A 230686-nucleotide genomic window follows, 5' to 3' on the forward strand; every position below is an offset into this window, starting at 1 on the left:
CACTCGGAACAGTTTGAGTCCACCGACGATCTGATGGTCGGGATTCAGCTCACACACTCCGGACGATACGCCCGCCCCAACGAAAAAAAGACGCCCGAGCCCCGAGTCCCCCAACGCAATCGGGTACTCGATCGCCGCGTCGGTGTGACAGACGACTCCGCGATCCTGTCCGACGATGAGCTCAGCAGCTTGATCGACGATTTCATCGTCGCTGCGGTGGCTGCCGAGCGGGCGGGGTTTACTTTTGTTGATATCAAACACTGCCACGGCTACCTCGGCCATGAATTGCTCGCCGCCGTCGATCGACCAGGCCGGTACGGCGGCAGCTTTGAGAATCGCACGCGGTTCCTACGCGACATCGTCTCCGGCATTCGAGGCGCGACCCAACAGATGCACGTGGGGGTGCGGCTGAGCGTTTTCGATTTTGTGCCGTACTGCCCGGGCGACGACAACATCGGCATCCCAGAACCGGACAGCGAGACAAAGAAGATCTTTGGGGCGACATCCGACGGCGCGGGGATCGACCTGACGGAACCGTCTCGCCTGATTGAACTGATGCACGAGATCGGCATCCGCATGGTGTGCACGACCGCCGGCAGCCCCTACTACAATCCGCACATCCAACGCCCCGCTTTCTTTCCACCGAGCGATGGGTATCAGCCGCCCGAAGATCCACTTGCGGGCGTTGCCCGGCAGATCGCAGCGGTGGCGGAACTGAAACAACAGCATCCCGAAATGATCTTCATTGGATCTGGGTACACGTATTTGCAAGACTACCTGCCGCAAGTCGGCCAAGCGGTGGTCGAGCAAAACAAGGCGGATTCGATTGGGCTCGGGCGCATGGTGCTCTCGTACCCCGAATTACCCGCCGACGTGATTGCTGGCCGCGATTGGCAGCGAAAGAAAGTCTGCCGCACATTCAGCGACTGCACCACAGCGCCCCGCGAAGGAATCGTCAGCGGCTGCTATCCGCTCGACCCGTTCTACAAAAAACGCCCTGAGCGAGAACTGCTCAAAGCGGCTAAGGCGAAGCTGAAGTCGTAGGCACAATCCAAACGCCCAACGACTCCTTTAACAAGCGATCGCGGTGCATCCAGGATCGATCGCGGCCAAAGCTCAAATCGATTACGGACAATTTGCCGGCTTACGCAATAAAACCGGGCCATCCAACGGAAGCGTGCGCCGGAGGTCCTGGAGGCATGCCTCAAGCATCCAATGATTTCTTTGTGGGATTGGATTTCAGCGACAGACGGGGGCTACCGGGAAAAACGGAGCGAAGCTCTGCAGAGGTGCGGGCTTGGCCAGGAATATCCCGGTCGATGGTACGCCAATGGTGTTGCCAGTCCCTACCGAACATTCGTTCGACAGGGACGCTTCTTTGAAAACATATTGGAAACTGGAGCTAAGCAGATGCGCCTAAGTTCAGGGACAGAATCTCGAGATTAGCCCTAAAACCTCCGTCTCGTCGGCGCACACGTCTCTTCATCCCTGAAAGTAGGCGTCGCTCCGCTGCACACGAGCGGTATCACCACAAACAAGACCGTGATCTTTTCGAGATGGCGGCAATCCAATCACCTGCCCGGCATTGAGTCGAGTTAGCGACCTCAATTTCGCCGCTGCATGACCACACCATCAAGCCCAGCCGCGGACACTCAATCCCCCGCGAACCTGGACATGGAACATGCCTCAGGGCACCTGACCTCAGGAAGCCTGACTTAGGAAACCTTGGCCTTGGTGCGGGCTTCCCGCAGGCCACGACTGAGGATATCACGCAGCATTGGCGAGTAATCCTCGTACTTGTTCTGATCCGGCGCACCATTGCTGAACTGATAGATCGCATCACGAGGCTTGACGCCCAGGGCGATCAACGTGCTGCATACGGTAGCGTAGTCACCATTGCGAACGATCATGCTCGGACGGCCTGGGCCGACCGGTGCGCGAGCGAACACCTTGCTGGCCACGGCCAAAAACTTGACGGGCGAATCGAGGGTTTGCAGTGTCAGCAGACGACGAGCAAGCTGCACCCGCGGATCTTCGGGGTCGTTGAGATTGCGGGCGCCGATGATATTCAGCCCTTCCTGCAACTCCACGACTTCCTGTCGCTCGTCAGCATGGATCGCATACCCCGCTTTCGCATCGGCGATGATGATATTGCAACCTTCATAGCGATTTTTCGCAAACTCGGCATGGGCCTTTTCAAGCGCCTTGCGAGACGAGGTACAGCGCAATAGGTCCATCGCGAGCTGGCCTCGCGATCGCTGACCAAACAAGGGGGTCGCAGTAGCACGGTTAGTCAATCCGACGAACAGGCCGTTTTGATTGACACCCAACCAAGTACCGCCGCCTTTTTGATCGATTCCACAGAGCACACGAGGTTTACCCGACTGAATCGACGGAGTTTGACTCGGTCGATCGACATACTCCTCGCGATTGGCCGCGACGAGGATAGGACTTTCGGGGACCAAACGGTACTGAACAGCTAGTAAGCACATCAGGGAGACATCCAACTTTCAAAGATCAGTGATTTCCAGTCTCACGCACGCAATCGCCCTCGCTCGAGAGATCATTCTCCCTTGAAGGAGAGCCTGGTGTGATTCACGTGGGTCACAATGTAACTACGCACCATTCGCCGACACACCACCCTAACGGGTGGTTTGCATGTGTTTTATTCTGAGAAATGGCAGAGTTTGTCGATTAACAGCCGGTGGGGGGGGTAAATCTCGTCCATTTCACGCTGCCGGCGGGGCCATGATTGCCTTGACGCTCCCATGGCGAGGTTTCTATACTCTCGCCCGCAGCGCAGCGATGGCGTATGTTTCAACGGAATTTTCTCTAACGGCTTGGACCGACCCCCCTATGAATAGCGAGCGACGCCATGAACTTCAGGAGAACGAACTAGCCTCGGTCCTCGACCGCATCAATGCGAAGATCGAGCCGTACTCCAAACCGATCGCCGCGGCCGTTGCCGTTGCCTTCATCGGACTGCTGGGCTGGGGGTTTTACTCGAGTCTGCAAGCCGAGCACCGCAGCGATGCGACCTATCAGTTGATCGAGGGATCGGTTCGAGGTGACAGCGAGACGCTGGCCACCGTCGCGGCCACGTATCCCGAGACGCCGATGGCGGCATGGGCCCGCCTGTATCAGGGCAGCCAAAAGATGGGAGCCGGTATCAACGCTCTGTTTACCAGTCGCGATGAAGCGGAAGAACTACTCAATGAAGCCAGTTCGGCATATGAAGAGGCGCTGTCGCTCAGCACGGACACATTAATTCAGTCCCGCGCCAACTACGGTCTAGCGAGGATCGCTGAATCGCTCGGCGAGACCGACAAAGCCATCACGCACTACGAAGCGACAATGGACGCGGGTGAGTCCGTGGAGATGATGACTGAAGCGCAGCAGCGAATCAAACTGCTCTCAAAGCCTGCCGCCAAGTCGTTCATGACTTGGTTTGACAAACAGGACTTCACGCCTGCGGATCCGAGCTTGCCACCCGCATTGCCTTCGGACCAAATGCTGCCGGACCTGCCGAACCTGGACTTCCCCGATCTCGAAATCCCCGGCCCGCCAGCGTCCGAGTCCGCTGCAGAAGAAGCCATGGACGAGGCCGCCGCTGTGCAAACCGAAAGCGAAGAGACAGCCGCCCCGGCACCCGCCAGTGAGGAGGGCTCGAGTGCAACCAGCGATGAGGCCGCCGATCCAAAGGCCGCTAGCGAACCGTCCGCTGAAGAAATGCCCGCTGAAGAAAAACCCGCTGAGGAAAAACCAGCAGGCGACGAAGCACCCAGCGACGAAGCGAGCGACGCACCTGCCGCGAGCGAGCCGATGGAAGCAGAAGCCAGTCAACCCGCCGAGGGTGAGCCAGCCGCAGACAAACCTGCTGCAGACGAACCGGTTGCAGACAAGCCTGCCGAGGGCGAGCCAGCTGCAGACAAACCCGCTGCGGACGAACCCGCTGCCGAGAAGCCAGCCGATCCCGCGACAGAGCCAGCTAAGCCCGCTGCCGATGAATCCGAATCAGCCGGTGGCGAAACGGACGAGGCGGTCGACCTGGTGGCACCGTCAAACTCTTGAGCAACTCCTCCGGTCCTGAGCCGGCATCCTCCGGCGACGACCACACGGCGCCGCACGGTCGGATGCCCGATCAGCCTTTGGCCGCAGACAGCCACGTCGTGCGTGAATTTGTCGTCCCTGACTCTGCCGATGGGACTCGCATTGACCTTTTCCTGACCCAGGTTTGCGACGGATTCAGCCGCTCGCAGATCCGGCTGGCGGTGCAAAACGACGGTAGCGAGATCGATGGGCGCGTGGTGCGTCCGAGCTTCAAGGTACGTAGCGGCCAACGCGTCCGATTCCGGTTGCCTGAGCCCGCCTGTGACGACACGGTCCCCGAGAATATCCCGCTGGACATTCTCTACGAAGACGACGGACTGGTCGTCATCAACAAGCCAGCCGGAATGGTCGTGCATCCCGCCCGTGGCAACTGGACCGGTACGCTGACCAGCGCCTTGGCGTTTCGTTTTCAATCACTCTCGGATGTCGGCGGGCCGACCCGACCCGGCATCGTGCATCGGCTCGACCGCGACACCAGCGGCGTGATCGCCGTGGCGAAAAACAATGCCGTGCACCTACATCTGGCAGCCCAGTGGCACGACCGCAAGGTCAAGAAAACCTACTTCGCGATCACAGCTGGCCGGCTCGATCGGGATCGCGATTGGGTCCATGCTCCGATCGGTCGACACCCCTACCAACGCGACAAACAGGCCATTCGAGAAAATCATGAGTCCAGCAAGCCGGCGTCCACGTTCTATGAAGTGATGACCCGCCATGGGCGAGTCACGCAGGTCAAGGTGTCGCCCCGAACGGGCCGAACCCACCAGATTCGCGTTCACTTGGCTCATATCGGCTGTCCGATCCTCTGCGATCGGCTCTATGCGGGGCACGCGACGCTGACGCGAGATGCCTTGGCACGTGCGGCCGGCCAGCCACTGGCATCCATTCCGCCGCAAAACGCTGGTGACGGACCAACGACCGCCGATCCGAACGAGATCATCTTGGATCGCCAAGCACTGCACGCTCACAAGCTAACATTTCTGAATCCACAAACGCAGACTGAGATGACCTTCACAGCCCCCCTACCAGCCGACTTGCAGCGAGTAATCGCGTTACTCGGCTGAACTTCGGTTCGTGCTAGCGGACGAGTTGGGCTATACTTCATTGCAAAATGGAAAGACGTTGGCGGATTGCGAACCCTTCCTACGCATTTGCATCTGTACTCTTTCTCAGGAAAAGCGAATCAAGGTGACAAGGAAGCCGCCACAATCGGCCTATAGCCATGCCAGCGACCACCCGTTTCGAACCCACGCCCACGATCACTTATCTCGGCGCTCAATCTCAAACGAGCGATCCGAAACTCGTTAATCGGTATGACGAACTCACCCGCGACCGCAAGGTTTCGTGGACGGGCCATTATCGCCTGCTGCGGATGCTTGGCCGTGGCGGGCAGGGGGAAGTCTACCTGACGGAGTATCGCGGCACGGATGGATTCACCGTCCCCGTGGCGATGAAAATATTTTCGCCCGAACGCTTCAAAGACGCCCGCGCATACGATGAAGCCATGCAGCGGGTCGCTTCGATCGCCGCCCGCGTGGCGATGATCCAGCACGACAATCTGCTCGACGTGCAGAACTTTTTCGAGCGCGACCGCATTCGCGTCATGCTCATGGAATGGATTGACGGCTATGACTTGCGGCAGCTGGTGATGCCCCCCTGTCTTGAGCTACTGCGTGACTACGTTCACCCCAAACGCTGGCGGTACATCAATGATGTGATCATGACCGAGGGCGTTGAGCAGTCGCGATTCAAAGCGGGCGTGGCAGTGGCGATTGTCCGCGAATGCCTCGCGGCGCTGGCGGCACTGCACCGGGAAGGCATCGTTCACGGCGACGTCAAACCTGCCAACATCATGCTAAAGCGAAGCGGGCACGCGAAGTTGATCGACATGGGGTCTTCGATCGACTACCGCAACCCGCCAAACGATCGGGAATGCACGCCGATCTACGCCGCACCGGAAGTGCTTGAAAACCGGCCCGCGACGCCCCGCAGTGACTTGGCGAGCCTCGGCTACGTCCTGATCGAACTGCTCGCCGGGGTCAATCCCTGTTCGGGAATGACCAGCTTGGCCGAATTCCTGAAAGCAAAATGGGAGCTGCCCAAGAACCTCGATCGCATCCTGCCCGAAGAGGTGCTCCGCAATCAGTTGCTGATGAATTTCCTGCGTGGTCTGATCGCGCCCGACCCGAGCCTGAGATTCCTCAGTGCTGAGGTGGCTGAGCATGTTGAGCAGGGTGGTGCCGCGGCGTTTCATCGCCAGTTGATCCTCAGTAACATGTCGACCGAGTACGACAACGACATCCGTCTTTGGCTCGAAGAACTACGGCATCTCGAAAACGACTGATTTCATGGATAACGATCATCTGCACGTCGCCCTCACCGCTGCACGTGCCGCCGCAGAGGAGCTGATGGCGAGATACAAAAATCGCGTGGTGAGTGAGAAGGGTCCCAAGGATCTCGTCACCGATGCCGATCTGGCCGCACAGAATGCGATTCGCGAGATCCTCGAAAGCTCCTACCCGAGCTATGCATTTGTGGGCGAAGAGGAAGGCGAAAACGAGCCGCCCGCTGACGTCCGGGCCGGCGAACTCGATGCAGCGCCTTGCTGGGTCGTCGACCCACTCGACGGCACTGTCAATTATGTCCACGGCTTGCAGGGATTCGCGGTCTCAATCGGACTCTACGCCCGGGGCAAGATGCGGCTCGGTGTGATTCTCGATCCGATCAGCCAGGATTGCTTCACTGCAATCGAAGGCCAGGGTGCTCGCTGCAACGATCGATTGATGAAAACCAGCGACACCACAGCGCTCGACCAAAGTCTGGTGGCGTGCAGTTTTCGCGCGGGCGTGACACGCGATTCACCGGAGATCGGCCGGTTCCTCCGCGTGGTCGAGCGATGCCAGTCGCTGCGCCGGTTAGGTTCGTGCGCGCTGAACATGTGCTATGTCGCCGACGGCAGACTCGACGCGTACTGGGCGACCAACGTGGCCGCTTGGGACTCCGCCGCCGGGATCGTGATCGCACGCGAGGCCGGTGCGGTACTCACCGGGCACGATGGCGGTGCATTCGATGACTGGGCACCGAAATTCGCGGTCACCGCCACTCCGGAACTCCACACCGCTCTTACTGAACAACTCCGCTAAGAGCCACTCTTCACTGCGCGGCCGCTCACCGTGTTGCAGTTCACCGTGTTGCAGTTCACCGTGCCGCGGTGGCCAGAAACTGTCCAGGCACGGCCCCTGAACAGCCGAGTTTCCGGAAACTCCTTGCAGGTAGGTCTGCAAGTATCTTCATAGGCGCGCGCCGGATCGGGATCCCGATTCAATTCTTGAGAAGATCCTCTGCTTTCTGCCACATCTCCCCAGTGGCATCACCGCATCCTGTAAACGCCACCAGCGGATCACGTACGCCCTTAAAGACACCCTAAGCGGACAGTCACGCCAACGCCCGACGCCCATCTACTGGCGTTTACGCTCGATATGGCACCGTAATCGCTTCCGTCTGGTGCTGACACAGAATGTGTCGACGTTGTGTCTTGGTCTCCCGAGCAGACCGCGACAATGCAACCGGATATCTGCATGGTAGCGGTTCGTCAACGCCGACTGACAATTCCCCCCTGCAATGGACTAAGCGACCGCATGAGTTCACCGACAACAGCCCGAACGCTCTCCGCGGCACCGGCGGAAGCACTGTTGAAGGATGTGACGGCATCCACCCTTTCAACCCGCCATCCGTCATGGCTCAGTTGTCATGAGCTTGCCCGCCCGCTTGCCGATATCCAAGGCCGACTGCAGAAGATGGAAGCTCTCGATTTCAAGCAGGTACGCTCACTGACCAAACGGCGTCTGCGACATGAAATCGACTTCATGGGCAACGAAAGGTTCAGTTCGATCCGCGAAGGGAAACGAATTTTTTCGACACCACTGGGGTTGGCCGATCGCCAGTCGGCACCTGGGGTTGCTGCGGGCCGCCGGAGCGACGTGAACTTACCGATCCATCTCGGACGCCTCTGCGAAGCCGCTTTGCTGACATCGGAGCAAGAAGAACGGCTTTTTGAGCGGATGAACTATCTACGTCAGCAAGCAGCGATTCACCGCAGTGTCCTCAACCCTGATCACCCCTCTCGATCGCGACTCGAGTTGATCGATCTGTACTTGGCATTGGCCGACTGGCACCGCGACCGGATCCTCGAGGCCAACCTGCGTTTGGTGTTCTCCATCGTCAAGAAACTTGTCAATCCAAACAATCCCTTTGACGAGCTACTGAGCGATGGAATCGTCGCATTGCTGCGTGGCGTTGAAAAATTCGATTTTGAACGTGGCTTCCGGTTCAGCACCTACGCGACTCAAGTTGTGCGTCGAAACGCGTACCGAACGGTTGTGCTGCGACAACAAGAACGCCAGCGAGTCACCGGTGGTTTGCAAGACCTCGATATCGACATCAGCGAAGACGACCGCAGCTCAGCGATCAGCGAAAAGCGTTGGCATGAACTGCGCAGCCGACTCGGAGCGATGCTGGGAGATCTCGATCGCCGAGAGAAACTCATCATTCGTTCACGTTTCTCGCTGGGTTCTCACCGCCGCGTCCGTACGCTGCAATCCCTCGCCGATCGGTTGGGCGTGTCGAAGGAGCGTGTCCGACAGCTCGAACGCCGGGCGATGGACAAATTGAGGGCGATGGCTGCGACCAGCGATCTGGCCGAATTGGAATGCGAGCAGTGCTCCTGAACGAAAACGCCCGTCGCGGGCAAGCGGCCCGGCGGCTCAGCGGCTCAGCGGCTCAGCGGCTCAGCGGCTCAGCGGGCTCAGCGGGCTCAGCGAAATCGGGATGGTTTTGTCGGCGATTGGTGTATAACTATGGGAGTTCCGCCGACGGCCCCATTCTCCCGCATCCCACGATCCATTCCGCATGTCTGCGAAACTGCCTAAAAAAGCAATCTGCAAGTGGGACCGAGACACGCTCGAGAACGTTCTCCCACTGCTCGCCGAGCAGATCGCCTGCGCCACGCTGATTTGCCGAAAGTGTGGTCGTGCCGCTCATGAAAAGCGTTTGCTGTGCAAGCCGGTGAAGCTGGAATCATTGCGAACGGGAAAGGACGCCAAGGACTCATGACGTTGTCGTTTCTCAGCACTCGACGACGGGTCGTGACGCTGTTCGTCCTCACGCTATTTGTGGCCGCCGGTTGCCGACCGGCGACGACTCCCCCACGACCAGCCACCGCCGTTGCGCCGCCCAATGTTGATGCAGAAACCCGGTTAAAGGATGTTTTTCGCCGCTACCAGGTCACGTCGTATTACGATGACCGCGGCAAAGTCATCCTGCAGGCCCCCGGGGCGAACAATTTCAATTCCAGCGAAATCGAGACCGCTCCGTTGAGCGTCCATTTCGACCCGCATGAACTCACCGTTGAAGCATACACAGCGAGGATTCATGTGTCGGTCGATACCGACACGTCGAATCCTGATGTCGATCAGATCGAAATGACGGCTTGGTTCGATGAGCCGCAGAGTTCTCACTTCGACGCGCAGGTCCTCAGGAATGAGTGGCGATCGCCGGTGACCGATCGCTTGCCGCTCCCGCGGGTTTTGAACGATGAGGTGCTCCGCGCACGCCTCTCAGCGGGACTCGCGGGACCTCCACCACAACTGGAGTGGCTGCTCGCCGACCATCCCATGCAAAAACTCTTCGAGCCCCAAACGCAGTTTGAGTGGCTCCGCCCCGCGTCGATTGACAATGTTGAGCTGCAGCGCATTGCGGTCACGTCCAAGTCCGAGCGATTTGTATTTTGGATTGATGCCAATACCAGTTTGATTCGCCGCGTCGAGTTACCGCTACCTGATCTCGGGGCGAGTGGAGCGGGAATCGACCGCAGCGGTTGGTCGCTCCGCCTCGAACTGCAGTCGGCAACGTTCCAGCCGCCATCGTCGGGCCGCATCTCAGCGTTCGCGACTCCGCCGCGCCAGCCGAAACGGGTTCGTGCGTTCGTGCCACTGCCACCACCGCCGCCTTCGGAACTGATCGGCCGCAGGGTTTCGCTGCGGCCCCTCACACAGGCCGTTTCAGAACGACAGGGGATCCGCTGGACAGGGAATGAGTATCTGCTCATCGCCGTTCCGCCTGCCGATCCGTCTGACCGGTCGGCGTGGCTGCAAACCTGGATACAGGCGTTACCCGCCTTGGCATCACCGCAATTCCAGCACACCCGCGTGTTTCTCGTCTCATCGAATTCCGAGATTCAGAGCGTCCTGCGTGGGCTGCCAACGTCGGCAATCGGGATCGTGGCCCCCAACCGCATCGATAAACTGACTCGGCAACTACGTCTCGACGCGGGCGCAATGACGCTGTTGCAAACGGAGGCGGGTAGCGATGACGTCGGGCGAGTCTTGCTGAGCGAAACGACCACGAATCCCAACACCTTGTCCAAAGCGTTTGCAGTCATTCGCGACGCGCAGGCGGGGATCAACGTTGCCGAACGGATCCAGCGAGATTACGACGCGATCATTCGCGACTACGACGGGCAGCTTCGCAAACAAAGGCTGGATTGAATCACCGGCGTGGAGAGTGCGCCGGGCACCACCCCTGGCGTCTGTTCTAAGTCTGCCCACAAGCTAAACTATTCGGTTCCAAACAATCCCCTTCTTTCACCCGCATCGCATCATGGCCACTTATCTTGTTACCGGCTGCGCAGGATTCATTGCTAACGAAGTCGCCGTCCAGCTCATGGACGCGGGGCACAAGGTCGTTGGCATCGACAATATCAATGACTACTACGACGTGCGGCTGAAGCAGCATCGGCTGGAACGGTTGCAAGCTCGTGGTCCCGAACAATTCGAATTTGTCCGGGGAGACATCGAAGACATCGCGACGCTGCAAAATCTCTTTGAACGACATCGGTTCGATGGCGTGTTGAATCTCGCGGCCCGGGCGGGCGTGCGGTACAGCATGGAGAACCCGCATGTGTACATGACCACCAATGCCATGGGCAGTTTGAACCTGCTCGAGCAGATGCAGCAGCACGGCGTGAAGAAATACGTCCTCGCTTCGACCTCGTCACTGTACGCGGGCCAACCGATGCCGTTCGTCGAGACCCTGCCCGTCAATACGCCCATCTCTCCCTACGCAGCAAGCAAGAAGGCTGCCGAGGCGATGGCATATGCCTATCACCATCTCTACGACATCGATGTATCGGTCTGTCGCTATTTCACCGTGTACGGGCCGGCTGGCCGACCCGACATGTGCATCTTCCGGTTCATCAAGTGGATCGATGAAGGCACGCCCATCGAATTGTTCGGTGATGGTGAGCAGTCGCGTGACTTCACCTACGTCTCGGACATCGCCTCGGGTACCATCGCCGCCCTCAAACCCGTCGGCTACGAAGTCATCAATCTTGGCGGCGGAGGAACGCCTGTTTCCCTCAACACCGTCATCGGGATGCTCGAAGAGCGACTGGGCAAGAAGGCCAAGATTGAATACAAGACGTTCCACAAAGCTGACATCAAAATCACTTCGGCCGACATCACCAAAGCCCGTGATCTGCTCGGCTGGACCCCCTGTGTCGAACTCGATCAGGGTATCGATGCGTCCGTGGATTGGTACCGCGAGCACCAACCGTGGTCGAGCGAACTGCTGCTGCCGTGATGAGCCGCGGGAATCCCCCTGAGCTCCGACGAACTGATTCAGATGCGTGCCTTGGAGAGCCCCCTACTCGCCAAAGAGCATCAGCAGCACGACGCCGACTAAGATCCCGAGCACGCACACGATTTTGCGCCGCAGGTTCAGTTCGCCACTCATCCGACTGCCTGCAATCAAGGCGATGATTACGCTGCCACGCCGTAGCGGTGAGACCACCGCGAGCAGTGCACTGGGGTCGGACAGGGCCGTGAAGTACGCCAAGTCGGCGGCGAGCAATAACGGGCTGATCAATAGAATCGAGGGCCGAAACTCAAACTTCGCTTTGGGTCTCGCACCACCGGTGTCTTGCTCGCGATACCAGCGCACCGCCAGCGGCAGCATCACGGGCACGAGATAGAGGGTGAACCACGCCTGCACGGTTGCCGGGCTGTAACCGAACCCCTGCAGCAGAATCTTGTCATACACCGAACTGATCGCACCGAGCATCGTGGCCGCGATCATCCACCACACAGCGCGATCGCTGCGAAAGCGAATCCCCTCCTGCGCCCCCACGATGGACAGGGCCCAGAACGCCCCCAGCACAATCGCGATGCCCAGCCACTGCATCGGCGCCGGTCGTTCACCGAGAAACGCAATGGCGATGCACAGGGTCCACAGCGGACTGGTCGATCGAATCGGCGCCGCAATCGACAGCGGGAGCTCTTTGAGCGCGTGAAACGCGAGCGTCCACGATGCCCCGACTAAAACCGATTTCGCCGCCAAGGCTAAGTGGCCCCACCGGTCGATCCGATCCACACGCAACCAGCTCGGCCAGCCCGCGCCCGGCATCACCGATTGCAGCATCAACACGACCGACCAAATCACGGCGCCGACGCTCACACTCAGCAGCAGCACGACCGGCACAGCATTGCCACGGACCGCAACCTTTTTGGCCACATCGTACAGCCCCAGCAGCGACGCCGAGATCAGCGTCAGTACCATCCATGTCATGGCTGCGGATTATCCAATTTTGACAACGCTCGGCTGGGTTGCATAGCTCGGGACGATTGTCCCGAGCGAGCACGCGGATCCAGGACGGGACAAGGGCCATCCTACGACACTGCCGCTAAACCGCAATCACTCCGAATCTTGCAATTGCGAGATCGAGGCCAAATCTTCCAGCGTGGACGTATCACCGACCAATTCGCGGCCAGCAGCGACATCTCGCAGCAGTCGCCGCATGATCTTGCCACTGCGTGTTTTTGGCAGCGCCGAGGTGATGCGAATGTCATCAGGCTGGGCTAACGCACCGATCTGCTTGCGCACGTGCATCTTGAGTTCTTTCAAGAACCCCTCGTCCGCCTCACGACCCGTCGTCGTGACGAAGGCGGCGATGGCCTGGCCTTTAAGATCATCGGGACGCCCCACCACTGCGGCCTCGCACACGTCGGGATGCGACACCAGCGCGCTCTCGACTTCGATAGTGCTCAGACGGTGGCCCGAAACATTGATCACATCATCGATCCGGCCCATGATCCAATAGTACCCGTGACTGTCGCAACGCGCGTTGTCGCCCGTCAGATATTGGCCAGGGACGTCGCTGAAGTATTGCTCGACGAATCGCTCGGGGTCGCCCCAGATGCCACGCAACATACCCGGCCACGGCTTCGAAATGCACAGTTTGCCACCATGTTCGCTGTCCACTTCACGACCGAGTTCGTCGACAATGGCCGGAATCACACCGGGCAGCGGCTTCGTACACGAACCGGGCTTGGTCGGTGTGATGCCTGGCAGCGGGCTCATCATGATGCCGCCTGTTTCGGTCTGCCACCAGGTATCCACGATCGGGCAGCGACCGCCGCCGATTTTTTCGTGGTACCACATCCAGGCTTCGGGATTGATGCCCTCGCCGACGCTGCCGAGCAGACGCAGACTCGACAAGTCGTGCTTGTCGACATGCTCATCCCCCCATTTGATGAAGGCGCGAACGGCGGTCGGAGCGGTGTACAGCACCGTGACTTTGTGCCGTTCGACGATATCCCAAAAGCGATCTTCGGCCGGATGGTTCGGGGCGCCCTCATACATCATGCATGTCGCCCCCGCCGTCATGGGGCCGTACACGATGTAGGAGTGACCGGTGATCCAGCCACAATCGGCCGTGCACCAGAAGATATCGTCGTCGCGATAGTCAAATACCCACTCGAACGTTCGCCGCGCCCACAGGTTGTACCCCGCCGTGGTGTGCAGAATCCCCTTGGGTTTGCCAGTGCTGCCGGATGTGTACAGGATGAACAGCGGCGTTTCGCTATCGAGCGGTACGGCGGGCAACTCGCCCGGCTGGGTGTCGACCACGTCGTGCCACCAAACATCGCGTCCCTCGGTCATCGGGATCTCGGTGCCGGTACGGCGGAGCACCAAGCACTTCTGCACGCTCGTTGACTTGGCGAGCGCTTCGTCGACCGTCGCTTTCAACGGCAAGACCTTGCCGCGGCGGTACAGACCATCGGAAGTGATCATCAGTTTCGCTGACGCATCATTGTTGCGATCGGCGATCGATTCGGCACTGAATCCAGCGAAAACAACTGAGTGAATCGCGCCGATTCGTGCACAGGCCAGCATCGCGATGGCGAGCTCGGGGGTCATCGGCATGTAGATGCTGACGACGTCACCCTTCCCAACTCCGAGTTGCTGGTACGCCTCGGCGCATTTGGCCACTTCCGTCTGCAATTCGCGGTAGGTCAATGTGCGACCATCGCCAGGCTCACCCTCCCAAATGATCGCGATTTTGTCACCGCGGCCAGCCTCGACGTGAGCATCGACACAATTGTAACACGCGTTGGTTTTGCCACCGACAAACCATTTCGCATTGGGTGCTTCCCACTGACACACGTCACCGAACGGCTCGAACCAATGCAGGTGCTCGAGTGCCTCTTTTCGCCAAAACTCATCAGGCGTATCACGGGCAGCAGCGACCAGGTCTTCGTACTGCTGCTCGCTCGATATCATGGCGTTTTTCGTGAACTCCGCGGGCGGCGGGAAGACTCGGTCCTCATTCAAAACGTGATCGATCGAGCCACTCTGAGATGCATCGGCAGGCTGGGAAGTCATCGGCAGGCAGGTAGGTTGTAAGAGGAATTTGTGAATGGGCCGACTAGCTTAACATCTCGAGCCCATAGCATGCGAGAGCAGCGCGATTTACGCCCCTAGGATCCGTCGCTAAGCGACGGCGGCAGATAGCCGGGGGGCGTCAGCAACACAGCAGGTACCAATGCTGTCGCCCCTCCGGGCCACGGCCGTGAGGCATTTTTGAACGCAGGATGAGACCCTTGCCTCCCGTGGGAGGGGTCTTTTCGGCGAACCGCCGCCGGAGTTCGCGCGCTGGACAATGGCCCCCAGCTACTTCACCTGCACGCCTTCAATGCGGAAGACCGCGAAATGGCTGGCTCCGCTCGGGCCGACTCCAGGCGGGTACTGGTACTTTTTCGGATCAAAGACAAATTTGCCTTTCACGGTGACCGGGCGGGTGACAAAGTCGGTGGTCTGTCCTGGAACCATTTCGATCATCACGCAATCGAACAGCGCCGCACCAGGACCAAAGCAACACTCTTGATTGTCGCGAACGAGCACGAACTCGCTGATGTCGGTTTCCTTGAACAGTGTGCTGGGCAGGATGTAACCGCTCAGTTTCACCGTCCGGCCGTTGAGGAACCGCAGCGTGTCGGTCATTTTTTTCGCATCGAAGGCTTCATCTTTCTCGATATCGAACTTGAGGTCATCGAAGGAGATGTCCCCCTTCTCCAGGTCGGCCTGGCTGCTTTTGCGCTCCTCGACCTTGGTGCGCCCCGCCGCGTCGCCACGCATGATCGCACGTCGCTGCTCGATGATCGACAGCGGTTTGGCGGCGGGCTCGTCGGCGAACCCCGGCGATGAAAGACTCGCGCCGAACGCAACGGCCATGAGCGTGAGCGGCACAAAGAGGGCGGATGAAGCGGCGTGGAACGATCTGGGCATCATGCAATCCATATGGGCGGGTGGGCTTTTCTGAACAGGGTAGCATTCCCCCGCTCAGGCCGCGGGATCATTTAAACTCGTCGACCTGCATTTTATAAAAGAGGGCTTGATCGAAATCAGCCTTCTTCTGGGCAACACGATTGACATGGAACTGCCCAGCTAACTTTCGTTTGAGCAAGTTCGCACGCACGGTCTGACCGGGTGGCAGCTTGACTTCGATCATGTCACTGCTGCGGGGTTGGCCCCCGAAACAACACGTGCCTAAGTCAGGCACCAAGATGAACTGACGCAGCATCCCGCTCCCGCTACTGGGGTGGATATAGCCCTTTAGAAAGACCGGTTTGCCGTCAATCGCGATGGCTGTCTCGGTCGGCTGATCCTGGCCTTTGGTATCGGCTTGCAACTGATAGAACTGCACCCGCTCGTAGCCTTCGGGAACTTCCGTCAGAAAGGTGTAGATGTTCTGGCCGACACCGCCGACGAACAGTAGCGAGCAAGCCAGGAGTCCGAACATCGCCAGTCCGTGACCGCTGTACTCGTCGGGGTACCGGGAGATCGACCGCAGCCCAAAGGCGGCAAAGACGATCCCTGGAACCGCCAAAATCAGCAGTGGAGCGAACGTCGGCACCAACCCCACTAGGGCGAGTACGAAAAACGCGATCGACCAGATCGCTCCGCGACTGATGGCCCGATACGGAAAATCGACGGTTTCCGGAGTGGAAAACGGTTGAACTTCAGTAGACATTGGCTGCAAAGAGTGGAAAAAGGTGAAAGGGGAATCCGTGTATTGCCTACGCGGGCAGCGGGGTGGCGGTTCGCCGGATGCGTTTAAGCCGTTACGCAGGCTCGCATTCACTTCGCCGCGCTACGCAGGTTTCGTGCATGCGAGCGGCGGCGGCCTCGATGCTGTGATTTTGTGACAATCGATTCTGGGCAACGGCTTGAAATCCCGCCAACCGCTCGGCGCTGCGGCTGAGGGCGACAATTCGCTCGGCCAGCTCACCGACGTCATGTGGTTGAAAGCACTCGCCGCCGCCGGTCGCCTCGATCAGCTCGACAAACGCCCCGTGAGCGGGCTGCAAAACCGGCACCCCTGCCGCCAGGGCCTCGAGCACAAACAACCCTTTGGGGTCTTCGTAGGGGGCGGGAACACTCAACAAATCAAAGCTTCGCATCAGCGACACTTTTTCGTCCAGCGATGGGCTGCCGTGGTAGAGAAAACGCTCCGCTAAGTTCGCCGCTTTCATCTTGCCATGAAGATCATCGAGGTACGGGCGGTGGTGATCGCCCAGCCAACCAGCGGCGTGCAGCGTGATGTGAGCGTTATCCGGGTCGCCAGCGAGTCGCTCGAAAGCCTCGACGAGTACATGCAAACCTTTCTCGGGTGCGATTCGGGCGAAGTAACCGACCCGGAATTCGCCGCCGGCTTTCGCGTATGCCGTGGGCATTTCGCCCGCATTGCCCGATTCGTCGCGACTCCCCGATTCGTCACGGCTCCCCGATTCGTCGCGTGTGCTAAAGGGCTTCAGATCGATCGATAGAGGATGGATCTCGAACTTCGACGCCGGGATATTCAGCAGCTCGCACATTTTGTCGCGGTAGAAGCGGCTATACGTGACGAACGTATCGACACTCTTCGCCAATTCCTGGCACAACGCGATCGCTTCGCGACGGACATCTCCGGGGAGTTGGTCCAGAAAGATATCGTCGCCCTGCAACACCACGATGATTTTGGTGTCGGGCAGCCGCTCGGTGATCGAGGGAATGACGCCACCAATCAACAGATTGCTGAGGATGATCGCGTCGGGGCGGTTCTCTGTTTCGAGCCAGTGGACCAGCCGTTCGACCTCGCTGGCTTGGCGTCCGTGCTCGCCCCGCAGCATCGACAGCGTCAAACCGCCGAGCTTGGCCGGATCCGTCCCGACGGCGTTGCGGGTCGCCGCCCGAATGATCCCGGGGCGATCGAGCCACGAGCGCAGCCCGCGAGGGATCCAACGCAGCATCGGAAGCTGCTGCAGCAGATAGACCTGAATACCGCCGAGGAAGACTTGGTCGGACGCAATGCCGGGCTCGTCGGTGCGAATGGGCGTATAGACCGGCTGCAGCAGCACGTCATCGCCGATCGCCCGCATCGCTTTGGCGAGCGAGTTGTCGTGCATGCAACTGCCGCAGTACATGCCTGCGGCTCCGGCGGTGAGAAATACGATTTTCAAATCAGATCTTTTCAAATCAGATCACTGTACAAAGATGTGTCGGCGTCGATACTAGTATGGCGTTTCCGCCCAAATCCCCGCACTTTCACCCCATCGCCATCATGCACCCTTGGATCGCCGACCGCACGAAAACGTTCGACAGCAGCGGGATTCGCCGCGTGTTTGATCTCGCCGCGAAACTCAAGGACCCGATCAACCTATCGATCGGCCAGCCCGACTTTGACGTGCCCGACGACATCAAGGAAGCGGCGATCGACGCGATCCGCAACGGGCGCAACGCCTACTCGCCGACCCAGGGCATCGCGCCGCTGCGGGAAGCCATTCTAGCAGAAGTTCGCGACAAATATCCCGGCCAAGACCGCGACGTGTTTATCAGCAGCGGCACCAGCGGCGGACTGGTTCTATCGATGCTCTCGATGGTCAATCCGGGCGACGAAGTGATCTTCCTGGATCCCTATTTTGTCATGTACCCCGCCCTCGTCCGACTGGCCGGCGGCGTGCCCGTGATGGTGGATTCGTATCCCGATTTCCGGCTGGATCCAGACAAAATCGCAGCCGCGATCACCCCCAAGACCAAAATGATTCTGGTCAACAGCCCCGCCAATCCCACCGGGGTAACGGCCAGCGAAGCGGACCTGCGGGCCGTTGCCGAACTGGCCGCCGAGCACAACATCGCGCTGCTCTCGGATGAGATCTACAGTCGGTTCTTTTACGACGGCGAGTTCTATTCGCCCGCATCCGACAACCCTGACACGATCGTGATCGACGGGTTCAGCAAATCGCACGCGATGACCGGATGGCGTGTGGGCTACGTTCACGGGCCGCCCGAAGTGATTGCGACGATGCTCAAAATCCAGCAGTTCTCGTTCGTTTGCGCCCCCCAACCGGCTCAATGGGGAGCACTTCGGGCGACCGAGGTGTCGATGCAGGCCAACGTGGACGACTACCGCCGCAAACGTGATTTTCTCGTCGGCGAACTGGCCCCGTACTACGAATTGACCTCTCCCGGGGGCGCGTTCTACTTGTTCCCCAAAGCACCGGGCACGGCAGGCGGGGCGGCATTTGTCGAGCACGCGATTTCCCAGGGGCTGCTGATCATCCCCGGAAATATCTTCAGCCTGCGTGACAGCCACTTCCGCATCAGCTTCGCCGCCAGCGACGAGACACTCCGCCGCGGCGCGGAAATGCTGATCAAACTGGCCCAGCGGGGAACATAGAGTCCTGCCGGCCAAGTCCCCCCGTTCGCCGATTGGGTCCGGTGACCTGAGTCGCCACCGCGACGGCAGGCAGTCACCCCAGGCACACGTCCAGGGTAGCTGGCCGCCCGCACCCGGATCGGTTTGCGGAACCTGTCACGCTGCGCGGGGTTGCAATGCTCAACCGGCTACCGGTCTAGGTGGACGAGACCCATCACGTTTTCAATTTTGGAGCACGAGTTCTTGCGACACCTCATTCTGACGATCCTGTTCGGATTGGTACTCGGTACGTTCACTCGCTCGGCCGTCGGTGCCGAGACCTCAACCACCCCCATGACCGACGGCTGGCCTCAGTGGCGTGGCCCGGGAGCATCCGGCACCGCCGCAGGCGCCCATCCGCCGACGACGTGGAGCGAAACTAAAAACATTCGCTGGAAGATCGATGTACCGGGCGTCGGCAGCAGCACGCCCATTATTTGGGGCGACCGGGTCTACGTCAGCTCGGCGGTCAAGACCGAGCGAGTCGCCGACCCAGCAGCAGCCGTCGAGGAACGGCCTGCTGAAAACGAACCCGCCGCCGAGCAAACTGCCCAGCGGGGTGGTCGCCGCGGGCCAGGCGGTGGGGCGGGAGGCCGCGGTGGACCGGGAGGCCGCGGTGGGGCGGGAGGTCGCGGGCGTGGCGGCTCGGGCGGCGGTGCCGCACTGACGAACTACTACGACTTCATGGTGATTGCCTATGATCGAGCCACCGGCAAGGAAATTTGGCGAACCGTTCTGGCACAGGAGGTGCCGCACGAAGCCGGTCACTCGACCAATACGTTTGCCTCCGCGTCCCCAATGACCGATGGCGAGCGGCTGTACATGTCCTTTGGTTCTCGCGGCGTATTCTGTCTCGATTTCGATGGCAATCAACTCTGGAAGGTTGACCTCGGCCAGATGCAGACCCGTGCGCAATTCGGCGAAGGCAGCTCACCGGCCGTCTATGAAGGGACCCTGGTTGTGCCATGGGATCACGAAGGCGAATCGTTCCTCGTCGCCCTCGACGCCCAAACAGGAACCGAGAAATGGCGGGCCGATCGCGATGAGCCGACCACCTGGGCAACCCCGCTGATCACGCCCTATGACGGTGGAGCACAAGTCATCACGAACGGTTCCAACCGGGTTCGCAGTTACGACCTGGCCACCGGCGAACTGATTTGGCAATGCGGTGGGCAAGCCAGCAATCCGATTCCATCGCCGGTCCGCTTTGAAAACAACGTGATTGTGATGACCGGATTCCGTGGCTACGCAATCTATTCGATTCCACTGAGTTCCACCGGCGACATCACCGACTCCGACGCCGTCACGTGGTACGAAGAAGACGCTGCGCCCTATGTCCCCTCGCCGCTGCTCTATCAAGGCCAACTTTACTTCGTCAAAGCCAATAATGGAGTGCTCGTCTCCCGCGACGCCCAAACGGGAACGATGGTCATCGCCCCCACTCGTTTGCCCGGCATCTCGTCGGTCTACGCATCGCCCGTCGCCGCTGCCAATCATATCTATCTGACCGGTCGCGACGGCACCACGGTCGTGCTGGAACACGGGAGCTCATTCAAGGTCATCGCGGAGAACCAGCTCGACGATGAGATCGACGCGTCGGCGGCGATCTCGGGCAACGAAATCTATCTTCGCGGTAAAACCCATCTGTACTGCATCGCGGAATAACTCGTTAAAAACAGTCCGCCCCGGGCTCATGCCACCTGCCCTTTGCCCCCAGTTTGATCAACTTGCATCGACGGCGGCCAATCCGAGCCCCGTCCGATCTGGTACAACGGAGCGACCATGACTGCAACCACTGCCCACTCGGACGACGACAACACTCCCGCCCCTACGGAACGGTTTGTGGCGAGCGTTGATTTGCCGGTCTCCATGGAAGAGGCGTTTGCCTATCACGATCGGCCGGGATGTCTGAATCGCTTGATCCCGCCCTGGGAGGCGGTGAACGTCGAGCATTCCGACGGCAGTCTCGCGGTGGGCAGCCGCGTGGTGGTGAAGATGAGTGTGGCAGGGATACCGCTGCGCTGGCACGCGCGACACACGCAGTACCACCCCCCCGACCTGTTCGCCGACGAGCAGGAGTCGGGACCTTTCGCCTCGTGGCGGCATCGACATCGCTTCGCCGCGACCGGGCCAAACTCGTCGCGAATGACCGACGAGATCGATTACCAACTGCCGCTTGGAAAACTAGGCCGCCTGTTCGGTGGATCGCGCGTGCGAGAGAAACTCGAGGCGATGTTTGCATATCGGCACCGGGTAACCCGAGACGATTTGAAACTAGTCTCGCGCTGCCGTGGCGTCCCGCTGACGATTGCCGTTTCGGGGGCCACCGGCTTGGTCGGCGCTTCGCTCTGCAATCTATTGGGGCTGCTCGGACACCGGGTATGGAAGATCACGCGCGACGAGCGGACGAGCGAGGACGAAATCGCGGGCTGGTCGAGTGACGAAGAGTTCGAACGCTTTCAAGACGTCGACGTGGTGGTGCATTTGGCTGGCAAGCCGATCGCGGGACCGCGTTGGACCGACGAGATCAAGCAGCAGATTCGCGATAGTCGGGTCGCGAAGACCCGCAGCCTGTGCGAGCGACTGGCGAAATTGTCGCGCCCACCGAAAACGTTCATCTGTGCATCGGCCACTGGGTTTTATGGTGATCGGGGTGATGAAATGCTGAACGAATCCTCCGCACCGGGCGACGATTTCCTGGCGGATGTCTGCCAAGAGTGGGAAGCCGCATGCCAACCCGCTGCGGAGGCCGGCATCCGAGTGGTCAATGCACGCCTCGGCGTGGTGATTTCGCCGCGTGGCGGGGCACTGCAAAAAATGCTCACCCCCGCGAAGATGTGCGGCGGGGCGCTGGGGAACGGACGGCAGTACTGGAGCTGGATCGCGTTGGATGATGTGCTCGGCGGGATCGTCCATGCGATCGCGACACCGCAACTGGCCGGCCCCGTCAATTTCGTCTCCCCCTCGCCGCTGACCAACCGTGAATTCGCCAAAACACTCGGCCAGGTCCTCGGCCGGCCGGCGTTGTTCCCCGCCCCGGCGGCCGCATTGCGGTTGGCGATCGGCGAAATGGCCGATGCACTATTACTAGCCAGCAGCCGCGTGATTCCCGACAAACTAGCCGCCAGCGGCTATGAATTCCGATTGACATCGCTGCAGGATGCCCTGCGTTACTCGCTCGGAGCCGCCGGTCAGCCATCGTAGCCAGACGGCTCCGCCCGTCTGAACTGAGACGCGCCCCGTCCTCGCGATCGGCCGAGCCGCCGGTCGACAAGGCAGCGGATAGCCACCGCAGCACGAATTCATTAGGATTTGGGGGCCGAAACCACTGCCTCGATCGCGCTCATTCCTCCCGCTCCCCAACGTATGAAACTTATCCGGAACTTTTGCATTATTGCCCACATCGACCACGGCAAATCGACGCTGGCCGATCGGTTGATTCAGGCTTGCGGCGGCATCGCGCAGCGTGAGTTCCACGACCAGATGCTTGATTCGATGGACATCGAACGTGAACGGGGAATCACGATCAAGAGCAACACGGTCACGCTTAGTTACACGGCGAAAGACGGCCAGACGTACCAACTCAACCTGATCGACACCCCCGGTCACGTCGACTTTTCACACGAGGTCCGCCGCTCATTGATGGCCGCCGAAGGCGCCTTGATGGTCGTCGACGCGTCTCAGGGCGTCGAGGCACAAACGGTCGCCAATCTTTATCTCGCGTTGGAATACGACCTCGCGTTGCTGCCGGTGATCAACAAAATCGACTTGCCCGCCGCTGATGTCGAGCGGGTGCGCGAAGAAATCGATGCTGACCTGGGGCTGGACCCGTTCATTGCGATCCCGGTCTCGGCCAAGACCGGTCAGGGCATTGAGGACGTGCTCGAAGGCATCGTCGCCCATTTGCCGCCTCCCGAAGGCGATCCCGACGCACCCTTGAAGGCATTGATTTTCGACGCGTTTTTCGACAAGTATCGAGGCGTGATTTTGCAGTGCCGCGTAATCGATGGGACGCTCAAACCCAAAGACACGATCCACTTCATGCACGCCGATCGTGATTTCGGCGTCGATGAACTCGGTTATAACCAGTTCAAATTGGTGCCCAAGAAACAACTCATTGCCGGAGAGGTTGGCTACATCGTCGCTGGCGTCAAGAGCGTCCAGGACATCGAAATTGGTGACACGATCACCCTCGCCGATCGCCCCACCGCCACGCCCATCCCGGGATACCAACCCGCTCGGCAGGTGGTGTTCTCATCGGTCTATCCGATGAGCACCGACGAGTACCAAGACTTGACCAAGGCGCTCGAAAAACTCGCGATCAATGACGCCGCCCTGACGTACGAAAAGGACAGTTCAGCGGCACTCGGATTCGGCTTCCGCTGCGGCTTCCTCGGGCTGCTGCACCTGGACGTGATCCAGGAGCGTTTGCAGCGGGAGTTTGACATCGGGCTGGTAATCTCCGCCCCGTCGGTCAAATACAAACTGCAGCTCAAAAACGGCACGACCCTCGACATTGACAACCCCAGCAATTGGCCTGATCCCTCGACGATCGACTCGGCCAGCGAGCCGTACATCCGGGCGCAGATCCTGACGCCTGAGGAATACGTCGGTCCCGTGATGGAGCTGTGCCGTGATCATCGCAGCGAAAGCCAAACGATGAACTACCTGTCGGCGGGCCGGGTCGAAGTCGTCAGTGAGATGCCGCTCGGCGAAGTGCTCTTTGATTTCTACGGAAAACTCAAAATGATCACCCGCGGTTATGGATCGTTCGACTACGTACCTATCGAATACCGCAAAACAGACATCGTCAAAGTGGACATCCTCGTCAACAGAGAACCCGTCGATGCACTGGCGTATCTCGTGCATCGCGAGAAGTCACGGGCGCGGGCAATGCACTACTGCGAACAACTCGCTGAAGAAATCCCGCGTCATCAATTCAAGATTCCGATCCAAGGCGCGATCGGTGGCACCGTGATCGCCCGTTCGACCATCCAAGCGGTCCGCAAGGACGTGACCGCCAAGTGCTACGGCGGCGACATCTCCCGCAAAAAGAAACTGCTGGATAAACAGAAGAAGGGCAAAGCCAAGATGAAGCAGTTCGGCAGCGTCACCATCCCGCAGAAAGCGTTTATCTCGGTGCTGCGGGCAGAGAAGAAATAAGTCGCTGCCCCGCTGCCATCACCCGACCCGCGCCGCAGTGGCATGGGTCGTTGCGAAAACAGACGCCCCCACGCGGAAACGTTTTCGTTGAACCGCGTGGGCATCGCCCCACGACATCAGAGCGCCGCGTTGCGGCCGTCTGGCTTCTCGGCACGCTTGGCATGCTCTGACGAGCGACGGCCGAGGTTGCCATAGCGGTGATAGTCGTGGCTGATCGATTGCTCATTGAGATACCGCAGCGATTCGATGCGTGCATCATGCAGTACCGGTTCGTCGACGATCGTCACGAAACGTTCCGCACAGACCTTGCGAACCGAACCGACCGATAGCGGGCACACGCACCGCAGGCGGCTGACGAGGCCATGGTTGATGCGGCTGACGAGCTGTTCGTCGTTTTCTTCGAGCGGTGAAATCAACCCGGGCAGCCAATCCGCCAACGACTCAAACAGCTCTCGTTCCGCCGCCGGACGATCGGGATCGATCGACAGTGTGAACTGGGTCGAGACAGCCGTCGCGGCCGTTACGGCGATCAACGCATCCTCAAAAATCGGAAGATCCGATGCAGGATCGCTTCGGCCCACTCGGATGGTCAACTCCGGTGCCGGGCGATAGCGGCGCAGGTTGTCTTGGCCGACGAGATGGAACGTGTCGTGCTCCTTGCCAAAGTCGCTCTCCATCGCTCGACGACCTCCGGCGGCGGTAGCACGGATTTGAGCCTTCTGCGTCTCGCTGAGCTTTTTCGCGTGCGGGCTGTTGCCGAGCCAATCCAGCAACTGATCCAAGTGCGGATGGTCTTCGGCGGGAGTGTCCTGAGAACCGGAATCCTCGGGTGCGTCGAGTGGTTGCCCATTACTGATCCGGGACAGAGCCAGCACATAGTGCGGCCCGCCGGCTTTGAGCCCTGGCCCATAGGCACTCAGCCCCACGCCACCGAATGGTTGCCGGAGCACGATGGCACCCGTGGTCGGGCGATTAATATAAAGATTGCCGGCTGGGATCGATTCACGCCACATCTCGACTTCACGATCATCGAGCGATTCCAAACCGCTGGTCAATCCGTAGCCCGTCGATCGCACGATTTCAATCGCCTCTTCAAGTCTGCCGAACCGCATCACGCTGAGCACGGGGCCGAATAGCTCGGTGGTGTGCGAGAAACTGCCTGGCTTGACGTTCCATTTTACGCCCGGCCGGTACAGCGTCGGGTTGCCGTCGACGTGCTCGGGCATGACGAGCCAGAATTCATCGTCGTCCACCTCGCGCATGCCACGCGTCAATTCGTCATTGGGCGGAGAAACCAGCGGTGTGACGGCGGTATGGAGATCCCACGCCGAACCGGCATGCAGGCTGCGGACGGCGTCGGCAAGAATCTTCTGAAAGGTCACGTCGTCGAATAGTTCGTTTTCCAACAACAATAGAGAGGTGGCACTGCATTTTTGGCCACTGTGTCCGAACGCGGACTGCAGCGCGTGCTTGATCGCGAGGTCACGGTCCGCCAACGCTGTCACGATCGTGGCGTTCTTGCCACCCGTTTCAGCCAACAGGTGTAGGTCGGGCCGGACCGTGAGCATGCGTTTGGCCGTTGCGGTGCCGCCGGTGAGGATCACGGTATCGATATCCGGATTGATCACCAGGGCTTGCTCAGCCACTTCGTCGGCACAGGGGGCAAACTGCAACGCTTCCACAGGCACGCCCGCGTCCCAGAAGGCTTGGCAGACCAGCCAAGCGGGCAGCATGGTTTCGTTACAGGGTTTGAGCACGACGCAGTTGCCGGCGGCCAATGCCGCAGCGACGCCGCCGCATGCGATCGCCATCGGAAAATTCCACGGGGTGATCACGGCCACGACACCGCGTTCCTGCAGCTGAATTTCAGGACGATTGGCCCAATCACGCATCGTGAGCGGATAGAATTCGCAGAAATCAATCGCTTCGCTCACCTCCGGATCGGCTTGGGCGACCGTTTTACCAGCGTCGGCGACCATCGAGCCGATCAGATCGCCGCGCCGCTCGCGCAGCTTTTGAGCGACACCGCGAAGGATCTCGTGCCGATTTTCTAAGGGCGTGTCCGCCCAACCACGCCAATCGGCGACGTGCTTGACCGACTTCATGAGCGGTTCGAGAGCGGTCGGCTGGATTCGGCAGACGACTTTCTCGGGCCGAGAAACATCATAGGACTTAATGATCGGCAGCGTTTCGTCGCTCTCCGGTGTGGAGTCGCCCGCGAGCACCGGGTGAATGTTGACGGCTCGTTTATTGCACTGTTTCTTCCAATCTTTGAGCAGAGCGGCGATCCACTGTGAATTGACCGGACTGGACCAATCGGTGTCGGGTTCGTTAACGAACTGCGTCCAATGCGCCGCGGCGGGAGGTTGCACCGGAGATTGACTGCGATCCTGTGGATTGCGTGGCTCTGTCGAGACGCTGTCCATGATCTCCAGCGACTTGGTGAATCCAGCGGCGAGCCGATCAAAGGTTTCCGAACCGGGCTGCAACGCGTAGGAGTGCCGGAGGAAGTTCTCAGGCCCCGTGTTCTCGTCGAGCCGGCGGATCAAGTAGCAGATGGCATTGAGGAACTCGGTTCGCCGGCAAGCGGGCGCGTAGAGCAACATCGGTACGTCGCGGGCTGTGATGGCGCGGCGCTGATGGTTGGCCATGCCTTCGAGCATCTCGAACTGCACATGCGATCCACAACCGGCGGCGTTGGTCCAGTTCATCGCCAAGGCGACATCGAATAGGTTATGAGATGCCACCCCCACTCGCACATGCCCGGCGGCGGCCGCATCAATGAGCGATCGGAGCATCTTTTTGAAGTTGGCGTCCGTGTCAACTTTCGTTTCGTAGGGTGCCATCGGCCACCCCGATGTGCTCGCGTGGACGCGTTCCATTTCCCAGTTCGCCCCTTTGACGAGCCGGATCGTCAAAGCGCTGCCACCATTCTCGACGCGTTGCTTCGACCAGGCAATCAAATCCTGCATCACGGCAAACGAGTCGGGGATGTAAGCCTGCAGAGCAATACCCGCTGCCGTTTTCTCGAGACCGCGGCGATCAAGCGTCCGCTTGAGAACATCCGCCGTCAAATACAGGTCTTTGTACTCTTCCATGTCCAAGTAAACGAACTTGGGCGGCGTATGATGATTCGCATTGCGATAGAGCGAATCGAGCCGATCGGCGACAACATCGATCGTGTGCTCGTAGGCGAGAGCCGAGACCTGACTCGAGAGCGTTGTTAGCTTGACGCTCAGGCAGTGCACGTCCGGCAATCGCAGTAACTGAACATAGTTCTGCAGTCGTGCGCGGGCGTCGTCCTCACCCAACAACGCTTCACCCAACAGATTGACGTTCATCGAGACGCCGGTCTGCTGGCGCCTTTGGAGGTGTTTGACCAGTAGTTCAGGCTCGGCGGGCAGGATCACATTGGCGGTTTCCTGCCGCATCTTTTCCTTTACCAACGGCACCGCGACCCCCGGTAGGTATTCGCCGAAGGACTGGAACCCGCGCAACATCGCCTGCTCCACGGGATTAAAAAATCGCGGGATGCCCTGGATGTCGAGCAGAAAGGTGAGCTGATCGGCGACCCGCGCCGGCGCGTTGGTCCGGAATGCTTGATCGGTCATCTCGACCAACGTCGCCTTATCGGCATCGTGACCGATCATGCGAGTCAACTCGGCCTGCTGGCGGCGTTCCTGGGGTGTTTGCAACCCCTGTGCATCAGTGATTAATTGTTCAGCAAGCTTGATTGCGGCATCAGCGTCACCATTGAGCTGGGATTCTTTAGGAGCGATGTTGTCACCGTAGGGCGAGAGTAGTGGTGGTTGGGTGAACGTGTCGGTTATTGCTTCTTCTGCGGTACAAACTTTGCTACAATTACTGTGCCAACTGAGTGGGGTGGGACACCCATCCCCATTTTTATCCTCGCAGGAGTTTGGAAGATGAGTATACCGGTTATCGCCGCATCGGATTCAGGATCACTGTTGGGGTCATTGGCAGCATCGGACGCTGGTAAAGCCATTGACGACGCGATTAACAGAGCATCCGCCCTCGTAAAGTCTGCAAACGGCGTGATGTCAGCGACTTTGGAAGAGGAAACCGCTCATATGCGACGACGACTCTTTCGCACCCTCGATCACCCCGAACGCCGTATCATTGCCATCGACTGTGGGTCGGTCGATGTTGATCAGATTCATGAGACCAGCGACCTTTTTTTGAATGATCCCGCTGTTCGTGAAGATCACAACCTGGTTCTCGCGGTCCCCGAGGAGCGGTCATTCGCAGATTCGCAATCATTTGACTGTGTCCAAGCGATCAAAGCGCGAGCATTTGAGAATGACCTCAATGGCAAAATCAGTTGGCTGCTGATCCAGCAACGTGACCCGGAATTGACCGCGCTGAGAAACCTGGTCGATCAACAAGGTGGCAAGTGGTACGCTAGCTAGCGCCCCCATTTGCTAGGGGGCCGATTGTTTTCGCCGTGACCTCCGTGCACCCCATCGACGCGTGAAAGAACAAACCATCCCCCTCAGAGTTCGATACGACGAGTGCGATCCCGGTGGATTTGTTCACCACTCGAATTACCTGACCTACTTTGAGATCGGCCGTACCGAGTTTTTCCGCTCCTCGGGCGGCCGATATCGCGATATCGAAGCGGCGGGGTGGTTCGTCGTCGTGGTACGCGTTGACTGCCGATACAAGATGCCGGCGCGTTACGATGACGAGATTCATCTAACCACGCGGATCGTGCAGGTGACCGCCGCCAAGATCGTCCACGAATACGAAATCCGTCGTGACGGCACGCTGCTCGTCGAAGCCACCGTGACACTCGCGGTGATCGATCGCGAAGGTCGATTACAACGTGTTCCTGAAGTGTTGATTATATAAGAATCGTGCCGACGAGGCGGGGGGGGCATGGGACACGGGGGCAGCGGGGCGGAGGGAACAATGGTTCCATCCTACGGTGGGTGCATGTTGGGAACGCGTTGCTACAATGGGCCACTCTGGATCGCGATTCATATTCACACCTAGGTTTTAATGATGCATGCTCCTTTTGATTTCACGAATTCCCGCCGCCAATTTCTAGCGGGCGCCTCGGTGATGGCAGGTGCTTGCCTGACAGGTACCCGCGGTATTGCCGAGGACACCGCCGAGTCAGACGAAGCGGGGCCGTGGCTGCAAAAGACGCTCAAGGCGGGGATGATCGGCATCAAGGGATCCTGGGAGGAAAAGTTCCAAGCGGCCCTGGACGCTGGGTTCGCAGGCGTCGAACCGAACACGGGCGATTTGAATGTGGCCGAACTTCGCGCTGCGGCAGAGAAAACCGGCTTGATCATCGATGGCACGGTGGCCGGGTATCACTGGTCAGTCACTCACACCAATCCCGATCCCCAAACACGTGCCAAAGCCCAGGATTTGCTGCATCAATCTTTAGAGCAAACCGCTGCACTGGGGGCAAAAACGATGCTTCTGGTTCCCGGCCATGGCAAGGATGGAACGCCCGAGGAAGTTCGCTCGCGGGCGTTTGAGGCGATCTCGAAGGCCATTCCATTGGCGGACAAACTCGGCGTCCATATCGTGGTTGAGAACGTCTGGAATCATTTCCTGTACGACCATGGTGGCGACGAAAACCAATCCGCGCAGCCGCTCGCCGACTTCATCGCGTCGTTTGGAACCGACACCATCGGCGTCCAGTTCGACCTGGGTAACCACTGGAAGTACGGAGATGTTGCGGAGTGGGTGGAGACGCTCGGCAGCCACATTCAAAAACTCGACATCAAGGGCTTCTCACGCGCATCGGGTGGCTTCACCAACATCACCGAAGGGGACATCGACTGGGGTTCGGTCCGCAAAGCACTCGTTAAGATTAATTTCCAAGGCTGGCTCGCCGCTGAAGTCGGTGGCGGGAACGAGCAAAAGCTCGCCAAGATTGCTGGCCAGATGGAGACGGCGCTGCACTGCAGCAAGACGTTTGCTGAAGTCTCCGCCGAGACAAAGCAACCTGCGTGAGCGACCCTACCGAACACGTCTCTGTCATGCCGGACGAAATCGTGCAGTGGATCGGTGAGATCCATCCACGAACGATTGTCGACGGCACCTACGGTGGCGGTGGACACACTCGATTACTACTCGACGTGCTACCGACCGCGAATGACCCGCTCCCCGGGACGGATGACGGCCGCCCTGCGCCCATCGTTGCGCCCCTGATCATCGGCATGGATCGAGACCCAGCGGTCATTGAGCGAGATGATACGCCCAGTGGTCCTGGCAGCGATCCGCGGATCGAACTGTTCCTGGGCAGCTACGAAAAATCGCCCGCGGCACTGGCGCATTGCGAGCGTTCACACGCCGATGCGTTCGTGCTCGATCTCGGTCTGTCGAGTGACCAGCTCGCCGACCGCGAGCGAGGGTTCAGCTTCACGCTCGAAGAAGCGGAACTCGACCTGCGGTTCGATCCCGAATCCGACATCCCTGCCTATGAGTGGCTGGCCTACCATAGCGAGCGACAAATCGCTGACGCGATCTATCAGTTTGGCGAAGAGCGATACAGTCGCCGGATCGCGAGAGTGATTTGCCTGCGGGCCAAAGATCGATTACCCGTTCGCACGGTCGGTGATCTCGTCGAGATCTGCCGGCGGTGCGTGCCCCGCGGCAAAAATCACGACATCCATCCCGCGACGCGTACGTTCCAGGCATTGCGAATCGCGGTCAATGATGAGCTGGGCATCCTGCAGCGGACGCTCGCGTCGGCTGCGGACTGGATCGCTCCGGGTGGCCGCGTTGCCGCGATCAGCTTTCACTCACTCGAAGATCGCATCGTCAAAAACGCGTTCCGCGATGACGAGCGGTGGACCATACTGACCAAAAAACCGCTGCGGCCGACGGAGCAAGAGATACGAGAGAACCCCCGCAGCCGCAGCGCCAAACTACGCGTCGCTGAACGAAAACCTGATTAATTGACGACGGTTTCCCTGTGGGGCTATGCGGCGCCCGCGAACGAAGAGAAATTCATGATCACCCATTTTGCCTCGCGGCTGAGAACATCGACCGCCGCGTGCTCGATATTGCTGTTCGCGGCCCTAGCCGCTGCCGAAACGGGAAATCCCCAGCGGCTGGATCCTGTCGAGCAAGAAATCCAAGGCTGGACAGTACACGTGGACCCAGCATTGATCGACGATGCCGATGGTGAGCGTGCACTCGCGATGCTGAAGAATCATTTGCAGCGGATCGAGATACTCGTGGCGCCGGGGCCACTCGCAAAACTCAAGACCATCGAGATTTGGATCCAAGAGGAGCACCCCACGCTCCATTCGATGCAATATCACCCCAGCCGGGGATGGCTGATCGCCCATGGTCACGATGCCCGATTGACCCGCAAGGTCCACATTCCAAACGCCTCTGAGCTGTTATCCAAAGACCAGATGCTGAAGCATCCCGCGGTCGTCCTGCATGAGCTGGCACATGGATACCACGATCAATTCCTCAACTTTGACAACCCTGAGGTCATCGCCGTTTTTGAACAGGCTCAACAATCAGAACGCTATACGCGAGTCCTCGACCACGCGGGTCGCCAGGTGCGTCACTACGGCTTGAACAACTGCAAAGAGTATTTTGCAGAAGGCACCGAAGCGTTTTTCTATCGGAACGATTTCTATCCCTTTGTCCGTGCCGAATTACAGGAATACGATCCCGATTTATTCGAGCTGCTAATGCGTGTCTGGGACGAACCGCGCTGACGCCTCGTCGCTTGCGTGCGTTACTCGCCAGCCCCCGGGTGGATCGGGCAGGTCGAATGATTTCACGTAGTCACGCTGTTGAAGCTCCAGCCACACGAGCGTTTCCTCGGCCAGGTTGCGATGGACCGGCAAGATGATCGAGAGCTGGATCGCGCGAGTGATCCGCTGCTTGGCTTGCTCAAAATCCTGGCGGGCCGCGGCGGCGATCGATGCGTTAATCCAGGCCGCCGTTTGGAATGGGTATCGTTCGAAGGTCTGTTTCCAGATTCGTTCGGCGGCGGGCCAGTTTCCGAGTCTCGCCATCTCATTTCCACGGCGTACGGCGGCACTGCCTAGGGACGCGTGGGGATGGGCAAGTTCCACGTTTTGCCGAACGACCGATTCATGGACCAAACCAAGGGTCTGGCGCGCCATCGCCTGGTGAAGCCGTGCGGTGGGGTCGGCAACGGCCATCAGATCCGGATATCGTTGCTTGATAATCGACTGGTTGATGGCGATGGGCATGCCCTGCGTGCTCGCGTCCGCATCGAGGCCCACCAACCGCCACACAACCGTTAGATGCTCGTCCGAATGTGACCTGCCGGTGGCGTGCATGATTTCGCCGCGGAGTAGATACCGCACGCCCGCTCGCCGGGCAGCCGCCGCGACCCACAAGTCGCTCGGTGCGTTATCAATATTGGAAACGAGCGCAATGTCAGAGGAGGGCCCCAATTGATCAGGCAGCAGCAGCGTGATCGGAGCGGCCGCCGGACGCGCGTGACCGCCACCCACTCCGCTCGCTTGAGCCACGAGTGCGTCGCGAATCCCCTCAGCGGTATCGAAAGGACCTGCAATCTCCATCAGAACGAGCTTCTCGCCGTCGACCGGTCTGAGCTGGGCCGGCTGCCAGAGATGGATGGGGGCTACGGTACGGCACCCCAACAGGTGGCCCACGACAACCAATAGAATCACCGCAGCAGGCAATTTAGCAACCATCTCGCCCCGCTTTTCTCGACCGCCACGTCGGATTGGAGTGGGAGAGAACATAGCGGCAATACACAAAAACGCTGGCGAGAGCTCAAATGGGGCAAATCTGGAAAAGTCCGACGGTAGTCAAACATTGGGCTTGCTGACAAGCTATCTTGTGTGCCTATCCGAAAAGAGACCACCACTTTTTTCGGCGGTGAATCATGCTAGCGATCCGATGCCCGAGGCGTCCGAGCACGATGCACCGCGTCGACACTACCCAAATTCGCCCAACTCCACAGGAAGCACCCCGCCATGGCCTCGTTGTTCGTCATTCGAGGGCGCGACCAGGGTAAGCACTTCCCGCTCTCAGCGCCGGTCCAGCGATTGGGCCGCGACTCGACCAACGACATTCAACTGCTCGACAATGAGGCATCCCGCGGCCACGCGGAAGTCCGCTGTGATTTCGCCACCGGGCGATACGAACTGATCGATCTGGGCAGCAGCAACGGTACTCATGTCAACGGTGACCGGATCGCGCGGCAGGAGCTCGTCAGCGGCGACCGAATCGAAATTGGTGGCACGCTGCTGATCTTCACAGGTGCCGGCAACGCTGCGGCCATGGGCGCCGCCCACGGCGTGGACATTGTCCGGCAAGTGCAAGGCGGCGACGCCAGCCGGATTGTGTCCTCTTTCTCCCGAGACCGCTTTTCCCGCAGCCCGGAAGTTCCCGGATCGGCTTCCAGCGAATTCGCTCACTCACAATCCCCTCGCCAAGAGGCACCGGAAAAGCAAGCGTCGGCGTCGCCGGGTCACTTTCTCGACACCGACCAATCTCTCGAAGTGATGTACCTGACGGCCTTGGCGGTCGGTCGCACCGATGACCTCAACGAAGTCCTCGATCGCGTCTTGAAGCTGATCTTTGATTGGGTCGAAGCCGATCGTGGCTGCGTGATGCTACGCGACCCTGAAAGCAAACGCATGACTCCCGCCGCCCGTTGCGATCGAGATCAAGCCGGGGCCTTACCGACCAATCTACAAACACGCCCCAAGCCCCCGGGTCGCATCACGATCAGCCACACCATTCTTGATTATGTCATGCAGCACAAAGAAGGTGTGCGGACCAGCGACGCGGTCGACGACGAACGCTTCGAAAGCGCCGCCTCAATTGTGCAGGGCGGCGTTCGCGAGGCGCTGTGCGTGCCGCTGCAGGGACGCTACGACGTGGTCGGCGCGTTGTATGTCGATACCTACACACCGCCGGGCGAATGGATCGAAAAGAAAGGGGCGACTCGATTTCATGACGAGCACCTCAAGCTGATCACAGCGATTGGCCATCAAGCCGCTCTGGCGATCGAGGATACGTTCTACTACTCGGCCCTGCTGCAGGGCGAACGTCTCGCGGCCATGGGGCAAACCATCGCCACGCTCTCCCATCACATCAAGAATATTCTGCAAGGTGTGCGGGGTGGCAGCTATCTGATCGAGTCTGGATTGGCCAAGAACGAGACTGAAACGATTCGTCGTGGGTGGGCGATTGTCGATCGCAATCAAGAACGGATCAGCAACCTCGTGCTCGACATGCTCACGTTCTCCAAAGAGCGTGAACCCCAGCGCGTCGAAGCCGATCTGAACGACACGATTCGAGACGTGCTCGATTTGATGCAGGGCCGCGCTAGCGATGCGGCAACCGAACTGCGATTTCAGCTGGACGAACACCTGCCGATGGCGAGCTTCGATCCTGACGCCATTCACCGGGCGCTGCTGAACTTGATCACGAATGCCATCGATGCTGCCGCGTCGCAGGTCCGAGTGAGCAGCCGATTCGATGCGGCGATCGGCTGGATCGTCGACGTCGAAGATGATGGCGAAGGCGTGCCCGAAGACGAGCGTGAGCAAATTTTTTCGCTCTTTGAATCCAAGAAGGGTGCTCGCGGCACCGGACTCGGACTGCCCGTTACTGCTAAAATCATGCAGGAGCACGGTGGCAGCGTGGAGGTTTCAAACACCGCACAAGGCGGCGCGAGATTCCGCATGATCCTGCCCACCATCGCCACCGACATCAACGATCTGAGCATCGGCGACACACAAATTTAGGACGGGATCACTGTCTCGTCCAAGAGGTGTGAATGCAAAATCCCCTGCGGCCAGGAGCCCTTTTGCATTTTCAAATCCCCAACCTCTCACGTGCCCAAACTCCGGCTCCCGCCTGCATCACAGCCGCAGACGGCCCAGCCTCCCAGCCTCCCAGCCTCCCACCTCCCACCGACCCTATGCCCACCCCATCTCAGCGTCTGTTTTTGCAACTCCGCAACGCCGTGATCGCGATGCTGTTCTCAGCGACGGCAGCCCAGGCTCAGAGCAGCGTACCACCGGCCCTGTTCGGCAACGATGCGCTGGGGCGGCCGATGCCGAGCCCCGCCGAAGTTCGGCCGTTTCAAAACGATAAATACGTTGGCATTTTCTACTTCGCGTGGCTGCAAAATATCGCGGCCTACGACAACTCATTGATCCTCAAGAACAACCCGGACGCACTGACGACCAATGCGTCACCGCCGTGGGGCAAGAAAAATGCGTTCCACTTCTGGGGCGAACCACTGTTTGGCTACTACCGCAGCGATGATCCGTGGATCCTTCGCCGGCATGCCGACCTCCTCGCCGATGCCGGTGTCGACTTCGTGGTACTCGATGCGACCAATGGATTGATTTACGAGAACGTTGTCACCGAGATGCTCAAAGTGTTTGGGCAGAAACATGCTGCCGGTGAAGACGTTCCGCGAATCACTTTCATGGTCAATTCCCAGGCTGGGCGGACGGCCCAGCGAATCTACGAAACGTTCTACAAATCGGGCGAGTCGTCTGAGCTTTTCTTCACCTGGAAAGGCAAACCTCTACTGATCTGCGATCCCGCCCAAGCCTCGCCGGAGGTGGCCGAGTTCTTCACGTTGCGCGCCGCTCATTGGCCGTTCGAATTGGTCAACACGCACAACGCATGGCATTGGGAGTCGACGTATCCACAGGTTTACTCCTACGACCAGGACGTCGCTCGTCCCGAGCAGGTCAATGTATCCGTGGGCCAGAATCTCGATCAAAAGACCGGGCGAGTCGAAATGATGAGTACGGGCCGGGCGCGGGGGCGAAGCTTCCATGAAGGCGCCGTTGACCAACGTCCCGATGCGTTTCGGTACGGGCTGAATTTTCAAGAGCAGTGGCAGGGTGCCCTCGAGCTCGATCCAGAGGTCACGTTTGTGACAGGCTGGAACGAGTGGATCGCGATGCAGCTCAATACCGGCGAGTCCGGAGCGCCTGTATTCTGCGACCAGTTCGACGTCGAAGCCAGCCGAGATGTGGAGATGATGAAGGACGGCTATGGCGACAACTACTACATGCAGCTCGCCGCGAATATCCGCCGCTTCAAGGGCATGGCACCGGAAACCACCGGCACGCAGAGCAAAACCATCGACATCGACGGACCGATGAGCCAGTGGAACGGCGTCGAATCAAGCTATCGTGATCATCTCGGTGATACGCTGCCGCGTGATTTCCCAGGCTGCGGCGAACACCACTATCGAGTGAACTCCGGCCGCAACGATTTCCACATCGCCAAGGTCAGCGAGGATGCGGACAATCTCTATTTCCACATGCAAACTCGTGACCCAATCACCGATTCCACCGATCCCAATTGGATGTGGCTGCTGCTCGACGTGAACGACTCGTCCGCTGACGCGGGAGCCGCGCAGGCGGCCTGGGAAGGGTTCGAATTACGGGTTCGCGGGAGCACCATCGAATCATCGACCGGCGGCTGGAACTGGGAACCCATCGGCGACACCCGCGCTCGCGTCGAGGGCAACCAAATGCACGTCGCGATCCCCAAGAGCATACTGAAACCCTATCGAGACCACGCCGGTTCCGGCGCATCGATTGGTTTCAAATGGATCGACAACTCACAATCACCCGGTGACATCATCGACACGTACACCAATGGCGACGCCGCCCCCGGCGGCCGATTCCAGTATCGATATCGGCTGCGGTAGCTTGGGACCCTTGTCCCGAGCTCGCCAAGCGGTGCCGTTTGGGACCAATGACCCTAAGCGACGCCCCTCTCGCAGACTGTTGATTTAGCCGAACTTCCACCGGCGATGGGGAGCCGAATGCCGTAAGGCATCGGGTGACAGGCGACCGCTCACACGACCCGGCTCAAGAAATCAACACGCCTCTCTAGGCCTTCGCTTTTTTCTTTGGCTTGTAGATTTCGGTTGCGGTGCCGAAATACACCTCGCCCGCGTTCATCAGTGTTTCGCTGAGCGTGGGGTGCGGGTGAACCGACTCGGCGATATCAGCGACTTCACAACCCATCTCAATCGCCAACACGGCTTCGGCGATCAACTCGCCCGCACCGCTACCGACGATACCGCAGCCGAGGACACGATTGGTTTTGGGATCGATCAACCACTTCGTCAAGCCATCGGTGATATTGAGAGCTTGGGCGCGTCCGCTGGCGACCCAGGGATAAACCGCCACGCTGACTTCGCGACCGTCCCGCTTGGCTTCTTCTTCGGTCAGACCGGCCCAGGCGATTTCCGGATCGGTGAAGACCACCGCGGGGATCGCTCGCTTGTCAAACTCAACCGCTTTGCCCGCGATCACTTCGGCAGCGATACGGCCTTCGTGGGTGGCCTTATGGGCGAGCATCGGATCGCCAGCGACGTCACCGATCGCAAAGATCTTGGGATCGGCGGTGCGCTGCTGTGAATCACAGACCACGAAACCGCGTTCGTTGACGACGACCTGTGTGTTTTCCAAACCGAGACCACGGGTGACCGGACGACGTCCAACGCTCACGAGCACGCGATCAAAACGCTCGTGACCGAACTTGCTCGGCCCCTCAAAAGTGACTTCGATCTTATCATCGACTTCGGTGATCGAGCCGACTTTCGTGTTCAGAAAAACGCGGCCTTCGCACATCGCGTCGATGCGTTTGGCGAGCGGTTTGACGAGATCGCGATCCGCACCCGGCAGCAACCCTTCAGCCAACTCGACAACCGTCACCTTGGAACCGAGGTGAGCATAGACGGTGCCCATCTCCAGCCCGATGTAACCGCCACCGATCACGAGCAGTGATTCGGGAATATCCTTCAGGGCGAGTGCCCCGGTACTGTCCATGACCCGGTCGCTGCCAATGTTGAAACTTGGCGGCATGGCGGGCACGCTGCCGGTCGCCAGGATGCAGTGATCAAACGTAATCGTGCCGCCTTCGGGGATCGATTCGTGGTCGCCCTCGAGCTTGAGTTCGCCTGAACTCACGAACGAACCTCGCGCCTGGATCACGGTCACGCCCCGGCGTTTCGCGATTTGAGCCAAACCACCGGTGAGGTTCGAGATCACTTTTTCCTTGCGTCCCCGCACGGTGTCGACGTTGATCTTCGGTTCGCCCGGATACTCAACGCCCCAATCCGCCTTCAACTCTTCGACTTCGTTGATCACCTTGGCAACGTGCAACAGCGCCTTGCTGGGGATACAACCACGCAGCAGACAGGTGCCACCCAAGCGAGACTCGGCTTCGACAATGGTAACATCGAGGCCTTCATCGGCTGCGAGAAAAGCGGCCGCATAACCACCAGGGCCACCACCGAGAACAACAACGGGACTGTGCATGATGTGGAAACAGGTTGCGTGAAGGAGAAATTTGAGAAGCGATTTGTAGCCTGAAACTGCTGTCGGCTTCTTAGCTCGGAGGGCGGCACATTGAACCCAATGCGAATGTGTCGCCCTCCGGGCTGGCCGTCTTGTAGCCCGGTCCCGGTGACTGACGCGAACGGCAGTTCTTATTTCGCCCCCTGGGGAGAGAAGACCGGAACAAGAACTGCGTCAAGCGTTCGCCACGCTCTGGCGAGCGTGGCGACTGCGTAGCTGAGCGTCGTCGCTTTAGCGTGACAAGAATTCGACGACGCTGTTAGCATCGACGGGCAGGCTGATGTCGACCGGGCTGGGCAAGCTCAGGACGGTCGCACGCAAACCTTCGCTGTCGAACGAAACCCAATCCAACCCGTCTGGCGGCGAGTTGGCGATGACGCCGCGATACAGGTTTTTGAGGTTTTCACGACCGCGGACTTCGATGATGTCATTGGATCGCAGCAGGTAGCCAGGCTTGGTGACCTTGATGCCGTTGACGCAAAAGTGACCGTGAACGATGCCCTGACGAGCTTGCGGACGGGTCTTGGTGAAGCCGACGCGGCGGACGACGTTGTCCAAGCGGCTTTCGCACATCAGCAACAACAACTCACCGGTATTTCCGGATTTACGGCCGACGTTATCAAAGTAACGGCGTAGTTGACGTTCGCCCAACCCGTAATAGTGCTTGATCTTTTGCTTTTCCATCAAGGCCAAGCCGTAGACGCTTGGTCGGCGGCCTCGAACGTGCATCCCCGGAGGCGTGTTACGCCGATCGAGGGCGCGGGTGGCGCCCGCTGTTTCGTAGAGCATTGTGCCCAAACGACGGTTAATGCGGGCTTTTGGACCTGTGTAATGACCCATCTATTTCGTTCTCGATTCGGGAGTGGGACGGCGGGATCGGCGTAATGGGGATCGACAATCGACCCCAGACGGTCTCGCCTGAATTCAGGAAAAACGAACTTTTGTGAAAATTCGAGAGGGGATTGTGAATGGGCGGCGCAGAAATTTCAAGGGGAATGGATTGACTTTAAACCTTTCGCCCCTGTGGATAGCTGCCCAGCACGGCGAGATGTTGAGTCTTCTGCTGCAGCGTTGCGATCACGCCCGCCACAGCCGGCTCGGCTTGGTGGCCGGGAAACTCGACAATGAAAAAATACTCATTCGGTCGACCAGGCTGCGGAAATGACTCAATCCATGTCAGATTCAAGCCATGATCGCGAACGATGCCCATCACATCGGCCAGCGCCCCAGGCCGGTGCTGAACCTTGAATAACAGCGTCGTCTTGTCGTCCCCGGTCGGCTCGGGCAGGCCCGCCCCCAGCACGGCGAAGCGGGTGACATTGTGCCGATTATCCTCGATCGAGGCTTGCACGACACCGAGACCGTAGCGCGTTGCCGCCGGCAGACTCGCCACCGCCGCGATCCCCGGCGTGGCCGCCGCCGCCTCCGCCGCCGCTGCCGTTGACGCGGTTTCGACCAGTTCAACACCTGGTAGATGATCCGCCAGCCAACCTCGACACTGAGACAATGCTTGCGGCTTACTGTGTACCTGCGTGATCTCCTCACGCGGGCTGAGCGATAATAAATTGTGGTGGATCGCGAGCAGCAACTCACCGGTGATGTTCACGTTTCCGTGTGCTAAGCGGCCGAGCGTGTCGACGATGCGGCCATCGGTGCTGTTTTCGATGGGCACGATTCCATGGGCACAATCGCCGCGGCTGACCGCGTCGAACACGGCGCCGATGGAAGAAACGGGCGACAAGGCGGTGCCGGAGCCGAAATATTCCAGGGCCGCCAAGTGGCTGTAGCTGTCGATGGGCCCCAGAAAAGCGACCAATTCCGGCTGGGACGCTTGGTAACATGCCGACACGATGTGCCGCAAAATGGACCGTCTCGCGGCCGCTGAAATACCCGCGTCTGCCTGCGTCCTGAGCTGCTCGACCACCTTTTCTGCGGCAGCGAGCGCCGCGGACAGGCCCACCGCCCTCTCGCTCTCACTCAGTTGTGCTGCTACCCAACGTTGACGGCGATCGACCAATGCGAGGATTTCTTGGTCGAGCTGATCGAGCTGATCGAGCTGATCGAGGGAAGTGGGGTCAGGCATGGCAAATACGACGGCAAGATGGGCTGGAATGGCGAGCGATAGGCCTCGCTTTTTGCCATATGGGAACGCGTTAAGCGTTTGGATTCAACTCCAGGGACTACGAAACTTCAACCCATGCTTCTTTTCTATCGTGAGATTTTCCGATCTCGAAATCTTTCGTCCGAACCGGCGACTGATAGACTGGGGCCGATTGTGAATGATTCGAGACGTGGGCGGAGTCTCCTGTTCACTCCCCCCCCAGTGTGGCTGTCCAGGAAGGAAGCTGGCCAATGACTCGACTGTTTTTAGGAATCTGCATTTACTTGCTCGCTGGGGCGCCTGCCGCTCCTGCGCAATCGCCCCAGGGCGATGCCCGCAAACTGGTCATTGGCACTCACCATGTCCCACCGTTTGCGATGAAGTTGCCAGACGGGTCCTGGGACGGGATCAGCGTGGAGTTGTGGCGTGAAATTGCCGGCGACAACCAATGGGATTTTGAGTTCCGTGAAATGGAACCTCAGGATCTACTCCCAGCGACGCAGGCCGGGGACGTTGACGCCGCGGTCGCGGCCGTCACTGTGACGTCAGGTCGCGAGCGGACACTCGATTTTTCGCACCCCTTTTACTCGTCCGGGCTCGGTGTCGCAGTCCGCAAAGCATATCGCCGCGATTGGGGAGCGGGCCTGCTGCATTTACTCGCCAGGCAGTTCCTTTCACTGCTTGGGTTCCTCGCCGCTGTAACGCTCTGCATTGGCTGCTTCATGTGGCTGGCTGAACGGCGACACAATCCGGATCACTTCGGCGGTGTGCTCGACGGATTGGGCCACGGTATCTGGTGGGCAGTGGTGACGATGACAACAGTAGGCTACGGAGACAAAACGCCGCGCACCCTCGCCGGCCGGGCATTGGCCGTGCTTTGGATGCTGGTCGGCGTGGTCAGTTTGACGATTGTCACCGGTTCGATTGCCGCCCAGATGACCGTGATGCAACTGGATTCGCCTATCCACTCGCCCGCAGATCTTGCCAGCGTCCGGACCGGTACGGTGCTAGACTCCACCGGCGAAACCTATCTGCAAGAGTCTGGATATGGGTTCCAAGTCTATCCGGACGAAAATGCGGCCCTAACAGCCCTCGTCGACGATCAAATCGATGCGGTGGTCTACGACTACCCCTCCTTGCGATACGAAATCCACGACAAGTTCTCGGGTCTCGCCGAAGTCTTGCCCGTGCGTTTCCAACACGAGTCGCACGCGATTGCCTTGCCGACCCGAAGCGAACTGCGCGAGCCCATCAATGTTTCCCTGCTGCGGATCATTTCGGCCCCTCAGTGGGAGGCGACCGAACACCGTCACATGGGCCGTTGAGTGATTTCCCACCGTCTGGCGACGGCAGCTATGCGGCCCGCCGGATCTCAACCTGTGGTTCGGGATGGGTCTCCGCCGCGATCATCGGCAGGGTACTCGGTCGCTCCGTCGCGACCCGCTCGACTGACCCCGTTTTCTCGACTCTCTCGATTCTTGCGGCCATTTCAGCGGCGTTCCAGCTGGCCACACAGACCCCAGCGGACGAATGAATCTTGACCTCATCCTCCTCGGCAAACCAGACCGCCGAGAACTGGTCACAGCGGAATCGTCGCCCGCGGTAGAATTCTTCGCTAATAAAAACGGAGTCGCGAAGTTCGATCGTCTCGTCAGGAAATTGCTCCTGGCAGTAGGCATGGACACAGTTGCGGGCGCGGGCGAGCTTTTGCGACGGAGTCATGCGGCTGGTCGACCTTGATAAAATGCGGCAAAATGCAGTCGCCGATCAGTACCGGCTCACCGGTTGTATCGGCTGGCCTGCCCCCCACGGATCGGTCAGACCGTTTCTCTCGGCAATCTCACCTCAAATCATCTAGAGCGCGTATTTTGTTCTGCTTAGGTTTTGCCCCGTGCGTACGTTGATCACCGAAACGCAGCTGTCCGCGGGCGTCGCCCAGCTCGCTCACGAAATCGACGCACATTACCAAGGGCGTCCGATCACGGTGGTCGCCGTGCTGACCGGTTCCGTGGTGCTATTTGCCGACCTGATCCGGCGGCTCGCCATGCCGCAGCGGGTCGGCGTGATCCAAGCGTCGAGTTATCGCGGCGGCACTCAAGCCGGGGAGCTGATCATTGACGCGAAAATGTTGATCGACGTCAAAAGCCGCGACGTGCTCTTGGTGGACGATATCTTTGACACGGGGGCGACGATCACGAAATTACGCGAAGAGCTACTCGCGATGGGGGCCGCCAGTGTGGCCACGGCCGTGCTGCTGCGGAAATCTCGCGAAGGCCAACACAGCCGACGACCGGATTTCGTCGCCTTTGAGATCCCGGACGAGTTTGTCGTCGGCTATGGGTTGGATTACCTCGATATGTATCGCAATCTGCCTTACATCGCTGTCCTGGAGCCCGACGAGATTGCGGCAACGGCGGCCGAGTTCGGATGAATTCCCCGCTCCTGCACCCCCAACGGCAACTCTCGACGGCCGAGCAAATTCGTGTGCTGTGGGTCACCCGGCGGTACTGGCCCCACGCTGCCGGTCAATACCCGCAGGCTGCGACGGCAACCGCTTTGACCCAAGCCTTGGCTGGCATGAATATGCATGTCGAAGTGGTGACACCGCGGTACGGCACACATTGGTCGCACGAGTTTTTGTATGGCCGCATCCGTGTGCATCGCATTCTCGCCGCTCCCAAAGGGGATTGGTCCACCCAACGTTACGTGCGTTATCTGGGAAACTGGCTAGCCGAACAGACGTCTCGCTTTGACTGGATCGTATGCGATGGGATCGACGACGACGTGCGCAGTGTGGCCGCGGCGATCGAACACTCACGCAACGATCCGACCCGCGGCACCCGCCCGGCAACCCGCGGAGTTGCCCTATGCGATGGCTGGGGCGGCGACGGTGACGATGTGACGTGCCGGCAATCACGCGGTGGCAAACGTTGTCTGCAAGCGATCGCAGACCTGGATCAAGTCATCACGCGGCACCCGACACTGGATCGGTTCCTAGTCTCCGGCGGGATCGCACCGGGACGGATTCGCCGGGTGACACCTGGATTCGCGAGGCCAACGCGAGTTTCTCTCGAAGAAAGGCTGGCCTCACGTCAATCACTCGCGGGCATCAACCGCGATTTAGTGACCGGTAAAGACGATCAAGTATTGCTGTGGTGCGGACGAATGGCTGGACGCTCCGACGACCGCGGTGGCGTGGGGTCCGTCGTCGGCAGTGCGAGATTGCTGTGCGCGCGGTATCCCAATTTAAAAATCTGGATGCTCGGCGATGGTCCGCTCCATGACTGGGTACACGCCGAACTCAAAGCGGAAGGCGTGCGGGACGTCGTCGCGATCCCAGGCACCTTTACCGACATGACCGACATTTGGACTGCGGCCGAAGGTGTCGTCGTGACCGACGAGGATCAACTCCGTTACACTCTGCCGACCGCCATTGCCCGCGCCCTGCCGACCGTGGTCGCCGACCACGCCCCGATCCGAGCTTGGATGAAAGACAAATTCGCCTCCGATATTGTCGATTCCATCACCTGGTACGATGCCAATAAACCGGGATCGTTTCGCAAGTCCTTTCGTAGCGTCTGGGATAACCTGCCCGCGGCGAATGATCTCGCTTGGGAAATCGCGATGGATGCGGCCCGCCGCTTCAGCGCCGGCGAAGAACTCAATCAGTGGGCATCGATTCTGTCGTCCACCGGGACGATCTCGCCGACTTAATTAGGTTTGCATGGATTGCCTCGTGTCACCGCATCCCCGGGGGCGGATTGCCGCTCACAACTCAGAGCGATCCCCACGCGGTTTCATTAAGCAACTCAACCAGACCGGCTTCGCAACACAACCTCGGAACATAGTTTTGTCACTCGCCGACACATCAGAAGCTGCCGCACATCCGCTGAAGATCGCGTTGGTCATCCCGACGATGGACCGGGGTGGGGCGGAGAAACAAGTCGTACTGCTCGCATTGGGATTGGCTCGGGCAGGACATGACGTCCGGGTTGCGCTACTGACCCGCGACGGTCCTCGCAGCGAATCGCTTCGCCAGGCGGGTATCGAAGTCATGTTGATTGGCAAGAAATTCAAAGTCGATCCCACGGCACTCGTGCGGCTAACGAAGTGGTTCGGCACGTGGCAGCCCGACGTGGTTCATACGTGGTTGTTCGCCGCGAATAGTTTCGGCCGCGTCGCCGCCCGGTGCGCCGGCGTGCCGGTCATTATCGCGAGCGAACGCTGTGTCGATCCCTGGAAGCATGGCTGGCACTTTCTCATCGACCGCGGGCTGCAAAGATGGACTGACGCCATCACGACCAACAGCGAGGGCGTGCGTGACTTTTACGTCGCTCACGGCATTTCGCCTAAACAATTTGCGATCATTCCCAACGGTATCGAACCCGTTGCGGCGACCGATCCATCAACACCGATCGATCGCCGCATGGCGCTGCAGCGATTGGAGGTAGACGAGGATCGCAAACTCATTCTCGCAGTCGGTCGACTGTGGCCGCAGAAGCGAATCCGCGATCTGATTTGGGCCGCCGAACTGCTGGGCACGCTCCGCGGCGACACCACACTGGTCATCATTGGTGACGGTCCCCAACGCGATGAGATGCTACGGCATCGCGATGCGGTTTCACGCGTGGAGTATGTCCGCTTTGCGGGCAATCGAGACGACGTTCTCCAGCTACTGCCACACGCCGACGCGTTCTGGATCGCGAGCGAGTACGAGGGGCAAAGCAACGCGGTCATTGAAGCGATGCAGGCGGGCGTGCCTGTGGTCGCCTCGGACATCGCCGGCAACAACGACCTGGTGATCGACGGCGAAACAGGTTGCCTGTTTGAACTCGGCGAGACCGGCCAACTCGCCGAAAAAACACACGGGTTATTATCCGACCGGGAACTGGCCGCGCAGCTCACCGCTGCCGCCCGCACCCGCATCGAAACTGAATTCACGGTCGATGCGATGATCCATGCACACGTCGCTCTCTACCGCAGGCTGCTTGCTGAAGGAATGTGACCTCAGCGTCCAGCCTGGATTGAAAAACCATTCCCCGTGGAACGGTAATGAGAAGTCTAAGGAACGAGCAGAAAACAACTGTCTGATATTGTGGCCGAACGCTCCGCGGTCGACCATTCCGACCGTGGAGCGTTCGGCCACTTATTTTCCGCTCGTTCCCTAGAAACCGGCGGCTTCCTACCTTGTCATCCCAGCCGGGACAGTCGTGCTGGGGTGTTGGGCTGTTTTCGCTGTGTCGGCGGCCTCAACGAGTTCTCGGCCGCGACGGGCGACCGTCACGATCGTGTCCGCGAACGCCTTGCGAACGGGCGGCTCGACTTGCGGTAGTCGGTTGGCGACATCGAGCATCGCGGCCGGATTCCGACTGCTCGCTTGACTGACCTGCGAAATGAATCGTGCCGTTTGGACGAAGTTACTGTCGGCCGAGCGGCCGATGATGGGACTGAATGTTCGGGCGATCAGATCCAAGCCGAGGCTCTCGAGCTGCACAAAGCAATCGAGCGTCCCCGAAATGGTGGTGTTGCCGTCCGCGTTCTGGGCATATGCCGATCTCAATACGAACACACCTTTTCCGCGAATCGGTGTGGGCACCATCTTGCCATCATACGAACCTTCGACCACGAAGATGTGCTGTTCGGTGTCGCCATAGACCAAATCGACCTTGCACAACGTACCCGCCTGATCGCTGGCTTCGATCTGGTAGGGACCGAGCCTTTGACACTGCACCTTGGTGATGTCCATCAGGTCCCACAGACCGACCAACACGTCCGGGTTACGTGTCAGGAACAAAAACATGTCCTGATCGCACTGCACCGCCTGGCTGGGTAATTGCCGAAACAGCGTCGGATTCTCGGCGATTTCCAAAATTTGGGTGCGTGCCCCAGGTGTCAGCCGATCCAGGGGCAAGGCGTTCAAGATCGCTTCACGGTGCTCCGGCGAACCGACTTTCGGCGCCGCATTGGAGTCTTGTCCCCAACCGAACACCGAAGGAAATCGGCGTGTGGTGCTGGGCAACGACGCCGCCTGAGATTGCGCCGCTTGAGATTGCGCCGCGTAGGATTGTGCCCCTTGGGATTGCACCCCCTGGAACCGCAAGGTCTGAGCCTGCGGCGACTGAGCCTGTGCCGAGGGAGCATATTGCAGCCCCGTCACAAGGATCGCCAGCAAGCATCCGGCAACCGGCCGGACAGACCGGATGGTCAAATGCGCGCATATTTCGTCTATCGTGGTTCTGGAGATCACCAGCACCGCCCCCAATATTGCGTTGTAATCGTTCGTAGTTGACGAACGTCGTCGCGACTCGTTCCACCAAGGTCACGACAGACCGGCTCCGGCTCCGGCTCAGAAAACTGAGTCGCAGTCGTGCCTACTCTGGTTTCGGTTATGCCGGTGGTAAGACGTGAGGAAACCAGGATAGGAGTGCGGAAAAACCGTCGGCCCCTTCGCGGCTGCGGGATTCTGGCCGATACTGGTTAGCCCACAGAAACAAACCTCAATGCAAATTCAAACTTTGCAGCTTTTTTCGATAACCGGAGCAGATTCTCGATGGCCAAAAAGACGATCGATCAGACCGAAGTCCAAGGCAAAACCGTCCTCATGCGGGTTGATTTCAACGTCCCCCTGAACGAACAAAACGAAATCACGGACGACCGCCGCATTCGGATGGCGCTACCGAGCATCAAGAGCGTGATCGATCGGAAGGGCGCCGTGATCCTGATGAGCCACCTGGGACGGCCCACCGGCGGTGCTGGCGACGAGAAGTTCTCACTAGCTCCCACCGCGACCCGATTGGGCGAACTGCTCGGCAGCCCCGTGCATTTCGCCAGCGACACGGTCGGCGAAGACGCCCAAGCCAAAGCTGCTGGCCTGAAACCGGGCGAAGTGCTCGTCCTAGAGAACCTGCGATTCAACCCCGGCGAGAAAAAGGGCGATGCCGAGTTCGCAGGCAAGCTCGCCGCGATGGCGGACGTGTACTGCAACGACGCCTTCGGCACCTGCCACCGAGAAGATGCCTCGATGGTCGCCGTCCCCACAGCAATGGCGGGCAAACCTCGCGTCGTCGGCCACCTCGTCGCCAAGGAGATCCAATATCTCTCCGACGCGATCAGCACCCCGGCTCGCCCTTTCGTCGCCATCCTCGGTGGTGCCAAGGTCAGCGACAAAATCAATGTGATCAACAATCTGCTAGGCATCTGCGACTCCATTCTGATCGGTGGAGCGATGGCCTACACCTTCTCACTCGCCCAGGGCGGTCAGGTCGGCGATAGCTTGGTCGAAAAGGACAAAGTCGAGTTGGCCAAGGAACTGCTGGCCAAGAGCAATGGCAAACTGCACCTGCCCGTCGACACGCACTGTGGCGACGACTTCGGTAACATCGCAGGCTGTAACAAGAAAATCGTGCCCGCCGGTCAAATCCCTGACGGCATGGAAGGCTTGGACATCGGCCCCGAAACGGCCAAGAACTACGCCGAGATCATCAAGGGCGCCAAGACCGTGGTCTGGAACGGACCGATGGGCGTGTTCGAAAAGCCACCCATGGACGCTGGCACCCGTGCCGTTGCCGAGGCTGTCGCCGACAGTGACGCGATCAGCATCATCGGTGGTGGCGACAGTGCCGCAGCCGTCGACCAACTCGGCTTCGCCGACCGTGTCAGCCACGTCAGTACCGGCGGCGGCGCCTCGCTCGCGATGCTCGAAGGCAAAGCGTTTGCCGCAGTCGATTTGCTCGACGAAGCATAGTAAGCAGGGTATGATGGGATGAGGTGAGGGCAAATTTGTGTCCTCGGCCTCAATCCCACCGATCGACGCCCCCCCTGCCCACACGAGTCGATGTTGCTCCTCGCATTCCGATATTTGCTGCTCGCTGCTGCCCTCACCCATCTGATTGTGCCGAGCGAGATTGCCTACGCGGACGATACCGTTGATTTCAACCGGGACATTCGTCCGCTGCTGTCGGGGAACTGCCTTGTCTGCCATGGTCCCGACGAGGACAGTCGAGCGGCGGATCTACGATTGGATACCGAGGCGGGGTCACAGGACGATCTGGGGGGTTATGCCGCGATCGTTCCCGGCGATGCTGACGCGAGCGAAATCATCGCGAGGCTAACGACCGAGGATGCCGACATGCGGATGCCGCCCGACGGCAAGGGCCGCGTTTTCACACCCGCCGACGTCGAGTTGATTCGTCGCTGGATCGATCAAGGTGCTCACTATGCGCGTCATTGGTCCTATGTCAAACCCGAGCGACCGCCGCTGCCCGCCGTGGCGGACAAGGCCTGGCCGATCAATCCAATCGACAACTTCGTTCTCGCCAAACTCGAAGCGGAGGGTTTGGCTCCTTCACCCGCAACGGATCGTTTGACACTCGCTCGCCGGGTGGCTTTGGACCTGACCGGATTACCACCGACTTGGCAGGAGGCATCGGACTTCGCCGACGATCCCCGTAGCGATGCCTACGAGATCTATGTCGATCAAATGCTTGCCAAGCCCGCCTTCGGCGAACGTTGGGCAAGTGTGTGGTTAGACCTCGCCCGCTACGCGGACTCGGCCGGCTATGCCGACGATCCGATGCGTACAATTTGGGCGTATCGCGATTACGTGATCCGCTCGCTCAATGAGAACAAGCCCTTCGATGAATTTACCATTGAACAGATCGCCGGCGACTTGATGGACGACCCGAGCGAGTCCCAACTGATCGCGACGGCGTTTCATCGCAACACGATGACCAATAACGAAGGCGGCACGAACGATGAAGAGTTCCGAAACGTGGCGGTCGTCGACCGAGTGAACACAACCATGGCGGTGTGGATGGGAACGACGATGTCGTGTGCCCAGTGCCACACGCACAAGTACGACCCCATCACCCAAACCGAATACTTTCAGTTCTTTGATTTCTTCAATCAGAGTGAAGACGCCGACCAACGCGACGAGCGACCGCGACTGTCGATTTGGTCCGATCAACAACGCCAGCGACAACACGAGTTGCAAACCAACATCGCCGGCTTAAAAAAATCGCTCCATCTCGCGACCCCCGAGATTGAATCGGCACGCCACGAGTGGCTGACTCAACTGACCACGCCCGCGACATGGCAGACGCTGCACCCAACGCTGGTAACGCTGGACGGTACCGAGCTTGAAATCGATAACCAGGGTTGGGTCACGGTCGCGTCGAATGCGACCGGCCCCGGCGAGATCGTCATCACCTGCGTAACGGACGCATCCCTGGCGGGATTGAGATTGGACGCCCCAGCGGGCGACGAGCAGGCGTTGGAGTTAAACGAGGTGCAGGCCACCTGGAAGCCGACGCAGGCAACCACGGTCGATGCTCGCTATGTCCGCATCGATCTGCCCGGCGACAAAAAAATGATCCATGTCGCCGAACTGCAAGCTTTCGCAGATGGCGTCAATGTCGCCGCCGCCGCAACGGCCACACAGAGCTCGACCGGATTTGGTGGTGAGGTTCAGTATGCGATCGATGGCAATACCGATGGTGAATTCGCCTCCGGTTCAGTCACGCACACCGCGATCGAGAAAGATCCTTGGCTGGAGCTGGACCTTGGTTCGACGCAGCCGATCGAGTCGCTGGCGATTTGGAATCGGACCGACGGAGGCGAATCCCTCCAGCAGCGACTCGCCGGATTCAAGCTTTCTCTGCTCGATGAAAAACATGAAGTCGTGTGGCAGCAAAGTCCGTCGGAGGTCCCCTCGCCACATCGCCGGTACCTTACCAGCGGCGAAGTTCCGGTGAAACTCACTGCCGTCGAAGACCATGGCCGATCGTACGCCCTCGACGATGCCAAAGAGCTTGCGGGCGGTACGCTCACCATCCGGCTTCAAGCTTCGCCCGCAGACCAAAGACGATTTCGATTGTCGATGACGTCGGATGCTCAGCTGATCGAGTGGGCCAACACCCCTGCCGAAATTCAGCACGCGATCCAGAAACCAGCGAGCGACTGGACCAACAGCGAGCGAGAATCGATCGCCGACTACTACCGCGGGATCTCCCCTCTGCTCGCCGACCTTCGATCGCAGTTAGAAACGCGGCAAACAGAGTTGGCGAACCTTGCGCCCGACACGAGCGTGCCGGTGATGCGAGATCTGCCGGAAGCGAAGCGCCGTGTGACCAAGATTCAGCGACGTGGTAGCTACCTCAGTACCGGCGACGAAGTCAGCGCGGGGGTACCGGCGGCGTTTCATGATTTGCAAGTCGCAAGGGGAGCACGTCCCGACCGGATGGCGCTCGCCCAGTGGCTCATCGACGAGGACAACCCGCTCACCGCACGGGTGATCGCCAATCGGCATTGGGAGCAGATCTTCGGAATTGGATTGGTGGACACGAGCGAGGATTTTGGCTCGCAAGGTGAAATGCCCTCGCATCCCAAACTGCTCGATTACTTAGCCGTGGAACTACGTGAGGGCGGCTGGGATTTAAAGTCGCTGTTGCGGTCGCTGGTCACGTCGGCAACCTATCGCCAGAGCTCGCGGGCCACACCCGAATTACTGCAACTCGACCCCGACAATCGGTTGCTCGCCCGCGGACCGCGGTTCCGGGCGACTGCTGAAGTGGTGCGAGACCAAGCTTTGTTTGTCAGCGGTTTGCTCAGCGACACCATGTTCGGCACTCCGGTGCAGCCCATGCAACCTGACTTAGGGCTGCGAGCAGCCTTCGGTTCGGAAACGGATTGGAAGACGAGCAGTGGCGAGGATCGCTACCGCCGAGGGCTGTATACGTTATGGCGTCGGTCGAGTCCGTATCCATCGATGGCTCAGTTCGACTCGCCCAATCGAGAGGTCTGTACAGTGCGTCGCATACGCACCAACACGCCGCTACAGGCCCTCGTGACGCTCAATGACCCGGTCTATATCGAAGCGGCGCAAGCATTGGCCCGCCGCGCCGTCCAAGCCGAGAGCGATCCGAAAGAGCGAGTCACCTTCCTCTTCGAGCAAGTCTTGCTGCGAGATCCGAGTGCAGCCGAAAGACAGCGACTCATGGAGTTCGCCGACGAATTGACCGGCCACTACCGTGAGCACTCCGCGGACGCCAATGCGATGGCGACCGAACCCCTCGGGCCACTGCCCAGCGACCTCGGGCCACTGCCCGGCGATGGGTCGTCTCAGTCCACGACGGCTGAACTGGCGGCCTGGACGGTGGTCTGTAATGTGATCTTGAATCTCGATGAAACCTTGATGAAACGTTAAAAGCAATCCGACCGATTGCCGCCTTTCGCGCCGCGAGAGTTGCGAGGGACATTGCTTTCGCGGAGCGAAAAACGACACGAACCCACCTCTTTTAGGGAAGCGAACATGGACCCTCGACTCGAACAACTTCACCTACGCACCCGCCGCCATTTCCTGCAGCAATCCACCGCGGGCTTGGGCGGGATCGCGTTATCGAGCTTGCTCGCTGGCGAGACCGCTGCGGCCCGCGCCGGTGACGATCCGCTCGCCGTGCAGCCCACGCATTTCCCCGCAAAGGCGAAACGGGTGATCTATCTGCATATGACTGGATCACCTCCCAACCTGGACATGTTCGATCACAAACCGGAGTTACTTGCCCGCGATGGCCAAGACGTGCCCGACGCGTTCCTCGCGGGACGCGAATTTGCGTTTACCTCCGGTGTGCCGAAACTGATGGGGTCGCCGCGGACATGGTCGCAAGTCGGCGAGGCCGGCATGTGGATGTCTGATGCGATTCCGCACTTTCACGACGTAGCCGATGAGATGTGCGTCGTCCATTCGATGTACACCGACCAGTTCAATCACGCTCCCGCAGAGCTGTTTTTGCTGACGGGGTCACCACGCTCAGGACGCCCGTCGATGGGATCGTGGGTGACGTATGGGCTGGGTAGCGAAAACGAGAATCTACCGGGGTTCGTCGCGTTGATCTCCAGCGGTGTGCAGCCCAATGGCGGCAGCAATTCCTTCGGCAGCGGATTCCTGCCATCGGTGTACCAGGGCGTGCAATGCCGATCCAAAGGCGATCCAGTGCTCTACTCGTCCGACCCTCCCGGCATCCATCGCGACCTGCGGCGTAAGAGCCTCGATGCATTGCGGGATCTCAACCAAATGCAAGCCGCGGAGATGGGGCATCCGGAAACCCTGACTCGCATCGCGCAATATGAACTGGCCTTTCGCATGCAGGCGGCCGTGCCCGAGGTGATGGACATCTCGCAGGAGTCCCAACAGACGCTCGACGACTACGGAGCGACCCCCGGCGGATCGAGCCTCGCCAATAATTGTTTGCTGGCCCGGCGATTGGTGGAATCGGGCGTCCGGTTCGTGCAGCTATTCGATTGGGGCTGGGACTTTCACGGCACCAATCCAAACGAAGGCATCACCGATGGCCTGACGCGCAAGTGCGCGACGATGGACAAGCCCATCGCTGCCTTGATTCGTGATTTGAAACAGCGCGGCCTGCTCGACGACACCCTGATCGTGTGGGCGGGCGAGTTTGGTAGAACCCCGTTTCGCGAAGGCCGCACCGCGGGGAGCAACGTGCTCGGCCGCGACCACTATCCCGACGCGTTCACGATCTGGATGGCCGGCGGCGGCGTGAAGGCAGGCTATGAGTACGGTGCATCGGACGAACTAGGCTTCTCGGTAGCGGAAAAGCCAATGCATGTCCATGATTTACAGGCAACGATTTTGCACCAACTCGGGCTCAATCACGAACGTTTAACCTATCGCTTCCAAGGCCGCGACTATCGGTTGACCGATGTTCACGGCGAGGTCGTGAAAGACTTACTGAGCTAGGAAGCGATTTCCTCTCGCAGCATCGGCACCCGAGAGATCTCAAGCGTCCAAAATTCGCCGCGGGTTTGTTACCGTCAAACGGGTAACCTCGTCATCAGCCATGTTGAGATGGCGTTTCAAATTGGCGGCTACCTGAGGCATGGTGCCTGAGGACCCGACCAGGTGCGAGCGGTCGGCTGCCCATGTGGCGCCGTCACTGTCCACGATCACTTCACGCTGGCCCAAGTGGTATCGGCCCGGGCCCAATCCCGCCGCACTGATTGCATCGGTCACGATGAAACAGCGGTCGCCACCAGCGCTGCGAAGGTAGTTGCCAAGGGCAGGCCAGGGGACGTGCACACCGTCGGCGATCAGTCCGATCCACAGGCTGCTCGATCGGCTGAGGACGCGTTGGATAATGTTGTCGTGGCGGTGCATTAACAGGGGACAGCCGTTGCCCAAGTGCGTGAACATGGAGAGCCCCGCATCGATCGCGGCGTCGAGTTGATCGAGGGATGGGTCACAGTGACCGCCCGAAACACAGATGCCTTGCCCAGCGAGCATGCGTGTGACCTGGAACCCAGGGTCGCGTTCGGGGGCCAGGGTGACGATCCGAGTCAGTCCCTCGGCGGCGTCCAAAAGTCGCTGCATCGATTCGACATCGGCGGGCCGCACCGCATCACGGGGATGAGCCCCCACGTAGCCGGCCTGTTCATTGATGAAGGGCCCCTCAATGTGAACACCTGCAATCATTCGTGCCACCAATGCATCTTGACTTCTCAGCGTGGCAATCTCGCTCAGCCGTCGCGACATCGCGTCGAGGTCCGCAGTGATGACCGTGGCGAGAATACTCGCCACACCATCGGCGGCCAACCGCTCACAAACCGCATGCAGCGATTCGGCAGACAAATCATCGCCGTTGAAGTCAACGCCGCCGTAGCCATTGACTTGCAAGTCGACGTAACCCACCGCTGTTGCGTTGTCCTCAACTGCCACACTCATGACAGCCCTTTCACATCGGTTTGAGCAAACTCATTCGGATCGATCAAACTCGCTGCGGGTGGATCGAGGTAGAGCGTCGCCGAACCGTGTGTCTGCAGAATCGAAGCCGGTATTGTGGGCGTGACGGGACCGGTCAACGTATCCCGGACCGCAGCCGCTTTGCGGGCATCGGGAACGCTACACACAATGTGCTTCGACTTCATGATTTGGGAAACCGACATGCTGATGGCTTGGCGCGGCACATCGGACAGTTCATCAAACCACCCCTCACCGTGCTGTTGGCGACGGCAGGCTTCGTCGAGATCAACGATCAGATAGGACTGTTTGATTTCAAAATCTGCCGGGGGATCGTTGAATGCGAGGTGGGCGTTTTCGCCGATCCCGATGAAGGCCACATCAACCTGGCGATCACCGATCAGCGCACCGAGTCGTTCACACTCGGTCGCCGCATCGTTGTCACCGTTGACGTAATGAAACTCACCGATGGGGACCAAATCAACGAACCGCTCCTTTAAATATTTGCGGAATGACGCTCCATGCGAACTGGGTAAGCCGAGATATTCGTCGAGGTGAAACCCCGTCACGCGTGACCAATCGATATCCGGTGCTTGCACCAATGCGGCGAGCGTTTCGAACTGAGAGGCTCCCGTGGCGACCAGAATGGTGGCTTCCCCTCGATTACGTATGGCCTCTCGGATCTTGGCGGCCCCTTCGGCGGCGGCATCTTGGCCGAGGATGACTGGATTAGGACTGACGTTCACTCGCATTCGTGTTCTCGCTTTTGCATAGCATCGGTTGGTTTTGCTACAGTTCTAGTCGACTCCCGCCACGAAAACGACCGGTCCACCGAGAAGGATGACAGATGACGCTAATTGACTACGCCGTTTTGGCGATTTATTTCGCGACGATGATCGCGATTGGGATCTGGGCGATGCGACGTGTTCATAACCAAGAAGACTACTTCATGGGGGGGCGTGGGTTCGGGAAACTGTTGCAGACCTTTGCGGCCTTTGGTGCTGGGACGGGTGCCCACGAACCGGTTACGGTCGGCCGGACGACTTGGACGAGCGGGCTCAGTGGCGTGTGGTCGGCCATGATGTGGTTGTTTGTGACACCCGTATACTGGATCACGGCGGTTTGGTACCGACGCATGCGTCACCTGACGCTCGGCGATTGGTTTGTCGAAAGGTACCAGTCGCGTGCACTCGGTGCGGCCTACACGGCATTCGCCATCGCGTTCTACATGTTCTATCTGTCCACGATGTTGTCAGCGATTGCGAAGTTCGCGGTACCGTTAATCGGTGTGGACGTTGGCCTGTTTGGTTTCGAGCTGAAGTACACGTTAATCCCAGCGATCGCGATTATCGTGATTTTGTATGGCGTCCTGGGAGGTTTGACAGCGGCGTACTGGACTGATTTGATCCAGGGCTTGTTCATTATTTTGCTGTCCATTTTGTTGATCCCCAATGGCCTATGGGCGATTGCGGCGAAGTACGGTGGCGCCGGTGAAGATAGTTTGATGGACGGTTTTCGGATCATGCACGAACGCGTGTCCGCCGATTATTTCCAGCTGTTCTCGGGACCGAGCAGTGGCGAGTTTCCAGTTCACTATATTATCTCGCTCTCTGTTCTCGCGCTGATCGGCATCGTGGTCCAGCCACACTTCATTGCCACCGGCGGTGGGTCGGCGAAGACGGAGGACGAGGCTCGGATCGGGTTGGTGGTCGGCAATTTCTTAAAACGACTGTGTACGATCGGTTGGGCGTTGACTGCGTTGATCGCGCTCGCCCTGCTGGCCGGTAACCCCGAAATCGCTGCCGACCCCGACCGCGTCTGGGGTGTCGCGGCGAGAGAAATTTTGGGCCCGCTAAACATGGGGCTGGTGGGATTGATGCTGGCGTGTTTGCTCGCGGCGATGATGAGTTCCGCAGACACCTACATGATTGTGACGTCGGCGTTGGTGGTCCGAAACGTGTACGCGCCGTACATCAATCCCAATGCCGATGAGCGGAAGTATGTGCTCGTCGGGCGTCTGACCGGGTTGGTGATCATCGTAGGCGCGTCCACCGTCGCACTGCTCATTTCGGATGTCTTCACTCAGTTCAAGATGGCGATGGAGTTACCGATCCTGTTTGCGGCACCGTTCTGGATCGGGATGTATTGGCGGCGTTCCAATCGCGTCGCGGCATGGGGTACGATCGCATTCTCGCTCGTCTTCTTTTTCGTGTTGCCACAGGCCCTGCCACGATTAGTCCCCTCCTTGTACGAATCCCCTGGTCTGGCAGCGACCACTCAAGTCGTCACGACGACGCTCCGCCGCGAGGCGACGGAATCGGATGTCGCCAAACGCCAGGCGTGGATGGCGATTCAAGACAGCGAAACGGGGTCGAAACCAGACTCGCTCGGACCACCGCCTCCCAACGCAAAAGTGGGCGAGCCGATTACGATCGTCCACACATCCGGCGGCGCTCCGATCTTTTGGAACGGCCCGATGACGGCCGCCGAAACGGTGCAGCTCGAAACGGTTTCAGACTCCACCCGTGGCGACATTCACCGACTCGTCCAGCAGCAGGTTGGCAAGCAAACCGGCAGCGGCTCGCTCAACATCGACTTTGTCTTGTACTCGGGACTCGGGTTCGACCTCAGTGGCGTGTCCGCGGCAACCCTGGAAACGCTGCGACTGCCCGCCCGGGTGCTGCTGCCGTTCTTAGTGCTTGTCGGACTGAGCCTACTGACGCGTCGAGATGAGCAGCGGCAGCTCGATCGGTATTTTGCCAAGATGAACACGCCCGTGCTGGCCGATCCCGCTGCCGACCATGCGCGACTGGAACTGGCGTACGAAACCCCCACCTCACCACGTAAAATCTTTCCGACGAGTGACTGGGAGTTCACCTGGCCCACCCGCCGGGACCTCATCGGATTCCTGCTCGCCTGCGCCGCGTGCGGTGCCATCATCGGCCTGCTCAGCTGGGTGGCGGGACTTGGGGGAACATAAGCACCTGTCCAGAAGTTTTCGTATGGAATTAGCCGTTTGGGCGCTAGCCTGGACCGCTAATCTCGACCGCTAATCTCGACCGCTAATCTCGGGGTTCTATCCCAGAGCTGATGCGCATGCGTTTAGGTTCGCGGGCGTCTCGCTGGCGGGCTGGAAGGGGTCCGGGCGTCTCGCCCGCGAACCACTACAGCGCAGCAACGTATGCTAAGGAACGAGCGGCAAATGACTGTCTGAAATGGTGGCCGAACGCTCCGCGGTCGACCATTCCGACCGCGGAGCGTTCGGCCACTTATTTTCCGCTCGTTCCTAAGAGACCTCGTTTGTCGGATTACGTCATTGGCATTCGCTGTCCCGGTGTGCATAATACAGTGGTCTTGATTCCCTCCTCCCATCCCTCCGCCTATCCCACCGCCCTCTCTTCCGGAGATCCTCTATCATGAATCGTCTTACCCGACGCGAATTTTCCTCATCCGCGGCCGCCGCCGGCGTTACCGCTGGGTTGGTCGCTGGCGTTCACACCAGTTCCCGTGCCACCGCGGCTGATACCAAAGCCGAACAGCTTGGCGTCGCGGTATGCGGTGTGAATAGTCGTGGGATGGCGCACGTGGCTGGTTTTCATAACGACCCGCGCACGATCATTCGCGTGCTCGTCGACGTCGACTCGAAAGTCGGTGAACAACGCGCCGACCAAGTCGAAAAAAAGCAGGGTGTACGCCCCCGCGTTGTCCTCGACGTGCGTGAGGTCCTGGACGACGACGACGTCCAAATCGTCACCGCAGCGACGCCCAATCACTGGCACGCGATGATCGGTGTGTGGGCCATGCAGGCCGGCAAAGATGTCTACATTGAAAAACCCGTCAGCCACAACATCGACGAAGGCCGCGCACTCGTTGCCGCAGCCAAGAAGTACGAGCGGATGTTCCAAACCGGCAGCCAGTGCCGCAGCAGCAAGGCGTGCATCGATGGGGTCAAATTCATGGCCGACGGCGGCATTGGAGACGTCAATCTGGCACGGGGACTCTGCTACAAGCGACGCAAATCGATCGGTGAGCTGGGCGATTATCCGGTCCCCCCCACAGTGGACTACAGTCTGTGGAGCGGTCCGGCTGAGTACACCACGCCCAAAGTCACACGGCCCCGATTCCACTACGACTGGCACTGGCAACGACAATACGGCAACGGCGACTCGGGCAACCAAGGCCCGCACCAAACCGACATTTCTCGTTGGGGGCTGGGCCTGGATCGTCACCCCAATGCCATCCTCAGCTATGGCGGACGCCTCGGATATCAAGCCGAACGCAAAAACCCGGACTACGTCGATGCGGGAGACACCGCCAACACCCAGGTCGCAATTTACGATTACGGTGATAAAACGATCGTCTTTGAAACTCGCGGCCTGAGCGTCGATGACTCGGCCGATCAAGAACTCAACGCTTTGTTCCAGTCTAAGAAAGGCAACAAAATTGGCGTGGTCTTCTACGGCAGCGATGGTTACGTCGTGCAATCGAGCTATGACTTGTGCCGTATCTATGACCGCGACATGAAGCAAATTCGTGAATTCAAACACGACCCTCGCGCCGAGGGCGATTTGGTCGATGTGCATGTGAGCAACTTCATTGATGCGGTCGTCTCTCGGGACGCATCGACGTTGAATGCCGACGCACGCGTCGGGCACCTGTCTGCCGCGATGGCACACCACGGTAACATTTCCTACTACCTGGGCGAGGCAAACAAATCCACTCCGGAGGAACTCACCGCCGCAGTGGAAGAATTCAAATCTCGCGATGACGACAAGGCGACACTCGAACGAACGCTGCAGCATGTTCGGGACAACGGAGTCGACGTCGCGGTTGACAAACTGTCACTCGGCCCCGTATTGAAATTCGACCCGGAAACCGAACGGTACATCGATAACGATGCCGCCAATGCGATGCTGACTCGCGATTACCGCGACGACTTCGCCGTGCCGGCACCCGCGGACGTCTGATGCCGGACACCGAAACGATCCGTTACCGCGGCGTCCAAGTCGACACACCCGCCGCGGTCGATTTGCTCGACCAAACTCGCTTACCCGGCGAGGTTGGTCGGTTGGTGTGCACGGACCTGACCGAACTGCACGATGCGATCGTGCGGCTGGTTGTTCGTGGTGCCCCGGCGATTGGCATTGCGGCAGCCTACGGCGTGACGCTGGCACGGATCGATTCGTCGTCAACGGCCGATGAGGTGCGGCAAACCTATCGCAGTGCGATCGACTATCTCGCCACGAGCCGTCCCACGGCCGTGAATTTGTTCTGGGCACTCGACCGGATGCGAGGCATCGTCGATTCATCCGACGATGGATCGATCTCCGAACTGCCACAGCGATTGGCGGCCGAGGCGATTCAAATTCATCAAGAGGATCGGGCGATGTGCCGCGAGATGGGGCGGCACGGTGCCGGTTTACTCCGCGATTGCCAAACCGTTTTGACGCACTGCAACGCTGGGTCACTGGCCACGTCGGCGTACGGCACAGCCCTGGCACCGATTTACTACTTGCACGAGCAAGGTCACTCGCTCGATGTTTTTGCCGACGAGACCCGACCGCTGCTGCAAGGAGCACGTTTGACGGCGTGGGAGCTGTCACAGGCGGGCGTGAACGTCACAGTGTGTACCGACTCCATGGCGGGCAGTTTGATGCGTCGCGGCATGATCGATGCCGTGATCGTGGGCGCTGATCGGATCGCGGCCTGTGGCGACGTTGCCAATAAAATCGGCACCTATCCTCTGGCAGTGCTCGCGCGATACCACGCCCTCCCGTTCTATGTGGTCGCGCCAACAAACACATTCGATCTCGAGCTTGCGTCGGGTGACCTGATTCCCATTGAACAGCGGGGCGAAGACGAAGTGCGTCACTTCAGCGGTGCGATGACCGTGCCGCGGGAAGCCAACGTGATCAATCCCGCTTTCGATGTCACACCCGCCGAATTAATCTCTGCAATCATCACCGAGCGAGGAGTGATCGAGAAACCGAATACTGCGACGATCCAGGCACATTTTTCAGCCTTGGGCTGACCATGTGCCCAGCCAACCCGGTTCTGGCCGCGAGGCGACGTCGCTGCGAAGCGATGGGGATCGATTGGAAAGCGGCGAGCGCATCGTTTCAGGCAGCGATATCGCTTGAACGACCTCTCGTGGCGATCGTGTGCAGCCGGGTGGGTCATGACCCCCATCGCCATCGCAGTTTGTCGCAGCAGATTGCCGCGTCGCTCCAACAGGCGCGCCGCGACGAGGCCACGCTACTGATTGCCGAGGGGAGCGCGATCGATCCGTGGGTGACCCACGCGGCGGCCGTGTTTCAGATTCCCACGGTTCGGTTGGAAACGACCGAACAGCGGGATCGAGACGTGATTGCGATTGCTGATCGTGTGGATGCTGCCTATGTCCGTAGTGGAGGGAAAGTCACAGCACTCCTGCGGAGGCGGGCGGGCCTACAGTCCGGGATCGTGCGGGTGGCAATTGCTCCGCCGGTGCCCGACCCCACGCGGAAAGATCGCCAAGCGGTGTGGGAACTACTCGACGCGGGCGCGGTCGGACGGTACCTGCCCCCCGACGAGATCACGCAGCCCTGGGATGGGCGTCCCACCCATGCTCTCGTCGATCACCGTCGGGATGCGGATGTCGCGATTGATTGGTCGAACTATTTCGTTCACTGCACGCGAGCGGCAGCCGGCCCCTGGCCGGGACAAACCTGGGCGCAGTACCGCGACGATTTGTTACTGGCTGATCCTGCCGCAGCAGCCCGCGATGCGATCGACGCACTGTGCCGGATTGCGCGTTGCCAGCGTTTGATTGCGGGGGCGGTGACGTCCGATCAATCGGCGTCGGTGGTGTGTTTCTCGGCGGTCGAGCTGCCGAAACTGCTTGCCGCTCGCACCTATCGCAGCCATCTTCATCGCTGGGATTATGAACCGTTTGGGATCGCGATCCAACGCCGTGCGGCGGTGCGGATTGGGATGCGGGCGGTGGTCTATGGCGATCGTGAGCTACGCAAGGCGTTGCCTGCTGATCAACGCTTTCGGTTCCAGTCCGCTGGCTCAACCTACGATTGGACGAACGAACAGGAGTGGAGAAGCGGGTCCGATATTGATTTGAGCCGGCTCGGCACGGGCGAAGTCCTCATCTTTGTTCCCGATGAAAACTCCGCTCGCCGAGTCGGCTCATGCAATCAAGCGACGTGGCCGATCATTCGGCTCGATCAGTTGCCAGCGGCGGAGAAGCCGGTTTGAGCGACTTCTTCCTCCTCCTGGATGATGATCCGCGGCGTAACCATTAGCATCAAGCTCGCCGATGTCCGACCGACCCCAGTATTCCGGAACAGCCGGCTGACGTAGGGGATCTTGCTCAGGAACGGGATGCCCTGTTCGTTGCGACCTTCGCTCTGACGTTTGATCCCGCCAAGCAGAATCGTTCCGCCATCAGGCACGCTAACGGTCGTGCTAACGGACGTCTGTGCGAATGTCGGTTGCTGCACCGTGGTGCCTTGAGTCACCGTATCTTCGGTCTCTTCGTCTTTGGCATCGATCACGCCGTCACCATTGGTATCGACATTCTTAGAGCTTGACGATTTGGACGAGCGACTGCCTTCATAGGTGAACGTGTTGACATCGCCAATTTGGCTGAATGTGGGCACAAGCGTCAGGCGAACGAACCGTTTGTCTTCGCTCACAACGCCCTGGACATTCAACCGGGTGCCTTCGTCGAGGACGACGATGACGGGCTGTTGGGCGACGGCAAAGTCACCGACGACTGGAATGATACTGGTCACGAACGGTCTGGACACGGTGTCATTGATCGTCGCGAACTGTCCATCGAACAAGGTCACCTTAGGTGCCTGCATGATATTACTTCGGTTGTCACCCTGCGCGGCCTGCAGGAAGAAGTAGGCCTCGATGTCGCTCAGGATGGCAAAACCGATCGACGACACAGCACTGGGTGCATTGAACGGCGGGACCGAACCCGAGAAGGTTTCTTGGTTGAGAGTAATGTCCAGGTCGGACGTCGGCGTGTTACCCGCACCGATACCGATCGTGACTGCGGGACCGGAGTCGTCGGCCGGAATGGATTGTGCGTTGTCATCAAACTGCACGTCGAAATCGATTCCGATTTGCTCATAGAAATTATCCGAGAGCGTGATGAACCGGACCTCGATCGTGATTTGCAGGTTCTGCAGTCGACGCAGCGATTCGAGCAAGTCAACGATTTGGTCGTGCACATCGCTGGTCGTGCTGATGACGAGCGAAAGGTTTTGTGGATAGGGAGCCATCGTACCGACCCCTCCCAAGGCTTCCCAGGAGTCCGGCTCGATCGTCGTTTGGATCAAGCTCATCAGCTGGGAAAAGTTGGCGATTGATCCACCACCTCGACCCGTCGGCATCGAACCGGCCGCACCGAGGCCACCGGCGAAGGCGGCGTTGCCTCCCATGGGGCTGTACTGGCCGAGCATGTTCGTGCCAAATTCACCGCCCGTACTGTTTGTGAGGCCACCGCCGAGGTTGGCCATTGAGACGGGAACGACTTGAACGTCAGTGGTAGGTCGGGTCATTTGATAGGCCGACTTCAGAGCTCCGGCCAAGCCATCCTCATACCCCGAGATGAAGTTCGGGATCGGCGTCACCAAGTCGGCAACCCGATAGGTGCGTGGAGAAGTCATGGTGCGTCGTGCTTCGCGGCTGGTCACGTTGAGCACATCATTCTTGAGCACATAGGTCAGATCCAGATCTTCCAGCAGAATGTTCAGGGCACTCTTGAGTGGCAGACGACTGTTGACCGACTTGGAAACCGGCGTATCTCGAGTGATACGGATCGCGGCCAAGGCACGTTGATCAATCACGATCGGAACACCAGTCACAGCAGACAATTCGTCGAGAACTTCGCCAAGCGGACTGTTGCGATACTTCATCTCCACGCTGGTTTCCAGCTTGCGTTTGATCTCCTGTTCACGTGGGCTCAGTTGCGTCTGTTGGTCACGGGACGCCAAGCGACGGCGTGACAGAGCAGCCCAATCCTGCGGATCCTGGAAAGAGAACGGGCGATCGGGGTCAGGTGCAATCATTGCTCGATCGAGGGCGAGCATATTGCTATTGAATCCCTCTTCGTTCTCAGCCCGGATGTCGTTGCTCATCTGCAGCCGAACCTGTTGCCGGCTGTTGTGGAACATCGTCATTGCAATCGTCGAATCCGGCTTCAGTTCGCCGACCTGTTTGGCGATCACCAAGGCTTCGTCGTAGCGTTTTTGATCCATCAGATCGTTGAAACTATCGACGAGCAGCGAGATCTCTTGGTCAACACGTGCTTCACGAACGTCTTCGGTCGCCATCTCAGTGCGAATCCGCTCGTTGGTAAGATCGAGATCGATCTTGGCGCGGTTCGCTTCGACGTAGGAATTTTGCTCGCTGACGGCGCGTCCGACCATCGCGGTGAGCGAGGCCTTGGAGGCTTCATCAATGTTCGCACCATCAACTTTGCGGGCGAGACGCTCGAGATCATCGATGGCTTCGAGCGGTGTGGTTTCTCGTTTTTCGTTTGCCTTGGCGAGTTCAGTGGTGACTTCGCGGTACAGCCTTCTGACCTGCTGAGCAGCTTCCAGATCCGCTTGTTGGATCGGCGTCAGCGGCTCGGTGGGTTTCCCTGTCGCGGGCATCCGAGAAGGTTGCAGCAGCGTCAGCTTGTCCTGCAGGGCACGACGCGTTTCGGTCGGCAGCTCGGCTTCGTATTCCCACGCTTTGACAAACTGGGCACGGGCTTCGCTTTGCTTTCCGGCGGAGAGCAACTGCATGCCGGCGGTATATAAAGTTTCGCCCTCCGAGGGACTTGCATTCTCCGGCGCGATGGCTTGTACCTGCTGCACGCCCGAAGGACTACCGGGCGTGAATGCACCCCCGGCCTGTGCAACCATGGAATTCGGCGTCTGCTGGCCGGCTTGACCAATCGGCATCACACCGCTGGCGGGCAAGACAGTGTTTGTGGACACCTGTGCGAGGTCGATGCCTTGGCGACGAGCAGCGGACTGGACGTCGAGTAACAACTGCCACGGGCGGGCATCACCGGATTTGAATTCGCTCTGGGCGACACCGAGCTTCTGTGCCGCCGATGCGTATTGATAGGCTTGGCGGATGTCGCCACGATCCAATGCCGTCCGGCCCATTGCGGTCCAGCGGCGGGTTTCCTGTTGACGACGTTCGAGCGTCCACGTGGCAGGGTTGTCAGTCAATGCCGTGGCATTGAGTGATTGGGCCGCGGTGTCCGCGTCGATTGCCTGCAATGAAGAGGGCGATTGAGCCACTGGTGCGATGTTCAGCAGCTTCGCGTCGATGCCGCGTGCGACCAAGCGGTCGTATCGCTGACGCAGTTCGGCGTTGTCCGGGGCCGCTTGGTGAGCGGCTCGGTAAGCTTGCACGGCGCCGGTGTAGTCCTTAGCCGCCAGCGAAGCGTCGATCTTTTGCAGATACGAGCCGATGTCGGCACCTGATTTCGCGGCAGACGCAGCGACCGAATCGGGCAACGTGAACTCGGCGTTCGACGGGGAGGCATGCAGGAGCAAGCAACCGAGCAGACATCCGGGCAGCAACGCTCGCCGCGCCACGAGTTTCCGCGATGTGGCGGTAACGCGTTGCACAACGACCTCACTAGTATCGCCGAGGCGATCCACGTTGGATGGGTCGAGAACCGATCGCGCCAAGTTAGCGACAATGCGCTTCGTGACTTGGGGGGCGGCGATACGGGGGGAACTCTTCTGCCTGGATGGCTGATGTGAGCGGATCAACGCGACACTCCTTCTTCGCGTGAGGCATGGACATAATTCGGAAAGCTCTCGAATCGCCTCAAAATCATTTCGAGTCGATACGGAAACCTTCCGAGTGACTTGGCTGTACGATTTCGTGGGGGCTGACGTCAAGTCGGCTTTGGCCGTTTTTTGTACAGCGAACGCAGCGTTTCGGGCCGGCGACCGGTTGTTATCCTGATCAGAGCGGCCAATTTCGCGTAGAATGAATGCCCCACGAAACTTCTGGGAGCTACCGCGGTACATCGATGCAATTGATAACACGTGATGAATGACTGGAAAACACAATCTTGGTTTGGCCGCGACGTCGCGGCGGGTACCTATCAAAATACAGAGCTGGAGATCACCGAGAGCTATAGCGGGCGAAACATCACGATCCCCATTCGCGTACTCCGTGGCGCCGATCCTGGGCCGACCCTGATGGTTACCGGTGCCTTACACGGCGACGAACTCAACGGTACGGGTGCCATTCGATCGTTGATCAGTGACCCAGACTGGGGGCCAGCACGTGGCAATGTGATCATGATCCCGGTCCTGAACGTGCTTGGATTCGAGCGGCACTCTCGTTACCTACCGGACCGCCGGGACCTGAATCGGTGCTTCCCCGGCAATGCCGCCGGCAGCATGGCGAACCGCATGGCCCGTGTGATTTTTGACGCGGTTGTGTCCCGCTGCGATTACGGCGTCGACCTGCACACCGCTGCGGTGCGGCGTACGAATTACCCCAACGCTCGTGCTGACTTCAGTAACCTCCAGTGCCTGCGATTGGCCACCGCCTTCGGGGCGGGCGTGATTCTGGACAATCGCGGTCCCAAAGGATCATTTCGCCGGGAAGCCACGTCCGCTGGCTGCCCCACGATCGTCGTCGAAGGCGGTGAGGTTTGGAAAGTCGAACCCTCCGTGCTCGAATGCATGGCCCGCGGCATTGTCAATGTCCTCAAAGAGCTTGATATGCTCGATGGCGAACCGGAGGTGCCGGACAACCAAGTCAAACTGAAGACGACGAAATGGGTCCGCGCCGAACGCGGCGGATTCATGGACATGCACGTCTCCCCAGGCACAACCGTGGTGACGGACCAGCCCCTGGCGACCAACAGTAGCCTACTGCAGGAAGACCAAAACCGTTTGATCGCCCCCTTCGATGGCATCGTGATCGGCATGACCACGCTCCCTGCCGTACAACCGGGCGAACCCGTGATCCATCTCGGTCGGCTCGCCAGCCCCAAGACCGCACGGCGGGTGAGGCGACAATCCCAAGCCGATGAGAATCAACGCATCACCCAACAACACCTGTCCACCAATATCCAAGTGACAGCACCGGGATAGCCAACGAGGGTGTCGCCGCGAGTGTGCTCGGCGGACGATCATCATCCCAAACGCCAGAACCACGCTCTGGCGAACATGGCTACGTGACCATTAGAAAAAGCGGATACTGCCGGGGTAATCCCATGGCTCGCCATCGTTCGCTTTGATGCCACCAATGATCGGATAGATCAGCGACAACGCGCCGAGCACAACGAATCCGAGAATGCCGATCATGACAATCAAGAGAATCGCACTGATCACACTGTAAATCAGCGACGAAAGCAACCAATTCGCGACGATCCGGCCGTGCACATCCAGTTCGGGGATCTCATCTTTCTTCAGTTGCCATAACAAAATCGGGGCCGCGAACCCGAGCAATGGGATGATGAACCCAAGGTACTGAGAGAAGTGCAGAAACATCGCCATCTGATTCGCCGATGCACTCGGCATCGGAAATTGCCCCAGGGGCATCGCTGGCCTGGACGACGGTCCCTCAATCACCTTCGCCTTGGCGGCTTGAAATTCCTCTTCCGTCAACGCACCTTGCTCACGAAGCTGGCTCAAACGTGAGATTTCTTCGGCAACGGACATGAGTTCTCTTAAATGGTTCGGCGGATGCTTTCTGAAAAATTGTATCACATTTTGTGATTGAGCCCCTTCTCGGGCGATTCGGCGGTCACCAGAATATCACACCATTGACGCTGCATTGCGTCTCCCGCGTTCTCATTGATGAGTGCACCCCAACATGCGGCCAGTTCGTAACGTTCTGAGTTTAGTTTGTTTGATCTCTTGGGCGAGTCTGACCGCCCACCCCATCGCTGCCGAGTCGTTTGACCCGCTCGACTGGCCCGCCTGGAATGGCCCCCAGCAGAATCGCATTTCGCTCGAAACGGGCTTGGTCGATCGCTTTGATCCCAAGGGTGGCGAGGGCAGCAACGTGATCTTCAAGAGCGAACGGGCTGCGGGAATCTCGACACCGATCGTGATGCACGGCCGTTTGTTCACCATCGTGCGAGACCAACCCGGCACGCCGCGCGACGCCGAAAAAGTGATTTGCTTGGATGCCGACACAGGCGAACTGTTATGGGAGAATGTTTATAACGTTTTCCTATCCGATTTGCCCGCCGAACGCGTTGGCTGGTCCAATGTCTGCGGCGATCCAGAGACGGACCGGATATATGCTCTCGGTGCGTGCTGCCTGCTTCAGTGCATCGATGCGAAGACGGGCAAGACACTGTGGTCCCGATCACTCAGCGAAGAATTTGGCATGCTGAGCACGTACGGCGGCCGCACCAACACCCCCGTGGTGTTTGAAAATCTTGTCATCATCAGTGGCGTGACGACAGGTTGGGACGAGTCCGCCAAACCCGCCCATCGCTTTCTCGCCTTCGACAAATTGGATGGCCGCCTGGTTTGGATCACCAGCACGCGACCGCTGCCCGAAGACACCACCTACAGCACACCCGTTATCCGCGAAATCGCGGGCCAAAGCGTGATGGTGGCCGGTGCGGGCGATGGAAATATTTATGGGATGCAGCCCCGCACCGGCAAAATCCTGTGGAAGGAAACCATCTCCCGACGCGGCATCAATACCACCGTCGCCGTGGGTGACCAGGGCAACGTTTATGCCGCCCATGGCGAGGAGAACCCGACCGGCACCGCGATGGGCGCGATCGTGTGTATCGATTCACCCTACGCCGCGCTCGATTCAGCATCGGCAGAAAAGTGGCGCACCGAGGAACTCACCGTCGGTAAGAGCTCGCCCTTGCTGGTGGGCAACCGCTTGTATGTCGTCGAAGACTCCTCGCGAATGCACGTGCTCGATACCGACACGGGCGAAGCCATTGGCAAACCTCTGAAACTCGGCACAGCGATGCGTGGCAGCCTGTTGTCTGCCGATGGAAAGATCTACGCCGCCACATCGACGGGGATCATTCATGTCTTGCGGCCCACCGAAAACGGCGTCGAGACCATCTTTAAAACCCGCTTGCCCAAGGGACACGATGTCGGGGGCTCGCCCATCGTTTCCCATGGCCGGATTTACCTGCCGACAACCGGCGGACTGTACTGTATCGGTGACTCCTCGGTGACAGCGGAAGCGAACCCCGCCGCTGCCCCCAAGACGCAGTCAACGTCAACAGAACCCTACGGCGACGATCCAATTGCTGAACTGCAATTGATCCCGGCGGAAGCCATCGTGGCTCCCGGCAGCGAACTGCCGATGGAAGTAGCGAGCTTCACCACGGGCGGGCGAAGCATCGACCCTCCCGCCATGGATCAAATTCAATTTGACGTCGCCGGTGACGCCAGTGTCGACAAAAACGGAGTGCTGCACGTCGCTGCGAAGGCGGCTCCGCATAGCAAGATCACCGTCACGGCGAGTTTCGAGGATGCCAGCGTGGTCTCGCAACTCCGCGTCATTCCGGCATTGCCGTGGACATTCGATTTCAGCTCCGGCGAAGTGCCGGTCACGTGGATCGGTGCCCGGTATCGTCACGAAGCCCGCGTGGTCGACGGGAATCCCGCCATCGTCAAAATCTCGACGATCCCCAAAGGCACGCGAAGTCAAACTTGGTTTGGCCCCACCGATCTACACGACTACACCATCACCGCAGACGTCAAAGCGCAGGACGGCGAAGCGAAACTGCCCGATATCGGCTTGATCGCCCAGCGTTACACACTCGACCTGATGGGCGAGTCACAACAATTGCAAATCCGCACCTGGGCCGCCCAACTCCGCATGGCCAAGAGTGTGCCGGTCCAGTGGAAAGCGGGTCAGTGGTACACGCTGAAGTTCCAAGCCGCCGTCGAAAACGGCGTCGCGGTGCTCCGTGGCAAGGTCTGGGAGCGGGAACAGCCTGAACCCGATGACTGGAATATCACCGCCACCGACGAGGCCGCCAATCTCGAGGGCAGCCCCGGCATGTATGGCAATTCGACCAATGCCGAGATCTCGATTGACAACGTGAGTGTGAAATCCAATCCATGAACTCACCAACTCAAACGAATTACCAACCACCCACCGCTGGGGTAAAGTGGACCGTATGCGTCATTGCCGCTATCGGGTTCGCGTTTGACATCTACGAGTTGTTGATGCTTCCGCTGATACTCCGCCCGGCACTGTCCGAACTGGTCGGCGCGGTTCCTGGCACACCCGAGTTCGAGTATTGGCGTGGCATTTTATTCTTCGTGCCCGCGATGGTCGGAGGCGTCTTCGGCTTACTGGGCGGCTATCTCACGGATTTGTGGGGCCGTCGCCGCGTGCTCGTCTTCAGCATCCTCTTGTATGCATTCTCGGCGATGGCGAGCGGTTTTGTCACCTCGGTCGAGTGGTTGCTGTTTTTTCGCTGCACCACGTTCATTGGCGTGTGCGTGGAATTCGTCGCCGCCGTGGCGTGGTTGGCCGAACTGTTTCCCGATGCGAAACAGCGTGACGCGGTACTGGGCTACACGCAGGCCTTTTCATCGATCGGGGGCTTGCTGGTCACCGGCGCCAATTACCTGGCGCTGCAATATGCGTCGAGTTTCCCGGAAATTGCCGGCGGTCATGAGGCCTGGCGGTACACGGTCATCTCGGGCGTGATTCCCGCAATCCCATTGATCCTGATTCGCCCCTTCTTACCCGAGTCGCCGCTGTGGGCTCACAAAAAGGCCCAGGGGACGCTGCAGCGACCGAGTATCGCAGAGCTATTTGCTCCCAAGCTCCGCCGCACGACCATCATCACAACGTTGATGTTCGCGTGCAGTTATGGGGCGGCATTCGGAGCGTTGCAGCAGATGCCGTCGATCGTGCCGAATTTGCCCGAGGTGAAAGCGGCCACGTCAGACATGCCCGTCCCGCAGCGTAAGCAAACCGAACAGAAGATCGCTGCGACGGTCAATGGATACCAAGAAATGGGCGGCTTGGTCGGACGCTTTTTGCTGGCGTCGCTCGCGCTCGTGATCGTCAGCCGAAGGGGCTTGCTCCGCATCTTCCAGTGGCCCGGCCTATTCGTCGTGCCGCTCGTGTTTTTCTATCCGGCACGCGACAACCTCGAGCTGCTCAAGTGGGGCATTTTCTTGGCTGGGTTATTCACGGTGGCACAGTTCAGTTTTTGGGGCAACTACCTGCCACGAGTCTTTCCACTGCACCTACGCGGCACCGGCGAGAGTTTTGCCGCCAACATTGGCGGGCGGATGGTGGGGACCTCATTCGCGGCAGTGACAGCCTATTTGACGACGCTGTTGCCCTCCGGCAGCACCGCGGTGGCCGCCGCCATCGTGGCACTGTTCGTCTACGCCGTCGGCAGTGTGCTGTCGTTTTGGTTACCCGAACCGCCCGAGGAGGGCGACCTCGACGAAGGATAACGCGACATCGCAGCATTCCCCGGCCCCGTTGGGCTGGCTAGTCAAATCGATGGGCCTGTGGCCCGGAAAACCTTGCGCAGCGGGAAAGCACAGCGTTTGGAGAAGGTGAAATCATGCTGAACCGCACTGCAGAATGGATTTAAAAGCTGCGATGTATTTTAGCTGCGACCGATCGATTCTTCAAAACGTTCGATTGAAACCGCCAGTCCGTCCTCATTGGATTCCACGATTGCGCCACAGAGCCGCACGTCACGGGTGGCGACGTGGAAATGACAGGGTTCGAACGTCGTCGTGGTTTTCGTGACGCGTCCCACGTCGCGACCGATGATACTGTCGTAGGGACCGCACATGCCCACGTCGCACTGCATCGCCGTACCGCTGGCCATCACGTGAGCGTCGGCGGTGGGTACGTGGGTATGGGTTCCCAGTACGGCGGTGACCCGGCCGTCGAGGTAGCGAGCGATGGTTTGTTTATCAGCGGTGGCCTCGGCATGGACATCGACGAGAATCGCGTCGGTTTGCCCGGCCATATCTTCCAACGCCCGATCGACGGCGGTAAAGGGGCAATCCACCGGCCGCATGAACACGCGACCGAGGATGGAGATCACACCTAAGCGACCGTGTGGCGTGGGCACAATCACCCAGGTACGGCCCGCCGCATCGGCGGGATAGTTCGCCGGCTTCACAATCCGCTGGCTCTCCTGCAGCACCGGAATGATCTCGGCGCGGCGATAGAGATGATCGCCCATTGTGATCGCGTCAACGCCCGATTCGATCAGGCGTCGATACTGGCGCGGCATCAATCCCGCGCCATCTGCTGCGTTCTCGGCATTGACGACGACCGCGTCGAGCTGGTGCTGCTCCTTGAGCGCGACGGCGCGATCGAGCACCGCCGAGTATCCCGGTTTACCGACGATGTCGCCTAGAAACAAAAATCTCACCGGTGCTCAACACCTACCAACGCAGTCCGAAACGTTCGCCACCGGTGTCGCGATTGTTGCCGCCCTTGAGCGGGCCGCTGTGTTGCGGACCAATGGCGACGTCACGTGGCGGCTCGTCAACTTCCTCTTCCGCATTCGTCACGACAGGCTCATTGGCCGCCAGGGCGGCTTTGATCGACAGCCCAATCTTCTGTGCATCGCGATCGAAACTCAGGATTTTGACTTCGACCGTGTCACCGGCGTTCACCACACTGCTGACCTTGGACACTCGGTGATTGGCGAGTTCACTGATGTGGACAAGCCCTTCGACGCCCGCAGCCAAACGGACGAAGCAACCGAAATCGGCAGTCTTCGTCACGATGCCTGAATGCAACGCACCGACAGAGAATTCGCTCTCGGCGGTATCCCAAGGATTTTCGAGGAGGTCGCGGTAGGACAAACCAATCTTGCCGGTTTGCTTGTCGACCTTGTCGACCTTGACCTTCACTTTCTGGCCTTCCTTGATCACGTCACTCGGATGCTTGACGCGGTCCCAGCTCAATTTGCTGACGTGAATCAAACCGTCGAGTCCACCGAGATCGACGAACGCACCGAAATCGCGAACACTTCGCACGATCCCCTCGAGGATGTCGCCCGCCTCGATCTTTTCGAGCTGTTCTTCCCGTTTGGCTTCACGTTCCCGTTCGAGGATTGCGCGCCGGCTGATGACGAGATTGCCGCGTCGTGCATTGGCTTCATTGACCAAGCACACCATTTTTTGATCCACGAATTCCGACAGGTCTTCGACCCGGTACTCGGTGACTTGGCTGATCGGCATGAATGCCCGGATCGAGCCAACCTGGCACTCCAGACCACCGGTATTGTGGCCCGTCACGAGTGCTTCGACGATGGAACCCTCGTCAATATCGTCCCAGTCACTGACTTCGATTGCCGATCCCGGCAGCGTGCAGGAATACAGCCCATCTTCGCGGCTGAATCCACGGACGAGCACCTCGACGGTGCTGCCCAACGCCGGTTCAGCCTCGGTGAACTGTTCGAACGGGACGGTCCCCTCGTCGGGGCCACCCAAGGACACGAACACGGTGTCCTCTTTAATCTTCAGGATGGTTGCCTGAACGCGTGCGCCTTCCTCGAGCGATCCGCGGCGATCCGGCAGGCCGGCGGTGCCTCCGTAGAACGACTCCAGATCGGAGTCGGCCAACGATGCGTCAAGTTCCGCTTGCAAATCGTCCGACAAGTCGTGTCGGATATTGGGAACGCTGACCTTACCGGGCTTGGGTGCCTCGACCTTCCGGACGTTGGTCACATCCTCGTCCGATTCGCCAACCAAGCGAGGTCGGGGAGCTTTTTTCTTATTTCCGTCGCCTGACTTCGGTTTGGCTTTCTCGAGATCTTCGGTCGAGACGGCTGCCGGCGATTGTGGTTTGGCAACGCCCAGCCCCCGCGCAGCAAGCGGACCGCTGCCGATTCGAGGCAACGGCGTTTTGGATTTCCGGGGCGCCGCAGGAGCCTCCGGAGGTTTCGCAGGAGCCTCCGGGGGTATGGCGGAATTTTCAGCAGCTTCGCTCGGCGGCACCGTGTTGGGCGGAGAAGTTTCCACAGGTGCCTCGGCAGCGTTTGCGGATGGGTCGGGGGAAGCGGAAGGCGGATTGGAGTCCGGATTCTCGGTCACTGACATGATTCGGCGTCGGCAAGCAGGAGCGGGGGTATGAAAACAAGGGGTCCTTGAGTCTGCAGTCTAGCAATCCAAACGCTCAACCGGTAGCCTTCGGTGAATCGAGGTAAATTATCCACCAGGATCGTGGGACGGGGCCATTGTCCCGTCCAGCCCCCGGCTCGGTCCGGTTCGGGCCCGACTCGCTCGATCGAGTCAATGGTCCCAAGCGACTCACCCTTTCCCCCCCTTCTTCTCATGCCCAGCATCGACGCGTTCTTCGCTCCGACCTTCGATCGACTGCCCACCGAACTTCGCGACGCGATCACAGAGGCTCCGATGCCGGGCCTCGCGGCCGGTCCGCGGGCGTCTGAATTGGCAACCCTGCTCGAACGAGCCACGGCACTGCGGGTATCGACGGGCGATGGCGGCGACGCACCGCTCCCCTCGCTGACGCTGTCTGGGTTGTGGCTGCTCGCTGGCGATTTGGACCGCAGTCACACGATCAGCCAAGACGACTCCTCGGCGGCGGGCAGTTTCTGGCACGGGATCATGCACCGTCGTGAGGGCGACTACTCGAATGCAGCGTACTGGTTTCGCCGCGTCGGGACGCATCCCGTCCTGAACGACCTGGCAGGAAAATACGCCGATGCGTACCGCGACCCGTATCAATTCATCGACGCCGTCGCGGCGGCCTGCCAAGCACAGGACACCAAGCAAGTGGCCTCTCTGCAGCAGATTCAGTGGACCGAGTGGCAACTTCTGTTGCAGGACAGCATGCTGGCATGACGCTGCTAAACGGTATGACATCGGGGCCAGACTGCGTATTGGCCGTAGCCGATATCGCTCATGCACCGTTTTGGATGCAGTTCACACAGATCGTCGGCAGCGTGCTGGGGGTGTTCCTGATCATTGGCATCGGCGCGTTCTGCCGATCGCAGAAGTGGCTGTCTCGCGAAGCCGACTTTTCGCTGGCCAAGATCACAGCGAATGTTCTGATGCCGGCGCTTTTTCTCGACCGCATTCTCAATGACAAAACCCTCGATGCCTTGTCGACGGCTTGGGTGCCGCCACTCTTTGGCTTCGGTTTAACCACCGGCGGATTGCTACTGGCCTGGTCGATCGCCCGGGCCGCCGGGCCGTGGGTTGGACTGAAAACCGATGCGCAGCAGCGTGCCTTTGCGATTTGTGCAGGCATTGCCAACTACGGCTACATCCCGCTGCCGCTGTCGCAGATTTTCTATCCGAGTGCCGAGGTCGAACTGATTTTGCACAACGTGGGCGTCGACCTCGCCCTATGGAGCGTGGGCATTGCGATCATCTCGGGAGGCAGCCGGCCGACCTCGGATGCTGCGGCTGACGAACAAAAGGCTCCGCTGCGAAGCAGCTTCCCGCGGCTGGGCTTGATCGGCAAAATCCTACCCGCACTCACCAGCGCCCCTCTGATTGCCGTCGCCATCGCATTGTCGGTCCGCTCGCTCCACTGGGATACGATGATTCCGCCCGCCCTGATGAAATCAATTCATCTACTGGCCGGTGCGTCGATCCCGATGGGACTGCTGCTCAGCGGCGCGATCATCATCGACTTCCTGCGCGCCGCGCAGTGGACCGGGGCGACGCCCGTGATCCTGCTGTCGATTGGCTTTCGTCAACTTTTAATGCCGGTCATCATGCTCGGCGTGGCCAGCCTCTGGGCAACCCAAACCGACATGAAGCATGTCTTAATACTGCAAGCGGCGATGTCGTCCGCTGTCTTTCCGATCGTCCTGACGAGACTCTATCACGGCGACACGGCGACGGCCCTGCGAGTCGTGCTATCGACGTCGCTGGCCGGTCTGGTGCTGATACCAATCTGGATCTCGCTAGGCGCGTGGTGGCTGGGCGTGTGAACGGAGAGGCGTCAGCTGCTCCGCTAGTCCATTCGCACGCCGACACTCAACAACAGGTTCGCGTAGCGTTGCTGATCGCCGGTCTGAATCGTTAGCACATGGTCGGCCGTGATGACGTGATCGTAGAAGGCCCACTTTTCGAGTGGCTGGAGCTGGACGGTCGATCCCGCAGCGGCGAACGACGCGCGATAGTCATCCCACACCGGAGGATCCCCATCGAGCGCGTAGGGCCCCTCCGTTTCCGTCTCCATCGTCATTGCCGCTTCAATCGGGATCGCTGTCAGCAATGCTCTCAAAGCTTGGTCGCACGTGATCAGCCCCGGCATTAAATTCATGCTAACGAGCTGGGCGTGGGGCCCGCGTTTGTTCAGGGCAGGATAATTGCCGTCGGCAATCAGAATCGTGCTGTGATGGCCGGAGGCCGCCAAAACAGCGGAAATTTCTGGGTGAATGAGTTGATTCAATAACATCGATGAGGTTCCAACCTACGGGTTTTCGGTGGCCGGCGCGGCCGGGTCTTGCTGAGGGGGCACCACCTTGGCGCCCTTCCTGGGTTTCTTTCGCTCGTTGCGTTTCACCGGACTGGGCGTCTCGCCGATCACTCGATCGGTGGTGATGGTGATTCGCTTCGCCTTCACTTTGGTTTCGTCGGGCGGATTGTAGAACCCCTCCACTTCGATTTCATCCCCGGCTTGCGCCAGCGAAAGATTGTTCACATGAACTTCAATCTCAGCATCTTGGGCAACCATTGTGTTGACCGGAGTCACACCGGCCTGAACAGAGATGGCTCCCTGCGGGCTGAGCATCATGAGTGTGCCAACCACATCGACCCTGCCACCCATCGGCGCGCCCGCTTGACGGGATGGGCGGCCGGCTTGATGAACGCCCGGAGTGAACCGCGAGGCTTGGCTGCGCGGGACCATGCCAGGCCCGAGCGGGGCAAAAATCTCGAGTTTCTCAACCGGGCTGATCGCGGCCCCATTGGGACCAATCGCCATGGCGAAGCGAACCGGTGTGCCGCGCTGAAGTGCCCCGGGGACTGCCTTGGCGGTGAAACTCAGCGACGTGATGTCGTCAGGGAACTGCACTAAGCATTCCGTCCCATCCTCCCGCGTCACGACGATCACATTCCCGCGAGCATCCTTGAGCGTCCCACGGAACTTCGTCACCTCGTTTGCCGGTGCTCCGGCTCCATAGCCACCCGCAGTACCGCTCGGTGGCGTGTTCTGACACTGGGCCCATGAGCAGAGCACGAATGGACTCGCCATTGCCACCGCCCATCCAACTTTGAACGATAGTGAGATACGAGGGCGGCGATGCAAGTATCGATTTCGCATGGGGAATTCCCGAGTAGAGTTAAAGGTGAGCCGCCCGATCATAACTGATCCAAAATCCATTTGTTGGCGGAAGCCAGCGTCTCGCCGCTCAGATGGGCCGGGGAGTCGCGTCACCACCAGCCTCGACGCTCGATAAAGTGCCGACGTGAAAGAAACAGGAAGTCTGGTGAGTACATCGCCCCCCGGACACCGTTCAGTACTGCGGAAGGGGGAAATATCCCTCATACCACCGAAAAACCATTGCCCCCTCTACAGGACAGGGCCGTTGACTTCCCGTCACAACGAGGTATACATTTCGTCCATGCGTCTGTTCCTGATCCTAGCTGTGTTCGCGATGATCGCCGTTGGCCGCTGCGCCGACGCGGGAATCATTGTCGGCGTTCCAGCGGTGCAGGAGCATGTGACCGATGATATGGAAACGTTGATGCTGGCCATGAGTCCGGCGGAGGAACCAGCCTCGGCGCCGGTCGAGGTTGAGCAGGGCGTCTCAGACCTCCCTGAAGGCCTGGCTGGTACCACGAACTCTTCGGTCGCCCCCGCGGCGGCTGTCCTGCAGGGCATCACACTCCGAACCGACGCCCAATGGCAGTGGTGCGTGGAGTCGGCCAACTCCATTCTGCCGCCGTCACCAGATTGCGACGGCCTCCTAAAGCCTGCGTAGGGCTGAATCGACACATCGATTCAGTTTATTGGGATGGTTTCCGTGATCGGAAACCAAGAGTCATCCCACCCCTACTTTGACGACTTTCAGGAAGGCGTTTGATATGAAGACAATTTTTAATTTGAACCGTGCTGCGGTTCTGTTGGCTGGTTTGTGCGTTGCAATGTCCGCTGGTGTGGGTAACGCGGGCGTCATCAATCCCGCGTTCGACACGTTTGGCTCTTTACCTGCAGCCACCTTTGGTGGCAGTGGTATCCCAAACAACGCGGTCGCAATTAGAACGATCACGGACGGTAGCACCACGATTACGCTCGGCTTGACCGCAACTTCGCGCTACGACGCAACGACCGTCACCAATGATGGCAATGGAACCTTCAGCGTGGATTCTGGCAGTTTTGTATCGCCAACCAACGCGAGCCCCGCGAATCCTAATTTGGCTCGCTGGAACTTCAATTACTTCGTCAATGTGACGAATGGAAATCTAGGTGACTATGACTTCAAGTTGCTTTACGATTTCGATTCCGCGACAGATACCGACGATTCGAATCTCGGACAAGCTAACCTCCGCACTAGCTTCTTTGGTTTCCCGTATTCCGCACCTCTCCAGGACTCGGTGAATCTCGGTTTTGGAGACCTGACAGGCAGTCTCAATCTCGGTTACACCGCAACGCCACCGGCTGGTTTCTCGTTCGACCCCACCCCGAACGGCGAGTACACATTTGCTTTGATTGCGTCGAAAGCTGGAGGCGAACTTGGCAGCACGTCGATCGTCGTCAACGCAGTTCCCGAGCCCGCCACTCTGGCAATGTTTGCGATGCTGACCGTCGGTGCCGCGGGTGCTTATCGTCGCCGCAAGAACCGGGTGGCCGCTGCTTGCTAAGCACTGATCGCCAGCTCTACTGAGATCCACTTTCACCTCATCGGTGCTCGCAAATGGCGGCACAGATGAGGTGTTTTCGCTGACGGAGCGATTCTGCTCGGGCCTTCTCGAAATATCGATCTGGCAGGAAAAACCGGCTCAAATTCGACATATCTCTCCACTTCGCAGTAGATTTTGTCTATAATGAGGGGCACCCCTCCTGCGGGCCTTTTGCCGTCCGCAACCACTCCTGCCTTATTCCACGTGTCAAAGCTTCGGCCTTTTCGCGTGCCCCACCCCAGATCGGCGTTTCACGCCTTCATTCACGACGAATGATGAGCACCGCCGTCGCAGAACTTGATTGAATCCCATGATCACACTCCAAACTGCCAATATGGTTGTGTCCTGTCGTGGCTATTTTGGTCGCGTTGCCGCTATGTTTTTCCCGCTGTGCGGCATGACCGCTCTGATGCTGGCGGCAGTGCCCGCGGCGGCTCAAACACCTGCTGCCGAGACGGCGGAGGCTCCTGCACCTGCGGTCGCGGCCCCGGCAGCCACCGACGAGATCCCTGCACCTGCGGTCGAGGCCAGTATTCAGAGCGTGGCCTCACCGGCGGCACCGGCAGTCGTCCCCAACAGTGAACAGCCTGCCCTGGAACCCACAACCTCGGTCCGACCCCCAGCCTCGGAACTGCGGTTTTCCTTCAATGCGGCGCCTTGGCGGGACGTGATCGAGTGGGTCGCTGAGGAGGCGGGACTGGCGCTGCAGTTCGGTGAATTGCCCCCGGGGAGCTTCACGTACAACGATCAGGGATCCTTCAGCCCGGAAGAGGCGCTCAATCGCATCAACCTGTTTCTGATTCCCGAAGGTTTCGCGCTCGTCCGATCGGGCAATCTACTGTCGGTGGTCAACCTAAACGACCCACGAAGTTTGGCCCAGCTCGACGCCATTGCCGAAATGGTCACGCCCGACCAGCTTGCCTCGCTGCGTGATCAAGACGTGGTCAAGTGTCTGTTTCGCTTAGGAAAATTCGACGCTGAGGAAGCGGTCGAGGAGCTATCGTCGATCCAGCTGATGACGACTCCTTCGGTGCTTGCCAAAACAAATCAACTATGGATCACTGACACGGCGGCCAAGCTGCGGAGTGTGCAGCGGATCTTGGAATCGTTCGAGCCCGCTGCGATGAGCAATGGGACAGTCGTCAAGAGTTTTCAACTCGAACATGTCAGCGCCGAGGACGTCTTGGAAGTCGCCCGCCCGCACCTGGGACTGGCCACCGGCGAAATGATCGGCATCGATGTGAGCTTGTCGTCCGACGTGCTTGGTAAAAACCTGTTCGTCACGGGCGTCGAAGACAAAGTCAAGGTGATCGAAGGACTGGTCGAGGCGATCGATCATCCCGATCCAGAAGCGGAAAGGATGCAGGCGGACTCGATACTAAAGTCCTACTTGGTCGAGGGTGGCAATGTCGAAATGGTGCATGACGTGTTGCAAACCCTGCTGTCGGGGCGTCCTGTGCGTTTGTCGATTGACGAGAAGGCCGGCAGCATAGTGGCCCTCGCGGATGCGAAAACCCAGCATGAAATCGAGATGACGGTCGAGCAACTGCAAGCCTCCGATGCGGCCTTTGAGGTGATTCCGCTGAAGAATATCGACGCCTACTACGCGATCAATCTGCTCGAACAGATGCTTGATCTGCCTCCTGCTGGCACGAACGATAAGTCCGCTGAAGACCGGCCCAAGATCGATGCTGACGCTGGCAACCACCGTTTGTTCGTTCGCGCCAAGCGGCCTCAAATTGAACAGATTAAAAAGATCATCGCGGATTTAGAGGCGTCCGAGTCCGCTCATTTAGGTAGCAATACTCGGTTGTTGCCAATTGGGACCGACCAAGCCGATCACGTCCTGCAGGCGGCGGTTCGGCTGTGGCAGGGTGAGAACCCGATTTCGCAAATCCCTGCCGATCCAAGCGAAGTCGTGCCCACCGAGCGGATACCGGCACAATCCAAACCCAGTCCCCCCTCGGCCCCGATCATCTCGCCCAACACGGATGACTCGCCGTTTGATTTGCGACCATCGACATCTCACCAACACACGCAATCGTTCACCAAATTGGAACGATCATCGCTGAACGCAGACGAGGTCGACTATGCGGTCTCCGCTGACAGGGCTCCGATCCAATACCAAGTCACGCCGAGAGGTTTGCTGCTGCACTCAAGCGACCCCGCTGCCCTGGATCGTTTCGAGGAATTGGTCCGCGTCATCTCGGGTCCGGATGACGTCGTGACGACGAAGCCGATTCTGTTTTACTTGCAATACATGAAAGCCGATGACGCCTTGCGAATGTTGACCAAGCTAATCGACGGCGGCGAATCAGCCCGGGAATCGGACTCTGACACATTGGTCAACGGCTACCTCTCGGCCCAGTCTTCGTTCTTGGCGGGCAGTTACCTATCGACTTCCGAGGGCACACTGACGCTGACCAGTGGAGCGATGACGGTCGTCGCCGACACGCGTCTGAATCGCTTGATCGCTCAAGGCCCGGCCGCCGACATTGAGATGGTGGAGAACTATCTGCGGATCATTGATAAAGAGGATGGGATCGCCGATGTGCTGACTCATGGCCACTCCCGAGTCATCGAACTGGTGAACATCAGGGCCAGCGAAGCGGCCGATGTGATCCGGCAATCCTTCGGCAGCCGTGTGGCCTCGAACGAGAAGGATTCGGGTAACGGCAGCGGCCCGCCCAAAGCTCGTTCCGCCAGCGATTCTCGGTCTTCCAAAGAAGACGCTCAGGCACAGAAACTGGCGGCGATGGCGAAGGCTTCTGAGCCCAAAGACCTCGCACCCACGATGACCGTGGCGGTTCACGAAGCGAGCAATTCATTGGTCGTGACTGCACCCGAACGCCTTTTGGAAGAAGTCCAATCGCTCATCAGCTTGATTGACTCACGCGGCGAGCAGGCCATCGAGGTCATCGTGCCCACTAACGTTCTGGCGGTCGAAGCAGCCCTTGAAGGCATGCTGATCGAAACGTCGAGAAGTTCTTCGCGGAGAAAACGATAGTCTGATGTCGATTTCAAAAACAGTCTTGCTCGCCACCCTGGTCGTGGGCTTCGTAGGTGGTTCTTGCCAGCATGCCTTCGCGCAGGCCGGCCTGCGCGAGTCGCTCGAACAACTCGATACCAACGCTAACGGCGAGATCGATCCCGACGAGATCACGCCTCTTGCTCGCCCCTACTTGGAGCGGATCTCCCAGGCTCGGCGGATGTCATTGGAACGCTCCAACGACATCGATAAACTGCAAGAGGCCGCGCGAGTCTACTACGCCATGCAAAACGGGGTTTCTCGAAAAAAGATTCGTCCCGAACGCGAAGGACAACTCCGCTCCTTTGGTGTCGATCGTGGCGAACCATTGGTGCCCGAGTTCGGCACCGGTGATTTAAAATTCCCGTATACCGAGTCCGACCTCGAGGATGCTGACCGGATTTTGCGGAAATTGGATCGCGACCGCAACGGATCGCTTGATCGCCCCGAAGCACTCCGCGGCGATTGGGCGTATCGCGACCCTTTCGCCGATGACCTGAACAAAGACGATCGGCTCAACCGACTCGAACTCGCCCAACGCTATGCTCGGCGGCGGATGCTGTCGAATGACTCCAACGAACTGATCCAGAAAGCTCGGCGGGCAGGCAACGGGATTGAACCGTCGCAGCCTGAGCGCAACCGAGATTCGCGAGATGGTCGATCATGGCGGCGCAGTGGCACCAGCCATTGGCTGGCGGCGGGCATCATGGGACGGTTCGATCGAAATCGAGATGGACACCTCGACCGCACCGAGTCCATTCAGCTCGGGATGCCGGTGGCCCAGATTGACATTGACCGGGACGGCAAAATCAGCCGAGACGAAATGCTCAATCATGTCGTTGGGCTACAGGACGAGGCGGGCGGCATCGACAACGGCATGCCCGGTTGGTTCTATGAACGCGACGCGAATCGCGATAACCAGGTCTCCATGGCTGAGTTTGCCCCCGAACCAACCCCCGAAACAATCGCCGAGTTCGTTGCCTGGGACGTCAATAGTGATGGGCTGTTAACGGCCAGTGAGCTCGCCGGTTCCCGCGCTCTCGTCGGTGGGGTGTTCGATAGCCAAGAGGCAACAACATTGCCTCCCGGGCAAACGGTCATCGCAGAGATCGATGTCAAAGAGGATTTCCTCATCGCGGATTTGAATGTGCAATTGTCGATCACCCACACGCAAGCCAGTCAACTCGATGCCTATTTGACCGGACCGGACGGCGAGCGGATTGAACTGTTCACCGAGGTCGGCGGTCACGACGACAATTTTGATGGAACCGTTTTCGACGATCAAGCGTCCGAGCCCATTACCAAAGGACGTCCGCCTTTTGAAGGTAGCTACATCCCCGAAGGGGTGCTCAAACAGCAACCTGGCCTGAGCGTCTACAATGGCAAGTCCATCCACGGCGTCTGGCAGTTGGTCATCCGGGGCACGCGCAGCGAACGCTTCGGCATGCTGCATGGATGGAGCCTGCAAGCCCGCCCAGTCGAAAACTGAAGTTCGAACTCCGTCGCTACCGACACGCGCGCCATGACGACTTCCCGATCGACATCCGATCGGCCAGCGGCGTCGTGCGGCATCTTGCGTTCGATCATGGCGGTGACCGCTGCTGATTCGGTGAGGTGATGACCACTGCCCGATGATCAACCTCGTCGCTCCCAACGAGCGATACAGCCTTCAAAAGGCCCTCTGAGCGGCATGCTATCGCCGCTGAGCATCCCGATCGGGTCCGTAGCATGCGTGACGAACCGTTCGGAACGAGCGGAAAATTACTGTCTGAAATGGTGGTCGAACGCTCCCCGGTCGCCCCTTCCGACCGCGGAGCGTTCGGCCACTTATCTTCCGCTCGTTCCTTAACATCTCCGCAAACCGCTGGCGTCCCATTCCCAACACCTGACTCGCGATACGACGCTCAAAACGCAAAATCGCATCAATCGCCAGTCGCCGGTCCCGGCAAACCGCGGCGAGATCGCGCTCACGCACAAATGCTCCAACCCGACGACCAGCCGAACCCCACCTGGTGGGCAAGCGAGGTGGACTGAGCAGCGATGGAGCGGGGTGGTGGCATTGACCACTTGAACGCCAGAGCGGATTTGTCGACGATGATTCCTCTTTCGCTTCGAATCCTCGCTTTCAACGGATTGCCAACATGACCGCGACCACCGCCCCGACAAAATTGCCGCTGCGCAGCGATGTCCCCACCGAAGATTGCTGGGATCTCGCCAGTCTGTACGAAACCGAAGCGGAATGGCAGGCTGATTTTGACAAGATCGCTGGTCAGATTGACCGCTTTGCCGACTTTCAGGGTCGATTAGGCGAAAGCGTCGACACGCTGTTAGAGTTCCTCACCTTTGATCTGGCGATCGACCGTATCGCTGAACGCTTGGGAACCTATGCGTTCTTGCGGACCAGCGAGGACCAGGGTGACAGCGATCACCAAGCACGCAAACTGCGGTTTCAAAACCTCGTCGTCAAGGCTTCCCAAGCGGCGAGCTATGTCCGCCCAGAGTTGCTGGCGATCGAAACCGAAAAAATGGACTCGTTTCTAAACGATCCCAAACTCGCCCCCTTCCGGTTACAGCTGGAGCGAGTCGTGCGTTATCGAACGCACACGCTGAGCGACCGCGAAGAGCGGTTGTTGGCGATGCAGGGCGAGATGTCCGGCGCCGCGGGCAACGCGTTTCGGCAACTCAACGACGCCGACTTGAAATTCGGGGACCTCACCGATGACAGCGGCCGGACGATCGAGCTGTCCCATGCGACGTTCGGTCAGTTCTTGCTCAGCCCCAACCGTGACGTTCGCAAAGCCGCCTTCGATCAATACTACGGCGTCTTTGACGATCACCGCAATACACTTGCCGCGACGCTCAGCGGCAGTATCCAGCGAGACGTTTACTACGCTCGTGCGCGTAACTACACCAGCAGCCTCGAGGCCTCGCTGTTTCCCGATAATGTCCCCACGACCGTTTACGACAACCTGATCTCGGCTGTGCGAGATTCGTTGCCAGCGGTACATCACTACCTCGATGTGCGACGGCGAAAGATGGGTTTGTCCGACCTGCATCACTACGACACCTACGTGCCGATCCTATCGGGTATCAAAAAACACCATAATTGGGACCAGGCCGTTGAGGTGATTCTCGATTCACTCTCGCCGCTGGGTAGCGAATATGTCGGCACACTCGAAGGCGGGCTGCGCGGTCGTTGGTCCGACCGATATCCGAATCGAGGCAAACAGAGCGGTGCGTTCAGTTGCGGATCCTTCGATGGCGACCCATTCATTCTGATGAACTTTAAAGAGGAGGTTCTCAACGATGTGTTCACACTCGCCCACGAAGCAGGGCACTCGATGCACAGCTGGTATTCAGCGTCGCACCAACCGTTCCAGTACTACAACTACACGATTTTTGTTGCGGAAGTGGCTAGCACGTTCAATGAGCAACTGCTGACGGCTCACTTGTTGGACAATGCCCAAGATGATAATGAGCGAGCGTACCTGATCAACAATGAGCTCGACGGGTTGCGAGCCACGGTGGTGCGGCAAACGATGTTTGCGGAGTTTGAGAAACGCACGCACGAGATGGCCGAAGCGGGAGAACCCTTGACGGTGGCGTCACTACGATCGGCCTACCGTGAGCTGCTCGAGGCGTATTTCGGGCCCGAGTTCGTCATCGATGAGTCGTTGGAACTGGAGTGCTTCCGCATCCCACACTTCTATCGAGCGTTTTATGTCTATAAATACGCGACAGGGCTGAGCGCTGCGGTGGCGTTAAGTCGCCGCGTCCTGGGAGGTGGTCAGCCTGAGCTCGATGACTATCTGGGCTTCTTGCGTGGCGGATGCAGCCAAGACCCACTCGACTTGCTCAAGGGTGCCGGCGTCGACATGACACAACCTGCCGCGGTGAAAACCACCCTGGACCACTTCGCTGACCTCACCAAACAACTCGATGAGCTGATTTAGGGACACCGAACAAGTAGTGGCATCGGCTTCGATGCCTGTGATATTTTTGCAACACAGGCGAGAAGCCGAGGCCACGTTCCTGGGAGGGCGATCCGCTTCACGACACTTTCGACATTAAATCATGCCCGGCACCGACCGATTTGTGATTGCGAAGTGAGTCCGCGAGCGCGAGGCGTTTGATCTCTTCAATTTGTTTGACGACGTGTTCGACTTGGACCTGTAACTCGGCGGCATGCTCTAAGAAATCGGATAGTCGATTCAAGGAATCGGCATTCGATGCGGCGATGATTTCCAAACGACCGATCGGAATTTGCTCGGACAGCCCACCGTACTCGCGGGATGCAAACAATGGGATGCGAACGACGCTCTGGAACGCCGGTTCGGGCAACTGAACGCTTCTCCAGGTCGCGTGGTAGCTTTCATGCAACCACGCCATATTGACGTCAATTTTGACGCTCGCAAGGTCCTGACGAACAGCAAAGTCAATCAAGGGTTCCCACACGTCGTGCCACTGTCCGTCACCCTGGATTTTTAAAACACGCTCCTGTTTTTGTTGCTCGCAAACGTCCGGTCGTAGCGAGAATGACATGAGGAGGTGCCGAGCGCGCCCGGTGACGAGCCGAAATTCGGAATATCCAAAGGTCCGCGTGCCAACAAATACGGCCAGCACGATAATGGCCCCCACCGGGGCCAACCAAGACTGCTGCAACCACACCGAGGCAATCGCTGTCGAGGAACTCAACGTGCAGGCCGCCGCAACAACCCACAACGTTCCCACACGCCCAAATTTCTCGTTGAGCAAATGGTGCATGTGACCACGGTCGGTCGTGTAGAGACTCCGCCCAGTCAGCCATCGACGAGTAATGGCGGCGACGGAATCGAACAGCGGTAGAATCAAAATGGCCAGCGGTGCGGCAGCGAAGGCAGTCGTTTCTTTGTGCCGACACCACATCGCTAAAACGCCGACGAGCAGACCGACCATCATACTGCCCGCATCGCCGAGAAAGATGGAGGCGGGCGGGCGGTTGTAAATGAGGAAACCTACCAGAGAACCGCAGAGCGCAAACGCTGTGATGGTGATGAGTGTCGGGCTGCCATGCAAGAAACTGATCATCGCCAGAGCACCCGAAATAAAGATTCCGACCGTCGTCGCCATCCCATCGGCACCGTCGAGCAAGTTCAGCGCGTTGATGCACACCAGTAACCACAACACGCTAAAGGGAAGTGCAAAGACCCCCAATGGAATCGCCAGGCCGAACAGACTGATCTCATCGAGCGATGTGCCGCTGCCAACAACAACCAGGGTAATCAAGCACTGCGCCAACAGCTTTTGGCGACCTCGGAGTGACCATTTGTCATCGATCAAGCCCACGATGAGGATGGCAATCAATGCCCCCAGCAAAACGAGCCAAGACTGTGCGTCGAAGTCCGCGGGAAATTCGTAGTTCCAATGTGTTCGCACGCCGAGAGGCAACGCAATGCCCATCAGCATGCTGATGAAGACAGCCAACCCGCCTGCCAAAGCGATCGGGCGTCCGTGCAGTTTTCGCTCCGCGTCAGGGCAATCGACTAATCCAATGCGAAGGGCCAGCGCACGCACAATCGGGACGAATAACACAGCAGCGAGTGCTGCGACGAGGAACGCGAGCAAAATGGGGAATGTCATCACGATGGAGAAACCATGTCCTATGAGTTGTGGGAAAAAGACATAGGGCGTCGATGAGATCAAAGGCTACCTGGGTGTCCTGATTCCTAGTCACGAATGACCTGCCATACATTCAACTTAGCTCCCGAAATTCTTAGGGGTAGCGTAAATTCGCTAGATTTAGAGAACATCCAGGTGCACCCACGGGGATTCAGGCGAGCGGGCACCCATCCAACCAGCCCCCTTCAACACCCCTCTCATGGGAACCCACCGGGGGGCACCGCGTGTTTTCCAGGCGTTCAGGGGCTATCTCAATCGGTCCCGGCGAAACAATCAGCGCCCTCGCCACGAGCGGCACAACGGCTGAGATCTGCATTTCCGGAGCTTTTGGCTAAACCGAACTATGTGAAAGGGCGATAAACAAGGCAAGGAAGACGCTTGCGGCGGCACAACCGCCAAGAGTCAGGTTCTCAATTCTGAACGCCGTTGCAGCCTATGGGGGGCGAGATGGTGGCAGGAGACGTTTCGCGTGACTGACACGCGGAGTCGACCAATCCACCGCGAGGGGAACTGGCAATGATGCCCAAACTGAACAATTCGACATCCGAACCCGCCGCCGTCCAAGCCACGATCAGTGCGAGCCGCCAACATTGGAAGCGGTGTGCTCTCGGAATCGTACTTGGCATCACGACAACAGGTTTTGCCGGCTGCTCGGTCATGAGTGGTCTGCAACAGAAAATCCAACATTGCGATTGTGTTGACGATTTCATGATCAGCCATCGCAACCAAGTGATGGCGACCAAAGCGTGGTTTCGCATCAAGCCAAACTACCGCGGCCATTGCTACCTCAAGGATTTCCGCAACGGCTTTATCGCCGGCTACATCAATGTCGCCAACGGTGGTGCCGGGTGCACGCCGAGCGTGATCTCATCGGAGTATTGGGGATGGCGTTACCAAAGCGGTACCGGTCAAGCGGCCGTCAACGCATGGTACGAAGGATTCCCGCTCGGTGCTAAGGCAGCCGAGCAAGACGGCATCGGCAATTTCAACTTGATTCGTTTGAATGGGGCACCTCAGCCGACGAACAACATGACCGGGACGGCTTCGCCGACCCCGGCAGCCGCCCCCATCCCGCAATCGAACGCCGATGGTTTACCACCGGGCATCTTACTCGATGAGGGCGAAACGCTCGTCCCGGGCGGGGTCATGATCGAAGACCGGGGGGCTGGTGCACGCACTCCAAGACCAGCGGGTGTGGATGACAATCTGGTGCCTTCCCCTGCCGAAAGATCCATCGAAAAACCTGAAGAGATTCCGTCGCCGATACGCTCCGAACTTGATCGAGCATTCGACGCAGGAAAACCTGCCGACGTCAAAGTTGTTCCGCTTTCGGATGACCTCAGTCTTCGAGGGCATTCCGATGCGTCGCCGCAAACGCAACCGACCGCGTCGGAAATGCAGTTTTGGAACGAGATCCCCAGCGGCCGTAACACGCCGTTGGCAGACCGTTCACCGGCCCAACATGATGGACTCGAGTTGGTGCCGCGTGAGACCACGCCGGTTTCCATAGCAACGAAAAACGTTCCTGCTCGCGTCACTGGTAGTGAGCCCCCGCGCGTTTTGAGCGAGCCCAGCCAAGCGGAGATCGACGCCGTTATCGAAGAAATCTTTGGCACGCAAGCCGGCGGATCCCGCTAACAACTCGGTTCTGCACCCGAAAAACACACATCAAGTTCTGGAGAGTTCGAGGATGAACACCAACGTCTTTCAATCCCAAGTCGGGCGGCTTTTTCGCTCGGCGATCGGGTGCAGTCTCGCTGTCGCAGTGGCCACATCCTTGACCGGTTGCACGAGTTTGACTCAGCCGATCAATGGGATCCCTGCCAATCGATTGTCACCGGAGTTCTTTCCACCTCCCAAAAACGATTTGGTTCCGGTGGACATCGCGATGTTATCACGCGAACCGCCTCGCGATTATCAGATTGGCCCCGATGACATCTTGGGTGTCTATATTGAGGGTGTGCTTCCATTCAATGCACCCAACTCGCCGCCTGAGCCACCTCCCGTAAACTTTCCTGGTGAGGAAAGCACCCTGCCGCCATCGATCGGGTATCCCATCGCGGTCCAGGACGATGGGACCTTGGCACTGCCGCTCATTGAACCGCTCAAGGTCAGTGGGCTGACTCTCGAGCAGGTCCGCGAAAAGATTCGCCAGTCCTACATCGATAGCGAAATTTTGCGTGAAGAGAAAGCGAGACCGATCGTCACGCTGATCAAAGAACGCACTTTCGACGTGATCGTGGTGCGAGAAGATGCGATCGGAGGCGGAGGCCGAGGTGGCGACGAAACCATTCGGGGTGGTAGCGATCGCTCAGCCTCGGGAGGATTGGTAAAACTACCTGCTTACAAAAACGACGTCCTGCACGCGTTGGTGGAAACCGGTGGATTGCCGGGACTCACTGCCAAGAACGAAGTCATGGTATTGCGGGCGTCCGACGCGGATAAACGCAAACGGGCTGATTTCCTTCGCAAGTACTGGGCCAGCCAACGGGCAGCGATGGTCGACCCCTGTTACTGCCCACCTGAGATGCCCGATGACCCTTCGATTCTCCGCATTCCACTGCGGGTACGTCCGGGCGTGATTCCCAATATCACCGAAGAGGACATCACGCTCCAAGACGGCGATATCGTCTACATCGAAAGCCGCGAAACGGAAATCTTCTACACCGGCGGATTGTTGCGAGGTGGGGAATATTTGCTACCACGAGACTACGACCTCGATGTGCTCGGTGCGATGGCACTGGCCGGGCAGGGCGTCGGGGCCGAAGCTGGCGGCGGTGGCGGTGGCGGCGGTGGAATGGGGGGCCTCCGAAGCATGGCTGTCGCTCCAGGGATGCTCTACATCCTTCGCACGACGCCTTGCAAAGGGCAAATTGCGATCGAAGTCGATCTCGCCAAAGCCATCAACGATCCTCGCAGCCGACCATTGGTCCAGCCTGGGGACATACTTGTCCTGCAGTACAAGTGTGAGGAAGAGATCATGAACTTCGGTCTCGCGACCTTCTTCACCTACGGAATTCGGCAGTTGTTCAACAATAATTGATCGCGAATTCCATCGCCGAACGTCTTGACGACCTGTGAGGTCGCAAGAGCACCAATCGAAAGCCGCAGGTTGCGAAACCTGCGGCTTTTTTTGTTTGCCCGATGGGGCGATTCACTCTTTGCGGGCGATCGGGCCCACAGCGCTACGATTTCACGAACCGGCCTTGGGCAGGTCCGTGTGGGCGTCGGGGCCAAAGTAACGCAGGCCGACGAGCGGTTCGCTGCCGAGGTTTTCAATCTCCACGCCCTGCGTTGCCGCGACGTGGGAAATGAAGACTTCGTCGGTCGTGTTCTCACCAAAGTGAATCATGGCAGGCGTCTGGAGATCGAGTGAACCGATTCGCCCACGTCCCTGCACGGTAATCCAGCTACTCGTCGCACCGTCCTTCAGCGTGCATTTGGCGCCGGGCTGGATCGTCAGTTCCTTGGCACTGAAACACTGTTTGCCATCGACAGTTCCATAAACGATCCACAAGTCTTCGTAACCGTCACCGCTGCGTTTCTCGTCGCGGATCGGTTCGAGGTAATTGCTGTTCTTGAAATGCGTATCGACGTTCTTGTCCCAGTCCAATTGGCCGACGATAAAGTCGAGGTCTTGGTGCTTTTCCTCAGGCATGTCTTTGACCAACAGCGACCACGGGACGTACCGTCCTTCAACGATCGATTGGTACATACCGAACACGTCGCTGCCCCACTGGGGTTCGTACGTGCAAAGCGAACCGGGGGCATGCAGGACACCCGGCGGGATCAGCCAGCCTGTCCCCCGTTTGAGCCGATAGGCGCGACTGAGGTCGAGAATGCCGTTGTCGCCCGCGTTCCAGTTCTCGAGACATCGCCGCACGTCTTCGGGCTGCGTGCCTGGCTCGAGCCCCATGAATGTGTAGGCGAAGTTGTTGTCGACATTGTTGAGCTGGGGCGGGAAATAATAACTTTCCGGTTTCCCTTCCCGACCGACGAGCTCAGCATCTTCAAACGTTTGGTGCATGTGGTGCGGGATGGGCCCCATGTTGTCGAAGAATTTCGAATAGACGGGCCAGCGATCGTATTGACTAAAAATCGCTTCACCGACGAGGTCCGCCCCACGTTCGGCCACGGCGTCTTTGAGCATAAACTTCTTGCCTTCGAAGAGACAGAAGCTCTGACCTTCGTGCCACACGCGGCCCTCATTGGCGGCGTCGGTCGTGCTACCGAACCAACGTTCGTCGATACCTCCTCGGTCGGCGCCAAACCGGTAATAATCGCCGGGATGCAGTTTGATGCGGCGTCCTGGGTGCAGAAACGAGCGGGGGACCCACGTGGGTGTCAATCGCAAGAGCCCCTCCCCCGCATCGAGTGCTGAATCGAGTAACTTGGTGACACTGTCGCCTTGCACGAGGCCTTCGTCTAATTTCACGTTGCTCATCGAAGTGGGTCCGCTTACGGAGTGGCTGGAAAGGTGGGAAGATGGAAGAACGCTGGGCACGGTTGAGCTCTAGGCCCTGTAATTGTCGTTGATCGCGTCAGCAACCGATGTTTTACGCTTGTTGCGGGACCTTTACAAGAAACCATGGGGCCGCGAAGTATCGACAACTGATCCTTGGCATATCGCCACTGCCGCAAATTTTTCTTCCTTTCAACCTTCCTTTTTTGTTATGCCGACTGAATCTATCGTCTTGCGAACCACCGAAGACCGCGAAGATCGCATCGAATGGGATGAATCGAGCGCACTGCACCTGACGATCGAAACCCGTGTGGGAGAGCTGACAATTCGTCGCGGAGTGTTTCGCGGCGGTGTCAGTGAGGGGGTAGAGATCATTCGCTTGGCCAATTCGCGAATGCACGTCGACGTATTGCCGACACGCGGCATGTCGATTTGGCGGATGCAGGCCAATGGCGTCCGATATCAGTGGCAATCGCCCGTCGTCGGGCCCGTCCACCCGAGCCTTGTTGACCTGGGTGAGCCAAGCGGCCTGGGATGGTTATCCGGATTTGATGAGCTCGTGGTTCGATGTGGCCTCGAAAGCAATGGAGCCCCCGAGCACAATTCGTCCGGGCAGCTCGTCTATCCGCTGCACGGACACATTGCCAACACACCCGCGGATGCGATTTCGGTGGAATTTGATGAAGCATCCGGACGCGTGGAATTGGTCGCCGAAACGATCGAGGCCCGCTTGTTCACCAAACGGTGGCGAATGCGTACCCGGGTGCGTATTCACGCGGATCGCGATGAAGTGGAATTGCTCGATGACGTGACCAATGAATTGTCCACACCCAAATCGATGCAATTGCTCTATCATATTAACGTCGGTCCGCCCGTGCTCGGCAAAGACGCGACACTGAGCATGGCGATTGATGAATTGGCACCGCGTGATGATCACGCCGCCGAACAGATCGATCAATGGAACCGAATGGAAGCACCAACCTCGGGATACCAGGAACGCGCCTATTTTGCGCGTCCATTGCCTGACGATTCAGGCATCGCGCACGCGTTACTCGCCGACGCGGAGCGAAATCGTGGATTGGAGGTCCGGTTTAAAACCTCGACACTGCCTTGGTTCATCCTCTGGAAAAATGCTGCGGAGACGGGCGACGGATACGTGTGCGGTCTCGAACCGGCGACCAACTTCCCCAACCCGCGAAGTTTTGAACACAGCAACGGACGCACCATCGAACTGGGCGGCGGCGAAACGGCATCGTTCCGCGTGACATTGGCACCGCTGACAACGCGTGCCGCAGTTCAGCAGTCCGAAGAGGCCATTCGAAAGATTAGCAATGATCAGCCCGTTAACATGACGCGGACCCCACGCAGCAATTGGAGTGCCGGGGCGAGCGAGTCGACCGAAGACCATGGAGCTTCGCCATGAGTGAATTCGAATATCTCGGACCCTATAAACTGGGGAAAATCCTCGGTCGGGGCGGAATGGGCTCCGTGTACGAGGCGACACATGCTTCCTCGGGCGATCAGGTCGCGGTCAAGCTGATCTCGCAACATCTCGCCGACGACCAAGACTTTCGTCGCCGTTTTGACCGCGAAATCAAAGCGCTCCGCTGCCTTCGACACCCCGGGATCGTTCGCCTGATCGGAGACGGCGAGGAATCAGGCCAACTGTTCTATGCAATGGAACTGGTTCGCGGCGAAACCCTGCAACAGCGTATCCGCGACGTCAAACGTATGAATTGGCTACCGGCAGTCGATATCGCGATCCAGATCACCTCGGCGCTCAAGCATGCTCATGACATCGGTGCGATCCATCGCGATCTGAAGCCAGCCAATTTACTGCTGACGGATTCGAACGAAGTCAAAATTGTGGATTTTGGGATCGCTAGACTGTTTGGATATGGCGACCAGACGCTGGCCGGTTCCGTGCTCGGCACAGCCGACTACATGGCCCCCGAACAGGCCAGTGGCGGGCCGATCACGCCGCGGACAGATTTGTATTCGCTGGGCAGTGTGATGTACGCCATGATGGCCGGCCGACCACCCTTTGCCGGCAAAAAAGTGACTCTGGTCATCGACGCACTCATGCGGGATCGGGCCGTGCCGCTGGATTTGATCAACCCTGATATTCCGCACGAAGTCGCTGAGCTCGTTCACGATCTGCTCGAGAAAGATCCGCAGGATCGCCCACCCACCGCGATCGTCGTCAACAAACGACTCAAATCCACCCGGGCCGGATTGCAGAGAGGCCAGACGGTTTCGGCGGAAAACGAGGCGACCCAAAATAGGCCCGCCAATGATGACCGCACGGATGCACGATTTGATCTCGATCGATCCGAACTGACCAACGGGTTGCGGCCGGATGAGATCGATTCCGCCAGCGTTCCTGATGACGCACGCGAGAAAATCAAATTCAGTACCACGTCGTCGACGTCGGACTTCAGCGACGATTTTTTAAGCCACGGCGATGACCGGGCGACAGCGGGGACCGACTTTGCGACGACTTCCGGCACTGGGATCCCATCACAAGATCAACAAGCCGGGGCACGGTCGGAGTCCTCGACAAATTTTCAAACCGTCGAGCACGGTGACGCGAACGATATCCATTTCCGCGGCGACTCCGCCTCCGCTCCCACGCATCATTGGTTACAGGTCGCGTCCTATACCGCCATGCTCGCGATTCTGGCCGGGGGTGCTTACCTGTTCATCCGCGCGACCCGCGTTCCATCGGCGGAGTCGATATTCGCCACTCTCGAGACCGCCGCTCACGAGGACGAACTGACCCTAAACGAATCCCTGATTGATCGATTCTTAGTGCACTACCCCGAGAACGAACATGCCGACCAAGTCCAGCGGTGGAAACAGCAGGCGGACCTGGAACGAACCCTGAAACGCTTGTCCGGGCAAGCGCGGCAAGTCGGTGGCGTTGAGAACCTCGATCCGGCGGCGCAGACGTTTATCGAGGCAATGGAACTGCGGACGACGTCCCCTGCCATGGCGCAAGATCGCCTCCAAACCTGGTTGGATGTGTTTGAGGAAAAGGGAGCCGCGGAGGCGGACCTGACTCCAGAGCTCAAACAGGCTGATTCGTTGATCGACATGGATCATTTAGCGCGACTCGTTCAGGAGGAACAGCAACGGCTCAACGACCATGACAAGTCTGTCCTGAAAACCGACCGGCGTGTCAAAATGCTGCAGGCTCGAATCGAAGCCAGCGAAAACATGAGCCCCACGGAGCGAGCCAAGTTGTTGCGAGGGCTGATCGAGCTATACGGGAACGATGCCTGGGCTCGCCCCATCGTCGACCAGGCCGCTGCGATGCTGGCCGCTCCGGCAGCTAGCGCTGAACCGGTCGAGTAGCTACGTTCGCCAGAACGTGGAGCCCACCGTCTGGCGACAGTTGCGACCTTGAATGTGACCCGTTTTCATTGTCTCGCCATCACTAGGGAACGAGCGGAAAATAAGTGGCCGAACGCTCCGCGGTCGGAATGGTCGACCGCGGAGCGTTCAGCCACAATATCAGACAGTAATTTCCCGCTCGTTCCTAAGCGCTTGCCGCCTGGTGCCTTACGGCATGCAGCGGATCATTCTGGTTCAATGCCGAAATCCCGAATGGTTAAGAGCGAGTGCAGTTGCAGCCCCTTGGCAGCAAAAGCCGCTTCACCCCCGGCCAAACGATCGATGATGGCGAGGACGTACATCACATTGAGCCCGAAGGCTTGAGCCGCCTCGGCAGCCTGGATGGCACTGCCACCGCTGGTGATCACGTCTTCGACGATCACCACGTTCTGGCCGGGTTCGACAGGCCCTTCGACTTGGCGGCCCATGCCGTGGCCTTTGGCTTCTTTGCGAACCATGAATCCATACAAGTCGATTTCCTGAATGCCCGCAATCGTAACAATCGCGGCAGTGATCGGATCGGCACCGATCGCCATCCCGCCGACCGCGTCAGGCATGTCGCCACTGACCGTCCCCTGTTTTCCGATGAAATTCAGCATCGCGTTGCCGACCAGGCCAGCACCCTGGGGGTGCAGCGTCACACGGCGACAATCGAGGTAGTAGCTCGCCGTCTTGCCACTGGCCAGCGTGAACTCACCTCGCTGAAGTGCCTCTCGCTGCATAAGGTCGATCAAGGGTTTTAAGCTGGCGTCGGCAGACATCGGCGAGATTCACAAAATGGAGGGAGAGTGGACGGGAATAAGAAGAATTTTGTAGCAGATTCCCCCACATTGTAGCAGTCTGGGCGGAGCCCGGCGGGCCACGCAGTGCAGTATTGTGGTGGCGGGTTTTGCTAGCCGAATCGCTTGGGATCGTTCTCCCGAGCGAGCAATGGGATGCCTGCAATGCACAACGGCATCAGGGGCGAGACAAACCGTTACAGCGTCGGCAGCGATGCCTTGGGGGGGGCTGCGGCGGCCTCGGCGGCCAGATTACGGACGAGGGCGCGGGCGATCTTTTCAAAGGGAGCCCGAGCCCGTTCGTCGGTCTCGATGACTTCGGCGAGCCGTCCCTCGTCGCCCGCGATCCGCAGCGTGATGTCGATCGGCAATCCACCGAGGTAGGCGACGCCAAGCTCCTCAGCTTTGTCGCGTGCCCCGCCACTGCCAAAAATATCGTACGTTTTGCCACAATCCGGGCATAAGAAACCACTCATGTTCTCAACCATGCCCGCGATCGGAATGTTGACTTTGCGGAACATGCTGATGGCCTTCACCGCGTCGAGCAACGCCACCTCTTGCGGCGTGCAGACCACAACAGCACCCGCGACCGGCACGTTTTGCGAGAGCGTCAAGGCGATATCCCCCGTGCCCGGTGGCATATCAATGACGAGATAATCCAATTCGCCCCACTCGGTGTCCTTCAAAAACTGCTGGATCGAACCGTGCAACATTGGCCCTCGCCAAATCACAGCTTGGTCGGGCTCGAGCAAAAACCCCATCGACATCACGGGCAAGGCATTGGCCAGCCGGATGGGCTCAATTTTCTTTTGTTCCGAGACGGAGGGGCGTCCCTGCAAACCGAGCAGATGCGGGATACTCGGCCCATAGACGTCCGCGTCCATCAGTCCCACCTTGGCACCGAGTCGCTGCAGCGTCAGGGCGAGCGAGGCGGCGACGGTGCTCTTGCCCACGCCGCCTTTGCCGCTGCCGACCAGGATCACGCTCTTGGCACGCAATCCAATTTGGCCAATTCGAGCGGGCGGGCGTTCATGCACAGGCGTTTCGACCGTGATCTTCATGCCCGGTGCGATCGTCAAAATTTTGTCCGCGACGGCGTCGGCGAACTCATCGGCGATCGGTTGGCAATGCGAAGTGATGCCAATTCGCACGGACACCGTGTCGTCACCGACCTCAATCTTTTGGACCTGGCCCATGGGACCGAGCGGTCGGCCGGATTCGGGGTCGGGATAGGTGGCGAGCATTTCGCCAATGGAGTCAGCCAAAGAAGACATCAGAGGAAGGGTTCAGATTTAAAGGGTTCAGGGTTCAGAAAGGGCCTGCTGCCACTCTAGCGTCTGGGCCCGAAACTCTGAACCCTCTGTCCTTCCTGAACCCTGAACCCTCTTCTTACCTTTGTTCCCGATAGGTCGAGTAGCTCATGTAGGCCAGACCGCCGGCGAAGGCTAAGTAGGCAACGTCCATTAACATGCTGGTCCCTTGCATGGGGGCGGCGTCTTGCATCCCGGCAAAGCCCATGATCAGATCGGCTCCGAATAGCACGAGCAGGAGAATCGACGCCACAAGGCTGAGCAGACAAAGCGCCTTGGGCATGAATCGAGACCTCGAAGAACGAAATGGAAGAGAATATGGGGGCCGTCAGCGACATAGCATAGTCAGTCGCTAGCGTCAGTGTAGTTGTGGCTGGCGAAAGTTTCTCAAACCTGCTCAAAATTGCCAGTCTAGCTAAATTTTCTTGTCCCCCTAGAGGCAGGTTGTAGCGTCTGGAGTGAAAACTCGACTATTCGTGGCCTATCGGGCCTGCGACATTGGTCTGATTAGTTAATCGGGCCACAATTTTTTTATTTTCACTTCCCTCGCCCCTACCATCGTCATGCGTCGAACGCTTTTCCTGATCCCCCATGAAATCGCAGGCATTCCTTTTTTCGGAGTCGGATGGCTGCTCGCGGCTCTGGGCCTGTACATCATCGTGCGATTGGCGTGGGCGCAACTTCGACCACACCGCACGTTAAACGCTGCGAAAACGGAAACGAGCATGTCGGCGGGCCCCGCAGCGGCTCCATCATTGAAAACGTTGATCGCCCAAGAGGGGGTAATTTGGGCCATTTTTGCGGCCATCATTGTGTTCGTTTTGCCGCGTCTGGAGCTAACCAACATCGCTGGCGACCCGGTCGGGCTGCCGATCCGGGGCTATGGCATGTTCCTAATGCTGGCAGCGGTGTCCTCGGTATCACTCGCCGCCTGGCGGGCAGACCGCGCTGGATTGGGAGCGGATTCCATTTTCCGACTGGCACCATGGACATTCATCGGTGGGCTGGTGGGGGCGAGAATTTTCTATGTTGTGCAGTACCACAACGATTTCCTGCGAGAATCGTGGCCCGAAACACTCACCGCCATGGCCGCGATGACCCAGGGTGGGCTGGTGGTGTATGGGGGCTTCATTGGCGGATTTCTCGCTTCGGCGTGGGCGATCACACGCATGCGACTGCCGCTGTGGAAGCTCGGTGACGTGATTGTGCCCTGCATTTTTGTTGGCCTGTGCTTCGGAAGGCTCGGATGCCTGATGAACGGATGTTGCTACGGAGGGGCGTGCGAACCCAACGCATTGTCTGCCGAATTCCCGCCTGGCAGCAGCGTTTACGCGGACCAACTACTCAGCGGTGAGCTGATCGGAATTACCGCCACACCCGTTGGCGACAACCAACCGCCGTCGGGAACGCACGGTCGGGCGCGCACGCAGTGGTTGGTCGAGTCGGTGGCCCCCGACAGCTTGGCGGCGCAAGGGAGCATCGAGCCGGGCCAAACGGTATCGTTGATTCTCGATCCGGATTTTGCAAAATTGGCCCCGCCCGATATTCCCGCTGAAGACGCATTGCCGGGGTTGGCGGTGGTCAGTGACGGGGAATTGGTGGCTCGATTTTCGCCCGACCAGTTGCCCGCACGGGCGGCTCCGGTTTGGGCAACCCAGATCATCAGCTCGGCAATGGCGGTGGTCATGCTGGTGTTGTTATTGATCCTCGAGTGGATCCTACGGATCAGCGGAATTCACCTGGACGGCGTTTTGATGCTGTGCGGCTTCATCGCCTACGCGGTGTTGCGGATCGTGTTGGAATGGGTCCGCGTCGATGAGGCTGGACAATTTGGTACGTCGCTATCGATCTCGCAGTGGGTAAGTATCGTCGTGATCATCGCTTGCATCATCGCGTTGGCGTTTCGCCTACGCCAATTTCGCGTCACATCGTCCGCTGCGCCCGCCCCCCTCGAGCACAGTCCAACCCCATGACGTTTCCTCGCTGCCGTGTCAATGAATGGATGGACGCCCCCGACCTGTCGGAAGATCGGCATCGGGCGGCGCTTGCGGGTCTGCGACGACTCAACCAGCTCAGTGGCATCTCGCGCACGTTGTTTCGGCAGCTCGCCCGCTTGGCTGCCACCATGCCGGCTGGCCGGCCGCTCCGGGTGCTCGACGTCGCCAGCGGCAGCGGTGATCTGCCGATCGATTGGCTGCGGATGGCGGGCAAACGCAAGCTACCGCTCTCAGTGACAGCGCTCGACCGCAGTGAACTGGCCATGACCACAGCCGCCGAGGCGGCCCGCGACGCGGGCGTCCAACTCGGGACAGTGTGCCGCGATTGCCTGCGTGACGGTTTGCCCTCGGGCTTCGATGTCGTCACCTCGTCCCTGTTCATGCACCATCTCGACCCGCCCGAAGTCTCCCGCTTGATCCAAGAGATGTGGCGTGTCAGCGACCGGGCGATCGTGATTTGTGATCTGGAACGCTCCCGCACCAACCTCGCCCTCATCGCTGCGGCGGCCCGCCTGGTCACCCGCAGCGACGTCGTGCATTTCGATGCCTCAGCGAGCGTCCGCGGCGCCTACACGCGAGACGAGTTCGCGACGCTATTGCACCAAGCCTTACGCTTTTCGGCACCCGTCAAACGCTCACTGCCCTGCCGCTTTCTCGCCGTGCTCGATCAACAATGCGAAGCCGAAACGGTGCGCGGCTACCGAGCCGCCGTGGCGGGAACTTGAACGACACAGCAGCGGATCTTGCTCGGGATGGCATTGGCCGAATAGCGGTACGCGACGATTCGGCGCAAACGAGATTGTTCGGCCCACCGCGTGGGCCAGATCGATGGCACAGCCAGAAGCGACTGGCCCACACGGCATGAATCCTCGACGCCTAACGTTTCCTGACTTCGATGATGTATTTCATCAGGTCGTTGAACTCATCACGATTTCTCAAGAGACGTGACAGATTCTCAGGCATCAGCGAAACTTTCGATTCGACCAAATCCTCGACGTCGTCCATACTGATTTTCATGGGTTCGGTTTGAGCGAGGTTTCGAAGCACAATTTCATCGTCGTTCTCAGAAACCCGAATGCCAGTGAGGATCTCGCCGTCGACGGTCAGCACGTTGACCTGAGCGAAGTCTTTATCGATGGCTTTGGAGGGATGCAAAATGGCCTCCGCCAATTCCTCGTTCGTTAAAACGGTTTTGACCGTGGCCAAGTCCGGCCCCATCCGGACGGCACCCGCTGGAGGATCGTGACAGGCAAAGCAAGCCGCCGCCGATTGATAGAATAACTCTTTGCCTCGCTTCGCATCCCCTTTCGCAATCGCGACTTCCACGAGCTTGCTAGGCGGAATGCTGAGCAATTCCTTTTCCAGTTCCTCATTAGAAAAGCTTTCCACTTCGGCTCCCGAATCAGACTGGGCGAAAGCGGCTTCGATCGGATGTTCGGCCAGTAATTCCTCTGGCTTCCAAAATGTCGATCGGTCGCTTGTTTCGGCGCGTACTTTCCGGACCGTTGCTGGCCGGATAGGCGATGCTTCATTCTTCCAGGTGTTCCGGACAAAGGTCAGAACCGCAGCGAGTTCTTTGTCGTTGAGTAACGAGCGGAAGGCTGTCATCGGGGGCACGCCGCGAGCGGGGTCATAGATTTTGCCATTGACCGTCATTTTGCCCCACATGCCGTGCAATGCGAGCTTGATCAGGCGTTCTTCGCTGCCGAGTACCCAAGGGCTGTCGACCAGGGGCGGGTATACGTTGGCGTTGCCCTGACCATCAGCCATATGGCACGTCATGCAATGGGCTTCTCGCTGATAGATGGTCGCGCCGAGCTTGTACGCTCTGCGATCGGCCTTGTTGAGATGCTTGGGAGTATTGAACTTGACGATATGTTCTTCTGCAGGCGCCGTAAATCCGCTCGCTCCCGCCGTGTCAACGTTGTCCCAGAAATGTTTTACCGTGTTGGCGGCAACGACGGCATGCTTGACGCTCGAGTTCAATAGCTTGGTGAGCAGTTCCTCGTTCTTAAAGTTATGCTGTTGGTGCATCCAGAGTGCTTCGAGAAGGTAGTGCGCTTCGAGCTCGTCGTTCGGGTCGAAGTTCGCCATCCACTTGGTCGTTGCATCGATCACCGCCTGAGAATCTCGGGCACTCAGTTCGACACGACTGCGATGCCGAACACCATCGACGGGATGTTTGAGGTTCTCTAGCAACACCTCAATGGGCTGATCATGAATTTGGACGGGCTTTTGCAATTCTCGGCCTTTTGAGGTCAGACGAAAAATGCGTCCGTGTTGATGGTCGCGGTTCGGGTCCCGAATGTTGTGTTGCATGTGGCCAATAATCGCATTTTGCCAATCCGACACGTATAACGCCCCATCTTCACCGATGACCGCGTCGGTCGGTCGGAAATTCCGATCTTCGCTGTCGATCAAGGCCTTGACCGGTGTTCCCCAGACTTCGCCGAGCTTTCGCTTCGCACCGTCGCCATCGCGATCGAGATCGTACTGTTTGACGCCCAAGAAGCCGATCGTATTGCAGATCAAGAAATCCTGTTGCACATCTTCAGGGAGGTGATCGGACGAAATGATGGCGTCGGCGGCGACAGGCCGGAATTCCTTTGTCAGCAATTCAAACATTTTGAATCCCTTCCCCTCGGGTCGCACCTGGTACGATCGCCCGCCCGTGCCATCGTTGGCGTAGCAATAGCCCCAGCGGTCGAAGCTGGTTCCATGCGGATTGGGCCTATTCTCGGCGTGTGGCGAGATCGCAAAGGTCCGCGGATCGAAACGATACATCCCCGACGACCCAATATTCAGGTTCTGTTTCCACGGGGTTTCATGGTTATGGACCAGGAAAATGCCACTCTGCCAGTAAATGCCACCGTCGGGGCCATAGATCAAATTGTTGGCAGCATGGTGTGTGTCGGCGGTTCCGAGACCTTGCAAAATGGGGTACCGCACGTCGGCGACGTCATCGCCATCGGTGTCTTTGAGGAACAACAAATCAGGCCCGGAAGTGACAATCACGCCACCGCCCCAGAACTCAAAACCCAGCGGATTGTGAACGTGAGCAAAGATTTTGCGAGTGTCAGCTTGCCCATCCCCATCGGTGTCCTCCAAGATCATCAGGCTGTCGTTCATTTCCTTCAATGGTTCCCACTTTGGGTACGTGTTCCAGCACGATACCCACAGTCGGCCTTTGGCATCGACCTGCATCTGCACCGGGTTCGCCAGATCGGGGAACTGGGCTTCCGACGCGAAGACATTGACTTCATATCCTTCAGGGACTTTCAGTTTGGCAAGGCTCTCCTCGGGACTGAGATATTCAACGTCTCCTTCTTTCATCGCATTGGAGCTTTTGCTGCCTCCACCAATATTCGAGATCACTTCGACCGGTGGCGGAACATTGCTGTCATCGGGCTCAATCTTTCGCCCCTCGGCGGCAGCCCAAATCACTTGGTCACGGTTGGCCGACATCACGTCGAGCATCACCAATTCGTGCTTGAGCACGTCTGCGTTGGTTTGGCCGTCGACAAAGCTGAGCACCGAGCGGCTGCCCCAGACGTCGTTGCCGTCGGTCGCGCGATAGCGGTTGTGCCAGTACCAGTTCTTGTCCTTGACCGCCGCATAGAGATCGGCAACCGAGTCGTCCGGCGCTGCGGGCTCTCCGAGCAGTGACTGCGAGATAATCTCCGCGAGCTCACGGTAGCCATTGGCCGCCAGGTGAATGCCATTGATCGTGTACCGCTCTGCACTGGATTGAAATAACTGGAGCGTCGGCGAAAACAGATCCACGAACGTCGAGTTCGTCTCGGCAGCGGCTCGTCGGGTGGCCTCGGTGTACGCGGCCAAACTGATGTTTTGTTCCGTGCCGTCGGGAAGGTTTCGGTCTCCCGTGTTTTCAAATGCGATCGGACTGAACAGGACAAACCGGACATCAACGCCCTCGTCCTGCCGTACTTTCCGATATTGCTCGACCAATTTCATTAACTCGGCTTGATAGGCATCGGCCTGGTCCGGTCCAGCATAGGATTCGTTGTAACCGTAGAACAGAAACACGACATCTGGTGCCACATGCTGCAGATACTCGACGTCGTTGGTGAACCCTTGGCTACGTGGCTTTTTGTTGACCATGTCACCCGAGAAACTCATGTTTCGAAAGCTGACGTTCAAGCCTTTCAGGTTGCGTTGCAATACCGTCTCAACCCAGGGATCATGCTGCATCCGGTCAGCCAGACCATTGCCGTAAACGGCAACAACGTCATCGTCCTGGAATTCGAACGGTTCAGCCGCTGATGCTGACCAACCTCCCGAGAATTCGAAGAGTAAGCAAACAATCATGAATAGAGGCTTCGATAACCTCACGCCGGGCTTGAATTGCATTTCAGGGTCCTTGAGTGATGTAAATTATCCGTCAGCTATCAGGTATTTAATAGCACGTGGGCGATCATGCCGAATCCTTCGGGGAACGATTCTAACACTTTCGTCGTCGCGTTTGGAAATCCGAGAGTTTCAGCGTCAAGACGATCGCGTTTAAATCCATCACGCCGCCGTTGACGACTCGCTGCACGTATACCGTCGCGGCGTGAGATTCCCCGTTAGTTTCACGTCTCCAATCGGGACGTTGAGATATCGGCACCAACGACCTGTTTTGGAAAGTTTCAACGTCGACTTGGAATCGTCGTTTGAAACCTCGGCGACCGTTCCATCCCGGGGTGGCTCTCGAATAGACGAGTTCGGCCGCATACCTTCCTTGCGGCGCATTGTACAATAGCCGGTGGTGGCGCTGCGCTTACCACCGGCTATTGTCTCGGGAATCCCTCCGGGATAGACGACACGATCCCAGCCGTATCGAACAAATCGCGCACCCTCATCGCTCTGTCACGAGCTACGCCGCTCACCCGCTTAGCTCCCACCGCGAAGCGGTTTTCAGACAATAGCCGGAGGTCGCTGCAACGCAGCGCACCTCCGGTAACCAAAATCGAAAACGGCAGTGGACCCCGGATGGGGTCCAAGACCGCTCACTCCAAATATTGGGGGTCGTACTGAACACCAGCCTCGTCGAGCATCGAGATTAACTCTTCGCGAAACGATCGCTTCCGATGGTGCTCGCATTGGTTGGCGATATAGCGTGCTACGACCGAGCAACTCGGTGGGCTGACTGAAAACGCAGCATAACCTTCTTGCCATTGGAAGGGCGGATAGAGGATTGTCTCGTGAACCCATTTGCTGGAGGATCTTTTCAGCTCACGCATGAAGTCAGACAGTGGATGAACTGGCTTCATACCGATCAGCAGGTGGACGTGGTCTTCCACTCCGCCGATTTTCAACGGCTTCGCATCAAGTTGTCGTACGATGCCGCCAAGGTATTCGTGCAGTCGCCCGATCCATTCGCTTTTGATCCAGGGCGTGCGATGCTTAGTCGCAAACGTAATATGGAGATTGATGCTGTGGAATGTGGACATCGCTCTAACCCAGGAGTGGGATGATCTTTGATCCCTCCGGGATCCGGACGAAGTTCTCTATTCATTATCCGGTGGTGGCGCTGCGCTTACCACCGGCTATTGTCTCAGATATCCCTCCGGGATAGACGACACGAACCCGACCGTATCGAGCGGAGCGGACACTCAAGTCGCTCCCACCGCGAAGCGGTTTCAGACAATAGCCGGAGGTCGCTGCAACGCAGCGCACCTCCGGTAACCGAAATCGGGAATGAAAGCGGACCCCGGATGGGGTCCAAGACCGCTTACTCCAAATATTTGGAGTCGTACTGAACACCAGCCTCGTCGAGCATCGAGATTAACTCTTCGCGAAACGATCGCTTCCGATGGTGCTCGCGTTGGTTGGCGATATAGCGTGCTACGACCGAGCAACTCGGTGGGCTGACTGAAAACGCAGCATAACCTTCTTGCCATTGGAAGGGCGGATAGAGGATTGTCTCGTGAACCCATTTGCTGGAGGATCTTTTCAGCTCACGCATGAAGTCAGACAGTGGATGAACTGGCTTCATACCGATCAGCAGGTGGACGTGGTCCTCCACTCCGCCGATTTTCAACGGCTTCGCATCAAGTTGTCGTACGATGCCGCCAAGGTATTCGTGCAGTCGCCCGATCCATTCGCTTTTGATCCAGGGCGTGCGATGCTTGGTCGCAAACGTAATATGGAGATTGATGCTGTGGAATGTGGACATCGCTCTAACTCAGGGAGTGGGATGATCTTTGATCCCTCCGGGATCCGGACGAGTTTCTCTGTTCATTATCCGGTGGTGGCGCTGCGCTTACCACCGGCTATTGTCTCAGATATCCCTCCGGGATAGACGACACGATCCCAGCCGTATCGAGCGGAGCGGACACTCAAGTCGCTCCCACCGCGAAGCGGTTTTCAGACAATAGCCGGAGGTCGCTGCAACGCAGCGCACCTCCGGTAACCGAAATCGGGAACGGCAGCGGACCCCGGATGGGGTCCAAGATCGCTCACTCCCTATCGCTGCGGTTTGCTCATCAGGAGTTTGTAGTGGCCGTTGCCGAGGAGGTCGTCGAGTCGCTCGCGGAGCTGGGGTGAGATGTCGACTTTGAATTTATCAGCGCGGAAATGCACTGTCTCGCCTTCTTGCAACGCCATCGAAAGATGCAGTTCCTTCGATCCCGGATAGCCGCGCACGATCTCACGGACTTTCGAGACGGTTGTCTCATCGTGGTCGGCTTCGTCGAGCCGGATTCGCATGCCGTGGGTGAACTTGTTGTCGAGTTCATCGAGTGGTGTGATCTCGTCGACGATCAGGTTGACTTCGTCACCGCCACCTCGCCGGTCGACTTTCCCTTTGAGCAGGACGACCGCATCGGGCTGGACCCGCTCACCACAAACGGCAAACCCGCGTGGCCAGAGGATGCACCGAACATTGCCCTGCATATCTTCGAGATCGAAGTTAGCGTATTTACTGGGTTGGCCCGGTTTGGGGTTCTTGGTGTGGGCAAGTTTGATTGAGCTGAGCATGCCGCCCAGAATCACCTCGTCGCGATCACCACACTGGGCCAGCGCTTCGGTGGTATGCGTGCGGAACGTTGCGAGCTTCGGCTCGAACTCCGCCAGCGGGTGACTGTGCAGATAGAACCCGAGCACCTCCTTCTCGGCGAGGAGTTTTTCGCGATCGGGCCACTCTTCGATATCGGGTAGCGGCACGCCCGCCGACTTTTCGCTGTCGGATGATTCCTCTTCCTCATCGAACGCGCCGAACAAACTCGCCTGGCCGTGCTTCTTGTCCGCTTGCACGGCCGCACCGGCTTGCAGCGCCCGTTCGACAACGGCCGCGAGCTGGCTCCGTTTGGCACCAAAGCTGTCCATCGCACCGGCTTTGATCAACGTCTCGATCGCGCTGCGGTTGCAGTCGTGGGGATCAACGCGTTCACAGAAATCGAAGATATCGCGAAACGGTCCGTTCTTGGCGCGTTCGTTTTCGATCGAAACTGCGGTTGATCCACCACATGCTTTGATCGCCGAGAGGGCGAAGGGGATCTTGTCATCGGCCACGCTGAAGTCAGCGGCGGAGGTATTCACGTCCGGCGGGATGACTTCGATCTGCATCCGATCGCAGTCCTCCATATGCTCGACGAGCGCATCCTTGCGTTTGAAGTTCCGCCCCGAGATATCACTCGATAACAACGCGGCCATGAACTCGGTTGGATAGTGAGCTTTGAGGTACGCGGTCTGATAGGCGACGAGTGCGTACGCGGTACTGTGGCTCTTGTTAAAACCATAGCCTGCGAATTTAACGATGAGATTCCAAATGTCTTCGGCGTCTTTTTCGGCCAAGCCATTCTTAACGCTACCGACGATGAAGACGTCGTGGTTGGCGTCGATCAAGGACTGTTTCTTTTTCGAAATCGCCTTAATACACGTGTATGCTTTGGCGAGCGGCACGTCACCGAGACGGTTGAGAATCCGCATCACCTGCTCTTGGTAGACCATGATCGAGTTGGTCTCTTCCAGGATCTCCTTGAGCACGGGGTGTTTGTATTCGGGTTGCTGCCGACCGTGTTTAATGTTGACGTAATCGTCGACCATCCCGCCCTCGAGCGGCCCGGGGCGATAGAGTGCCGCGGTCGCGATGATGTCGTTGAACGTGTCCGGCTTCATCCGCTGCAGCAGATCGCGAATACCGCCCGATTCGAGCTGGAACACGCCCTTGGTCTCGCCCCGCTGCAGGAGCGCGTAGCTGGGCTTGTCATCGAGTGGGAACTTCAGCGGATCGATTGTTTGGCCGGTTGTCTGCTCGACGAGCTTCACCGTGCGGCTGAGGATGGTCAGGTTTCTCAGGCCCAGGAAGTCCATCTTCAGCAGCCCGGAGGCTTCCACGTCGACCATCGCCCACTGCGTGATCACGTCCTGTTTGCCGGGAACGCGGCCGAGCGGCACGTATTCGGTCAGCGGTTTGTCGGCGATCACGACGGCGGCGGCATGCGTGCCCACGTTGCGCGCCAAACCCTCGATTTTCATCGCCAGATTGAGCAGCTCGCGGATCTCGGGATCGCCATCGTAGGCCATCTTCAAGTCCGCACTCTTGTCGAGCGCCTTTTTGATCGTGATCTTCAGCTCATCAGGCACCATCTCGGTGATCTGATTGACTCGCGAGAGTGGGATCCCGAGAGCGCGGCCGGTGTCCTTGATCGCCGCCTTGGCCGCCAGCGTCCCGAACGTCCCGATCTGGCACACCATCTCGTGCCCGTATCGCTGCTTGACGTAGTCGATGACCTCGATGCGACGTTCTTTTTCAAAGTCGATATCGATATCCGGCGGCTCGGTGCGGCTCTCGTCGAGAAACCGTTCGAACAGCAAGTCATAGCGCAGTGGACAAACGTGCGACATGTACAGGGCGTAGCACACGATCGCACCCACACCGCTACCCCGGGCCGTGGCCGAGATGCCAACGCTGCGGGCGTGATTGACGAAATCCCACACAATCAAGAAATACGTCGGGTAACCGAGAACGTCGATCACGCCAAGTTCGCGGTCCAAACGCGCCATCACCTCGTCGGATAACTTGCCATCTACGATGCGTTCATCATCGCCCTCGTAGCGCTCCATAAGCCCCTGTTCGCAGAGGTCACGAAGGTACTGCAGGGGCGTCTTCTCGTCGGGACACTCAAAACCGGGAAAGAAGTACTTATTGAATTCGATCTCGATATCGACCGTGTCGGCGATCTGTTGACTGCGCGCGACCGCATCATCGAGGCCGGGGAACTTCTCGTACATCTGCTCGGGACTGCGCAAGAAGAACTGGTCGTTCTCCATCTTCATCCGCGTTTGGTCGGTACGGAACCGCCCCGTATTGATGCACAACATGATGTCTTGTGCTTCGGCGTCATCGGGATCGACGTAGTGACAATCGCTGGTCGCGACCAGCGGTATGCCCATTTGATTCGCGATCGTGACAGCGCCCTCGAGTTGTTGCCGCTGGATCTCGACGTCGTTGTTCATGATCTCGATGAAGTAGCGATCATCGAAAACGTTGTGGAACCAACCGGCAATCTTTTTGGCTTCCCGCTCGTGCTCTTCCGTGGCGATGCCTTTGAGGATCGCGCGGCTGAACTCGCTGCTGACGCACCCTGACAGACAGATAATGCCCTCACTGTGCTTTTCGAGAATCTCTTTGTCGATTCGCGGTTTGAAGTAAAACCCTTCGAGCGACGCCGCCGAGGCCAGTTTGATCAGGTTGCGAAAACCGGTGCGGTTCTGGGCGAGCAAGGTCAAGTGATAACTGGCCGCCTTGCTGCTGCTGGCGCCACCTTTGTCGAACCGGCTGCCCGGGGCGATGTAGGCTTCATATCCAATGATCGGATTGATGCCCGCATCCTTGGCTTTACGGTAGAACTCGAGCGCCCCGTGCAGGTTGCCGTGATCGGTCAGTGCCAGCGAATTCATCCCATGATCGACCGCCCGCGTGACCAACTTGCCAATGTCGCCGGCTCCGTCGAGCAGGCTGTAGTGGCTGTGGCAGTGCAGGTGAACAAATGGACGGGTCGGTTTGATCGTCCCATCGGCGGCCAAATCGGATGCAGCAGCGGGAATGATGGCGTTCATGGCAGAAGTCCTTTTGGCTCTCGCGGTCGCTCACCGCGGCCGGTTCAGATCGTTAGAGCATTCCAACCTAACGCCTGCGGCGACGTCTGTTCAGAGGCGATGCGACAGAAATTTCGAAACGGCAGGAAACGCAGCGATCCATCCCTTTTTTCACGTCGAAGACGCTGCCGAAATTTGCCGGTGGCCGGGCGAAGAGAAGGCCCCCCCTTCGGGAGAGAGGGCTCTGCCGCTGAGCGATTCGCCGTCCGGTAGCGTCTCGCTGACCTGCCAGTAGCGACTCGCTGACCTGCGGAAAGCGACTCGCTAACCGACGGCCTCGTGTGGCGGATTGGGTCACTATTCCAGTTCCGTCCCTAAACGCGACGCCACTGGAATAGTGACCCAACCACCTGTTTTGAGCAGCCCAACATGGGCGAAAGAAAACTCGCGTCGTCCCAACACGCCTTAATCGCGATGACTTAACAGCCCATCGCGGGGCCCTCCGGCCGCTCGCTCAGAAGAGGTTCGGCTGCGGACGCGTCTCAGCTCACTCGTCGTCGGTGCGCATGAATCCGGTCAGGCAGAGCGAATAATCGCAAAGTTCTTCGCTGCGGAAGTACAGCCCGAGTTCCCGTTCCGCCGAGGCTTCCGAGTCACTCGCGTGGACGAGGTTCATCTGGCGACTGCTACTGAAATCGCCTCGCAGCGTGCCTGGGGCGGCCTTGAGACCATTGGTGGCGCCGAGCATTTCCCGCACGACACCGATCGCTTCGAGCCCTTCGAGTGCGATGGCCACAACCGGGGCCGACGTGATGAAGTCTTCGAGCGATTGATAAAACGGCTTCTCGACGTGTTCGGCGTAGTGCTTGCGTGACAATTCAGGAGTGACTTGCAGCATCTTCAAACCGACAATCTGCAGTCCTTTGGCCTCAAAACGGGACAAGACTTCGCCGATCAAACGGCGTTGGACACAATCGGGTTTAAGCAGAATCAGTGAGCGTTGCATGGATTCGATGATTTTCGTACGCGGAAATTGAAAAAGGAGGCAGCGCAGAAAATACTCAAGAAACGGCTTCCTTTGAAGTCCGGGCGTCGAGCCACGCCATCAGCACGCCACCCAAAAACGTCCAGCCGCTCTCACCATAGATCCACCACGCAGGCAACCCCGCCATCGAGTCGACAATGAACTGCAACACCCCGAACGACATCGTGCCGAATGCAGCCCATCGAACCAAGGGTCGATATCGCGGCAGATCTGCCGACATGACGAGCACGAACACGCCCACGTAGCCATAAACCAGAGACAGATTACGAGCCAGGTAAAACGTCAGCGGCGAGTCTGGGAACGGGACCACCCCCAGCCACCGCGAGATCTCCGCGATCCAGCCGCTCGGCATCAATGCCGCCCCAAAAGCGAACAACGCCGCACCGCCAATGACGCGCAGGTAAACCAGAAGATAGAACGGGCTCATCAGGCATTCACTCAACAAAGTAGGACAGGAGGTCGCGCGACGTTTCGTTGTCTGTCCGCAAGGGTTTCCAAGACTTTCCCCGCACCTACAGGCCGCTCGCCCACGGCAAGGGCGGTGGTGATGAGCGGATCAACGCGGCCGCCGCCGCTTCGGCGGGGACTTCGAGGGCGCGGTGTTTCTTCAGATCCACGAATACCCACCGGGTACTCACGCGGCACAATAATTTCTGGTCCGCAGGGCGGCAGACCAGATAGCTCCGCGTACAAGCGTAGCGGTGAAGATCGCTGAGCCAAGTGCGGACAATGATCTCGTCGCCACCGAACGCGGCGGCGCGATAGGTGATTTGATGATCGCGGACCACCCACCCGAAACCCTGCGCCAGCGCCGCGGCGGCATCCCAGCCCGCGGCCGCGTTGTGATCGCGCGCCGCCCATAGTGTCCACTGCAAATATCGCAGGTTGTGCACATGGGACTGGGCATCGACCTCATCCGCGGAAACCGTGTGATGAAGATCAAAATAGTCGTCAGACATGTCGAAAATCGGGGGGCACGTGGCAAATAAATTAATAAAAACCGGCAAAAATCCAAAATCCGATCAGCCAATTCGATCCGATAGGGTAGCCGCCGCGTAAAATAGCCCACCCGAAGTCCCAAACAACCGGTCTGCCCGATTGGAGTCCCCTGATGCCCCGCCGCTCACGCTCGCCCAAATCTATGTCGCCCGCACGTCCCATCCTGACGACGCTGGCGATTCTGATGGCCACGATCTTTGCTTCCCCGCTGACTCCCCACGCCCGCGGCGAAGACACGACAGCCAAACCGCCCGCCGCCACAGAGGAACCCAAGGAAGCTGTCGCGATCCTAGCGGGCGGGTGCTTCTGGTGTACCGAAGCGGTCTATGAACGCATGGATGGCATTACCGATGTGGTCTCTGGCTACATTGGCGGCTCGCGTCCCAACCCCACCTACCAGGAAGTCTGCACGGGGCAGACGGGGCACGCCGAGGCGGCTCAGATCTTTTATGACCCCAGCAAAACATCGTACCAAGAGATCCTCAAGGTCTTTTTCAAGACCCACGACCCCACCACACTCAATCGCCAAGGCGTCGACGAGGGGACCCAGTACCGCAGTGCGATTTTCTTCGAAAATGACGAACAGAAAAAGATTGCTGCCGACTACATCAAAGAACTCAACGAGCATGGCGGGTTTCGCAACCCAATCGTGACGACTCTCGAACCGGCTACCAAATTCTATACCGCAGAGGAGTATCACCAAGACTACTTCCGGCGCAATCCCTATGCCGCCTACTGCCAACGCGTCGTCGTCGAGAAGGTTCGCAAGTTCAATTACAACTTCCGCGACAAAATCAAACCTGAATTGAAAAAGTAGAACGGCGTTTTTAGTTAACGAAGCACCTGTGCAGAAGTTTTCGTATGGAATTAGCCGATGGCTAATCCCGGGGTTCTGTCCCTGGACTGATGCGCATGTGCTTACCGTCGCCAGACGGTGGGGGGATCACTTCAAACGGGCATGAACCCTAGGCGTTTTTGGCATCGCGCGTTAAGTTTTTCGGCAGTTCTCCGCTGTCCGCCTTTCTTTCGCACGACGTCTTGGTAGCTCGATGAATCCGGAAACCGATGCCCCGCCCGCGCTGGACCGTGGTGACTTTCGAGTCCTCGTCGTCGACAACGAAGCGGCCCATGCCCGTGCGATGACCGAGAGCCTCGAAAAGGTGGGTTACCGCTGCGAAGTCGCCACGAGCGGCCCCCAAGCCGCAGATTGGATCCAACGCGACACCTTCGATATCGTGATCACCGACATGGTCATGAACGATATCGACGGCATGAAAATCCTCAAACTCGCCCGCGAACGACTGCCGGACTGCGAAGTCGTGATGGTGACCGGCCACGCCACCGTTCCGATCGCTGTCGAAGCGATGAAGAAGGGCGCGTTTAGCTTTCTCGAGAAACCCATCACCCCCTCGGGACTGCGGGCGATCGCCGAAAAGGCCGCCGAAAAGGTCGCCCTACGACGCCAGAATACCGAGCTGATGCAGCGACTCGACGAACGCTTCGGGTTCGAGGGGATTATTTACACCAGCCAGAAAATGCAGACGGTCATCGATCGCCTGAAACGCATCGCGGCCACCGACGCGACCGTGCTGATTACCGGCGAGAGCGGCACCGGCAAAGAGATGGTGGCCCAAGCCATCCACCAAAACAGCCCGCGGCGCAACAAGCGAATTGTCGCGTTGAACACCCGTGCGGTCTCCGAAAGTCTCGTCGAGAGCGAACTGTTCGGGCATGTCAAAGGCTCCTTCACCGATGCGGTGTCCGATCGCGAGGGGGCATTCGAATACGCCAATGGCGGCACGCTATTCCTCGATGAAGTCGGCGATATGCCGATGAGCACGCAAATCAAGTTGCTGCGCGTACTCGAGGAAAACCAGATCACACGCGTCGGCGGCAACAAAACGATCAAAGTCAACGTGCGGTTGATCTCAGCGACCAATCGCCCCCTCGAAGAGATGATCGAAGCGGGGACATTCCGGAACGATCTCTATTTTCGATTGAAAGTGGTCACCATCGAACTGCCCCCGCTGCGAGATCGACGCGATGACGTGATCCCACTGATGGACCATTTTCGTAAAATGTTCTTACGCCGTCATGGCAAGCCAACCGCTCGTTTTACACCGTCGGTCACGAAGAAGTTCTACGCGTATGACTGGCCTGGCAATATCCGCCAACTGCGGAACTTTGTTGAAACGATGGTGGTCCTGGACACCGACGGGTCACTCGGTGACGACGACCTGCCGCCGGAATTGATGGATGACGACATCGCCAGTGACGACGAGGCGCAGGACATGGTGGGATTGCCGACAGGCCCGTCCGCATTGATCGGCCAACCGCTCGCGACGATCGAACGCTGGGCGATCGAGGAAACACTCAAACTGGCGGGCGACAATCGCGAGCAAGCCGCCAAAATGCTGAAAATCGGACCGCGCACGCTGTATCGACGCCTCGATGACTACAGCAAAAAAGACGGAGAGTGACCCGCGTGCCCGGGGATCCACTGCTAGAGTTTGCCGCCTCACTCGAACAGATGTCGGCGCTGGGCCGTCGCCGACGCCTTCGGCCCGCTCACGTCGAGGGACCGTTCCTCGTCCATGAAGGCGGCCAGCGGCTCCTGAATTTTGGCGGCAACGACTATCTCGGTGTCGTCGCCGACGCGTTGGTGGCATCCGGCGCCAGCATCCGTGGCGAAATCTCAGGTGGCGCCACGGCGAGTCCATTGGTTTGCGGTTGGACGCCGCAGCACGAACGACTGGCCAATTCGATTTCCCATGCCGAAGACAGCGAGGCGGCGGTGGTGTTTCCCTCGGGCTATGCCGCTTGCAGTGGCTCTGTGGCAACGCTTTGTCGTCCCCACGACCTGATTCTCAGCGATGAGTTGAACCATGCGTCGCTGATCGACGGTTGCCGATCGTCCCCGGCGCAGCGGGTCGTTTACCCGCATCGCGACACCGCGTTTGTCCGTGACGTGCTCTCGCAAAGACGCAGCCAATTCGAACACGTCTGGATCGTCACGGATGGCGTCTTCAGCATGGACGGCGATGTTGCGCCGCTGCGAGAATTGGTCGATATTGCCGAGCGATACCAAGCAAACGTGCTCGTCGACGAAGCGCATGGAACGGGTGTGCTCGGTGCGCGTGGCAGCGGTCTGTGCGAAGCCCTGGGGCTGCAGGGCCGGATCCCCATCCGGATCGGCACGCTCAGCAAAGCGGTCGGCCATCAGGGTGGATTCGTTGCCGGTCCGCGCGTGGTGATCGATTATCTAATTCAATTTTGCCGCACACTCATCTATAGCACCGCATTGGCGCCCGTCACGGCGGCGAGGGCGTGCCACGTGATCGAGCAGATGGGGCAATGGACCGATCGGCGAGAACACCTCGCGTCGCTCGCTCGACACGCTCGCGGACGTCTCCAGCGCGAGACCAAATTCGACACCGCGGTGGGCTCCCCGGCGGCACTGAGCGAACTCGAGTCGGGCATTCCAATCGTACCCTTGATCGTGGGCAGCGACAGGCGCGCCGTCGCACTGAGCGAACGACTTCGCGAGCAAGGTTTCTTCGTGCCTGCGATCCGGCCACCGACCGTCCCCGAAGGCACGGCGCGGCTAAGGTTGTCCTTGTCTGCGGCGCACACGACTGAGCAGGTCGATTCACTGATCGACGCGATCATTCGCTGAGCGACGCCGACCATTCGCTGATCCATGCCGATCATTCACGGTTCGACGTAACCGATGTGCCGCCTGCGGGGGCGCGATGGAGTGAGCCCCGACGCGTCGCCGACCGGGCCGGCGGTGTCGCCTGGTGCCGTGCGGCACTCGGCTCACGACTGCGACCCGGTAGGACTTAAATCCGGCAGTTTCGCGGGTCTTCCATTGCGATCTAAGCACGCGATCACGGAGTCTGCCTCGACCAGCAAGGTCTCGCCGCGGTAAATCCGATAGCGATGCCGCATGCGAACCTTCCTGACCTCGAGCACATCGGTGGTAACCGTTAAGAGATCGTCAAAGTCTGCTGCTGCGTGGTACCGAACATTCATCTCCGTCACCACCAGCATGCGGCCACTGTCCTCGATCGCCTTATAATCGTGACCGATGCTGCGGAGCATTTCGACGCGCCCACGCTCGAAATAGTTCAGGTAGTTGGCGTGATGCACCCGCCGCTGGCCATCGGTTTCTTGGTAGGCGACACGAAACTCGAGGGAATGTCGCAGCAGGCTGCCGGTATCGCCCGACGCGGGAACACCGGCCATGCTAAAAAATGCCCAAGTGGTCGCGGGCTTCCTCGGTCATGCACTCCGGCGACCACGCCGGCTCCATGACCACTTTGACTTCGCAAATATCGACTTCGGCGAGCGATTCCGCCGCGGCTTTCGTCCCGGCCACCAATTGCGGCCCAGCAGGACACATGGGGCTGGTCAACGTCATTTCCACGTTCACATCGTGCCGGCCATCCTCTTTCTCGTCGCCCACGGTGACGAGATATACCAATCCCAGATCAACGATATTGACGTACAATTCCGGGTCGATCACCTCTTTGAGGGCTTCGCGAACCTTGTCTTCGGCTAACGCCATTTCACTAGTCCAGTAACAATTGTGCGGGGGAAAGTACTTGTTGAACCGCATGGGCGACGCCCCTCGCACGCTCGAGAAAACGTGGCCCGATGGGCACGCGATTCAACGAGATGCTCAGAGAATGACTTCTCTACCCACCTAATGTTCCAACCCCTGCACGATAGAACGCTCTAACGTGTTGGTCAATGATTGCTGACTAGATCCTCGGCCACCGGGACGGGCGCAATCGCACAGTAAGGCCGAATCGTCTGGATCGTCGATGGCCCCACGCCCGAAATGCTCTCAAAATCAGCCCAACTGCCGAAGGTGGAGTGCGAATTTCGGAAGTGGATGATGCGTTCGGCCATCTTAGGGCCAATCTGGGGCAGCAACCCGAGCTCATGGGCGGTCGCCTCGTTCAAGCTCAGTTGGACCAGCGGACTCCGCGAAGGAGGTTGGTTCGAAGTCGGCTGGGGGTCGCGGCGTTTCGCCAACGGTTGGCTTAGCACAAACCCCAGCGCCACCACCACGAGCAGGATGTCGACGACCGTATTCTGCAGCGGGCCTCGTGCATGACTGAATTGACTCACATCGCATCCCCAAACAGCGGGAAATCGAACCGTTCACCCCCAGTCTAGGTGACTCCCGTGGCGTGTGGCAAGCAAAATTCTCACGTCAGCGACGACCATCTTTGCTAGCAAATGCGTTTTCCAGCTCGGGACGGGGGGCGTGTCGCGGCGGTGCCCCGAAGCGGCAGCGAGGTCATGAAACGCGTCGAATCAGAGGTCGCTACCGTCGCGAAATCGTCTCTCGGACCATCGAAACCACCACACCGAGCAGCCCATCGGCGGCCATTTGGCGATCGTCCCACTCCCGCAGCAGGACGAGGCCACTGGCCAGTTTGCAAACCGCGAGGTCGCCATCGCGACATTCCCGGTCCCGCTCGACAATCAGATAATCCCCATCCAAAATCCCACGCCGAGCAAAGCCACCACCGGAAACCTGGACCACAAATCGCTCGCCTGTCGCGAGTGTTTTCCCGATATCAATCACGTCGGCCGAATCGAGATCGAGGGGCGCCGAGTGCTCCGAAACGATGCCCAAGAGCGGCAATGCGGTGGTGCTGCGAGCGTGCTCGCCGGTCAACTCAATCGCCCGCGACTTGTTCGCTTTCCGCGTGATCAAGCCCTTTTTTTCCAATGCCCGCAAATGGCACATCACGCCGTTGGGGCTCTTGATCCCAAAATGTTCCCCGATCTCGCGAACCGTCGGCCCATACCCGCGTTCCTGAATCAGAGAGCGGATCAGCTCGTAGACGTGCCGTTGACGTTCAGTAAGTTGCGACTTGGCCATAAGGTTTCATGGGCGAGAAATTCGATCACGAGTTCCCTTGCATCCTATCCCTTGCCCCCTGTCGGGATAAGTGGCACTCTATTTTGCAATCGCATTTGAACACGCCAGAAGATGGGGCGGGATTAGCTTCCGAAGCCGCCCCAATAATACAGGGTGAACGCGATGCCGACGGGAATGCACCAGTAGGCGAACCAGTGCAAACGATCCTCTTGGCTCCAACGGATCAGCCATTTCAGGGCGGCGATTCCGACGACGAACGCCACCAGAGCACCGATCAGCAGGGTCGCGATGGGCAGTTCACTTGCCGCTTCGCTACCGTCGATGAGGTCTTTGATTGCGAGCGTCACGGCACCGCAAATGGCCGGAATCGCTAACAAAAACGAAAAGGTAACGGAATCCTCCTTGCTCAGACCCATCAATCGTCCGGCAAAAATGGTGGAACCGCTGCGGCTGATCCCCGGCAGAATCGCGACCGCTTGAAAACATCCGACTAGAAATGCGCCCCCCCAGCTCAATCGGGTATAGTTCCCCGCAAGTTTTGGCAACTTGCCCAGCCCGATCAACAACACACCCGTCAAAACCAACATCGGTGCAGCGATATACGGCGACTCGGTCAGCCAAGGAACCATTTTCTTGATCGTCAAGCCGATCACGACGGCGGGCAGCGTACCGACCACCATCAGCCCAATCACCCGGCGATCTCGCGTCAGTAAATCGAGGATCCGACGCCAATAGACAACGAGAATCGAACCGAGGGTGCCAGCGTGCAGAATGATCACCAGAGTCGCCGATTCCCCCAGTCCACCCAACAAATCGTTGAGAATGACGAGGTGTCCGGACGAGCTGATGGGCAGAAACTCTGCGATCCCTTGGACAACGGCGAGAATGAGAACACGTAGAAGTTCGGTCACGTCGGTGGGGTCTTTGCAAAAGGTGGAAGTGAGATGCGGCATTGCCAACGGCATGTAGGAAACTACCTTAGCCGCTTCACCTGCCCACCCCGGGAACTTGAAATTTTCCACGTATCTTCATGCCGACAAATCCAACTGTGACGAAAACCTCTGAAATTGACGATTGTGACGCCGTCGCTGGCTCGGGCTCCCGCATCCCTGCGGATCAGAACCTCCAAACGGGAACGATCGCCGGCGACGCCCTGAACGTGTTTCGCGGGTTCTGCATGGGGGCGGCCGACACCGTTCCCGGTGTCAGCGGCGGGACCGTGGCTTTGATCCTCGGACACTATGACCGATTGATCGCCGCGATCAGCCACATCGACACGGAGGCGGTCAAATTGCTCGCCGGCGGCCGGTTCCGCGCCCTTTCACAAAAACTCGACCTGCGTTTTCTAATGGCGTTGGCCGCGGGGATCGTCATCGGGATCGGCGCCCTCGCCGGGCTCATGCACTGGCTGCTACTGCACCGCATGAATGCAACGATGGCCGTGTTCTTCGGCCTGGTCCTCGCCAGCGTGTGGGTGGTCCGCCGGAACGTCTCGAGCTGGACGCTGGGACGCTTGGTCGCCGTGGGCCTCGGCACCGCCATCGCCCTAGCGATCTCGAAAATCCCCGCCACCACCGGTGACATCCATCTGCTGTATTTGTTTCTCAGCGCGTCGATCGCGATCTGTGCAATGATTTTGCCCGGCATCAGCGGTGCATTCATCCTCCTGCTGTTGGGCGTCTACGAGCCCGTGATTGGGATGGTGAAACAATTCTTCAAGCTCGACATCGATCCGATGCTCCTTTTGCGATTGACCGTCTTCGCGTCCGGTTGTGGCTTCGGCTTGCTAGCCTTTTCACGCTTATTGAACTACCTGCTCGGCCATCATCGCGATGTCACCATGGCAACATTGATCGGACTGATGATTGGATCGGTCGGCCGGTTGTGGCCGTTGCAGTCCGTTACACCGGAGACCGCGGAACTCGAACTCAAGTTCCAAAAAACCACCTTCATCACGCCGGATCAATATGATGGTAATCTGATGGTGCTGGTTGCTCTCGCATTGATCGCCGCCGCCGTGGTGCTGATCGCCGATCACGTGACGCGGCGTTTAACTGCGGATGACCTGAACGAGCGATTGAGATAGTCGCGTGGCGGTTTCGAGTTTCAGCCGAGCGACATCGTTGACATCGCATAAATCGTCCGGTTTGAGGAACAGATGTCCGAGCGAGTCGCTCTGCCCACCTGCGCGTGCTTCGTCGCTGCCCGCCTGGACGCCATCGGCCACGTAGAACCAATCCGGCGTGGTGATCGCAACATTCTGATGGCCATTGCTAGTCACCAATTCGACTTTCGAGTGCGTACTCTCATCGTCGCGATCGTGCCGCGCCGCCCAGACCTCTGGGTGGCGTGGTGAACGCGTTGGATCCTCCGTCATCGCCGCGATGATCGCCGGTAAAACGTCTGCCGACGTGACATCTTGATCGCGGATGCCGGTGCCCGAGAGCCCGCATTCGCTCGATCCCCCACTCAGCGACGCGGCCATCAACGGTACGTGCAAGTGGCACGAACGCAGCGGCCCAGCACGATGTCCGATCGCGCCATTTTGCCCGAGCGAAAATCCGCTGGTGCCCGCCAACACGATGGCATCGTGGCCCGCGTCCGCCACGACCGAATGCAGCAACCCGAACAACGCATCGACCAGCCGGATTTGGCACCCATAGGTGCGCATCCACGCCATCACAAGATCAGGATCGTCGCTGGCTTGCCGTAAAAAATTGGGTGGTTGCCAATCCGGCAGGATGGCAGACACACCCGATGGTTTCTCAATCTCGCCACTGTGCTGCCGTTCCATTTCCAGTTCGAGCGACTCCGCCGCGTCGAGCGGTGCCAGATCCGATTCATCGAGCTGGTCGACTGGAAACAGATCGCGTGGAGCATCCCACAGTCGCGTCAGGAACCGACTATGCAGCCAGACGTGAGGGTTATCGGGTAACTGCTCTGCGGCGATCGCAACCAGGGACGCTAGTGTCGTGTCTTCCAAAGAGTCAGCGACACCGTCGCGGCCAGATTGTGGGATCACGATCAGCTCGCCGATCGCGTCGGCCGAAGGCAGCTTGCCGAGCCGTTCATCATCCGTCACAACGACCATTTGATGGGCTGGAAACTGACCGCTGGAGAGCCAGCGATCGAGCTGCGCCAACGGATCGGTTACCGGGGTGACGGCGCGGTCCCACGTCGTGCCGATGGAGGCCACCGCGTCGATCGATTCGGTGCGATTCCAAGACGAACCGTAGCAGGACAGTGCCGCGGGTGTGAATCCTTCCAAGGTGAACAACAACATGAATTGATTTCTGGGATCGTTTCGTGAGGAAAATGGGCGTTGCGCAAACCGCGGTGTATCGAAATCATCCGGTCAATCGATATTCTGTTTCGATTATAACCTCTCACTGCCGTCGCTCCGCGACTCATGAAAATCACGATTCCAGTGCGAACGCACGGGATTGCCAACCGATCGCGGCTTAGGGGCGAGCGGAAACGAAGTGGCCGAACGCTCCGCGGTCGGAATGGTCGACCGCGGAGCGTTCGACCACCATTTCAGACCGTAAATCCCCGCTCGTTCCTTAACCCGGTGGCCAGGTCATTTTGCGGCCGCCGAGCAGATGAAAATGCACGTGAGGCACTTCTTGGCCGCCGTCGTCACCGCAGTTGACAATCAGCCGATACCCGCCGCTGAGCCCTTCGGCCGCTGCGATTTGAGAGGCCGCGACGACGCAGCGCCCCATCACGGCTTCGTCCTCAGGTGTTAGCTCGGCGAGCGACGCGATCTCGCGTTTGGGAATCACCAGCACGTGCACGGGTGCTTTGGGAGCAATGTCGCGAAACGCCAAACAGTCGTCGTCTTCGTATACGATATCGGCAGGGATTTCGCGGGCAATGATTTTGCTAAAGATGCTTGACATGGGATCCTGTTCTAAAAAGTAACATCCAATCCAACCAACTCAAACCGATGATGGATGGGAGCCGATGAGTGAACTGCGACGCAGACGGTATCAAAGCGTACTCTATCCGCTGGCCCAGCGGCGACGGTTTCGCCGCAGCGAGTTGACTGAACTCGTCGGTGAGGAAACCGCCGGGTTCGTCACCCGCACGGTCAACGAGGTCGTCCGGGCGGGCGTGTTGGCGAAGGTCCGCGAAGACGATGAAATTCTCTATGAGTGGACGGACGGCGATCCGGTGGTGGCGGTCGATCAATGGATTGATCGTCGCATTCATGGTGATCAAGTCAAGCAGACACCCGAACAGGAGCGCCCGCGTGAGCGTTTGCTGCGACTCGGTGCGGCGTCCCTCTCCGACGCCGACTTGCTCGCCATCTTGATTCGCGTCGGCATCGTGGGCGAGTCGGCGGTGACCGGCGGCCAAAAACTCGCCAATCGCTTTCACGATGAACTCGATCGCCTCCGCGAGGCGGGTTTGCCCGAACTCCGCAAAATCACGCCCGCGGTCACCAAGGCCAGCTATTGTCAAATCATGGCCGCTCTCGAAATCGGTCGCCGCGCCACCGAATCCCGCCAGCAGCGCCCCGCCGAGATTCACAAAATCACATCGACGATTGAAGCGACCCAGTACTGCGCCGAGAAATTCGCCTACCTCGCCGGTGACGCTGTCCAGGAAGAGTTCCACATTGTCACGCTCGATACCAAACACAAACCGATCCGCTCGCACCGGATCACCGTCGGCACGCTCGACGCATCCTTGGTGCACCCCCGTGAGGTGTTCCGGCCAGCGATCCGTGATGCCGCCGCGGCGGTGTTGCTGATCCACAATCATCCGTCGGGCGATCCCACGCCCAGTCGCGAGGATCACGCCGTCACGGAGCGATTGACCGACGCGGGCAAATTGATCGGTATCGTTGTGCTCGACCACATTGTCGTCGCTCGGCAGCGCTGCGTGAGTATCCGCGAGTGCTCCTAAGACGACAGCCTCTACCAGGCGGTTGACTGAATCGAAGTTCGACCGTCAATCGTGAACCCAATGCCGTGAGGTAACCCGAGCCACCCGGCCGCTGACGCGACTCGGCTCATGAAATCAACACGCCCCTCGCCTACGACTTCCTAGCGTACGGCGATCGAAATCCAGCCATCGGTTAAATCAATCGCTGAGATCCGTACGACTCGCCCTGCCAGAGCGCGTATCTGGGCCGTTTCGGGAAACGCCAAATCGCGGTGCAGCAGCTCTTTGGGAAACAGTTTGTTAAAACTCTTCTGCATATTCGTTTTGATCGCAGTTTGACTGATCGACAAACGCCGGGAGCCGGGGAAAGCCAGCCGCACGTCGTCTTCGCGACTGAGCCAGATCGCTCCATCCTCACCGCGGACGGGGCGATACGTCGCGGAAACTTCGAGCGTCCGTTCGAGCTCCCGACCTTCCTGGGCGAAGCGGGTGCCGCGAAGCCCAACGCGTAATTCTTGGTTGTCGGCTTCCATAAACACGGGCCGAAAACTCGCCAAGTCGACTTCATAATCTTCCTGCTCCTGATCCTCGTCGGTCGCTTCACCGCCCCCGTCTTGGCTGGTGGCGGTGCCGGTCGACACAGCCCTGGAGCCGCGATTGGGCACTTCAATGTCGAGGGTCTGAGCGAGTTGGAGAATGCGATCCGGCGTGAAAGTTTGTCCGGCGAGTAGCTGGGAAATCGAGTTATCGACGATGCTCTGATGCACCTGTACCGCGGCGAGATAATCACCTCGCTGGACGCCACCGTTTTCGGACGACCACAGCGACTCGAGCGCAGGCGGCTCGCCAGGAGCGGCCAAACCGTGCGTGCGTTGCAGGTTGGCGCGGGCATAGACCGTATCAGAGGTGGAACCGATCGTGCGCGCCAGGGCCGGAAAATCGAGACGATCCAACCATGGCTCGACGGTACTTTCGAGGCCGGGAAACGGCCTCGCCGCCAGCTCACTGGTCTGGGCGTTAAACTGATTGTGGACTTGAACCCGCAGCTTCTCACGCGAGATCGCCTCGGCGAGCGGGCGTTGCTCGGCCGCCTGTTTGCTGGCGATCCGCCGCACAATTCGCAGCGGATGATTGATCCGATTGATCTGCGTCGATAGTTCGGCCGACGACACCGTCTCGCCCAGCACGATCCCGTGCTCGGTGATCGCGATCTGCCGCGCCGCATAAACTCGGCCGCTGCCCGTCGTATCCAGTGTGACCGGTTTGTGATAACCCCGCGCCGTCGTCGAGAAGATCCCATTCATCCGGACCAGCAGACGCACGTAGCCATCCGAGGGCAGGAGCTGCCCGGCCACGTTCCCATCGACACGCGCTTGGCCGATCATCCGTGTACCGAGAATGCAGTCATTGACCGCACTGGGGGCATTGACGGGCCGCGAGATGGCTTCGATCAAAGCTTGCCCGTCGATCCAGCCGCGAATGTTGTCGTGGTTGTAGTGTGACTGGATTCCACGGATCAAAGCGGCCGCTTGGTTGGCGTCGGCCAGACCAGTGAGCAACTGATCGACCTGCGCGACCTCCTCCGCGGACAAATCGTCCAATCCACGCACCTGCCGCTCCGCAGGCTCGCCATCCGGTCCGGCGGGCGATTCCGTCTCGCCGGCCGCCTCAGCAACGCGTTCCCATGAAAGGATTCCGGCCAGTGCATCGAGCTGCTTTTGAACTGACGCGATGCCACGCTCGGGATCGGAGTAACGCAGGGCCGCGATGTACCGCTGCACCGCACCGCGAAGCGACACCATTGAATCCAGCTCCAGACCCGGGTAGACGTCACGCAGCCGCGACTCCAACTCCATCGCAGCGTGACCGCGTTGAGCAATCGATTCTTCGTTCTCAATCGCATCGGCCAGCGTCTCCAACTTCAGGTATCTCAGCCACGCCTCCGAATTGCCCTCGGTCGCCCGTCGGTCCAGATATGCCTTGCATTGGGCCATCGCGTCGAGAACCCCCGCCTCGGTATCCACCAAACTGGGCAGTTGGTTGGGATCTAACGCGGCCCGAGCCTGCTCGATTTCTGTGTCGAGCCGAATTCCGGACGGATCGGCCGACAAATTGCCCCCCGTTGGGACGAATCCAACCACGAAAACGGTTGCAGTGATAAAAAATTGCTTGAGCATAGGGCATTTAGTCAAGATATGAGGCCAATAACCCCCTCAGTCTAACCAATCTGCCAGCAAAAGCACGTCCAGGCCAGGGCGGAATTTTAACGAATCAGTGCCACTTCAATCTCCAGACCCGGGCCGAACCCAAGCATCACCCAGGGGCGTGGAACGTCGCTGCGGACAAATTCCTCCAACACGAAACCGAGCGTGGCCGAGGACATGTTGCCGTGTCGACGCAGAACGTCACGCGAAATACTCAATTTCGCTGTGGGCAGGCTGAGCGCATTTTCAACCGCGTCCAAGATTCGCACGCCACCAGGATGAACCGCCCAGCCACCGATTGATTCCACGTTCAAGTCCTGTTCGGCGAGCCAGCTCTCGAGATATCCGGCGAGATTCGCTTCGATCAATCTCGGCACACTCGGCTGCAGGGTCATTTCGAATCCATGGTCACCGATCAACCAGCTCATCGCGTCGCGGCTGCCGGGAATCAAACAGGATCCGGTGGCGGCGATCTCGCCCATGGCGAGCGGGCCCGATGCGCCCTGACCCAATGCACCATCGTCCAATGCACCAGCATCCGATTCACCATCGCCCGATTCACCATCGCCCTGTCGGCCGCAAAAATCGTGGCCGGCCACGATCGCCGCCGCAGCGCCGTCGGCAAACAGCGAGCCGGAAACAATCCGCTGCGCATCGTAGCCATATTGATAGTGCAAAGAGCACAGCTCCACACTGACGATCAACACGCAGGCTGCGGGCTCGGCCGCCACCAGTCCCCGGGCGGTACGAAAAGCGTTAATCAACGCGTGGCAGCCCATGAACCCCACCTGAATCCGCTGCGTTGTAGCCGGCAATCCGAGCTGCTCGATCAAATCAATATCGATTCCAGGGGCACGGAATCCGGTGCAGGTGACCGTGACTAAATGGGTAATTTGCTCAGCCTGGCAGCCGCTGATCCGCATCGCCCGAGACGCTGAGGCAATCGCCAACCGGGGTGCTTCCACGGCGAAACGGTCATTCCGGGTGCGGGTGGTGGGGCCATCGGCATCCACGCTCATCGCACCGTAAAACGATTGGGTCACCGTCCCCGGGGTGGGCTCGTCGAGCAACACGCTACCCCGGGTGTCGACCCCCGTACGCCGATGCAACTTTTCGACCGTACTCGCTTCACGCTCGGTGCGACACGACATTCGCTGGGCCTGAGTCGTCGACAGCTGCCGATCGGCTTGATGGCGTGGCACTGCGGACGCGACCGATAAAAGTGATGCCATGTTGAAGTCAATCGAACCTGATAAGGATGTCACGGCAGTCTCGGAGCGGTGGACGAGAAGTGTGGCCCCGCCGCCAGACTACGGGTGATCGGCACGGCCAACCAGGGAGCATAGGCCAAACCGACCTGCGCCGCCTGCCGGAGCCCTGCCGAACGCATCGCTCGAGTCACGCTCCCGCAAAGGATGCGCCGCTTTCGCTGGAGTGCTCGCAATCTCGCCTGCCAGTGGCTCGCAAAGTCATCGCGAGTATCGGGGCAGGCCCACAGATCGGCGACCGCCAAGCCGCTCTCGATCCCCCACGTCATGCCCTCGCCTGTCATGGGCTCGACATACCCGGCGCAATCACCGATCGCGACGACTCGATCGCGACCGGGCGATCGTGATCGACGCAGGGGTGGCGCCGTCATCAGTCGCGCGTCATTTGCCAGCCACTCGCTGATCCGCTCGCCCCGGCTGCCGGTGGCATCGGGATGGCTCTGAAGCAGCCCGGCCAGGCGTTGGGTTGCCCCCTGCGGACCAGCCTGTTTACTCGACAATCGCAGTGCCGCCGCGATGTCGATCGCACCACCGGGCAAGCGAACCAATCCAACATAACCCTCGTCGCCGCAGACCATCTGAATTTCTCCCGCTTCCAAATTCCAGTCGCGGGCGAGTGGATGCTCCCCAGGCAGATGAGCGGCGATGCCGAACGGGCCGTGGGGGGAGTGGATCCAAGGCAATTGCCAGCGGCGCGGCTGCTCGATGTCGGTCCCGCTGGGACGACTCCCGGAAAAGTCGCCACTAAGCCCCGTCGCTACGACGACCAAATCAAATTCATCGGTGAACTGCCAGTCCGCACGGTTGTGAGGATCCCCCACTTCGCGCCACCGGACGTGCGTGCGGTCACCCTCCGTCGCAACGACCTGAGCCTCGCATGGTTGCCGCACCCGGACTCCTGCCTGAACGGCTTGCTCGGCTAAAAACGTATCCAGCACACTGCGTGAGATCGCGACGCCGGCCGCGATGGGCAATCGAATCTGGCTGGCACACCCCGGTGCATCTGTACTCGTTGCAGATCGACGCCGAGTTTGCAGATAACCTGTAAAACGGTTCGTGGGCGTGCCCAACGCGCCGACGGATTCCCCCAGACCAATGGCGCCGAGTGCCCGCAGGCCCGCAGCACCGAGACAGCAGCCACAAATTTTCTCGCGCGGAAACATCGCCCGCTCAGCCAATGTCACCCTGTTTCCCAAATGTGCGAATCGGATCGCCGCGCCGCAGCCGGCCACGCCACCACCAATCACCAGCACCCGCGAAGGAGAAGCGTGCGGGGGATCATCCATGGCGGTGCCGAGAAAATCAGGAATGTGCGTGATGCGTTCGAACATCAATTCCACACTGAATAACCGTATCTGTACGGCAATGCAAACGTCCCCGATGGGGCAAACCCATCATACCCACGGGGCATCGCCGGGGAGTTGTTTTTCTAGCGGGGGAAACATTTCGACCTGGGGGCCATCTCAACCGGGGGAACACGGTCCCGAGCGAGCCATTCATCGCCCGCATCAGGCGAAAGACCTCGAGGACGGGGCAACGGTCCCGTCCATACCGCTCGAAAAAGTGCTTGCCAGCGAAAAAGTAAAGTGCTTGCCAGTGTTGTGCTGGAGGACGATCTGGATGCCCCCATGCTCCGTGTCCCCATGCTCCGTGATCCGAGGCGATACCCAGATCCGAGGCGATGCCCAGATCTGGAATCGCCTCGGCCCCGGCGGGGCTTTCCACCGCCTAACTGACCGTGAGTTCGCGCAGTGTCCGGTCGCGAAGTGTCTTGGGGGCCAAACCAGCCGAACGGAACAATCGGCTGAGCCCGGACATGGTTTGATGCCAGAGCAGCAAAATCTCAGGCGTGCCATAGGGAATCGCGTCGGTGCGGTTCACCCCCTGCTCACTGACGTGAATTTCCGGTGCCAGGGTGAGCAGGGCTTCAATGGCGAGGTGGGCTTGACGGTCCCGGTCACTCAAATCCGCATCATCGTAGATCCAAGCGTGGGCCTGCATGATCCGATCCATCAAATGCATGGCCGCCGCCTCGCTATCGATGGCTTCGACGACGACGCTGCGGGGTCCACACTGAACGTAATATTTGGCCATAATGGGGGGTTCTTCCGTGAAAGTGGCGAATCGGAGATCAAAACGGGCTTTTGCACCCCGTGGGATGCCGTAAGCTCGACGTTGATAAGATCGCAGGCGGGTGGACACGTTTGGTCACGGCCGTAATTTCCCAGAAATATCAGCTGTCCATTTACAAAAACCCCTGTCACTGCGTAAACTGTCGGGCTTTCCGTTATTCTTGCCGTCTTTGCGTACCCGTCGCCCGTGTTCGATTCCCTCTCTGAAGGCCTGCAATCCGCTTTCAAAAGCTTGTCTGGTAAAGGCAAACTGACTGAGAGCAATATGCGCGACGGTTTACAAATCGTCGAACAATCGCTGCTCGAATCGGACGTCAGCTACAGTGTCGTGAAGGAATTCATGGCCCATGTGACGGAAAAAGCACTCGGCAAGCGGGTCTTGCTCAGCCTCCGACCGCACGAAGAATTGGTGCGGATCGTTCACGAGGAACTGATCGCGACACTCGGCCCCGTCGACCCGTCGCTGCACCTGCGTTCTGACCGCCCGACGATCTTGATGCTCTGCGGGCTTCAGGGAAGTGGCAAAACAACGACCTGCGGCAAATTGACGCAGATGCTCCGCGAGCAGGATATCACGCCGCTGCTCGTCGCCGCCGACCTCCAGCGCCCCGCCGCGATCGAGCAACTCAAGGTCATCGGGGAACAACTCGGTGTCCCCGTTCACGCCGAAACCGACCACAAAGACCCCGTCAAGGTCTGCCAGAACGGCGTCGCCCGAGCACGGCGAGATGGCAACCGAGTCGTGATCCTCGATACCGCTGGCCGGCTCGCCATTGACGCGGAGTTGATGGATCAGCTCAAACGAATCGACAAAAAAGTCGGCCCCGATCAAGTCTATCTCGTTGTCGACGGGATGACGGGCCAAGACGCCGTCAACAGTGCCGGAGCATTCAACGATGCCCTCGAGCTCGACGGCGTGATCATGACCAAGCTCGATGGCGATGCCCGCGGCGGTGCATTGCTCTCGGTCAAACAGGTCACCGGCGTCCCGATCAAATTCATCGGTACCGGCGAGCGATTCGATGCCCTCGAACCGTTTCGCCCCGAAGGCATGGCAGGCCGCATCCTGCAGATGGGCGACATGGTTGCCGCTGCCCGCGAAGCCCACCGGATCGTCGACGAGAGCGAACGGGAATCGCTCGAAGAGAAAATGGCGTCAGGCCAATTCTCGCTCGACGATTTCAAGAACATGATGCAGAAAATCGCCCAACCGGGGCTGATGGGACGTATGATGGGCCTGATGCCGGGCATGTCGCAGTTCAAAGAGGCCCTGGACAGCGAAGAAGCTGGCGGCCAGATGAAACAGATCATCGGCGCGATCAGTTCAATGACCCCCGCCGAACGCAAAAACCCGAAAATTATCGATGCAGCCCGGCGAACCCGTATTGCTGCTGGAGCCGGGGTGCCCTCCTCGTCGATCACTCAATTGATCAAGCAGTTCGACACGATGAAACCGCTCATGCAAATGATGTCGGGCAAAGGTGGCGGCGATCGGATGGCGATGCTGCGACAACTGCAGAGCGGGGCCATGGCGGGCGGTGGGCTCGGTGGCACAAAACTCAAACAATCCACTGGCAAGCGACTGTCGCCCGCCGAGCGGGAACAACAACGCAAAGAACGTGACAAACTCAAACGCAAGATGAAACGGAGGGGCCGCTGAAGGCGACCTCTTTCCAATCGTTTTACTCAACCGAACCAAAACCAACGCTAATTATCTTTTTGGAGACCTGACCGAGATGGCTGTCAAAATTCGCATGAAAAAAATGGGACGTACCCATCGTCCTTTCTTTCGTGTTTGTGCAATGGATCAACGTAAACCCCGTGATGGTCGTGTGATCGAGGAACTCGGCCATTACGACCCGATGTGCCCCGAAACCGATGCGCGTGTGCAACTCAAGAGCGACCGTATCGATTACTGGATCAGTGTCGGTGCCCAGCCCACCGAAAAGTGCGCCACGTTGATCAAGAAATACGGCACCGAGGGCACGCACCTCGACGCCCAACGTGAAGCACTGGCGCGTCTCGGACGCCGCAAAGATTACACCCCCGCACCCGTGACGGCCGCCCCGCAGCCCAAAGCGGAAGCTCCGAAGGCAGAAGAACCCGCACCCGCTGCGGAAACACCTGCTGAAGAGTCGCCGGCCGCCTCCGAAGCCACGGCTTCCGAGTGATCCGCGTCCAAGTATGCTGTCCGGCGAGTAAAACCTAGTGAGGATTGACGTTGTTACCCTGTTCCCCGCCATTTTTGACGGTTACCTGACGCAAAGTTTATTGCATAAGGCGATTGTCCGGGGGCTGGTCGATATCCAACGTCATGATTTGCGACAGTGGGCCGAAAACGTACCTCATCGCAAAGTCGATGATCGTCCGTTCGGCGGCGGGCCAGGAATGTTAATCCAAGTCGAACCGACCGTGAGTTGCGTTCGCGAGATCGAGTCGGATGCTGCTGCCGGGGTGCCCCATGCCCCCATCCGCAGAATCCTGCTCACGCCGCAAGGCAAGCCATTCAATCAACGTTTGGCCGAGGATATCGCCACCAGCGAGCGGATTCTTTTGCTCTGTGGGCGATACGAAGGATTTGACCAACGGGTCCATGACATCTTGGAGCCGGAAGAAATTAGCGTTGGCGATTTCGTCCTCAATGGGGGCGAAGTCGCTGCCATGACCATCATCGATGCCGTCGTTCGGTTGATCCCCGGCGTCCTCGGTGATGAAAATAGCCATCGAGATGATTCGTTCAGCCGCGGAAATCGGCTGCTTGAATTTCCACAATATACCCGGCCTCGAGAGTTCGAAGGACACTTCGTTCCCGAGGTCTTGCTCAGCGGTGACCATGCGGCAATTGCCGCCTGGCGAGCTGAGCAGACAATGATTCGAACCAAGGCACGTCGCAGCGATTTGCTCGATGAGTCCTAAGCACTTGCCGATACGTTTTTCGACAAAATGAGCCGTTTTGGCACTAGCCACGGTTGTCGCAGAAATTGAAAACTTATCGGCAGGTGCTTCACCCATTCAACTTTTCCCGATCCAGCCAGCCCTAAAACATATTAGCGAGAGCGTCATGAGCAATGCCATCATGGACATGGTCAACAAGGCCAACCTGAAAGAAGAAACCCCCAAGTTTGACATTGGCGATACCGTCGACGTGCACACCAAGATCCTCGAAGGCGCCAAAGAACGCATTCAAGTATTCAGTGGCGTTGTGATCGGCCGCTCGGGCAAGGGATCGCAAGAGATGTTCATGGTTCGCCGCATCGTCGCGGGCGAAGGTGTGGAGCGCAAGTTCCCCGTCCACAGCCCACGGATCGACAAGATCGAAATCAAACGCAGCGGTGTCACCCGCCGTGCGAAGCTGTATTTCCTCCGCGACCGCGTCGGCAAGGCAGTCCGCCTGAAAGAACGTCGCCGCGTCTAAAACGAAGCGACTTGAGGCTCGCTGAGAATCATTTCCCAGTGCCAATGCGGGCGGCAACGCCCGCAGTCCGGTGTGAATACCGTCGCCGCAGACGTGCGCGGCTGCGCCTGCCTGCACGTCAAGAAAATGCATCGCTGACCAGGAAAAATGCTCCCCAGCGCTGCGTCGACGTACCGGGCTGCCTCGACGTACCGGCACGGGAGAGACGCGGAAAATGACAGCCTGAATTGAGGGCGAAGGCTCCGCGGTCGATCATCCCGACGGTGGAGCCCTCAGCTACTCTTTTCGCTCGTCCCTACGCTGCTTGCACGGCGCGTTGCTGGACCGGGGCGAGCCAATCTTGGATGGCGGCGAGGTCTTTTGACCAGGTTGCACCCGTGCGACGATCGCAGAAGGTGTGAAAGAGACCGTCCACGGTATCACAGATTGTTCGCACCGCTTCGATGCGGTCGTCGTTATCGAACTCGGCGTCCTCGTCGAGGATGATTTTGGCGCCGCTGATGCCAAACGTTTCCGCTTGCAGCGTCAGGTCAAACTGCTGACCCTCACGGACCAGAATCATGCCGGTTTTACGAGGCAGCTTGCCGTGCTGGATCGCTTGCATCGCTTCGGGCAGCTTCACGGGCGATTCAGCCGTGATCGTTTCCTTGCCGGATTCACCAATCGGACATTCGAGAGTCAGCGTTTTCGCCAGCATCACGGTCACCTCCGTCCCGTCAGCGATCGTGATCGTGTCGGTCTGTGTCTCCAGCGTCCACCACAACCACAGCAGGAATTCGTTGCCTAGGAAATCGGGTGCTTGGGAATGTTCGTTCGCCCACGCCACGCTGCCGTGGGCCGGGCCGGCGGCGAAGGCAGCTGGGACGAGCTCATCCATTTCGGCGTATCGGTCCGCTTCGATGGCCCATGCTTGAGCGATTGATCCGGCGCTGACGTGGCGCAATTCGACGCCAAACACTCGCTCGAGTAAATCGGCGCAGTGACCGCTGGCCGTGCCCGCCGAACCGCCGAAGTACAGCATTTCATAACTGTGATCCCACAACAGCGAGAAGGGCTGGAACTTGCGGTATTTGCCGGTTGCCGCTTCCGTTTCGCAGCGCTGCTCAACGGCTTCCTTGGCTTCCTTACGCTGTGATTTGGTCGGCACACCGCTCGGGTTGTCGCGGCCTAGCCCAGCGAGCTCCATTTGCAACCAGGCGTTCTTGATCGCCGCGGGAATTTGGTTGGTATCAATTCGCACGCCGAAGTGGACGGCATCATTAATAACATTCTTCTCAATATCGAAGTCTTGATCGAACAGGTGGGCGCCACCCAAAAAACCGGTATGAACATTCTCCGCTGAGTCAGTCTCGACCCGACCGGCAGCGTGCTGCTGCATCAGGTCGATGTGTTCTTGATCGAAACTTGCAGATTCGAATTTTTCAACACGGAATCGTTCAAATGAAAGACTACCGGATAGGAAGGGCATGAAGGTTTCCGATCAAATGAGAATAGCGCGCAAGAGGGCACGTGTGGGAAGGACAACGAGACGCCCGAGCTATATCGTCCAGCCAAGGTGCCAACATTAGTCCGCATCGGGCCAACCGGTCACCAATGCTCGCCCGCTGAGAAAACCATGCGGCACATCTGACGCGCCACACGCCTACGATGTGCCCCGCCCCGTCTGTCGCACGCTCGACGGGAAAATGTTAACCTGCCCCGTGGTCCGTCAATCTCGGGTGTTTGGGTGAGCCGAATGCCGTAAGGCCTCGGGTAACGCACGGCACCCTGCCGCTTAGAAATGGGCGGCAGAGGGCCGCCCATTCTCTCGTTAAATCAACAGCTCGCCAGCGTCCCAGCGGCTCATGCTGCCAACCCTCCGCTTTGAATTTGACGGACCACTGGGTTTTCATAACCGTCGCCCCATCCGGTCGACATCCTCCACCGCGAGAGCTTCTCCGTTCATGGCACGTCTCCTCATCCGCAGCGTTTCGGTCGTCCTCCCCGGCGATGGATTTCATTCCAATTCGGGCGAAGTCCGCGTCGCCAACGTGCTCGTCGACAATGGAAAAATACTGGATATCGAGGCCACTTCCACTGCGTCGTGCGATGAGGTGGTCGACGCGGATGGACTGCATCTGCTGCCGGGAGTCATCGACGATCAAGTTCACTTTCGTGAGCCGGGACTGACTCAGAAAGAGGATCTCGCGACCGCCAGTCACGCTTGCGCGGCCGGCGGCGTGACGACCTTTTTCGAAATGCCCAATACCAAACCACCCGCGATCACGGCGGAGGGGGTTCGTGACAAAGAGCGACTCGCCGCCACCAAATCGTTGGTCAATTATGGGTTCTACATTGGGGCCACGCCCGACAACGTGAAGGAACTGGCGGGGATTTCAGGGGTACCGGGAATCAAGATTTTCATCGGCAGCAGCACCGGCAATCTCCTCGTCGACGAACAGGCAGCACTGGAACGCATCTTTGCCGAAACCACGCTGCCGATCTGTGCGCACTGTGAAGACGAGTCGACCGTGCGTGCCAACACCGACCGAATTGGCAACACCCACGATCTCGCCGACCACTCCCGCATCCGCGACGAGCAGGCAGCGATGATTGCAACCCAACGCGCGACCGAGCTAGCCCGTCGGCACCAACATCGATTCCATGTGCTGCACGTTTCGACCGCCGCCGAACTGGAGTTTTTGCGGGACCCGGCGCCGTATCTCACCGCCGAGGTTTGCCCGCATCATTTATTCTTCAACGTCGACGATTACCCGCGTTTGGGCAGTCGCGTGCAGATGAATCCGTCAATCAAGACAGCCAACGACAATGCGGGATTGTGGCAGGCGCTCTGCGATGATGTGATTCAAGTCATCGCGACCGACCACGCCCCACATACCCTCGAAGAGAAAAATCAGCCTTATCCCCAAAGCCCCTCCGGCTTGCCCGCCGTCGAGAATTCACTGGCCCTGATGCTCAATCAAGTTCACGCTGGTCGCATCACGCTGCCGCAGATCGCCCACTGGATGAGCGATGCGCCGGCACGGGTATGGGGGGCGACTAGCAAGGGCCGCATCGCGATTGGCTATGACGCTGACCTAGTACTCGTTGATTTGTCCGAACGACGCACGATCCGAGACCAAGACCAGCATACGAAATCTCGCTGGAGCCCCTGGGACGGCGAAACTTTGACGGGTTGGCCCGTCCGCACCTGGGTCGGCGGGCACCAAGTTTGGTCGGCCGCAACTGGGTTCGACGAAGCCGCACGTGGAACCAAGCCGAACTTTGACCACAGTCGCGGTGGATACTGGTCGACAGGCGGCGGGATCGGCGTGTGAGTTTGGTATACTGACTCAGTGCGTATCCGAAAAGCGATCTTAGCTGCCGTCGCCAGACGGCGGAATCGTCAGGCTCTGGCGAGCGTCGCGACACTGTCATTCGTAAAGGATCCCCCGGGTGTCCGACGAACTCTTCTATTGGCAACAGGAACAGGAGAGTGCAGCGTCTTCGACTGTCGATGCGGGCGTGCGGGACCAGTTGCAGTTGTGTTTGCTACCGGGCCTGGGACCACGGGGTCTGAGCGTGCTGAGCGAGGCATTCGGTTCGGCTGCCGAAATTCTACGTGCCGATACGGACTCGTTGCAGCGGGTCCCCGGCATCGGCCCCAAACTCGCCCACACGATTCGTACGGCGGGCGATCATATTAATGTGGACGATGTCTTGCGGTGGTGCCGGCAAAACGGCACCCAGATCATTCAGCCAGACGATAGTGGCTATCCGCAACCGCTCGGGGAGCTCGACGACACGCCACCGATCCTGTTTTGCCAGGGCAGCTGGACGGCCGTCGATCAGATTGCCGTGTCGATCGTGGGTACCCGTCACGCGACCGCGTACGGTCTCGAGCAAACCCGCCGTCTGGCACGCGATCTCGCGGCGGCATCGGTGACCATCATCAGCGGGTTGGCGCGCGGCATCGATACCGCCGCACACCGCGCCGCGTTGGAGGTCGGTGGCCGCACGGTCGCGTTCCTGGGGGGTGGTTTAGGGCAGATGTACCCGGCCGAAAACAAGCCACTGGCGGCGGAAATTGCCGCCTCCGGGGCCGTCATCAGCGAACACGCACCGCTATCCAAGCCGCGCGGCGGGATGTTTCCACAACGCAACCGGCTCATCGCCGCCGCCGGACTGGCGACAATCGTGATCGAGGCGCCCGAACGGTCCGGGGCCCTGATCACCGCTAGGCTCGCCAGCGAGCTTGGCCGCAGCGTGGGTGCCCTGCCAGGCCCCGTTAATAATCGGGCCTCCCAAGGATGCCACCGCTTGATCCGAGATGGTGGGATCCTCATCAGTAACGCCGATGACGTGCTGGAACTGCTCGGTCCGCTGAGCCAACCCATTCTCCGCAGCGGAGAATCCGAAGGAAATCATGGCGAGCGTGAGATGCGAGATGGACGCGAAATTTCGCTCAATGAACTCGAACTGGCCGTTTTGGATCAGATTTCTCCGACCGGCAGTTCGCTCGACGCCGTCACGGTGGCGTGCGAATTGTCCTCGGCGAGAGTCTCCGCGATTGTCAGTATCCTCGAAATGAAACGCTTCGTTCGGAGGCTCAGCAGCCAGTATGTCGCGAGAGTTTAGTGTCAAGTCGTCTTGACCTCCAATTTCCATCGGCGATACCCTTTGCGGTTTGCATCTTCACGCAGTTTTCGATTGTCCCCGCCCCGCTAGGCTTCTCTGATGAGTTCGAGTCCGTTCGAGATCTTTCGACGCAACCTCAAGCCCCTGATGGTCTTTCTGACCCTCTTGGCTCTGTTCTCCTTCGTCGTCCTGCCGGCGCTGGATACGTACATGCGTCGTGGCGGTGGGATTAATTCCAATCCGGTCGCCGCCACCTTTGATGGCACCGAACTGACCCGCACGCGGGTGGCCCGCACTACGCAGAATCACCGCGCCGTCGTTCGATTCCTGTACGAACTGGCCAGCCTCACGCTCAAACGAGGTGGTGTCCCGCAGACCCCTGGATTCCAACTGGACGAGCAATCGGGCCAAATCACTGCGATCGGCATCGATGCCAACCCGAGCGAAGAAGCCACCATCCACACACTGCGTTTCTATCACGAAGCCCAAAAAGCTGGCTTTGAACTGGACGACGTGCAATTGAAGGATTGGCTGACCCGGTTCTCGGACGGTACCGTCAGCGACAACGAGATCGCAGCGCTCTTGATGCAGAGCAGCGGCCGTCAACTCGGCCAACAACACCTCTACGAACAACTCCGCATGCACCTCTTAGCGGATCTGTACCAACGTGGGGCGCTCGTTGGACTCAGTAGCGGCCAAATTCCAATTGTCACCCCGCTGGGCCAATGGGAAAACTTTCTGAAACTCAACCAACAGGCGACGGTAACCGCCTACGGTGTTTTGGCCAGCGAATACTTCGACCAAACCGATAAGGACCCCAGCCAGTCCGACATTCAAGACACCTACGACGCTGGTCGCCAGCGAATGAGCTTCCCGGGTAACGATTCACCTCTGCCCGGTTTCCGCCGGCCCGACTCTGCTCAAATCGAATACGTCGCTGCCGACCTGCAGCAATTCCTCGACGCCGAAAAAGCCAAACTCAGCGAGCAACAACTGCGCGACGAGTACGAGCGCCGGCTCGCCGGTGGCGATTTCCAACTCCCCGCAGATGCCGTCGTTCCAGCGGGCACAACGACGATGGACAAAGAACCACCTGCCGAACAGAGCGGCGTTAGCGATGGTGCCGCTCCGAGCGACACGGCCGCACCCAGCGAGGAAATGACCGCCAGCGAAGAGAAGGCACCCGCCGAGGAAACCAAACCCGCTGAAGAGTCCAAACCTGCCGAAGAGTCCAAACCTGCCGAAGAGTCCAAACCTGCCGAAGAGAGCAAACCTGCCGAAGAGACTAAACCTGCCGAAGAGACTAAACCTGCAGAAGATACCAAGCCTGCTGAAGAGTCCAAACCTGCCGAAGAGAGCATGCCCGCAGAGGAAGCCAAGCCCGAAGTGGAGCCGGCTGCCGAAACGGAACCTACTCAACCCGCAGCCGAAGAGTCATCGCTCAACCGTCGTGACGACCGGTCTGTTCGACTGGTTGCATTCCAAGACGACGATGCGGACGCAGCTGCTGCCGCCCCTGAAACGCCAGCGGCAACACCCGCCGAACCCGCAACCAGCCTCGACCTTGATGACGAGCCGGCGCCGACCGAGTCTCAAGGCTTTGACGACGTGCGCGACCAAATCGCCACGGAGATGGCTAGCGAGCCCGCCCGCCGCGCCCTCGACGACGCTGTTTCCGAGGCGAACAAGCGGATGCGCCGATACTTCAGCGAACTCGCCGTCCACGAAAGCAATGTGTCCGTTGGCGTGCAGACGGAAGCCGACGCACCAACGCGTCTTGATCTGAAAAAGATGGCTGATGAACTTGGTTTGCAGTACGGAAAAACCAAGGGTCTCGTCAACCGTCTCAGCGTCGAGAAAATCGCTCCAGGAAACTCCTTCGGACTCGGTACTGGTTTGAATCGACGCGGACCGCCCTACAGCGCGATGATGTTCGGCGCCCCCATGCAGGACGGCACCGTGCTCCAGCCCCAACCCATCTTCTCACCGCTCCGCTCGGTCGATCTAGAAGCCGGCGTAACCTACATCAGCTGGAAGACGAAGGACGTCCCGTCCTACGTTCCCAAGCTCGACGAGGCTCGCGATGAGGTCGTGCATTTCCTACGCATGGCCGAAGCGAGAGAGCTCGCCGCCGCCGCCGCAGATAAAATTGCCGCCGCCGCGGGCGATGCGAAAACGCTCGCTGACGTGATCCCTGCGGACAAGAAAGACAATCTGATCGAGAACGTCGGCCCCTTCAGCTGGCTCGAACAGGTCGGTTTCATGCAAACGGTGCCTGCGGAAGTCCCTGAACTCGATGCCGTGGGAGACGATTTCATGCGTGCTGTCTTCACCACCGAAGTGGGCGCCTACGCGGTCGCTCCCAACGACCTGAAATCGGTTTACTACGTCGTCACGCCGACAGAGTTCCAACCCGACGTCGAGCAACTCCGCGAGCAGTTCCGCCAACCGCAGCAGCGTTTCATGGCCCAGTTGCTGGGCAGCCAGGATACCCGCAATCTGATTCGCGGTTATCTGCAGTCGGTCGACACGCGAACCGGTTTCCAGATGAACATGCCCGCAGACGAGTAAGCAACAGCGAGACGGTAAAACACGTCGCATTCAAGCGAGCGTCCCTCACCAGAGGGTCGCTCGCACGTACTGACGAACGTAGCGACTCGGTTTAGGCCATACGCAATCGGCTCGCAGAGCCAAGCGATATGGAACGCCTACTTCGTGCAGCGATACACGAACGCGGGCGGCAGGTTTCGCCACACGGTCGGGCTACGGTGTACGTCCGAAAAGCTGGTGCTCAACCGTCGCGAAAACCGCCTGCCCGCAGGCAGCACGACGCCTTGCCAGTATGCAAACGTGGCGAACTGACCTCCGGGACGGAGCACGTCGAGTGTGGCGTCGAGAATGCTCGCCTGGAGCGATTCAGGAAATGACGCCCACGGCAATCCGCAGATGATCGCGTCGACCTGGCCGATCCCTTCGCGGTGGCACAATTGCTGAACGTCGGCGGCTGATGCTTCGTGAACCTTGGTGCCGGGGCACCGCTGGCGGGTTAGTTCGGCGAGGTCAGCTGAACGCTCAATTGCGAAGAATTCGGCGTCGGGGTGCAATCGCTGGGTGATGCCCGCAGTAAAAACGCCCGTCCCCGGTCCGTATTCAACCACCCCCCGCACCTCGTTCCAGTCAAACCAATCGACCATCATTTCGACCAGCCCCTGGCTGCTGGGCGCTATCGCACCGACCGCGGTGGGGTTGCGTGCGAAGTTTTTCAGAAAGGTCCACGCGGGTAGACCACTGCGAGTGGGTTCAGTGGAAATAGCGAATGCTCCCTCTCAGCGGCAAAATTGATGGTGAAACTCACCCAGCGGCGTGGCATCCGATGATAACGTATTTGGAGCTTGGGACCATTGTCCCGAGCGGGATCAAAGTAACCGAACGCTCCGCGGTCGGACAAATCGCCCCCCAACAGTCAGTTCCCGCTCGTTCCTCAGCGGTGAAACCCAGGTTCTGGCGAACGCAGCGGCTCCGTTGACTCATTCGCGGCACGGCAAACTGACATTTTTCCGTGTTGAGCTCAACTTTTCCAGTTTCACGCCTCCACCTCAACCTCTTCCATTTCCACATTCAAACCCCGCAGGACATCGCGGAGTTTGTTCTCGAGATCATCGAGCTGAGCCAAGACATCGTCTTGGCGTCGCTCCAGTTCGGCGAGCAGTTGACCGGGAGCGTATTCGTTGGAGTCAGTCAAACAAGTAGAGGACATCGCGGCGACCGGAGTGCATGTAGAACGAAGACGTGAACAAGCAGGCGAGAGACCCATCGGGGCCGATCGATCGCCTACCGATATTGACGATCGGCTGATTTCTACCGAGATTCGCGACCCGGTTCCGGTCGTGCGGGTCACCCCAGGGAGGAAAGATTTGCGGATTCTCCGGCTAGCACCGGTTGCAGGGATTTTGATATCAGTGCGATGTGATCCATCGAGAAAGGGACTCTTTGAACGCGAGTTCGTACAACCGTCATAGGCGCCGATTTGCCGTCTCTGCTGCTCAGAGCGGTGTCATCGGCAGGTGCATTTGGGCATCCCTGATCGCCGCTGCGCTAATGGCCGGCTGTATGCAGCTGGGTTGTCGCAGCATCGTCAAGTTTGGGGAAAGCCGCCAAAGCGTCGCGGCTCGGCGGCTGTCGCGGCAAGGGCTCAAGGCCGCCCGACAAGGCGACTGGACCGTGGCCGAGGATCTCTTCAGCAAATCGCTCGACGTGTCGGACAACAACGACGCGGCCCATCGTGGACTCGCTGACACGCTGTGGCTCCGCGGACGACGCAACGAAGCGATCGTGCACCTCAAACAAGCCGTCCAGCTCAGCGCGGGTGATCCGAAGCATCTGCAGCGGCTCGGTCGCATGTACCTCGAACTGGGACGCGTCGACGAAGCGGCCCGGCAGTGCGAAATTGCCCTCCAAGCAGATCGCGAGTGGGCCGCGTTGTGGGCGTTGTGGGGCGACTGCGAAATGGCGCAAGGACGCTCTCCTGCGGCATTGGCCGCCTATCACCGCGCCCTGTCCTTGCAGCCCGACTATCCCTACGTCCAGCTGCAAACGGCGGAAATCTACTTCCAACAAGAACGGCATGACCGCTTGCTTGCCACACTCGATCGCTTCAACGAGGCGGGCGGTTCAGTACTGCTCAACCAAACCGACGGCGGCATCATTCCCGGCCGCGCCGATTTGCTGCGCGGCTTGGCGTATCGTGAACTCGGCCGCGGCGACGAGGCGCAGCGGTGCCTCATTGCCGCAGCGGAGAAAAATCCATCCGACGTGACGGCGCGACTGCAACTTGCCGCCTCCTCGATCGCGGGCGGCGATTCCGTGGCCGCTCAGGATTGGCTTGCACAGGCCATGCGAATCGACCCGGAAGCCGTCGCGGCTTCGGGATGGGTGCGGAGCAGCATCGACACCTCCGAACTGGCCGGTGACGCGGTGATCTCATCCCTCGAGAACCCGAACGCGAGTCGTCGCATGCCATCGAGTTATCAACCTGACTCAGGCCTCTCTCGACCCGGCGACCGCCGCACCACCAGATCGAACTCACGCATGGCAATCGGCCCCGCCACCGGAGAAAGCCGCTAACTCGTGCTGTGTCACCACCTCACTTCGCGGCGTGCCGCGGCGGGACCTGGGCCAGTCAGTCGTTCATCATTCGGCCGCCATCGGAACTTCCTGTTCATCCACGCCACCGGGCCGCAAGGATTCGTCGAATGACATGACATAAGCGACCATCGCCAGCATCATCAGCACGATGGCGGTCCAGAATCGCCAGTCGTGATGGATCTTTTTACTCTGTTTTGCAGCGTGACCCGCGGCGTTGTGATGATCGTGGCCGTGGGTGGGTTGTTGATGTTTCGACATGGATGTGAATGTTCCCAGTAAATAAATGTCTCATGATCGACGACGGTCACGAGCGAGGTCAGCTGCGGTAGTCATGGCGCGTGGGGGGGAGGCGATCGATGGTGCCGATGAGCTCATCAGGTAGCGTTTTGGACCATCCCGCTGCCCCCACTGCCGCAACAGCAGCTTCCTGTATTCTAATCCGTCCGTCCAGACACCCCCAGCACGTGCAAAACTATTTTCCACACCGCAAGGCGGGCCGGTTCGACCGGCCACCCCGGTCCCTCGCTGAGAGCATCGCCCAGCCTAAAAAACGAGCAGCCCCGGACCGGACCGGACCGGACCGGACCGGACCGGACCGGACCGGACGGGCGCGAGTCAGACCGAGAACTCGGGCTTGAGCGGCAAAACAGGTTACAAATAACGTTCGCGAATCCACGCGGCAGCATCGTCGAGCGTTTCTCCGAGTGGGCGGTTTTGGTATCCGAGTTCCGTTCGCGCACGGGTGCAATCGTACCAGTGATATTGGCTCGTTAGCTCAATCGCGGCGCTGTTGACCTCGGTTTCCTGCCCCGTCAATTTGGCTCGCAGATCGCCATAAGAAGATGCGGTGATTCGTTGCAGAGGTCCCGCGGGCATGATCGGTCGCGGTTTGCCGAAACGTTTGCCCATCTCCGTCCAAAGTTGGTAGTACGTGATGTTGTATCCGCCGAGGATGTACGACCGACCGTTCGGCGCGTCGACATCCATCGCGGCGATGATTGCATCGGCGACATCGCGAGCATCACACACGCTGCAGCCGCCCCGGGGGGCGATCGGTCGCCACATTTGGCCGACCTCCAGCATCATCCGCCCACTGCTCGGTTTCCAATCCCACGGCCCGAGCATGAATCCAGGATGCAGGAGCAGCGCTCGCAACCCCTGCTCGACACCGCGTTTGACCTCGTCGTTGCCCGCTCGCTTGCTCAGGACGTAACTGCACGGAATTTGGCCGCCCGCGTTGTCCAACGGTGTATTTTCGTCCGCGGCTGCGTCACGACTGCCAACGGCTTGCGTGTTGACCGTACCGATATGGAGCAACTGACAATCATGGCGCAAACATGCGTCGACGACGTTGCCTGTGCCATCACGATTGACGCGCATGGATTCCTCCAGCCGCGTCCAGCCGACATGAATGAGACCCGCCGAATGAATGACGACATCGGCCCAATGGGCGGCTTCTTCGAGACAGACGCGATCGCTCAAATCACCTCGAAAGGGTTTGGAATCCAAGCCCTCAAAAACCCCCGCTGCTGCTTCACCACGCACCAGGTATGCCGTTTCATGCTCGGTCGCATCCAGTTGTCGCAGAATCGTATTGCCCAGTAGCCCTGAGCCACCCGTTACAAAAACTCGCATCTTATTTCGTGTTACATCAATGGTTGAACAAGTTGTCGGCGCGTGACCACACCAGCCAGATTGCCGGTGGCGTCGTACAGCACTGCCACGTCACTGTTAGCATCGTAGAGTCGCAGCAGCACGCCCAAGTGGCGGTCACTTAGCGAACCGCGTACCACCGGCATCGGCTCGGGCACCTCTTCTTTGCCGATCAGATCGGAAAATCGATAGAAACCCACGATGCGTCCACGACGTCGTACCAAAATAATCGGATGGTTGCTACGTCGAGCTTGATGGCGGGCGATCGCCAAGTCGACAGGTGTGTTAACAACGGCCAAACGATCGGGCCGTACGCCGAACTGGACGGCGGCTTGGTTCCCAATCTCGAAAATGTTCTGAGCGAGCAGACGCTGACTCGTCGTTAAGATGCCGGCTTCGAAACCGTCTCGCAGCACGCGATTGAGGTCACCACGGGCCATCGTCAAGTTCACTCGAAACGGTGTCTGGCCCGTCATCGCTTGCAAAGCATTGCCGAGGAGGGCCAGCAGACTCGCCACCGGTGAGAAAATAACCGTTGCGGTTAACAGGACCCAGCGTGTGGCCATCAGCAGGCGGTAGGGGGCCTGAAAGAACAAACTCTTGGGTAACAACTCGCCGCACACAAAAACGAGAGGTGTCATCAATACGGTCAGACCCAGCTCCAAGCCCGCGCCACCCCCCATCGCTTCGCCGCCAAACATCACGACCGCGAAACTCGTCATGTAGTTGGCTAGATTGTTCCCGACGAGGGTCGTCGCGACGAACATCGCGGGATGGTTGAGCAACCACACCAAGCCGCGTCCCGCCCACGAACCGCTCAGACCGTCCAAGACCAACCGGGTTCGCGAAACACGGTACAGTCCCGTCTCGGTGCCACTGAAAAAGGCGCTCAGCGCCAGCCCGACAAGAAAGATCAAAATGGCAGCGATCATTGCGATTCACCGGTACCTTCCGGCCCCCGCCAGGCTTCGATCCAGATATCGTCGTCGTCCTCATCCGTGACGACCAATTCAAATGGTGGCAGGAGCGCGACATCGCCGACTCGCGGCACACGCTCGTTATATCGCTGCACATAACCCGATACCGTCGCGGCTCGCTCCTCGGGAACTTCGATTGATAGCATCCGTGCCAGTGCCCGTAGACTGGTCATGCCCGGCATCCGGTAATGGTCCCCACCGACACGTTTAATCTGATCCTCGGCGGCATCGCGTTGTCCCCGATTGGCCAACACGCCGCGCAGAATATCGTCAATCGATAGCGCACCGATGATTTCGCCAAATTCATTGACCACCACCGCAACACTGAGCTCCTGCTGCCGCAATGAGTCATAGACGTGCGATACGCGGGACGACCACGGGGTAAACATGATGGGGTCGATTGCCGAGGCGAGGTCACTGCACTGCTGTGGTCGCAGCATCCGCACGGCGATCGTGCCCATCCACGTCTCTCCCGCCGGATCACGCGGATCAGCAATCATGATGTATCCGCCGGGAGGTGACCCACCATGCAGCGATAATGGATCGAGCGGCGGCGTGAGCACGCGCAACCGACTGCGGGGCCGCATCATCTCATCGGCACGCATCTCCGCCATCGCCACGAGTGACTGCAACGCAGCACGCTCACGGCGGATCAAAACAGCATCATCGGTGCCCAAGTCAATCGCACGCTCAATATCCGCCAGATCGATCACGGGTTCTGGCTGGAACGATGGCCACAACAATCGCGAAACGGCATCGTTCGCCCAACGCACGATCGGCAGAATTGGATCGACAATGGCGGCCGCCACCGAAATCGGCACGCACACGGCCAAACCGATTCGCAGTGGCGTCATCACCGCAACACTTTTGGGTAACATCTCACTGCAAAAAATAATGATCACCAGCGCCGCAAACGTGAACAGGCTGGGCTGGCTGGTTTCCTTAGCCACGATCGCCACAAGCGCAAAGTAAATCATATTGATCAGCAGATTCCAGAATAGAATCGCTGCGAGCAATCGATCGGGATCGTCGAGTAGACGCGCCACCACACGCCCCGCACCGCCGCCGCGCATTAGCCGCCGCCGGTCTCGCTCTTGGATCGAAAACAGCGCTGCTTCGCTACCGCTGAACAAACCGCTGGCGACAATCAATACCAACATGGCTGAGAGAAATGGCCACTGAGCCGCCAACTCACTCAAACGGTTGACTCCGCATGTGAGTCGCCTGGCTCGACCTCCAAGGGAACGTCGAATTCACTCAGTGCCGGGATCATCATCGCCGCGGTGGTAAACCCGTAGCCGAAGATCAACGAGGCAGCGACATACAGATGATCCGTCTGCAGCAGGAACTGCGTAATCGCATAGAACGTGATCAAGGGCAATGCAAACGCCGCGGTGAAGATCGCCGAGGATGGATTTCGCCAACCCAGTGCAGCGAACAACGCCGCCCCGCCGCCGAGAATCATGACCAAGAACGGGGCCAGTTGCAGTTGAAACGCACCGCGAAAACTGACCATGATCGTCATGCAAATTGCGATCCCGACACACAAGAAAAACACCGTCCCGAGGCTGGCAAGCGTGGCCGTTCGCCCCGAAACATAATTCAAACCCGAGTGGATCCCCAGCGTCGTCACAAACACATACAACCCGATCGCTGCTAATATCGCATACTGCATGCTCTCAAGTGTCATCACGCCGGCAACCGCGAGATAAACGATCAATGCCAGCGGCAACAGGATCAGCTCCTTGGCGGCATACATCACGCCAAATAGCTTGCCAAAAATAAACTCACGCGGCCTGAGGTCGGTGACCAACAAGAGATCCAATGCCAACCCGTCCCGTTCACCCGTGATCGACGTCACCGCCAACGCGTTGACCAACACCAAACTGATCACACCGAGAATCGCGATGGGAATCGTGACGGCGGGGAATGCGCGTCCAATCCGGCCGGATGGTTCCATAGCCGCACCGCTCTGAATCTGATACCAAACCGCCGTCGTGATCAATGCAAAGATGAACACGAACACCGCGCGAATCAATAGGATTTTGCGGCCATACGCCCACGTCCGAACTTCCCGCCACAAAATCGGATTGTCCCAAACCGGTCGCGGCTGCCGGACTTTCCAGGACGCGGGACCTTCGGACGAAGTGGCGTCACGTTGAAATTCCTCGCTCGTCTCCGGCTCGGGTGCCTTTAATCGCACCTCTCGCGACGGATTCCAAACGCGGACTTTGACGACACCCATCACCAGCACAACGAGCGAGAACAGGCTGCCCAAAACCACGAACCCGCCTTCGGCCGATTGCGTCAACGCAGCGACACCAGACATTGAGTTTGTCGCCGCCACGAGCGCGCGGGGCGGACTGATCGCCGTCGCCCAGCCGGCAGCACGTGGGCCGAGGCTGGCAATGATTTCGCCAACGGCCACCAATAACAACAGGACCAAGAAGGTCAGGGCGATCGATTGAAACGTCTTCTCACGCCAAAACGCCACGACCGTACCGACCACGGCAGAAACCACCACGCTCACCGCGATCACCAAAAACACCGCAAACACCTGCGCAGGGGCCACCCCGCCCAACAGCGGTAAGGTCAAAAACAGCGGCAGCGACACAACCAACAGGCTGAGCGGCATCAGCAACGCCGATGCCGTCTTGCCCGCGACAATTTCAAAACCCGATAAGCGCGTCATCAACAGCAACAACAACGTGCGACGGTCTTTTTCCTGAGCCACATTACTGGCCGCACCGACTGCCGCCAATGCGGATAAAATCACGAGCTGCAGCGGGGCGAGCAAACGAAACATCCAGCCGCCAAATTTGGCCGCATCCGAGTTCGCTGCCAGCGACCGGGAACCATCCAGCACCAAGTAGCCGGTACACAGCAACAAGAACAACGTCAGCAAATAAATGCCGCGCGTCAAATAGGTTGACGAACGCTTCGGAGCCACGGAGGCTTCACGGTTAAATACGGGGCCTAGCATGCTCTCAATAGTAATCACTGAACGAGCGGTGGCATAGGCTTGTCGCCAACCCGCCCTGCCTTTGGGGTAACCCGCACCCCCTTGACCGCCAATCCCCCGTTCCAACGAGCCTGAAACATCCTGTAGAGCCGAGTGGTGGAAACGCGTATGACATCGCGTCCAACACGCTCAACGCTCCCAAAACCGAGACTTTTCCTCGAGTTACAATAGCCCTCTGAGCGAATGCTTGGCGGTTCGTCGCGATGTTGATTCCCTACTCCACTGCAAAGTCCCTCACCTATGCGACGAAAACGTTCTTCCTCCCGTCGACACCATTGGCTGGTGGCAGCCACCATGACCCTCGCGGCGACCGCATTCGCCCAGCCGATTGACGCCGCCGCTGCCGATCAGCAACCGGCAGCCGTCCGCACGACTAATTTGCGAATCATGCCGCACTGGACGGATGCGGAACATTTTTGGTTTCGCCGGGAAAATGACCGCGGTGTGACGGAGACGGTTCACGTCGACGCGGCCACCGGTGAAATGACGATCGAAGACGTCAACGGTGATCAAGTTGCTAAGTCGGCATTGGCATTGAGCGGTGGCGCCGTCCCCCGCTCGGGGCCTTCGGATGACGCGACGGAAGTGGAATTCGTCAATCAGACCGACCAACCCGTCGAATTGCTCTGGGTCGATGGCAGCGGACGACGGAAGACATACGGTCGCGTCGCCCCGGGAAAATCGATTCGACAACACTCCTACGTCGGCCATGTCTGGGTCGCGACCGGCGACGATGACACATTCTACGGCAGCGTGACCGCCGGGCCCGCCCCGCACAAGGTTCACATCCAACAGACCTTTCCCCGTGAGCAGCGACAACGCCGCCGGCGGCACGCCCCGTCCGCGGGCCCCTCGAAATGGCAGGTTCGGATCCACGATGGAAAACTGGAGCGACGGACTCGAGACGATGCCTCCGATGACCAGGATTGGCACGCGATCGAATCGGTCAACGACGCGGTCCAGGGAGACGACTCGCTCGTCCGACCCCAAGTTTCTCCCGATGGGAGAGTCATTGCAGTGTGGAAGCGAACGCCGGGCGAACATCTCAGCGTGTTCACGACCGAGTCATCTCCACGCGGCGGTGGCCGGGCCAAATTGCATGAGCGCCCCTATGAACTTCCCGGCGATCGCATGGACGCCTATGAATTGATGGTTGTCGATACCCAGACCTGGCAACGTCTGCCAACCGAGTTGCCCAGCATCGATTTTGGCGGCCCATCCGTCCGCTGGCGAGGCGATCACGAGCTGCTGATCGAAAAAGTGGATCGTGGTCATCAGCGGTTCCGATTGTTTGTCGTCGATCCAGTCGCCGGGACCGTTCGCACTCCAATCGATGAATCAACAGATACTTTCATCTGGACGGGCCATGGACCTCCAGTTCGCCTGGTGAGCTATCTGTCGAAAACAGACGAAGTGATTTATGCCAGCGAACAGAGTGGTTACCGGCATTTGTACCTGGTCGATCTGGCTGGCGAAAAACCGACCCGTTCAATCACGAGTGGCCATTTTCTCGTGCGCGAAATCCTCGAAATCGACGAGTCCAAACGCGAGGTGTGGATGACCGTCGGTGAATACCACGACGACCAAGATCCGTATCACCATCACCTCGCAAAAGTGAATTTTGAGGGTGGTCAATTCCAAGTCCTGACCGATGGCAACGGCGACCACGAGGTCCAGCTCTCCGAGGATCGTCGCTATGCGATCGTCACGTACAGCCGCGTGGACCTGCCGCCCGTTCACGAACTCCGCAACTGTGAAACGGGCGAATGCATCGCCCAACTCGCCGTTGCCAAACGATCGGTGCCCGCTGGTGTTCAAGCACCACTGCCGACGGTCTTTTCCGCCAAGGGACGCGATGGCAAGACCGACATTTGGGGCTTCATCTGTTTCCCCGATGACTACGATCCGAAGTCAGACCGAACTTACCCGGTGATTGAAAACATCTATGCCGGACCTCATGACTCGCACGTCCCCAAGCAATATCGCAATTCTGCTTGGTACCACGATTTAACGTCGCTCGGGTTTATTGTCGTCCGCATCGATGGGATGGGAACGGCCAACCGCTCCAAAGCGTTTCACGATGTGTGCTGGCAGAATTTGAAGGACGCCGGTTTCCCCGACCGAATTGCTTGGATGAAGGCCGCCGCGAACGAACATCCGGCGATGGACATCGATCGGGTCGGCATCTACGGCACCTCAGCCGGGGGCCAAAATGCGTGTGGCTCGCTGCTCTTCCACGGAGACTTTTACGACGCGGCTGTGGCGGCCTGCGGATGTCACGATAACCGGATGGATAAAGCCTCCTGGAATGAACAGTGGATGGGGTACCCCGTGGGCGAACACTACGCGGCGTCGAGTAATATCGACAACGCACTTCGCTTGCAGGGCGATCTGTTTTTGATCGTGGGTGAACTCGACGAAAACGTGCCGCCCGAATCCACTCTCCGTCTCGTCGACGCATTGATTCATGCTGAGAAACGATTTGATTACCTCATGATCCCTGGCATGGGGCACAGTGATGGGGGTGAATACGGCCGCCAGTTAACACGCGAATTCTTCGTCGAAAAGCTGCAACGCGACGCTAAACCTCAAAAACCCGAACCGCAAAAACCCGAGCCGGGAACGGCAGACTCCGGTGACGACGGCGACGACGTCGTCACTGCCGATACCCTCCATGCCCTCCCTACGCAGTCCGCTTGGCAACTAGCCGCTGAGCGATACGCCAAAGACTATGGCAGCTTGACGCGTCGTTTGCCGTTGACCATTGCCCCCGAAAGACACATCCAGGTCGCACGACTGTTGGATGCATGGGAAGCGACGTTGGTGACAGCCCAGTGCGATGGCGAGAAAGAGGCGTCCGCGCGCGAAGAACTCGCCCAACGAATCTCAAGGGATCGGGAGCAATGGAAGGCCGCTGGCGAGACGGCAAAACAGGTTGCCGCGAAATATCCTTTCGCGGCGCCGCTCGTCGAACTCTGTGATTGGCAGCGCCGCGGCGAGCGGCAAGATTGGCCTGTCGTTGCCCAGACACTTGAGGACATCGAGACTCGCATGGAGGCGACGTTGGAGGCGACGTCGAAGTTGGATGGCGTGCCGCTCAACGAACTTGCCACCCAGTTTGAATCGTGGCGAACGTTCTACGCGGACTACGACCCTCAATTCGATTGGTGGGCCGGCGCCACCGCGAAGCGACTGTCGGAGCGATTGGCCGCCTGGCCGCACCATAACACTCACGCGAAACACCAGGAGAACAGCGACGGAACCGAGTCCCCGCCGTCACAAGCCCACCCGTCCGACGAGATCGCTGGCGAACACATCAGCATGCCCACGATGTTGGACGAAAACTATCCGGATCTGACGGCCTATGAGGATGCGGCGACGCGCCACATGCCCGGCGTGATGAAGCGCTACCGCAGCGATCTTCGCAACCTCGAACGCGAAGGCCACGCACAAGGGCGAAATGACCAATCGCAGGACGCCCTCGATGAGAACAAAAAGCGGTTATTGGGCCAATGGAAAACGTCACTCGAACAGTTTCGCCCCGAGGGCATGCCCTTTGAAGCCTGGCCACGTGGTGATCAGGTCGACTATCACCTGCTGATGGCTGAAATTGAGTATCAGCGTGAGAAAATGCAACTTGAAGGCTCGGCCGAGCCCATCATTTCTCGCGCTGCCGACGACAGCGGCATTTCGGGGCGGGTCGCGACGCGGGAGCGTTTGATGCTCGAATTACGCCGCGAATTCATTGCCGACACACCGGAGAAACTACTTCAACTAGCCCAAACGCAGTACGAAGAATGCCGGAGAGAAATGGTCGAGACCGCAGGCGAGATGGGTTTGGGTGACGATTGGCAGGCGGCGGTTGAAAAAATCAAAACGCTTCACGTTGCACCGGGGAATCAACCCGAGTTGATTCGTCAGACTGCAGACGAATCCGTGCAGTGGTTACTCGATCACGATCTGCTGACCATCGATCGGCTGGCGCAAACATCGTGGCGGATGGAAATGATGAGCCCGCAGCGGCAACTCGTCAATCCGTTCTTTACCGGTGGCGAGGTCATCAGTGTTTCGTTTCCCACGTCGAGCATGACGGCCGATCAGAAGCGGCAGAGCCTGCGTGCCAACAATCTGCCCTTCGTCAGGGCGACCGTGCATCATGAGTTGATCCCCGGTCATCATTTGCAGTTCTTTCAGGCAGATCGCTACGAGACCCAACGCGACGGTTTCGGCACCCCATTTTGGCTGGAGGGCTGGGCGTTGTACTGGGAGTTTTTGCTGGAGGAAAACGGATTCACCCGCACGCCCGAGGAGCGGATGGGATTCTTGGTCTGGCGGGCTCACCGCTATGCCCGGATTCTGTTTTCGCTACGGTTCCATTTAGGCAAAATGTCACCGGATCAATGTGTCGACTTTCTGGTGGACAATGTTGGCTTTGACCGACTCAGTGCCGAAGCCGAGGTCCGACGCAGCGTGGGGCCACACTATCCGCCGCTATACCAAGCCGCCTACATGCTCGGGGCGATGCAGTTGCGACAACTTGCTAACCGCTGGATCGGTGAAGAGCGGGGTACGTTGAAGGAATTTCATAATGCGGTCATGCAGCAGGGGAGTGTACCCATTGCGTTACTTGAGCCATTATTGTGGAACGATCCGCAGCTTGATCCTCCACTTGCCCGCGACGCACCACCCCAATGGGAGTTTGCGAGCGAATGATGAGGTCATGGAGTGAGTTCGAATTTGTGGGCGATCGCTCCGCAGTCGACCATTCCGACTGCGGACCGCTCGACGATTCCGACCGCAAAGCGTTCGGCGACTTGTTTTCCGATCTCCCTATCGGGGCGGGGTGTCAAACGCAACACGCCGCGATCCCGTTCCGTCCTCCCTCTCCACGACCACCACGATGACCGACACGCCTACCACGACCCCATCCGCACACGCTGACGCACCCGTCGACGTGATCATTGTTGGTGGCGGTGTGATCGGTTGCTGGACCGCTCACTATTTAATCGAGCGGGGGGCGACGGTGCGCATCGTCGAGCGTGACACGATCGGCTCGGGTGCTTCGTTTGGTAACTGCGGCTACATCAGCCCCAGTCACGTGATGCCGCTGTGCGTTCCCGGCGCTGTCGCTCACACAATACCGCAAATTCTGACGGGGCGCGGTGCCATTTCAATGGCGATGCGGTTGGACCCGACGCTTTGGAAATGGATGTTTCACTTTTCGCGTCAATGTTTCGAAAAACCGAAAGATCATGCGGCGGTCGCCCGGCATGAGTTGTTACGCACGTCGATATCACTGTACCGCGACTTTGTTCACGATCACAGTCTCGATTGTCAGTGGCAGGATGCCGGGTTGGTGATGGTGCACCGTGGGCAACGATCCTTTGAAGAGTTCCAAAAAACGGCCGACGAATTGGCAACCCGTTACGACGTGCACGCCACCCGACTCGAACGTGATCAACTGCTCGAACAGGAACCTGCCCTCGTCGAAAACGTTGCCGGAGGTTGGTTCTTCGCGGGTGATGCCCACCTGCATCCGGGCCAGCTGCTGCAAAAACTACGCAGCCGCCTCGCGACGGCGGGGTGCGAAATTGTCGAGGGTACCGAAGTCACGGGATTGAACGTGGACGGGGGAAAAATCACGTCGATCGCCACCAATCACGGCACGCAGCGAGCGAAACAATATCTGATCGCGAGTGGTGCCGAGTCGCCCCGATTCGCCAAACCACTCGGCTGCCAGATCCCCATCATCCCCGGCAAGGGGTTTTCGATGACGTTCACGAGCGTGGAGGGGGCGCCGCGAGTCCCGATGATTTTCGAAGACAGCCACGTGGCCGTGACGCCATGGGGAAATCAGTTTCGCGTGGGGTCGACGATGCGTTTCGCAGGGTATGACCGATCCATCAACCCTGCTCGCATGCAGCGAATTCTCGATGATGCCCAAAGTTATCTGCATACACCGCTGCCGAAACGCCCCGAAGCGCCGTGGGCAGGCTGGCGACCGATGGTCTATGACGAACTGCCGTGTCTCGACCGAGCACCGAGATTAGACAACGCCTACGTCGCCGCGGGGCACGGCATGATGGGAATATCGATGGCGACCGGAACGGGAAAGCTGATGGCCCAAATGCTGACCGGAGAAACCCCGCACATCGATCCCGCACCCTATTCATTGAAGCGGTTTTAACAAACCTGGCATCAGCCCCCCCAAGGGCTCATTCCGGCCAGCGGACGCTCAAATCACACGGCGAAAGTCGCGTAAAACCATCCTGCTCAGGCGGGCTGCTGTAGTGATACGCCTGCGCAGTGCCGATGCGGTCCGCCGGTGAATAATCGTCCTGCGCGATGCATTCGAGCCCATACACATCGACAAATACGGCGTCGTAGAGGTTAGGCACTCCAGGCTGATCGGTGACCTCGATCTGATTGAGGACCACCCGGACTCGCTCCAGCACTCCCGCATCAAATCGCCAACACTCGCCGATCACGCGGTCGTTCCCCGGCCGCATCGCTGGATAATCCGCACGTCCATACAGGGTGCCCAGCGTCCAAGCGGGGGTAATCTCGAGCGGTTGGCATGGCCAGCATTTTTCACGGCATTGGCCCCGGCACAGCGTTCCATAAACAAAGAAACGATCATTGGATTCGAGACTGGGCAAACGGCTCATGAGTGGGCTCCGGGCGATCACGGCGTGCGGGACGGGATGCTGACGATATTTGCGGATAGCATTCTCGCTTGATATGATAGGATACGAGCAAGATTCCTTGGCGAACGGTTGTCATCTAAACGCTGAGCCCCTGCTTTTCACCCACCTTTTACCTGATCTGGTCGTTTCAGGAATAGCCGACATGGCCTCCATGTCGGCGTTCCATGGATAGTCGCCTTTCGTTCCCACGAATGCTGCGAACGGTCACGCAGCTTCTGCTGAGCAAAAGGCGACTGTTTCTACGATTCTGAGAGTTGCATGAGATTCAATCGAGCGTGTATTGGCGTTACCTCCCCGTTGATTTGCTGGGTGGCCTGCGTCGTCGCCGCTAGCGTATCGAATGCCGAAGAATCCGTCGATTTCAACCGCGAAGTGCGAACGATTCTGTCGGACAAGTGCTTTTTGTGTCACGGCCCCGATGAGGCGACGCGGGAGGCCGGATTGCGCCTGGATGACCGTGACGAGGCGATCGACTTCATGGCGATCGTCCCGGGCAGCCCCGCCGAGAGCGAGCTGATTGCCCGCATCACCAGTGACGATCCGGACCTCGTCATGCCACCACCGTCGACCGGAAAATCGGTTTCCAGCGAAGAGGCTGCGACGCTCGCGAGTTGGATTGAGCAAGACGCACCCTATGATGCCCACTGGGCATTTGTCGCTCCTCGCCGACCCGATCTGCCCCAGGTCGAGAACACGCAGTGGCCACGAAATGAAATTGATTACTTCGTACTAGAGAAACTGGAGGCTGAATCGCGGTCGCCGTCGCCACCGACCGATCCCGCGACGCTCGCCCGCCGCCTCTCGCTCGACCTCGTGGGGCTGCCGCCGAGTTTGAATCAACTGGACCAGGTTTCCACTGACCAGGTTTCCACTGACCAGGTTTCCACTGACCGGGTTTCCACTGAATCGGAGCAAGATACCGATGCAGCGATCACCGATTTGATCGACCAGCTCCTCGAGTCCCCTCACTTCGGTGAACGCTGGGCGCGCTGGTGGCTCGATGCCGCTCGCTACTCGGACTCGGCAGGCTACGAAAAGGACATGCAGCGAGCGGTGTGGTTCTATCGCGACTGGGTGATCGACGCGATGAATCACGACATGCCCTACGATCAATTCGTGACCGAACAAGTTGCAGGCGATCTGATCTCCGGGGCAACGCAGAGCCAACGAGTGGCGACCGGTTTTCTACGCAACTCGATGACCAACGAAGAAGGCGGCGCGGACCCTGAACAGTTCCGCATTGAGGGCATGTTTGACCGTGTGGATGCGATCGGCAAAGCCGTTTTGGGAATCACGACTCAGTGTGCCCAGTGCCACACTCACAAATACGACCCGATCAGCCACGCCGAGTACTACCAAATGTTCGCGGCGCTCAACAATTTCCATGAGGGCTGCGTCTCCGTCTACACAACCGACCAAGCCCGCCAGCGAGACGAAACGCTTGCGGCGATCGCAAAGATCGAAGATCACCTTCGCGAAGCCACACCGGACTGGCAAACGCAGGTCCAGGAGTGGGCCGAGTCGATGGCTTCTGAGCTCCCGAAATGGCAGGTCATGAAGCCGACGACGGTTCCCTTCCAAGGACAGAAATTTCGGGTGTTGCCCGATGGCTCCATCGTCAGCGAGAGCTATGCGCCGACCAATACCAGCGATGATTTCTCACTGACGACGCACGTCGGCACAATCTCAGCAGTCCGGCTCGAAGCCTTGACCCATCCGCAGTTGCCACGCGGTGGGCCAGGCCGCAGTATCGATGGAACCGGCGCGTTGAGCGAGTTCAAACTCAACATTCAGCCGACGGCCAAAGACGCTCCCGCAATCGACGTGAAATTTGTACGCGCCCTCTCCGATGTCAATCCGCCGGTGCGTGAGCTGAAACCACAATATCGCATCAAGAACGCTAGCCAGGATCAGCGCCAAGTCGGGCCGGTCGAGTTCGCCTTCGATGGCAAGCCCGAGACCGCTTGGACCACCGATCGGGGCCCCGGTCGCAGCAACCAGTCTCGCCATGCAATCTTCGTCCCCGAAACACCGATCGTGATCGATGCTGAGGCGACGTTGACTTTCACGCTGGTGCAAAAACATGGTGGGTGGAACAGCGACGACAATCAAAATTTCCTCCTGGGCCGATATCGTTTCAGTATCACGGATGCCGAATCGATCCCCGACTCAACGATCAATACGAACACACTACCGCTCCTCGCGGGCCCAGCCTCCGAACGATCAGTGTCCCAGTGGCAATCATTGTTCTCGCAGTGGCGTTTGGGCCAGGATGCCTTTGCGAAGGAAAACGCTGAAATCGAATCGCGATGGCAGCAGTTCCCCGAAACCACCACGCAGTTGGTTGCCATCGCGACCGAGAAACCCCGTGAGACCTTTGTATTCAGCCGCGGCGATTTCCTCAGCCCCGGAGAAAAGGTCGCCCCCAACGCACCCGAGTTCTTGAACCCCATGCCGAACTCGAACGAGCCCGCTCGGTTGCGGTTCGCTCGTTGGCTCGTTTCCAAAGACTCACCGACGACGCCTCGTGTGATCGTCAACCGAATTTGGCAAGCCTATTTCGGCCTCGGTTTGGTGGCCACGCCTGAGGACTTTGGGCTGCAGTCTTCCCCGCCTTCACACCCTGAACTACTCGACTTCCTGGCGCGAGAACTCGTCGATAGTGGGTGGAGTTTGAAGCACATCCACCGGCTGATTGTGGATTCGGCTACCTATCGTCAGCGTTCAACGGGGCCACCGCAGGCATGGCGTGATGATCCCCGAAATGAACATCTCGCCCGCGGCCCCCGCGTGCGGATCGAGGCGGAAATGGTTCGTGACCTGGCACTGACCGCCAGCGGGCTGCTCAACCCCAAACGGGGTGGCCCGAGTGTCTATCCACCGGCGCCGCGGTTCTTGTTCGAGCCACCCACCAGCTATGGACCCAAAATATGGGACTTGGACACCGACGCCGAGCAATACCGACGGTCGCTCTACGTACATCAATACCGCAGTGTCCCCTACCCGCCTCTGCAGGTCTTCGACGCTCCCAAGGGCGATTCCGCGTGCGTGCGACGCGAGCAAAGCAATACGCCGCTGCAGGCTCTCGTGCTGCTCAACGAACCCCAATTTGTCGATGCCGCGAGAGGGCTGGCGACCCGCGTGCTACGTGAAATCGTGGCGGTGGATCACGCCCTGAATCGCTCTGCGATCCATCGCTCCGATCGCAGAGCAAGCAGCGGCGATCCGCTCGATCGACATCGGATCTCCCACGCATTCCGCCTCTGCACGAGCCGCCGCCCAGATGCCGATGAGATCGACGTTCTCGAAAAATTACTCAACGAACAGCGTGCACAATTTCACGATCCGTCGGACGACAAAAGCGTGAGTGATGCGCTGCAGCAACGACTGCAGGACATGATCGGCGTCCCCTGGGATCGGTGCCTGCAATTGACGGGGCAGTCACCGTCGGAGCTGGCGGCCTGGATCGTGGTCAGCCGCGCCATTTTGAACCTCGACGAAACGATAACCAAATCATGAACCAGCACACGTTGCCCGATCCCATCGAAGCTCGAACCCGCCTGGCTCGCCGAGACTGGCTGCTGGGGCAGTGCGGCATCGGTCTCGGACATATCGCCTTGACGACGCTGCTCGCTGAGGCAGGATACGCCTCAGAGGTAGACGATCAATCATCCCAGGCAGTGGATCCCTTGGCCGTCAAAGCCCCTCACTTTCCAGCCAAAATCAAGAATGTGATTTTGCTGTTCATGGGGGGCGGTCCAAGTCAGTTCGAAATGTTCGACCATAAACCGCAGCTGGCGAAACTCGATGGCACCCTGCCACCGGCTGACCTACTCGATGGATACCGGGCTGCCTTCATCAACCCCAATTCCAAACTACTGGGACCAAAGTTTTCATTCGCCAAACATGGTGATTCGGGCACCGAGGTCAGCGAACTGTTGCCCCACACTGCTGGCGTGATCGACGACCTGTGTTTGATTCGCTCCATGAAAACGGATGCTTTCAATCATGCGCCGGCCCAGCTGATGATGAGCACCGGGTCGCAGCAGTTTGGCCGCCCGAGCATGGGCTCGTGGTTGACCTATGGGCTGGGCAGCGAGACCAATGACCTGCCTGCCTACGTGGTGTTCAACAGTGGCCAAAAGGGCCCCAGTGCCGGAGCGGGCAATTGGAATTCAGGCTTCCTGCCCACAACGTACTCGGGCGTCGAATTTCGCAGCAGTGGCGATCCCGTGTTGTATCTGTCCAATCCGCCAGGCATGAACAACCAAACACAAGCCAACACGTTGGCAGCCGTGAACAAACTCAATCGCAAGCGGCTCGACGTGGTCGGCGACCCTGAGATTGCCACCCGCGTGAATTCATACGAAATGGCGTTTCGGATGCAAGCGAGTGCACCGGAGGCGATGAATCTTGCCGATGAGTCCGAAGACATGCTCAAGCTATACGGAGCCAAACCGGGCGAGAAATCATTTGCCAATAATTGCTTGCTCGCCCGGCGACTGGTCCAGCGTGGGGTTCGCTTTGTGCAGTTGTTTCATGAATCCTGGGACCAGCACGGTGGGCTCAAGTCAGGCCTGACGAAGAACTGCCAAGACACCGACCAAGGCTGTGCCGCACTGGTGAAAGATCTCAAACAGCAAGGGTTGCTGGACGAAACACTCGTGATCTGGGGCGGTGAGTTTGGCCGCACACCGATGGTACAAGGCGGCAACGATGGCCGCGACCACCACCCCAATGCCTTTTCCATGTGGATGGCTGGCGGCGGATTGAAACCAGGGATGGTCTACGGCAGCACTGACGAACTCGGTTTCGACGTGGCGGAAAATCCGGTGCACGTCCATGACCTACACGCCACCATCCTGCATCTGCTCGGTTTCAACCACAAACGTTTAACCTACCGCTTCCAAGGCCGCGACTTCCGCCTCACCGACGTGCACGGTGAATTGGTGCACGGGATTTTGGCGTAGGTTTCACTTCCGAGCTGCTACGCAGCGAGAGACGGGCACATCACCCTTTGCCCAATTTTGCTCTCAGCCGTGTCAGCAATTCAATTGCGGCGCCGATTTCGGCCTTCTGGCGAGCCGGATCTTCGGGGATCTCTCGCTCGATCGTTAGCGGACCGGTGTAGCCGATTTCAGCGAGCGTTTTCAGGTATGTTTCCATTCCCACATCGCCCTCGCCCAGCGGTACCTCTTGACCCCAGGTCACGCCTGGCTGGTCGCTGGCCAAGGCGTCCTTGCAGTGGATGCTGCGAACGTGTGGACCGAGCTCACGCAACGCCTCGATGGGGTCGCCGGCCCCATACAGAATCATGTTGGCTGGATCGAAATTGATTTTCAAATTGGCTCGGTCAACGGCATTCAAGAACGCTAGCAATCCGTCCGCAGTCTCCTGACCGGTCTCGAGGTGCAGGTATTGATCATTCCCGCGGCAGTGATCACACAGCACGCGAGTCACGTCGACAATGCTGGCATAACCGGGATCCGACGTGTCGTGAGGCACGAATCCCAAGTGCAATGCGACGCAGTCCACTCCCAACCATTTGGCAAAGTCGCTGATCTCCAGCATTTCCGCCAGCCGCGCCGCGCGGGTCGCCTCGGGGACCAGCCCCACAGTGCGAACGACGGTGGGGATGTCCGCGTAACTCTCGCCCTCAAAGCCTCCGAAGACGGCCGTGCAGCGGATGTCTTGCTCGCGAAGTTGCGCGGCAAAAGTTTCGGCAGCTTGCTGCGTGCGATTGCCTGCGTGCGGGGCGTGCAACTGAATCGTTGGCACTCCCAATTCGCGGATCACCGGCCAGGCAACGCCCAGTCCCGCGTCGATCGATGCAAAAACACCTAGTGGCCAATCAGACATGCGATAGATTCCTTAATAGGAGGGTTGTTGAGGTAAAGCGAGAAAATGGTTAACGGTTTCTTCAGTGAGCCGTGACACGTCAGCGGCCGGGTGCCACGCCTTACACGATACAGTCGGGTATTCCGCTCACGTACGCGAGTTGCTCTTGCAGCAGTATTTGAACTTTTTACCACTTCCACAGGGGCACGGTGCGTTGCGACCGACACGGCCGGCACGACGAAAAACTTGGCTCAGGATTCGTTTTGGGTTCTGATGATACATCTTTTGCATCATCTCATAGAGCTGCGGATTCTTCTGCTCGAGCAACTCAGGAGCTTCGAAAAAATATTCACTCAAGACCGCGAAGTACTCCGCTTCGTTGGTGAATGCATAATCATCGATGTATTCATTCGCGGTGACCTCGCGGTGAAGTTCCTTGCCGACCCAACGCACCCACGGCTCGAAGGTCTCGGCACCTACCCCCAAGGGCACACCATCGACGTCACCGTCGGCTTTGTCAACCAAGTGAGCGAATTCGTGAATGCCTACGTTGTGTTTGTCGGTGGTATTGGCGAAGCCTTGGATCAACGACGGTTTCGACAGAATCATCACGCCGCTGAGGTGGTGCGTGCCGACCATGCCCAGCGTATGCGAGTCCCGGCCCTCGTCACTCTGGTAGGCCTCGTCGAACGAGTTGGGATAGATCAGGACCTCGCCCAAACCCGCATATTCAAAATCGGAGAATCCTAAAATCGGGATCACAGCGCTGGCGGCAACCAACGCGCGAGTCGCTTCGTCGACGTCCGTGCGGATTCCAGTAACGGCGACTTCGTCGAGAAAGACTTTCATCAGGTTGCGAAATCGTGCTTGCTCGTCCGGCGTCAGGCCGCGAAAGTATTCCACCTGAGACTGCAGCGTCGCCTCCCAGACCTCAGGAAACGGCTGCGACACGACTCGCAGACGCCGCAGTGTTTTTCGTCGTAGCAAGCCAAAGACGCCAACGGCGACGGGAAAGAGAACCACTCCCCACGGCGAAAACCAGCACAGCACCACGCCGATCAGAGCGACCAAGCCCGAAATCATCAGGGCCGTTTTCCGATTGCGAGCGTTGGCGGCGGCGTCGACTAGCATGAATGGTTCACTGGGGAAGCGGTCGCCAAAATCGTCGGCGGTTGCAGAGCAGAAATTGTAAACCAAGCTGCAGGGCGCAGTCCATCGGCGCGCCGCCAGACGATATCAATCAAACGATCTGCGGTTCCGACACCCCCGACGGGAATCGCAACATGATCACCGTGGTCCATGCGGCTGTCGGCGACCAAGTCACACAGAATGTCTACGGCACATCACGGACCGGCTCGGAGATCCTCGTCTGTCGAATCGGTCTCCGCCGAGAGAACCGAGCGATTGCGAGCAGACCTGAGCGGCTACACGCAGTTTAACGCCTGGCGAAGCTGCAGCGGTCGCAACGGATCAATGCCGTCCCAGGGCAGCTTGTTCCGATTGCGCCGGTTCCCCACCAGATCCGGCTCCCGTGAACCCTTGTTTCGTTGAACTGTGGTAAACGTTGTGCCGATTATTCGCATAGCTCCGTTTAAAATGTCAGTCCTGTGCAAGCTGGGAGCGAGGGCAATTGGGATGGCCGGGTATCGGCCAGCGGCAATGGAAAACGAACAATCATGCAATCGCTCAATCAGCCAGGACGCGTCGCAGCGATCGTGGTGTTGGTGACGTCGGTCGCCTGTTTATCCGGCTGCCGTTTCTATAACGGCTTTTTGAAACCGGTCGGCCCCGATTATTGCCCGCCTGCCGCTCCGATTGCCGCCGAGTGGATCGATCAGACCAACCCCCAGGTCATCAGTGACTCGCAGGGAGTTGACGAGGAGGCTTGGTGGCACGTATTCAACGATCCGATGTTGTCACAGTTGGTAAACGGTGCCCGCCAACAAAACCTGCCGCTTCGACTTGCACACAACCGGGTGGTGCAGGCCCGGTACCAAAGGCAAATCGCCGTGAGTCGGCTTTTCCCACAGCACCAACAGATCGGCGGCGACTACAGCCGCAATCAGATCAGCACCACGACAGTCCCGCAGAATCTCGATCCCCCCGGGTTCCTACCACGGTCCTATGACAATTGGTCAACCGGATTCGATGCCTCTTGGGAACTCGATGTGTGGGGCAAGTATCGACGAAATATCCAATCCGCCGATGCGGAATTGGCGGCATCCGGCGACGACTATCACGATGTCTTGGTCAGCCTGATTGCTGAAACGGCGGCAACTTACATCGAGATTCGAACGTTGCAGGAACGGTTGGCGTTGACAGCAGCCAACGTCGAGATTCAAGAAAAATCACTCGATCTGGCCCATCGTCGACTCGCTGGCGGAGTGGCGACCAAGTTGGACGTTGAGCAAGCTCAGGCGAACTTGTCCATGACGCAAGCATTGGTCTACACCTTGAAAACACAATTGCGGCAAGCCGTGGTTTCGTTGTGTGTGCTGCAGGGCATCCCGCCCACGGATTTGTTGCCCGAATTGGGGCACGCCCCGATCCCGATCGCACCGAGCGACGTTGCCGTCGGAGTTCCCGCGGATTTGCTTCGCCGTCGCCCCGATGTGCGCGCAGCCGAGCGGCAAGCCATCGCCGAGAGTGCCAGGATCGGTATCGCCGCGGCGGACCTATTCCCCAGTCTTACGATTTCCGGATCGATGGGGATAGCCTCCGAAGAGCTCGTCGACCTGTTTGACACCGCCAGCTTCACCGGCGGTGTTGGCCCCGGCTTCCAATGGAACGTGCTGAACTATGGACGGCTTCTTGCCCGCGTTGACCGGCAGACCGTGAAGTTCTGGGAGGCGGTGTTGAACTATCAGGAAACGGCCCTTCAGGCTAACGCTGAAGTTGAAAATGGACTCGTCGCGTTTTTGAATTCGCAACAGGAAGCGATTCAGTTACGCGAAGCCGTCGAAGCGACTCGCCAAGCAGCACAAACTGCCAGCCAGGAATACCAAGGCGGGACGGCAAGCTTCAACCGTGTCTTTGTGATGGAGCGATTACTCGTTTCCCAAGAAAACAAGCTGGCCCAGGTGCGCGGTGATGTGGCGATCAGCTTGGTCGCCGTCTACAAGGCAATCGGCGGCGGTTGGCAATTCGACTGGCAGAGTTATCAGCCCATGCTTGTGGTAGAAGATACTCCAGCCCAAGCAACGAGCGAGAAATTATTGTCTGAGTTTTTGGCCGAATACTCCACCGTCGACCATTCCGATCGCGAAGCGTTCGGCCACCTACTTTCCACACGCGACTTAGACGACGATTTCCCGCTCGCTCCTTCGCAGCCGGTTGATTGAACCGAATGCCGTAAGGCATCGGGTAACACACACCACCCCACCCGCTCACGCCCCCAGCCAATTAGGCCCAATCCACTCTGCGCCAGGCCCTCGCTTCATCCGCATGAACCGAATGCCGTAAGGAACGCGGGATCAATAACTGGCGTAGTGGATCTTGTTAAAGATCCATCCAGAACAGGATCTTTAACAAGATCCACTACGGTAAACCCGTCACTTATTGTTCATGGTATCCTAAGGCATCGGGTAACACACACCACCCCACCCCTCACGCCCCCTGCCAATTAGGCCCAATCCGCTCTGCGCCAGGCCCTCGCTAGAACGGCAACGGGAACAACCAATTCCCCCAGCTATACGCTCGAATTTCAATTTTGCGAAATGGTTTGAGCGACGTGTTGTTTCCGGTATAGATCGCTACTGCACCTTGCCCGCCGGCTCGCAGCCGATCAACGTTGCTGGCGTCCATGCGAATCTGCACCGCGAACTTACCTTTGGGAATCGGTTCAGCTCCGAATTCGGGTAGGTTGGCCGATGGCATCATCTGACCTTGTGCTGTCGCCCACCAAATCGCTTCCACTTTTCCTTCGTAGATGAAACCGGGATGAAAATCCAAGGCGATCTCAACGTCTTGGCCGGGCTCGACATACTTCAGGTGCTCCTGCCAAAAAGGAGCCAAGATGTAGGGATCTTCGTCGCAAATGAAGCTGGCAATCGCACCCACTCGGATAACGCCCACAACGAGTCCCGGACGCGCCTGGAGGTTGATCACGAATCCGTCTTCGGGGGCGTAGATGGTCGTTTGTTCGAGATAGTATTCGGCCTGTCGCAACTGGGCCTCAATTTCGGCGACTTGCGTATTAACGCCGTCAATATTGGATTCGTAGGCGAGTTGCGCCTTCTTCAGATTGGCGCGGCTTTCGTTGATCGCAGCTCTCGTAGTCGACAGGTTCGTTTGCCATTGCTCCAGTGATTCCACTCGGGCGGCGCCGGTCTTCGTTAAGCCTTCGTATCGCGCGACTTGTTCCTGAGCAAACACTTCATCACTGTTTGATATCGCAAGTTCCGCTTCCGCCACTTCGATGTCCACCTGCAAAATTTTCACGTTCTGCTGAGCCGCCGCCAGCGACGCCTTGAGTTCGTTGACCTGATACCGATAAAGCCGATCGTCAAATCGAAATAGCGGATCCCCTTTCTTGACGGGCGCATTGGGTTTGACCAGGACTTCCGTCAACAGCGTCGGTTCGGGCAGCCGCGGCACCAACTGAATGGTTCGTCGGATGATCGTCGCATCGATTGAATAGGGCTGATTGAATCGCAACAGGACAAAAAAGAACAATGCGACGTGGAGCCCAATGAACACCGTGCAGATGCCCCACGCAGGAGTGAACTTGCGAATCTTGAATTTGATAAAAAACAGCCAACAGAAGATGGCGTATATAAACGCCATCGCGAGTGCAACAACCATCTATTTATCTACCTCCTGCGACTTTTCGTCTTGATCGGTGTCACAGGATCCTGATTTTTCAGCGGCGGAACTGGAAACGGATTCATCCTCATGATGAGAAGACTCTTCTGCGTGAGAAGAGGCTTCCCGCTTTGGGAATCTGCGGATGTCGACCACATCGGTTGGTTTAAAGGCCCATAGGAAGGCTTGGATCCAAGGCACGCCGCCCAGAAACCCCAACCATCCCATGACATAAATCGCATCGGCATCTGGATGATTTCGCTTCCGAGCGATCCGTCCAGGCAGGCCCAGGACCAGGCACAGGACCGTCAAGAAACCAATCACAATGATCATGATCGAGGCGAAGGTGAGATAGTCGTAAAATCCGATCGGCGGCATCTGTACATCGCTCCGCAAGTTTCAATAGAGCCGCGACATCGCGCAGCTGGGTGTGAGTCGAACTCTAATTGGGCCGTCACGGAAATGCGTTTACCGTGTGAGAGAAATGTGGAACATCACCTCGCCCAAGACCCGACAATCAGCATGATCCTCACTGTCGATCATCGATCCGGTTCCCAATCCAACTCGCAGCGCCGATCCCGCGAGGTCAGTTCTGCTCGAGGTCCCGTTCGGATTGCAAACGCGCCTTCTCAACATCCGCCAAAGCGCGCGCGGCGATCCCGACAACCAACCCGATGAAAACCATCCCAACCATTCCGATCAGAACTGCGACCACCCGACCGAGCGGGGTATGGGGAACGATCTCGCCGTAGCCAATCGTCAATCCGGTAATACACGCGAAATAAATGGCGCTGCTGAGATCGAGATCCTCGGTAAACGAGATGATCACACCACCGAGAAAAATCAGAGTGATCAGGCAGATCAGTACTTCGCGAACCAACATCGTGAAATACGCGAAACGTTTGACGAAATCGCTGAATACTTTAACTCGTCGAAACATGCGGCGACTTTGGCGCGGTACTACGGTCAGTGAAACACTCGAGACGGCTCCAACGCACCGCTCATCGTTTAGGCACAAAGTGTAATAGCTGACAAACCGAGTCGGTAGGTCTTCGCGTTAAAGAACGGGAAAACAAATGTGACGGGCGTAATTCGCAGAGCAAAACCCCTCCGGGGCGAAGCCCCAGCAGTTTACCCAGCCCAGCCCAGCCGCCTGCGGTCGTAGGCTGGCGTAGTGGATCTTGTTAAAGATCCTGCCAATGGGATCTTTAACAACATCCACGACCAATCGCGTGGCGACTGCGGGGCACAGCACTTTCGCGAGGGAGACATCAATAAAAACCTGCGACTTCGCATCCCCTGCACGGCTCCAATTCATCACGGCTAGACAATTGCGAGTCAAGTGAACTGCGTCGCTCAGCAACTTCCCGGTCGAGAGAGACATGCAAGTCGCCCCAGCAACCAGCGTGAGGTTTGAACCACGAATCACACGAATCACACGAATCGTCAGCATGGATCAAATTCGTGTCATTCGCGTCATTCGTGGTCAAATCAATACCCATAACAACGGAGCCGACAACATTGCCCCGACCATCACACAGGCCGCCCTTGAGAAGCTGCGATGTCCCCCTAAGGCTTCGAGGTTTGAACCACGAATCACACGAATGACACGAATCGTCAGCGTGGATCAAATTCGTGTCATTCGCGTCATTCGCGTCATTCGTGGTCAAATCAATACCCATAACAACGGAGCCGACAACATTGCCCCGACCATCACACAGGCCGCCCTTGAGAAGCTGCGATGTCACCCTGAGGCTTCGAGGCTTGAACCACGAATCACACGAATCACACGAATCGTCAGCGTGGATCAAATTCGTGTCATTCGCGTCATTCGTGGTCAAATCAATACCCATAACAACGGAGCCGACAACACCCACAGGCGTGCGGGACCAAGAACGAAAACCAGTGCCCCAGACTCATCCGTTCGGTTGATGGCTGGCAGGAACGCCAGCCCTTCACCCGCAAGGAAGCGGCCAGTCCCACGGAAGCGAAACTCCATGCACTGCGCCGGAGCAATTCGATTCAGTTCAACGGAACCGATCACCCGGTCGCCGCGAGCGATTCTTCATTGCCAATACGCCCGACACACTTGCAGCCGATCCTCACACGCATCGGCTTGGATACCCATGCCTGGTGTGACGTCGTGAGCCGATTTGGGCGGGTGTTCAAGCGAGCAGCGGGTAGCCCAGAACACCTCGCCGAGGGAGCCAGCCGTCGCGGTCAAGGTTGGCTCTGCGCCCGTGACAACCCACTCGGGATATCTTCGGCCTGACCGTCTTCGGAAAACCTTCCACTTTGATTCCCTCCGGGGTCGCTGCTGCGCCGATATCGGAGAATCGGATCAGGATCAGGATCAGCCAGATGCTCGGTGGCCGCATTCTGCGAGGACCGGATCGTAGTGAAATCGGCCGAAATACAAACCGCAGCCCGGACTGAAAAATGGGTGGCGCTCTTTTCGTTTGCCTCCCGAGAAATCAACGTCGTAAAGTCCCCAAAATTCATACTAGCGTTGCCGGGTGCAAAGTCAACCCCTGAAAAAGTGCTCTGTCCCTCTGCTTCTTTTTCGTAGCGGAACTCGTCAAGAGTTTCGGGGGACACTCGCCGTGGATCGAAAGTCTTGACGACTTTCGCTACGCTAAAAACACACAAATCTTATAGGGAACAATGCTTCACTGCGTTGCGTTTGGGCGCTAGCCCTGGCTGAACATCGGAACCGTGGCTAGCGCCAAAACGGCCAATTTACTGAACGACTCCTGCCTAACCGCTACTGCTGCGGTTGCAGCAACAGCTGCACGCCGTCGACGACAACGAAGCCATCCGTATTTCGATTCGATACCGTCACCATGATGGAATCGTTGACGCGAAAATTCCCCAGTGACGAACCGACCGCAGTTCCTACGCGTTGGTTGACGATTATCTCTTTTGTGTCTTCGCCTACCGAAACTGTCACCGGAGTCTTTGTGGATCGATTGCCAGACGCGACGTACAGCAGGCTGACTTCGTAAGTGCCGGGTTTTAGGACATCGATTTTGAAGGTCGCCGTCTTTTCGCCCTTGCCGTTGTTGTCGTCGTGAAGGTAGGCCAGACCACAGACAGCAGACAAAGTGCCCGACGTCCACGATCCCATTGTCTTGGCATCCGTATCATCCGTCACCAACCCGGGCAGTGTCTTTGCAGGTTTACGAACAGACTTGTCATCCCATACCAGCCGCTGGCCGTCGTGTTCCAGTTTTGCTTTCAGCTTGGCGAAGTCCACATCCTGTACGGCAATCTGTTCAGTGATCGCAATCGCTGCGGCGCTGCCAACACTTTGTCCCAGAATCATGTACACCGGTTCCATGCGGATCGATCCAAAGGCAACGTGGGACGAAGAAAGGCAGACCGGCACCAACAGGTTCTCACATTCATTCTTTTTAGGGACGATCGAGCGGTACGAAACGGGATACGGTTTCCGAAAGCCATGTCCAAAACCGCCTTCGTTGCGCACCGTCTGCACTCCGTTTTCTTCCACGACCACTCGCTGACAAAAGTGTGAATCCATTGCATACGAAGCCAGCCCCACAGAATCGTCAACGACCCGCCGTGATTCGCAGTCCGCCTGTGTGACGACATAGTCCGAAATCATGCGGCGGCCTTCGCGTACATACAACTGATGAGGCCAGAATCCGGTTTCCGTGAACTCCTGCCGATCGAGTCCCCAGGCGCTCACCCGAGCCCGTAGTGCTTCGGGAACCTGAGGATCGTTTGCCAGGAAGTACATCAGTCCTTGCTGGTAGCCCAAGTGGTCTTGGAAAATGCGTTCGCGCAGTTCGTACAATTCACGCAGCGGCACCGCCAGCCCTCGTCGTGGGAGAGGAAGTTCGCTGATCGAACCAGGCTTGTACGTGCCGTCGGGCCAGCGGTAATTGCCACCGACATAGTCCGACGAAAAACTCCCTGCGTTGTTGCTGTCGCCTTGTCGCATCTGAACCGGCCCGTCGGTCATCGGAGTCGTCGTGTAGTTCAGACGCCAATCGATGCGTTCATCGAAATTCAGAAAGCGGGCCAGCAGCGCGTAGCGATTGGCGTCATAGCCGCGTGGTTTCGCGAACGCGACTTTATCGGCACCGCGTGAAAGTTGAAGTCGGAAATTGTACGCCTGGACTTTGAAGTCTCCATCGCCCGGTTTTCCAGGAGTCTCCGCGGCGATTTCTGGCAGCAGGCCTGAGGCCGGATCATCCGCAATCACGTAGGGACTCAGCGGCAGCCGGCAAAACTGGTAGACGTTTTTCCACGACACCGTCTGCCATTGCCCGCCCAACGATTCGTTGTAAGTTGTCGCCGGTTCGCGTCCGACGTGATAGGAAACGTTCGCAGCGGCCAGCAGGTCGCCTTCATAAGTACTGTCCACAAATACCGCCGCCCGCACGGTCTCGCCGGTTTCCATGGTTGCGGAAACCAGTCGCTGATCCTGCATCACAACGGAGCTGAGCGCCCGCCTCAGCAGAACTTTCACGCCGGCTTCATCGAGCATTTTGCGGTACAACGCCTCGGCATCCCCAGGAGAATAGTCTAGAGCTTTGCCAATTCGATTGTAGAACTCCAGAGCGATTCCGCCGATCGAATCCTTTCTACCTAGTGCCGCCGGAACGAATTGCTCTGGCGTGAAATGCGTTTACAACGGAAACTACGTATCTTTCGCATTTTCACGGAGTGGGACATGTCAGGCAAGGCGGCTAAGGTGCAGGTGACTGAGAAACAAAAGGCGTTGCTCGATGAGTTCGTTGCGGCCAGGTCGACACCGGTTGGCTTGCAGACGCGGAGCCGCATTATTTTGCTTGCTCACGAGGGGAACAACAACGAAGAGATTGAGCAGATTATTGGTTTGGGTCACGATGCGATCGGAACGTGGCGGCGACGCTGGCGAGACAACTGGCCACGGCTGATCAGCATTGAATGTGGCGAAGGCATTGGCCCTTTGAAGAAGGCGATCATTGAGCTGCTCAGCGACATTAAACGCTCAGGTCGACCAGCACGAATTACGTCCGCCCAGCAGGCCGAATTGGCTGCCAAAGCGTGCGAAGATCCGCAGGACTCCGGACGCCCGATTAGCCAATGGAGCAGCGACGAATTGGCCGACCAGATGGGCCGAATCCCAAACGGGTTTGCGATCAGCGGTGGATGGGTGCGTCGGTTACTCGCTCGCATGGACATCCGACCGCATCATCATCAGTACTGGCTGTTCTCGAAAGACAAAACCAAAGATCCGATGTTTGATTTGAAGGTCAATGCGATCTGTGATGCGTATAGCGAAGCGATCGACCTCTATCATCGTCTGGGGGTTCACACGATTTGTATCGATGAGATGACCGGCATCCAAGCGCTCGAGCGGATTGCACGAGACTTGCCGGTCCGGCCAGGCAATGTGGCTCGCTTGGAGTACGAGTACAAGCGACATGGAACGACGGGTTTGTTTGGTAACCTTCACGTGGCAACTGGCAAGATCTGGGCTCCACTGCTTCGCAAGACACGCGGTGAAATCGATATGCTCGAAAACATCAACAATATCATTTGCGAAGGAGGCGAGGACGCGAACTATCGCTTTATCATGGATAACCTCAACACACATTGCAGCGAGACGATGGTGCAGATGATTGCCGCCATAATCGGATACACCCAAGACCTCGGTGTCAAAGGAAAAAGCGGCATTTTAGGATCAACTGAAAGTCGCCGAGAGTTCTTGAGTGACCCGACTCATCGGATTCGCTTTATTTTCACACCTCGCCATTGCTCGTGGCTCAATCAAATCGAGATCTGGTTCGGAACGCTTCGCCGGAAGCTACTTCGCCGGCTGAGCTTTACATCCACGGATCATGTTGAGGACATGATCTTGGCGTTCATTGACTACTACAACACCACGCTGGCGAAACCATATCAATGGACCTATCGAGGCACTATTCTGGCTTCTTGATAAAATGGCGACTTTCCCCGAATCAAGCTACGCCAATTCGTTCCGGCGGCACTAGATCGGTCGCGGTCAATCCACCGGACGTCATTCCGCCCACGTGTCGGTTGAAGGAAAGCAGGACTGCGGATTTCCCTTCGCGGGCGGCTTGGATGGCGGCCGTCACTCCGGCCGGAGTGCCTCCGTACACGGCCACATCGCACTCGATCAATTTTGGCTGCCCAGGCTCCGCCGGTTCGTAGTAGTGGGGCTCACCCGCCGTGGTCACGTTGTAGCAACAGGCTGCATGCAAAGCAGCGCTCACAACGACGGCCATCAGCCAGACGGCTCGCTTCAAAACTGGTTCTCGGCTGCTCATCTGCATTTCCTGTACGTCTTGTTTTTAGTTAAAGTTTCGTTTTTTGCTTGAAAAGGTTCCGTCGCCGTCACTCCGACGCATTGTAGGCACAATTGTATTCGCAGTGTGGCGCCGGGGTTCGTCTTTGATGCGATCTCTGCCGTGATCGAGAAACTGTCGCATGAACTTGTCGAATTATCTGGTCACTGGTTCTTGCGACGGTGAGGAATAAAGGCGAGTTAAGAGGGGCAGGTACGAATGCCGCGTGTTTTAGCGTCTTGATCAACCGGTAGACGATTTCGGTCGATCAACCACAACCTGTAGTGCTAGCAAATATCGCACGCAGTGTGACGGCATTTGCTGTGCCAAGATTCGTCTTTCAAAGACGGCGAGATCCCGCTCTGATGTGTTGAACTATCAACCCCAACACTGACAAAACGGAACCCCGCCGTGTCCCAGCATGATAACAACTCGCTGTCCAAAGTGGCAGCCAAGTTGCAAAACGATCCAGAACAATCTTTGGTCTTTGAACGCTTCTTGCCGGCCCCTGAAATCGTGGAAGCTTGCGGGCAGTTTGGATACCAATTCCGGGAGCGCATTTACACTCCGGTCATCACGCTCTGGATGTTCCTGGGACAAACTCTTTCTGCCGATCACTCCTGTCGTGACGCGGTGATGCGTTTGAATGCTTGGCGAGTCGAACGCGGCAAAGCGAAGGTCTGTACCAATACCACAGCCTATTGCCATGCCAGGCAGAGACTTCCCGAAGAAATGGTAGCCGAACTGGCGCGCCGTAGTGGACGTGGTTGCCAGCAAACGGCCCGCGAAGATTGGCGATGGAAAGGACGGCCTATCAAGATGGTCGACGGGTTGACTTTGACGATGCCTGACACTGCTGAGAATCAGAAAGAGTACCCGCAGCAGAAAGGACAGAAGAAAGGATGCGGCTTTCCGATCATGCGTTGTGTCATGATTTTCTGCTTGGCAACCGGCGTGGTGCTGGACATCGCAATGGCGCCTTATCGAGGCAAGCAAACAGGTGAGAATAGCCTGCTGCAAACGCTCATCGAGCTGCTTTTTCCCGGCGATATCTTACTTGCCGACCGGTACTACGCGACATTCGCTAACATCGAGCGAGCACAGCGCAAAGGATACGACTTGGTAATGCGTTCGCACCACAAACGCAAGATTGATTTTCGACGTGGTTTCAAACAAGGAAGCTACGATCAGGTGGTTGTCTACCATAAGCCACCGAAACGTCCGGTGTGGATGAGCGAACAAGAATTCGCCGAGTCTCGCGACTTCGTCCTCGTTCGTCACGCCAGCTACGAGGTAAAAGTAAAAGGGTTTCGTGTCAAGCGCATCATTCTTGCAACAACCCTTTTGGATCCAGTTCTTTACACCGTCGAAGACCTGGCGGAGCTCTACGTTCAAAGATGGCAAGTGGAGTTGGATATCCAAACTTTAAAGACACATATGCAAATGGAGCACCTTCGCTGCCAGAGTCCCTCGATGGTGCGAAAAGAGATCTACGCGCACATGATTGCCTATAACCTATCGTTCGCACAGCCTACCGCTTTGACACGAGTCCCAAACGTCTCAGTCACAAAGGTGCCGTCCAAGCACTCAATGCTTTTTCGGAAAAACTCCAAGCCGACAGCGAACGCATTGATGCGCTCGAACAGGCTCTGCTCGAATCAATTGCCGACCATCCGATAGGCGACCGAAAACCGCGAATTCATCCACGCGAAATTAAACGCAGGCCCAAGCCATATCCCACGATGAAACGCCCACGCCACGCCGCTCGAAGGTCAGCGGCATGAAGAACTTAAAGCTAAAACACGCGGCATTCAGAGCTGACCCGTTATCTTCGTTGTCCCGTTATCTTCCTTTCGAGTTTACCTCGGCCATCAGCTGCTTGGTCACACGAGCAATGACGCGACTCGGTAGCACGGACGTCGGGCCACGTTGTCGTTCGGTACGGCCTCGACTGGCGATCGCGATGCCACGAATGCGACCTTCCACGTCAATGACGGGGCAGCCGACCTCGTGCAGGAGAAGTTGGATATCAGTATCGAAGACTGCATTGAAGCCGGATCGCCTCGGTGAATCGTGCTTGCCTATCATCCAAGATTTTTCCACGCTCGCACGTGGTAAAGGTGTTCGCACTTCCATGGGCGCTCCCTTTCGAAGAAGTGCGATTGATACCAAATCACCGGTGCAGTAGTCTTTAAAATTGGATGCTAATATTTGAGTTAATCTTGCAATGTTCGGAGTTGCGTGGGCGTTGATGGAAACGATGATGTCGTTGCGTTCAAGCTTTGTTCCTTCGGTACTCAGGTTAATTTTGTTTCGCCATCCGCCACCCAAACGAATAATCTTCACTCCATCTTGCGTATCGACGGTGGAGTCACCCGTCCAAGCGGGTTCGGGTGGGATCGCACGCGTTTGGATAGAGACGATTCCCGGTTGAAGAACTTGATCAGGACCAACTCCGCAGAGGATTTGCATCATGGATGGTGGCTCATTGTCGAAAAATTCGACGTCCACAAGGCCGACGACGTCAATCTTCAACAAGGCGAGGTCATTCTCTTGTGACTCTGCCCGTTTGTCGGCGTCGACGATTGACCCGTCGGCCAATCGGCAACTCACCTCCCCGTCCAGAGCGCTCGCCTTGGTGAGAATCCATCCGCCAGCGTCAACGATGGTTCCGATGCTGACAGGCTTAGAATCAACCAGTACTTCCACAACCGACTGGGCAACTGCCTTGCTCGGAGCGACGAATCGCCTTCGAAGCGGATGAGGCACTCCAGTCGCGGTGTCAATCGACTCAATCTGTTTCAAGTCATCCCATTGCACCTTGGCGACTTCCGATCGGACACCTCCGGCAAGATTGTTTAGTACGGCGACGTACTGACCTTTTTGGTTAAAGATTCCGCCTCCGGACATGCCACCGTTACCAGTGAAGTATTCCGTAGTTAGTTCGGGACTCCACATTAAAAAGCTCTGCAGTTTGACCGCAGTTGACCTGATGACAGGTGTTCTGCCCTTTAAGAACTGACGGGTCCGTCCATCGATAGCCGGATAGCCGCAGGCAACCAGTGGATCACCCGGATTCAATGACGACGTATCGGCGATCTCCGCAAATGGCCAGGAGCCTGTTGACGTGATCTTTACGAGTCCAACATCGGAAATCAGATTCGTACCTAGCGTGACTGCGTCAAGATCGCGCCCGTCCGATAGGCAGACTGTCACTCGCTCTCCCGGCAACTGAGAGGTGTGTCCGCATGTCAGGACGTAGCCGTCCTCCGATACGATCACCCCGCTCCACCGGTCGTAGTGTACTCCGTCATAAGCGAGTCGATCTTTCGATATCAGCCGCACCGTCGATTCCTTTGCAATTTCTTTTGCCTTCGACAATTGGGCATCTGCCGTTGAGGCAGGTGCTTTGCCTGGACCAAGGACATCCTCCGTCTTTCTCCCTCGAAGCATCTCAGGGTGGTCTCCGGCGTTAATGCGGTAGATCGAGTCCGGGTTGGGCGGATATCGAATCCAATCGAGGTTCTTTCCAGCGAAAAGTTCATCGCGATTGGCAAGAAATTGATCCACTGCGGTCACGTAGCTCTGGTCGTTGACGAAACCGGTGTCAATGCCGAGTAACCGGCCGTCCATGTCAATGACGGCAGCATCCTCGAAGAAACCCGGAAAACAGGTTGTTGTGAACCAGCGGTTTGGCACGCTACGGTCAATGAACCCGAACCTTGCCGTCGGTGACGAATCAAATTTCGTATCGCCGCGCGGTGTGTAACCGATCACCAGACAAGGTTCTCCGGCCTTCAAATCCTTGGTCGACCCCAATTGGATCGCCGGCCACGGGCCCTCTTCTTTGATCCTCATAACACTGAAATTCCATTCCACCGACCAACCCGCAGGCTCTGCGGTGACGGTTCGGCCATCGCTCAAATGGACTTTTACCTCATTCGATAGGGCACCACACGGCCGCAAAATATACCCGTCAGATGATACGATGACGCCGGTCGAGTTTATTATGTTGTCACCGTTGTCAGCCCATTCGATGCGCACGATCGACTCGCTGACTGACTGGTAAAGTTTTGGCAAGCCTTCTAATGAGGACTCCATCGCGGCAGAGATTAACTTCGTCTTTCCGGATGCGTCGATCCGTTTTGCATCGTCAGCATGCACCCGCTCTGTTTTGAGGGAGGCCGTTGCCGTGATCAGAAGAAGTCCCAAATACCAAGTGAGTCGAAAAGTGACGTTGTACGATCTCATGAAACTGCAACTTTGAGTGATGTGGTCGAAGGTGGTGCCAGATATTGGCTGTCGCAACGTACGCTGTATGCCCATCGTCCCACTGAAGACCACGGTTATCGTCCTCAAACACCAGATAGTCATTGAAGTTGTGAATCGCGTTCATCTTCAGTCGGCGAGGTGCTGGTGTGACACGTTATCAAAGAATCCCTTGATGTCAGCATCACTGATCCAGTTTACCTTCCGCGTGTCGATGAATCCTCCCAGCGTCGACAATGCCTCGTGACAAGATTTGCCTGGACGGTAACCATACGAAGTATCGTAAAAATCCACTTCGTAGATTTGTTCCAGGATCATCACGACTGCGCGTTGGACAAGTTTATCCTCCACGCAAGCGATACCGAGCGGTCGCGTTTTCCCATTCCCCTTGGGAATGTTCTTTCGCAAGCTCGGCTGCGGGCGGTACGATCCTCGATGGAGTCGTGTGAGTAGACCGCGAAGGTTTGCTTCGAGATCTGCTTCATACTCTTCCACCGTGACGTTATCAACACCAGGCATTTGCCTCGTTTGAGTCGGCGAAACGCGTACCACAACAGCTCATGAGTGAGCAGCGAAAAGAGGTTATTGAAAACCCCTTCGTGGTCAGCCTTCGCTCTCTGAGAGATGCGATCCAGCCGAGTTCGCACCGAGTCTCCGTCACTGAGTACGGTCGGTGCCCGGTCTGGACCGCGTGTCATCCCGATCCGCTTCCCTGCTCCGATATTACTCGGCATGTCGCGTCCCGATTGGCATTCGGGCCGCTGCGGTACTACTGGATCGTCCGATTCCCTGAGCGTCATTTGTCTTCGTTGCTTATTCCACTTTTAGGACATACTCGATCGATCGAGATCGGAAGTCGCGAATCGATCAAGAACCTCAGGGCCTCACTGGTTGCCTGATTGACATGGTGTGTAGCGCGAGCGGGGCGCCGACTCCGGATCTCCACTCACAGCTTGCCGGTAGCGCTGTGAGCAATGTTGCCTTAAGGCATGCACAAACCTTGGGCAGATTCAACAGTTACAAAATTTCGGAGCTAATCCCGTTCACGGTCACAGGGCTACCTGTGATCCATTCACCCTCACTACCTTTCTGTGTACGCTTCAACCAACGACTTCGGCAACACGCCTTATATGTTGGCTGCAACACTCGATACCGGGCGTGTGGCTAGCACTTACCCAGACGGGATTCACACCCGCTTGTCAATCAGACCTTGCCAGTCCGCACGTGCATTCGATTGTTCTGCTTTCGGGGTTACGAATGCGCCATCGCATTGAGGGCGGTAAGATATCCGGCAACAAACAAGACGTGTGGAACGATCGCGATCAGCAATCGAGTGTACGGATTCTGAACTGTGAACGCAAGAGAACCGCATATACCGCCAAGCAACGTTCCAAGTCCAAGGTAGCCGATTAGTTGGTCTCCCTCGCCGAAATCGTGCGCAATGTCCGCAATCCAGAGCAGCGCTGAGAAACATAAAAGCGGTAGGAAAGTTGCAACCCAGGAAATTCGCGTTGATTGAAACCACCACCCCGTGGCGACGCCCATCGCAACGAACGCAGTGACGGGCACCGTCACTGCAAAGGACGCAATGTATGAATCATCGGAAACGAGCAGGCTCGCAACAGATTTCTCAATTCCCAATGCGGTGATGAACGCCATCCCGAAAAGTGAGCACCCAGTGGCTATCCACGCGGTCTGCGCTGCGTTCGTCAGCGAAGGGCCGTCCGTTCGAATCGACATCGCTTGTGGATCCCCTGGCGGCGTGTACGGATTCAATGCTGCAACTTACTCATTCTAAATAGCAGAACGGCCGCGATGACCGAGTCGCGGCAATGTGGTTTCCATTTCAAAGGGCGCTACCCGCGACTTCGGGAGAGTAGACCGGGGTCTCTTTGGTTTAGGTTACTCTTTGTGTTCACTGTTTGCCACTGGTTTCCCGTTGTGGTGTCACAATATTTGAACCTTGCCGCATTGACCCTCGGCCCCTCGCAGATCCGGACGTGCCGCGTTACAGCATCCGGCTCCCAGATGTCACTTGTCCCTCGCACTCAGCAACTCACGGTTCATCGCGATCAGGTCCTTCAATTTGGTCGGCCCCGCCAAGGGATGAAGTTCCGTGAAGCGATTGAAATCGTCCCAGTTCACATAGCTATTCTGACTCCGACGGCTCAAGTGACGCTTCGCCATCCGACGAACCTTGCTACGATACGCCATCAGCATCGGCCAATTGTCATTGATGCCGTAGTACTGATAATGACCGCGAAGTTTCATGTTAAGCGTTTGCCGCATCTCGCCGACCGGTGTCGACAGCTGATGATGAAACCACAGACGCATCTCCATCAACTTCACACGAAGTTTCTTGCCTGACGTTCTCCGCTTCAGTTTGAACTTCCCTGCACGCGACTGGCCACAGTAATGAGTGAATCCGAGGAAGTCGAACGTGCTCGGCGCGCCTTCGCCACGTCGCTGGTGATCGCGACGTGCAAAACGTCCGAACCGGATCAACTTGGTTTTCTCCTCGGCGACTGACAACGAGTAACGGCCCAGTCGCTTAGGCAACACCGCTTGGTATCTCATCGCATCGGTTTCGAGCTCAAAACAACACACAAAATCATCAGCGAAGCGAATGATTTCCGCTTCTCCTCTGAGTCGCGGTTTGACTTCACGCTCGAACCACTCATCCAACACATAATGTAAATACACATTGGCGAGCAGCGGTGAGAGACTGGCTCCTTGCGGAACGCCGTCTTCGGTGGCCTGCAACCGGCCTTCGATCATCACCCCTGCTTTCAGAAAACGTACGATCAGCCGCAGCAACTTCGGATCGCTAATGCGTCGTCGCAGTAGCTCTTCGAGGTGCTGGTGTGACACGTTATCAAAGAATCCCTTGATGTCAGCATCACTGATCCAGTTTACTTTCCGCGTGGCGATGAATCCTCCCAGCGTCGACAATGCCTCGTGACAAGATTTGCCTGGACGGTAAGGATGCCATGAACAATAAGTGACGGGTTTACCGTAGTGGATCTTGTTAAAGATCCTGTTCTGGATGGATCTTTAACAAGATCCACTACGCCAGTTATTGATCCCGCGTTCCTAACCATACGAAGCATCGTAAAAATCCACTTCGTAGATTTGTTCCAGGATCATCACGACTGCGCGTTGGACAAGTTTGTCCTCCACGCAAGCGATACCGAGCGGTCGCGTTTTCCCATTCCCCTTGGGGATGTTCTTTCGCAAGCTCGGCTGCGGGCGGTACGATCCTCGATGGAGTCGCGTGAGTAGACCGCGAAGGTTCGCTTCGAGATCTGCTTCGTACTCTTCCACCGTGACGTTATCGACACCAGGCACTTTGCCTCGTTTGAGTCGGCGAAAGGCGTACCACAACAGCTCATGAGTGAGCAGCGAAAAGAGGTTGTTAAAAACCCCTTCGTGGTTCGCCTTCGCTCTTTGAGAGATGCGATCCAGCCGGGTTAGCACCGAGTCTCCGTCACTGAGTACGGTCGGTGCCCGGTCTGGACCGCGTGTCATCCCGATCCGCTTCCCTGCTCCGATATTACTCGGCATGTCGCGTCCCGATTGGCATTCGGGCCGCTGCGGTACTACTGGATCGTCCGATTCCCTGAAAGTCATTTGTCTTCGTTGCTTATTCCACTTCTAGGACATACTCGATCGATCGAGATCGGAAGTCGCGAATCGATCAAGAACCTCAGGGCCTCACTGGTTGCCTGATTGACATAGTGTGTAGCGCGAGCGGGGCGCCGACTCCGGATCTCCACTCACAGCTTGCCAGTGACGCTGTGAGCAATGTTGCCTTAAGGCATGCACAAACCTTGGGCAGATTCAACAGTTACAAAATTTCGGAGCTAATCCCGTTCACGGTCACAGGGCTACCTGTGATCCATTCACCCTCACTACCTTTCTGTGTACGCTTCAACCAACGACTTCGGCAACACGCCTTATACGTGGGCTGCAACACTCGATACCGGGCGTGTGGCTAGCACTTACCCAGACGGGATTCACACCCGCTTGTCAATCAGACCTTGCCAGTCCGCACGTGCACCACTTGGTTCCCCGCTCGTTCGGAGGTCAGAATCTAGATCGATTCTACGGTATCGGGGTTGCGCAATTCAAATCATCACTCGATGTCCGCGCAGTTCGAGCCACTTCGTCCGTGCTGCGATCATGAACTGCTCAGTTGTGTGGCGTTTGTGTCGCGTGGTGCGGGAGGCGACTTCTGTGCCAGCGGTAGGCGAAGGCCAATGACAGGGCGAGCAACATCAATCCAAGTGCCAGGGAGACGCCGATAAACGATGATGGGTCGACATCAAAACCAAGTATCGAGAATTCGGCATCGTAAGTTGCGTATCGCGTGCCCGCTGGCATCGGTCGCGTTGCGTTTGCGGTCATAAGCGACATCCCGGGCGCGGAAACAATCGCTGCCAAAAGGAAAGATGCGATCGACAGTAGAAGGAATCGGCGCGTACGTAATTCGCCGCTCTTCGATGTAACAGATGGCGTTTGGTATGGATTCACGATCGAACGTTACATGTCGGGGAACGAATTGCGATCTATCCGCATGCCAGGCGTCGAAAGATCCCGGCTTTGCCGATTGGGGTGCTCGCCTGACGTGCGGATAGATCGTGCGTTGAACTTTGTCGCCACACTGCTGGGCTCGCGTACCGAGTGATGCGGCGGTGACGACCACGGTCTCTATTCTATCGCGTAGTAACTACCGGATTCTAGTCCTGGGAGCATTGCCTGGCTGCTTGGAGCACTCTCTGGATCCAGCGTCGCCGCCGCGACTGCGTATGCACCTTCTACCTGGTGTTTCAGGTACCAATCGTAAAAACCGTCACCATTGGCACCGTCCCAGAACGCTCGATCTGATCCTTGCAACGAGCCGGAGTACCAGGCTGGCACCGTTTTGCTGCCACGTGAAAATATCTCTCGCCAAGATGGACGCGGAGTCGTCGATACCACTCGCAGGGTCGCCTGCTCGCAACGCGGGCACGTTGGCTGGGTCGATCTTGGTTCGGTGGCCTCAGGTTCCGCGGGTGGGAACTCCATCGCGCCAGCGGCATACGGTAGCTCGGCGGCGTTGATGTCATCGATGCAACGCTGCTGGTAACTCGCTTGTTGACTGTTGCTCCAACCGCCAAAGTATCTTGTTTTCGTCAGTTGATCGGGCTGGATATGGAGGCACCAACTACGCACGAATTCAAGTGTCGACAGCGTCACCGGAACTTGCCTTGACTCTCCGCCCTGCTTCGTTCCCTCACGAGCCATGAATGTCACTTCGTGTTCGTCTGCGGTGACGATGCGTGAATTGCTGATCGGTCCACCGGTCAAGTAACGCGTCAGGTAGCGTACCAAGTCGCTCGGACCACTCGATTCCGATGGTGGTGGTTGGATGTAGCTGACCCACTCCAGCGATGAGAGATGTTCGATTAGCGAATCCCAGGCAGCAGCCTCTCGCAAGTCACCATACTCACTGTCTGTGTCGAGTTTGAGTTCGCCACGCTCCCGCAACCGTTCCAAGTGCGAGATCGCAAACTTACGAAATGAGGCGCGGAGATTGATCGCATCGACCAAGTAGTGACTGTCGCTGTTGTTGGACTGTGGCGGTGCCGTGCTGATCTGCCAACCGCTGTTTTTAACGCCCGGTCCCGCCCCGGGGACTAACGCATGGACGTGCCAGTGGGCTTCCAGTTTTTGGTTCCACGTGTGCAACACCAAGATCGCCGCAGGATCATAGCCCTGTTCACTGCGGATTGTTTTTCGAAGACTTTTCCAGGCCGATCGGAACAGCAGGTCGGCGAGTGACTCGCGATTACTGAGCGCCAACCGCGAAAGCTGGCTCGGCAATGTGAACACGACTTGGTAGTAGTCCACTTCATCGAGCAGCAGCTTGCCAGCCCGCTCGGCAAAGTCGTATCGTTTGCTGCCGCTGCACTGATTGCAGTGCCGGTCACCACACGAATTGTAAACATGGCAAGTCGACTCGCAGTTGTCGCACTGGTACTTGTGTCCGCCCAGAACAGAGGTGCGGCACAGCGATAGCTTGGCCAACACACTCTGCACGTGGTAACATGCTCCGCGATCACGATACTCGGCGACGTACTCAGCCGCACCGAGTCGAATGATTTGAGCAACGCTGAGTTTCTTGTTTTCTGCCGTTACTCGGCTGGATCGCCAGGCGGCTTGCTCTCCGGTTCGTTGGCCGGTTCCTCCTTGGGCGTCTCGCTGGTCTCCGGCTGGCAGTTCTCCGCGGGTGGTTGATACGTCGGCAGTTGCTGCACGGGCAACCAGTCCAGTGGACTGGGCGTCGAGATCATGTGCTCTCGTCGGCAATGCAAATAGATCATTGTCGTGACGAAACTCGCGTGGCCAAGTAGTTTGCTGATCGTCAGCAAGTCTACACCCGCTTCGAGTAGCCCCGTCGCGTAGGAATGACGAAGCGTGTGCGGCGAGATGCGTTTGCGAAGCTTCGCCATACTGGCCGAGTGCTTGATCGCCTTGAGAATCGACGTGTGGTTGTAAGGACGGTCCGGCAGGTTGCCGGGGAACAAGAGAATGCTCGGTTTGTAGATCAGCCAGTAATCTCTCAGCTCGGTCAAGAGTCTCGGTGAGAGCGGCACTTGTCGATCCTTGCCTCCCTTGCCGTGGCGGATGTGAATCTGCATCCGCTGCGAGTCGACGTCGACCAGTCGCAGATTGGCGGCTTCGGAGAACCGCATCCCGGTCGCGTAGAGCGTCGTCAGGAAGGTTCGTTGTTTGAGGTTCTTGGTGCACGTGAGCAGCTCGTTGACTTCTCTGCGGCTGAGGACCACAGGCAACGTCTTAGGGCTCTTCCCAAACGGCACCATGGAGACCGGCCATGGGACACGGATCGAATGGGTGTAGAGAAACCGTAAGGCACAAACGGCTTGGTTGAAGCTGCTATATGCGAGATTCTTGTTTTCGATCAGGTAAAGCTGGAAGCTTCTAACGTCTTCCGGGGTTGCCTGGTCCAGGGGCTTTTTAATGAAGTCACCAAACCGTTTGGCGTGGTAGGTGTAAGCATCGATCGTCGCGCCCGCCATATGGCGAATCTTCATATCCTCGGCGAGTCGCTGCGTGAGTGGGCAAAGGCGTTTCTGGTACGGAGTCATGCTGGGTATTCCAGTAGGTAGGCAACTTGCCAGCTCCCGAAGTGGGAGTGGTCAAGCAGGAGCCCCAGTACAGTTGCCGTCACAAGAAGCGCAACCTCTTTAATCACTTTAATCGTTAAACGGACGAAATAGGTGTCGCTCCCATCCCCTACAACCGGCCCGACACCGAAGTCCTTGCTCACGCCACATCTCACCGCTTTGATGTTGTCGACGTAACATGCTTGCCTTGAAACGCTGGGTGAGAATCACATCAGCGGAGACGCCCGATTTCCAGCACCGGTATCCCAAAGAAAAAAGAAAACAGCGAGCGTAGCTCATCACTTCAGTTCTTGGCTGGCATGGATGCCAGCCCTCCGCCCGCAGGGATGCGGCCAGTCATCTGAAAGCTGAATACCCCAAGCTGCACAGGAGCAATTCGATTAAGTTCAACGGTTGCCGTCACCGGGCACGGAGAGACGACTTTCAATTTTGTGAAAACGCGCAAGCCGTGCTCCGCGTGCACGGCATTGTTATTCGCCCGTTTTAGACGTAAGCAGATCGTTAACGTAGGAACGGACGTACTTGTTTGGGTCTGCAATCAGCCGATCAAGCGCCTCAGGCAGGTGTGAAGATTGTATCAGGTGGAGAACGTTGAGCGCAGCGATCCGAGTGTATTCGTAGTCATCGTCAAGGTTGCCGACAGCAATGGCTTCAGCTTCAGCCGGTGAGAAAGGTGCGAATGCCATAAAAGATCGGCGTCGAACATACTCATCTGCATCAGAAAGAAAGGGACGTATCAGCTCAGCGCCGTCATTCAGTCGTGCGTTTCCGACAGCAACCGCGAGTTGCCATTTCGCATCCGGTTCATCGCAATCAATCGCATTCTTAGCAAGGGTCCGCAGTAGATCTGGATAGTTGGCTATGGACTCGATTAAGTGCTCGCATTCGTTGTCGCGAGCCAAAACGTAAAGCAAATCATGTAGGGAAGATGATTCAATGGAACCATCGGAGCATGAATCAATCAGCGAGATTCCGGAGGCCCAAAGAGCGTTCCAGTGCGGGAAGTCGCATTCCCATTCGCCGTGGCGGTGGGGATAGGTTTCGGCCCAATAGCGGAATCGCTGGATTTCTGTTGCGAGTTGAGCCATGACTCTTCAGTCGGATAACGAATTGCGATCTATCCGCATGTCAGGCGTAGAAAAAGCTCAACTTTGTCGGTTGGGCTGCTCGCCTGACATGCGGATAGATCGTGCGTTGAACTTTGTCGCCACACTGCAGGGGTTGTGTACCGAGTGATGCAGCAGTGGCGACGACGGGCTCTATTCTATCGCGTAGTAACTGCCAAATTCTAGTCCTGGGAGCATTGTCTGGCTGCTTGGGGCACTCACTGGATCCAGCGTCACCGCCGCGACTGCGTATGCACCTTCTACCTGATGTTTCAGGTACCAGTCGTAAAAACCGTCACCATTGGCACCGTCCCAGAACGCTCGATCTGATCCTTGCAACGAACCGGAGTACCAGGCTGGCATCGTTTTGCTGCCACGTGAAAATATCTCTCGCCAAGATGGACGCGGAGTCGTCGATACCACTCGCAGGGTCGCCTGCTCGCAACGCGGGCACGTTGGCTGCGTCGATCTTGGTTCGGTGGCCTCAGGTTCCGCGGGTGGGAACTCCATCGCGCCGGCGGCATACGGTAGCTCGGCGGCGTTGATGTCATCGATGCAACGCTGCTGGTAACTCGCTTGTTGACTATTGCTCCAACCACCAAAGTATCGTGTCTTCGTCAGCTGATCAGGCTGGATATGGATGCACCAACTACGTACGAATTCGAGTGTGGTGAGCGTCACCGGAACTTGCCTTGACTCACCGCCCTGCTTGGTTCCCTCGCGAGCCAGGAACGTCACTTCATATTCATCCGCCGCGACAACGCGTGAATTGCTGATCGGACCGCCCGTTAAGTAGCGAGTCAGGTAACGCACCAAGTCGCTCGGCCCGCTCGATCCCGAGGGCGGCGGTTGGATGTAGCTGACCCACTCCAGCGACGAAAGATGTTCTAGCAGCGAATTCCAGGCAGCGTCTTCCCGCAAGTCGCCAAACTCACTATCCGTGTCGAGTTTAAGCTCGCCAAGTGAATCCAGAGGGACACAGCACCTTTCCAGGTTGTGCATGACCGAACCTATCGGGTGGGATTCCGATTGCCGCCGCCAGAATGTGTTCGCAACTGAGAGTCGGATTGCATCTTCGCCCGAAAACCGACAGTTGGGATGCTGTGCGCGCACACCTCTCTGCGCCGGCAACCCTAACCGAGGATCTTCATTCCGAACGAGGAGCGAGACGGATTAGTCCGTGGCAGTTAGAAGCTCACGGGCGCGGCGGCGAAGGTGATAACGACGATGCGTCCGATGACAACGCATCGAGTCGACACACTCAGGACGCCCCGCCACACTGCAGAACAATCGACCAAAGTCGCTCACCAGTTCACACCAAGTCGCGGTATCCAGGCCCAGCCGAACTAGAATCGGTGGCGAGCCGCCGGGTGTCCGACCTCGTTTACCAGGGGCCGTCTGTCTCGCTGTCCACTCCAGCAACTCCAGGTAATCCTCGGTCGGCATCGCCAGAAAGCCTTTGTCGCTACAGCGTTTTCCCGATTCACTCTCGCACGCCCCAATCGGATCGGACTGCTCGTCAATAAAGACAGGCGACAAAAACCCGTCACCGCCCATGGTCGACCGACGGCTCCGCCCGTCGTGAGCCTCCCCACCACAGTCTGCAGCATTACAGCATAAGGATCCAGAGGGACACAAGGATCCAGAGGGACACAGCACCTTTCCAGGTTGTGCATGACCGAACCTATCGGGTGGGATTCCGATTGCCGCCGCCAGAATGTGTTCGCAACTGAGAGTCGGATTGCATCTTCGCCCGAAAACCGACAGTTGGGATGCTGTGCGCGCACACCTCTCTGCGCCGGCAACCCTAACCGAGGATCTTCATTCCGAACGAGGAGCGAGACGGATTAGTCCGTGGCAGTTAGAAGCTCACGGGCGCGGTGGCGAAGGTGATAACGACGATGCGTCCGATGACAACGCATCGAGTCGACACACTCAGGACGCCCCGCCACACTGCAGAACAATCGACCAAAGTCGCTCACCAGTTCACACCAAGTCGCGGTATCCAGGCCCAGCCGAACTAGAATCGGTGGCGAGCCGCCGGGTGTCCGACCTCGTTTACCAGGGGCCGTCTGTCTCGCTGTCCACTCCAGCAACTCCAGGTAATCCTCGGTCGGCATCGCCAGAAAGCCTTTGTCGCTACAGCGTTTTCCCGATTCACTCTCGCACGCCCCAATCGGATCGGACTGCTCGTCAATAAAGACAGGCGACAAAAACCCGTCACCGCCCATGGTCGACCGACGGCTCCGCCCGTCGTGAGCCTCCCCACCACAGTCTGCAGCATTACCACCCGACCCGCTGGCGACCGCTGCTTCGTCCACAAACGCCTCGATCCGCCGCTGGACCGACGTGTGATCGCTCTGCTCCAGCGTCTCGGCCATCGCAGCCCGGATGGGATTGAGGTCCACATATGCGGCGCACGCCAGCAGCGAAGACTCATCAGCCAGCCGAGTAGCATGATACCGATCTTGGAAGAATCGACCGTTTTGCTCGTCTTCACGGTTAGCCCGCATTGCCACACGCTGGCACAACAACCGCATCCACCAACTGAAACTACTCAATCGCTTGCGGATTTCCGCTCGCTTGATCGGGCAACCTGCGATGGACTTGATCTCAGGAACCGTCGGCGTCATCGGTGAACCATCCGCATGACGTCGCTGGGGACACAGCATCAGCCAGCGTCTGGCCACTTCTTCATCACTCCAGGCTGCCACGACATCCGGTCGTGACCTGAGTATCAGATGAAAATGATTCGACAGAATCGAAAAACAGAGCAGATCGACCCCGAAATAAGCAGCGAATTGCTGCAAATACTCCTCAATCCAGACCTTCCGATGGTCGAAGTTTTTACCCGAGACCGGGTCATCTCCCAACAGAAAGCACCTGCGACAAACGCGGGTGTAAACATGTGCCACCGCTACCTCGTCGGGATCAAAGATCTCGCACCGTGCCATTCGAGACATCACACACCTCGCATTCTCAGGGAAACTGCCGCAAGCGTCAAACTCAGACTACCCCCTCGCGTGGCTGCTGTCAAAATACACGACAAAGTGCTGTGTCCCTAATGTCTTCCGTTTTCACAAAGTGCTGTGTCCCTAATGTCTTCCGTTTTCGGCTTTTCAGACTAAGTGACTGAAATCGGAGCCTCAGAGAGAGAAGGGACGTCTAATGGCCGAAGCAATTAGGGTAAAAAGGATGAATGTCGCGAGCGGAATTGCAGTAGGATTCGTCAATGAGAGTTCCGTAGACGAACATGACCCTTTTTGCCCGATTGCACTGACCTTAAAGAGGAGATTTTATGTCTGATCCATTGTTATCGATTCGCAATCACCACGCCGCCGGCAGCGGCGATCCTCCGATTGTTTCCCAGGAAGACGGCAACACGTATATCGGCTATTTTGAGAACCGGTATGGCGAGCAGTGGATTTACATTTCTGATCGAAAGACTGGCGAATCTTATCTGCGTGGCGGCGACATTGGATGGAATACACGACATCCGGTTGTCGCAGGCGAAGTAGGGAACTTGAATCTTAGCGACGAAGAACGTTTGTGGCTGAGTGCCTGCGTGAAGGCAACGCAGAGATGACAATTCGCATCCTGACCAATCTCAATGCTGCTTTTCAGGGGTTCCGCTGATGCTTATTTCGTGAAGCCTCAACGATCCCTATCAAAATCCTCTTCCTGCTCGGCTGGCACAGCGTTATGGGTGGCATCAAACCGACGTTTCTCTAGAACACTGGTCAGGACCGTATCAATCCGAAACTTGATGACGATGATTTCGATGCTGCGGTCACAACGCCACAAGCGGAGTTCGATGAGCACCAATCGGATGTGATCGTTGGTTCATCACGCGGTGGTGCGATCGCGATGAGTATCACGTCAGGTGATGGCTATCTCCGATGTCCCGCTGACGACGACACATTGTGTCCTTACGGTGAGAACAAGCCAATGAAAGGCGTCCAATGCGACATGACCGAAACCGCCTTTCTGTGTACGCTTCAACCAACGACTTCGGCGATTCGCCTTATACGTTGGCTGCAACACTCGATACCGGGCGTGTGGCTAGCACTGACCCGGACGGGATTCACACCCGCTAGTCAATCAGACCTTGCCAGTCCGCACGTTCATCGCAATTGTTCGTAGACCACCCTGGATCGGGCGTTGGATTCGAGCGTTGAACGGTGCGGAGTGTTGCGGAGTGGAATGATTTCAGTCTACAAGCGAGGAGCGGAAGCCGATGGGAAACTCCAACTCCAGCTAATCCGCCGACTACACCGGCTGCTAGCATGGTGAGCAAGCCGACCCAGTGGAATACGCGAGGGATAAACCATATGGTCAATTGCAAGCAAACCATAGTCACGAAGAGCGAAAATAAAACAAAGAACGCGGTTCCATAGACAATGCGTTCGCGTCGATTCAAACGCGACGGGACACCGTCTCCGGACTGACAGTTCAACGTCATTTTATCAGCAACTACAGCCTGAGTTCAAAATATTTCAGTCTACGAACGTTTGCGATAACCGCGAAATGTGATCGTATCGGAGGCGCGTAAAATGGCGCAGCCACACCCGCCGTAGCGGAGCGCACATTTCTGCGGTTCATCGCCGTTGTTCGTAGCGTACCCTCGATCAAGCGCGTCGCGGAACACCGCTAACCGCCTTGCCCCGAGCCTATTCGATGCCAACAACGCAAGCGTTTATGTACCAGTTCAATAAGTAACCAACGATTGGGATACGAAACAGCGGTCGAATTGGCCGGTAGAAAACGCCAAGGATACTATCCGGAAAGCTTTCGGGATAGTGGAAATGAAGAACTGCATGAATGGCAGAAACAGGGCCAATCGATAAAACGTAAAAGAGTGCGAGCAAGAGAGCACTAATGCCGCCGGAACGAATTGGCGTAGCTTGATTCGGGGAAAGTCGCCATTTTATCAAGAAGCCAGAATAGTGCCTCGATAGGTCCATTGATATGGTTTCGCCAGCGTGGTGTTGTAGTAGTCAATGAACGCCAAGATCATGTCCTCAACATGATCCGTGGATGTAAAGCTCAGCCGGCGAAGTAGCTTCCGGCGAAGCGTTCCGAACCAGATCTCGATTTGATTGAGCCACGAGCAATGGCGAGGTGTGAAAATAAAGCGAATCCGATGAGTCGGGTCACTCAAGAACTCTCGGCGACTTTCAGTTGATCCTAAAATGCCGCTTTTTCCTTTGACACCGAGGTCTTGGGTGTATCCGATTATGGCGGCAATCATCTGCACCATCGTCTCGCTGCAATGTGTGTTGAGGTTATCCATGATAAAGCGATAGTTCGCGTCCTCGCCTCCTTCGCAAATGATATTGTTGATGTTTTCGAGCATATCGATTTCACCGCGTGTCTTGCGAAGCAGTGGAGCCCAGATCTTGCCAGTTGCCACGTGAAGGTTACCAAACAAACCCGTCGTTCCATGTCGCTTGTACTCGTACTCCAAGCGAGCCACATTGCCTGGCCGGACCGGCAAGTCTCGTGCAATCCGCTCGAGCGCTTGGATGCCGGTCATCTCATCGATACAAATCGTGTGAACCCCCAGACGATGATAGAGGTCGATCGCTTCGCTATACGCATCACAGATCGCATTGACCTTCAAATCAAACATCGGATCTTTGGTTTTGTCTTTCGAGAACAGCCAGTACTGATGATGATGCGGTCGGATGTCCATGCGAGCGAGTAACCGACGCACCCATCCACCGCTGATCGCAAACCCGTTTGGGATTCGGCCCATCTGGTCGGCCAATTCGTCGCTGCTCCATTGGCTAATCGGGCGTCCGGAGTCCTGCGGATCTTCGCACGCTTTGGCAGCCAATTCGGCCTGCTGGGCGGACGTAATTCGTGCTGGTCGACCTGAGCGTTTAATGTCGCTGAGCAGCTCAATGATCGCCTTCTTCAAAGGGCCAATGCCTTCGCCACATTCAATGCTGATCAGCCGTGGCCAGTTGTCTCGCCAGCGTCGCCGCCACGTTCCGATCGCATCGTGACCCAAACCAATAATCTGCTCAATCTCTTCGTTGTTGTTCCCCTCGTGAGCAAGCAAAATAATGCGGCTCCGCGTCTGCAAGCCAACCGGTGTCGACCTGGCCGCAACGAACTCATCGAGCAACGCCTTTTGTTTCTCAGTCACCTGCACCTTAGCCGCCTTGCCTGACATGTCCCACTCCGTGAAAATGCGAAAGATACGTAGTTTCCGTTGTAAACGCATTTCACGCCAGAGCAATTCGTTCCGGCGGCACTAACAGCGTACGCTCGAACTTTCCTTCGGGCAGTCATGTCATTGGATGCGGCGAACAAAGCAAGTCGCAAACCTAAGTACCCCGACACACCACCCACAACAGCAGTTACGCCGTGTGGTGAAACACGGTAGCCAGCAAAAACCATGGCACATATGAGAACTGAGACCAGCAGTTGCGACAGGGAAAATGGCTTTGACATATACAGGCTTGAGTCTTCAAATACCAGCGTCTACGAACGACCCGCATCACGGGGCGGCGGGAGTTGATGTTGACTTCGGAATTCGCTGGCCACCGCCGCTCCTGTGCAGTACGCCCAACGATGGGCGTGATCTTGTGGGGTGCAAGTCCCCTGTACTTAGTTCCGGTTCCTTCGAAGGGAGTCATCATACCAGATGGATAGCTCATAAGAAGATAGTACGAGGCGAGAGCAACTGCGGCGAGGTGACAGACCGTGGGGAGGAAGCCTGCGAAGATGATCGATAAGCCAGCGAACAACACGTGCTGGACGTCTTCTCGCCAAGACCTGCCAGGATACGAACAGAAACCTCATACGAGGCCGACGACTCCAGGCGAGCGGGCTGCTGACCGCGAAGCCGAACCGGAAGAAAGAGCGGAGGTAGATGAGGAAGCAAAGCTCAAGAGGCAATGGGCAAGCACCGGGCTTCTAGAACATAGGACTTGAACTTCGGCTAGACGCTCGCGGTTCTAACTGCGACGGACGAAGTAAATCTGAAGGGAAAGTGACTCAACCGTCGCGTCTACGCGAAGTCAAATCTTTATTGGTTATGCCGATCTATATTGCGCAAAGTGTTGGCGAACATGCATGCCGACCAACTCGGTCAACCCGGGTTTTGATTTGTAGTACGCTTTTTCTTGGTCACGAAACCGTCCGTTTTTGTAGGGTGCCGTGAAGTAGTCCCATGACTTACCACGGTTCTCCCATTGATCACGGTAGTCGATGCCTCGGTATTCTTGGTACGCAGATTCGATAAGTTGTGCAAATGGCGTCTGTCCAAGCGCTCCGACATCATCAACAAGGAATTCGTCGAACACGCCGCCAGCATTCGTGAAGAATTGATGAAATCCCCCATTGTTGACCTGTGAATCAAGTGTCAGCAATGTGTAGACCATTCGCCAGTGTGAAGGTAGCAAATGTACCTTTGAATCATATCCACCTTTTGCCTCGTCCAGGGATCGTCGCGCTTCATTGAATGCATCCCACGCAAGTTCTCGATTTTTTTTCTCGAGAGCCTCTTGTGGAATCCCGCGGGGTCGTGGTACGCGTCTAGCGTAGAACCAGTCTTCGAATTGAATGCGTAATTGTCTGAGCATGATTCGAAAGGAATAACGCGAGGATTCACGTGGCCGGGCCGTGAAGGGCTGGAACTGCAAAAACAGGTGACGCCCGGCTCTCGTGCAATCCATTGTTATTTGCCGAGTTGGGCGATCGTCAAAACGGGAAGCGATCAACAGTATGGTTCGATATCGCGAGTATCGCGGCGATTTGTAGTACAGCAAGCACGCAAATGTATGCCACAGTACGGTATGTTGAGCGAGCGAATTGCAATCGGAAGTAGGTAACCGCAACGACCAAGGTGCCCAGCAATGTAGCGAGTTTAAGGAGGTTTGCAAATTCGCGTTGGATCAGCACGTTCAGGCCATCTTGCAGCCATAGGGCAAAGAGCACGGCGAGCCAAGCGTAGCAAGTCGCGATTGCGAGCAAGACCAACCTCGAGCGTGAAGTAGAGATTGAACGAAGGCTCATCGAATCTTCAGCAGCGTTGTCCATCGGCGGCCTGTATGGACTTGAGTTCTGAACGATGCGATGATGCTCTCTAAATCAAATAACGGCGGGCATAACCAAGACGCGGCGAACGACTCACCACTTCAAAAACCTCGACTCCGCGTCTTCGGTTCATGCGTACGCCCGACATGGGCGTGAACTTGTGGGGTGCCGCTTCCTTCGGGAAGCCAGTCCCCTGTAAGAAAACGGAACTTGAACGAAGGACAGCATACCAAATGTAATCGATCAAGAAGAAGTACTAGGCGAAGGCAACTGCGGCGAGGTGACAGACCGTGGAGAGGAAGCCTGCGAATGTGGCCGGTAAGCCAGCAAAGAATCGTCGCTGGCACGCATTCTCGCCAAAGCTGCGAGGTGACGAACAGAAACGTCGTGGAGGCAGGCGGATGTTGAGGCGAGTGGCCCCAGGCCCACGAAGCCGTTTTCCGACAAGGTCCGTTTGTAGACGACGCACTTGCGCAGCGAAAGTTCACGTCCCTTATTCGGGGAGATCTGTAAGCGTACCCGTGAGTAAGGCTTGACCTGAAAGGCGGGGCGACCGGGGTGACCCGACTCGTGCGAGCAGAAGTCAGCAGAGGTCGTAGTACCGCACTTCTTCGCAGCCAGCGGAGACGGGAAGGACCGAACGTTTCTTGACAAGGAAGAACCATCCATGAACTCAGTCGATCCGAAACACACAGAACCGACCTCCGACAACCACAAAGGAGCGGAGGAAGCAAACGGCCCGTGCTCTTCGGAGTCCCTCACAGGTCAAGTCGACTCGGCGATCATGGAGAAGCCAGCCTTGGACACCGTGGCCATGAACCTCATGGAACAAATTGTTGACCCGGCCAATCTTGAATGTGCCTGGGAACGAGTCAAAGAGGGGTCCGCAGCAATGCGGCCCCTTATCTCGATCATGGTTCTGCCTTCCTGTGAATTCACATCCTTCAGACTAATTCTATAGGTCGATTTCGCGCAGTTTAAGCCATCTGTGCCGTTCTCCCAGTAAATGCTTTGCGGATGTTGCGATTACTCGGCTGCCAGCGGCCAATGAATATCCAATGTCGCCCAGAATGCTCAAGCCAGACTGGTTGCCGATCATGGCCATTGGGATCGAATATAATGCAGCGAGATCGCAATACCGTTGAATATTATCGAGATCCTTCGTAATCCTTTTTTCAGCGATTGCGGCTGAATTTCGCAGCTCTTGTTCAGCAAGGATTGCGAGCGTTTGGTCTTGGTCAGCACACCCGTCAATTCTCTTCGTGACGTCGCTTAGCAGGCGACGAAGCGAAGCAATTTCGGGACTATCTCTCAGCAGAAGCAGTTGATACAGTCGGCCCTGCGCACCGACGATCCAGTCCTCTACGCCGTAGGAATCCGTGTAACACACTGAACCGTTGTCCCCGCAACGCCCGCAATTAAAAACGGGCGGAATGAACTCGCACTTCGGCAAACGCAACACATCACTTTTTTCGAACACAGACTTTGCTGCGCGCGGATGCGCAATTTCCGGATCAAGCCCACCGCAATAGAGCCATCTGACTGCATGATCGTCACGTTCCGATCCGAGCCAAATTGAATTGGTTGCTTGGGACACGACTAAGTGAGCCGCAACCGAATCCAAATGGTTGATGCAATATTCGTTCGCGCCTAGCGAGAGTTGATCGGTCGGCGTTGCCGGGTCGAGATTTGCGGACGTTGGCATTCCAATCGGTAACAGTCCACCGTTTGCAGTTTGGGTCAGACGATTACGTACTGCGTGGTAAGTGAAGATGGACGCCTCCTTTATATCCTCATCTATTGGTACTGCTTGAATCACATTCTCACGTACCATTGTTTCCCATGCATAACCAAGCGATCGATTGATAACTTCGTTGCTGCGTTCAAATCCAACATCAACGGGTGCATTCCCCTAAAAAGGACGCTGAGGACAAGCGATTTACGGGATCAGGTCGCCAAGGCAGGAGAGTCTTCAATTTTGATGCTCATGTTTTTCGGTTCCCAGTCCCAGCTGTCATGGGCTTCGGTGCGGCGGAACTCCGATAGGTCCGACATTGCTTGATCCCATTGATCAGGAACCACTTGGCTGCGTACTTGAAGCATCGACTCGGCATGTTCACTCTTCCAGAACATCGCATTGCTCTTGAGCCGTAGATTGATCACTCGACGGATACCGCTCTCGATCGCACCGCTTCCGCAAGGAAGACCAAGTTGTTTGAAGCGTACATACTTCAAACGCCCCGCTTCGCCGTGACGATGAAGATAAGAAATCTCAGTCGCAAGTGCTACGTTCGGTTTGTCGGTGTCTTGTAGTTCATTTAAGTCGTCAACGACCTGTTGCCATTGGCCGTTTCGAAGCTGGCTGCGGAGGTGACGATACAACGGGTTTCGTTCCTCGACGCTTAGGCCCAATGAAGCCAGTGCCTGCGAAATGTGATGCACTGCATGGCAGCAATCCAAGACTTCATAGGTCGGGACATCCTTCAGTCCGGCAAGCTGGATGATGCGGTCGATACGATCCCAGATCCAGGGAGCACCATCGGCGACGAACGTCACACTGAGGGCTTCCGCCGCACCAAGCCGATGAAGATGCATTGCCACCACCTCGGCGATCGCATCAGGACCAAGCAGCGTCCCGTCGATGGTCGCTTTGGTTTTCTTGACCATCTTGCCGTGCTCGTCATGGATGAAGATCGTCATCAGCTTCGGCTCACGCCAATCCGCCGAAAACGTTCGACGTGGCGTGCTCTTGGAACGTCCCGGTGCGTTACCAGTCAGCAAGCCGTTTTCATTGGTTGGTTCAATGACAGTGGATTTTGGCTTCATTTCGCCACGAATTTTCATTCGCCCGCCGTCGATTTGCACTGACACGCGTTTGCCCGATAGCTCGCTGGACGCTTTGAGTTGCTTGCTCCGCAACTGTGCAATGCGGTGTCGTCGCAATGCCAACAATCCTGCACCGCACTGATAGGTGATTCGCTTGACTGTCTTGATGTCGATATCAATTCCCTCGCGAGTTAGCTCCTTGTGAGCAAACGCGATCGAAGGACACAACGCCATTTGACGGGCCACCTTGCTTTGCAACCCGGGCGAGACGCCTTTGCCAAATCCGAACTGCGATAAAGTAATGTCTAGCCCGACCCGCGGCGCGTCGTCTTTACGAAAGCGTTTCTTCTTGGGAGCGCAGTACAAGGTGACCGCCCAAACGACCATGCCCCCGAGTAGTTGAACGGCGACGGAGCGTTCGCGACCCTTCTGAAGCGGACGAGAAAATTCTCTCCTTGTTTGTTCAGCCGCCTCCAAAACCTTGCCTTCTTTGATAGTCGCCGCCATCAAACCAGCAACCAGCAAGTCGGCTCCGTGAGCGTACGCCCGATGCACCCTGCGTTCGATGGATTCCAGGTCGCCTGGGCAGTTGATCAGTTGCTGTGTCCATTGCACTGCGTCGACACTGATCTGAGAAGTAAAGCGAAGAATCATTTCTTGATTTGATTCGATCAATTTGCCATGCGATCCATCCACGGTCATTCCCTCCATTAGGTCACCAGCATCCTTGCCACGAGTTAGAATTGATCCATCAAAGCAATCAATTCTAACCTCGGGAAGTCAGGCGAAAACGGGGCAAAGACCAATTCAATTTGCTAGCAAACATGTCCGTAGAATGGGAATGCACCCACATCAACGTCGAATGCTGGTGGCGTGTAAAGGAATCGGCGCGGACAATAGATCGCGTCCGCCCAGAGCAACGTGAGCGGCTGAAGGTACATCCATTCCCAGTCGATATTCTTTAGCGGCAGGTTCTCACCGAGGTCATCCAGCAGAGCAAGGCTACCCATTAGTGCATTCGGCATTCGTTCTCCTTGTCAACCGATTGGGATCATACGTAAATTTTGACTCCTGATAACAAGGCACACGTTCGTTTGTGTCAGGGCGCACTTATTGTGTGAAGGTGAGGAGTTTTCATTGGCAGAACGTTTCCGATATGCCGGCGGGCGAAGAAAGACTCGTCACTTGCCAAACCGTCGTCGCCCGCTCGGCATCATCGGGTGATTATCCGCTGGATCGACCGAGAATCAGATTGGAAGCAAAGGTAGATCGGTCGGAGTAGCGAGATAGCCCCAGAGCTGAAAACCGAAGCTTATGAACAAAAGCAGGAACCCGAGGTACATCACCTTTGTGTCAATAGTTCTTGCGCGATCGATCTGTTTGTCAAACCCGGTGAAAACAGGAACGTCTCTAGAAGATCGGTCCGTAAGTGTTTCGAGGGTGAGTTCATGGGCTTTGATTGCAGCGCTGAATATCGATAAAATCCGTCCGACGGCAAATGCAAGGACGGCCGAACCAATGAGCCCTGATGCGACGCTGCATAGCGAGAGAGTTTGTGGATTCATGTCGTTGGACTGGGGAAATGAATTTCTCAATCAGTTTCGGTCGGATAACGAATTGCGATCTATCCGCATGTCAGGCGTAGAAAAAGCTCAACTTTGTCGGTTGAGCTGATCGCCTGACGTGCGGATAGATCGTGCGTTGAACTTTGTCGCCACACGGCAGGGGTTGCTTGCCGTGTCATGCGGCAGTGGCGACGACGGTCTCTATTCTATCGCGTAGTAGCCACCGGATTCTAGTCCTGGGAGCATCGGCTGGCTGCATTGGGCACGCAATGTTGCGGGCGTCGCTGCCCCGACTGCGTATGCACCTTCTACTTGATGTTTCAGGTACCAGTCGTAAAAACCGTCACCATTGGCACCGTCCCAGAACTCACGATCCGATTCTTGCAACGAACCGGAGTACCAGGCTGGCATCGTTTTGCTGCCACGTGAAAATATCTCTCGCCAAGATGGACGCGGAGTCGTCGATACCACTCGCAGGGTCGCCTGCTCGCAACGCGGGCACGTTGGCTGCGTCGATCTTGGTTCGGTGGCCTCAGGTTCCGCGGGTGGGAACTCCATCGCGCCGGCGGCATACGGTAGCTCGGCGGCGTTGATGTCATCGATGCAACGCTGCTGGTAACTCGCTTGTTGACTATTGCTCCAACCACCAAAGTATCGTGTCTTCGTCAGCTGATCAGGCTGGATATGGATGCACCAACTACGTACGAATTCGAGTGTGGTGAGCGTCACCGGAACTTGCCTTGACTCACCGCCCTGCTTGGTTCCCTCGCGAGCCAGGAACGTCACTTCATATTCATCCGCCGCGACAACGCGTGAATTGCTGATCGGACCGCCCGTTAAGTAGCGAGTCAGGTAACCAATCCAGTGGACTGGGCGTCGAGATCATGTGCTCTCGCCGGCAATGCAGGTAAATCATCGTCGTGACGAAACTCGCGTGACCGAGCAGCTTGCTGATCGTCAGCAAGTCCACGCCCGCCTCGAGAAGTCCCGTCGCGTAGGAGTGACGAAGCGTGTGAGGTGAAATTCGTTTGCGAAGCTTCGCCATACTGGCCGAGTGCTTGATCGCCTTGAGAATCGACGTGTGATTGTAGGGCCTGTCCGGCAGGTTGCCGGGGAACAGGAGAATGCTCGGTTTGTAGATCTGCCAGTAATCTCGCAGCTCGGTCAAGAGTCTCGGTGAGAGCGGTACTTGTCGATCTTTGCCTCCCTTGCCGTGGCGGATGTGAATTTGCATCCGCTGCGAATCGATGTCGACGAGTCGCAGATTGGCCGTTTCGGAAAACCGCATCCCCGTCGCGTAGAGCGTCGTCAGAAAAGTTCGCTGTTTGAGGTTCTTGGTGCACGTGAGCAGCTCGTTGACTTCATTTCGGCTGAGCACAACAGGCAGCGTCTTAGGTCGTTTCCCAAACGGCACCATGGAGACCGGCCAGGGGACACGGATCGAATGGGTGTAGAGAAACCGTAAAGCACAAACGGCTTGGTTGAAGCTGCTATATGCAAGATTCCTGTTTTCGATCAGGTAAAGCTGAAAGGATCTAACGTCTTCCGGGGTTGCCTGGTCCAGCGGCTTTTTTATGAAGTCACCAAACCGCTTGGCGTGATAGGTATAAGCGTCGATCGTGGCGCCCGCCATGTGGCGGATCTTCATGTCTTCGGCGAGCCGCTGGGTCAGTGGGCAAAGACGTTTTTGGTAGGGAGTCATGCGTGGAATTCAGTAGTAGGCAACCTGCCAGCTCACGAAGTGCGAGTGGTCAAGCAGGAGACCCAGTACAATTGCCGTCACAAGAAGCGCAACCTCTTTAATCCCTTTAATCGTAAAACGAAAGAAATAGCTGTCAGTTACATCCCCTATAACCGGCCCGGTAACCGACGCCCTGATCCGCACCGACTTGACGGTGCAGGTGGAGCATCAGCCAAATGAATGGCCCGCGTGCTGACGGGGAATCGCATCAGGGGGACGCCACGGTGCGTCGGAGGCATCCCCGCGAAGACTCAGCGAGCGAAGCTGATCAACTCAGTCCGTGGCTGGCAAGGATGCCAGCCCACCACCCGCAGGAATGCGGCCAGCCAACTGAACACCTCACTCCAAGCACTGCACCGGAGCAATTCGATTAAGTTCAACGGCAGACATCACGGGGGACGGACGAAAAAGCGTCCACTTCAAAAAGCGTGCAAGCCGTTCTCCCGTGCATGTCATGGTTCTGCCTTCAGTGTCAGAAGTCCCAGATCGAAAGCCAGACCTTGTTGGTACGTGGGTCAACGATCAGCAGCGTGCCGTTATGCCATTCAATCGTGTCGCAACAGCGTTCGTGTGCACTATACATGATCGCGTTGGAGCCGAGTACATCTTCGAGTTCGGGATCGCCCGAATAGTGCATCGGTCCTCCGCCCATGCTCATCGCGGAAACGCCGTTCGTTCCGAAATTGCAGTGAAAACCGATCTCAGTCGGCACAGGACCTGCTTGCCAATTAGATAGCGGGGCGGCAGGTTGTTGCTGGAGCATTTTTAAAACAGTTGCGTCTTCGACGTGCAGGACAACGTGAAATTCACCATCGCCCATAAAACCACCGTGATCGTCGCCCGTTGAGATGACCTTTGCATTTGCCGGCCACAAAAGGCCAGTCTCGCGCTCAAAAACCGTTTGCGGGCTGGGCGGCCTCGTAACGTAAAACAGGGTTCCGCTGCAAAGCATGACGATAAGGATTACGCAACCGAACGCTGCGATTAAACAGTTGATCCATCTTCGTTCTCGGTCAATGAGGTCGTCATCGATTCGCATCATTCAGTGGCAGAAAGAATCCATGTAAGTCCAAGGTTTGACGGGTGGGAGCCATTCGTTAAAAAACTGGCGACTCAAACCCGTGATCACGGCAGCTTGCGACTGCCGGTCACATTCACTCCACCCACCAAACACATGAACTGAAATCACATGAAGATTCTCGCACTTGACCTCGGCAAATTCAACTCCGTTTGCTGCTTGTTCGACTCAAAAACTCGCAAAACGCAGTTTGTCACGACACCCACTACGAGAGAACACTTCGGTGTCATCTTCCACGACACCAAGGCCGATCTGGTCGTCATGGAGGCCTGCGGCCCCTCGGGATGGATCAATGATCTGGCACAACATCAAGGGCATGAAACACTCGTCTGCTCCACCAACGAAGAAGCCTGGCGGTGGGCCAACGTCAAACGCAAAACCGATCGGGACGACGCTCTCAAGCTCGCTCGCATGGCCGCCATGGGTGAGCTCAAAGGCGTTCACACACCGACGCTGGAACATCGTGAGTTCCGATCGCTCGTCAAATACCGCAAGACTCTCGACGGACGAATCAACAAAACCAAGAACGCCATCCGTGCTTGGTTCGTTAACCACGGGATCGAGATCGCAACCGGCGAGAAAGCCTGGTACTCCGGTCGCGAGCACATCAACTCGTTTCGCAAACCCCTGACTGACTGTGGACCTGACGAGCTTTGGAAAGGAGAACTCGACATCGAACTGACCATCCTCGATTCGCTGACCGAGCAACTCACTGGTGTCGTCAAGAAGCTCGAAGCGATCGGCAAGAATGACGAACGCATCAAGCGAGTCCAAACGATCCCCGGAGTCGGACCACGAACCGCTGAAATCCTGGTCGCGTGTCTCGACGACCCGCACCGCTTTGAAAACGGACGACAAGTGTCGGCCTACTTCGGCTTGGTTCCACGGCAGTATCAATCCGGCGAAACGGATCGCAACGGACGCATTACCAAGCGTGGCAATCCACTGGCACGAACGATCCTCGTCGAATGTGCTTGGGCCTCGCTGCGATACAACCCATGGGCCAAGGGCGTCTACGAAAGGATCTGTGGCAAACAAAAAACACGTAAGAAGAAAGCGGCTATCGCGTTGGCTCGTAAGATCGCTGTGATCGCCTGGGCAATGCTGCGAGACGAAAAGGATTGGGATCCCAAGCAAATGATCCAGGTCACTGAATCGTTCGGAAGGATGCCGACGGGGCTCAAGGACTCACTGCAAAACATGAAACCCAAAGAGAATGCAGATCAGCGAAAAAGTCGTCTTCGCAAGGAAGCCCGCGCGGCGAGAGAGGCCGCCGAGAGGGGTGCTTCAAAAACAACTGGGCAGAATCCCGTGAAGAGAACGAGCACTGGATCTGCCAAGCCGACCGCTTCCAAACGCAAGGCGACCAACTCGCCGGCGACGCGCTCGCCTCGGTCCACTTCTCAAACAAACGGGAAACGACAAACGAAAACCTCCAAGCCACGGCGAGCAAGAAAGCCAGTATCGCGTGACTGATGCTCCGACATCGGCGTAACGAATCGGCCTTGCTCGCCGCTCTCATCTTCCGGTCACCAGGACAACCTGTATCGGCTGCCTGATGCTTCGACATCGGCGTAACGAATCGGACCTGCTGACCATTCAAACCATCTCATTACTCCAACCCTATCGTCATTCCTTCAGTCAACACCACCCGGTCACCCCAGGAGCCCGCTGCCAGCCCACGACACGAACCACCAAGGAACAGACCTGCCCTCCGTACTGAGCACCGACCCAAGTTGATGCGGACCGTTCGATTTAGGATCGATCCATTGCAAAGGATCGCTAGAACTATCCGACACATCGCCCTAAAGAATGTGCCGTACCGAAGGAAGACCACTTGCTGCTCATTGAAGCCTCCAGGCAAGTGCTCGCCGAAACACGTCGCCAGTCCGAATCAAGTGGCTGGAACCGTGCAAGGATAACTGAGGGGACGCCGCCATCATGAATCATGTTGGCCCACCAGGACCAAGAGCGTTCACACCTCGAATAGTCGTTTAATCCAGCTCCTTACCCGTTCGTGTCAGAAGCCGTTGATGCATCCGTGATCGACATCAACCGAGATGGAAACCGGTGCCATTCACCTGCGCCTTTTTTCGGTCGCCACTAACGGGCGAGCGACCGAAAAAAGCCTCCGGCGAACGGCACCTCACCTCCACCAGCGGAAAAAAATGAAGTAAGACAAAAAACAACCCAACACCACTTGTCAAACCTTGGACTTCATAGTCGGCAGCGATCACCCGGCCGCCGCGAGCAATCTACCACTTGTGAAAACACTACTCGGCGGCTCGGTGTGCATCGCATGGTTCATCCTTTGCTACTGGTTTCCGACACTGATGCAACGGCAAATCGGACAAAGCGTAAATACGAGCAGCGGGGACATGCTGCCAAAAAGCGGGGCGTTCCGATCCTGCTCGTATGTCGCGAACGCTCGTACAGTAGCATCTGATTCGTCGTACCGGCAGCCACGGTCGAAATCGCCGCAGGAGAACCATTTGCTTTGATAGAATGGCCGCAAATATTCACCACGCACAACATCCGCTTTTGATTCGTAGAGATGAATGGGCGTTATGCAATGCCCTTCCCAATCTCCTCGCCATAATTCATCAACAATTTCCACTGCACGATTCATCTCGCTATCGGAAAGATGTTCCAGTCCGAAAACGCCCGCCCACTTTAAGGCGTCCTCTGCCTTGCTACGATCGTTGGCTTCTGATTTGAAGCCGAATTTCACCGATTTTTGTTCATCAAGGCACGGCAACGTGACTGGAGCTTTGTCGCCAACAATGACTACTTCGTTGTCAGAAGTAACGCGATAGGCAAATTCAGAGAAGTCAGGGTCCCTAACCTTGTAAATGAGAGGGATACGCGTGACTCCCGGCACGGCGATATCTATGTGGGCGTCGCTAACGTCGAGCGAATAGAGCAAATCGTATGCGGTACTGCCGATTGGGCATGCGTGGTCTTCAAATACAAATTGTAAATGTGCGCCACTCGAATTCGTACTCGATCCGACGGAACCAGATTCGTAGTTAAAGACTTGTAGCGACATGGCGAGCTAACATAAGTGGATGAACGAATTGCGATCTATCCGCTGGTCAGGCGTTAGAAAAGCCCAACTTTGCGGGTTGAGCTGATCGCCTGACTTGCGGATAGATCGTGCGTTGAACTTTGTCGATCGTGATCGCCACGCTGGCAAAAACGTATGCGGAATCAATCAATTGGACTGACCCGGCGACTCCTTGATTCTACTCCACTGGCCACGCCGACCGCAACTTGTCGCGGCAGATGCTCGCCGCCGACTACCCCACAATCCCCATTTTTAACCTGATTTCTCACTTCGGCGCAGCACTCAACCAACAGCATCTCTAACGAGATACGGTATGACAACGATTTGGGAAATGTCAAACGTGTCGCCGGTCTAGGCATCTTCATACCACCTTGGCCGATACCGACTCGACATCACCTCAGTCCATGAGGGTTTGAGCGACGAAGAGATCAACTCCATTGTTTCACCACAATGCCGACACTTCGGTACCGACTCGTCAGGTTCTTCCTCCGGTTTTTCCTCGGCGACGGTCGGCGGTGTCGATTCCTCGACCGCGCTGAGCCACTCGGCACATTCTTTCATGTAGCGATCGCGATGGTGGTTACTGTAACCGCCATAGCGGCGAGATTTTGTAAAACCCTTGGGCAGAATGTGCATCGACCAGCGGCGGACGAACTCCACGCCGCTGAGGGCGTACGGTGCGCTGGCACCATCGCCACCGCCAGTCTGATTGCCAACCCGGGCCCAAAACTCGACTTTGCCGTCGGCGTGCGAAATTAAGCGACGATCGCTGATCGGGCCGCCAGTCATGTAACGTGCCAAGTATTTCGCAACATGTTCGGGCCGGCAATGCTCGTTCGGCGGGGCTTGGATGAATGACACCCATGTCTTGTTCTCGAATCGACTCAGCCACTCGTCCCAGTTCGCCTGATCCTGCAATGGGCTCCAATCGCCTTCCAGCTTCAGCTTGCCCTTACTCCGCAATCGACGCAGTCCTTTCAAGACAAGTTCGCGGTACAACCTGCGGAGTTCTTTCGCGTCCACCAAATAGGGAGCCGATGAAGGCTTGCCCTTCCGCTTGCGACTATTGATCCAGCCCGGTGCCGAGGGGGCGAGCGACGGTCCGCCACCAGGGACCAACGCGTGTACATGAGCGTGTGCGTCAAGCTTCTGATTCCAAGTATGCAGCACCATCGCAGCCGCCGCTTCAAAACCTTGTTCCTTAGCGATTAGAACGCGCAGGGCTTCCCAAGCGCAGTGGAACAGCAGGTTGTAGATTTCCCGGCGGTTTCCCAATGCCAATCCCGACAATTCCTCGGGCAGCGTGAAGACGACCTGAAAGTACGTCACACCGGGAAGCAGCAACTCGCAAGTCGACTCCAGCCAGTCGGCACGCCGAGCACCGCGACACTGGGGGCAGTGACGATCACCGCAGGAATTGTAAACCGGCGTTTCTGATTGACATCCGTCACAGCGATAGACGTGTCCACCCAGGGCCCGCGTCCGGCACAGCGCCGTCTTGGCAAGCGTGCTCTGCACTTGCGGGACTGCCTGGCCGGAGTGCTTCTTCACGTACTGCGAAGCATACTGCTTGAGCAGTCCAGTAACGGTCAAGCCTGACGGTTGCGATGCCGCCTTGCCGAGTTCTCCGTCTTTGCCACCGGCTTCGCTCTTGGCGTCGGGAACCACAACGCTGGTCGGGCCGGGTTGAGCTGGTGCCAGCTGGCGAAGCTTCCTCAGCCCGGCGGCGATGGGGTTGGCAATCGCCGCGACCAGCGGACTTGCGAGGACACTCATTAGGACTCATCTCATGAACAGACGCGGTCACCCCGCGTCGTCATGTTCAGCACTCAGCGGGCGAAAACCCCAACGCTATTTGCGTGCATGAAAGAATCCAGCCACTCGCTTTCGTTATCCGGGCACCAATTTGGTTATCCAACCCCCCGCAGCAAGAACAATCGCACCGAGGGAACCCACCGAATCGCGTTCGCGGAAAAAGAAGTGCCAGCGCCGATGCAGAACGAGCGGTCTATCGACGGCAGTCCAAGGGCGTGAAGTATCAACCGAGTGACGCATCCAACTCAGGGTGGGGACGTTGCTGAAGCGAGAGACCAGCCTTGCCGTCTCGCCATGGCTCGCCGACTACTGAGTCACCTCCGCACAAATCGAAGCGACCGATCACGATCGATTAAGTTCAACGACCGCGATAACCGAGTCGCGGCGATTGATTTTCCATTGTCAAAAACGACGACACCGCGACTTCGGTTCATCGCATGGTTCGTCGGTCTTTTGAAGCGGCGAAGGATGCTAACGTAGCCATCCGTCTTGCACGAGTTGTGATCGTTCTATTGTTTCACCACCATTCGCGGTTAGCAAGGCGCGGACCACGTCTTTAGGTGTCTCAGGGTTCAGGTGTAAAACGGCCCCGTCAGCGAAAGCGACAAGTGGTCCAAGCTTACGCGGACTAGAGATTCCTGGCCCCTTTGGGGCATTGACCGCAAAGGTCATTTGGTCGAATCGGAGGTCGACAGGTTGTGACCAAAAGGCATCAAGTGTGTGAGATTCGGCGAGTATGACTGTGTTGGTGACACCATCACCTATGTCGTTGAACGTAATCGAACGATTGTCTGGCCAAGCAGTCGCGTCACCAACGATCGCGAAAAACTGGATGTGGAAATCAGATTGGCCGCCCGAGACATCAACCGGACGAAATGGCCATGCGTAGTCGATTGGGCCGTCATACGGTCCCATTGTCTTGAATAGTGGTTCGCCAAACTCATTGAGTGGAGACGCATCAATGTGGATATCGAGTCCACGGGCGAGGCGGAAGTTGTGCGGGCCGTCCCATGGCTCGTCCCACCGGTAGAGCTGGTTTACACCAGCTAGATATGGCGTGACGAGAGTCCGCCAGCTATGAATCCGTTCGCCATTGGCGTCGACGATCGCGTGAGGCGGGAGCTGCTTGTATTGTGCGGTGTAGTTGTCGATCCCAAGTATGACCTGCTTGAGGTTGTTGCGGCTCGATATGATTCGTGAAGCTTGTGTCGAACTACGAATCAACGAAATAGCGACGATTGCAGCAATGCACGCCGCAACGGTTGCAATCAAGAGTACGCGTCGAGTTGTCAGATGATTGATGCAACTATCCTCGACGAACGGCGGCCGTCACCGGGCACGGAGAGACGACTTTCCATTTGTAAAAACTTGCAAGCCGTGCTCCGTGTGCACGGCATGGTTCGCCAGGTTCGTTTGCGCTACGGATTCAGTGCAGCCTTAATCTCAGGATGCTTTTTGCGGCGGTGATACGGCATTGCAGTGCGAAGTGCATTTGCAATCACCCACCGCATCTTTTCATCCGTTTCGGTATAAAAACATTCTAGCAGCGCTGACTCAACCGCGGGTCCACCGTCCTTGACGGTCAAGGCACGAATTAGTCCCTCACGTATCTCTTTGCGATGCGGAACAGACAAGTGCTGAACGAGTATCGGGTACGCGTCGGGGTATTCGCCCAGGAATCGACGCTCAAGGACCGGATGCGGCGAGTTGTTCACCAAGTCCCAAACCGAATATACGTCGTAACCGGCGTCACGGATTTCGCGTACGAGACCAAGTTGATCAGCAGCACACACCTTCCGGTGTTCCTCACTTTCGCGCTCCTTCGCTTCACGCCGCGCGACCCATTCAGGATCAGCTCCGAGTTCGGTCATCAGTTCCGCAGCGGTGACAGATTTGCGTTCTGGCATAAGTCTCTTGCTTGGCGAACGGGGGCCATCAGTGGGGACGGCAGGGCGACGTTCACCCGCCGAGACGTGAACGCCGTCCTCCACTGCATGGCATTGTTATTTGTCGCCTGGATTGACGGCGTTGGATTTACGATGTGGTGTCATCAAGTCGACGCCGTAGTCGATCGCGTCCTTGACGGAAATGCCGTGGTCATCGGGTAGGTCTCTTGTGTTGTCGATCACCATATCGTACAGATCCAGCCAGTCCGTGCAACTAGAATCTGACCCGTATGTAATGGCAATGACAAGCCGAGAGTCCCCAGAGTCCCAGGTCAATCGCAGTCCAATATGGTCGTCACCGGCGAGAATCGCAAATGGATGCGAATAGTTCGACTCGGTCGAAATTTCGCATCCAATGTTCCTGGTGCGAGACTCAAAATCTTCAATTGCCTGCTGGAGCGTTGTCAAGTCGCAACCTCAATCAAATAACGTTACGCATCACCGCGGTCGCGGCGAGTGATGCTTGATTTGAAAAAACGCCCAATCCGCGACTCCGGTGCATGCGATGGTTGCCCCAGATCATTCCGCAATGCCGTAGTCGAGGACGTGAGCCAAACGTTGGAGTAAATCAGCGGCGGATTTCTTGTGTCCGTCAAAATGATACACGATTTCAATGGGACGATCTGGCATTACGATGCATTTGAGGAACCGTTCATCGGAATGACTATCGTCCGTGCAGATCATCTCAACGGAATCGGCAAGCGGTCGTAAGTGGTCGTCTGCGGTATGTTGATCAATATTCGGAATTGCTGCGACTAGCTTGTCAGCAATGTACTTCATCGCTCGGGCCGGATCGACAACCACGCATGCAAACTCGTTTTTTGCGCGTTGCACAACGGTCGCGACATCAAGCCACAATGAGGTGGTGTTTGGCGCTAGCGATGTCATTCTTGCTTGATTGGGGTAACGGCAGTGGTCACCCGGTCCGAGCGGACGAGCCACCATCAAGTAAAGTATCTTCGAGGACTCGGGGAGAGTAGACCGGGGTCTCTTTGGTTTAGGTTATGCTTTGTGTTCACTGTTTGCCACTGGTTTCCCGTTGTGGTGTCACAATATTTCAACCTTGCCTCATTGACCCTCGGCCCCTCGCAGATCCGGACGTGCCGCGTTACAGCATCCGGCTCCCAGATGTCACTTGTCCCTCGCACTCAGCAACTCACGGTTCATCGCGATCAGGTCCTTCAATTTGGTCGGGCCCGCCAAGGGATGAAGTTCCGTGAAGCGATTGAAATCGTCCCAGTTCACATAGCTCTTCTGACTCCGACGGCTCAAGTGACGCTTCGCCATCCGACGAACCTTGCTACGGTAAGCCATCAGCATCGGCCAATTGTCATTGATGCCGTAGTACTGATAGTGACCGCGAAGTTTCATGTTAAGCGTTTGCCACATCTCGCCGACCGGTGTCGAGAGCTGATGATGAAACCACAGACGCATCTCCATCAACTTCACACGAAGTTTCTTTCCTGACGTTCTCCGCTTCAGTTTGAACTTTCCTGCACGCGACAGGCCACAGTAATGAGTGAATCCGAGGAAGTCGAACGTGCTCGGCGCGCCTTCGCCACGTCGCTGGTGATCGCGACTCGCAAAACGTCCGAACCGGATCAACTTGGTTTTCTCCTCGGCGACTGACAACGAGTAACGGCCCAGTCGCTTAGGCAACACCGCTTGGTATCTCATCGCATCGGTTTCGAGCTCAAAACAACACACAAAATCATCAGCGAAGCGAATGATTTCCGCTTCTCCTCTGAGTCGCGGTTTGACTTCACGCTCGAACCACTCATCCAACACATAATGTAAATACACATTGGCGAGCAGCGGTGAGAGACTGGCTCCTTGCGGAACGCCGTCTTCGGTGGCCTGCAACCGGCCTTCGATCATCACCCCTGCTTTCAGAAAACATACGATCAGCCGCAGCAACTTCGGATCGCTAATGCGTCGTCGCAGTAGCTCTTCGAGGTGCTGGTGTGACACGTTATCAAAGAATCCCTTGATGTCAGCATCACTGATCCAGTTTACTTTCCGCGTGGCGATGAATCCTCCCAGCGTCGACAATGCCTCGTGACAAGATTTGCCTGGACGGTAACCATACGAAGTATCGTAAAAATCCACTTCGTAGATTTGTTCCAGGATCATCACGACTGCGCGTTGGACAAGTTTGTCCTCCACGCAAGCGATACCGAGCGGTCGCGTTTTCCCATTCCCCTTGGGGATGTTCTTTCGCAAGCTCGGCTGCGGGCGATACGAGCCTCGATGGAGTCGCGTCAGTAGACCGCGAAGGTTCGCTTCGAGATCTGCTTCGTACTCTTCCACCGTGACGTTATCGACACCAGGTACTTTGCCTCGTTTGAGTCGGCGAAAGGCATACCACAACAGCTCATGAGTGAGCAGCGAAAAGAGGTTGTTAAAAACCCCTTCGTGGTCAGCCTTCGCTCTCTGAGAGATGCGATCCAGCCGAGTTAGCACCGAGTCTCCGTCACTGAGTACGGTCGGTGCCCGGTCTGGACCGCGTGTCATCCCGATCCGCTTCCCTGCTCCGATATTACTCGGCATGCCGCGTCCCGATTGGCATTCGGGCCGCTGCGGTACTACTGGATCGTCCGATTCCCTGAAAGTCATTTGTCTTCGTTGCTTATTCCACTTCTAGGACATACTCGATCGATCGAGATCGGCAGTCGCGAATCGATCAAGAACCTCAGGGCCTCACTGGTTGCCTGATTGACATGGTGTGTAGCGCGAGCGGGGCGCCGACTCCGGATCTCCACTCACAGCTTGCCGGTAGCGCTGTGAGCAATGTTGCCTTAAGGCATGCACAAACCTTGGGCAGATTCAACAGTTACAAAATTTCGGAGCTAATCCCGTTCACGGTCACAGGGCTACCTGCGATCCATTCACCCTCACTACCTTTCTGTGTACGCTTCAACCAACGACTTCGGCGGTGACGCCTTATACGTTGGCTGCAACACTCGATACCGGGCGTGTGGCTAGCACTTACCCGGACGGGATTCACACCCGCTTGTCAATCAGACCTTGCCAGTCCGCACGTGCACCACATGGTTATCGGATCCGGTCTGTTGGTCATCGAACGTGTCGGACCCGCGGGAACGAGTGGCCCGCGGACTCCAGTACACCCAACACATCGTACAGTCCCAGCAGATAACCGTGCAAACGGATCGTCCCATGCGATGCGGTGTGAATGCGATACCATTGCGCCCACACAGAAAAATCGATACACGTAACGTCGGCCATCGGAACAATGCGATTGCGACGCCACGGCGATTGGCAAGAGATGGAATTGCGAGTTACGTCAACGCGGACAAACCAGCATTCGAGTATCATCAAAACGATCAAGCTGCCCTGTGTCACGCCTGCGAGCGCGACTGCGAGAACGGATCGCAAGTCGGGCGGACCTTCGATTGCGATCATGGTGCCGAGCAGAGCGATCGACCCTAATGCAATAACGGCGGTCATCGCCTTGTGTTTTCGTCCGTAGTGGGCATTGGCGATTGGCTTGTCCATTTTCAGAGATCCGTCCAATCCGATAACAATAGTTTCAACCCTTGTCAGTAGGGTCGTATTCGGGAATTTTGCCAATACGACCTGAGTGAGTTGGGGTGTTTGACCAATATCCCGCAGGCCTCTGTGGTGGTAGTTGATGATAGTCTTCTCGGGACGCAAAAGCAACCTCGCTAACTCGAAGGATCATTCTGATGACACTTTTGAAATTTGAGATCGCGGTGGCGTCTGCCGATGGCGTGGGGGAGAGCGACCGGGTTTGGTTCCCGAAGTGGCTGCAGCGGCATGCGATGACGTTCCCTCAGGGCCTGGCAAACGGGTTGGCTGTCAATCGCGAAACGACGCTGCAGTTTTCCCGCATGTTGTTGGAGGCGGGGGCTCCGGCTTGGCAGTGTTGGCAGGCGGTGAGGTCTCTGGAGTGTTATCGCGACTTGGTGTAGGGGCGCTCCGAGCCCGATTTGTCGAGCATCCTTGCGAAACTCTCGCAATTGGGCAAGCAAGAACGCAACCTTGACTGGGAGGCACCGCCGACTGAGGAGGGTAGATTAGGGACAGGGGTAGATTAGGGACAGGCAATGAATAGTTGCCTTCGATCGTGGCTTGCGTACCATTTCCGATGGGTTCGCTGCTCAAAACCGTAACTCGGACGGAGGTGACGAAGATACCCAGGCAAGCTCGCGGGGAAGTGATCGATCCCAGTGAGATTCAGTTCCTCCACTGTATCGAGAGGTGCGTCCGCAAGGCGTAGCTCTGTGGGGACCGATCCCGTTACGGAAGAGTGTTTTGAGCACCCCGGGAGCTGGATCCGCGATCCGAATGGAGTTCCTCGCCTCCGTGTTCGCGATCGACTGCCTGACTTTTTCGATCCTGAGCAATCACCGCGACGCGTTTCATCAACGGTTCACAGTCGTTGTTGTCGATCGGAATCGTCGCAACCGCTCCTGCCAAAGCTTGGCAGTTTCGGATCGTGGCATGGGTTTTCTCCGGTGGGTGAAACGAAACAAACCCCACAAACCTAACCCACGCGTCTACAACGGTTCTGGTGGACGGTTACTTTCCTGGCACGTTTTACTGCGTTGGCTGCGATTCGACTTCGTCGATCTCAGAGAGTTTAAAACGCGTGCTCACGACGGAGTGCTTGCTAGCACCGGGTCGGTACTTGATGTACGTCGTGGCAAGAATCGTGCCATCGTCGAGTTGTTCGACGCCGGGGTATCCGCAATCGCCGCCGGCGTGACTGTGCAATAGTTTCACACGGTACTGGCCAGGTTTGACGTTTTTGATGTCATCGTAGGTGCCGACCCAGGCAACGAAGTGTCCCTTGGTTTTGCTGCCTTGCGCTTGATCTCGAAACGCGATGACCCACCGCCCATCGGGTGTCTGCGTGCCGATGTGCCGGTCGCCTGTAAGACCCCATGATGTATCCGTTGGCGTGCTCCAGGTCTCGCCCTCGTCGTGTGAGAACATCTGCAGGCTGCGACCCTGATGAGTGTTCTCTCGCATGAGACAGCACAGTTCGTTGCCGTCGGGTGAACGGAGTATGAAGGGTTCACACGGATTCTTGCCTGCGACTTCCGCGACAGCGCGAGGCTGCGACCAGGTGAAGCCGCCATCGGATGTGATCGTTTGCATCACCTTCAGCGGGGCCCGGTCCTTGCCGTCCGGGCCTTTGTGGAAGAGACCGAGGTACCGGCCGTCTTTCAATCTCATCACGCTGCTGAATGTCATCACACATGGAAAACCAAGCGGCGGCATTTCTTGCCATGTTTTGCCGTCATCTTCACTCATGATGCTGGGCATGCCCGGGCCACCGCGGCGTCCCAGTGCGGCCGAGAAAACCCATAGCCGGGCAACGCCCTCGGGGTCGACCATCCGATAGATGCTCGGGCAATTCTGATGCGTCGAATATCCGGGCGGCAAGGTCTCGTCGAGGCGCACCCAACTCTTGCCTCCGTCATCGCTGCGGGCCATCGGCCCCGCCGAGCCGCCATGATTAACGCACCACACGCAGAAAATGGTATCGCTTCCAGGCAGCCGAAGGGTCGTCGGATGTCCTTGGTAGGTTTCAGGGGTGCCGCCAGCAATCATGGTTTGCCGATCCGTGTCTCCCGAAAGATCAATCGTTGGCAAATCAGGGGTATCCGCCGCGATTGATGTCTTCGGTAGCGTTAGCAAAACCAAGCTGACGACCAGTAACCGTGTAAACGTACTCGTGTTCATCTCTGCTCAAGTGTAGGAGAAATGAGCCTGCTGACGGTGCGTCCGTGAACGCATGAAAGCCCGTCAACGCTGCTCGGGATTCAAATCAGATGTATCGAAGTCGATGCTGAGAGTTGCTCTCATTTCGGGTGTGTCCATCGCTCATGCAAAACCGTAGGGAGTCACGTCCACCGGCCAAGGTGGCGACCGCGAATGAATAAGGAACGAGCGGGAAATGACTGTCTGAAATTGTGGTCGAACGCTCCGCGTTTGACTGTTCCGACCGCGGAGCGTTCGGCCACTAATTCCGAGAAGAACCCAAAACAAACGCTCTTATTGTAACCAGTCTTAGGAGAGTCGTGGGCTCACGCGATCAGTCGACGGCGAGCGTTTGCACTGACATCAAAACGCTGCCGAGCGTTCGTCAAACCAAGATCCCTAAACCGTTCGGACCCGGCTGACCTCACCGCTACGGCACACTCGCATCCCCGTGTCGGTCCACACCTGCAACTCCCCATGCTCATCAATGCCCTCGCATCGGCCTTGGACGAGTTGACCATTGATGGTGCAGTGGATGACCTCGCCGGTTAAGACGCAGCGGTCACGGAACGCTTGCAGTAGCTCATGCGGTTCAGATTCGCACATCGCGGCGTTTTGAATCACGGCGGGAATGAGTTCTGCGAGCACTTCGGTTCGCGTCACCCATTTGCCCGTGGCTTCACAAATCGACGTTGCTGGGGCGTCATTCAAGCGAGGGCTCGATCCGACATTCAGACCGATTCCAATAACGGCCATGGGTTGTGAGTAGCCGTCGACGGCGAGCGGCAGATCGACCCGCTCGATCAGTGTGCCGGCGACCTTCGTGCCGCTCATCGCAACGTCGTTGGGCCATTTCAATCCGCATCGAGCCGGGCCCGCAACGTGTTCAATCGCTTCGGCGATCGCGATCCCTACCGCGATCGAGAGCAGCGGGTGGCAGCCAGCGAGAACGAGCGTGAGCGCCAGTCCATCTTGCTGCGCCTGCCACGTACGCCCGCGCCGTCCCCGTCCGGCCGTTTGTGATTCCGCGAGAACAAGCCGAGGCGTCTGAGACAACCGATTTGCCGTCACCGCCGCATCACCGCGTTGCTCGCTGAGCCACTCCAGTGCCACCGAATTGGTCGATGGCAACGAGAACTGATAGTCCCGCGACGCGAGCGTTCCACAAGCAAGCAAGGAATCCGTCACGCGGAAAATCGATTCGTCGAGCGGCGAAGCCATGACAGATGCCGTGTAGATTCGGAGAGAAAAATAAGACAAAGATGAACATGGGCAAGTCCTTCCCAGAGCGTCGTGAAGCGACTTCGGCGTGCGGCCCCGGTGGGAATCACCTGTCGCTGCGGCCAGAATACCTTCGGCGGATAAGGAACGAGCGGAAAATAAGTAGCCGAACGCTCCGCGGTCGGCGCGTTCGACCGCGGAGCGTTCGGCCACAATTTCAGACAGTCATTCTCCGCTCGCTCCTAACCAATCGGTACCAGTGAAAACCAAGTCCGCATTCTCAGCAGTGGGTGCCTCACCACAGGCCAGCCTGTTCCAGTTGTTTCGTCGCGGTCCCCGCCCAATCGCGGTTCGCTGCGGGGGACGCGGGACTGGGGTGCAGAATCCGCACGATTTCTGCGGAGGCATCCTCGTCGCTGGTGACTCGTTTCAAGCAGTTCTCAGCAAAGGCACCGACGCCGACCAAGTGGGTCCAGGGCAGGAGGCCGAGCACTTCACGCAGATGTTGATCGCAGCACTTTTGCAAGGCATCACGTTCGGCGATCGGTAGTTTGTCGGGAGTCCGATTTCGGCCGCTGTTCTCCATGAAAACGAGCGGGCAATAATTCAGGACAAAGTGTGTTTGAAAAAAGGCTGCTGGGGTTTGAAATCGATCCTGCGCGAGTCCCCACAACCGCCGTCCACTGACTTCACTGCGTTGGCAGGCGAGCCCTTCGATCGGTCGTTTGGGGTGCTCGTTCGGGACGTCGAGGACGTCGCCACGAATTTCCATCCAGTCCCGTACCGCAGCGATTTCACCGAACGGCACACCGGTTTGAGCCATCCCCCAGGGGCCTGGGTTCATACCCAAAAACAGGACACGAGCGGTCGATGCCGCTTGCGCGATATAACTTTGGTGCAGCTCCCAAGCGTAATCGAGCGGATTGTAAACATGGGTGACCGGATCGGCGAAAGCGAGCGCGTTGACATTGTCTCGCAACCGCTCGGCAGCGGCCACCAATCCCACGTGAAGCTTCCGATCCGCTGCCTTTGGGGGGGGGCGTCTCTTGGCACTCATCGGATGTTCTCTTTCTGGTTAAACACGTTCGGGGACTTGTTTCGGTTTGCTAGCCGTTTTCGCGGCGGCGAGCTGTTGTTCTAATGAGCCGAGTCGCGTCAGCGGGCGGGTGCCGAATGAGGTGATGCGGAATGAATTCCCCAAACACGCTTCAGGCTGCTCAAACCGCCAGATACTCATCCACGGCGTCTTGAAAAACCTCCGGATCGACGTGGCGATCGAACAGCAACTCCGTCAGCTTCGACAAACACGCCGCATGCACGTCGGCCCCGCGCAGGCATGTGCCTGCGGCATCCGCTTTGATTTCATCCCAGTCAGCGAGGTAAGCGGCGTCCCAGTTTTCATTCAGATCAATGGTGATACTCTGACCACGTGGCTGCCACTGCGGCGGCGCGTTCGGCGAGCGAGCCCACACGATCACGTCGTCTTCGTCATCGCTCGATGGTTCGTGGCCGAGGCCAGTAGGATTGTGAATGATTTCGATTTGGTCCACAGCGAATGCGGAGAAACACTCACGGTGGGCCGCCTGCATCTGCGTCAAGATCTCCCCCTTTTCGCATTGCAAGTCGCTGCCTAAAAGATCGGCTTGCTCGTCAATCCACCACAGTTTCTTGCAGCGTCGAGACTGGCGTTCGAGTAGCTCGCCGACGAGTTCGGGCCAGACCCGCTGTTTCAACGAGTGTGCTGTCCATGGCAAACCGGGCACGGTTTCGCCAGCGTGTTGTAGGAAATCGAGCAGGGGCGGGGCGGCGGGCGGGGCGATCGTTGCGGTCACTGCGCGGCAGGATGGGGTGACCCAAATCCCGCGGAAGTTCATCGCATCCATGCCCGCGATCGCCATCGACACCTTCTCCGGCGGCAGGTCTACCGACAAAACTCGGCAGTCAATTTGGGCGGCCGCGAACCCCGTTTCCAACGCGAATTGAGTCGGGTTCCCCGCGATGGGATGTCCGATGATTGCGATAATCGGTTCAGTCGTCCCGTCCATGTTCAGACTCGTGTGGAAGTGTGGAGATGGTGGGTGCCGGTCAACCGAGCATCCAATCAGAATAGGTACCGTACCCCACGGCCTAATCTAACCGAATATCACGACTCTCGGAACGGAAGTAAGGATGCCAAACCCGCCGATCCCACTGGACGGTTCGATCCACCATGAATTGACGTTGGGGCTGCTGTACGGATTCACCATGGTGCTGGCACTGAGCCACCCGAGAGGCTGCTCGCCACGGGCGTGGAGTCTGGCCGTGATCTCAGGGGGATACCTAGCCCTGGGGCTCTCCCAGTCGGCGGGATGGACGAGGGGAGAGGGCCATCAAATGGGCGGTCTCTGGACGAGCGATTCCATGCTCTGCCGCACTTGGATCCTAGCGGCGTTGGTGGGTTGGACGGTCGCATTGGAAGGCCTGCGTGAGCGAGTAAAACGTTTCGAGCGTCGCGCCCGCCAGTTCACGATTGCCGACCTAATCGTCACCGTGACGGGATTCGCGTTCTTCATCGCCGCCCTGCGGCACACATCACTGATCGAGCGTGGTCCCGTTTTCTGGGGTGGGATGGTGGTCATCGCGAGCGTGATCCCGCTGGCGGTGGTCGGATGGCGCGTCGATCGCGGGGCGATGCCGGGGATACAGCGCGGCTTGGCGGCTGCCGGCGCGAGCGTACTGGTTGTCGGTTTGGCGTTGGTCGACAGTGGCATTGCCCAGCCCGGAAAAATTGGCCTTGCCGAGGCGGTGACGCGATACGGGTGCCTGATCGCCGCTATGATGGCACCTCGTTTGATCGAACAATCCATTGCGGCAGCCGACTGGGCGGGCGTGAAACGATTGCTCCTGTCCGTCGTCGATCAATGTTCGCGACCGACGCGGGATGCCGACTGCCTCGAAACTCAACCCGATGACCATCCTGACACGTCCCCAATGTCGCGTACTGACCCGCGGCGAACTGACACGGCTGCAACTCCGCAAGCTCAACGGAATTTTAACCTCCTTGCCTGAGCATCCGCTCTACACGGGATCCATGGCAGGTTGTCAGTTGCCGCTGCGCGAGCTCGACGAGCTCGCTGGTTTCCCGTTGATTGCCAAATCGGATCTACTCGCGGCATCTCCCGGCGATCCCGGGCGGCTCTTTGCGCTGTCGACCGAGCGGTACACGCGATATCACCAAACCAGCGGCTCGCGGGGTTGGCCGATGCCCGTGCTCGACACGGCAGAGGACTGGGCATGGTGGTTGGAGTGTTGGCAGTATGTGCTTGACGCAGCCGAAGTGACGACTGCCGATATCGCGATGATGGCGTTTTCGTTCGGTCCATTCATCGGTTTTTGGTCGGCCAATGACGCCTTGGTTCAGCGGGGTGTGCTCGTCGTTCCCGGCGGTGGTCTGTCCAGCCTGGCACGACTGAATTTAATCGAGCAACAACGATGCACGGTACTGTGCTGCACACCCACCTATGCCCTGCATCTGGCCAGCGTCGCAGCGGAACACGCCGTGGATCTTTCGAAAAACAACGTCTCACGCATCATCGTTGCGGGCGAACCCGGCGGCAGTGTGCCGGCGATCCGTGAGGCGATCGAGTCCCAGTGGCACGCTCGCGTGATCGATCACGCCGGTGCCAGCGAACTGGGGGCGTGGGGGTTCGCCAGCGCCGACGATTCGGGACTGCAGATCATCGAATCCGAATTCATCGCTGAGTTTCTCGTCTTTGACCCCGTCAGTGGCGCGTCTCGGGCCGCCGCCGCCGGAGAGCTGAGTGAACTGGTGATGACCAACCTCGGACGCCATGGCGGTCCCGCGATCCGCTACCGAACCGGTGATATCGTGCGTCCCCAATGGGACCATGATCTGTCCTGCCGGTTTGTTTATCTGCCGGGCGGCGTGCTCGGGCGCACCGATGACATGATGGTGATTCGGGGCGTGAATGTGTTCCCGAGTAGCATCGAGGCGATCGTTCGTGAACTGGTTCCGACGGCCGAGTTCCGCATGATCGCGACTCGCCGTGAGGAGATGGACCAACTGCGAATCGAAGTGGAGAATGACGGTGCGACGGACATCGAAACGCCGTTGGCGGACTTGCTGCGGGACCGGATGGCACTCCGCATTCCGGTGACAATGGTCTCGCCGGGCAGTCTCCCGCGGAGTGAAGGCAAATCGCGGCGTTGGGTGGACGAGCGGCACTAAAAAACGATCCTCACACCTCACGGGCGGGTGGCTCTTCAGTTCGATTGCGCGATCGAATTTCCCATGATCGCCTCGTGCGAAGCGTCCAGCGGCTGGGAAAACCGGCGGAGCGTTCGGAGCACGATTTTTGCGACCTAGAAACTTTCCGCGTCGCTGGGAAATTCGCCCTGCCGGACCTGATCCCGATACCCGGTCGCCGCACCACGCAGTGCCGCGCCGAGGTCCGCAAACTGGCGGGTGAATTTGGGGGTGTAGCCCGAGGTCAATCCGACGATATCGTGGGTCACGAGGACTTGCCCGGACACGCTGCGTCCGGCGCCGATTCCGATCGTGGGCACCGAGACAGCGGCGGTGATCGCGGCGGCCACGGCGGCCGGCACGCACTCAATCAAGACTGTAAACGCGCCAGCGGATTCGGCCGCTTTCGCATCGGCAACCAACTTTTCAGTATCACGTTGCAAGCGATAGCCACCATCGACGTGAATGTTCTGGGGGCGGAGGCCGACGTGTGCCATGACCGGCACGCCGGCCGTGACAATTGCTTCGATTCGCCCTGCTTGTTCCGCACCGCCTTCGAGCTTCACCGCATGGCAGCGGGTCTCTTTGAGCACGCGGGCGCTAGCCTCGATGCTTCGGGTGATCTCGATCTGCCCTTCGGGAAAGGGTAGATCCACGACCACCATGGCGCGGCGGGCGGCACGGCCCACCATCTCGGCGTGATAAATCATCTGATCCATCGTCACCGGCAGGGTCGTTTCGTGGCCCTGGACGACCATCGCTAGCGAATCGCCCACCAACAAAACGTCAATGCCTGCTTCATCGAGCAATCTCGCCGTTGGAAAATCGTAAGCGGTCAGCATCGTGATCGCTTCACCTCGCTGCCGCATGGTCTGCAGCGAGCGAGTCGTGACACGTTTGGGGGATTCTTGCTCAGCAGGCATTGCGGTCGCTTAGGACAGGTCGTCGGCGTGGGCGGCAACGCTTCGCTGGGACCAGCGATACAGCACTGCAGCAGCGGCGACGACCACCACGGCGGCATACACCCAGGCATGCTGTGGCTCGGTGATATAGTGCAGCAGAGAATTGCCTTGGCCCGGCTGAGAATGACCGTGCCCCTCGTGAGCGAACAGTAAGGTGGCTGGAAGAACGCTTAAGAGGGTGGCAGAAAAGGCGCGGACCATGTTGAGTTTTCTCTCTCGAAATAGAAGGGGTTTAAAAGTAACGAAGTCGAAACGGGATGCTCAGACTTTTACGTCAGTATAGCGAACCTGACCAGTGCCCGGTGTGATCGAACCGATGCGGTGGCAATCGATGCCGAGTGATTGCATCTGTCCCGTGATACTGCCAGCATAAAACTCATTGACGATGATTGCCATCCCGATTCCCATATTGAATACGCGTCGCATTTCCGAGGAGGCCACGCTACCGTGCTTTTGCACCCAGGTGAAAATAGGGTGGGGCGTCCAGGACGTCGGATCGATGACGGCGTCGACACCCTGGGGCAAAATCCGATCAACGTTTTCTTCGAGTCCGCCGCCGGTGATGTGGGCGATGCCATGCAGCACCTGTTTGACCCGATAATGCGACTGGATCGCGCGAATGGCAGAGGTGTAAATTCGTGTTGGCTGCAAACAAACATCGCCGAGTGAATCGCCCCCGAACTCGTCCGGGCAGTCATCCCAACCCGCACCGCAGTCGGCGATGACCTTTCGCACTAGCGAAAAACCGTTGCTGTGCAGTCCCGATCCCGCCAACCCCAGCACCACGTCACCGGGAGCGATTAAATGCCCATCGATCAATCGTTTGCGTTCGACAACACCGACGGCAAATCCTGCTAAATCGTAGTCGTTGGTGCCGTACATATCCGGCATGATCGCAGTCTCGCCGCCCAACAGCGACATGTCACCGGCCACGCAGCCATCACTGATCCCGGAAACAATCCGCTCCAACCGGGCGGGGTCGTCGCGTCCCATCGCGACGTAGTCGAGAAAGAACAACGGCTCGGCGCCCGTGCAGATCAAATCATTGACGCACATCGCGACCAGATCAATGCCCACGGTATCATGCCGATCGAGCGACTGGGCGACGACGAGCTTCGTGCCGACGCCGTCGGTACCGCTGACGAGGACGGGCTCCTCGTAATTTCTCGCAAACAGTTTGCCGTCAAAATCGAGTCGAAACAGCCCCGCGAACCCGCCATCACTCGGCAGCACACGAGGACTGAATGTGCGATGCATCAACCGAGGCAATCGGCTCATCGATTCCGCATACACGTCGAGATCGACGCCAGCGTCTTTGTAGGTCGCAGCCATGAGGAAAGGCAGAAGGGGAGTCGGGAGAGGGGGAGAGAATGGACGAAAGGGCTCGATTCTCGCGGGCCCTGAGAACTTATCGGCACGACTCGATCATGACGACCCGGCCTATCATGACGCCCCCATGTGTCCATGGCGACCCCATGTGTCCATGGCGACCCCATGTGTCCATGGCGACCCCGTGTGTCCATGGCGAGAGGCGACTATCATGCGGGGCGTGAATACCGGCGAGCAGCAGAACACGGGTGGCGACGAGGCGGAGACTCGCTCGCGATGGCAAATCGCCGATGAATTGCTGCTGAACCGGTTTGGACACAGCAAGCTGCTCCCCGCCCAGCGGAAAGTGATCGACGCCGTCCTGCGTGGGCAGAACGCGCTCGCCGTGTTGCCGACCGGGCACGGCAAGAGCCTGTGTTTCCAATTACCCAGCCAAATATTGCCGGGTTTGACCGTGGTGGTCTCGCCGCTGGTCTCGCTAATGAAAGACCAGTGCGATTCGCTGGCCCGGAAGGGGATCGTGGCCCTGCGAATCGACCAGACGATTTCGTCGGCGGAGTTCGCCTCGGCGTGGCAGAAACTGCACGCCCGGCAGGCCAAACTGCTCTACCTGGCGCCCGAGCGGTTTTTCAACGAACGTTTCGCGGCCCAACTCGGAGCGCTGCCCATTTCCTTGCTCGCCGTTGACGAGGCCCATTGCATGAGTCAGTGGGGGCACCATTTTCGGCCCGACTACTTACGCATCGCCGAGCTTGTCGATCGCTACCAGATTGGTCAAACGCTCGCCCTGACCGCCACCGCCACCACCGCGGTGGTGCGTGACATCCGCAAAGCGTTCACGATTGAGGCCAAGCACACGATTCGAATGTCGCCCCACCGCAGCAACCTACGTCTGATCTGCACGCCCGCCAGCAGTGGTGAGCGGGATGCGGTGTTGATCGACCGGCTCAAAGCGGGCCGTTCGCGTCGCCGCGGCCCCACGTTGATCTACACCACTCGCCGCAATACCGCCGATCAACTCGGTGAAACGCTTCGCGAGGCGGGTCTGGAACCACTGGTCTATCACGCGGGACTGTCCAGTGCCCAACGCGACGACGTGCAACGCTCCTTTGTTCAATCGTCCAACGCGATTCTGATCGGCACGATCGCATTTGGGATGGGCGTCGACAAAGCCGACATCCGCCGGGTGATTCACTATAACCCGTCCCAGTCGGTTGCAGCCTACAGCCAAGAGATCGGCCGCGGTGGCCGCGATGGGAAACCGTGCCAGTGCGAAACGCTGTTGGTCGGCGGCGACGAAGTCGCACTGGGGAACCTGGCGGCGGGAGATTTACCGAGCGCCACGTCACTGAAAGGTTTACTCGACCGGCTGATCGGGCAACGCGAACGATTCTATCTTTCGCTCGGCAAACTCGGTTGGGAAATCAATCTCTCCACGCCCGCCCTGGCCACGACCCTGATTCGACTGCAAACACTCGGGTACCTACGCTGCCTGCCGATGCGGTATGACACCTACCGCATCACCCCCAAGTTCACCAGCGAAGTGATCACCAACCAATGTGCCCCCGAACATCGCGACGCCGTGCAGGCGGTGTTGGCATCGCTGGCAAAAGGACGTCGCGGCTTCCGCGTGAATTTGATCGTCGCGGCGGAACAGTATCAGATCGATCGTGAGCATTTGATTGCCGCGATCGAGCAAACCGCCATCGCAGGATTGTGGAATGTCGACGCGGCTGACTCCATGCACGGGTACGAATGGGTAAAACCGATCAAACGCCGCCGATCGGTCATCGATGCGCTAGGGCGACACGCATTCGAACAATTCGAAAAAAATATCGAGCGAGTGGAGGACATGATGCACTTTTTGCAGCGTTCGGACTGCCTCGCGATCGGCCTGGCCGAACATTTCGGGCACCGTCGCAAGCGTCCCTGTGGCCGCTGCAGCGTGTGTTTGAGCAACGCGTCGGGCGTGTCGCCGAAATCGCCCGGGATCGAGCACGATGCTGCTCCGACCGGTGCCCTCGGTGCCCCGCGCGTGACGATCGGACGTTCGGCGATGATGTCGCTGCAAACTGCGCGGGACCGGTATCCCGACCTCTTTTCAGAACCGCTCGATCAAGCGAAATTTCTGTGCGGGCTCAGTACTCCACACTTTCGCCGGTTTCGGGTGGCCCGGGATCCCGGTTATGGTGTCTGTACCGATGTCCCGTTTCAACGCGTGCTCGCCGCATGCACGAATCGCGACAGCCCCCCGTAGGATGGGACCATTGTCCCGTCCTGAAGATTGCCCCGTCCTGAAAATCATTCCGTCCTGAAAATCGCCTGCTCGCTCGGGACAATGGTCCCGAGCTACTGAACCCACACGAAAAACGAAATCAACCACATGATTACCATCGTCGACTATCAAATGGGAAACCTGCGGAGCGTCCAGAAGGCGGTCGAGCGGGCTGGCGTGCCCGCGAGGATCAGCAGCGACCCGGGCGAAATCGCGGCGGCAGAACGATTGATCCTGCCCGGCGTGGGCGCTTTTGGTGACGCCATCGCGGAAATCCGCAGTCGCGATCTGGAATCTCCGATCAAAGATTTTTTGGCAGCGGACCGTCCCTTTCTCGGTATCTGCTTGGGCCTGCAGATGCTCTTTGAGCAAGGCTTCGAGCATGGCACCCACGAGGGGCTGGGCGTGATCGCCGGCGATGTCGCCAAGTTCTCGCTGCCACCAACCTACAAAGTACCGCACATGGGCTGGAACACCGTCGAGATAGGTCCCGCTGGCGCGGATCTTGGCATCCCGGCTCAAACGCACTTTTATTTCGTCCACTCCTATTACGTGCGGCCGGCCGATCCGGACGTTGTCGCGTTGACATGCGATTACGGCGGCCCGTTCTGCGCAGCGATTCGGCGCGGCAACCTGTTCGCGACCCAGTTCCACCCGGAAAAGAGTCAACAGGCAGGATTGCAATTGATCGAACGCTTCGCCCACGGCAACCTGATTTCCAATCCAACCGCGAGCTGACCATGAATGCCCACCTTGATACCGCCGTCGATCCAGCGAATACTGCCCGCATGACCACGCCCGCCGATCACCGACTCAGCAGCGACGAGGGTGGGCTCGGCGTCGTTTTCTCGTGGCAGACCGATCGTTTCACGCATGTGATCCAGGCCGCTGATGACCGGCGGCTGATCAGCATCGAAGGCTCCCCTGAAGACGATTGGCCGACCGCGGCCGCGATCTCGCAACTCTCGACAGAAATCATTGAGGGTCGCCCCACCATCTTGGGCGTCGGCTGTAGCGGCACGACTCATTTCAGTGTCAGCGTGCAGCTCGATGATGGCGCTGATGGCGTCGATGGCGAGCCCGTCATCCGATTCGATTGGGCGGCCCGACTTGCCAAGCCGCTCAGCGCTGCCGACGTCGCAAGTCCGGGCACCCTCCCGGGCCAACACGAAACGCCGCTGGCGTGGCTTGGTAGCACCTATCGGCTTCCCACCGGCGATCCATCGGAGTGGGACGTCGACATGATCACTGGTACCTTGACCGAGCCCAACTCAGACGACCGCGAAGGGCGTCTGAGTCTGCAGCCGACTCGCATCGACGAGGTACGGACGGTCGTGTGGTCGTATCGAATCAAAATCAAATCGGCAACGAGCGGGAAATGACGGCCTGCATTGGTGATCCAATGCTCTGCGGCCGACCATTCTGAACGCCGAGCGTGCGGCCAGTATGTTCAGATCCGTTGAATGAGCTGCCGCGGCTTTCCGACGCGAGAGCCGAGCGACCATCTCGCCCAGCTGGTGAGCTGATCGCGTTGACAGGTTGGAGTAGAATATCTCGGTTCCGTCGCGACGTCCCCTTCATTCTGGACCCACCATGTCACCCATCACCCCCCGCCGCCATTTTCTCGCCGCTGCTGCCGGAACGGGTTTACTCAGTAGCACGGCACCCTCGTCGCAGGCAAGTGAACGATCTGAAATGCCTTCCCAAACGCCTGGACAGGCCGGGCCCACCACGCCCCAACTATCGCTCAACACCAGTACCATCCGCGGCCAAAAGCTCTCGCTGCCGGAGCAGATACGCGTCACGTCCGATGCTGGCTACGATGCGATTGAGCCGTGGATCGGCGACTTGCGGAGCTACGTCGAAGGTGGCGGAACGCTTGCAGAACTGCGCCGCCAACTCGACGACGCGGGGCTCGGGCTCGCAGGGGCGATCGGGTTCGCCAAATGGATCGTCAATGACGACCGCCAGCGTGCTGCGGGACTCGACGAAGCCCGGCGAGACATGGAAATGGTCCGCCGTCTCGGCGGTGTCCGCATGGCCGCCCCACCGATTGGTGCCCACACGGCCGAGGCGCTTGCCGCAGGGGGGCCAATTGAGTTAAAGGTGGTCGCCGAACGGTATCGCGCGTTGCTGGAGGTAGGGGAAGAGGTGGGTGTGACGCCACTGCTCGAGTTATGGGGATTTTCGCCGACGCTCAGTCGTCTGGAGGAGCTCGCCTATGTCGCGACGGCCACGGCGCATGACCGTGCCGCTGTACTGCCGGATTTCTATCACATCTACAAAGGCGGCAGCGACATGGCGTCGCTCGGTATGATCGAAGCCTCGCGGATGCCTTTGTTTCACATCAATGATTACCCCAGCGATCCGCCTCGTGCCACGATCAGTGACAAAGACCGCGTCTTTCCTGGCGACGGTGTCTGTCCGCTGGTGCCGACCATCGCGATGTTGCTGGGCAATGGCTTCACCGGCACCTTCTCGCTCGAACTATTCAACCCCGGCTACTGGAAACGCCCCGCCGAGGAAGTGGCCCGGGAAGGCTATGTGAAATCACGTGCGGTTATTGACGCCGCGATACAGAGCGTGTGACCGCGACCGTCGCGATGCGACGGCAGTCGTTCTCCCGGCCGCCGACAAAACGCTCAAGCCCCTCTCAACCCTCGTCACCGCGGATCCGCCCCTGCTGCTTGACGAAGCGTGTGACGCCGACGACGAACAGCACTGCCCCGGTGACCAACAACACGATGCCGAGGGCCAGTTTGTCGTGCATGTCGCCGAAAAACTTGATCACGGTGGCGCCCGTGCCGGCGATCATCAAAGACGTTCGCGCGTACGAGAGCAGCGTTCGCTCATTAGCGAGATCCGTCCGGATCAGGGCCAGTTCGTTGCGGCGGTCAGGAATGATCGGCGGAGGTTCGGACGAAGGCATGCGAGAATTCAAAACAATCGATTGATGCCATTGAGCGCCGCGACGCGGTAGGCCTCGGCCATGGTGGGGTAATTGAACGTCGTCTCGATAAAGTACTCGACGGTGTTGTGTTCATCGGGTTGGTTCATGATCGCTTGACCGATGTGAATAATTTCGGATGCATTGGCACCGAAGCAGTGCACGCCCAGGACCCGTTTCGTCTCGCGGTGGAAGAGCAGTTTAAGCATACCAACGGTTTCACCGGTGATTTGAGCGCGGGCGAGCGAACGAAACTGCGAGTGCCCCACTTCATAGGGCACGCACTGCTCGGTCAATTCCTTCTCGGTGCTGCCAACGGAGCTGATCTCGGGGCTGGTATAGATCCCAGCGGGAATGTCGTTCAAACGCAGATTGCCACTTGTTTGCCCGAGCATGTGCATGCCCGCGGCACGGCCTTGCGTGTAGGCGGCGCTGGCCAAAGAAGGGACACCGATCACGTCGCCGACGGCGTAAACATGGGGCAGGCAGGTTTGGAACTGTTCGTCGACCTGAATTTGTCCACGTCGATCCGCTTCGATCGGCAGATGCTGCAACCCCAGATCTTCCGTGTTGCCCTGCCGCCCATTGGCCCAGAGTAACACGTCGGATTTCAGCACCTTGCCGCTCTTGAGGTGCAGGACCACGCCGTCATCGCGTCCTTCGATGCGATCCATTGTCTCATTGTGCCGAATGATCACGCCTTGGTCTCGCAGATGATACGACAGGGCGTCAATGATCTCGTCGTCGAGAAACTCGAGCAATTTCTCGCGGGTGTTGACCAGGTTGACTTTAATGCCGAGGTTGCGAAACATCGATGCGTACTCCGTGCCGACCACACCGGCGCCATACACCGTGATCGTGCTCGGCTTATCTTTCATGTCGAGAATCGTGTCACTGTCGAAGATATGACGGTGCGTGAAATCGACATCGGAGGGGCGGTAGGGTCGCGATCCCGTTGAGATCACAAAATGTGCGGCGGTGATCGGCTCCCCATTGTCGACCGAAACGGTGTGCTCATCGAGAAAACGGGCTTGGCCCCGATGGATGGGCACGTTGTTACGGTCATAGAACGATTGCCGCATCGTGACCTGACGACCAATGATCGCTTGGGTCCCCCGGCGGAGTTGTTCCATCGTCGGTGAGACAGTGAATCCGAGCTCCCGCATCACTGGGTTGGAGAGCGCTTTCATGGTGCTGGTGACGGCATAGCGGAGCGCTTTGCTAGGGATCGTCCCCCAGTGGGTGCAGCCGCCACCGATCTGACGGTATCGCTCGGCGACCCCCACCCGCCAGCCACCCTTGGCGACTTGCATTGCCGCCCCCTCGCCGCCGGGGCCCGTACCGATTACGAACAGGTCATAATCGTATTGCGCCCGCTCGGCGTGCGGCATCGGTTGCGCTACCGGCTCAGGGAATGCGGACGCACGGGAGGTTTCACTCGCGGAGGTTTCTGCGGCGCCGATCGGGGTGCTGGTCGAGCTCAATTTCGAACTTTCTGTTTTCGGAAGTCTTGAAATTATGAAATACGGGATGTGTCCCTAGCCGGGTGATTCTGGTTGAATCAGCAGCGAGAGAGGGTGATTCTTGAATTCCGCCAACCCCCAGGTTTTACGATGTTGCTAGCCTGCGTCCAGACCGATGTCCAATTTGCCGCAGTTGAGGCGAATTTGAAGACCGTGACCGACATGCTTGAACGGTTGGGACGCCAACAGGTCGAATTGGCCGTTTTCCCCGAGTGCATGTTAACCGGATACGCATTCGAGAGTCGATCCGAAGCCAGCGCGGTCGCAGTGCACGAGGATGGCCCCGAGATCGGGAAAATCATCGCAGCGTCCCAGCGGAGTGGGGTGGCCCTGACGGTGGGCACGCTACTGGCTGTCGGGGAGCAGTTATTCAACGCCGCCCTGCTGATCGACGGCAGCGGCATCGTGGGGCGATACCACAAAATCCATCTGCCGCATCTCGGCGTGGATCGGTATGTCGATCGTGGCGAGATTCCCTACCAAGGGTACACCCTGCACGGCAGCGGAGCACGCGTGGGGATGGGGATTTGCTACGACAGTTCGTTTCCCGAGCCAATGCGTGTGCTCGGACTCGATGGCGCCGACATCATCGCACTGGGCACGAACTGGCCCGTCGCCGCGTCACGAACCGCCGAGATCGTCCCGCCGGCCCGGAGCATGGAAAATCACTTATTTTTCGTCGCGGCGAATCGCATCGGTTCCGAACGAGGCTTTGACTTCTGCGGCCTCAGCTCGATCTGTGGTCCCGACGGCGTCGAGTTCGCCCGCGCCGTCGCAGACGAGTCCACGGTCTTACTCGCAGACGTCGACCTACAGGCAGCCCGCAACAAACGCATTGAGCGAACGCCAGGAAAACATGTCATCGATCGGTTTGCCGATCGTTGCCCCGAATTCTACGATGCGATCACCACCCCCCTCCGCGATCTCTGAAGCAGCCCGCGAGGCACCCTCTAATTTTTTGAGAACAACGAATGACCGATTCTGAGCAACTCCCGATTGAAATTTCCGTCGCCCAGCTCGATCTCATGCGGAAAGCGAACGACGACTTCGTCTTGCTCGACGTGCGTGAACCGGCGGAATACGAAACGGCGCGGATCGACGGCTCGCGGCTGCTGCCGATGAGCGAATTGCAGACCCGTTTCGGTGAACTGCTGCCCCACCGCGATGACCACATCGTTGTGCAGTGCCATCATGGGGGACGAAGCATGCAAGTCGTCCAAGCACTCCGGCAAGCGGGATTTTCGCGTACCCAGAACCTCGCCGGTGGGATTGACCAGTGGTCGATTGAGGTCGACACGGCGGTCCCAAGATACTGAATAGAGACCCCTCGATTCGGACAAACTGACGGGGCTTGACGCCCGTGCCCGAGTTTGGGCTTGCGGCTGAGCGTAAAATCGCCATACTGCCGTGCTTCTAAAAAATCCACAACTCACCTACCATTTTTGTCAGACCGGTTCCCGCCATGACGGACGTCATTCAAGCCACCAAAAGAGACTCTACCGGTACCGCAGCGACGACTCGCCTGCGACGAGAAGGAAACGTCCCTGCCGTCCTATATGGGCACGGGGAAGCGAACGAGCACCTGTCCATTTCGGCCGTGCAAGTGAAGGGTCTGCTCCGGCATCACACCAAGACCGTAACCCTGACCGGCGATGTCAATGAAACTGCCTTGGTCAGCGACATGCAGTGGGACCCATTGGGTATCGAAGTGCTGCACCTCGACCTGATCCGCGTTAATCTGCAAGAAAAAGTCGATGTCACCGTCTCAATCGAGACGCACGGCGAGGCAGCAGGAACCCGTGAAGGCGGTATCTTCCTGGAAAATCTTCGTGAAGTCGACGTGCGTTGCTCGGCGGGAGCGATCCCTGAGAGCCTCGTGCTGGACGTGAACGAACTGCATCTTGGTGACCAAGCCACTGCCGCCGATCTGCAACTGCCCGATGGCGTCGAATTGGTGACGGATCCCGAAACGGTGATCGCACACATCGAAGCTCCGCGTGCCGAAGCAGAGACCGAGGACGCAGGAAGTGCTCTCGGCAGTGAACCTGAAGTCATCAGCAAGGGTGGTGGCGGAGAAGACGAAGAGGCGTGAAATTGGTTGTGGGACTGGGGAACCCCGGTCGCAAGTACGAGCAAACACGCCATAATATCGGATTCATGGTCGCCGCGCAATTGTGTCGCGAACATGGCGGGGTTGCCCCCAGTAAAAAATTCGATGGCGAAATTTGCGAAATCCGCATCGGCTCCGAGAAGACGTTGGTGTTGTGCCCGCATACTTATATGAACGCGAGCGGTCAGAGTGTCCGCAAGGCGTTCGATTTTTATAAACTTAACCCCGAGGACTTGATCTTAATTTGTGACGATTTGAATTTGGCCAGTGGACGAATTCGCGTCCGCCGTGGCGGTTCAGCGGGAGGCCAAAAAGGTCTCGCCGACACGATCACCCACCTGGGGACAGAACAGTTCCCTCGGTTGCGGATCGGAGTCGATCGACCGCCTGCCAAATGGCAAGTCACTGATTATGTTCTTGGTAACTTTAGCGAAGAGGAAAAACCTGAGATCGAACTCGCCGTCATGCGATCGTGTGATGCGATTTCGTGCTGGGTTTCCGAGGGGATCGGCGAAGCGATGAGCCGGTTCAACTCCAACACAGCGTAACGTTTTCCCCCTTCCAACCCCGTTCTTTACTTCCACAACTCTTCCGATTTCCCCGCGATCTGACCCGTGGCTAACGTCAAAACCTACGAAACATTGTTTATCCTCGATAGCAATCACTACGCCCGTGATCCGGGCGGAGTGAGCAAGCAGCTAGAGGAGCTCGTTGCCGAAGCCGGTGGCGAAGTGCTTGTCAGCCGGATGTGGATGGAGCAAAAGCTCGCCTATCCAATCGACAAGCATCAAAAAGGCACCTACTACCTAATTTACTTCAGCATGGATGGCCCGAACTTGCCGAAATTGGCTCGTTCGCTCACCCTCAATGAGTCGGTCGTTCGTGAATTGACCATTCGACTCGATCCACGACTGGTCGAGCCAATCCTCGCCAACGCACGTGGCGAACACTTCAATGGTCCCCAAGGTGACGAAGCGGCCGAACCCGGCGACGCCGACGGCGCTAGCGAAGTGGGCGAGAGCGCCGACGAGCCCGCTGTCGCAGACGCCTGAACCTGACTCGCTGCTGGGTGCTCTCGACAACAGCGAGTTGATCCAGTTTACGATGTGAGATGACCTGAGGAGATTTCAGCCATGGCAAGTTATAACCGTGTAATGTTGATGGGTAATTTAACCCGTGACATCGAGCTGCGCTATTTGCCCAGTGGCGTGGCGGTCTCCGAATTTGGCCTGGCGGTCAACGACAAACGCAAGAACAGTGACGGGCAGTGGGTCGAGGATGTCAATTTTTTCGATATCACGCTCTACGGACGCACTGCGGAAGTCGCGAGCGAATACCTGTCCAAAGGGAGTCCTATTTTCATCGAGGGTCGACTTAAGCACGACACTTGGGAAAAAGACGGCCAAAAGCGTTCGAAGGTCAAAGTGATCGGCGAGCGGATGCAGATGATCGGCGGTCGTAGCGATAGCGGTGGCAGTCATGGTGGTTCGGTTCATGAATCGACGGCCGCCCCCCAACGTTACGTCAACGCCAATAATGACTCGGCTCCGCCCCCGGCGTCGCCGGCTCAACAACCCCGCGACGCCCAACCAACCGGCAACGGTCCCGGTTACGATGAACCTGAAATACCATTTTAAAGGTGTCCGCCCGGAAAGGGCCTGACCCTCTGTTATCAGTACACAATCTCAATTACCCAACCCATTCGCAGTCACCCCGTTTTTTAGCCATTCGCCATGTCCAAAGCTGCCACTCGTCGGTCCAACAGCCACTTCAAACGTTTGCCCAAAGGGGAAAACGGCGGGATTCAACTGCTGTTGATCCACAACGTCGAACACCTCGGCAAGCAGGGTGATTTGGTCGAAGTCAAATCCGGCTTTGCGATGAATTTTCTGCTGCCGCAAGGCCTCGCCACCATCGCCACCGACCACCACAAGCGAATGGTCGAAAAGCACCGGGAAAAACTTCGCGAAATCGAAATCCAAAAGCTCCAGAGCTATCAGGAGCAAGCCGACGAGTTGGCCAAGCAATCGATCACCATCGAAGCCAATGCCAACGACGAAGGTCACCTCTACGGCAGTGTCGGACCTCACGAAATTGTCGACTCGCTCAAGGCCGCTGGCGTTCACTTGGCCCAAGATCAAATCCGGCTCGATGGCCCGCTCAAGGAACTCGGCCTGTACACCGTCAAGGTCCACCTGCACAGCGAAGTGCAAGCCAGCCTGAAGGTTTGGGTCGTGCCGACGGTTGCATCCGAATCCGGCGAACTCGGTGCCGAATAGAGCAGCTAGCGACTAGCTGACCGCTTCTCGCGGGGCCGTGGCGGAACTGGCAGACGCGCTGGATTTAGGATCCAGTTCCTTTACTGGAGTGCAGGTTCGATTCCTGTCGGCCCTATTGATTAGCAAAAAAGGACTTACGGCAATTCGCCGTGAGTCCTTTTTTTTTGGTTGGCCGGAGCATCCCGCACCACCCCTCAGGGCATGTCAACCCACCACCCGGAGCGACGACGGCACACGGCCGGGGCCAGCGTCGACGATGCGGTCCTCCGGTGCATCGAAATCTCAGGTAAGACTTCTTGCGGGCGATGGCGTCCGAAGGCGACCTTCGCATGTTGGAGTGGGCTGGCATGGATTATGATGGGAGCGTGCTCTGGGAATCACCAGTCGTCGCCATGTCATGGCTACGGGAGACCACGTTGACTTTTCTCCACGCCGCCATTCGCAAGTCCTGAGGCTCACTCTCGATGCTCCTGATTCTTTCTGACCTCCGTGTGACTTCCTGCACGTTGTTACTGCTCGGCCTGCTCAGCATCCCGGCGGCGGCGATCGCCGAGCCACCTGGCGAGCGAGCGGCCCTGAATTGGCCAAGGTTCCTCAACAGCGATTTCAGCGGTGCCGCGGAGCTGGGGAACGCTGCGGATTGGCCGTGGCAACAGCCGACTGCCTGTCGCTGGAGCCTTTCCGTAGGCGATGGCTATGGACTGGGCGTGATTGACCAGGGTGCCTACTTTCACTTCGATGCGATCGACGGGCAAGAGCGTCTTCGCAAGATCGACCTGCAATCGGGCGAGCTGCTGTGGTCAGAGTCAAACCCGCTGTCCTATCGAGATCTGTACGGCTACGAAACGGGGCCCCGGTGTAGCCCCACGATTGCCGGCGAGCAGATTTTTACGTTCGGTGTCGCGGGCGGATTGACCTCGCGAAGTACTCGCGATGGAAAAACCCAGTGGCGTGTCGAAACGAACGAGCGGTACCATGTCGTCCAAAATTTCTTCGGTGCCGGCTCGTCGCCGCTCGTGCTCGGTGATGCCGTGATGGTGATGGTCGGCGGCAGTCCCGAAGCGGACCAAAGAATTGCCCCTGGGCGACTGGAACGTGTTTCGCCGGACGGCTCGCTCGTGGTGGCGTTCGACCGACACACCGGCGAGGAGCTTTGGAAGTGTGGCGATGACCTGGCCAGCTACAGCAGCCCACGCCCGATTCGCATCGATGGTCGTGAGTATGTGTTAATGTTTGCCCGACAGGGTTTGCATGTGATCGATCCGCAGCATGGCAAATGCATTGGCCAGTTCCCCTTTCGCTCAAACCTTGTTGAGAGTGTTAATGCGATGGTGCCGGTTGTCGATGGCAATCGAGTCTTGATCAGCG

187 protein-coding genes and 1 tRNA gene (2 of these 188 running past the window's edge) are annotated in these 230686 nt (G+C 58.1%); 87 read left to right on the forward strand and 101 right to left on the reverse strand.

The window, feature by feature from the left end:
- A protein-coding gene (locus SH410x_RS27720) for an oxidoreductase (RefSeq protein WP_473672752.1) crosses the window boundary here: on the forward strand, positions 1-1044 show its 3' portion. Its footprint begins 387 nt before the window's first position; only the last 1044 of its 1431 coding nucleotides appear in the window; its start codon lies off the left edge, out of view; the stop codon is at positions 1042-1044.
- Between the two features lie 671 nt (positions 1045-1715).
- On the opposite strand, the gene SH410x_RS27725 is transcribed toward SH410x_RS27720, so the two are convergent.
- Positions 1716-2492 carry an NRDE family protein gene (locus SH410x_RS27725; RefSeq protein WP_473672754.1) on the reverse strand — a complete coding sequence of 259 codons (777 nt, stop codon included), beginning with the start codon at positions 2490-2492 and terminating at the stop codon, positions 1716-1718.
- A gap of 364 nt (positions 2493-2856) precedes the next feature.
- Here SH410x_RS27725 and SH410x_RS27730 point away from each other — a divergent pair, with 364 nt between their 5' ends.
- From SH410x_RS27730 to SH410x_RS27765, 8 genes are all read left to right on the forward strand, one after another.
- Positions 2857-4071, forward strand: a complete 1215-nt coding sequence (locus tag SH410x_RS27730) for a tetratricopeptide repeat protein (protein ID WP_473672756.1) — start codon at positions 2857-2859, stop codon at positions 4069-4071.
- Positions 4072-4133: 62 nt separating this feature from the next.
- Positions 4134-5174, forward strand: a complete 1041-nt coding sequence (locus SH410x_RS27735) for an RluA family pseudouridine synthase (RefSeq protein ID WP_473677415.1) — start codon at positions 4134-4136, stop codon at positions 5172-5174.
- 158 nt (positions 5175-5332) lie between these two features.
- Positions 5333-6454: a serine/threonine-protein kinase gene (locus SH410x_RS27740; RefSeq protein WP_473672758.1), complete on the forward strand. Its 1122-nt coding sequence runs from the start codon at positions 5333-5335 to the stop codon at positions 6452-6454.
- Positions 6455-6458: 4 nt separating this feature from the next.
- Entirely contained in the window at positions 6459-7253 is a 795-nt protein-coding gene (locus SH410x_RS27745) for an inositol monophosphatase family protein (protein WP_473672760.1), read from the forward strand.
- A 654-nt stretch (positions 7254-7907) separates the two neighbouring features.
- Positions 7908-8837 carry a sigma-70 family RNA polymerase sigma factor gene (locus SH410x_RS27750; protein ID WP_473677416.1) on the forward strand — a complete coding sequence of 310 codons (930 nt, stop codon included), beginning with the start codon at positions 7908-7910 and terminating at the stop codon, positions 8835-8837.
- A 181-nt stretch (positions 8838-9018) separates the two neighbouring features.
- On the forward strand, positions 9019-9222 hold the full coding sequence (locus tag SH410x_RS27755; protein WP_473672762.1) for a hypothetical protein: 204 nt from the start codon (positions 9019-9021) through the stop codon (positions 9220-9222).
- Complete coding sequence (locus tag SH410x_RS27760; protein ID WP_473672764.1) at positions 9219-10655, forward strand: hypothetical protein; 1437 nt, start codon at positions 9219-9221, stop codon at positions 10653-10655. The genes SH410x_RS27755 and SH410x_RS27760 overlap by 4 nt, the downstream gene beginning before the upstream one ends.
- A gap of 112 nt (positions 10656-10767) precedes the next feature.
- Positions 10768-11748 (forward strand): SDR family NAD(P)-dependent oxidoreductase, encoded by a 981-nt coding sequence (locus tag SH410x_RS27765; protein WP_473672766.1) that lies wholly within the window; start codon positions 10768-10770, stop codon positions 11746-11748.
- A gap of 63 nt (positions 11749-11811) precedes the next feature.
- Here SH410x_RS27765 and SH410x_RS27770 read toward each other — a convergent pair whose 3' ends face one another.
- From SH410x_RS27770 to SH410x_RS27790, 5 genes are all read right to left on the reverse strand, one after another.
- Entirely contained in the window at positions 11812-12732 is a 921-nt protein-coding gene (locus SH410x_RS27770) for an EamA family transporter (protein WP_473672768.1), read from the reverse strand.
- A gap of 126 nt (positions 12733-12858) precedes the next feature.
- On the reverse strand, positions 12859-14829 hold the full coding sequence (gene acs, locus SH410x_RS27775; RefSeq protein WP_473672770.1) for an acetate--CoA ligase: 1971 nt from the start codon (positions 14827-14829) through the stop codon (positions 12859-12861).
- A gap of 288 nt (positions 14830-15117) precedes the next feature.
- A complete protein-coding gene (locus SH410x_RS27780) occupies positions 15118-15732 on the reverse strand; it encodes a DUF3299 domain-containing protein (protein ID WP_473672772.1) in 615 nt (204 codons plus the stop codon).
- A 67-nt stretch (positions 15733-15799) separates the two neighbouring features.
- A complete protein-coding gene (locus SH410x_RS27785; protein ID WP_473672774.1) occupies positions 15800-16477 on the reverse strand; it encodes a DUF3299 domain-containing protein in 678 nt (225 codons plus the stop codon).
- A 91-nt stretch (positions 16478-16568) separates the two neighbouring features.
- The gene (locus tag SH410x_RS27790) at positions 16569-17945 is read right to left on the reverse strand and encodes a glycosyltransferase family 4 protein (RefSeq protein ID WP_473672776.1); all 1377 of its coding nucleotides are present in this window, start codon (positions 17943-17945) and stop codon (positions 16569-16571) included.
- Between the two features lie 101 nt (positions 17946-18046).
- Here SH410x_RS27790 and SH410x_RS27795 point away from each other — a divergent pair, with 101 nt between their 5' ends.
- The 4 genes from SH410x_RS27795 to lepA all read left to right on the forward strand — a co-directional run bounded on the left by SH410x_RS27795 (position 18047) and on the right by lepA (position 24343).
- Positions 18047-19162, forward strand: a complete 1116-nt coding sequence (locus SH410x_RS27795) for a pyridoxal phosphate-dependent aminotransferase (protein ID WP_473672778.1) — start codon at positions 18047-18049, stop codon at positions 19160-19162.
- 222 nt (positions 19163-19384) lie between these two features.
- Positions 19385-20845, forward strand: a complete 1461-nt coding sequence (locus tag SH410x_RS27800) for a PQQ-binding-like beta-propeller repeat protein (protein ID WP_473672780.1) — start codon at positions 19385-19387, stop codon at positions 20843-20845.
- Between the two features lie 117 nt (positions 20846-20962).
- The gene (locus SH410x_RS27805) at positions 20963-22384 is read left to right on the forward strand and encodes a TIGR01777 family oxidoreductase (RefSeq protein ID WP_473672782.1); all 1422 of its coding nucleotides are present in this window, start codon (positions 20963-20965) and stop codon (positions 22382-22384) included.
- Positions 22385-22546: 162 nt separating this feature from the next.
- Positions 22547-24343, forward strand: a complete 1797-nt coding sequence (gene lepA / locus SH410x_RS27810) for a translation elongation factor 4 (protein WP_473672784.1) — start codon at positions 22547-22549, stop codon at positions 24341-24343.
- A gap of 116 nt (positions 24344-24459) precedes the next feature.
- On the opposite strand, the gene SH410x_RS27815 is transcribed toward lepA, so the two are convergent.
- Positions 24460-28122, reverse strand: coding sequence for a proline dehydrogenase family protein (locus SH410x_RS27815; RefSeq protein WP_473677417.1), 3663 nt, complete (start codon positions 28120-28122; stop codon positions 24460-24462).
- Positions 28123-28269: 147 nt separating this feature from the next.
- On the opposite strand from SH410x_RS27815, the gene SH410x_RS27820 reads away from it, so the two are divergent.
- From SH410x_RS27820 to SH410x_RS27840, 5 genes are all read left to right on the forward strand, one after another.
- Positions 28270-28773 (forward strand): hypothetical protein, encoded by a 504-nt coding sequence (locus SH410x_RS27820; protein ID WP_473672787.1) that lies wholly within the window; start codon positions 28270-28272, stop codon positions 28771-28773.
- A gap of 61 nt (positions 28774-28834) precedes the next feature.
- Positions 28835-29215: an acyl-CoA thioesterase gene (locus SH410x_RS27825; RefSeq protein WP_473672789.1), complete on the forward strand. Its 381-nt coding sequence runs from the start codon at positions 28835-28837 to the stop codon at positions 29213-29215.
- Positions 29216-29368: 153 nt separating this feature from the next.
- On the forward strand, positions 29369-30337 hold the full coding sequence (locus SH410x_RS27830) for a sugar phosphate isomerase/epimerase family protein (RefSeq protein ID WP_473672791.1): 969 nt from the start codon (positions 29369-29371) through the stop codon (positions 30335-30337).
- A 26-nt stretch (positions 30338-30363) separates the two neighbouring features.
- Positions 30364-31284, forward strand: a complete 921-nt coding sequence (rsmH, locus tag SH410x_RS27835; RefSeq protein WP_473677418.1) for a 16S rRNA (cytosine(1402)-N(4))-methyltransferase RsmH — start codon at positions 30364-30366, stop codon at positions 31282-31284.
- The gene (locus SH410x_RS27840; protein ID WP_473672793.1) at positions 31285-32064 is read left to right on the forward strand and encodes a M90 metallopeptidase family protein; all 780 of its coding nucleotides are present in this window, start codon (positions 31285-31287) and stop codon (positions 32062-32064) included. It abuts the gene before it with no gap.
- Here SH410x_RS27840 and SH410x_RS27845 read toward each other — a convergent pair.
- Complete coding sequence (locus SH410x_RS27845) at positions 32035-33090, reverse strand: tetratricopeptide repeat protein (RefSeq protein ID WP_473672795.1); 1056 nt, start codon at positions 33088-33090, stop codon at positions 32035-32037. The genes SH410x_RS27840 and SH410x_RS27845 overlap by 30 nt on opposite strands.
- Before the next feature lie 234 nt (positions 33091-33324).
- Between SH410x_RS27845 and SH410x_RS27850 the strand changes: the two genes are divergently transcribed.
- Both SH410x_RS27850 and SH410x_RS27855 read left to right on the forward strand, forming a co-directional pair.
- A complete protein-coding gene (locus SH410x_RS27850; RefSeq protein WP_473672797.1) occupies positions 33325-35106 on the forward strand; it encodes an ATP-binding protein in 1782 nt (593 codons plus the stop codon).
- A gap of 176 nt (positions 35107-35282) precedes the next feature.
- Positions 35283-37043, forward strand: coding sequence for a hypothetical protein (locus SH410x_RS27855; protein WP_473672799.1), 1761 nt, complete (start codon positions 35283-35285; stop codon positions 37041-37043).
- A 184-nt stretch (positions 37044-37227) separates the two neighbouring features.
- Here SH410x_RS27855 and lpdA read toward each other — a convergent pair whose 3' ends face one another.
- From lpdA to pheA, 3 genes are all read right to left on the reverse strand, one after another.
- Positions 37228-38664 (reverse strand): dihydrolipoyl dehydrogenase, encoded by a 1437-nt coding sequence (lpdA, locus tag SH410x_RS27860; RefSeq protein WP_473672801.1) that lies wholly within the window; start codon positions 38662-38664, stop codon positions 37228-37230.
- A 270-nt stretch (positions 38665-38934) separates the two neighbouring features.
- Positions 38935-39543 carry a 30S ribosomal protein S4 gene (gene rpsD, locus SH410x_RS27865; protein ID WP_473672803.1) on the reverse strand — a complete coding sequence of 203 codons (609 nt, stop codon included), beginning with the start codon at positions 39541-39543 and terminating at the stop codon, positions 38935-38937.
- A 166-nt stretch (positions 39544-39709) separates the two neighbouring features.
- On the reverse strand, positions 39710-40786 hold the full coding sequence (pheA, locus tag SH410x_RS27870) for a prephenate dehydratase (RefSeq protein ID WP_473672805.1): 1077 nt from the start codon (positions 40784-40786) through the stop codon (positions 39710-39712).
- Between the two features lie 269 nt (positions 40787-41055).
- Here pheA and SH410x_RS27875 point away from each other — a divergent pair, with 269 nt between their 5' ends.
- The gene (locus SH410x_RS27875; RefSeq protein WP_473672807.1) at positions 41056-42129 is read left to right on the forward strand and encodes a transporter substrate-binding domain-containing protein; all 1074 of its coding nucleotides are present in this window, start codon (positions 41056-41058) and stop codon (positions 42127-42129) included.
- Between the two features lie 28 nt (positions 42130-42157).
- On the opposite strand, the gene SH410x_RS27880 is transcribed toward SH410x_RS27875, so the two are convergent.
- Entirely contained in the window at positions 42158-42526 is a 369-nt protein-coding gene (locus SH410x_RS27880; RefSeq protein WP_473672809.1) for a hypothetical protein, read from the reverse strand.
- 169 nt (positions 42527-42695) lie between these two features.
- Here SH410x_RS27880 and hpt point away from each other — a divergent pair, with 169 nt between their 5' ends.
- From hpt to SH410x_RS27895, 3 genes are all read left to right on the forward strand, one after another.
- On the forward strand, positions 42696-43235 hold the full coding sequence (hpt, locus tag SH410x_RS27885) for a hypoxanthine phosphoribosyltransferase (protein ID WP_473672811.1): 540 nt from the start codon (positions 42696-42698) through the stop codon (positions 43233-43235).
- On the forward strand, positions 43232-44518 hold the full coding sequence (locus tag SH410x_RS27890) for a glycosyltransferase family protein (protein WP_473672813.1): 1287 nt from the start codon (positions 43232-43234) through the stop codon (positions 44516-44518). Before hpt ends, SH410x_RS27890 begins: the two co-directional genes overlap by 4 nt.
- Positions 44519-44693: 175 nt before the next feature.
- On the forward strand, positions 44694-45809 hold the full coding sequence (locus SH410x_RS27895) for a glycosyltransferase family 4 protein (protein ID WP_473677419.1): 1116 nt from the start codon (positions 44694-44696) through the stop codon (positions 45807-45809).
- Between the two features lie 177 nt (positions 45810-45986).
- Here SH410x_RS27895 and SH410x_RS27900 read toward each other — a convergent pair whose 3' ends face one another.
- On the reverse strand, positions 45987-46904 hold the full coding sequence (locus SH410x_RS27900; protein WP_473677420.1) for a hypothetical protein: 918 nt from the start codon (positions 46902-46904) through the stop codon (positions 45987-45989).
- 450 nt (positions 46905-47354) lie between these two features.
- Here SH410x_RS27900 and SH410x_RS27905 point away from each other — a divergent pair, with 450 nt between their 5' ends.
- From SH410x_RS27905 to SH410x_RS27915, 3 genes are all read left to right on the forward strand, one after another.
- Positions 47355-48548, forward strand: a complete 1194-nt coding sequence (locus tag SH410x_RS27905) for a phosphoglycerate kinase (protein ID WP_473672815.1) — start codon at positions 47355-47357, stop codon at positions 48546-48548.
- A gap of 90 nt (positions 48549-48638) precedes the next feature.
- Positions 48639-52007 carry a DUF1553 domain-containing protein gene (locus SH410x_RS27910; RefSeq protein ID WP_473672817.1) on the forward strand — a complete coding sequence of 1123 codons (3369 nt, stop codon included), beginning with the start codon at positions 48639-48641 and terminating at the stop codon, positions 52005-52007.
- A gap of 105 nt (positions 52008-52112) precedes the next feature.
- Positions 52113-53561 (forward strand): DUF1501 domain-containing protein, encoded by a 1449-nt coding sequence (locus SH410x_RS27915; protein ID WP_473672819.1) that lies wholly within the window; start codon positions 52113-52115, stop codon positions 53559-53561.
- A gap of 39 nt (positions 53562-53600) precedes the next feature.
- On the opposite strand, the gene SH410x_RS27920 is transcribed toward SH410x_RS27915, so the two are convergent.
- Together SH410x_RS27920 and SH410x_RS27925 are read right to left on the reverse strand one after the other, a co-directional pair.
- Positions 53601-54542, reverse strand: a complete 942-nt coding sequence (locus tag SH410x_RS27920; protein WP_473672821.1) for an N-acetylglucosamine-6-phosphate deacetylase — start codon at positions 54540-54542, stop codon at positions 53601-53603.
- Positions 54539-55309, reverse strand: a complete 771-nt coding sequence (locus SH410x_RS27925) for a glucosamine-6-phosphate deaminase (RefSeq protein ID WP_473672823.1) — start codon at positions 55307-55309, stop codon at positions 54539-54541. Before SH410x_RS27925 ends, SH410x_RS27920 begins: the two co-directional genes overlap by 4 nt.
- Positions 55310-55404: 95 nt before the next feature.
- On the opposite strand from SH410x_RS27925, the gene SH410x_RS27930 reads away from it, so the two are divergent.
- The 4 genes from SH410x_RS27930 to SH410x_RS27945 all read left to right on the forward strand — a co-directional run bounded on the left by SH410x_RS27930 (position 55405) and on the right by SH410x_RS27945 (position 61802).
- Complete coding sequence (locus tag SH410x_RS27930) at positions 55405-57537, forward strand: sodium:solute symporter family protein (RefSeq protein ID WP_473672825.1); 2133 nt, start codon at positions 55405-55407, stop codon at positions 57535-57537.
- Positions 57538-57973: 436 nt separating this feature from the next.
- Positions 57974-59524 (forward strand): Gfo/Idh/MocA family protein, encoded by a 1551-nt coding sequence (locus SH410x_RS27935; RefSeq protein ID WP_473672827.1) that lies wholly within the window; start codon positions 57974-57976, stop codon positions 59522-59524.
- Positions 59524-60588 carry an S-methyl-5-thioribose-1-phosphate isomerase gene (gene mtnA / locus SH410x_RS27940; protein WP_473672829.1) on the forward strand — a complete coding sequence of 355 codons (1065 nt, stop codon included), beginning with the start codon at positions 59524-59526 and terminating at the stop codon, positions 60586-60588. Before SH410x_RS27935 ends, mtnA begins: the two co-directional genes overlap by 1 nt.
- A 2-nt stretch (positions 60589-60590) precedes the next feature.
- Positions 60591-61802, forward strand: a complete 1212-nt coding sequence (locus SH410x_RS27945) for a hypothetical protein (protein ID WP_473672831.1) — start codon at positions 60591-60593, stop codon at positions 61800-61802.
- On the opposite strand, the gene SH410x_RS27950 is transcribed toward SH410x_RS27945, so the two are convergent.
- The gene (locus SH410x_RS27950) at positions 61772-65140 is read right to left on the reverse strand and encodes a type II secretion system protein GspD (protein ID WP_473677421.1); all 3369 of its coding nucleotides are present in this window, start codon (positions 65138-65140) and stop codon (positions 61772-61774) included. The two genes, SH410x_RS27945 and SH410x_RS27950, sit on opposite strands and share 31 nt — an antisense overlap.
- 483 nt (positions 65141-65623) lie before the next feature.
- Here SH410x_RS27950 and SH410x_RS27955 point away from each other — a divergent pair, with 483 nt between their 5' ends.
- Positions 65624-66682, forward strand: coding sequence for a succinylglutamate desuccinylase/aspartoacylase family protein (locus SH410x_RS27955; RefSeq protein ID WP_473672833.1), 1059 nt, complete (start codon positions 65624-65626; stop codon positions 66680-66682).
- Between the two features lie 90 nt (positions 66683-66772).
- Here the strand turns inward: SH410x_RS27955 and SH410x_RS27960 are convergent, their stop codons facing one another.
- Positions 66773-67252, reverse strand: coding sequence for a magnetosome magnetite crystal formation protein family (locus SH410x_RS27960; protein WP_473672835.1), 480 nt, complete (start codon positions 67250-67252; stop codon positions 66773-66775).
- Positions 67253-67406: 154 nt separating this feature from the next.
- Between SH410x_RS27960 and SH410x_RS27965 the strand changes: the two genes are divergently transcribed.
- Both SH410x_RS27965 and SH410x_RS27970 read left to right on the forward strand, forming a co-directional pair.
- A complete protein-coding gene (locus tag SH410x_RS27965; RefSeq protein WP_473672837.1) occupies positions 67407-69650 on the forward strand; it encodes a PQQ-binding-like beta-propeller repeat protein in 2244 nt (747 codons plus the stop codon).
- Complete coding sequence (locus tag SH410x_RS27970) at positions 69647-71008, forward strand: MFS transporter (protein ID WP_473672839.1); 1362 nt, start codon at positions 69647-69649, stop codon at positions 71006-71008. Before SH410x_RS27965 ends, SH410x_RS27970 begins: the two co-directional genes overlap by 4 nt.
- 158 nt (positions 71009-71166) lie before the next feature.
- Here the strand turns inward: SH410x_RS27970 and SH410x_RS27975 are convergent, their stop codons facing one another.
- Positions 71167-71949, reverse strand: a complete 783-nt coding sequence (locus SH410x_RS27975) for a TIGR00282 family metallophosphoesterase (RefSeq protein WP_473672841.1) — start codon at positions 71947-71949, stop codon at positions 71167-71169.
- 13 nt (positions 71950-71962) lie between these two features.
- Positions 71963-73426, reverse strand: a complete 1464-nt coding sequence (locus tag SH410x_RS27980) for a 30S ribosomal protein S1 (protein WP_473672843.1) — start codon at positions 73424-73426, stop codon at positions 71963-71965.
- Between the two features lie 435 nt (positions 73427-73861).
- On the opposite strand from SH410x_RS27980, the gene SH410x_RS27985 reads away from it, so the two are divergent.
- A complete protein-coding gene (locus tag SH410x_RS27985; protein WP_473672845.1) occupies positions 73862-74392 on the forward strand; it encodes a hypothetical protein in 531 nt (176 codons plus the stop codon).
- 74 nt (positions 74393-74466) lie between these two features.
- Positions 74467-75492: an AEC family transporter gene (locus tag SH410x_RS27990; protein ID WP_473677422.1), complete on the forward strand. Its 1026-nt coding sequence runs from the start codon at positions 74467-74469 to the stop codon at positions 75490-75492.
- Positions 75493-75515: 23 nt separating this feature from the next.
- On the opposite strand, the gene SH410x_RS27995 is transcribed toward SH410x_RS27990, so the two are convergent.
- Both SH410x_RS27995 and SH410x_RS28000 read right to left on the reverse strand, forming a co-directional pair.
- Complete coding sequence (locus SH410x_RS27995; RefSeq protein WP_473672847.1) at positions 75516-75962, reverse strand: RbsD/FucU family protein; 447 nt, start codon at positions 75960-75962, stop codon at positions 75516-75518.
- A gap of 15 nt (positions 75963-75977) precedes the next feature.
- Positions 75978-76829: a hypothetical protein gene (locus tag SH410x_RS28000; protein WP_473672849.1), complete on the reverse strand. Its 852-nt coding sequence runs from the start codon at positions 76827-76829 to the stop codon at positions 75978-75980.
- Positions 76830-77094: 265 nt separating this feature from the next.
- On the opposite strand from SH410x_RS28000, the gene SH410x_RS28005 reads away from it, so the two are divergent.
- From SH410x_RS28005 to pepF, 5 genes are all read left to right on the forward strand, one after another.
- Positions 77095-77490 (forward strand): hypothetical protein, encoded by a 396-nt coding sequence (locus SH410x_RS28005; RefSeq protein WP_473672851.1) that lies wholly within the window; start codon positions 77095-77097, stop codon positions 77488-77490.
- Positions 77491-77593: 103 nt separating this feature from the next.
- A complete protein-coding gene (locus SH410x_RS28010) occupies positions 77594-78370 on the forward strand; it encodes a PEP-CTERM sorting domain-containing protein (protein WP_473672853.1) in 777 nt (258 codons plus the stop codon).
- Between the two features lie 349 nt (positions 78371-78719).
- Positions 78720-81416, forward strand: coding sequence for a secretin N-terminal domain-containing protein (locus SH410x_RS28015; RefSeq protein ID WP_473672855.1), 2697 nt, complete (start codon positions 78720-78722; stop codon positions 81414-81416).
- Positions 81417-81420: 4 nt separating this feature from the next.
- Positions 81421-82926, forward strand: coding sequence for a proprotein convertase P-domain-containing protein (locus SH410x_RS28020; protein WP_473672857.1), 1506 nt, complete (start codon positions 81421-81423; stop codon positions 82924-82926).
- A 652-nt stretch (positions 82927-83578) separates the two neighbouring features.
- Entirely contained in the window at positions 83579-85390 is a 1812-nt protein-coding gene (pepF, locus tag SH410x_RS28025) for an oligoendopeptidase F (protein ID WP_473672859.1), read from the forward strand.
- A gap of 97 nt (positions 85391-85487) precedes the next feature.
- Here pepF and SH410x_RS28030 read toward each other — a convergent pair whose 3' ends face one another.
- On the reverse strand, positions 85488-87056 hold the full coding sequence (locus SH410x_RS28030) for an MraY family glycosyltransferase (protein WP_473672861.1): 1569 nt from the start codon (positions 87054-87056) through the stop codon (positions 85488-85490).
- Positions 87057-87614: 558 nt separating this feature from the next.
- On the opposite strand from SH410x_RS28030, the gene SH410x_RS28035 reads away from it, so the two are divergent.
- Together SH410x_RS28035 and SH410x_RS28040 are read left to right on the forward strand one after the other, a co-directional pair.
- Positions 87615-88733, forward strand: a complete 1119-nt coding sequence (locus SH410x_RS28035; RefSeq protein WP_473672864.1) for a hypothetical protein — start codon at positions 87615-87617, stop codon at positions 88731-88733.
- A 52-nt stretch (positions 88734-88785) separates the two neighbouring features.
- Positions 88786-90138, forward strand: a complete 1353-nt coding sequence (locus tag SH410x_RS28040) for a polysaccharide biosynthesis/export family protein (RefSeq protein ID WP_473672866.1) — start codon at positions 88786-88788, stop codon at positions 90136-90138.
- Positions 90139-90288: 150 nt separating this feature from the next.
- Here the strand turns inward: SH410x_RS28040 and SH410x_RS28045 are convergent, their stop codons facing one another.
- Positions 90289-91539, reverse strand: coding sequence for a hypothetical protein (locus SH410x_RS28045; RefSeq protein ID WP_473672868.1), 1251 nt, complete (start codon positions 91537-91539; stop codon positions 90289-90291).
- A gap of 229 nt (positions 91540-91768) precedes the next feature.
- On the opposite strand from SH410x_RS28045, the gene SH410x_RS28050 reads away from it, so the two are divergent.
- Both SH410x_RS28050 and SH410x_RS28055 read left to right on the forward strand, forming a co-directional pair.
- The gene (locus SH410x_RS28050) at positions 91769-92980 is read left to right on the forward strand and encodes an aldose 1-epimerase family protein (protein WP_473672872.1); all 1212 of its coding nucleotides are present in this window, start codon (positions 91769-91771) and stop codon (positions 92978-92980) included.
- Positions 92977-94914: a serine/threonine-protein kinase gene (locus SH410x_RS28055; RefSeq protein WP_473672874.1), complete on the forward strand. Its 1938-nt coding sequence runs from the start codon at positions 92977-92979 to the stop codon at positions 94912-94914. Before SH410x_RS28050 ends, SH410x_RS28055 begins: the two co-directional genes overlap by 4 nt.
- 224 nt (positions 94915-95138) lie before the next feature.
- On the opposite strand, the gene pyrE is transcribed toward SH410x_RS28055, so the two are convergent.
- The 3 genes from pyrE to SH410x_RS28070 all read right to left on the reverse strand — a co-directional run bounded on the left by pyrE (position 95139) and on the right by SH410x_RS28070 (position 97325).
- Positions 95139-95714: an orotate phosphoribosyltransferase gene (gene pyrE / locus SH410x_RS28060; RefSeq protein WP_473672876.1), complete on the reverse strand. Its 576-nt coding sequence runs from the start codon at positions 95712-95714 to the stop codon at positions 95139-95141.
- A 215-nt stretch (positions 95715-95929) separates the two neighbouring features.
- On the reverse strand, positions 95930-97006 hold the full coding sequence (locus SH410x_RS28065) for an Mrp/NBP35 family ATP-binding protein (RefSeq protein WP_473672878.1): 1077 nt from the start codon (positions 97004-97006) through the stop codon (positions 95930-95932).
- A gap of 115 nt (positions 97007-97121) precedes the next feature.
- Positions 97122-97325, reverse strand: a complete 204-nt coding sequence (locus SH410x_RS28070) for a hypothetical protein (RefSeq protein ID WP_473672880.1) — start codon at positions 97323-97325, stop codon at positions 97122-97124.
- A gap of 280 nt (positions 97326-97605) precedes the next feature.
- Here SH410x_RS28070 and SH410x_RS28075 point away from each other — a divergent pair, with 280 nt between their 5' ends.
- Complete coding sequence (locus SH410x_RS28075; RefSeq protein WP_473672882.1) at positions 97606-99015, forward strand: prolipoprotein diacylglyceryl transferase; 1410 nt, start codon at positions 97606-97608, stop codon at positions 99013-99015.
- Positions 99012-99764, forward strand: coding sequence for a methyltransferase domain-containing protein (locus SH410x_RS28080; RefSeq protein WP_473672884.1), 753 nt, complete (start codon positions 99012-99014; stop codon positions 99762-99764). Before SH410x_RS28075 ends, SH410x_RS28080 begins: the two co-directional genes overlap by 4 nt.
- Before the next feature lie 151 nt (positions 99765-99915).
- Here SH410x_RS28080 and SH410x_RS28085 read toward each other — a convergent pair whose 3' ends face one another.
- The 7 genes from SH410x_RS28085 to SH410x_RS28115 form a co-directional block, all read right to left on the reverse strand.
- The gene (locus SH410x_RS28085; protein WP_473677423.1) at positions 99916-103368 is read right to left on the reverse strand and encodes a PVC-type heme-binding CxxCH protein; all 3453 of its coding nucleotides are present in this window, start codon (positions 103366-103368) and stop codon (positions 99916-99918) included.
- A 680-nt stretch (positions 103369-104048) separates the two neighbouring features.
- The gene (gene tnpA, locus SH410x_RS28090; protein ID WP_473672886.1) at positions 104049-104492 is read right to left on the reverse strand and encodes an IS200/IS605 family transposase; all 444 of its coding nucleotides are present in this window, start codon (positions 104490-104492) and stop codon (positions 104049-104051) included.
- A 281-nt stretch (positions 104493-104773) separates the two neighbouring features.
- Complete coding sequence (gene tnpA / locus SH410x_RS28095) at positions 104774-105217, reverse strand: IS200/IS605 family transposase (protein WP_473672888.1); 444 nt, start codon at positions 105215-105217, stop codon at positions 104774-104776.
- A 290-nt stretch (positions 105218-105507) separates the two neighbouring features.
- Positions 105508-109104, reverse strand: coding sequence for a DNA polymerase III subunit alpha (gene dnaE, locus SH410x_RS28100; RefSeq protein ID WP_473672890.1), 3597 nt, complete (start codon positions 109102-109104; stop codon positions 105508-105510).
- A gap of 526 nt (positions 109105-109630) precedes the next feature.
- Positions 109631-110089: a nucleoside-diphosphate kinase gene (ndk, locus tag SH410x_RS28105; protein ID WP_473672892.1), complete on the reverse strand. Its 459-nt coding sequence runs from the start codon at positions 110087-110089 to the stop codon at positions 109631-109633.
- Positions 110090-110144: 55 nt separating this feature from the next.
- Positions 110145-110555, reverse strand: a complete 411-nt coding sequence (locus SH410x_RS28110; protein ID WP_473672894.1) for a hypothetical protein — start codon at positions 110553-110555, stop codon at positions 110145-110147.
- Positions 110556-110640: 85 nt separating this feature from the next.
- Complete coding sequence (locus SH410x_RS28115; protein ID WP_473672895.1) at positions 110641-111087, reverse strand: acyl-CoA thioesterase; 447 nt, start codon at positions 111085-111087, stop codon at positions 110641-110643.
- A gap of 182 nt (positions 111088-111269) precedes the next feature.
- Here SH410x_RS28115 and msrA point away from each other — a divergent pair, with 182 nt between their 5' ends.
- From msrA to SH410x_RS28130, 3 genes are all read left to right on the forward strand, one after another.
- Positions 111270-111944: a peptide-methionine (S)-S-oxide reductase MsrA gene (gene msrA, locus SH410x_RS28120; protein WP_473672897.1), complete on the forward strand. Its 675-nt coding sequence runs from the start codon at positions 111270-111272 to the stop codon at positions 111942-111944.
- A 232-nt stretch (positions 111945-112176) separates the two neighbouring features.
- The gene (locus tag SH410x_RS28125; protein ID WP_473672899.1) at positions 112177-113607 is read left to right on the forward strand and encodes a sigma-54-dependent transcriptional regulator; all 1431 of its coding nucleotides are present in this window, start codon (positions 112177-112179) and stop codon (positions 113605-113607) included.
- Positions 113604-114803 (forward strand): aminotransferase class I/II-fold pyridoxal phosphate-dependent enzyme, encoded by a 1200-nt coding sequence (locus tag SH410x_RS28130; protein ID WP_473672900.1) that lies wholly within the window; start codon positions 113604-113606, stop codon positions 114801-114803. The genes SH410x_RS28125 and SH410x_RS28130 overlap by 4 nt, the downstream gene beginning before the upstream one ends.
- 143 nt (positions 114804-114946) lie before the next feature.
- Here SH410x_RS28130 and SH410x_RS28135 read toward each other — a convergent pair whose 3' ends face one another.
- The 5 genes from SH410x_RS28135 to SH410x_RS28155 all read right to left on the reverse strand — a co-directional run bounded on the left by SH410x_RS28135 (position 114947) and on the right by SH410x_RS28155 (position 117994).
- Positions 114947-115375, reverse strand: coding sequence for an acyl-CoA thioesterase (locus SH410x_RS28135; protein WP_473672902.1), 429 nt, complete (start codon positions 115373-115375; stop codon positions 114947-114949).
- 1 nt (position 115376) lies between these two features.
- The gene (locus SH410x_RS28140; RefSeq protein ID WP_473672903.1) at positions 115377-115697 is read right to left on the reverse strand and encodes a metal-sulfur cluster assembly factor; all 321 of its coding nucleotides are present in this window, start codon (positions 115695-115697) and stop codon (positions 115377-115379) included.
- Between the two features lie 182 nt (positions 115698-115879).
- Positions 115880-116266, reverse strand: coding sequence for a ComEA family DNA-binding protein (locus SH410x_RS28145; protein WP_473672904.1), 387 nt, complete (start codon positions 116264-116266; stop codon positions 115880-115882).
- Between the two features lie 199 nt (positions 116267-116465).
- Positions 116466-117029, reverse strand: a complete 564-nt coding sequence (gene lexA / locus SH410x_RS28150; RefSeq protein ID WP_473672906.1) for a transcriptional repressor LexA — start codon at positions 117027-117029, stop codon at positions 116466-116468.
- 122 nt (positions 117030-117151) lie between these two features.
- Positions 117152-117994, reverse strand: coding sequence for an undecaprenyl-diphosphate phosphatase (locus tag SH410x_RS28155; protein WP_473672908.1), 843 nt, complete (start codon positions 117992-117994; stop codon positions 117152-117154).
- Between the two features lie 140 nt (positions 117995-118134).
- Between SH410x_RS28155 and SH410x_RS28160 the strand changes: the two genes are divergently transcribed.
- Positions 118135-119115, forward strand: a complete 981-nt coding sequence (locus SH410x_RS28160; protein WP_473677424.1) for a DUF368 domain-containing protein — start codon at positions 118135-118137, stop codon at positions 119113-119115.
- Here the strand turns inward: SH410x_RS28160 and SH410x_RS28165 are convergent.
- Positions 119080-120312 (reverse strand): hypothetical protein, encoded by a 1233-nt coding sequence (locus SH410x_RS28165; protein ID WP_473672910.1) that lies wholly within the window; start codon positions 120310-120312, stop codon positions 119080-119082. The genes SH410x_RS28160 and SH410x_RS28165 overlap by 36 nt on opposite strands.
- Before the next feature lie 280 nt (positions 120313-120592).
- Positions 120593-120931: a histidine triad nucleotide-binding protein gene (locus SH410x_RS28170; RefSeq protein WP_473672912.1), complete on the reverse strand. Its 339-nt coding sequence runs from the start codon at positions 120929-120931 to the stop codon at positions 120593-120595.
- 64 nt (positions 120932-120995) lie between these two features.
- Between SH410x_RS28170 and radC the strand changes: the two genes are divergently transcribed.
- Positions 120996-121943, forward strand: a complete 948-nt coding sequence (gene radC / locus SH410x_RS28175; RefSeq protein ID WP_473672914.1) for a RadC family protein — start codon at positions 120996-120998, stop codon at positions 121941-121943.
- A 140-nt stretch (positions 121944-122083) separates the two neighbouring features.
- Here the strand turns inward: radC and SH410x_RS28180 are convergent, their stop codons facing one another.
- The 4 genes from SH410x_RS28180 to SH410x_RS28195 all read right to left on the reverse strand — a co-directional run bounded on the left by SH410x_RS28180 (position 122084) and on the right by SH410x_RS28195 (position 127488).
- Positions 122084-124099 carry a hypothetical protein gene (locus SH410x_RS28180; RefSeq protein WP_473672916.1) on the reverse strand — a complete coding sequence of 672 codons (2016 nt, stop codon included), beginning with the start codon at positions 124097-124099 and terminating at the stop codon, positions 122084-122086.
- Between the two features lie 86 nt (positions 124100-124185).
- The gene (locus SH410x_RS28185; RefSeq protein WP_473672918.1) at positions 124186-125391 is read right to left on the reverse strand and encodes a type III polyketide synthase; all 1206 of its coding nucleotides are present in this window, start codon (positions 125389-125391) and stop codon (positions 124186-124188) included.
- Entirely contained in the window at positions 125388-126725 is a 1338-nt protein-coding gene (locus SH410x_RS28190; RefSeq protein WP_473672920.1) for an NAD(P)/FAD-dependent oxidoreductase, read from the reverse strand. Before SH410x_RS28190 ends, SH410x_RS28185 begins: the two co-directional genes overlap by 4 nt.
- 397 nt (positions 126726-127122) lie before the next feature.
- A complete protein-coding gene (locus SH410x_RS28195; protein WP_473672922.1) occupies positions 127123-127488 on the reverse strand; it encodes a hypothetical protein in 366 nt (121 codons plus the stop codon).
- A gap of 225 nt (positions 127489-127713) precedes the next feature.
- Here SH410x_RS28195 and ffh point away from each other — a divergent pair, with 225 nt between their 5' ends.
- The 4 genes from ffh to rplS all read left to right on the forward strand — a co-directional run bounded on the left by ffh (position 127714) and on the right by rplS (position 130941).
- Positions 127714-129186 carry a signal recognition particle protein gene (gene ffh / locus SH410x_RS28200; RefSeq protein ID WP_473672924.1) on the forward strand — a complete coding sequence of 491 codons (1473 nt, stop codon included), beginning with the start codon at positions 127714-127716 and terminating at the stop codon, positions 129184-129186.
- Positions 129187-129328: 142 nt separating this feature from the next.
- Positions 129329-129697 (forward strand): 30S ribosomal protein S16, encoded by a 369-nt coding sequence (gene rpsP, locus SH410x_RS28205; protein ID WP_473672925.1) that lies wholly within the window; start codon positions 129329-129331, stop codon positions 129695-129697.
- A gap of 37 nt (positions 129698-129734) precedes the next feature.
- Positions 129735-130442, forward strand: coding sequence for a tRNA (guanosine(37)-N1)-methyltransferase TrmD (trmD, locus tag SH410x_RS28210; protein ID WP_473672927.1), 708 nt, complete (start codon positions 129735-129737; stop codon positions 130440-130442).
- Positions 130443-130587: 145 nt separating this feature from the next.
- Positions 130588-130941, forward strand: coding sequence for a 50S ribosomal protein L19 (rplS, locus tag SH410x_RS28215; RefSeq protein ID WP_473672929.1), 354 nt, complete (start codon positions 130588-130590; stop codon positions 130939-130941).
- Between the two features lie 295 nt (positions 130942-131236).
- Here the strand turns inward: rplS and SH410x_RS28220 are convergent, their stop codons facing one another.
- The gene (locus SH410x_RS28220) at positions 131237-132409 is read right to left on the reverse strand and encodes a hypothetical protein (RefSeq protein ID WP_473672931.1); all 1173 of its coding nucleotides are present in this window, start codon (positions 132407-132409) and stop codon (positions 131237-131239) included.
- Positions 132410-132884: 475 nt separating this feature from the next.
- Here SH410x_RS28220 and SH410x_RS28225 point away from each other — a divergent pair, with 475 nt between their 5' ends.
- The 3 genes from SH410x_RS28225 to SH410x_RS28235 all read left to right on the forward strand — a co-directional run bounded on the left by SH410x_RS28225 (position 132885) and on the right by SH410x_RS28235 (position 138129).
- Entirely contained in the window at positions 132885-134258 is a 1374-nt protein-coding gene (locus SH410x_RS28225) for a dihydroorotase (RefSeq protein WP_473672933.1), read from the forward strand.
- A gap of 118 nt (positions 134259-134376) precedes the next feature.
- Positions 134377-135558 carry a DNA-processing protein DprA gene (gene dprA, locus SH410x_RS28230; protein WP_473672935.1) on the forward strand — a complete coding sequence of 394 codons (1182 nt, stop codon included), beginning with the start codon at positions 134377-134379 and terminating at the stop codon, positions 135556-135558.
- A gap of 99 nt (positions 135559-135657) precedes the next feature.
- A complete protein-coding gene (locus SH410x_RS28235; RefSeq protein WP_473672937.1) occupies positions 135658-138129 on the forward strand; it encodes a hypothetical protein in 2472 nt (823 codons plus the stop codon).
- 137 nt (positions 138130-138266) lie between these two features.
- Here SH410x_RS28235 and SH410x_RS28240 read toward each other — a convergent pair whose 3' ends face one another.
- The gene (locus SH410x_RS28240) at positions 138267-138755 is read right to left on the reverse strand and encodes a class I SAM-dependent methyltransferase (RefSeq protein ID WP_473672939.1); all 489 of its coding nucleotides are present in this window, start codon (positions 138753-138755) and stop codon (positions 138267-138269) included.
- A gap of 386 nt (positions 138756-139141) precedes the next feature.
- Positions 139142-139315 (reverse strand): hypothetical protein, encoded by a 174-nt coding sequence (locus SH410x_RS28245; protein WP_473672941.1) that lies wholly within the window; start codon positions 139313-139315, stop codon positions 139142-139144.
- A 353-nt stretch (positions 139316-139668) separates the two neighbouring features.
- Here SH410x_RS28245 and SH410x_RS28250 point away from each other — a divergent pair, with 353 nt between their 5' ends.
- Entirely contained in the window at positions 139669-140682 is a 1014-nt protein-coding gene (locus SH410x_RS28250; RefSeq protein WP_473672943.1) for a tetratricopeptide repeat protein, read from the forward strand.
- Between the two features lie 66 nt (positions 140683-140748).
- Here SH410x_RS28250 and SH410x_RS28255 read toward each other — a convergent pair whose 3' ends face one another.
- The 5 genes from SH410x_RS28255 to SH410x_RS28275 form a co-directional block, all read right to left on the reverse strand.
- Positions 140749-140961 (reverse strand): hypothetical protein, encoded by a 213-nt coding sequence (locus SH410x_RS28255; protein ID WP_473672945.1) that lies wholly within the window; start codon positions 140959-140961, stop codon positions 140749-140751.
- Positions 140962-141354: 393 nt separating this feature from the next.
- Positions 141355-142338 (reverse strand): NAD-dependent epimerase/dehydratase family protein, encoded by a 984-nt coding sequence (locus SH410x_RS28260; RefSeq protein WP_473672947.1) that lies wholly within the window; start codon positions 142336-142338, stop codon positions 141355-141357.
- A gap of 11 nt (positions 142339-142349) precedes the next feature.
- Positions 142350-143288 carry a CNNM domain-containing protein gene (locus SH410x_RS28265; RefSeq protein WP_473672949.1) on the reverse strand — a complete coding sequence of 313 codons (939 nt, stop codon included), beginning with the start codon at positions 143286-143288 and terminating at the stop codon, positions 142350-142352.
- Positions 143285-144532: a CNNM domain-containing protein gene (locus SH410x_RS28270; RefSeq protein ID WP_473672951.1), complete on the reverse strand. Its 1248-nt coding sequence runs from the start codon at positions 144530-144532 to the stop codon at positions 143285-143287. Before SH410x_RS28270 ends, SH410x_RS28265 begins: the two co-directional genes overlap by 4 nt.
- Positions 144529-146283 carry a hypothetical protein gene (locus tag SH410x_RS28275; RefSeq protein ID WP_473672953.1) on the reverse strand — a complete coding sequence of 585 codons (1755 nt, stop codon included), beginning with the start codon at positions 146281-146283 and terminating at the stop codon, positions 144529-144531. Before SH410x_RS28275 ends, SH410x_RS28270 begins: the two co-directional genes overlap by 4 nt.
- Positions 146284-146595: 312 nt before the next feature.
- Here SH410x_RS28275 and SH410x_RS28280 point away from each other — a divergent pair, with 312 nt between their 5' ends.
- Together SH410x_RS28280 and SH410x_RS28285 are read left to right on the forward strand one after the other, a co-directional pair.
- Complete coding sequence (locus SH410x_RS28280) at positions 146596-151068, forward strand: DUF885 family protein (RefSeq protein WP_473672955.1); 4473 nt, start codon at positions 146596-146598, stop codon at positions 151066-151068.
- Between the two features lie 187 nt (positions 151069-151255).
- Positions 151256-152542: an NAD(P)/FAD-dependent oxidoreductase gene (locus SH410x_RS28285; protein WP_473672957.1), complete on the forward strand. Its 1287-nt coding sequence runs from the start codon at positions 151256-151258 to the stop codon at positions 152540-152542.
- Positions 152543-152570: 28 nt separating this feature from the next.
- On the opposite strand, the gene SH410x_RS28290 is transcribed toward SH410x_RS28285, so the two are convergent.
- The gene (locus SH410x_RS28290) at positions 152571-153023 is read right to left on the reverse strand and encodes a gamma-glutamylcyclotransferase family protein (RefSeq protein WP_473672959.1); all 453 of its coding nucleotides are present in this window, start codon (positions 153021-153023) and stop codon (positions 152571-152573) included.
- A 297-nt stretch (positions 153024-153320) separates the two neighbouring features.
- Between SH410x_RS28290 and SH410x_RS28295 the strand changes: the two genes are divergently transcribed.
- Both SH410x_RS28295 and SH410x_RS28300 read left to right on the forward strand, forming a co-directional pair.
- The gene (locus tag SH410x_RS28295; RefSeq protein WP_473672961.1) at positions 153321-156581 is read left to right on the forward strand and encodes a PSD1 and planctomycete cytochrome C domain-containing protein; all 3261 of its coding nucleotides are present in this window, start codon (positions 153321-153323) and stop codon (positions 156579-156581) included.
- Complete coding sequence (locus SH410x_RS28300) at positions 156578-158032, forward strand: DUF1501 domain-containing protein (protein WP_473672963.1); 1455 nt, start codon at positions 156578-156580, stop codon at positions 158030-158032. Before SH410x_RS28295 ends, SH410x_RS28300 begins: the two co-directional genes overlap by 4 nt.
- Positions 158033-158072: 40 nt before the next feature.
- Here SH410x_RS28300 and SH410x_RS28305 read toward each other — a convergent pair whose 3' ends face one another.
- Positions 158073-158921: a sugar phosphate isomerase/epimerase family protein gene (locus SH410x_RS28305; protein WP_473672965.1), complete on the reverse strand. Its 849-nt coding sequence runs from the start codon at positions 158919-158921 to the stop codon at positions 158073-158075.
- Between the two features lie 126 nt (positions 158922-159047).
- On the reverse strand, positions 159048-160031 hold the full coding sequence (locus SH410x_RS28310; protein ID WP_473672967.1) for a zinc-dependent peptidase: 984 nt from the start codon (positions 160029-160031) through the stop codon (positions 159048-159050).
- Positions 160032-160576: 545 nt separating this feature from the next.
- Between SH410x_RS28310 and SH410x_RS28315 the strand changes: the two genes are divergently transcribed.
- Positions 160577-162241, forward strand: a complete 1665-nt coding sequence (locus SH410x_RS28315; RefSeq protein WP_473672969.1) for an efflux transporter outer membrane subunit — start codon at positions 160577-160579, stop codon at positions 162239-162241.
- A gap of 313 nt (positions 162242-162554) precedes the next feature.
- Here the strand turns inward: SH410x_RS28315 and SH410x_RS28320 are convergent, their stop codons facing one another.
- The 4 genes from SH410x_RS28320 to SH410x_RS28335 all read right to left on the reverse strand — a co-directional run bounded on the left by SH410x_RS28320 (position 162555) and on the right by SH410x_RS28335 (position 165156).
- Positions 162555-163703 carry an HlyD family secretion protein gene (locus SH410x_RS28320; protein ID WP_473672971.1) on the reverse strand — a complete coding sequence of 383 codons (1149 nt, stop codon included), beginning with the start codon at positions 163701-163703 and terminating at the stop codon, positions 162555-162557.
- The gene (locus SH410x_RS28325) at positions 163704-164081 is read right to left on the reverse strand and encodes a DUF3302 domain-containing protein (RefSeq protein WP_473672972.1); all 378 of its coding nucleotides are present in this window, start codon (positions 164079-164081) and stop codon (positions 163704-163706) included. It abuts the gene before it with no gap.
- 208 nt (positions 164082-164289) lie between these two features.
- A complete protein-coding gene (locus SH410x_RS28330; RefSeq protein ID WP_473672974.1) occupies positions 164290-164643 on the reverse strand; it encodes a potassium channel family protein in 354 nt (117 codons plus the stop codon).
- A 117-nt stretch (positions 164644-164760) separates the two neighbouring features.
- Positions 164761-165156, reverse strand: a complete 396-nt coding sequence (locus SH410x_RS28335; RefSeq protein WP_473672976.1) for a hypothetical protein — start codon at positions 165154-165156, stop codon at positions 164761-164763.
- Here SH410x_RS28335 and SH410x_RS28340 point away from each other — a divergent pair.
- A complete protein-coding gene (locus SH410x_RS28340; protein WP_473672977.1) occupies positions 165155-165850 on the forward strand; it encodes a hypothetical protein in 696 nt (231 codons plus the stop codon). The two genes, SH410x_RS28335 and SH410x_RS28340, sit on opposite strands and share 2 nt — an antisense overlap.
- 617 nt (positions 165851-166467) lie before the next feature.
- On the opposite strand, the gene SH410x_RS28345 is transcribed toward SH410x_RS28340, so the two are convergent.
- The gene (locus SH410x_RS28345) at positions 166468-168303 is read right to left on the reverse strand and encodes an FAD-dependent oxidoreductase (protein WP_473677425.1); all 1836 of its coding nucleotides are present in this window, start codon (positions 168301-168303) and stop codon (positions 166468-166470) included.
- 48 nt (positions 168304-168351) lie between these two features.
- On the opposite strand from SH410x_RS28345, the gene SH410x_RS28350 reads away from it, so the two are divergent.
- On the forward strand, positions 168352-169653 hold the full coding sequence (locus tag SH410x_RS28350) for an IS630 family transposase (RefSeq protein ID WP_473672979.1): 1302 nt from the start codon (positions 168352-168354) through the stop codon (positions 169651-169653).
- 22 nt (positions 169654-169675) lie between these two features.
- Here SH410x_RS28350 and SH410x_RS28355 read toward each other — a convergent pair whose 3' ends face one another.
- Positions 169676-170005, reverse strand: coding sequence for an FAD-dependent oxidoreductase (locus SH410x_RS28355; RefSeq protein WP_473672981.1), 330 nt, complete (start codon positions 170003-170005; stop codon positions 169676-169678).
- A gap of 429 nt (positions 170006-170434) precedes the next feature.
- Here SH410x_RS28355 and SH410x_RS28360 point away from each other — a divergent pair, with 429 nt between their 5' ends.
- Positions 170435-171703, forward strand: coding sequence for an IS4 family transposase (locus tag SH410x_RS28360; RefSeq protein ID WP_473672982.1), 1269 nt, complete (start codon positions 170435-170437; stop codon positions 171701-171703).
- Between the two features lie 162 nt (positions 171704-171865).
- On the opposite strand, the gene SH410x_RS28365 is transcribed toward SH410x_RS28360, so the two are convergent.
- From SH410x_RS28365 to SH410x_RS28420, 12 genes are all read right to left on the reverse strand, one after another.
- Positions 171866-174397: a S1 family peptidase gene (locus tag SH410x_RS28365; protein ID WP_473672984.1), complete on the reverse strand. Its 2532-nt coding sequence runs from the start codon at positions 174395-174397 to the stop codon at positions 171866-171868.
- Positions 174398-174421: 24 nt separating this feature from the next.
- Positions 174422-174811 (reverse strand): reverse transcriptase domain-containing protein, encoded by a 390-nt coding sequence (locus SH410x_RS28370; RefSeq protein WP_473672986.1) that lies wholly within the window; start codon positions 174809-174811, stop codon positions 174422-174424.
- Between the two features lie 732 nt (positions 174812-175543).
- Complete coding sequence (locus SH410x_RS28375; protein WP_473672988.1) at positions 175544-176032, reverse strand: hypothetical protein; 489 nt, start codon at positions 176030-176032, stop codon at positions 175544-175546.
- 291 nt (positions 176033-176323) lie between these two features.
- Positions 176324-177340, reverse strand: coding sequence for a reverse transcriptase domain-containing protein (locus tag SH410x_RS28380; RefSeq protein WP_473677426.1), 1017 nt, complete (start codon positions 177338-177340; stop codon positions 176324-176326).
- A 45-nt stretch (positions 177341-177385) separates the two neighbouring features.
- The gene (locus SH410x_RS28385; RefSeq protein ID WP_473672990.1) at positions 177386-177922 is read right to left on the reverse strand and encodes a hypothetical protein; all 537 of its coding nucleotides are present in this window, start codon (positions 177920-177922) and stop codon (positions 177386-177388) included.
- A gap of 561 nt (positions 177923-178483) precedes the next feature.
- The gene (locus SH410x_RS28390; protein WP_473672992.1) at positions 178484-178699 is read right to left on the reverse strand and encodes a hypothetical protein; all 216 of its coding nucleotides are present in this window, start codon (positions 178697-178699) and stop codon (positions 178484-178486) included.
- Between the two features lie 303 nt (positions 178700-179002).
- Positions 179003-180553 carry an IS91 family transposase gene (locus tag SH410x_RS28395; RefSeq protein ID WP_473677319.1) on the reverse strand — a complete coding sequence of 517 codons (1551 nt, stop codon included), beginning with the start codon at positions 180551-180553 and terminating at the stop codon, positions 179003-179005.
- The gene (locus tag SH410x_RS28400) at positions 180469-181443 is read right to left on the reverse strand and encodes a tyrosine-type recombinase/integrase (RefSeq protein ID WP_473668613.1); all 975 of its coding nucleotides are present in this window, start codon (positions 181441-181443) and stop codon (positions 180469-180471) included. The genes SH410x_RS28395 and SH410x_RS28400 overlap by 85 nt, the downstream gene beginning before the upstream one ends.
- 509 nt (positions 181444-181952) lie before the next feature.
- On the reverse strand, positions 181953-182570 hold the full coding sequence (locus SH410x_RS28405) for a HEAT repeat domain-containing protein (RefSeq protein WP_473672994.1): 618 nt from the start codon (positions 182568-182570) through the stop codon (positions 181953-181955).
- Between the two features lie 171 nt (positions 182571-182741).
- Positions 182742-183590: a transposase gene (locus SH410x_RS28410; RefSeq protein ID WP_473672996.1), complete on the reverse strand. Its 849-nt coding sequence runs from the start codon at positions 183588-183590 to the stop codon at positions 182742-182744.
- A gap of 171 nt (positions 183591-183761) precedes the next feature.
- Positions 183762-184127: a hypothetical protein gene (locus SH410x_RS28415; RefSeq protein WP_473672998.1), complete on the reverse strand. Its 366-nt coding sequence runs from the start codon at positions 184125-184127 to the stop codon at positions 183762-183764.
- 308 nt (positions 184128-184435) lie between these two features.
- Positions 184436-185551: a transposase gene (locus tag SH410x_RS28420; RefSeq protein ID WP_473672999.1), complete on the reverse strand. Its 1116-nt coding sequence runs from the start codon at positions 185549-185551 to the stop codon at positions 184436-184438.
- Between the two features lie 335 nt (positions 185552-185886).
- On the opposite strand from SH410x_RS28420, the gene SH410x_RS28425 reads away from it, so the two are divergent.
- Positions 185887-186174 carry a hypothetical protein gene (locus SH410x_RS28425; protein ID WP_473673001.1) on the forward strand — a complete coding sequence of 96 codons (288 nt, stop codon included), beginning with the start codon at positions 185887-185889 and terminating at the stop codon, positions 186172-186174.
- 68 nt (positions 186175-186242) lie between these two features.
- Here the strand turns inward: SH410x_RS28425 and SH410x_RS28430 are convergent, their stop codons facing one another.
- The 11 genes from SH410x_RS28430 to SH410x_RS28480 form a co-directional block, all read right to left on the reverse strand.
- Positions 186243-186410, reverse strand: coding sequence for a hypothetical protein (locus SH410x_RS28430; RefSeq protein WP_473673003.1), 168 nt, complete (start codon positions 186408-186410; stop codon positions 186243-186245).
- Positions 186411-187518: 1108 nt separating this feature from the next.
- Complete coding sequence (locus SH410x_RS28435) at positions 187519-188820, reverse strand: IS630 family transposase (protein ID WP_473672979.1); 1302 nt, start codon at positions 188818-188820, stop codon at positions 187519-187521.
- Positions 188821-189634: 814 nt separating this feature from the next.
- The gene (locus SH410x_RS28440) at positions 189635-190321 is read right to left on the reverse strand and encodes a DMP19 family protein (protein ID WP_473673005.1); all 687 of its coding nucleotides are present in this window, start codon (positions 190319-190321) and stop codon (positions 189635-189637) included.
- The gene (locus SH410x_RS28445) at positions 190302-190616 is read right to left on the reverse strand and encodes a hypothetical protein (protein ID WP_473673008.1); all 315 of its coding nucleotides are present in this window, start codon (positions 190614-190616) and stop codon (positions 190302-190304) included. The genes SH410x_RS28440 and SH410x_RS28445 overlap by 20 nt, the downstream gene beginning before the upstream one ends.
- A gap of 976 nt (positions 190617-191592) precedes the next feature.
- On the reverse strand, positions 191593-192456 hold the full coding sequence (locus SH410x_RS28450) for a hypothetical protein (protein ID WP_473673010.1): 864 nt from the start codon (positions 192454-192456) through the stop codon (positions 191593-191595).
- Between the two features lie 128 nt (positions 192457-192584).
- Complete coding sequence (locus tag SH410x_RS28455) at positions 192585-194159, reverse strand: hypothetical protein (RefSeq protein WP_473673012.1); 1575 nt, start codon at positions 194157-194159, stop codon at positions 192585-192587.
- 119 nt (positions 194160-194278) lie between these two features.
- Entirely contained in the window at positions 194279-194488 is a 210-nt protein-coding gene (locus SH410x_RS28460) for a hypothetical protein (protein ID WP_473673014.1), read from the reverse strand.
- 222 nt (positions 194489-194710) lie between these two features.
- The gene (locus SH410x_RS28465) at positions 194711-195028 is read right to left on the reverse strand and encodes a hypothetical protein (RefSeq protein ID WP_473673016.1); all 318 of its coding nucleotides are present in this window, start codon (positions 195026-195028) and stop codon (positions 194711-194713) included.
- A gap of 201 nt (positions 195029-195229) precedes the next feature.
- Positions 195230-195889, reverse strand: coding sequence for a transposase (locus SH410x_RS28470; RefSeq protein WP_473677427.1), 660 nt, complete (start codon positions 195887-195889; stop codon positions 195230-195232).
- Complete coding sequence (locus tag SH410x_RS28475) at positions 195822-196730, reverse strand: tyrosine-type recombinase/integrase (RefSeq protein WP_473673018.1); 909 nt, start codon at positions 196728-196730, stop codon at positions 195822-195824. The genes SH410x_RS28470 and SH410x_RS28475 overlap by 68 nt, the downstream gene beginning before the upstream one ends.
- A gap of 511 nt (positions 196731-197241) precedes the next feature.
- Entirely contained in the window at positions 197242-197643 is a 402-nt protein-coding gene (locus tag SH410x_RS28480) for a hypothetical protein (RefSeq protein WP_473673020.1), read from the reverse strand.
- Positions 197644-197958: 315 nt separating this feature from the next.
- Here SH410x_RS28480 and SH410x_RS28485 point away from each other — a divergent pair, with 315 nt between their 5' ends.
- Positions 197959-199323, forward strand: coding sequence for an IS110 family RNA-guided transposase (locus SH410x_RS28485; protein ID WP_473668591.1), 1365 nt, complete (start codon positions 197959-197961; stop codon positions 199321-199323).
- A gap of 838 nt (positions 199324-200161) precedes the next feature.
- Here SH410x_RS28485 and SH410x_RS28490 read toward each other — a convergent pair.
- From SH410x_RS28490 to SH410x_RS28525, 8 genes are all read right to left on the reverse strand, one after another.
- Positions 200162-200896: a hypothetical protein gene (locus SH410x_RS28490; protein ID WP_473673022.1), complete on the reverse strand. Its 735-nt coding sequence runs from the start codon at positions 200894-200896 to the stop codon at positions 200162-200164.
- Positions 200897-201265: 369 nt separating this feature from the next.
- On the reverse strand, positions 201266-202690 hold the full coding sequence (locus tag SH410x_RS28495) for an IS91 family transposase (RefSeq protein ID WP_473668486.1): 1425 nt from the start codon (positions 202688-202690) through the stop codon (positions 201266-201268).
- Positions 202691-203200: 510 nt separating this feature from the next.
- Positions 203201-204001 (reverse strand): DUF1559 family PulG-like putative transporter, encoded by an 801-nt coding sequence (locus SH410x_RS28500; protein ID WP_473673024.1) that lies wholly within the window; start codon positions 203999-204001, stop codon positions 203201-203203.
- Positions 204002-204147: 146 nt separating this feature from the next.
- Positions 204148-204636 carry a hypothetical protein gene (locus SH410x_RS28505; protein ID WP_473673026.1) on the reverse strand — a complete coding sequence of 163 codons (489 nt, stop codon included), beginning with the start codon at positions 204634-204636 and terminating at the stop codon, positions 204148-204150.
- Positions 204637-204732: 96 nt separating this feature from the next.
- Entirely contained in the window at positions 204733-205083 is a 351-nt protein-coding gene (locus SH410x_RS28510; RefSeq protein WP_473673028.1) for a hypothetical protein, read from the reverse strand.
- 111 nt (positions 205084-205194) lie between these two features.
- Positions 205195-205563, reverse strand: coding sequence for a hypothetical protein (locus SH410x_RS28515; protein ID WP_473673030.1), 369 nt, complete (start codon positions 205561-205563; stop codon positions 205195-205197).
- A gap of 243 nt (positions 205564-205806) precedes the next feature.
- Positions 205807-207291 (reverse strand): group II intron reverse transcriptase/maturase, encoded by a 1485-nt coding sequence (gene ltrA, locus SH410x_RS28520; protein ID WP_473668609.1) that lies wholly within the window; start codon positions 207289-207291, stop codon positions 205807-205809.
- A 459-nt stretch (positions 207292-207750) separates the two neighbouring features.
- Positions 207751-208191: a hypothetical protein gene (locus tag SH410x_RS28525; RefSeq protein WP_473673032.1), complete on the reverse strand. Its 441-nt coding sequence runs from the start codon at positions 208189-208191 to the stop codon at positions 207751-207753.
- Between the two features lie 191 nt (positions 208192-208382).
- Here SH410x_RS28525 and SH410x_RS28530 point away from each other — a divergent pair, with 191 nt between their 5' ends.
- Entirely contained in the window at positions 208383-208628 is a 246-nt protein-coding gene (locus SH410x_RS28530) for a hypothetical protein (protein ID WP_473673034.1), read from the forward strand.
- Positions 208629-208804: 176 nt separating this feature from the next.
- A complete protein-coding gene (locus SH410x_RS28535) occupies positions 208805-208936 on the forward strand; it encodes a hypothetical protein (RefSeq protein WP_473673035.1) in 132 nt (43 codons plus the stop codon).
- Positions 208937-209256: 320 nt separating this feature from the next.
- Here SH410x_RS28535 and SH410x_RS28540 read toward each other — a convergent pair whose 3' ends face one another.
- The 4 genes from SH410x_RS28540 to SH410x_RS28555 all read right to left on the reverse strand — a co-directional run bounded on the left by SH410x_RS28540 (position 209257) and on the right by SH410x_RS28555 (position 213692).
- Positions 209257-210408 (reverse strand): sialidase family protein, encoded by a 1152-nt coding sequence (locus SH410x_RS28540; protein WP_473673037.1) that lies wholly within the window; start codon positions 210406-210408, stop codon positions 209257-209259.
- 417 nt (positions 210409-210825) lie between these two features.
- Positions 210826-211647: a biotin--[acetyl-CoA-carboxylase] ligase gene (locus tag SH410x_RS28545; RefSeq protein ID WP_473673039.1), complete on the reverse strand. Its 822-nt coding sequence runs from the start codon at positions 211645-211647 to the stop codon at positions 210826-210828.
- A 295-nt stretch (positions 211648-211942) separates the two neighbouring features.
- Positions 211943-212704: a uracil-DNA glycosylase family protein gene (locus SH410x_RS28550; protein ID WP_473673041.1), complete on the reverse strand. Its 762-nt coding sequence runs from the start codon at positions 212702-212704 to the stop codon at positions 211943-211945.
- Between the two features lie 160 nt (positions 212705-212864).
- Entirely contained in the window at positions 212865-213692 is an 828-nt protein-coding gene (locus tag SH410x_RS28555) for a shikimate dehydrogenase (protein WP_473673043.1), read from the reverse strand.
- A gap of 124 nt (positions 213693-213816) precedes the next feature.
- Between SH410x_RS28555 and SH410x_RS28560 the strand changes: the two genes are divergently transcribed.
- Complete coding sequence (locus SH410x_RS28560) at positions 213817-214695, forward strand: hypothetical protein (RefSeq protein ID WP_473673045.1); 879 nt, start codon at positions 213817-213819, stop codon at positions 214693-214695.
- Positions 214595-215875, forward strand: coding sequence for an acyl-CoA synthetase family protein (locus SH410x_RS28565; RefSeq protein WP_473673047.1), 1281 nt, complete (start codon positions 214595-214597; stop codon positions 215873-215875). Before SH410x_RS28560 ends, SH410x_RS28565 begins: the two co-directional genes overlap by 101 nt.
- 134 nt (positions 215876-216009) lie before the next feature.
- Here the strand turns inward: SH410x_RS28565 and panB are convergent, their stop codons facing one another.
- Genes panB through purM form a run of 3 tightly spaced genes read right to left on the reverse strand, consistent with a single transcriptional unit; the run spans position 216010 to position 218187 of the window.
- On the reverse strand, positions 216010-216816 hold the full coding sequence (gene panB, locus SH410x_RS28570) for a 3-methyl-2-oxobutanoate hydroxymethyltransferase (RefSeq protein WP_473673049.1): 807 nt from the start codon (positions 216814-216816) through the stop codon (positions 216010-216012).
- 9 nt (positions 216817-216825) lie between these two features.
- The gene (locus tag SH410x_RS28575) at positions 216826-217056 is read right to left on the reverse strand and encodes a hypothetical protein (RefSeq protein ID WP_473673051.1); all 231 of its coding nucleotides are present in this window, start codon (positions 217054-217056) and stop codon (positions 216826-216828) included.
- Positions 217057-217116: 60 nt separating this feature from the next.
- Positions 217117-218187, reverse strand: a complete 1071-nt coding sequence (purM, locus tag SH410x_RS28580; RefSeq protein WP_473673053.1) for a phosphoribosylformylglycinamidine cyclo-ligase — start codon at positions 218185-218187, stop codon at positions 217117-217119.
- A gap of 151 nt (positions 218188-218338) precedes the next feature.
- Between purM and SH410x_RS28585 the strand changes: the two genes are divergently transcribed.
- From SH410x_RS28585 to SH410x_RS28600, 4 genes are all read left to right on the forward strand, one after another.
- Positions 218339-220441 carry a RecQ family ATP-dependent DNA helicase gene (locus SH410x_RS28585; protein WP_473673055.1) on the forward strand — a complete coding sequence of 701 codons (2103 nt, stop codon included), beginning with the start codon at positions 218339-218341 and terminating at the stop codon, positions 220439-220441.
- 126 nt (positions 220442-220567) lie between these two features.
- The gene (gene hisH / locus SH410x_RS28590) at positions 220568-221197 is read left to right on the forward strand and encodes an imidazole glycerol phosphate synthase subunit HisH (protein ID WP_473673057.1); all 630 of its coding nucleotides are present in this window, start codon (positions 220568-220570) and stop codon (positions 221195-221197) included.
- 2 nt (positions 221198-221199) lie between these two features.
- Positions 221200-221841 (forward strand): hypothetical protein, encoded by a 642-nt coding sequence (locus SH410x_RS28595; protein ID WP_473673059.1) that lies wholly within the window; start codon positions 221200-221202, stop codon positions 221839-221841.
- A gap of 211 nt (positions 221842-222052) precedes the next feature.
- Positions 222053-223048, forward strand: coding sequence for a sugar phosphate isomerase/epimerase family protein (locus SH410x_RS28600; protein WP_473673061.1), 996 nt, complete (start codon positions 222053-222055; stop codon positions 223046-223048).
- Positions 223049-223112: 64 nt separating this feature from the next.
- On the opposite strand, the gene SH410x_RS28605 is transcribed toward SH410x_RS28600, so the two are convergent.
- Both SH410x_RS28605 and sthA read right to left on the reverse strand, forming a co-directional pair.
- Positions 223113-223388, reverse strand: a complete 276-nt coding sequence (locus SH410x_RS28605; RefSeq protein ID WP_473673063.1) for a DUF202 domain-containing protein — start codon at positions 223386-223388, stop codon at positions 223113-223115.
- 8 nt (positions 223389-223396) lie between these two features.
- Complete coding sequence (sthA, locus tag SH410x_RS28610; RefSeq protein ID WP_473673065.1) at positions 223397-224890, reverse strand: Si-specific NAD(P)(+) transhydrogenase; 1494 nt, start codon at positions 224888-224890, stop codon at positions 223397-223399.
- 129 nt (positions 224891-225019) lie between these two features.
- Between sthA and SH410x_RS28615 the strand changes: the two genes are divergently transcribed.
- The 9 genes from SH410x_RS28615 to SH410x_RS28655 all read left to right on the forward strand — a co-directional run.
- Positions 225020-225859 (forward strand): carbon-nitrogen hydrolase family protein, encoded by an 840-nt coding sequence (locus SH410x_RS28615; protein ID WP_473673067.1) that lies wholly within the window; start codon positions 225020-225022, stop codon positions 225857-225859.
- 41 nt (positions 225860-225900) lie between these two features.
- Complete coding sequence (locus SH410x_RS28620) at positions 225901-226245, forward strand: rhodanese-like domain-containing protein (protein ID WP_473673069.1); 345 nt, start codon at positions 225901-225903, stop codon at positions 226243-226245.
- A gap of 146 nt (positions 226246-226391) precedes the next feature.
- On the forward strand, positions 226392-227021 hold the full coding sequence (locus tag SH410x_RS28625; RefSeq protein WP_473673071.1) for a 50S ribosomal protein L25: 630 nt from the start codon (positions 226392-226394) through the stop codon (positions 227019-227021).
- A complete protein-coding gene (pth, locus tag SH410x_RS28630; protein ID WP_473673073.1) occupies positions 227018-227587 on the forward strand; it encodes an aminoacyl-tRNA hydrolase in 570 nt (189 codons plus the stop codon). Before SH410x_RS28625 ends, pth begins: the two co-directional genes overlap by 4 nt.
- Before the next feature lie 66 nt (positions 227588-227653).
- The gene (gene rpsF, locus SH410x_RS28635; protein WP_473673074.1) at positions 227654-228091 is read left to right on the forward strand and encodes a 30S ribosomal protein S6; all 438 of its coding nucleotides are present in this window, start codon (positions 227654-227656) and stop codon (positions 228089-228091) included.
- A gap of 81 nt (positions 228092-228172) precedes the next feature.
- A complete protein-coding gene (gene ssb, locus SH410x_RS28640) occupies positions 228173-228676 on the forward strand; it encodes a single-stranded DNA-binding protein (protein WP_473673076.1) in 504 nt (167 codons plus the stop codon).
- Positions 228677-228772: 96 nt separating this feature from the next.
- A complete protein-coding gene (gene rplI / locus SH410x_RS28645) occupies positions 228773-229318 on the forward strand; it encodes a 50S ribosomal protein L9 (RefSeq protein ID WP_473673078.1) in 546 nt (181 codons plus the stop codon).
- Positions 229319-229349: 31 nt separating this feature from the next.
- A tRNA-Leu gene (locus SH410x_RS28650) sits at positions 229350-229433 on the forward strand.
- 349 nt (positions 229434-229782) lie between these two features.
- A protein-coding gene (locus tag SH410x_RS28655; RefSeq protein WP_473673080.1) for an outer membrane protein assembly factor BamB family protein crosses the window boundary here: on the forward strand, positions 229783-230686 show its 5' portion. It continues 488 nt past the right edge of the window; 904 of the gene's 1392 nt are visible here — the first part of the coding sequence; its start codon is at positions 229783-229785; its stop codon lies off the right edge, out of view.

This window comes from Rhodopirellula sp. SH410, from assembly GCF_055811895.1.

What these genes read in the sequence shown, in the direction of transcription:
- SH410x_RS27995 (WP_473672847.1), bottom strand. Translation starts at nt 75,962, where the DNA reads ATGTTATTGAATCAACTCATTCACCCAGAAATTTCCGCTGTTTTGGCG.
- tnpA (WP_473672886.1), bottom strand. Translation starts at nt 104,492, where the DNA reads ATGTCCACATTCCACAGCATCAATCTCCATATTACGTTTGCGACTAAG.
- SH410x_RS28315 (WP_473672969.1), top strand. Translation starts at nt 160,577, where the DNA reads ATGCAATCGCTCAATCAGCCAGGACGCGTCGCAGCGATCGTGGTGTTG.
- ndk (WP_473672892.1), bottom strand. Translation starts at nt 110,089, where the DNA reads ATGCAACGCTCACTGATTCTGCTTAAACCCGATTGTGTCCAACGCCGT.
- rpsD (WP_473672803.1), bottom strand. Translation starts at nt 39,543, where the DNA reads ATGGGTCATTACACAGGTCCAAAAGCCCGCATTAACCGTCGTTTGGGC.
- SH410x_RS28235 (WP_473672937.1), top strand. Translation starts at nt 135,658, where the DNA reads ATGAGTTCGAGTCCGTTCGAGATCTTTCGACGCAACCTCAAGCCCCTG.
- SH410x_RS28575 (WP_473673051.1), bottom strand. Translation starts at nt 217,056, where the DNA reads ATGGTCCGCGCCTTTTCTGCCACCCTCTTAAGCGTTCTTCCAGCCACC.
- SH410x_RS27845 (WP_473672795.1), bottom strand. Translation starts at nt 33,090, where the DNA reads ATGTTCTCTCCCACTCCAATCCGACGTGGCGGTCGAGAAAAGCGGGGC.
- rpsP (WP_473672925.1), top strand. Translation starts at nt 129,329, where the DNA reads ATGGATCAACGTAAACCCCGTGATGGTCGTGTGATCGAGGAACTCGGC.
- SH410x_RS28045 (WP_473672868.1), bottom strand. Translation starts at nt 91,539, where the DNA reads ATGAGCAACGTGAAATTAGACGAAGGCCTCGTGCAAGGCGACAGTGTC.
- SH410x_RS27990 (WP_473677422.1), top strand. Translation starts at nt 74,467, where the DNA reads ATGCAGTTCACACAGATCGTCGGCAGCGTGCTGGGGGTGTTCCTGATC.
- SH410x_RS28285 (WP_473672957.1), top strand. Translation starts at nt 151,256, where the DNA reads ATGACCGACACGCCTACCACGACCCCATCCGCACACGCTGACGCACCC.
- SH410x_RS28365 (WP_473672984.1), bottom strand. Translation starts at nt 174,397, where the DNA reads ATGACTATCTGGTGTTTGAGGACGATAACCGTGGTCTTCAGTGGGACG.
- SH410x_RS28040 (WP_473672866.1), top strand. Translation starts at nt 88,786, where the DNA reads ATGAACACCAACGTCTTTCAATCCCAAGTCGGGCGGCTTTTTCGCTCG.
- SH410x_RS28115 (WP_473672895.1), bottom strand. Translation starts at nt 111,087, where the DNA reads ATGTCTGACGACTATTTTGATCTTCATCACACGGTTTCCGCGGATGAG.
- SH410x_RS28490 (WP_473673022.1), bottom strand. Translation starts at nt 200,896, where the DNA reads ATGTCGCTACAAGTCTTTAACTACGAATCTGGTTCCGTCGGATCGAGT.
- purM (WP_473673053.1), bottom strand. Translation starts at nt 218,187, where the DNA reads ATGGCTGCGACCTACAAAGACGCTGGCGTCGATCTCGACGTGTATGCG.
- SH410x_RS28155 (WP_473672908.1), bottom strand. Translation starts at nt 117,994, where the DNA reads ATGCCGTTGGCAATGCCGCATCTCACTTCCACCTTTTGCAAAGACCCC.
- SH410x_RS28425 (WP_473673001.1), top strand. Translation starts at nt 185,887, where the DNA reads ATGTCTGATCCATTGTTATCGATTCGCAATCACCACGCCGCCGGCAGC.
- rplI (WP_473673078.1), top strand. Translation starts at nt 228,773, where the DNA reads ATGTCCAAAGCTGCCACTCGTCGGTCCAACAGCCACTTCAAACGTTTG.
- SH410x_RS28330 (WP_473672974.1), bottom strand. Translation starts at nt 164,643, where the DNA reads ATGTTTCGACGAGTTAAAGTATTCAGCGATTTCGTCAAACGTTTCGCG.
- SH410x_RS27930 (WP_473672825.1), top strand. Translation starts at nt 55,405, where the DNA reads ATGACGCTAATTGACTACGCCGTTTTGGCGATTTATTTCGCGACGATG.
- SH410x_RS28140 (WP_473672903.1), bottom strand. Translation starts at nt 115,697, where the DNA reads ATGGCGTTAGCCGAAGACAAGGTTCGCGAAGCCCTCAAAGAGGTGATC.
- SH410x_RS27780 (WP_473672772.1), bottom strand. Translation starts at nt 15,732, where the DNA reads ATGCCCAGATCGTTCCACGCCGCTTCATCCGCCCTCTTTGTGCCGCTC.
- SH410x_RS27970 (WP_473672839.1), top strand. Translation starts at nt 69,647, where the DNA reads ATGAACTCACCAACTCAAACGAATTACCAACCACCCACCGCTGGGGTA.
- SH410x_RS27985 (WP_473672845.1), top strand. Translation starts at nt 73,862, where the DNA reads ATGCCCAGCATCGACGCGTTCTTCGCTCCGACCTTCGATCGACTGCCC.
- SH410x_RS28165 (WP_473672910.1), bottom strand. Translation starts at nt 120,312, where the DNA reads ATGTTGTTGTTCACCTTGGAAGGATTCACACCCGCGGCACTGTCCTGC.
- SH410x_RS27890 (WP_473672813.1), top strand. Translation starts at nt 43,232, where the DNA reads ATGAATTCCCCGCTCCTGCACCCCCAACGGCAACTCTCGACGGCCGAG.
- pyrE (WP_473672876.1), bottom strand. Translation starts at nt 95,714, where the DNA reads ATGTCTGCCGACGCCAGCTTAAAACCCTTGATCGACCTTATGCAGCGA.
- SH410x_RS28050 (WP_473672872.1), top strand. Translation starts at nt 91,769, where the DNA reads ATGCCGACTGAATCTATCGTCTTGCGAACCACCGAAGACCGCGAAGAT.
- SH410x_RS28170 (WP_473672912.1), bottom strand. Translation starts at nt 120,931, where the DNA reads ATGTCAAGCATCTTTAGCAAAATCATTGCCCGCGAAATCCCTGCCGAT.
- SH410x_RS28055 (WP_473672874.1), top strand. Translation starts at nt 92,977, where the DNA reads ATGAGTGAATTCGAATATCTCGGACCCTATAAACTGGGGAAAATCCTC.
- SH410x_RS27960 (WP_473672835.1), bottom strand. Translation starts at nt 67,252, where the DNA reads ATGTCCGTTGCCGAAGAAATCTCACGTTTGAGCCAGCTTCGTGAGCAA.
- SH410x_RS28070 (WP_473672880.1), bottom strand. Translation starts at nt 97,325, where the DNA reads ATGCCCAAGGCGCTTTGTCTGCTCAGCCTTGTGGCGTCGATTCTCCTG.
- SH410x_RS28460 (WP_473673014.1), bottom strand. Translation starts at nt 194,488, where the DNA reads ATGCCGAATGCACTAATGGGTAGCCTTGCTCTGCTGGATGACCTCGGT.
- SH410x_RS28540 (WP_473673037.1), bottom strand. Translation starts at nt 210,408, where the DNA reads ATGAACACGAGTACGTTTACACGGTTACTGGTCGTCAGCTTGGTTTTG.
- SH410x_RS28110 (WP_473672894.1), bottom strand. Translation starts at nt 110,555, where the DNA reads ATGAGCCCGTTCTATCTTCTGGTTTACCTGCGCGTCATTGGCGGTGCG.
- SH410x_RS28075 (WP_473672882.1), top strand. Translation starts at nt 97,606, where the DNA reads ATGCGTCGAACGCTTTTCCTGATCCCCCATGAAATCGCAGGCATTCCT.
- SH410x_RS27750 (WP_473677416.1), top strand. Translation starts at nt 7,908, where the DNA reads ATGGAAGCTCTCGATTTCAAGCAGGTACGCTCACTGACCAAACGGCGT.
- SH410x_RS27925 (WP_473672823.1), bottom strand. Translation starts at nt 55,309, where the DNA reads ATGCGAGTGAACGTCAGTCCTAATCCAGTCATCCTCGGCCAAGATGCC.
- SH410x_RS28280 (WP_473672955.1), top strand. Translation starts at nt 146,596, where the DNA reads ATGCGACGAAAACGTTCTTCCTCCCGTCGACACCATTGGCTGGTGGCA.
- tnpA (WP_473672888.1), bottom strand. Translation starts at nt 105,217, where the DNA reads ATGTCCACATTCCACAGCATCAATCTCCATATTACGTTTGCGACCAAG.
- SH410x_RS28595 (WP_473673059.1), top strand. Translation starts at nt 221,200, where the DNA reads ATGAATGCCCACCTTGATACCGCCGTCGATCCAGCGAATACTGCCCGC.
- SH410x_RS28080 (WP_473672884.1), top strand. Translation starts at nt 99,012, where the DNA reads ATGACGTTTCCTCGCTGCCGTGTCAATGAATGGATGGACGCCCCCGAC.
- SH410x_RS27875 (WP_473672807.1), top strand. Translation starts at nt 41,056, where the DNA reads ATGACTCGACTGTTTTTAGGAATCTGCATTTACTTGCTCGCTGGGGCG.
- SH410x_RS27920 (WP_473672821.1), bottom strand. Translation starts at nt 54,542, where the DNA reads ATGAGTGTGGCAGTTGAGGACAACGCAACAGCGGTGGGTTACGTCGAC.
- SH410x_RS28225 (WP_473672933.1), top strand. Translation starts at nt 132,885, where the DNA reads ATGGCACGTCTCCTCATCCGCAGCGTTTCGGTCGTCCTCCCCGGCGAT.
- SH410x_RS27785 (WP_473672774.1), bottom strand. Translation starts at nt 16,477, where the DNA reads ATGTCTACTGAAGTTCAACCGTTTTCCACTCCGGAAACCGTCGATTTT.
- SH410x_RS28250 (WP_473672943.1), top strand. Translation starts at nt 139,669, where the DNA reads ATGCAGCTGGGTTGTCGCAGCATCGTCAAGTTTGGGGAAAGCCGCCAA.
- SH410x_RS28015 (WP_473672855.1), top strand. Translation starts at nt 78,720, where the DNA reads ATGATCACACTCCAAACTGCCAATATGGTTGTGTCCTGTCGTGGCTAT.
- rsmH (WP_473677418.1), top strand. Translation starts at nt 30,364, where the DNA reads ATGCCGGACGAAATCGTGCAGTGGATCGGTGAGATCCATCCACGAACG.
- SH410x_RS28125 (WP_473672899.1), top strand. Translation starts at nt 112,177, where the DNA reads ATGAATCCGGAAACCGATGCCCCGCCCGCGCTGGACCGTGGTGACTTT.
- radC (WP_473672914.1), top strand. Translation starts at nt 120,996, where the DNA reads ATGAGTGAACTGCGACGCAGACGGTATCAAAGCGTACTCTATCCGCTG.
- SH410x_RS27880 (WP_473672809.1), bottom strand. Translation starts at nt 42,526, where the DNA reads ATGACTCCGTCGCAAAAGCTCGCCCGCGCCCGCAACTGTGTCCATGCC.
- SH410x_RS28310 (WP_473672967.1), bottom strand. Translation starts at nt 160,031, where the DNA reads ATGCTAGTCGACGCCGCCGCCAACGCTCGCAATCGGAAAACGGCCCTG.
- rplS (WP_473672929.1), top strand. Translation starts at nt 130,588, where the DNA reads ATGAGCAATGCCATCATGGACATGGTCAACAAGGCCAACCTGAAAGAA.
- lpdA (WP_473672801.1), bottom strand. Translation starts at nt 38,664, where the DNA reads ATGCACAGTCCCGTTGTTGTTCTCGGTGGTGGCCCTGGTGGTTATGCG.
- SH410x_RS28385 (WP_473672990.1), bottom strand. Translation starts at nt 177,922, where the DNA reads ATGACTTTCAGGGAATCGGACGATCCAGTAGTACCGCAGCGGCCCGAA.
- SH410x_RS28195 (WP_473672922.1), bottom strand. Translation starts at nt 127,488, where the DNA reads ATGGCCAAATATTACGTTCAGTGTGGACCCCGCAGCGTCGTCGTCGAA.
- SH410x_RS28565 (WP_473673047.1), top strand. Translation starts at nt 214,595, where the DNA reads ATGACCATCCTGACACGTCCCCAATGTCGCGTACTGACCCGCGGCGAA.
- SH410x_RS28555 (WP_473673043.1), bottom strand. Translation starts at nt 213,692, where the DNA reads ATGGACGGGACGACTGAACCGATTATCGCAATCATCGGACATCCCATC.
- SH410x_RS28620 (WP_473673069.1), top strand. Translation starts at nt 225,901, where the DNA reads ATGACCGATTCTGAGCAACTCCCGATTGAAATTTCCGTCGCCCAGCTC.
- pheA (WP_473672805.1), bottom strand. Translation starts at nt 40,786, where the DNA reads ATGCCTGACCCCACTTCCCTCGATCAGCTCGATCAGCTCGATCAGCTC.
- SH410x_RS27755 (WP_473672762.1), top strand. Translation starts at nt 9,019, where the DNA reads ATGTCTGCGAAACTGCCTAAAAAAGCAATCTGCAAGTGGGACCGAGAC.
- SH410x_RS28300 (WP_473672963.1), top strand. Translation starts at nt 156,578, where the DNA reads ATGAACCAGCACACGTTGCCCGATCCCATCGAAGCTCGAACCCGCCTG.
- lexA (WP_473672906.1), bottom strand. Translation starts at nt 117,029, where the DNA reads ATGGCCAAGTCGCAACTTACTGAACGTCAACGGCACGTCTACGAGCTG.
- SH410x_RS28465 (WP_473673016.1), bottom strand. Translation starts at nt 195,028, where the DNA reads ATGAATCCACAAACTCTCTCGCTATGCAGCGTCGCATCAGGGCTCATT.
- SH410x_RS28190 (WP_473672920.1), bottom strand. Translation starts at nt 126,725, where the DNA reads ATGTTCGAACGCATCACGCACATTCCTGATTTTCTCGGCACCGCCATG.
- pepF (WP_473672859.1), top strand. Translation starts at nt 83,579, where the DNA reads ATGACCGCGACCACCGCCCCGACAAAATTGCCGCTGCGCAGCGATGTC.
- SH410x_RS28390 (WP_473672992.1), bottom strand. Translation starts at nt 178,699, where the DNA reads ATGACCGCAAACGCAACGCGACCGATGCCAGCGGGCACGCGATACGCA.
- SH410x_RS28295 (WP_473672961.1), top strand. Translation starts at nt 153,321, where the DNA reads ATGAGATTCAATCGAGCGTGTATTGGCGTTACCTCCCCGTTGATTTGC.
- SH410x_RS27795 (WP_473672778.1), top strand. Translation starts at nt 18,047, where the DNA reads ATGCACCCTTGGATCGCCGACCGCACGAAAACGTTCGACAGCAGCGGG.
- SH410x_RS28550 (WP_473673041.1), bottom strand. Translation starts at nt 212,704, where the DNA reads ATGAGTGCCAAGAGACGCCCCCCCCCAAAGGCAGCGGATCGGAAGCTT.
- SH410x_RS28135 (WP_473672902.1), bottom strand. Translation starts at nt 115,375, where the DNA reads ATGGCCGGTGTTCCCGCGTCGGGCGATACCGGCAGCCTGCTGCGACAT.
- SH410x_RS28435 (WP_473672979.1), bottom strand. Translation starts at nt 188,820, where the DNA reads ATGCGTTTACAACGGAAACTACGTATCTTTCGCATTTTCACGGAGTGG.
- SH410x_RS27910 (WP_473672817.1), top strand. Translation starts at nt 48,639, where the DNA reads ATGTTGCTCCTCGCATTCCGATATTTGCTGCTCGCTGCTGCCCTCACC.
- SH410x_RS28420 (WP_473672999.1), bottom strand. Translation starts at nt 185,551, where the DNA reads ATGTCTCGAATGGCACGGTGCGAGATCTTTGATCCCGACGAGGTAGCG.
- SH410x_RS28400 (WP_473668613.1), bottom strand. Translation starts at nt 181,443, where the DNA reads ATGACTCCGTACCAGAAACGCCTTTGCCCACTCACGCAGCGACTCGCC.
- hisH (WP_473673057.1), top strand. Translation starts at nt 220,568, where the DNA reads ATGATTACCATCGTCGACTATCAAATGGGAAACCTGCGGAGCGTCCAG.
- SH410x_RS28600 (WP_473673061.1), top strand. Translation starts at nt 222,053, where the DNA reads ATGTCACCCATCACCCCCCGCCGCCATTTTCTCGCCGCTGCTGCCGGA.
- SH410x_RS28495 (WP_473668486.1), bottom strand. Translation starts at nt 202,690, where the DNA reads ATGAGTGTCCTCGCAAGTCCGCTGGTCGCGGCGATTGCCAACCCCATC.
- SH410x_RS27745 (WP_473672760.1), top strand. Translation starts at nt 6,459, where the DNA reads ATGGATAACGATCATCTGCACGTCGCCCTCACCGCTGCACGTGCCGCC.
- SH410x_RS28410 (WP_473672996.1), bottom strand. Translation starts at nt 183,590, where the DNA reads ATGCACAACCTGGAAAGGTGCTGTGTCCCTCTGGATTCACTTGGCGAG.
- SH410x_RS27955 (WP_473672833.1), top strand. Translation starts at nt 65,624, where the DNA reads ATGAATGACTGGAAAACACAATCTTGGTTTGGCCGCGACGTCGCGGCG.
- SH410x_RS27760 (WP_473672764.1), top strand. Translation starts at nt 9,219, where the DNA reads ATGACGTTGTCGTTTCTCAGCACTCGACGACGGGTCGTGACGCTGTTC.
- SH410x_RS28625 (WP_473673071.1), top strand. Translation starts at nt 226,392, where the DNA reads ATGACGGACGTCATTCAAGCCACCAAAAGAGACTCTACCGGTACCGCA.
- SH410x_RS28265 (WP_473672949.1), bottom strand. Translation starts at nt 143,288, where the DNA reads ATGATCGCTGCCATTTTGATCTTTCTTGTCGGGCTGGCGCTGAGCGCC.
- SH410x_RS28240 (WP_473672939.1), bottom strand. Translation starts at nt 138,755, where the DNA reads ATGATGGTCGATTGGTTTGACTGGAACGAGGTGCGGGGGGTGGTTGAA.
- SH410x_RS28585 (WP_473673055.1), top strand. Translation starts at nt 218,339, where the DNA reads ATGGCGACCCCATGTGTCCATGGCGACCCCGTGTGTCCATGGCGAGAG.
- SH410x_RS28505 (WP_473673026.1), bottom strand. Translation starts at nt 204,636, where the DNA reads ATGCCAGAACGCAAATCTGTCACCGCTGCGGAACTGATGACCGAACTC.
- panB (WP_473673049.1), bottom strand. Translation starts at nt 216,816, where the DNA reads ATGCCTGCTGAGCAAGAATCCCCCAAACGTGTCACGACTCGCTCGCTG.
- SH410x_RS28085 (WP_473677423.1), bottom strand. Translation starts at nt 103,368, where the DNA reads ATGATTGTTTGCTTACTCTTCGAATTCTCGGGAGGTTGGTCAGCATCA.
- SH410x_RS27965 (WP_473672837.1), top strand. Translation starts at nt 67,407, where the DNA reads ATGCGGCCAGTTCGTAACGTTCTGAGTTTAGTTTGTTTGATCTCTTGG.
- SH410x_RS28245 (WP_473672941.1), bottom strand. Translation starts at nt 139,315, where the DNA reads ATGTCCTCTACTTGTTTGACTGACTCCAACGAATACGCTCCCGGTCAA.
- SH410x_RS27735 (WP_473677415.1), top strand. Translation starts at nt 4,134, where the DNA reads ATGCCCGATCAGCCTTTGGCCGCAGACAGCCACGTCGTGCGTGAATTT.
- ltrA (WP_473668609.1), bottom strand. Translation starts at nt 207,291, where the DNA reads ATGACTTTCAGGGAATCGGACGATCCAGTAGTACCGCAGCGGCCCGAA.
- SH410x_RS28350 (WP_473672979.1), top strand. Translation starts at nt 168,352, where the DNA reads ATGCGTTTACAACGGAAACTACGTATCTTTCGCATTTTCACGGAGTGG.
- SH410x_RS27915 (WP_473672819.1), top strand. Translation starts at nt 52,113, where the DNA reads ATGGACCCTCGACTCGAACAACTTCACCTACGCACCCGCCGCCATTTC.
- SH410x_RS28530 (WP_473673034.1), top strand. Translation starts at nt 208,383, where the DNA reads ATGACACTTTTGAAATTTGAGATCGCGGTGGCGTCTGCCGATGGCGTG.
- SH410x_RS27765 (WP_473672766.1), top strand. Translation starts at nt 10,768, where the DNA reads ATGGCCACTTATCTTGTTACCGGCTGCGCAGGATTCATTGCTAACGAA.
- SH410x_RS28000 (WP_473672849.1), bottom strand. Translation starts at nt 76,829, where the DNA reads ATGCGAAATCGATACTTGCATCGCCGCCCTCGTATCTCACTATCGTTC.
- SH410x_RS28065 (WP_473672878.1), bottom strand. Translation starts at nt 97,006, where the DNA reads ATGTCTTCTTTGGCTGACTCCATTGGCGAAATGCTCGCCACCTATCCC.
- SH410x_RS27730 (WP_473672756.1), top strand. Translation starts at nt 2,857, where the DNA reads ATGAATAGCGAGCGACGCCATGAACTTCAGGAGAACGAACTAGCCTCG.
- acs (WP_473672770.1), bottom strand. Translation starts at nt 14,829, where the DNA reads ATGACTTCCCAGCCTGCCGATGCATCTCAGAGTGGCTCGATCGATCAC.
- SH410x_RS28325 (WP_473672972.1), bottom strand. Translation starts at nt 164,081, where the DNA reads ATGCCGCCGATCGGATTTTACGACTATCTCACCTTCGCCTCGATCATG.
- SH410x_RS28485 (WP_473668591.1), top strand. Translation starts at nt 197,959, where the DNA reads ATGAAGATTCTCGCACTTGACCTCGGCAAATTCAACTCCGTTTGCTGC.
- mtnA (WP_473672829.1), top strand. Translation starts at nt 59,524, where the DNA reads ATGCCGGACACCGAAACGATCCGTTACCGCGGCGTCCAAGTCGACACA.
- msrA (WP_473672897.1), top strand. Translation starts at nt 111,270, where the DNA reads ATGTCGCCCGCACGTCCCATCCTGACGACGCTGGCGATTCTGATGGCC.
- SH410x_RS28020 (WP_473672857.1), top strand. Translation starts at nt 81,421, where the DNA reads ATGTCGATTTCAAAAACAGTCTTGCTCGCCACCCTGGTCGTGGGCTTC.
- SH410x_RS27935 (WP_473672827.1), top strand. Translation starts at nt 57,974, where the DNA reads ATGAATCGTCTTACCCGACGCGAATTTTCCTCATCCGCGGCCGCCGCC.
- SH410x_RS27905 (WP_473672815.1), top strand. Translation starts at nt 47,355, where the DNA reads ATGGCCAAAAAGACGATCGATCAGACCGAAGTCCAAGGCAAAACCGTC.
- SH410x_RS27945 (WP_473672831.1), top strand. Translation starts at nt 60,591, where the DNA reads ATGTGCCCAGCCAACCCGGTTCTGGCCGCGAGGCGACGTCGCTGCGAA.
- SH410x_RS27850 (WP_473672797.1), top strand. Translation starts at nt 33,325, where the DNA reads ATGGCCTCGTTGTTCGTCATTCGAGGGCGCGACCAGGGTAAGCACTTC.
- SH410x_RS27820 (WP_473672787.1), top strand. Translation starts at nt 28,270, where the DNA reads ATGAGTATACCGGTTATCGCCGCATCGGATTCAGGATCACTGTTGGGG.
- SH410x_RS28515 (WP_473673030.1), bottom strand. Translation starts at nt 205,563, where the DNA reads ATGACATCGCTAGCGCCAAACACCACCTCATTGTGGCTTGATGTCGCG.
- SH410x_RS28030 (WP_473672861.1), bottom strand. Translation starts at nt 87,056, where the DNA reads ATGACATTCCCCATTTTGCTCGCGTTCCTCGTCGCAGCACTCGCTGCT.
- SH410x_RS28180 (WP_473672916.1), bottom strand. Translation starts at nt 124,099, where the DNA reads ATGCTCAAGCAATTTTTTATCACTGCAACCGTTTTCGTGGTTGGATTC.
- SH410x_RS28545 (WP_473673039.1), bottom strand. Translation starts at nt 211,647, where the DNA reads ATGGCTTCGCCGCTCGACGAATCGATTTTCCGCGTGACGGATTCCTTG.
- SH410x_RS27770 (WP_473672768.1), bottom strand. Translation starts at nt 12,732, where the DNA reads ATGACATGGATGGTACTGACGCTGATCTCGGCGTCGCTGCTGGGGCTG.
- SH410x_RS28260 (WP_473672947.1), bottom strand. Translation starts at nt 142,338, where the DNA reads ATGCGAGTTTTTGTAACGGGTGGCTCAGGGCTACTGGGCAATACGATT.
- SH410x_RS27830 (WP_473672791.1), top strand. Translation starts at nt 29,369, where the DNA reads ATGCATGCTCCTTTTGATTTCACGAATTCCCGCCGCCAATTTCTAGCG.
- lepA (WP_473672784.1), top strand. Translation starts at nt 22,547, where the DNA reads ATGAAACTTATCCGGAACTTTTGCATTATTGCCCACATCGACCACGGC.
- SH410x_RS28320 (WP_473672971.1), bottom strand. Translation starts at nt 163,703, where the DNA reads ATGGTTGTTGCACTCGCGATGGCGTTTATATACGCCATCTTCTGTTGG.
- SH410x_RS28615 (WP_473673067.1), top strand. Translation starts at nt 225,020, where the DNA reads ATGTTGCTAGCCTGCGTCCAGACCGATGTCCAATTTGCCGCAGTTGAG.
- ssb (WP_473673076.1), top strand. Translation starts at nt 228,173, where the DNA reads ATGGCAAGTTATAACCGTGTAATGTTGATGGGTAATTTAACCCGTGAC.
- SH410x_RS28010 (WP_473672853.1), top strand. Translation starts at nt 77,594, where the DNA reads ATGAAGACAATTTTTAATTTGAACCGTGCTGCGGTTCTGTTGGCTGGT.
- SH410x_RS27855 (WP_473672799.1), top strand. Translation starts at nt 35,283, where the DNA reads ATGCCCACCCCATCTCAGCGTCTGTTTTTGCAACTCCGCAACGCCGTG.
- SH410x_RS28305 (WP_473672965.1), bottom strand. Translation starts at nt 158,921, where the DNA reads ATGTCTGATTGGCCACTAGGTGTTTTTGCATCGATCGACGCGGGACTG.
- SH410x_RS28220 (WP_473672931.1), bottom strand. Translation starts at nt 132,409, where the DNA reads ATGCCCTTCCTATCCGGTAGTCTTTCATTTGAACGATTCCGTGTTGAA.
- SH410x_RS28525 (WP_473673032.1), bottom strand. Translation starts at nt 208,191, where the DNA reads ATGGACAAGCCAATCGCCAATGCCCACTACGGACGAAAACACAAGGCG.
- SH410x_RS28475 (WP_473673018.1), bottom strand. Translation starts at nt 196,730, where the DNA reads ATGACTCCCTACCAAAAACGTCTTTGCCCACTGACCCAGCGGCTCGCC.
- SH410x_RS27805 (WP_473672782.1), top strand. Translation starts at nt 20,963, where the DNA reads ATGACTGCAACCACTGCCCACTCGGACGACGACAACACTCCCGCCCCT.
- SH410x_RS28605 (WP_473673063.1), bottom strand. Translation starts at nt 223,388, where the DNA reads ATGCCTTCGTCCGAACCTCCGCCGATCATTCCTGACCGCCGCAACGAA.
- SH410x_RS28255 (WP_473672945.1), bottom strand. Translation starts at nt 140,961, where the DNA reads ATGTCGAAACATCAACAACCCACCCACGGCCACGATCATCACAACGCC.
- SH410x_RS28335 (WP_473672976.1), bottom strand. Translation starts at nt 165,156, where the DNA reads ATGCTGACGATTCGTGTGATTCGTGTGATTCGTGGTTCAAACCTCACG.
- SH410x_RS28290 (WP_473672959.1), bottom strand. Translation starts at nt 153,023, where the DNA reads ATGAGCCGTTTGCCCAGTCTCGAATCCAATGATCGTTTCTTTGTTTAT.
- SH410x_RS28375 (WP_473672988.1), bottom strand. Translation starts at nt 176,032, where the DNA reads ATGTCGATTCGAACGGACGGCCCTTCGCTGACGAACGCAGCGCAGACC.
- SH410x_RS28340 (WP_473672977.1), top strand. Translation starts at nt 165,155, where the DNA reads ATGGATCAAATTCGTGTCATTCGCGTCATTCGTGGTCAAATCAATACC.
- dnaE (WP_473672890.1), bottom strand. Translation starts at nt 109,104, where the DNA reads ATGAACGCCATCATTCCCGCTGCTGCATCCGATTTGGCCGCCGATGGG.
- SH410x_RS28370 (WP_473672986.1), bottom strand. Translation starts at nt 174,811, where the DNA reads ATGCCTGGTGTTGATAACGTCACGGTGGAAGAGTATGAAGCAGATCTC.
- SH410x_RS28405 (WP_473672994.1), bottom strand. Translation starts at nt 182,570, where the DNA reads ATGGCTCAACTCGCAACAGAAATCCAGCGATTCCGCTATTGGGCCGAA.
- SH410x_RS28535 (WP_473673035.1), top strand. Translation starts at nt 208,805, where the DNA reads ATGGGTTCGCTGCTCAAAACCGTAACTCGGACGGAGGTGACGAAGATA.
- SH410x_RS28560 (WP_473673045.1), top strand. Translation starts at nt 213,817, where the DNA reads ATGCCAAACCCGCCGATCCCACTGGACGGTTCGATCCACCATGAATTG.
- SH410x_RS27725 (WP_473672754.1), bottom strand. Translation starts at nt 2,492, where the DNA reads ATGTGCTTACTAGCTGTTCAGTACCGTTTGGTCCCCGAAAGTCCTATC.
- SH410x_RS28445 (WP_473673008.1), bottom strand. Translation starts at nt 190,616, where the DNA reads ATGAGCCTTCGTTCAATCTCTACTTCACGCTCGAGGTTGGTCTTGCTC.
- SH410x_RS28355 (WP_473672981.1), bottom strand. Translation starts at nt 170,005, where the DNA reads ATGAGCAGCCGAGAACCAGTTTTGAAGCGAGCCGTCTGGCTGATGGCC.
- SH410x_RS28035 (WP_473672864.1), top strand. Translation starts at nt 87,615, where the DNA reads ATGCCCAAACTGAACAATTCGACATCCGAACCCGCCGCCGTCCAAGCC.
- SH410x_RS27740 (WP_473672758.1), top strand. Translation starts at nt 5,333, where the DNA reads ATGCCAGCGACCACCCGTTTCGAACCCACGCCCACGATCACTTATCTC.